This window comes from Victivallis sp. Marseille-Q1083 (assembly GCF_903645315.1).
Lineage (GTDB): Bacteria > Verrucomicrobiota > Lentisphaeria > Victivallales > Victivallaceae > UMGS1518.
In genome coordinates, this window is sequence record NZ_CAHJXL010000001.1 from 1,345,343 (window position 1) to 1,576,028 (window position 230,686).

Annotated in this window: 190 protein-coding genes, 3 tRNA genes, 3 pseudogenes, 1 CRISPR repeat array and 1 riboswitch (2 of these 198 cut by a window edge); of the genes and pseudogenes, 76 read left to right on the forward strand and 120 right to left on the reverse strand. The window is 57.1% G+C overall.

Annotated features, from left to right (window positions below; all coding sequences use genetic code 11):
* From HWX74_RS05295 to HWX74_RS05305, 3 genes are all read left to right on the forward strand, one after another.
* Positions 1-3,567: the 3' portion of a glycoside hydrolase family 2 TIM barrel-domain containing protein gene (locus tag HWX74_RS05295; protein WP_176012558.1), read on the forward strand. It extends 270 nt beyond the left edge of the window; only the last 3,567 of its 3,837 coding nucleotides appear in the window; its start codon lies off the left edge, out of view; its stop codon occupies positions 3,565-3,567.
* A gap of 106 nt (positions 3,568-3,673) precedes the next feature.
* A complete protein-coding gene (locus HWX74_RS05300) occupies positions 3,674-4,807 on the forward strand; it encodes a LacI family DNA-binding transcriptional regulator (RefSeq protein ID WP_176012559.1) in 1,134 nt (377 codons plus the stop codon).
* 132 nt (positions 4,808-4,939) lie between these two features.
* Entirely contained in the window at positions 4,940-7,579 is a 2,640-nt protein-coding gene (locus tag HWX74_RS05305; RefSeq protein ID WP_176012560.1) for a hypothetical protein, read from the forward strand.
* Here HWX74_RS05305 and HWX74_RS05310 read toward each other — a convergent pair.
* On the reverse strand, positions 7,570-7,803 hold the full coding sequence (locus HWX74_RS05310) for a hypothetical protein (RefSeq protein WP_176012561.1): 234 nt from the start codon (positions 7,801-7,803) through the stop codon (positions 7,570-7,572). The two genes, HWX74_RS05305 and HWX74_RS05310, sit on opposite strands and share 10 nt — an antisense overlap.
* Before the next feature lie 30 nt (positions 7,804-7,833).
* Positions 7,834-10,026, reverse strand: coding sequence for a DNA polymerase domain-containing protein (locus HWX74_RS05315; protein WP_176012562.1), 2,193 nt, complete (start codon positions 10,024-10,026; stop codon positions 7,834-7,836).
* A 399-nt stretch (positions 10,027-10,425) separates the two neighbouring features.
* On the opposite strand from HWX74_RS05315, the gene HWX74_RS05320 reads away from it, so the two are divergent.
* Entirely contained in the window at positions 10,426-11,214 is a 789-nt protein-coding gene (locus HWX74_RS05320; RefSeq protein WP_176012563.1) for a hypothetical protein, read from the forward strand.
* Positions 11,215-11,593: 379 nt separating this feature from the next.
* Here HWX74_RS05320 and HWX74_RS05325 read toward each other — a convergent pair whose 3' ends face one another.
* From HWX74_RS05325 to xerC, 10 genes are all read right to left on the reverse strand, one after another.
* Positions 11,594-12,307, reverse strand: coding sequence for a prepilin-type N-terminal cleavage/methylation domain-containing protein (locus HWX74_RS05325; protein ID WP_217704855.1), 714 nt, complete (start codon positions 12,305-12,307; stop codon positions 11,594-11,596).
* 37 nt (positions 12,308-12,344) lie between these two features.
* Complete coding sequence (locus HWX74_RS05330) at positions 12,345-13,406, reverse strand: LacI family DNA-binding transcriptional regulator (RefSeq protein ID WP_176012565.1); 1,062 nt, start codon at positions 13,404-13,406, stop codon at positions 12,345-12,347.
* A gap of 289 nt (positions 13,407-13,695) precedes the next feature.
* A CRISPR array of direct repeats spans positions 13,696-14,963; the repeat unit is 32 nt; unit sequence GTTTCAATTCACACCCAGGCGAGAACTGGGTG.
* A gap of 175 nt (positions 14,964-15,138) precedes the next feature.
* Entirely contained in the window at positions 15,139-15,432 is a 294-nt protein-coding gene (gene cas2, locus HWX74_RS05335; RefSeq protein ID WP_176012566.1) for a CRISPR-associated endonuclease Cas2, read from the reverse strand.
* Positions 15,433-15,438: 6 nt separating this feature from the next.
* Positions 15,439-16,464 carry a type I-C CRISPR-associated endonuclease Cas1c gene (gene cas1c / locus HWX74_RS05340; protein WP_176012567.1) on the reverse strand — a complete coding sequence of 342 codons (1,026 nt, stop codon included), beginning with the start codon at positions 16,462-16,464 and terminating at the stop codon, positions 15,439-15,441.
* On the reverse strand, positions 16,461-17,087 hold the full coding sequence (gene cas4 / locus HWX74_RS05345) for a CRISPR-associated protein Cas4 (protein WP_176012568.1): 627 nt from the start codon (positions 17,085-17,087) through the stop codon (positions 16,461-16,463). The genes cas1c and cas4 overlap by 4 nt, the downstream gene beginning before the upstream one ends.
* A 27-nt stretch (positions 17,088-17,114) precedes the next feature.
* Positions 17,115-17,990 carry a type I-C CRISPR-associated protein Cas7/Csd2 gene (gene cas7c, locus HWX74_RS05350; RefSeq protein WP_176012569.1) on the reverse strand — a complete coding sequence of 292 codons (876 nt, stop codon included), beginning with the start codon at positions 17,988-17,990 and terminating at the stop codon, positions 17,115-17,117.
* A 40-nt stretch (positions 17,991-18,030) separates the two neighbouring features.
* Complete coding sequence (gene cas8c / locus HWX74_RS05355) at positions 18,031-19,848, reverse strand: type I-C CRISPR-associated protein Cas8c/Csd1 (protein ID WP_176012570.1); 1,818 nt, start codon at positions 19,846-19,848, stop codon at positions 18,031-18,033.
* On the reverse strand, positions 19,845-20,507 hold the full coding sequence (gene cas5c, locus HWX74_RS05360; protein WP_217704856.1) for a type I-C CRISPR-associated protein Cas5c: 663 nt from the start codon (positions 20,505-20,507) through the stop codon (positions 19,845-19,847). Before cas5c ends, cas8c begins: the two co-directional genes overlap by 4 nt.
* A gap of 64 nt (positions 20,508-20,571) precedes the next feature.
* Positions 20,572-22,722, reverse strand: a complete 2,151-nt coding sequence (cas3, locus tag HWX74_RS05365; RefSeq protein ID WP_176012572.1) for a CRISPR-associated helicase Cas3' — start codon at positions 22,720-22,722, stop codon at positions 20,572-20,574.
* 113 nt (positions 22,723-22,835) lie between these two features.
* Complete coding sequence (xerC, locus tag HWX74_RS05370) at positions 22,836-23,801, reverse strand: tyrosine recombinase XerC (RefSeq protein ID WP_176012573.1); 966 nt, start codon at positions 23,799-23,801, stop codon at positions 22,836-22,838.
* A 217-nt stretch (positions 23,802-24,018) separates the two neighbouring features.
* Here xerC and HWX74_RS05375 point away from each other — a divergent pair, with 217 nt between their 5' ends.
* Together HWX74_RS05375 and HWX74_RS05380 are read left to right on the forward strand one after the other, a co-directional pair.
* Positions 24,019-24,945 carry an SH3 domain-containing protein gene (locus HWX74_RS05375; RefSeq protein ID WP_176012574.1) on the forward strand — a complete coding sequence of 309 codons (927 nt, stop codon included), beginning with the start codon at positions 24,019-24,021 and terminating at the stop codon, positions 24,943-24,945.
* Between the two features lie 38 nt (positions 24,946-24,983).
* Entirely contained in the window at positions 24,984-26,570 is a 1,587-nt protein-coding gene (locus tag HWX74_RS05380; protein WP_176012575.1) for a serine protease, read from the forward strand.
* A gap of 183 nt (positions 26,571-26,753) precedes the next feature.
* Here HWX74_RS05380 and HWX74_RS05385 read toward each other — a convergent pair whose 3' ends face one another.
* Complete coding sequence (locus HWX74_RS05385) at positions 26,754-29,003, reverse strand: U32 family peptidase (RefSeq protein ID WP_176012576.1); 2,250 nt, start codon at positions 29,001-29,003, stop codon at positions 26,754-26,756.
* A 137-nt stretch (positions 29,004-29,140) separates the two neighbouring features.
* On the opposite strand from HWX74_RS05385, the gene HWX74_RS05390 reads away from it, so the two are divergent.
* From HWX74_RS05390 to gcvPB, 8 genes are all read left to right on the forward strand, one after another.
* Positions 29,141-30,400, forward strand: coding sequence for an ABC transporter permease (locus HWX74_RS05390; RefSeq protein WP_176012577.1), 1,260 nt, complete (start codon positions 29,141-29,143; stop codon positions 30,398-30,400).
* Between the two features lie 9 nt (positions 30,401-30,409).
* Positions 30,410-31,141 carry an ABC transporter ATP-binding protein gene (locus HWX74_RS05395; RefSeq protein ID WP_217704857.1) on the forward strand — a complete coding sequence of 244 codons (732 nt, stop codon included), beginning with the start codon at positions 30,410-30,412 and terminating at the stop codon, positions 31,139-31,141.
* Between the two features lie 169 nt (positions 31,142-31,310).
* Positions 31,311-33,104, forward strand: a complete 1,794-nt coding sequence (locus tag HWX74_RS05400) for a hypothetical protein (RefSeq protein ID WP_176012578.1) — start codon at positions 31,311-31,313, stop codon at positions 33,102-33,104.
* A gap of 22 nt (positions 33,105-33,126) precedes the next feature.
* Positions 33,127-33,810, forward strand: a complete 684-nt coding sequence (rpe, locus tag HWX74_RS05405) for a ribulose-phosphate 3-epimerase (protein WP_176012579.1) — start codon at positions 33,127-33,129, stop codon at positions 33,808-33,810.
* Positions 33,811-33,901: 91 nt separating this feature from the next.
* A complete protein-coding gene (gene gcvT / locus HWX74_RS05410) occupies positions 33,902-35,011 on the forward strand; it encodes a glycine cleavage system aminomethyltransferase GcvT (RefSeq protein WP_176012580.1) in 1,110 nt (369 codons plus the stop codon).
* 111 nt (positions 35,012-35,122) lie between these two features.
* Complete coding sequence (gene gcvH, locus HWX74_RS05415) at positions 35,123-35,494, forward strand: glycine cleavage system protein GcvH (RefSeq protein WP_176012581.1); 372 nt, start codon at positions 35,123-35,125, stop codon at positions 35,492-35,494.
* A gap of 169 nt (positions 35,495-35,663) precedes the next feature.
* Positions 35,664-37,001 (forward strand): aminomethyl-transferring glycine dehydrogenase subunit GcvPA, encoded by a 1,338-nt coding sequence (gene gcvPA, locus HWX74_RS05420; protein WP_176012582.1) that lies wholly within the window; start codon positions 35,664-35,666, stop codon positions 36,999-37,001.
* Positions 36,992-38,437, forward strand: a complete 1,446-nt coding sequence (gene gcvPB, locus HWX74_RS05425; RefSeq protein WP_176012583.1) for an aminomethyl-transferring glycine dehydrogenase subunit GcvPB — start codon at positions 36,992-36,994, stop codon at positions 38,435-38,437. The genes gcvPA and gcvPB overlap by 10 nt, the downstream gene beginning before the upstream one ends.
* Positions 38,438-38,561: 124 nt before the next feature.
* Here the strand turns inward: gcvPB and HWX74_RS05430 are convergent, their stop codons facing one another.
* The 5 genes from HWX74_RS05430 to dut all read right to left on the reverse strand — a co-directional run bounded on the left by HWX74_RS05430 (position 38,562) and on the right by dut (position 44,598).
* On the reverse strand, positions 38,562-40,583 hold the full coding sequence (locus HWX74_RS05430; RefSeq protein WP_176012584.1) for a 2Fe-2S iron-sulfur cluster binding domain-containing protein: 2,022 nt from the start codon (positions 40,581-40,583) through the stop codon (positions 38,562-38,564).
* 63 nt (positions 40,584-40,646) lie between these two features.
* The gene (locus HWX74_RS05435; protein ID WP_176011767.1) at positions 40,647-42,536 is read right to left on the reverse strand and encodes an NADH-ubiquinone oxidoreductase-F iron-sulfur binding region domain-containing protein; all 1,890 of its coding nucleotides are present in this window, start codon (positions 42,534-42,536) and stop codon (positions 40,647-40,649) included.
* A gap of 35 nt (positions 42,537-42,571) precedes the next feature.
* Positions 42,572-43,057 carry an NAD(P)H-dependent oxidoreductase subunit E gene (locus HWX74_RS05440; protein WP_368506816.1) on the reverse strand — a complete coding sequence of 162 codons (486 nt, stop codon included), beginning with the start codon at positions 43,055-43,057 and terminating at the stop codon, positions 42,572-42,574.
* A 124-nt stretch (positions 43,058-43,181) separates the two neighbouring features.
* The gene (locus HWX74_RS05445) at positions 43,182-43,838 is read right to left on the reverse strand and encodes a redox-sensing transcriptional repressor Rex (RefSeq protein WP_176012586.1); all 657 of its coding nucleotides are present in this window, start codon (positions 43,836-43,838) and stop codon (positions 43,182-43,184) included.
* A 343-nt stretch (positions 43,839-44,181) separates the two neighbouring features.
* A complete protein-coding gene (gene dut, locus HWX74_RS05450) occupies positions 44,182-44,598 on the reverse strand; it encodes a dUTP diphosphatase (RefSeq protein WP_176014538.1) in 417 nt (138 codons plus the stop codon).
* Between the two features lie 123 nt (positions 44,599-44,721).
* Here dut and dinB point away from each other — a divergent pair, with 123 nt between their 5' ends.
* The gene (gene dinB, locus HWX74_RS05455) at positions 44,722-45,813 is read left to right on the forward strand and encodes a DNA polymerase IV (protein ID WP_176012587.1); all 1,092 of its coding nucleotides are present in this window, start codon (positions 44,722-44,724) and stop codon (positions 45,811-45,813) included.
* Positions 45,814-45,826: 13 nt separating this feature from the next.
* Here the strand turns inward: dinB and HWX74_RS05460 are convergent, their stop codons facing one another.
* From HWX74_RS05460 to hisB, 5 genes are read right to left on the reverse strand one after another with little or no spacing between them, the layout of a single operon-like run.
* On the reverse strand, positions 45,827-46,408 hold the full coding sequence (locus HWX74_RS05460; protein ID WP_176012588.1) for a hypothetical protein: 582 nt from the start codon (positions 46,406-46,408) through the stop codon (positions 45,827-45,829).
* Between the two features lie 46 nt (positions 46,409-46,454).
* A complete protein-coding gene (locus HWX74_RS05465; RefSeq protein WP_176012589.1) occupies positions 46,455-47,495 on the reverse strand; it encodes an MlaD family protein in 1,041 nt (346 codons plus the stop codon).
* A gap of 7 nt (positions 47,496-47,502) precedes the next feature.
* The gene (locus HWX74_RS05470) at positions 47,503-48,276 is read right to left on the reverse strand and encodes an ATP-binding cassette domain-containing protein (RefSeq protein ID WP_176014539.1); all 774 of its coding nucleotides are present in this window, start codon (positions 48,274-48,276) and stop codon (positions 47,503-47,505) included.
* 17 nt (positions 48,277-48,293) lie between these two features.
* Positions 48,294-49,100 (reverse strand): ABC transporter permease, encoded by an 807-nt coding sequence (locus HWX74_RS05475; RefSeq protein WP_176012590.1) that lies wholly within the window; start codon positions 49,098-49,100, stop codon positions 48,294-48,296.
* Positions 49,101-49,128: 28 nt separating this feature from the next.
* Complete coding sequence (hisB, locus tag HWX74_RS05480; RefSeq protein ID WP_176012591.1) at positions 49,129-49,725, reverse strand: imidazoleglycerol-phosphate dehydratase HisB; 597 nt, start codon at positions 49,723-49,725, stop codon at positions 49,129-49,131.
* A gap of 121 nt (positions 49,726-49,846) precedes the next feature.
* On the opposite strand from hisB, the gene HWX74_RS05485 reads away from it, so the two are divergent.
* From HWX74_RS05485 to HWX74_RS05500, 4 genes are all read left to right on the forward strand, one after another.
* Positions 49,847-50,437: a lipopolysaccharide assembly protein LapB gene (locus HWX74_RS05485; RefSeq protein ID WP_176012592.1), complete on the forward strand. Its 591-nt coding sequence runs from the start codon at positions 49,847-49,849 to the stop codon at positions 50,435-50,437.
* Positions 50,438-50,523: 86 nt separating this feature from the next.
* Complete coding sequence (locus HWX74_RS05490; protein WP_176012593.1) at positions 50,524-51,153, forward strand: lipopolysaccharide assembly protein LapB; 630 nt, start codon at positions 50,524-50,526, stop codon at positions 51,151-51,153.
* A gap of 43 nt (positions 51,154-51,196) precedes the next feature.
* On the forward strand, positions 51,197-52,162 hold the full coding sequence (locus HWX74_RS05495) for an alpha/beta fold hydrolase (RefSeq protein WP_176012594.1): 966 nt from the start codon (positions 51,197-51,199) through the stop codon (positions 52,160-52,162).
* A gap of 48 nt (positions 52,163-52,210) precedes the next feature.
* A complete protein-coding gene (locus HWX74_RS05500; protein ID WP_176012595.1) occupies positions 52,211-53,281 on the forward strand; it encodes a polyprenyl synthetase family protein in 1,071 nt (356 codons plus the stop codon).
* Positions 53,282-53,351: 70 nt separating this feature from the next.
* On the opposite strand, the gene HWX74_RS05505 is transcribed toward HWX74_RS05500, so the two are convergent.
* The 8 genes from HWX74_RS05505 to HWX74_RS05540 form a co-directional block, all read right to left on the reverse strand.
* A complete protein-coding gene (locus tag HWX74_RS05505) occupies positions 53,352-54,968 on the reverse strand; it encodes an NAD(P)/FAD-dependent oxidoreductase (RefSeq protein ID WP_176012596.1) in 1,617 nt (538 codons plus the stop codon).
* A complete protein-coding gene (amrA, locus tag HWX74_RS05510) occupies positions 54,965-55,531 on the reverse strand; it encodes an AmmeMemoRadiSam system protein A (RefSeq protein WP_176012597.1) in 567 nt (188 codons plus the stop codon). The genes HWX74_RS05505 and amrA overlap by 4 nt, the downstream gene beginning before the upstream one ends.
* A 19-nt stretch (positions 55,532-55,550) precedes the next feature.
* Positions 55,551-55,763 (reverse strand): hypothetical protein, encoded by a 213-nt coding sequence (locus HWX74_RS05515; protein WP_176012598.1) that lies wholly within the window; start codon positions 55,761-55,763, stop codon positions 55,551-55,553.
* Between the two features lies 1 nt (position 55,764).
* Positions 55,765-56,925 carry an LptF/LptG family permease gene (locus HWX74_RS05520; RefSeq protein ID WP_176012599.1) on the reverse strand — a complete coding sequence of 387 codons (1,161 nt, stop codon included), beginning with the start codon at positions 56,923-56,925 and terminating at the stop codon, positions 55,765-55,767.
* A gap of 125 nt (positions 56,926-57,050) precedes the next feature.
* Entirely contained in the window at positions 57,051-57,968 is a 918-nt protein-coding gene (locus HWX74_RS05525) for a DMT family transporter (protein WP_176012600.1), read from the reverse strand.
* A 152-nt stretch (positions 57,969-58,120) separates the two neighbouring features.
* On the reverse strand, positions 58,121-59,656 hold the full coding sequence (locus tag HWX74_RS05530) for an NAD(P)H-hydrate dehydratase (RefSeq protein ID WP_176012601.1): 1,536 nt from the start codon (positions 59,654-59,656) through the stop codon (positions 58,121-58,123).
* Between the two features lie 81 nt (positions 59,657-59,737).
* Entirely contained in the window at positions 59,738-60,040 is a 303-nt protein-coding gene (locus HWX74_RS05535) for a hypothetical protein (protein WP_176012602.1), read from the reverse strand.
* A 147-nt stretch (positions 60,041-60,187) separates the two neighbouring features.
* Entirely contained in the window at positions 60,188-60,718 is a 531-nt protein-coding gene (locus HWX74_RS05540; protein WP_176012603.1) for a phosphoribosyltransferase, read from the reverse strand.
* Between the two features lie 186 nt (positions 60,719-60,904).
* On the opposite strand from HWX74_RS05540, the gene mgrA reads away from it, so the two are divergent.
* A complete protein-coding gene (gene mgrA / locus HWX74_RS05545) occupies positions 60,905-61,897 on the forward strand; it encodes an L-glyceraldehyde 3-phosphate reductase (RefSeq protein WP_176012604.1) in 993 nt (330 codons plus the stop codon).
* Here the strand turns inward: mgrA and HWX74_RS05550 are convergent.
* Positions 61,853-62,758, reverse strand: a complete 906-nt coding sequence (locus HWX74_RS05550; protein WP_176012605.1) for a LysR family transcriptional regulator — start codon at positions 62,756-62,758, stop codon at positions 61,853-61,855. The genes mgrA and HWX74_RS05550 overlap by 45 nt on opposite strands.
* 538 nt (positions 62,759-63,296) lie before the next feature.
* Here HWX74_RS05550 and HWX74_RS05555 point away from each other — a divergent pair.
* The 4 genes from HWX74_RS05555 to HWX74_RS05570 all read left to right on the forward strand — a co-directional run bounded on the left by HWX74_RS05555 (position 63,297) and on the right by HWX74_RS05570 (position 66,923).
* Positions 63,297-64,523 carry a glycine betaine/L-proline ABC transporter ATP-binding protein gene (locus HWX74_RS05555; RefSeq protein ID WP_217704860.1) on the forward strand — a complete coding sequence of 409 codons (1,227 nt, stop codon included), beginning with the start codon at positions 63,297-63,299 and terminating at the stop codon, positions 64,521-64,523.
* Entirely contained in the window at positions 64,520-65,371 is an 852-nt protein-coding gene (locus HWX74_RS05560; RefSeq protein ID WP_176012606.1) for a proline/glycine betaine ABC transporter permease, read from the forward strand. Before HWX74_RS05555 ends, HWX74_RS05560 begins: the two co-directional genes overlap by 4 nt.
* A gap of 254 nt (positions 65,372-65,625) precedes the next feature.
* Positions 65,626-66,414 (forward strand): hypothetical protein, encoded by a 789-nt coding sequence (locus tag HWX74_RS05565; RefSeq protein WP_176012607.1) that lies wholly within the window; start codon positions 65,626-65,628, stop codon positions 66,412-66,414.
* Positions 66,411-66,923 (forward strand): hypothetical protein, encoded by a 513-nt coding sequence (locus tag HWX74_RS05570; RefSeq protein ID WP_176012608.1) that lies wholly within the window; start codon positions 66,411-66,413, stop codon positions 66,921-66,923. Before HWX74_RS05565 ends, HWX74_RS05570 begins: the two co-directional genes overlap by 4 nt.
* Before the next feature lie 684 nt (positions 66,924-67,607).
* Here the strand turns inward: HWX74_RS05570 and HWX74_RS05575 are convergent.
* Positions 67,608-67,684 (reverse strand) — tRNA-Val (locus tag HWX74_RS05575).
* A 187-nt stretch (positions 67,685-67,871) separates the two neighbouring features.
* Here HWX74_RS05575 and HWX74_RS05580 point away from each other — a divergent pair.
* The 3 genes from HWX74_RS05580 (at position 67,872) to HWX74_RS05590 (ending at position 71,397) form a co-directional block, all read left to right on the forward strand.
* Positions 67,872-69,719 carry a glycosyltransferase family 39 protein gene (locus HWX74_RS05580; RefSeq protein ID WP_176012609.1) on the forward strand — a complete coding sequence of 616 codons (1,848 nt, stop codon included), beginning with the start codon at positions 67,872-67,874 and terminating at the stop codon, positions 69,717-69,719.
* 28 nt (positions 69,720-69,747) lie between these two features.
* Complete coding sequence (locus HWX74_RS05585) at positions 69,748-70,167, forward strand: hypothetical protein (RefSeq protein ID WP_176012610.1); 420 nt, start codon at positions 69,748-69,750, stop codon at positions 70,165-70,167.
* A 111-nt stretch (positions 70,168-70,278) separates the two neighbouring features.
* Complete coding sequence (locus HWX74_RS05590; protein ID WP_176012611.1) at positions 70,279-71,397, forward strand: aminotransferase class V-fold PLP-dependent enzyme; 1,119 nt, start codon at positions 70,279-70,281, stop codon at positions 71,395-71,397.
* 19 nt (positions 71,398-71,416) lie between these two features.
* Here HWX74_RS05590 and HWX74_RS05595 read toward each other — a convergent pair whose 3' ends face one another.
* The 4 genes from HWX74_RS05595 to HWX74_RS05610 form a co-directional block, all read right to left on the reverse strand.
* A complete protein-coding gene (locus HWX74_RS05595; protein ID WP_176012612.1) occupies positions 71,417-72,145 on the reverse strand; it encodes an SIMPL domain-containing protein in 729 nt (242 codons plus the stop codon).
* 168 nt (positions 72,146-72,313) lie between these two features.
* Complete coding sequence (locus tag HWX74_RS05600) at positions 72,314-72,691, reverse strand: hypothetical protein (protein ID WP_176012613.1); 378 nt, start codon at positions 72,689-72,691, stop codon at positions 72,314-72,316.
* Between the two features lie 71 nt (positions 72,692-72,762).
* Positions 72,763-74,007, reverse strand: coding sequence for a serine/threonine-protein kinase (locus tag HWX74_RS05605; protein ID WP_176012614.1), 1,245 nt, complete (start codon positions 74,005-74,007; stop codon positions 72,763-72,765).
* Positions 74,008-74,009: 2 nt separating this feature from the next.
* Positions 74,010-74,621, reverse strand: coding sequence for an HD domain-containing protein (locus HWX74_RS05610; protein ID WP_176012615.1), 612 nt, complete (start codon positions 74,619-74,621; stop codon positions 74,010-74,012).
* A 163-nt stretch (positions 74,622-74,784) separates the two neighbouring features.
* Here HWX74_RS05610 and HWX74_RS05615 point away from each other — a divergent pair, with 163 nt between their 5' ends.
* Both HWX74_RS05615 and HWX74_RS05620 read left to right on the forward strand, forming a co-directional pair.
* Entirely contained in the window at positions 74,785-75,300 is a 516-nt protein-coding gene (locus HWX74_RS05615; RefSeq protein ID WP_176012616.1) for a regulatory protein RecX, read from the forward strand.
* 161 nt (positions 75,301-75,461) lie between these two features.
* Positions 75,462-76,148: a hypothetical protein gene (locus HWX74_RS05620; protein ID WP_176012617.1), complete on the forward strand. Its 687-nt coding sequence runs from the start codon at positions 75,462-75,464 to the stop codon at positions 76,146-76,148.
* Positions 76,149-76,240: 92 nt separating this feature from the next.
* On the opposite strand, the gene HWX74_RS05625 is transcribed toward HWX74_RS05620, so the two are convergent.
* The 4 genes from HWX74_RS05625 to HWX74_RS05640 form a co-directional block, all read right to left on the reverse strand.
* Positions 76,241-77,104, reverse strand: coding sequence for a GNAT family N-acetyltransferase (locus HWX74_RS05625; protein WP_176012618.1), 864 nt, complete (start codon positions 77,102-77,104; stop codon positions 76,241-76,243).
* Positions 77,105-77,120: 16 nt separating this feature from the next.
* Positions 77,121-78,611 carry a carboxypeptidase M32 gene (locus HWX74_RS05630; protein ID WP_176012619.1) on the reverse strand — a complete coding sequence of 497 codons (1,491 nt, stop codon included), beginning with the start codon at positions 78,609-78,611 and terminating at the stop codon, positions 77,121-77,123.
* Complete coding sequence (gene putP / locus HWX74_RS05635) at positions 78,601-80,115, reverse strand: sodium/proline symporter PutP (RefSeq protein ID WP_217704861.1); 1,515 nt, start codon at positions 80,113-80,115, stop codon at positions 78,601-78,603. The genes HWX74_RS05630 and putP overlap by 11 nt, the downstream gene beginning before the upstream one ends.
* A gap of 154 nt (positions 80,116-80,269) precedes the next feature.
* On the reverse strand, positions 80,270-80,905 hold the full coding sequence (locus HWX74_RS05640) for a DNA repair protein RecO (protein ID WP_176012620.1): 636 nt from the start codon (positions 80,903-80,905) through the stop codon (positions 80,270-80,272).
* Positions 80,906-80,948: 43 nt separating this feature from the next.
* Here HWX74_RS05640 and HWX74_RS05645 point away from each other — a divergent pair, with 43 nt between their 5' ends.
* From HWX74_RS05645 to HWX74_RS05670, 7 genes and pseudogenes are all read left to right on the forward strand, one after another.
* A complete protein-coding gene (locus HWX74_RS05645; RefSeq protein ID WP_176012621.1) occupies positions 80,949-81,152 on the forward strand; it encodes a hypothetical protein in 204 nt (67 codons plus the stop codon).
* 3 nt (positions 81,153-81,155) lie between these two features.
* Positions 81,156-81,230 (forward strand) — tRNA-Asn (locus HWX74_RS05650).
* A 29-nt stretch (positions 81,231-81,259) separates the two neighbouring features.
* Positions 81,260-81,334, forward strand: a tRNA-Asn gene (locus HWX74_RS05655).
* A gap of 301 nt (positions 81,335-81,635) precedes the next feature.
* Positions 81,636-81,935: a hypothetical protein gene (locus tag HWX74_RS05660; RefSeq protein ID WP_176012622.1), complete on the forward strand. Its 300-nt coding sequence runs from the start codon at positions 81,636-81,638 to the stop codon at positions 81,933-81,935.
* 232 nt (positions 81,936-82,167) lie between these two features.
* Positions 82,168-82,644 (forward strand): hypothetical protein, encoded by a 477-nt coding sequence (locus HWX74_RS05665; protein ID WP_176012623.1) that lies wholly within the window; start codon positions 82,168-82,170, stop codon positions 82,642-82,644.
* A gap of 330 nt (positions 82,645-82,974) precedes the next feature.
* Positions 82,975-83,159 (forward strand): annotated as a pseudogene (locus HWX74_RS20170) (transposase); the annotation flags it as partial.
* A gap of 284 nt (positions 83,160-83,443) precedes the next feature.
* Complete coding sequence (locus HWX74_RS05670; RefSeq protein WP_176012624.1) at positions 83,444-87,253, forward strand: hypothetical protein; 3,810 nt, start codon at positions 83,444-83,446, stop codon at positions 87,251-87,253.
* A gap of 44 nt (positions 87,254-87,297) precedes the next feature.
* Here HWX74_RS05670 and HWX74_RS05675 read toward each other — a convergent pair whose 3' ends face one another.
* The 7 genes from HWX74_RS05675 to carB all read right to left on the reverse strand — a co-directional run bounded on the left by HWX74_RS05675 (position 87,298) and on the right by carB (position 98,947).
* Positions 87,298-88,371, reverse strand: a complete 1,074-nt coding sequence (locus tag HWX74_RS05675) for a LacI family DNA-binding transcriptional regulator (RefSeq protein ID WP_176012625.1) — start codon at positions 88,369-88,371, stop codon at positions 87,298-87,300.
* A 50-nt stretch (positions 88,372-88,421) separates the two neighbouring features.
* Positions 88,422-91,016, reverse strand: a complete 2,595-nt coding sequence (locus tag HWX74_RS05680; protein ID WP_176012626.1) for a DUF4091 domain-containing protein — start codon at positions 91,014-91,016, stop codon at positions 88,422-88,424.
* A gap of 49 nt (positions 91,017-91,065) precedes the next feature.
* Positions 91,066-91,737, reverse strand: coding sequence for a type II secretion system protein (locus HWX74_RS05685; protein WP_176012627.1), 672 nt, complete (start codon positions 91,735-91,737; stop codon positions 91,066-91,068).
* Between the two features lie 361 nt (positions 91,738-92,098).
* Positions 92,099-92,863, reverse strand: a complete 765-nt coding sequence (locus HWX74_RS05690; RefSeq protein ID WP_176012628.1) for a hypothetical protein — start codon at positions 92,861-92,863, stop codon at positions 92,099-92,101.
* 188 nt (positions 92,864-93,051) lie between these two features.
* Positions 93,052-94,836, reverse strand: coding sequence for an ABC transporter ATP-binding protein (locus HWX74_RS05695; RefSeq protein WP_176012629.1), 1,785 nt, complete (start codon positions 94,834-94,836; stop codon positions 93,052-93,054).
* Between the two features lie 192 nt (positions 94,837-95,028).
* Positions 95,029-95,628, reverse strand: coding sequence for a hypothetical protein (locus tag HWX74_RS05700; RefSeq protein WP_217704862.1), 600 nt, complete (start codon positions 95,626-95,628; stop codon positions 95,029-95,031).
* Positions 95,629-95,746: 118 nt separating this feature from the next.
* Complete coding sequence (gene carB, locus HWX74_RS05705; RefSeq protein WP_176012631.1) at positions 95,747-98,947, reverse strand: carbamoyl-phosphate synthase large subunit; 3,201 nt, start codon at positions 98,945-98,947, stop codon at positions 95,747-95,749.
* Positions 98,948-99,295: 348 nt separating this feature from the next.
* Here carB and HWX74_RS05710 point away from each other — a divergent pair, with 348 nt between their 5' ends.
* The 5 genes from HWX74_RS05710 (at position 99,296) to HWX74_RS05730 (ending at position 104,635) form a co-directional block, all read left to right on the forward strand.
* Entirely contained in the window at positions 99,296-99,973 is a 678-nt protein-coding gene (locus tag HWX74_RS05710; RefSeq protein ID WP_176012632.1) for a helix-turn-helix domain-containing protein, read from the forward strand.
* 193 nt (positions 99,974-100,166) lie between these two features.
* Complete coding sequence (locus HWX74_RS05715) at positions 100,167-101,198, forward strand: LacI family DNA-binding transcriptional regulator (RefSeq protein ID WP_176012633.1); 1,032 nt, start codon at positions 100,167-100,169, stop codon at positions 101,196-101,198.
* Between the two features lie 13 nt (positions 101,199-101,211).
* A complete protein-coding gene (locus HWX74_RS05720) occupies positions 101,212-101,946 on the forward strand; it encodes a prepilin-type N-terminal cleavage/methylation domain-containing protein (RefSeq protein ID WP_217704863.1) in 735 nt (244 codons plus the stop codon).
* Between the two features lie 85 nt (positions 101,947-102,031).
* Positions 102,032-103,792: a DUF4832 domain-containing protein gene (locus HWX74_RS05725; RefSeq protein ID WP_176012635.1), complete on the forward strand. Its 1,761-nt coding sequence runs from the start codon at positions 102,032-102,034 to the stop codon at positions 103,790-103,792.
* Positions 103,793-103,804: 12 nt separating this feature from the next.
* Complete coding sequence (locus HWX74_RS05730; protein ID WP_176012636.1) at positions 103,805-104,635, forward strand: MBL fold metallo-hydrolase; 831 nt, start codon at positions 103,805-103,807, stop codon at positions 104,633-104,635.
* A gap of 50 nt (positions 104,636-104,685) precedes the next feature.
* Here the strand turns inward: HWX74_RS05730 and HWX74_RS05735 are convergent, their stop codons facing one another.
* Together HWX74_RS05735 and HWX74_RS05740 are read right to left on the reverse strand one after the other, a co-directional pair.
* The gene (locus HWX74_RS05735) at positions 104,686-105,882 is read right to left on the reverse strand and encodes a bifunctional 3,4-dihydroxy-2-butanone-4-phosphate synthase/GTP cyclohydrolase II (protein WP_176012637.1); all 1,197 of its coding nucleotides are present in this window, start codon (positions 105,880-105,882) and stop codon (positions 104,686-104,688) included.
* Positions 105,883-105,954: 72 nt separating this feature from the next.
* Entirely contained in the window at positions 105,955-107,202 is a 1,248-nt protein-coding gene (locus HWX74_RS05740; protein WP_176012638.1) for an L-rhamnose isomerase, read from the reverse strand.
* Between the two features lie 353 nt (positions 107,203-107,555).
* On the opposite strand from HWX74_RS05740, the gene HWX74_RS05745 reads away from it, so the two are divergent.
* The 5 genes from HWX74_RS05745 (at position 107,556) to HWX74_RS05765 (ending at position 113,177) form a co-directional block, all read left to right on the forward strand.
* Positions 107,556-108,047, forward strand: coding sequence for an RNA polymerase sigma factor (locus tag HWX74_RS05745; protein ID WP_176012639.1), 492 nt, complete (start codon positions 107,556-107,558; stop codon positions 108,045-108,047).
* On the forward strand, positions 108,044-108,709 hold the full coding sequence (locus tag HWX74_RS05750) for a hypothetical protein (protein ID WP_176012640.1): 666 nt from the start codon (positions 108,044-108,046) through the stop codon (positions 108,707-108,709). The genes HWX74_RS05745 and HWX74_RS05750 overlap by 4 nt, the downstream gene beginning before the upstream one ends.
* Positions 108,709-109,491, forward strand: coding sequence for an ABC transporter ATP-binding protein (locus HWX74_RS05755; RefSeq protein WP_176012641.1), 783 nt, complete (start codon positions 108,709-108,711; stop codon positions 109,489-109,491). The genes HWX74_RS05750 and HWX74_RS05755 overlap by 1 nt, the downstream gene beginning before the upstream one ends.
* Before the next feature lie 190 nt (positions 109,492-109,681).
* Positions 109,682-111,142, forward strand: coding sequence for a trehalase family glycosidase (locus HWX74_RS05760; RefSeq protein ID WP_176012642.1), 1,461 nt, complete (start codon positions 109,682-109,684; stop codon positions 111,140-111,142).
* Between the two features lie 223 nt (positions 111,143-111,365).
* Complete coding sequence (locus HWX74_RS05765) at positions 111,366-113,177, forward strand: ABC transporter ATP-binding protein (protein WP_176012643.1); 1,812 nt, start codon at positions 111,366-111,368, stop codon at positions 113,175-113,177.
* A gap of 148 nt (positions 113,178-113,325) precedes the next feature.
* Here HWX74_RS05765 and argS read toward each other — a convergent pair whose 3' ends face one another.
* From argS to HWX74_RS05865, 20 genes are all read right to left on the reverse strand, one after another.
* The gene (gene argS, locus HWX74_RS05770) at positions 113,326-115,128 is read right to left on the reverse strand and encodes an arginine--tRNA ligase (protein ID WP_176012644.1); all 1,803 of its coding nucleotides are present in this window, start codon (positions 115,126-115,128) and stop codon (positions 113,326-113,328) included.
* A gap of 102 nt (positions 115,129-115,230) precedes the next feature.
* Positions 115,231-116,247 (reverse strand): type I phosphomannose isomerase catalytic subunit, encoded by a 1,017-nt coding sequence (locus HWX74_RS05775; protein WP_176012645.1) that lies wholly within the window; start codon positions 116,245-116,247, stop codon positions 115,231-115,233.
* 17 nt (positions 116,248-116,264) lie between these two features.
* Positions 116,265-116,672 carry a thioesterase family protein gene (locus HWX74_RS05780; RefSeq protein WP_176012646.1) on the reverse strand — a complete coding sequence of 136 codons (408 nt, stop codon included), beginning with the start codon at positions 116,670-116,672 and terminating at the stop codon, positions 116,265-116,267.
* The gene (gene cmk / locus HWX74_RS05785; protein WP_176012647.1) at positions 116,672-117,343 is read right to left on the reverse strand and encodes a (d)CMP kinase; all 672 of its coding nucleotides are present in this window, start codon (positions 117,341-117,343) and stop codon (positions 116,672-116,674) included. Before cmk ends, HWX74_RS05780 begins: the two co-directional genes overlap by 1 nt.
* Before the next feature lie 6 nt (positions 117,344-117,349).
* On the reverse strand, positions 117,350-118,756 hold the full coding sequence (gene secY / locus HWX74_RS05790) for a preprotein translocase subunit SecY (protein ID WP_176012648.1): 1,407 nt from the start codon (positions 118,754-118,756) through the stop codon (positions 117,350-117,352).
* A gap of 19 nt (positions 118,757-118,775) precedes the next feature.
* Positions 118,776-119,219: a 50S ribosomal protein L15 gene (rplO, locus tag HWX74_RS05795; protein ID WP_176012649.1), complete on the reverse strand. Its 444-nt coding sequence runs from the start codon at positions 119,217-119,219 to the stop codon at positions 118,776-118,778.
* Between the two features lie 18 nt (positions 119,220-119,237).
* The gene (gene rpsE / locus HWX74_RS05800) at positions 119,238-119,747 is read right to left on the reverse strand and encodes a 30S ribosomal protein S5 (protein ID WP_176012650.1); all 510 of its coding nucleotides are present in this window, start codon (positions 119,745-119,747) and stop codon (positions 119,238-119,240) included.
* Positions 119,748-119,759: 12 nt separating this feature from the next.
* Positions 119,760-120,122 carry a 50S ribosomal protein L18 gene (rplR, locus tag HWX74_RS05805; protein WP_176012651.1) on the reverse strand — a complete coding sequence of 121 codons (363 nt, stop codon included), beginning with the start codon at positions 120,120-120,122 and terminating at the stop codon, positions 119,760-119,762.
* A gap of 18 nt (positions 120,123-120,140) precedes the next feature.
* Positions 120,141-120,674, reverse strand: a complete 534-nt coding sequence (gene rplF, locus HWX74_RS05810) for a 50S ribosomal protein L6 (RefSeq protein ID WP_176012652.1) — start codon at positions 120,672-120,674, stop codon at positions 120,141-120,143.
* A gap of 26 nt (positions 120,675-120,700) precedes the next feature.
* Positions 120,701-121,096 (reverse strand): 30S ribosomal protein S8, encoded by a 396-nt coding sequence (gene rpsH, locus HWX74_RS05815; RefSeq protein WP_176012653.1) that lies wholly within the window; start codon positions 121,094-121,096, stop codon positions 120,701-120,703.
* Between the two features lie 19 nt (positions 121,097-121,115).
* The gene (locus tag HWX74_RS05820; RefSeq protein WP_176012654.1) at positions 121,116-121,301 is read right to left on the reverse strand and encodes a type Z 30S ribosomal protein S14; all 186 of its coding nucleotides are present in this window, start codon (positions 121,299-121,301) and stop codon (positions 121,116-121,118) included.
* A 16-nt stretch (positions 121,302-121,317) separates the two neighbouring features.
* Positions 121,318-121,854, reverse strand: coding sequence for a 50S ribosomal protein L5 (rplE, locus tag HWX74_RS05825; protein ID WP_176012655.1), 537 nt, complete (start codon positions 121,852-121,854; stop codon positions 121,318-121,320).
* Position 121,855: 1 nt separating this feature from the next.
* Positions 121,856-122,200 carry a KOW motif domain-containing protein gene (locus HWX74_RS05830; RefSeq protein WP_176012656.1) on the reverse strand — a complete coding sequence of 115 codons (345 nt, stop codon included), beginning with the start codon at positions 122,198-122,200 and terminating at the stop codon, positions 121,856-121,858.
* The gene (gene rplN / locus HWX74_RS05835) at positions 122,200-122,565 is read right to left on the reverse strand and encodes a 50S ribosomal protein L14 (protein ID WP_176012657.1); all 366 of its coding nucleotides are present in this window, start codon (positions 122,563-122,565) and stop codon (positions 122,200-122,202) included. Before rplN ends, HWX74_RS05830 begins: the two co-directional genes overlap by 1 nt.
* Positions 122,566-122,585: 20 nt before the next feature.
* Positions 122,586-122,864, reverse strand: coding sequence for a 30S ribosomal protein S17 (gene rpsQ, locus HWX74_RS05840; RefSeq protein WP_176012658.1), 279 nt, complete (start codon positions 122,862-122,864; stop codon positions 122,586-122,588).
* 23 nt (positions 122,865-122,887) lie between these two features.
* Positions 122,888-123,088: a 50S ribosomal protein L29 gene (rpmC, locus tag HWX74_RS05845; protein WP_176012659.1), complete on the reverse strand. Its 201-nt coding sequence runs from the start codon at positions 123,086-123,088 to the stop codon at positions 122,888-122,890.
* Between the two features lie 16 nt (positions 123,089-123,104).
* The gene (gene rplP, locus HWX74_RS05850) at positions 123,105-123,518 is read right to left on the reverse strand and encodes a 50S ribosomal protein L16 (RefSeq protein ID WP_176012660.1); all 414 of its coding nucleotides are present in this window, start codon (positions 123,516-123,518) and stop codon (positions 123,105-123,107) included.
* Complete coding sequence (gene rpsC / locus HWX74_RS05855) at positions 123,466-124,158, reverse strand: 30S ribosomal protein S3 (RefSeq protein ID WP_176012661.1); 693 nt, start codon at positions 124,156-124,158, stop codon at positions 123,466-123,468. The genes rplP and rpsC overlap by 53 nt, the downstream gene beginning before the upstream one ends.
* A 15-nt stretch (positions 124,159-124,173) precedes the next feature.
* Entirely contained in the window at positions 124,174-124,506 is a 333-nt protein-coding gene (gene rplV / locus HWX74_RS05860) for a 50S ribosomal protein L22 (protein ID WP_176012662.1), read from the reverse strand.
* Between the two features lie 12 nt (positions 124,507-124,518).
* Entirely contained in the window at positions 124,519-125,328 is an 810-nt protein-coding gene (locus tag HWX74_RS05865; protein WP_176012663.1) for a hypothetical protein, read from the reverse strand.
* 446 nt (positions 125,329-125,774) lie between these two features.
* Here HWX74_RS05865 and HWX74_RS05870 point away from each other — a divergent pair, with 446 nt between their 5' ends.
* On the forward strand, positions 125,775-126,650 hold the full coding sequence (locus tag HWX74_RS05870; RefSeq protein WP_176012664.1) for a ribokinase: 876 nt from the start codon (positions 125,775-125,777) through the stop codon (positions 126,648-126,650).
* A 1,043-nt stretch (positions 126,651-127,693) separates the two neighbouring features.
* Here the strand turns inward: HWX74_RS05870 and HWX74_RS05875 are convergent.
* A complete protein-coding gene (locus HWX74_RS05875; protein WP_176012665.1) occupies positions 127,694-128,560 on the reverse strand; it encodes a sugar phosphate isomerase/epimerase in 867 nt (288 codons plus the stop codon).
* Positions 128,553-129,605 carry a Gfo/Idh/MocA family protein gene (locus HWX74_RS05880; RefSeq protein WP_176012666.1) on the reverse strand — a complete coding sequence of 351 codons (1,053 nt, stop codon included), beginning with the start codon at positions 129,603-129,605 and terminating at the stop codon, positions 128,553-128,555. Before HWX74_RS05880 ends, HWX74_RS05875 begins: the two co-directional genes overlap by 8 nt.
* Before the next feature lie 195 nt (positions 129,606-129,800).
* Here HWX74_RS05880 and HWX74_RS05885 point away from each other — a divergent pair, with 195 nt between their 5' ends.
* The gene (locus HWX74_RS05885) at positions 129,801-130,697 is read left to right on the forward strand and encodes a PocR ligand-binding domain-containing protein (RefSeq protein WP_176012667.1); all 897 of its coding nucleotides are present in this window, start codon (positions 129,801-129,803) and stop codon (positions 130,695-130,697) included.
* Between the two features lie 760 nt (positions 130,698-131,457).
* On the opposite strand, the gene HWX74_RS05890 is transcribed toward HWX74_RS05885, so the two are convergent.
* From HWX74_RS05890 to HWX74_RS05915, 6 genes are all read right to left on the reverse strand, one after another.
* Positions 131,458-131,853: a hypothetical protein gene (locus tag HWX74_RS05890; RefSeq protein WP_176012668.1), complete on the reverse strand. Its 396-nt coding sequence runs from the start codon at positions 131,851-131,853 to the stop codon at positions 131,458-131,460.
* A 235-nt stretch (positions 131,854-132,088) separates the two neighbouring features.
* Positions 132,089-132,580 carry a hypothetical protein gene (locus HWX74_RS05895; protein ID WP_176012669.1) on the reverse strand — a complete coding sequence of 164 codons (492 nt, stop codon included), beginning with the start codon at positions 132,578-132,580 and terminating at the stop codon, positions 132,089-132,091.
* Between the two features lie 134 nt (positions 132,581-132,714).
* A complete protein-coding gene (locus HWX74_RS05900; RefSeq protein ID WP_176012670.1) occupies positions 132,715-133,221 on the reverse strand; it encodes a hypothetical protein in 507 nt (168 codons plus the stop codon).
* Positions 133,222-133,247: 26 nt separating this feature from the next.
* The gene (locus tag HWX74_RS05905; RefSeq protein WP_176012671.1) at positions 133,248-133,781 is read right to left on the reverse strand and encodes a hypothetical protein; all 534 of its coding nucleotides are present in this window, start codon (positions 133,779-133,781) and stop codon (positions 133,248-133,250) included.
* Between the two features lie 74 nt (positions 133,782-133,855).
* Entirely contained in the window at positions 133,856-134,383 is a 528-nt protein-coding gene (locus HWX74_RS05910; RefSeq protein WP_176012672.1) for a hypothetical protein, read from the reverse strand.
* On the reverse strand, positions 134,383-141,081 hold the full coding sequence (locus HWX74_RS05915) for an RHS repeat-associated core domain-containing protein (RefSeq protein ID WP_176012673.1): 6,699 nt from the start codon (positions 141,079-141,081) through the stop codon (positions 134,383-134,385). The genes HWX74_RS05910 and HWX74_RS05915 overlap by 1 nt, the downstream gene beginning before the upstream one ends.
* 447 nt (positions 141,082-141,528) lie before the next feature.
* Here HWX74_RS05915 and HWX74_RS05920 point away from each other — a divergent pair, with 447 nt between their 5' ends.
* Positions 141,529-143,043 (forward strand): hypothetical protein, encoded by a 1,515-nt coding sequence (locus HWX74_RS05920; protein ID WP_176012674.1) that lies wholly within the window; start codon positions 141,529-141,531, stop codon positions 143,041-143,043.
* A gap of 11 nt (positions 143,044-143,054) precedes the next feature.
* Here the strand turns inward: HWX74_RS05920 and HWX74_RS05925 are convergent, their stop codons facing one another.
* From HWX74_RS05925 to HWX74_RS05970, 10 genes are all read right to left on the reverse strand, one after another.
* Positions 143,055-144,593, reverse strand: coding sequence for an alpha-isopropylmalate synthase regulatory domain-containing protein (locus HWX74_RS05925; protein ID WP_176012675.1), 1,539 nt, complete (start codon positions 144,591-144,593; stop codon positions 143,055-143,057).
* A gap of 333 nt (positions 144,594-144,926) precedes the next feature.
* Positions 144,927-145,700 (reverse strand): hypothetical protein, encoded by a 774-nt coding sequence (locus HWX74_RS05930; protein WP_368506805.1) that lies wholly within the window; start codon positions 145,698-145,700, stop codon positions 144,927-144,929.
* A 123-nt stretch (positions 145,701-145,823) separates the two neighbouring features.
* The gene (locus HWX74_RS05935) at positions 145,824-146,684 is read right to left on the reverse strand and encodes a sodium:solute symporter (RefSeq protein WP_176012677.1); all 861 of its coding nucleotides are present in this window, start codon (positions 146,682-146,684) and stop codon (positions 145,824-145,826) included.
* A gap of 48 nt (positions 146,685-146,732) precedes the next feature.
* Positions 146,733-147,632: a dihydrodipicolinate synthase family protein gene (locus HWX74_RS05940; protein ID WP_176012678.1), complete on the reverse strand. Its 900-nt coding sequence runs from the start codon at positions 147,630-147,632 to the stop codon at positions 146,733-146,735.
* A gap of 36 nt (positions 147,633-147,668) precedes the next feature.
* On the reverse strand, positions 147,669-148,538 hold the full coding sequence (locus HWX74_RS05945) for an aldo/keto reductase (protein ID WP_176012679.1): 870 nt from the start codon (positions 148,536-148,538) through the stop codon (positions 147,669-147,671).
* Positions 148,539-148,553: 15 nt separating this feature from the next.
* Positions 148,554-149,342 (reverse strand): SDR family NAD(P)-dependent oxidoreductase, encoded by a 789-nt coding sequence (locus HWX74_RS05950; RefSeq protein ID WP_176012680.1) that lies wholly within the window; start codon positions 149,340-149,342, stop codon positions 148,554-148,556.
* A gap of 2 nt (positions 149,343-149,344) precedes the next feature.
* Entirely contained in the window at positions 149,345-151,093 is a 1,749-nt protein-coding gene (locus tag HWX74_RS05955) for a hypothetical protein (RefSeq protein WP_176012681.1), read from the reverse strand.
* 82 nt (positions 151,094-151,175) lie between these two features.
* The gene (locus HWX74_RS05960) at positions 151,176-151,940 is read right to left on the reverse strand and encodes a prepilin-type N-terminal cleavage/methylation domain-containing protein (RefSeq protein ID WP_176012682.1); all 765 of its coding nucleotides are present in this window, start codon (positions 151,938-151,940) and stop codon (positions 151,176-151,178) included.
* 128 nt (positions 151,941-152,068) lie between these two features.
* The gene (locus tag HWX74_RS05965; protein WP_176012683.1) at positions 152,069-152,890 is read right to left on the reverse strand and encodes a GntR family transcriptional regulator; all 822 of its coding nucleotides are present in this window, start codon (positions 152,888-152,890) and stop codon (positions 152,069-152,071) included.
* Positions 152,891-153,029: 139 nt separating this feature from the next.
* Positions 153,030-155,783: a VCBS repeat-containing protein gene (locus HWX74_RS05970; RefSeq protein ID WP_176012684.1), complete on the reverse strand. Its 2,754-nt coding sequence runs from the start codon at positions 155,781-155,783 to the stop codon at positions 153,030-153,032.
* A gap of 218 nt (positions 155,784-156,001) precedes the next feature.
* Between HWX74_RS05970 and HWX74_RS05975 the strand changes: the two genes are divergently transcribed.
* Positions 156,002-156,727, forward strand: a complete 726-nt coding sequence (locus tag HWX74_RS05975; protein WP_176012685.1) for a GNAT family N-acetyltransferase — start codon at positions 156,002-156,004, stop codon at positions 156,725-156,727.
* A gap of 78 nt (positions 156,728-156,805) precedes the next feature.
* Here HWX74_RS05975 and HWX74_RS05980 read toward each other — a convergent pair whose 3' ends face one another.
* From HWX74_RS05980 to thiI, 8 genes are all read right to left on the reverse strand, one after another.
* Positions 156,806-157,054 carry a hypothetical protein gene (locus HWX74_RS05980; RefSeq protein WP_176012686.1) on the reverse strand — a complete coding sequence of 83 codons (249 nt, stop codon included), beginning with the start codon at positions 157,052-157,054 and terminating at the stop codon, positions 156,806-156,808.
* Between the two features lie 5 nt (positions 157,055-157,059).
* A complete protein-coding gene (locus HWX74_RS05985) occupies positions 157,060-157,797 on the reverse strand; it encodes a hypothetical protein (protein ID WP_176012687.1) in 738 nt (245 codons plus the stop codon).
* Positions 157,787-158,263: a biopolymer transporter ExbD gene (locus HWX74_RS05990; RefSeq protein WP_176012688.1), complete on the reverse strand. Its 477-nt coding sequence runs from the start codon at positions 158,261-158,263 to the stop codon at positions 157,787-157,789. The genes HWX74_RS05985 and HWX74_RS05990 overlap by 11 nt, the downstream gene beginning before the upstream one ends.
* 2 nt (positions 158,264-158,265) lie before the next feature.
* Positions 158,266-158,967: a MotA/TolQ/ExbB proton channel family protein gene (locus HWX74_RS05995; RefSeq protein WP_176012689.1), complete on the reverse strand. Its 702-nt coding sequence runs from the start codon at positions 158,965-158,967 to the stop codon at positions 158,266-158,268.
* A 29-nt stretch (positions 158,968-158,996) separates the two neighbouring features.
* Positions 158,997-161,591, reverse strand: coding sequence for a tetratricopeptide repeat protein (locus HWX74_RS06000; RefSeq protein ID WP_176012690.1), 2,595 nt, complete (start codon positions 161,589-161,591; stop codon positions 158,997-158,999).
* 63 nt (positions 161,592-161,654) lie between these two features.
* Positions 161,655-162,746, reverse strand: a complete 1,092-nt coding sequence (gene recA, locus HWX74_RS06005; RefSeq protein WP_176012691.1) for a recombinase RecA — start codon at positions 162,744-162,746, stop codon at positions 161,655-161,657.
* Between the two features lie 20 nt (positions 162,747-162,766).
* On the reverse strand, positions 162,767-165,250 hold the full coding sequence (gene gyrB, locus HWX74_RS06010; protein ID WP_176012692.1) for a DNA topoisomerase (ATP-hydrolyzing) subunit B: 2,484 nt from the start codon (positions 165,248-165,250) through the stop codon (positions 162,767-162,769).
* Between the two features lie 150 nt (positions 165,251-165,400).
* Positions 165,401-166,609, reverse strand: coding sequence for a tRNA uracil 4-sulfurtransferase ThiI (thiI, locus tag HWX74_RS06015; RefSeq protein WP_176012693.1), 1,209 nt, complete (start codon positions 166,607-166,609; stop codon positions 165,401-165,403).
* 144 nt (positions 166,610-166,753) lie between these two features.
* A riboswitch (cobalamin riboswitch) is annotated at positions 166,754-166,873 on the forward strand.
* Between the two features lie 128 nt (positions 166,874-167,001).
* Between thiI and HWX74_RS06020 the strand changes: the two genes are divergently transcribed.
* Positions 167,002-167,814, forward strand: coding sequence for a prepilin-type N-terminal cleavage/methylation domain-containing protein (locus HWX74_RS06020; RefSeq protein WP_303048088.1), 813 nt, complete (start codon positions 167,002-167,004; stop codon positions 167,812-167,814).
* Between the two features lie 609 nt (positions 167,815-168,423).
* Here HWX74_RS06020 and HWX74_RS06025 read toward each other — a convergent pair.
* Positions 168,424-169,308 (reverse strand): hypothetical protein, encoded by an 885-nt coding sequence (locus tag HWX74_RS06025; RefSeq protein ID WP_176012695.1) that lies wholly within the window; start codon positions 169,306-169,308, stop codon positions 168,424-168,426.
* 12 nt (positions 169,309-169,320) lie between these two features.
* Positions 169,321-170,574, reverse strand: coding sequence for a Gfo/Idh/MocA family protein (locus HWX74_RS06030; protein WP_176012696.1), 1,254 nt, complete (start codon positions 170,572-170,574; stop codon positions 169,321-169,323).
* A 147-nt stretch (positions 170,575-170,721) separates the two neighbouring features.
* Between HWX74_RS06030 and HWX74_RS06035 the strand changes: the two genes are divergently transcribed.
* Positions 170,722-171,573, forward strand: a complete 852-nt coding sequence (locus HWX74_RS06035) for an AraC family transcriptional regulator (RefSeq protein WP_176012697.1) — start codon at positions 170,722-170,724, stop codon at positions 171,571-171,573.
* 24 nt (positions 171,574-171,597) lie between these two features.
* On the opposite strand, the gene HWX74_RS06040 is transcribed toward HWX74_RS06035, so the two are convergent.
* The 4 genes from HWX74_RS06040 to uvsE all read right to left on the reverse strand — a co-directional run bounded on the left by HWX74_RS06040 (position 171,598) and on the right by uvsE (position 177,486).
* Positions 171,598-173,976: a hypothetical protein gene (locus HWX74_RS06040; RefSeq protein ID WP_176012698.1), complete on the reverse strand. Its 2,379-nt coding sequence runs from the start codon at positions 173,974-173,976 to the stop codon at positions 171,598-171,600.
* A 28-nt stretch (positions 173,977-174,004) separates the two neighbouring features.
* A complete protein-coding gene (locus tag HWX74_RS06045; protein ID WP_176012699.1) occupies positions 174,005-174,769 on the reverse strand; it encodes a type II secretion system protein in 765 nt (254 codons plus the stop codon).
* A gap of 48 nt (positions 174,770-174,817) precedes the next feature.
* Complete coding sequence (locus HWX74_RS06050; protein WP_176014518.1) at positions 174,818-175,834, reverse strand: IS110 family transposase; 1,017 nt, start codon at positions 175,832-175,834, stop codon at positions 174,818-174,820.
* A 725-nt stretch (positions 175,835-176,559) separates the two neighbouring features.
* Positions 176,560-177,486 (reverse strand): UV DNA damage repair endonuclease UvsE, encoded by a 927-nt coding sequence (uvsE, locus tag HWX74_RS06055; protein WP_217704864.1) that lies wholly within the window; start codon positions 177,484-177,486, stop codon positions 176,560-176,562.
* Between the two features lie 258 nt (positions 177,487-177,744).
* Between uvsE and HWX74_RS06060 the strand changes: the two genes are divergently transcribed.
* Entirely contained in the window at positions 177,745-178,290 is a 546-nt protein-coding gene (locus HWX74_RS06060; protein ID WP_217704865.1) for a lipocalin family protein, read from the forward strand.
* A gap of 41 nt (positions 178,291-178,331) precedes the next feature.
* Entirely contained in the window at positions 178,332-178,562 is a 231-nt protein-coding gene (locus tag HWX74_RS06065; protein ID WP_176012700.1) for a hypothetical protein, read from the forward strand.
* Between the two features lie 209 nt (positions 178,563-178,771).
* On the opposite strand, the gene HWX74_RS06070 is transcribed toward HWX74_RS06065, so the two are convergent.
* The 7 genes and pseudogenes from HWX74_RS06070 to HWX74_RS06100 all read right to left on the reverse strand — a co-directional run bounded on the left by HWX74_RS06070 (position 178,772) and on the right by HWX74_RS06100 (position 187,403).
* Positions 178,772-180,439, reverse strand: coding sequence for an alcohol dehydrogenase catalytic domain-containing protein (locus HWX74_RS06070; RefSeq protein WP_176012701.1), 1,668 nt, complete (start codon positions 180,437-180,439; stop codon positions 178,772-178,774).
* Positions 180,439-181,200 (reverse strand): glycerophosphodiester phosphodiesterase family protein, encoded by a 762-nt coding sequence (locus HWX74_RS06075; protein ID WP_176012702.1) that lies wholly within the window; start codon positions 181,198-181,200, stop codon positions 180,439-180,441. The genes HWX74_RS06070 and HWX74_RS06075 overlap by 1 nt, the downstream gene beginning before the upstream one ends.
* Before the next feature lie 79 nt (positions 181,201-181,279).
* On the reverse strand, positions 181,280-183,286 hold the full coding sequence (locus HWX74_RS06080; protein WP_176012703.1) for a hypothetical protein: 2,007 nt from the start codon (positions 183,284-183,286) through the stop codon (positions 181,280-181,282).
* A gap of 32 nt (positions 183,287-183,318) precedes the next feature.
* Entirely contained in the window at positions 183,319-184,005 is a 687-nt protein-coding gene (locus HWX74_RS06085; RefSeq protein ID WP_176012704.1) for a type II secretion system protein, read from the reverse strand.
* 186 nt (positions 184,006-184,191) lie between these two features.
* Complete coding sequence (locus tag HWX74_RS06090; protein WP_176012705.1) at positions 184,192-185,241, reverse strand: LacI family DNA-binding transcriptional regulator; 1,050 nt, start codon at positions 185,239-185,241, stop codon at positions 184,192-184,194.
* 143 nt (positions 185,242-185,384) lie between these two features.
* Positions 185,385-186,425: an IS630 family transposase gene (locus tag HWX74_RS06095; protein ID WP_176012706.1), complete on the reverse strand. Its 1,041-nt coding sequence runs from the start codon at positions 186,423-186,425 to the stop codon at positions 185,385-185,387.
* Positions 186,426-186,594: 169 nt separating this feature from the next.
* A pseudogene (locus HWX74_RS06100) lies at positions 186,595-187,403 on the reverse strand (IS5 family transposase).
* Between the two features lie 300 nt (positions 187,404-187,703).
* Between HWX74_RS06100 and HWX74_RS06105 the strand changes: the two are divergent.
* From HWX74_RS06105 to HWX74_RS06130, 6 genes are all read left to right on the forward strand, one after another.
* On the forward strand, positions 187,704-188,813 hold the full coding sequence (locus HWX74_RS06105) for a glycoside hydrolase family 18 protein (protein WP_176012707.1): 1,110 nt from the start codon (positions 187,704-187,706) through the stop codon (positions 188,811-188,813).
* A 105-nt stretch (positions 188,814-188,918) separates the two neighbouring features.
* The gene (locus HWX74_RS06110) at positions 188,919-190,115 is read left to right on the forward strand and encodes a substrate-binding domain-containing protein (protein WP_176012708.1); all 1,197 of its coding nucleotides are present in this window, start codon (positions 188,919-188,921) and stop codon (positions 190,113-190,115) included.
* 16 nt (positions 190,116-190,131) lie between these two features.
* Complete coding sequence (locus HWX74_RS06115; RefSeq protein ID WP_176012709.1) at positions 190,132-190,782, forward strand: prepilin-type N-terminal cleavage/methylation domain-containing protein; 651 nt, start codon at positions 190,132-190,134, stop codon at positions 190,780-190,782.
* An 86-nt stretch (positions 190,783-190,868) separates the two neighbouring features.
* Entirely contained in the window at positions 190,869-192,461 is a 1,593-nt protein-coding gene (locus tag HWX74_RS06120) for an endonuclease/exonuclease/phosphatase family protein (RefSeq protein ID WP_176012710.1), read from the forward strand.
* A 290-nt stretch (positions 192,462-192,751) separates the two neighbouring features.
* The gene (locus tag HWX74_RS06125; RefSeq protein WP_176012711.1) at positions 192,752-194,932 is read left to right on the forward strand and encodes a tyrosine-protein phosphatase; all 2,181 of its coding nucleotides are present in this window, start codon (positions 192,752-192,754) and stop codon (positions 194,930-194,932) included.
* A 127-nt stretch (positions 194,933-195,059) separates the two neighbouring features.
* Positions 195,060-196,685, forward strand: coding sequence for a glycoside hydrolase family 16 protein (locus tag HWX74_RS06130; protein WP_176012712.1), 1,626 nt, complete (start codon positions 195,060-195,062; stop codon positions 196,683-196,685).
* Between the two features lie 166 nt (positions 196,686-196,851).
* Here HWX74_RS06130 and HWX74_RS06135 read toward each other — a convergent pair whose 3' ends face one another.
* From HWX74_RS06135 to HWX74_RS06145, 3 genes and pseudogenes are all read right to left on the reverse strand, one after another.
* Positions 196,852-197,565 carry an anaerobic ribonucleoside-triphosphate reductase activating protein gene (locus tag HWX74_RS06135; RefSeq protein ID WP_176012713.1) on the reverse strand — a complete coding sequence of 238 codons (714 nt, stop codon included), beginning with the start codon at positions 197,563-197,565 and terminating at the stop codon, positions 196,852-196,854.
* Between the two features lie 99 nt (positions 197,566-197,664).
* Positions 197,665-199,836 (reverse strand): annotated as a pseudogene (locus HWX74_RS06140) (ribonucleoside triphosphate reductase).
* A 198-nt stretch (positions 199,837-200,034) separates the two neighbouring features.
* Positions 200,035-200,178 carry a hypothetical protein gene (locus tag HWX74_RS06145; RefSeq protein ID WP_176012714.1) on the reverse strand — a complete coding sequence of 48 codons (144 nt, stop codon included), beginning with the start codon at positions 200,176-200,178 and terminating at the stop codon, positions 200,035-200,037.
* 93 nt (positions 200,179-200,271) lie between these two features.
* Here HWX74_RS06145 and HWX74_RS06150 point away from each other — a divergent pair, with 93 nt between their 5' ends.
* A complete protein-coding gene (locus tag HWX74_RS06150) occupies positions 200,272-201,657 on the forward strand; it encodes an alpha-glucosidase/alpha-galactosidase (RefSeq protein WP_176012715.1) in 1,386 nt (461 codons plus the stop codon).
* A 40-nt stretch (positions 201,658-201,697) separates the two neighbouring features.
* Here the strand turns inward: HWX74_RS06150 and HWX74_RS06155 are convergent, their stop codons facing one another.
* Entirely contained in the window at positions 201,698-203,356 is a 1,659-nt protein-coding gene (locus tag HWX74_RS06155; protein ID WP_176012716.1) for a glycoside hydrolase family 32 protein, read from the reverse strand.
* A 126-nt stretch (positions 203,357-203,482) separates the two neighbouring features.
* Between HWX74_RS06155 and HWX74_RS06160 the strand changes: the two genes are divergently transcribed.
* The 9 genes from HWX74_RS06160 to thrC all read left to right on the forward strand — a co-directional run bounded on the left by HWX74_RS06160 (position 203,483) and on the right by thrC (position 212,082).
* Complete coding sequence (locus tag HWX74_RS06160; protein WP_176012717.1) at positions 203,483-204,310, forward strand: helix-turn-helix transcriptional regulator; 828 nt, start codon at positions 203,483-203,485, stop codon at positions 204,308-204,310.
* A gap of 164 nt (positions 204,311-204,474) precedes the next feature.
* Complete coding sequence (locus HWX74_RS06165; RefSeq protein ID WP_176012718.1) at positions 204,475-205,086, forward strand: MarC family protein; 612 nt, start codon at positions 204,475-204,477, stop codon at positions 205,084-205,086.
* A 517-nt stretch (positions 205,087-205,603) separates the two neighbouring features.
* Positions 205,604-206,602: a biotin synthase BioB gene (gene bioB, locus HWX74_RS06170; protein WP_217704868.1), complete on the forward strand. Its 999-nt coding sequence runs from the start codon at positions 205,604-205,606 to the stop codon at positions 206,600-206,602.
* Positions 206,602-207,771 carry an 8-amino-7-oxononanoate synthase gene (locus tag HWX74_RS06175; RefSeq protein ID WP_176014545.1) on the forward strand — a complete coding sequence of 390 codons (1,170 nt, stop codon included), beginning with the start codon at positions 206,602-206,604 and terminating at the stop codon, positions 207,769-207,771. The genes bioB and HWX74_RS06175 overlap by 1 nt, the downstream gene beginning before the upstream one ends.
* 6 nt (positions 207,772-207,777) lie before the next feature.
* On the forward strand, positions 207,778-208,446 hold the full coding sequence (locus HWX74_RS06180) for a pimeloyl-ACP methyl esterase BioG family protein (RefSeq protein ID WP_176012719.1): 669 nt from the start codon (positions 207,778-207,780) through the stop codon (positions 208,444-208,446).
* Entirely contained in the window at positions 208,433-209,188 is a 756-nt protein-coding gene (gene bioC / locus HWX74_RS06185) for a malonyl-ACP O-methyltransferase BioC (RefSeq protein WP_176012720.1), read from the forward strand. The genes HWX74_RS06180 and bioC overlap by 14 nt, the downstream gene beginning before the upstream one ends.
* A 41-nt stretch (positions 209,189-209,229) precedes the next feature.
* Positions 209,230-210,000, forward strand: a complete 771-nt coding sequence (locus HWX74_RS06190; protein WP_217704869.1) for a M48 family metallopeptidase — start codon at positions 209,230-209,232, stop codon at positions 209,998-210,000.
* A gap of 1 nt (position 210,001) precedes the next feature.
* Positions 210,002-210,649: a hypothetical protein gene (locus HWX74_RS06195; RefSeq protein WP_176012722.1), complete on the forward strand. Its 648-nt coding sequence runs from the start codon at positions 210,002-210,004 to the stop codon at positions 210,647-210,649.
* A gap of 146 nt (positions 210,650-210,795) precedes the next feature.
* Positions 210,796-212,082 (forward strand): threonine synthase, encoded by a 1,287-nt coding sequence (gene thrC, locus HWX74_RS06200; protein ID WP_176012723.1) that lies wholly within the window; start codon positions 210,796-210,798, stop codon positions 212,080-212,082.
* Positions 212,083-212,281: 199 nt separating this feature from the next.
* Here thrC and HWX74_RS06205 read toward each other — a convergent pair whose 3' ends face one another.
* On the reverse strand, positions 212,282-214,060 hold the full coding sequence (locus tag HWX74_RS06205) for a glycoside hydrolase family 2 protein (protein WP_176012724.1): 1,779 nt from the start codon (positions 214,058-214,060) through the stop codon (positions 212,282-212,284).
* A 117-nt stretch (positions 214,061-214,177) separates the two neighbouring features.
* Here HWX74_RS06205 and HWX74_RS06210 point away from each other — a divergent pair, with 117 nt between their 5' ends.
* The 6 genes from HWX74_RS06210 (at position 214,178) to HWX74_RS06235 (ending at position 223,197) form a co-directional block, all read left to right on the forward strand.
* Positions 214,178-215,002: an AraC family transcriptional regulator gene (locus HWX74_RS06210; RefSeq protein WP_176012725.1), complete on the forward strand. Its 825-nt coding sequence runs from the start codon at positions 214,178-214,180 to the stop codon at positions 215,000-215,002.
* Between the two features lie 213 nt (positions 215,003-215,215).
* Positions 215,216-215,806 (forward strand): hypothetical protein, encoded by a 591-nt coding sequence (locus tag HWX74_RS06215; RefSeq protein ID WP_176012726.1) that lies wholly within the window; start codon positions 215,216-215,218, stop codon positions 215,804-215,806.
* A gap of 136 nt (positions 215,807-215,942) precedes the next feature.
* Positions 215,943-216,617: a type II secretion system protein gene (locus HWX74_RS06220; RefSeq protein ID WP_217704870.1), complete on the forward strand. Its 675-nt coding sequence runs from the start codon at positions 215,943-215,945 to the stop codon at positions 216,615-216,617.
* 45 nt (positions 216,618-216,662) lie between these two features.
* On the forward strand, positions 216,663-219,722 hold the full coding sequence (locus HWX74_RS06225) for a hypothetical protein (protein WP_176012727.1): 3,060 nt from the start codon (positions 216,663-216,665) through the stop codon (positions 219,720-219,722).
* A gap of 64 nt (positions 219,723-219,786) precedes the next feature.
* On the forward strand, positions 219,787-221,817 hold the full coding sequence (locus tag HWX74_RS06230) for a sialate O-acetylesterase (RefSeq protein WP_176012728.1): 2,031 nt from the start codon (positions 219,787-219,789) through the stop codon (positions 221,815-221,817).
* 27 nt (positions 221,818-221,844) lie between these two features.
* Positions 221,845-223,197 carry a GH1 family beta-glucosidase gene (locus tag HWX74_RS06235; protein WP_176012729.1) on the forward strand — a complete coding sequence of 451 codons (1,353 nt, stop codon included), beginning with the start codon at positions 221,845-221,847 and terminating at the stop codon, positions 223,195-223,197.
* A gap of 78 nt (positions 223,198-223,275) precedes the next feature.
* Here HWX74_RS06235 and HWX74_RS06240 read toward each other — a convergent pair whose 3' ends face one another.
* The 6 genes from HWX74_RS06240 to HWX74_RS06265 all read right to left on the reverse strand — a co-directional run.
* Positions 223,276-223,773: an adenylyltransferase/cytidyltransferase family protein gene (locus HWX74_RS06240; protein ID WP_176012730.1), complete on the reverse strand. Its 498-nt coding sequence runs from the start codon at positions 223,771-223,773 to the stop codon at positions 223,276-223,278.
* On the reverse strand, positions 223,766-224,230 hold the full coding sequence (locus tag HWX74_RS06245) for a dCMP deaminase family protein (RefSeq protein ID WP_176012731.1): 465 nt from the start codon (positions 224,228-224,230) through the stop codon (positions 223,766-223,768). Before HWX74_RS06245 ends, HWX74_RS06240 begins: the two co-directional genes overlap by 8 nt.
* A gap of 210 nt (positions 224,231-224,440) precedes the next feature.
* Positions 224,441-226,078 (reverse strand): hypothetical protein, encoded by a 1,638-nt coding sequence (locus HWX74_RS06250; protein ID WP_176012732.1) that lies wholly within the window; start codon positions 226,076-226,078, stop codon positions 224,441-224,443.
* Positions 226,075-227,505, reverse strand: coding sequence for a hypothetical protein (locus HWX74_RS06255; RefSeq protein ID WP_176012733.1), 1,431 nt, complete (start codon positions 227,503-227,505; stop codon positions 226,075-226,077). Before HWX74_RS06255 ends, HWX74_RS06250 begins: the two co-directional genes overlap by 4 nt.
* Positions 227,506-227,523: 18 nt before the next feature.
* Entirely contained in the window at positions 227,524-228,690 is a 1,167-nt protein-coding gene (locus HWX74_RS06260; RefSeq protein ID WP_176012734.1) for an ABC transporter ATP-binding protein, read from the reverse strand.
* Positions 228,691-228,852: 162 nt separating this feature from the next.
* Positions 228,853-230,686, reverse strand: the 3' portion of a protein-coding gene (locus tag HWX74_RS06265) for a cation-translocating P-type ATPase (protein ID WP_176012735.1). It continues 113 nt past the right edge of the window; 1,834 of the gene's 1,947 nt are visible here — the last part of the coding sequence; its start codon lies beyond the right edge, outside the window — the gene reads right to left on this strand; it ends in the stop codon at positions 228,853-228,855.

A 230,686-nucleotide genomic window follows, 5' to 3' on the forward strand; every position in this document is an offset into this window, starting at 1 on the left:
GAACCGGACAAGGCGCCGGTCGATTTTTACCGGGTCGATTATGATGACCGGAACTGGTCGACCATACCGGTGCCCGGCAACTGGCAGTTTTCTCAATATGACCAACCCTCCTACGGGGCGACGCTGACCTATGATCCGCCATATGTCATGCGGCCGGTGCCGGAAGATTATCAGAAATATCGTTTCCCGAATCCGACCGGCAGTTACCGGCATTGGATCGATTTGCCGGCCGCGTGGGAAGGTTCGGAAATTTTCCTCAATTTCGGCGGCGTCGAAAGCGCCTTTTACCTGTGGGTCAACGGCCAGAAAGTCGGTTATTCCGAGGATAGCCACACGCCGGCGGAATTCAACATCACCGATTACCTGAAACCGGGCAAAAACCTGATCGCGCTGCAGGTCTACCGCTGGAGCGACGGCAGCTATATGGAGGATCAGGATTATTACCGGGTTTCCGGCATCCATCGCGACGTCGTCCTGTACGCCCAGCCGAAACAGGCGATCCGCGATTTCGTCGTGCATCCCGAACTGTACGACCACTACCGGCGCGGCAAAGTAACCGTCGACATCACGGCGGAAAATTTCACCGCCGACCGCGCAGAACACCATTACCGGGTGCAACTTTTCGGCCCCGGCCGGCAGCCGGTTGCCGAAGGCGAAGAGGCTCTGCTGCTGGCGCCAAACGGCCGCGGCACCGTCAGCGTCAGCTTCGACGCCGGCACCGTGGCGGCGTGGAGCGCCGAAACGCCCAACCTCTATACGCTGGTGCTCTCCAGTGACAACGGCGAATTCCTCAGCCGTAAAATCGGTTTCCGCAGCATCGAATTGCGCGACCGCCAGATATTCGTCAATGGCCAATCGGTCAAACTGCTCGGCGTCAACCGCCACGAACTCGATCCGGACCGCGGCCGGGTGATGACCGAGGAGCTGATGCGCCGCGATATCATGCTGATGAAACAAAACAATCTGAACACGGTGCGGACCTGCCACTATCCGGATGTGCCGCGCTGGTATGAATTGTGCGACGAATACGGTTTGTACGTCATCAGCGAGGCCAATGCCGAATCGCACGGCATGGGCTTCGAAGAAGCGTCGCTGAGCAACGACCCGGCCTGGGCGCCGGTTCACCTCGACCGGGCAACCCGGATGGTCGACAATTTCCGCAACCACCCTTCCATCCTTTTCTGGTCGCTGGGTAATGAAGCCGGACGGGGACCGAATTTCGGCCTGATGTACGACGCGGTCAAACGGCTGGACCCGTCCCGGCCGGTCCATTACCAGTTGAATTGCGATTACAGCGATGTCGAGGGCGGCATGTACTGGTCGGTCGCCGCGCTGGAAGCCTATGCCAAAAGCGACAGGCCGAAACCGTATTTCCTTTGTGAATACGCCCATGCCATGGGCAATTCGCTCGGCAGTCTGAAAGAATATGTCGAACTGTTCCGCCGGGAACCATCCCTGGCCGGCGCCTGCATCTGGGACTGGATGGATCAGGGCTTCCGCAGCCAACACCGGCACGGCGAACGGCAGGGAGTGCTGGCCCCCTTCTCCGGCAGCGTCCGGCCGGGCGGCGACAGTTTCTTCAGTTACGGCGGCACTTTCGGCGATTCGATCAGCAACTTCTGCGCCAACGGCATCGTCACCGCCGACCGGCAGCAGACCGCCAAGCTGGCGGAAGTGAAGTACCTGTATCAATGGATTCAAACCGAAGTGCTTGATCCGGCCGCCGGCAAAGTGAAGATCGGCAACCTGTACAACTTCACCGATCTCGAACAGTTCAAGCTGGTCTGGACGTTGAAGGCGGACGGCGAACGCATCGCCCGGGGAGAGTTGACCGATCTGCAACTGGCCCCCGGCCAGACGATGGAACTGACGCTGCCGCTGCCGGCATTCCAGCCCGAAGCGGGGAAAGAGTATTTCGTCGACCTTTCCTGGCGCCGGAAGGAGGCGACGCCGTATGCCGGCAAAGGATATGAACAGGCTTATTACCAGTTTCAACTGCCGAACCGGGCAACGGCGGCCGCCTACCTGCCGGAAGCCGCCGCGCCGGAATTGCGGCAGACAGCTGAAACCATCACCGTGCATTCCGGCGGCACCGAAGCTCGCTTCGACCGGGCTTCCGGCGCGCTGGCCTATCTGTCATTCTTCGGACTGCCGGTCATCACCGAGGCGGCCCACAGCCCGCGTTTCTCGGCCTACCGCGCCCCGGGAGACAATGACAACTGGCTGAATACCGCACTGTTGCGTCAACTGGAAACCAGCCCGGCCGCCTGCGAGGCGGAATTGAACGGCTCTTTCGCCATCGTCCGGGTTCGGCATCAACTCCAATCCGGTCAGTACCGCGGTCATATTTTAACCAGTTACATCATCGACGGCAACGGGACGCTCACGGTGGACAATTCTTTGGAGCTGAGCCAACTGCCGCCGTTGCTGCAACGGATCGGGTTCGATTTCGAAGTCAACCCGGCGCTGTTCCAGGTCGGCTATTACGGCCTGGGCCCGTTCGAGAACTACAGTGACCGCCAAAGCGCCGCCCGGGTCGATCAATACTGGACCACCGCGGCAAATTTTTATGAGTATTATCAGCGGCCGCAGTTCTTCGGCAACCGCGGCGGGGTCCGCTATGCCGCATTGCTCGACGACGGCGATTGCGGAGTGCTGATCGCCGGTGACGGCAAGCCGTTCAATTTCCATGTCTCCAACTGGACCGAAGCGGAAGTGGCCGATGCGCTTTATCCCTGTGATCTGCCGGCCAGCGACCGGGTGATCGTCTCGCTGGATCTGGCCCAGATGGGCCTGGGCACCTCCGGCTGCGGCCCGATTCCGCTGGATCCCTATCAACTGGTCAACGGCAACTATCAGTTCCGCTATCGCCTGGGCGGCCAGTTCGGCCGCGACCTGTCGGCCGACGGCCGGCTGAAATCGCGGGTGACGCCGATGGCGTCGGTTGTCGCGGACGCCTCCGGCAACGGCTTCCGGATTGTGGCGGCCGACAACAGCAGTGTCCGTTGGAAAATCGATGGCGGCGACTGGCGGGACTATGACGGCGGCCTCCTCACCGCTGCCGGACTGATTACCATCCGCACCCAACAGCCGGGGCTGGCGGCGGCGGAACAACTGGTCTCCGCGCCGGTGGAATTCGTACCGCTGCGCGACAGCCGGTGGAAATATTTCGCCGACAGTTTCGAGCCCGGCAACGAACCGGCAAAGGCGTTCGACGGCAAAGGCGGCCCCTTCTGGCATACGGCGTATAGCGGGGGACCCCCGCCGCAGCCGCACTATCTGGGCATCGAATTCGAGGAACCGCTGACCATCGACGGCTTCAGTTACCTGCCGCGCCAGGATAATTCCACCAACGGCACCATCACCCGGTATGCGCTGGAAGTCAGCGACGACAACCGGAATTACCGAACGGTCGCCCAGGGCGAATGGCCGTTCGACAATACCCGGAAAACCGTCAAACTCGACGCTCCGGTCAACGCCCGGTTCATCCGTTTAAAATCGTTGCAGGAAGGCAACCACAATGACTTCACCAGCGCGGCAACGTTCAATGTGATGATAAAAAAATAGTATTTTTTTTCAAAAGTGACGTAGATATTGCAGTCTGGTTAATTTACATTAATAGTGCATCCTCCGTTTCGGCGGCGGACGAAGCAGAAAAAGGTGACAGCGAAATATGAGTAGACGGGTCAGACAGGTTGACATCGCCAATGCGCTCGGCGTATCGCAGCGCATTGTTTCCAGCGTGTTCAACACCAATGCCAAAGGGACTACCCGGGTTTCGGCGGAAATGCGCGAACGCATTTTGTCCCAGGCAGCCCGGATGGGATATACGATCAACCAGAGCGCCAGACAACTGCGCGGACTTTCCAGCAAAACGATCGGCGTATTGATCAACAACTATTATACGCAGGAAAATCATGAACTGCTGTTCCTGATCGGCGAAGCGGCCAACCGGATCGGCTACCGCCTGCTGACCGGGCAGGTCATGGATGATTTGAGCGAAATCAAATCTTATTTCAACGAATTTCAGTCGCGTTCGGTCGACGCGGTCATTTGCCTGTTCCACGATCCTTACATCAACGGCGAATATTGTTCGATCAAATCCTGCATCAACCCTCATCAGCAGGTGGTCTTTCTCGGTCAACCGGCCGGAATCGAAACCAATGCCTATGTCGAAATCGACCACTGTTCGGCTTACCAGGAAGCGGTGACCCATCTTTACAGCCTCGGCTACCGCCGGATCGCCTTCCTGACCCCGAACCTGCATCATCCGAATATGAAAGCGCGCTACCGCGGTTATTTGCGCGGCCTGGAAATCTGCGGTCTGCCGCGCGACGGACGATTGTCGCAGGGGTTCGACGAGCTGGCCCGCCTCGAGCGGGATGAAGATTTGACCGAGACGCTGGAAGAGGTCATCGAATATATGCTCAAAACGGCCAAGGCGGACGCTTTCATCGCCACCAACGACATTCTGGCCAGTCAGGTGATCCGTTACGCCCACATGCACCATTATTCGGTGCCGGGTGATTTCGCCGTGATCGGGTTCGGCGATCTGCAGCCGATGGCAGTACGGTTATATCCGCAGTTGACTTCGTTCAATGTGCAGAACCATCAGATTGCCAGGCTGCTCGTCGAACTGTGCCATGCCGAACTGCCGTTCCGTTGCAAACAGGTGGTCCATCCGGTCCTGATCGCCCGGGAATCGACCATCGGCTTCCGGAAATTCCGGATTCCGGAGCCGGTGCTGCCGCCGGTGCTGCAGTTGAGAGATTACAACCAGCTCGACGAAGTCGTAACCAAAAAATAGTTTTTATCGATGATGATTTCCCTTTCTTTTTCCCGTGGCCGCGTCAGTTCCTGACGCGGTCTTTTCCGATCACTTTCGAATCGCATAAACAATCAATATCCCCAAACACAATCAAGAGTAAGGAAATATGAAATGATGCGAAACTGCACCGGGTTGTTATTCTCCCTGACCTTGCTGTCGGCCGCCGCGGCCCAGGCCGCCGATGCCGGCCGGCCGGCGCCAACCATCGATTTGCTGGCATCCACCTGTCAATGGCAGCCGATGTCGAACGACCAGTTGACGATGACTTCCGAACGCGGCGAAACGCTGAAAATCACCACGCAAACCAACGGCGGCGACGAGAGTTTTCCGTTGATGCGCCTGAATTTCGATCAACCGCAGGATTGGCGGCGGTTTCACACCCTGACGCTGCAGGCATCCCTGGCCGGCGACCGGCCCGGCATGTTTGCCAGCGGCAAGCGAATCGCCGTCTGCCTGTATTCCGAAACCCTGCTGAACCAGGACGGCAAACCGGCGCAACAGATAATCGCCCAACCGCGCATCCGTGACAACGGCCAGCAGCAGGAGTTCGACCTCGATTTCGGCACGGCACCGCGCGGCGCCGTGACCGCCATCGAAGTGATTTTCCATGAGCAGCCCTACTATACGATGGAACACCAGTTCACCCTCGACTTCTCCAAACTGCTGCTGACCGGCTATCCGGACGACCAGCAAGTGATGGACGGCGTCGGCTTCGAACCTTCCGGCGCTCCGGCGGAAGCCGGACCGGTCGCCGGCAGCATCCGGACCGGCAACGGCCTGAAACTGGAATTTACCCAATCCGGCCTGATCAATGCGGTGAGCGTCAAAGACCAGCCGGTCTACCGGGGCAACAACGCCATGTCCGGCATATTGCTGCGCAAGCCGGCCAACCGGCTGCCGCCGCAACCGGCCGGCGGCACGCTGAGCATCGAAGGCAACCGGGCGGTTCAGACGATGCGCAATCCGGCCGAAAATCTGGCGATGCAAGTGGTTTATGAAGCGAAAGAGGATCACATTGCCGTCGACGGCTGGGTGGCCGGCATCGACAATGACAAGCCGCTGCCGGTGACGGTTTACTGTGCGCTGCCGTTGCAGCCGGAGCAGACCTGGGATTTCGGCACCTCGCTGAACAATGTGGTAAAAATCGATGAAAACTACCGGATTGAAGAGAGCGTCGTACAATTTCCGCTGGCCACCGTCGGCGATGCCGATGCCAGTATCACGATGGCAATCCGGCTGGATGAACCGACCGCCTATCACCTGGTCATCAATCCCGACCTGGATTTGTTCTATACCGCGTTCGATTTTTCTTTGATCAATCAACCAAACGTCCGCGGCGGCTCGATGAACAAAGCGGACTTCTCACTGGTGATTTATCCGAATGATCCGGACTGGGGGTTCCGTTCCGCCTGTGACACCTATTATCGCCTGTTTCCGCAATTTTTCGTCGACCGGATCGGTCATGGCGGCGGTTGGGGAGTGCCCTGGCTGGATATGAAGGCCCAGGAAAAGGGCGACGCCGGGCTACGGTTCAATTGGGACAGCGGCAGCAGCCGCGACAAGCTGGCGACCTTCCGCCGGAACAATACGATGAATTTCATTTACATCGAGCCGGAATTTTTCCAATACAGTCTCGGAGACAGCGAAACGCCGAACGACGACGATGCGGAAAGACGGCTTCATAAGCTGGCCAGCGGCGATCCCGATGAGTGGAAGGCCTATGAGAAGCTGCACTACGCGGCGTTTGTCTCCGGTCAGCCGTATTCGCCGCTGACCGGCATGACCACCAGGGAATTTCTGCAGGCGGTGATGGCGGCGGTGGAAGTTTCCGCCCAGCACAACCGGGACGGCCAGGTGCCGTACGATATCCTGAACCGGGTCAGCTGGATCGGCGACAGCGGCATGGGAGCGATGATCCCCTGCAACCTCAATCCGCTGATTCCCGGCGGCAAGGGAATGTTCGGGCACCAACAGAACCTGGCGCCGTTGGTGGAAGAGCTGGAACAAGAGGCCGGTTTTCCGATCGACGGCTTCGGGCTGGATTGTTTCGGCATGGCGCCGGCCGATTACCGGTTTGAAAACTTCAAATACGCGTCGATGCCGATCAGTTATGACCGCCAGACTCTGCAGCCGATGCTGCCGGCGCCGTTCGGTTCGGTCGAGTGGCTCAAATACATGGCCGAAACCTTTCATCCGCAAAAGAAATATTTCATCGCCAATATCTTCGGACCGCTGACCTTCCTGGCCCCCTACCTGGACATCTTCGGCGCCGAAAAGGTGATGGTCACCGAACCGGAACTCTACCGGATGCTGGCCGGTCCCCGGACAGTCTCTTTCCTGCCGTGGGGCAAACAACCGCCGTTCACTTACGAATACCATCTGTTCTGGGATATGTATCCGGGCTCGATCGTCGATGAGGCGGTGTTGAAAAAATTCGTGCCCTATCTGGACCTGCTCTATGCCGCCCAATGGCAACCGCTGACGCTGGCCAGAACGGACAACGGCATTCCGGTGGAACGTTATGGCAATCCGGACGACGAAGTGATGTATTTCACGCTGCTCAACCGGGAAAAAACGGCCCGGCCGACCATACTTCAACTGGACGGCAAACTGGCGTTGCCGGCCGGCACTCGATTCGAATTGATCTATCCGACCACGGCAAAACTGGAACAGGAGAACCGCCGGCTCACACTGGATATTCCAGCCGAATCAGCCGCAATCGTCAAAATCAGCCGGGCAAGTCAACCGTAGTTCTCCCTGGCTGGAACGATGGGAGGCGAGCAGGAAAAACTTTTGAGGCAAGATTGTTTTCTTCTCGCGCCCTTCTTTTCCCAGACTTCTCTGTCGCCGATCCCGGCTTGGCGATCGCCAAGCCGGGATCGGCAATCAAACAAAGAGTCACCGATAGATTCCATCAAAGCCTGCTGGCCTTTTGACCGGCAGGTGATTTTTTCCGTACCGGTCTCTTTCAGCAACGTTGCCTTTCCGCCTCCCCCAACAGTCCGCTATGGAATCAACATCGCAAATTTTTTGTACAGATCCTGTAATTTACCCAGATAATAAGGTATGTTCTCGTCGCGCTCTTCCGGGGCATCCTTCAATAAGCGGCTGTTGTCCACGACACTGACGGTTTTCTTATCGCCGGTCACATAGAAAACGACCTGGTCGCCCTGCCGGTAATCCAGATCGGCCTTGAGCGCCAATTCATAGGCGGCGGAACGACGGAACGCGCCGCCGGCCGCCAGTTTGCGCTTGTACGTTTCCAGCGAATCATTCAGCGTTTCGCTCTTGGCCAGAGCGGCCAACGGCAGCCGACGCTCCTGCAGCAAGGCCTGGTAATGTTCGAACAACCCCGGCAATTCCCCGGAACGGTCCTCCAGCACATGCCGCAACAGTTCCGCCATGAAATCGCGCTGGAACGGCTCCAACCCGCGTGACTTCAGCGCCGCCCCGGTGATGGAAATGGTGCCGTCCGGCGATAACAGCGCATAGTTTTTGCTCTTGTAGGAGAACATCGCCCGATAAGTGGCATCCAGTTCGATCGTAATCCCTTCCGGCAGAATCTGCTGGATCGCCGCCGCCATCGCGCCGGGCTCGTCAACGCCGGCCGGCGGCTGAAAATAGATCCCGTCGGTATCGACTTCAATGACATGAGCGTCCAACTCCTTCAGGCGGTCGATCATCGATTGCAGAATTTCCCGGCCGCGCGCCGTCACCCGCTCCGCCATCGCATAATCGTTGAAAGTGCCCTGGGTAAATCCCAGATAACCGTAAAAAGAGTTGATCATGATTTTGAACGTCTGCTGCAGCGCGCCATACAGATTGCGGTCGGAAACATCTTCGCTCTGCCGGGCGGCATCCTTGGCTTCGAGACGAAATTGGCGCAGCTCGGCCAACAACCGGGGAAATTCGCCGAGCGTATCCCGGACCGGCACCCATTTCTCCGCCAGGATAATCGACGGATACAGCGAACGCACGTCGCAATGCCAGACATTTTTGAACAGGCCATGGTCATTCGCCAGCGTCAGGCCGCCGGCAAACGGCTGGGACGGCTCCGGCAGCGGCAGGCTCTCCCGCCGCGCCAGATAGGCATTGATCAAGAGCAAATCGACCCGGGTTCCATTGCCGCGCACCAGGCAATCCTGATATTTCAGCGGCAGAAGCTGGGTTTGATAAAAATAACTCGGCGACAGAATCGTACTGATCGAACGGGTTTCCCGGACATCGTCCAGAGCATACGCCAGCAGCCGTTCCCGGTCATGACGCCAGGCCGCGGTAATGGCGTGGCCGTCGATATACGTCCGGTCCGGCGCCGCCACGTTGAAATGGCGGGCGACCGCTTTCAGGCCGTAGGAATCCAGAGAACGCCGGACAACATCATAAGCGATGCACAGATGCATCGTATCGACGACATGACGGCCGTAAAGGTCGTAACGCGTATAATTGATGATGCGCTCGGCGGCAGTGAAACGGGAATTGCGGCGTTTCGGCAGCCGCTGATGGCGGCCGAGCGCCAGTTTGACGTTGTAGCGCCTCGCCCGGCGCTCCAGGTAGGGCAGATCGAACCGGCAGATATTGTGCCCTTCGATGACGTCCGGATCGCGTTCCTGGACGATGCGGACGAACTCTTTGAGCAATTCCCGTTCGGTGAAATCCCGCTGGGAAATCACCATCTCGAACCCGGTGCTGTCGCTGATGGAAATAATGACGATCTCATCGGCCGGCCGGTCGGCGGACGGGAAATCGTAACCGGGCGACGTCAGCGTTTCAATGTCGAACTGCAAACGCCGGATCTCTTCGAACTTCAGATCGCGGAACAAACGCAGCGGGTTGGCCAGCAATCCCTGCGTTACCAGGTCGCCGAACAGCGAGTAAACGACTTTGCCCTCGGCTTTTTTCAAAAATTTGACCGCCTGCTCATACGTTTCCAACGACGGAAAAGAAACGATGTGGCGCAACACCTGGCCGCCCTGCAGCGGCTCCGCCTCCCATTCCGCCTCCAAACCATTCAAATGCACCGGATCGTCCAGCAGCAGAAAGGGGCGGAAAGGAATACGGCGGGAATCGACCTGATCGCCGTCGCGACAAAACAATTCCAATTCGCCGCCATCGGGCTCCACCGCGACGACGCGACTGTAATCGGATTGGATCAAATGATTTAACTGCATCGAATCATGCTCCTCTTGGCTGTTTATCATCGAAATCTCTCCCGGCGACCGTCGGAAAAAGATTTGCCGGTTCCCCAAAATCAATCTCAGTCGCGGGAAGGGATTGGTTATGAAACTATACCCATCCGATGCCATTTTTACAAACCACATTTCGTCACTCTCCGTCGAAAGGACGGAGAAACCGCCGTCATTTTTCCACCGGCAGAGACCGCCACGATTTTTCTTTCCCCGATTCATGCAAAATTATTTGCATGGCCGCCGGTTGTTTGTTATATTACCGCTGACATCTGGGGACGAAACCATCGAGCTGATAAAATCGTCGGTCTTTCGGACCCCGATTGCCGGGGAAAATCAAACTGGCAACCGAGCATTCCCCGGCAGGTTGTTCCACATCTCTGAATTGAGCAATCAATCCAATCGAGGAGAATTATGCGCATCAATGAAATCTGCCGGGCATTCGGCATGGCTTGGGAACTGGTAATCGATCTGCCGTGCCCGGGATTCCTGAAAACCGGCAAAAAACCGGACTGGTCGGCCCGGCCCGGCCTGTTTCTGCTTTATTTTCCGCTGCTGGGCGGTGTAATCGGGCTGGCCTTTTTTCTCGGATTTCGTCTGCTGCAGGCAATTCTGCCCAATCATCTGATCTCGTCACTGCTGTTTGCCGCCGCCGCCCTCGTCTTGGTCGCCTGGAAGGATTCCGGCCGGTCGCTCGGCATCCTGACCTCGGCGATTGACCGTTTCTGCCAGACGAAGAGTTGGCAGGCCGCCCTGGCCGATTTGAATTCCGAATGGCGCATGACCAACAACCCGCTGGCCAATCTGGTTTCGCCGGCCGTGCTGCTCTTTCAATTCGTCGCTTTCCTGCTGATGGCGTTCGACGGCTACGCCTACTGGATCATCCCGGTGTTAACGCTGGATTTCGCGGCGCAGGCGCTGCTGGCGACGCTGCCGTCGCTGATTTCCGGCGAAGCGCTGATCGACGGGGCACGCGACGGCGAAAACCTGCTGGGCCTGGCGACGGCAGTCGTGCTGGTATTCATCCTGCCGGCGGCACCGTGGGCGCTGCTGACCACTGCCCTGCTGGCATTTTTCGGCGTTATGGGCTTCAAATCTTATTGTCTCGGCCGTTTCCACGGCATCGACGGGACGATGGTGACGCTCGGCGGCACCCTGACCCAGTTGCTGGCGCTGCTGATCGGATTGTGTTTCCTCACCTGAAAAGGTCCATGCTGGAACTATGGCATCCCGCGGTCAATGATGCTCCCAGGCCCGAAGACCGCCACGACGATCGCAAGACCTGTAGCAGGCGGAACGCGTTCATATCACCGGCGGCAATGATGCATTTCGTCAAGATACGGCATGAGAATTGAAAAATGCAGCGGCACCATTTTCGGATTTTATCCTCCAGCCGCATTGCGCGGGTACGATTATATCGTCTGGTTTTTAGAGAGTTCCGCCTCCCTGCAAAATAAGCGAGCCATGTCCCTATCCGCAGCCGGCAGACCGTCCCTGGCCTGGCCAGCCGTCCCCGCGCCGATCGCCCCCCCAAAAAAACGGCCGGAAATATTTCCGGCCGAGCGCGAAGAACGCGATATTTTCACAACTGCAAATCGCGCAGAGCGTGGTACTTCACTTCGTTCCACTTCGCTTCTTCCTTCATGCCGTCGACGTGGCCGTCGACGAACAGGAAGTTGCAATTGCGGTTGTGCCGAACGTTGCCGGCCAGCCAAACCCGATCCTCCATATGAATTTCGCCGGAAGCGGCATTGTACATATAAATATCGCCCTCGGCTATCTTGATGATTTCGGAAGGGCCGACACCGTTCGGCGCGCTGGTGACTTTCAGCGGCATATCCCACGAATCGTTGCTGAGCGCGGTCAGGGTCGACACCGCATAGCCGCAACGCCGGGCCGCGCCGAGTCCATTGTTGGAATCGAAGGGGTCGTTGTCCCAGTTCTGCAGCCAGTTATTGCCGCCGGCCTCCGGTCCATACAGGCCGCCGCCGGCATTGTCCGTCTTCGTTCCGTCACCGGCGGCCGGACAGGCCAGCAGTTCATCAGCACAACTGTAATCCTTGCAGAGAATACCGCTGAACAGGTAATTGCCGTGCATGATCGGCAACATATATTCCATATTGTCGCCGGAATACAACTCACACGCCAGGCCGATCTGTTTCAAGTTGCTCTTGCATTTGACATTCAGCGCCGCCGCCTTCGCCCTGCCCAACGCCGGCAACAACATGCTGGCCAGAATAGCGATGATCGCGATCACCACCAGCAATTCAATCAGCGTAAAATGCTTCTTTTCCATGATGAACGTCCTTTCCGGAATGTTTGAAACCATAATTTTATTTTTTCAACAACGGACCGGTGGAATTGCGGACGATGATCTCGGTGGTATTACGGTACCATTGCAGATTTTCGCTGATTTCCTGAAATGTCCGTTTTCCTTCCACCAGATCGATCAGACAACTGCCGGCCTGCTTGCCCATCGCAAAATTATGATAATCGACCGTACTCATCGGAATAACGCCATAACGGCTCAACGGCGTTTCGCTGGCCAATACGCTGATTTCCTCCGGGCATCTGCCGCCATGGCCGATAAAGCGCCCCAGGAAACCGGCGCAAAACTGATCGTCGGCAATCAGGGCGGTAAAGCGTCGTTCCGGATCGGTTTCGAACCAGCGATCCGCCAGCAATTCTCCTTCGTCGAACTCGGCCCGGGTGAAGTGCGGAAATTCCAGAATCAAATCCTGCCAGTTGAAGCGCTTCAACAGCCGCTCCCAGGCTTCCAGATAAATGCGTTCCGTCACCTCGTAATAGGCCGGAAACGCCAACCGGCGATGCCCCAGATTGTAAAAGAAGCTGATGATCTCTTCCGTCGTCTTCTTTTCATCATTGTTGATGCAGAGCACATCTTCCGGATAATGTCCGCCGACGATGACGAACGGCACATCGGTGGCCTGCAGCTCGCGAATCACCGCCAGGTCGGTAATCCCGGCCAGCACCAGGCCGTCGACGTTGCGCTGCTGAATATTCGCCGGCATGATAAAATCATTGATACTGCTCAAATCGTACGTCGAGATCACCAAATGATAATTCCGGCTCCGGCAGATGTCGTGGACGCCGGAAAGAATCGTCGCAAAATAATTGTTGGCCAGCCCGAGCGTCACCTTGCAGGAAAGCAGAAAACCGATCTGGAACGTCCGTTTGCCGGACAAAGTTCTGGCGGCACTCTGCGGGACATAATTGTATTTACCGATAATATCCAGTACGCGCTGCCGGGTGGCATCGCTGGTTTTGCGGCGATTGTTCAACACCGCCGATACTGCCGCCGTCGACACGCCGGCCAGTTCCGCGATATCGCGAATCCGGAGATTACCAGAAGTTTTTCGAATCGTTTCCGCCATATCGTTCACCTTCGCAATCTTATTTTTTCCGGTCCTGAATTCAGTAAACCGAAACCGGCCGTTTACCATCGTACGTATTATAGTATAGTAAATCGATTAACAAAAAGCAATACCTCAATTCAAAAAAATTGAAAAAAAGTCGATTTTTTTCCCTTGTCGCCGCCAAAAACCGGCAACCCGACGCATTTGCATACAGTTCGACGGTGAAATCCGCCACAATTCCGGTTGCAATCCACCCCCAAACGGAACTTGGGGTATTCCGCTATTCGCCACCGCCAAGCACCTGCCGGCTTCAACTCACCCCCAGGCGGGAACTGGGTGGTATTTAACACCAGAAAAGTCAAGGAGCAACATGTTTCAATTCACACCCAGGCGAGAACTGGGTGGATAAGATGTCCCCACCAGCATACAGCTTGACTGTTTCAATTCACACCCAGGCGAGAACTGGGTGTTCATGGCCGGGGTAGCGGGATTGTCGGTAGTGGTTTCAATTCACACCCAGGCGAGAACTGGGTGAAATTCGGCCGAAGTCGTCGGGAACCATTCCTTGTTTCAATTCACACCCAGGCGAGAACTGGGTGTGGAGCTGGAAATTACCGACATGACCACCGGAGTTTCAATTCACACCCAGGCGAGAACTGGGTGGATTTGGTTAATCGTAAAGTTGTGAGCGACAATGTTTCAATTCACACCCAGGCGAGAACTGGGTGGCTCGATCGGGTGTTGAAAACTCATTACAAAATGGTTTCAATTCACACCCAGGCGAGAACTGGGTGTGGATAAACGGCCTTTGTTTACCAACTTTAACGGTTTCAATTCACACCCAGGCGAGAACTGGGTGTAATACCGTTGGTATTAGGCATTCTAGTAAAACAGTTTCAATTCACACCCAGGCGAGAACTGGGTGGCTATGAATGTATTTTGGTTTTTCGCCGGCGTCTGTTTCAATTCACACCCAGGCGAGAACTGGGTGTGGCTGGAAGCGACCAGCCACCCGAAAAATCCCGATGTTTCAATTCACACCCAGGCGAGAACTGGGTGTTCGGGCCTTTGAATGGACGGTGCCGCTGATTGTTTCAATTCACACCCAGGCGAGAACTGGGTGTAGATTTCAACAATCTTTGACCATCCATTCGGAGTTTCAATTCACACCCAGGCGAGAACTGGGTGTCCGAAGACAAGAACATTGATCCGACTGATGTTGTTTCAATTCACACCCAGGCGAGAACTGGGTGAAACGATTTAAATAATAGATGCGAACATCAAAGTTTCAATTCACACCCAGGCGAGAACTGGGTGAATCTTGGATATACCAATAGGCATACTGCATGGGTTTCAATTCACACCCAGGCGAGAACTGGGTGAAGATGGATAGCAATAACTTGTTTCTTTGTTCTGTTTCAATTCACACCCAGGCGAGAACTGGGTGAACAAACATGGGGAGGCGTTTATAACCTATTTGTTTCAATTCACACCCAGGCGAGAACTGGGTGATATCCGAACTCGAAAGACATCAGGAGTTTATGTTTCAATTCACACCCAGGCGAGAACTGGGTGGCCAATATTATAACTCTTTCAGACTCAGTTATCAAACAACTCATTTCCGCGAATCACTCGAAAATTGAAAAAAGGAATGTAGATAAAATCAATAAAAGCATGTTATTTCCTTGATTGATAAAAGGTGCGAAGCTCAGCTCAAACGTCCCGCTGACCTGAGCTTCGCACTCAAACATTACAGCAATAAAGTATCTCGCCCCAGATCGACAATTGCTCTCACGCCAAAATGTTCCACTTTACCGGCCCATTTGGCACCCAAATTATAAATCCGCAAACTATCTTCTCCCATGTTTATTTCTCTCAGCAATCTGGCTTTCAATTCCAGAAAACCGGCCCAATCGATTTCACACTCAAAAACAGAATTCTGTACTCGCAAACCGTAATCTTTGCAAAGCTTGGCGACCCGGCGCAAACGCCGCTTACCTCCTTCGCTGTTGACCGCGACATCATAACTGACGATTACCCGCATAATACCTCACTTCCAAATATAAGGAACATACGCCTCCACTTCCCCGCGCAAATATTTGGCCAACAATCGCGCCTGAATCCAGAACAGCAAACCGACCGGAATTTTCTCTCCGATCACCGGATGTACCACAATTTCCTGTTTGCGCTGCTGCCAGGCTGTCAAGAACTTTTTTCGGCCTTCGTCATTCAACCAGACTGCCCCGTTGCTCAAAACCTGAAAATCACCCGCACCAATCTGTTTCAGATTAATCAAAGACAAGCTGAGCCGGTCCCCCAGACAAGCACGATACTCTTCCAGCATATCCAACGCAAGACTTGCCCGGCCCGGACGATCACAATGCAGGAAACCGGAGGCCGGATCCAATCCGACCGATTCCAGTGCGCCGACCACTTCATTCAACAGAATTGTGTAGGCAAACGACAACAAGGCATTCACCCGATCCAGCGGCGGGCGCCGACTTCGGCCCTGAAATTGAAATTCATCGCTCTTGTTCAAGATCAAATGATCGAACACCCCAAAATAGACGTCGGCAGCCTTGCCTTCAATGCCGCGCATCACTTCAACCTCCGTGGCCTGCCGTAAGCCATCAATCAACTGGCTCAACTGACGAATCGCCAGTCTCACCGGCTGGTTCTCCGGCTCATGATCCCGACAAAAGCGCCGCAGGACCGCTCGAGTATTGGCCAATTTGCCGGCCAGCAGAAACATAGTCATTCGCGCGGCACCTTCCACCGTGTCGGCCACCCGGTATTGCGCCCGCCGCAATAACACATTGCCGCTCACTGGCCCTTGAACCCGCGCTAGAAAATGGCCGTTTTCATCGCAAAAGGCAATCGAGACTTCATTTTCTGCACAAAAATGCATCAGATATGGGGAGCAGGCAACCCGGCCAAACACAACAATCCCCTTCAGATTATGGATCGGAAACCGACCAGCCTCCTTCCCATCAATCTGTACGGCTACCGCCTGTCCGTCTTTATTTAGGTAAGCCCCTTGCGTGGTCACATATAAAACATTCTGCAGTTTTCTCATTCCAACGCCTCCTCGAATTGTTTCCAACTTGAAACATCTTCCTTTCGGATGGGCAAGCAGTAATCCGCCACCGAGCAGGCGGCACATTTTCGGCGCTGGTAGACTGCCGGTGGAGAAATTTTCTCGATAATCAATTGATGGCAAGCCATCACGTTCTCCAGTGTCAACTGCCGCAACGGCCCGTCAATCTTCACTTCCACCCGCTCACGTGTTTCAAAATAAAATAGAAAAGCACGTTCGATCGCTCGATTCATCATTTCTTCCAGACAAAGCGCCTGTGCACACAACTGCACTTCATCACAGCGTTCCGTTTTCGGTTTCCCCCGCTTATATTCAATCGGATAAACTTCGGAAACCTTTCCTTTGACGATGAATTCAACCGCATCAGCCCGGCCGGTCAACCCCAAGCGTCTGGAACACAATGGCAGCGAATATTCCACCCGGCGACGGCCGCCAGACCGCACGCCGGGTAAATCGACCCGACAGTGAAGTACCTTACCTGACATCGTGAAAAAATTCTCACTCCAATATTGCTCCAATTCCAAGATAGCAAACTGGCGCGAGCAGAACAAATAATGCTGCAAACGTGAAATCAGCAACCATTCTTCTTCCGGGTATTCCATCTCCATCGGTTCCTTTCGGAGCGGCAATCAAAGTTTTTCGATTATTTCCACCCGGTCCGGACAAGCGCCACGATCGATTTCCACCCGATAGTCGGCAAAAGACCGTGGCGGCAATTCGCTTGATCCGGCTTGTTCAATTTTCACCAGATCGAACAATTTCCAGGCCGGCGCGTCGCCCAGCGGATCGGCGTGTTTGAAAACGATCAACTTGCGCGTCGACATCACACCGCGTGCCGCCGAACGGTCATATTCGAACATGTTCATCAACGCCTGCCAGAACAGTTCGAGGTCCTTCCCGCAAAATCCGGTCTGCTTCGCCAGTTGCGGCGAAACGAACCCTTTGGCGACATACAATCCATATGGAACGGTGTATTTCCGGCCCATCGTACGGTTGTCGCCTTTCTGCTTGACGGCCTCTTTCTCCGTCGCCACCGCCATCCGGGTAATGCTGTGTTCCAGTGTCACCACCGGCTCCACCGAACGGGCGAAAGTCAACTGCACCGGTCCGCGTACTTGTCCGGCATTCTCGCCGGTACTCATCACCGCACCGAAGGTACGGATGTCATAATAATTCCGGCACATCCACTGCCGGGCGGTTTCCGTCCGCCTGCCGTCATCTTTTGCATTGACGGCCTTCACTTCCTCCGAAGCGAAAGCCCGGCTGATCTCATCGTTGAGAATCGCCTTTTCCTTGATGAAAATATCAAATCCGTCCGCCAGTTCTTTGACCAGTTGCACATAATTGCGCACCTTACGCTTCAGACAGACATCGGTCACCAATCCGAAGCCGGTTTCAGCATCAACCCGAGGCAGATTGCCGGCATCCGGATCGCCGTTCGGATTACCGTCCTGAACATCGAAAACAATCATGAAATCATAACGGTTATTCAAAGCGTCGCTCATCTTTCATTCCTTTTTTATTCATTATTATCCGTAGGTAAAGTTACTGCTGCGTCTTGTCCGCATTAGCCGTAAACAAATCCTTCATTTGATGATAATAGCCGATACTGAAACGGCCTTGATCTCTCAATGTCAAATGAGCCGGAAAATCATTGATTTTATCAATGATCTCTTCCAACAGTCCTTTAAAATTGATTTGCCGATCTATCGACAATTTATCCAGATGATGCCCATTCAATGCCAACAATCGGCCAAACACCACACTCGGAGTTGTCGAGGCGGCACCGTAATAGCGGTCGCGAACCGTCGCGTTGATGCCCGGCTGTGCTTCTCCTTGGCATTTTTCCAACACGGCAAACAATCGGCCGCATAGATAACCGCTGTTGCCATTTTCCCGATCCAGTCCCATTTTTATCTCCTTTCCGTGATCTTCCGACAATTTCCGGTTCAAATACGCCTTCAAAATCGCCGCCCGGGATGCTGTAATTTCCCGGGTGGCGCGGATTCGCCGCAAACACTGCTGAAACAGGGCATCCGGATAAGGTTTTCCCTCCAGCACCGCCGACAGCGTCGCGGCGGTCAGCGGCTCAGCAACATTTTTCATTTTACAATCCAATGCCGTGGCAGCTAACAGTGACGTCAGTGATGAATAGGGATAATCGCGGGGACTTCTGACGATGATCTTCGGGTGCGCTGTAATTCTGATCGATGAAGATGAATAGGGATAATCGCGGGGACTTCTGACGATGGCCAAGTCCTCGAAATGCCGACAAAGATTCCGGGCAAATTCCTGTACTGTTCCTACCTTCCAGCACCGGACCGCAATCCGCGTTATATTCGGAGAAAGGCTCAAAAAATAAAACTGCGTTTCCTGCCCCTCCGGTCGCCGTCCGGTATAGACAGACTTCATAAACGACTGGACTAGTTCAGTCTGGCGATCCGGGTTGTCTTTGCTATTCTGCACCATCAGCCGTATCAGTTCGTCCAACTCTTCGGCCGCCGGATTTTCCTCCGCCGCCCAGAACACCGTGGTGACGCCACCGAGAGAAAATTTATTCTCCGATCCTTTGGCCAACAACGTATTAAGCGCCGTCGAACAGGCGAATTCCGCCATCTGGCCGATTGGCGCATTGAAACACTGCTCTCTTCCATAGGAATCATAACCGCTGTTTTTCTGAAAACTGACCAATGCAGCATTACTTTTGCCGCCGGGAACCGGCGTCGCCTTGAACAAACGAGCCAGCGGGCCGTAAGTGCCGGTAACCAAACAGCGACCGGATACGCTGCCGCCCGCCTTCTCCTCCGACCTTCCCACGGCTGTCGCGGTCACATAATCCTGCACCGCCGGCCGCTCCGCCACCAGCTCCCCGTTCCGCAATTGAAAGGAGAGGTTACAACCGGAAATCGCACAGCAATCCGTCCACAACGGATCTTGCTTCACTTTTTCCAGCTCACCCCGCCGGTAGAACTCCAATACCGCATGGACCCCGGCATCCTGCCGCACCTCCTCCGGCAAATTTTGGAGCTGCTCAACGAAGCGGCCGTGCTGCAAGCGTGCCATCTCCAGGTTTTTCGCCGCCTCTTCCGCCGTTTTCGCCGCTTTCGGCTGGCCGAGCACATAACCATAATGATCCCACAACAGATAGGCGGTCTGCCAACTGCTTCTGCCGGTGCGGCCAATTCCCTGTGGCAACCTGTAAAACCGGCCGAATTTCTTTGTCTCATCCCGGAGGTCGAACAATCCGAAAAAGGTGCCGTCCTCCTCCAGAACGATCAGAAATTTCAATTCCTTATGCTCGAAACCGGGCCTCGGCAGATTGTCGCGCCGCCGATAATATTCATATAAGGCCTGCAGAATCATCTCAGTACCTCCGGCGAATCCTCCTCCGGCACTGTAATCACTCCAGCCATCAATTTCGGTCGGTAGAACATCGACTTCGGCCGGACCGGGTCGCTGAAATCCAGATCGTAAAGCATATAACCCAAATCCCGGTTTTCCGCAATCGGCGGCATCACAGCCCGGTCCGCCGCCAGTTCCGCCGGTTCAAGCAGTTGGAAATTGGCGGCAAATTCCCGGCATCCCAGATACGGCTGATGAAACGTCTGCCCTTTGGCCGCCCGCCGGACGAACATCTCGAAATACTTTTGCGGTGTTTCCGGGCCGTTGTCCGCCAGCGGAGCGTCGTTACTTCGAACATTCGGCGGCAGAAATTCCAGTTCGGCAAACAACCGATAAGCGACATCGCGCAGGCACATCCCGGCCCGCTGCTGGCGGCGCTTTTCGATAAAGATCTCCTTCGTTGCTTTCGATGCCACCGCGTCAACTTCATTGCGCCGGACGGAAAACCAGCAGATCGCCTTCAATACCTCAATCCGCCGGATGTGCCAACGGACCGCCGGCTTCCAGAAAACCGCCGAGAAAATCGCCCTGGCCGCCGACGGCGTGATTACATCGTAACTCACCCGTTCAACTTTCAGCTCCGGCCGGGTAAAACAGGCGTAGTCCCCCCATACTTTCAAACAAAACTCCCGCCTTGGATATTCGCTCAATCCTGCACCTCCTTTCGAAATTCTGTCAATTCGCTTATGCCATCAGCAATTCATCATTGCCGAGCTCCACACCAACGCCTTCCCGATACCAGTTCGGCGTATTCTGCACATAAACGCCGAACAATTCCGCCACCCGGCCGACCTCCAGCTCCCACTCCAGCCGTTTTTTCGGAACGTTCACCGTATACGGCTGCATGGCCCGGAACCGTTCGCGACTCGGCCCCTTCTCCCGCAACTCCTGAATCAACCCAGCACCCTCCCGGTAAGCCGTCACCACCGGCACTTGCCAGGCATCATCGATCAAATGAAAGTCCAAAGCAAAATCATGAAAACTGAAATACAAACTTTTACTCTCTTCCACCAACCGCTTGTTGAATTTCGCTTTATCGAAATCCCGTAAGTCTTTAAACTTACAGCAGCAGTGATAGAACTTTTCAAAATATTCCCGAAAATACTGCGGCGTCAGCGTGAAGTCAGCCGGCAACTGTTTGGCCACCTCGACGCCATGGGAAATCGTACCGGTCGGCAATCTGTTTTCCGATTCAAACAGAATGACCCGGCCATACTCCAATTTTCCTTCCCGGTTGCAACGGCCGGCCGCCTGCGCCAGCGAATCCAGACCGGCCCATTCCCGACAAACAACCGGAAAATCAAAATCAACGCCGGCTTCAACCACTTGGGTCGCCACAACGACGACCGGCCTGTCACCGGCTAAGTCCGCCCTGATCCGCGCCAGACAACAGCTGCGGTCGACCGGACACATCGCCGCCGACAGATGATATTTGTTTTCACTGTGCAGGGCATGAAACAACTCCCGGCAGCCGGCTTTGGTATTGACGATGCACAGTGCCTGCCGCTCGTTATCCAGACGGGCCGCCAGTGCGTCCCGGGACAGCCGACCCGTCCGTTCTAGGCGAACCCGGCATAACTCCGACGCCCATTTTTCCGGGTCACTGATCAGCGGATAGACCGACGACACCCCTGGACAACAGCATTCTGAAGGGCCGATCCATTCCGCCTCTAGAGACGGCAGAGTTGCCGAGCACAACACCACACTGCAACCGAAATGCTTCACCAACATGCGCAGGACGCTCAAAATCGGCCGCAGATGATCCGGCGGTAACATCTGCACTTCATCCAGGATGACCACGCTGCGGGCGATATTGTGCACTTTCCGCACCTGAGAAGCATTGGCGCCCAACAAAGATTCCAGCAATTGTACATTGGTAGTGACGACAATCGGCATATCCCAATTTTCCACCGCTAACTCTCTTTGCGCCGACAGTTCCGTTTTTTTGTCGTCGTCGAAAGGGATGAAGTCGGCATGGTGTTCCAGTACGTTTACCGCACCGAAAATCTTCCGGTAAATTGCCGCCGTCTGTTCGATGATCGAACAATACGGAATCGCCATGATCACCCGATCCAGACCGAATTTCCGCCGATGCCGAAGCGCAAATGCCATTGAGGCCAACGTCTTGCCACCACCGGTCGGCACATTCAGCGAAAAAAAGCCCGGTTGCCGCTCCGCGTTTTGAAGAACCTCCGCCAATATCGCCCGCCGGGAAGCGTTGACCGAAGTAACGACGGCCTCTTGCTGCAATCCCGTCAGGTAGGCATCGAATTTCTCTTCCAATTGTTCAAAAGATTCATACTGCCGGCGGAACGCCGTCTTCGCCGGTTCGACCGCCGCCTCGGCATTCAGCCGGTCGGCGTCGACCAAGGCCGAGAACAACATCCGAATCCAGAGATGGTAAGATTCCGGATCGGGCAGGAATGCACTGAACTCGTTGAGCAACGCCTTTTTCCCAACGGCAAAATCGACGCTCGGCATCCATTCGATGCAGCCGTCCGGAATGACTTGCTTTCCCTTCCAATGATCAAGTCCGGCCGTATAATTCGGCAAATGGGTATGATGTCCGGCGATGGCATAAGCGGCAACCAACCCTAAATTTCCATACCGATACCAATATTCCGCCGCCGATTCATAAGCATGGTTCTCTCTGCCAACTGACGTCAACAAATATTGCTGCCAACGCGGATCATATTTTCGCCAGTCATGTCCTTCGCCAATCCAGCCGCCCCAGGCCGGACAACCGAATTTGGCGGCGAATCCGGCGGCCAACGCGCTGACACCCGAGAGATGCGCATGCATGGTCTGACCATGCCGCGCCATTGCCTTTCCCATCTTATTCCCTCCGGCTGAAACTTGTTTTGATCAAGAATCGTTTGCCCGTCCGATAAGAAAATTAATGGTTCTTTCAATAAAATACAATAATTTTATAAAAAAATAATCTGAATTTATTCTTTCGAAGTTCCGGCATCACGCCTGGCATGCGGATGCGCTTTGGCATAAGCCTCCTTCATTCGCTGAATGCTGACATGGGTATAGATCTGCGTCGTGCTTAAATTGGCATGGCCGAGCATCTCCTGGACGCTGCGCAAATCGGCGCCGGCATCCAGCAGGTGAGTAGCGAAGGAGTGACGCAACTTGTGCGGCGTCAAATCCGGAGGCAGTCCGGCTTCGGCCAAATAATTTTTCAAGTTGCGCTGAAACGAGCGCGGCGTCAACCGGCCGCCGTCCCGGTTGACGAATACCGGCGCCGCCGGGCACCGGTCGGAAACCCGCAACCGCCGCTGCGCCAGATAAGCGTTCATCGCCGCAATGGCCGGCCGGCCCATCGCCGCCAGCCGCTGCTTTTTGCCTTTGCCTTCCACTTTGATGATCCCTTCGGCCAGGTTGAGGCGGTCAAGGTTCAATCCCATCGCCTCGCTGATCCGCAGCCCGCCGCTGTAGATCAACTCCACCAATGCCAGATCGCGGGCGGCGGCAAATTCCGCCATTTCGTCATTCTTGCAATATCCAAGCTCAATAGCCCGCGCCCAATAACGCCGGACCGCTTCGGTCAACTGATCGATCGCATGGACCGAAAATACCCTGGGCAAAGAAGCCTCCTTGTGCGGCAGACTCAAATTTTCAAATGGATTGACGGCGATAACCTTCTCCCGCAACAGGAAGCGGTAAAAACTGCGCAACGAAGAAATTTTGCGCAAAATGGAATTGCGCGACAACTCCAGCCGGTGCAATTCAAAGAGAAAACTCCTGGCCTGTTCGTGATCGACCGACGGCCAATCGTCGAACCGCTCGTCGCCGTCCCGCATCAAATCGACAAACTGCTGCAAATCCAGCCGATAACTTTCAACCGTATGTTCGCTGTATTCCCGCTCCGTCCGCAGATAACGGGCGAATTGTTCCCGATAACTCATCGGCAGTCGCCTCCGGCTTCTCCTGTTTCCGATCACATTATTCTCATAGTATAACCCAATCAGCCTGAAAATGCAACAAGCCGCCGGAAAAGCGGCGCAATCAACGGAAAAATATTGCCGGAATTACGTTGTAAAGTGGCCGAAAGCATGATAGAGTTATAACAGATGGTTTAAACGCATAGTTGTCAATTTTTTCATCATCGGGAATCAAAAACCAATGTTGTTCAGAGCTCTTTTCAGTACCTTATTGCTGTTCGGCATGGCAGTCGACGCCGCCCCCGGCCTGCCGGCCGCCACGGCCGGCAAAGTGAACGCCACCACGCTCAACGTCCGCGTCAAACCGCAAGGGAACGCCTCCACCGTAGCCAGATTGAAAAATGGCGACCCCGTCCAGGTTGTCGGCGCCAGCGGCGACTGGTATGAAATTCTCGTGCCGGCCAGTTGCCAGGTTTACCTCGCCGCCCAGTTCGTCAAGGACGGCAAAACGACCCGGGAGGTCAATATGCGTTCCGGCGCCGGCGTCGAATTCCAGAGCTACGGGCTGCTGCCGGCCGGTTCCACGGTGAAGGTACTCGGGACCAATGAGCGTAAAGATTGGGTGAAAATCGCGCCGCCGGCCGGTTTGACCGCGTTCGTCAGCAAAAAATACATCGAACTTGCGCCCAACGCCGCCGGGACGCCGCCGGAAAAAACGGTCCCCCCGGCGGAAACAGGCAACGGCGAGTCGGAGTCTCCGCCACCGCAACAGCAGCCGGAGAAAACGCCGCCGGCCGGCCGGATTGTTGACCAGCCGGACCAAACTGTCGCAAAACCGCCGGAAATTCCGGCCGGACCGCCGCAACTGACGCCGGAAGAGCGGGAAAAGAAATTCCTGAACATGCGTTTCATCGCCGACAGCGCCAAAGAGGTGAAAATGGTCGGAGTCGTCCGGGATTTGACCAGCAGCGACCTGGCAGTTTCCCATGCGCTGGTGGAACGCGGCGACGCCGTCGTCACGCCGACGCTCGGCTATCTCTATTGCCGCAACCAGAATCTCGCCGATTTTCTCAATAAAACGGTAAAAATCGAAGGGACGCGCCATCTGGTGGAAGGCTGGAAAGCGCCGGTAATCGAAATAGCCACCATCACCGTGGTTCACGATTGAACAATGATGCACAGCACTTGAGGAGTACAAGAAAGACTATGAAATTATCGCAAATTTTAGGGATCGGTGTTTTTTCGTTTTTCATCAGTTACGGAGCAATCGCCATCGAATTGCCGGACCCGGTGCCGGCGGCGGATGCCGGCCAGCAGGAGGCCGTCGAGGAAGCGCCGCTGCCGCCCCGGGAAGAACAGCCGGTCAACGAAGAACGCTGGTCTTCGATCGTCAAAGTGTTTTCCGTCTGCAGCAGCCCGAATTTTTACCAGCCCTGGCAGAATTACGCCCAGCGTTCCGGCGTCGGATCCGGCTTCGTCATCGAAGGCAACCGGATCATCACCAATGCTCACGTCGTCGCCGACCAGACTTTTCTGATGGTGCGCCGCCCCGGCGATCAACAGCGCTATATCGCCAGACTGCTGGTGGTCGGCCATGATTGCGACCTGGCGATCCTGACCGTCGACGATCCGAATTTTTTCAAGAATATCACGCCGTTGGCCATCGGCACGCTGCCGGACATGCAGAGTTCGGTTTCCGTGCTGGGTTATCCGATCGGCGGCGACAACATCTCGGTCACCGAAGGAGTCATCTCCCGGGTCGAACCGGTCATTTACAGCCATAGCGGCCGCCGCCTGCTGGCGGCCCAGATCGACGCGGCGATCAATCCCGGCAACTCCGGCGGACCGGTGCTGCACGACGGCAAAGTGGTCGGTGTCGCCTTTCAGGGCTTGAGCAAGTCCCAGAATATCGGTTTCATGATCCCGGCGCCGGTATTGGAGCATTTCCTGAACGACACCGCTGACAACGATTTCGACGGTTTCCCGGATATTCCGTTCCGCTTCATGAAGATGGAAAATCCGGATTTGCGCGCCGCCCGCGGCATGAAGCCGGACCAGACCGGCATCATGATCACCAAACTGCCGCCGGCAGTCGAGGCGTTGAAGCTGCTGCAGGAAAATGACGTCGTCATGGCCATCGACGGCGTGCCGATCGCCAACGACGCCACCGTGCCGTTCCGCGACGGGGAAGTGATCTTCTTCGGCGAGCTGATCTGGCGGAAGTACCTCGGCGACACCAGCCGCCTGACCATTCTGCGCGACGGCCGGCAACTGGATGTCGATTTCAAGCTGCTGCGGCTGCCGCGGCTGGTTCGCGACCGTTCGTTCGACCGGGCGCCGACCTATTACTTCATCGGCGGCATGGTTTTCGTTCCGCTGTCGATCAACTATCTCGACGAATGGGAGGAGTGGTACCAGGGGCCGATCGAACTGGTCAGCTACGTGCTCGACAACCAGCCGACGCCGGAACTGGAAGAGGTGGTCGTGCTGTCGATGGTGCTGGCCGACAGCGTCAACGTCGGTTACCAGGATCTCAGCGCCCAACCGGTGGTTTCGGTCAACGGCACCAACATCAAAAACCTGCGCGAACTGATTCGGCTGGTTCAGGCCATGCCGGACGGTTTTCTCGAACTGGGCTTGAAAAACGGCGACCAGGTGGTGCTGGACATCAACAAAATCCGGGAAGCGACGCCGGAAATCATGACGCGCTACCGGATTCCGCAGGATCGCAGCGAGGATCTCGCCGATACCGATCAGGTGGCGCAGCCTCAATACGGCCCGTTGAAACAATAAAAGAACAGGAAATCCCCTCCGGCGCCCGCTTGCGGCAGCAGAATCAGCGTACACCGGTCTGCTCCGGCGACGGCTTCGCGATTGCGGCCGGCGCCGCCGGAACCGGGACGGCCGTCAGGAACAGGCCGAAATGCCGGCTTTTTGTCAAGAGCTGGCCAATACGATTTCGGCGGCAGCTTTCCGCTAAAATAATTCGAGTTCGAAATTGAAAGTCGCCGTATTCGGATTGCCCCAGTCCGCCTGCCACAAATCATAGAAATCATACGTGCCCGGAATGCGCGGGACCGAAAAGACTGCGGCCGGCAACACGTAAGTCAGGCCGGAACGTTTGTCGGCCCGAACCAGGAACGCATTGCCGCGGGCATCCCTGATTTCACCTCCGGCCGGAACGGCGGCCCGGGTCACCAGCAGCGGCGGCCGGCCAAACCGGTACACTTCAACCGGCAACGGCGATTTGTCGCGCAGCGCTTCGACGGCCGGACGTTCCAGTTCGACCTGGGCTTGCACCCTGGCGACGTTCCAATTCATCAACTCCAATGCCGCCAGCGAGTTGGCCACCGGCAACGGCAGAGAGGTCGAGATGAAGATGTCTTCATACTCCTTCAGCAATTCCAATCCGTAAACCGCGGTAACCCGGAAACGGCGGATACCGGCAGCATAAGCCTCCTTCAGCAATTTTCGCAGGCCCGGCAGCCGTTTCTCCGAACAGAACTCCGGCAAAATAACTTCATCGCTCTTTTTGTTGAAGTCTAGAATGCTGTTCGCCTTGAGTGCCTGCGGATTGCCGGCGGTGGCGCCATGCGGCCGGACCGCCACGGTTTCCGGCAACTGGGCCGGCAACTGATAACGCGGGCGCAGTTGCTGATAAAAGCGGCGGAACTGCTCCATGCCGACCGCGCCCGGCGAATGCAGTGACAGCGGCGAGAGTTCCGCTTTGATAAATTCCCAGCAGGCGCGGCGAAGTTTTTTCAACTCACTGGCCGGCAGAAAATAATCACCGTCGACTTCGGCCCGAACGACGGCGGCGCTGTATTGTTCGGAATTGCCGGCGGCAAATTCGCGTTCCAACGTTTCCGGCGTCAGGGCGTGTTTGGCGGCCGGCGGCAAATCCAGTTCCCGGCGCCAGATGAACGACTCCTCGGCATTGATGACTTCAACCGAAATTTCATCCCGGCGCAGCCGGACGGCCAGCTCCAGTTTGGTCCGCACCGGCGGCAGTTCAAGCGAACGCTCCGGAATGCTGGCGCCGATTTTGAAAATCCAGCCGCCCGGCACAACCTCCTTGTCACAGCAGATGAAACAATATTGGCCGGGCAAGACCTTCCGGGCCGGCTCGCTGTCGGCAAACAGCTTGGTCACCGTCAATGCCGGCCCTTCATCGCCGCTGGCCGGCTGAACCCGCAGCCGGTCGCCGATGTGCACTTTGCGGGCGGCTTTGAAACCAAAACCGTTCGGCAGCACCCGTTCCACCTTGCCGCACAGGGTGCCGGTGGCACCCAGCGTATCATGCTGGATCAAGGTCGCCATCGCTTCCTGGCTGAAAAAACCCTGCGACCATTTGCGGCCGCAGGTCTCGCTGAGCAGATTGCGGGCTTCGCCAAGCGTTTTACGGTCGAGCGTGTCGCCGGAGGCGTCCAGCACTTTGCGGTAGGCGCTGACCGCGTTGTAAACATAATCGGCCTGCCGCAGACGCCCCTCGATTTTCAGTGAAGCGATGCCGAGCTTTTTCAATTCCGGAATCAGCTCCAGCGTGCAGAGGTCCTGGGTGGAAAAGAAGAAGCCGTTGCCCTCTCGGCTGAAAAATCGCCGCCGGCACGGCTGTTTGCATTTGCCGCGATTGCCGCTGTAACCGCCGAGCCAGCTGGAAAAGAGACATTGGCCGGACAGGGAACAGCACAAAGCACCGTGGACGAACACTTCCAATTCCAGCTGGGTCGACGCCTTGAGCATCTTCAATTCATCCAGCGGCAACTGCCGTTCCAGAATGACCCGTTTGACGCCGGAAGCCTCGGCAAAACGGATGCCGGGAAGATTGTGAATGCCCATCTGGGTGGAAGCGTGGATCTCCAGCCCCGGGAAATATTCCCGGATGATGTGCAGCACGCCGAGGTCCTGGACGATGACGGCATCCGGCCCGATTGTCGCCAGATCACCGAGATAACCGACCAGCTCCGGCAGTTCTTTCTCCTTGATCAGCGTGTTCAACGTCGCATATACTTTGCGTTTGAGCTTGTGAGCGTATTCAACCAGTTGAGCGAATTGATCGGCGGTAAAATTTTCGCTGCGTTCCCGGGCGGTGAATTTCGGCAACCCGGCATAAACGGCGTCCGCTCCGGCGTCGAAAGCGGCGAGCGCGGTGGCCAGCGTCCCGGCCGGCGCCAGCAATTCCGGCAGCGGGTGCGGCGAAGGTTCGTTTGACTGAAGATTCGGCATGGTAACCTTTCCAAAAAAATTGCAAATAATCCGTCATATTCTCCTTACTATAGTTTTATTTGTCCGTTTTTAACAGTAAATTATGCGATAATTCGATTATTTTGAGCAACGGAACCGGAGGATTGGGCGGAACAAGCATGAACAGTGAACTTTTTTTGGCCTGGCGTTATTTGCGCCCGAAACGCAATGCATTGTCGATCATCACGATTTTGTCGATCCTCGGCGTGACCCTCGGCGTGGCGGTGTTGATGGTGGTGCTGGCGGTAATGACCGGCTTTACCGATGAAATGAAAGAAAAATTGCTGCAGACCCAGGCGCATCTGCAAATCCGCAGCAGCTACGCCAATTACATCGCCAATCCGCAGGCGGCAATTGACGCGGTCAGAGCCGTCGGCGGCGAGGCAGCCGGCGTCGTTCAGAATTTCGCGATGGTGCAGAACGGCAAACGGCTGCTGCCCAAGACGGTCCTCGGCATCGATCCGGCCGATTTCATGCAGCGGATGAAACTCGGCGATGTGCTGCGGCGCGGCAGCTTCGAGCTGCAGCCGGGCGAAATCGTCGTCAGTGAAACGATTGCCAGGGAGATGGGGCTGGATGTCGGGCGCAAATTGCTGCTGCACTCGCAGGAACGCATCGCCGGCATGTTCAACGTCGATGAGGACGGCAGTTTCCATTTCAAGGAAGAGGAAGTGTACCTGCCGATGGAATTGAAGGTGGCGGGAATATATTCGTTCGACAAATACGATTTCGACAGCAACATCCTGTTCCTCAACCGTGACGACGCCGCCGAACTGTTCAATATGCCGTGGGGAGCGGTGTCGACCGTTTACGGCTATGTGGCGGAACCGTTCGGTGTCGAAAAGGACGTCAAAGCGTTGCGGGAGAAATTGCCGCATATGTGGATCGCCAGTTGGAAAGATTTGAACCGGCAGTTGCTCGGCGTGCTGGCGATGGAAAAGGGCATGATGTTCTACCTGTTGGTCTTTATCGTGCTGGTGGCGGCATTCAGCATCGCCAATACGTTGATTTCCAGCGTCTATCAGAAAACGCGCGAAATCGGCGTCCTCAAGGCGCTCGGCGCCGGCGGCGGTCAGTTGATGCTGATTTTCATCCTGCAGGGAACGTTCGTCGGCGTGGTCGGCAATCTGCTCGGTTTTGCGCTGGGCTGGTCGGTGATTTTCTGGCGCAACGACATTCTGCACGGCATCGGCCGGCTGATGCAGCACGATTTCTTCCCGAAGGAAATTTATTTCTTCAGCGAGATGCCGGCCCATATCGTGCCGTTCGACGTGGCGCTGATTTTCATCGCCTCGGTGACGCTCTGCACGCTGGGAGCGGTGATCCCGGCCCTGCGGGCCGCCTGTCTGGACCCGGCCAAAGCATTGCGTTATGAATGAGGTGAGACGATGACGGATGAATATATGATCGAAACCGCCGGCCTGCGCAAAGGCTACCAGATCGGTCCGCGCCGGATTGAAGTGCTGCGCGACATCAATTTCAAAGTGCGGCGGCACAGTTGGACGGCGCTGCTGGGCGCGTCCGGTTCCGGCAAAACGACGCTGCTGAATCTGCTCGGGATCCTGGAGCGGCCGGACGGCGGCAACATTCGCTGTGCCGGCGTGGATTATGCTTCGCTTTCCGGCCGGGCGGCGGCGCGTTTCCGCAGCGAAAAGATCGGGTTCGTCTTCCAGAGCTATCATTTGCTGCCGGAACTCTCGATCGTTGAAAATGTCATGCTGCCGGCGATGCTGGCCCACCGGCGCGGCAACTGGCGTCAAAAGGCGGAAGAGCTGCTGTGCCGGATGGGGCTGGCCCAACGGCTGCGCCACCGGCCGGGAGAGCTGTCCGGCGGAGAGCAGCAGCGGGCGGCGATCGCCCGCTCGCTCATCAACGATCCGGAATTGCTGCTGGCCGACGAACCGACCGGCAACCTCGATTCGGCGACCGGCAATGAAATTCTGGAGGTCTTCCAGGCTTTGTGCCGCCGGGAGCGGCGGACGATCGTCATGATCACCCACAATGACAAAATCGCCGGGTTGGCGGACAAAATCGACTATTTGTGCGACGGCTGCTTGCAGTCCGGCGAACCGGAGCCGGAAGCGGCGGGCCAAGCGGAAATGGCGCCGGAGCCATTGTAATAAACGGCTTGCCGGCGGCCGGACGGTTCTTTTGCTTGAAAGCGCGCGGGCGGTGATTGACAAAACCATGTTGGCCATTTACAGTAATGGAATCGAGCGGTTGGTGAGGATTCGTTGCCGGAACAATAAAATTCGGGTAACGGGATATCAAACAATAGGGAGAGATGCGATGCTGAGAAAAATTTCAGGTTGGACCGGAGCCTTTCTGGGAGCGACTGTTTTGATCAATGGAGCGCTGGCGGCAACGCCGGCGGAAGAGTCGGAAAAGATTTTCAATACCGTTGCCGAAGAGCTCGATCGCGGCGGCTGTTATTACGAAATTGCCGCCACCAATGAATTGGCTGAAAATCTGCCGGAGACGATCAACGACATCGTCGGCTGGCTGGTGGCCGATGATATGGATGACTCCTTCAAGCTTCAGCTTGGCCAGATCATGGAAAAAGTCCGACTGGCGGTCGCTCTTGCCGGTATCGACCAGGTCGAAGGCTGGGGATTCAGCTCGGTCCGGTTGCCGGAAACGCTGGCCGACAACAAAAAATTGTACAACAACAAGATGTTTCTGGCCCGCAACCGGAATATGGAAGCCCGCGGCTTCTGGCAGTGGCTGGCCGCCCAGCAGAAGTTCCCTGCCGCGGATTTGGGCAAATTGCCGGCCGGAACCGTGGAAGCCGGCGTGATGACGCTGAATATCGACGCGATTTTCAATGAAATGCTGCATTCCGGCATGCTGCCGGACGAAGCGGTGATGGCAGTGACCGGTCAGTTGGATCAGCCGATCGGAAAAGACTCCGCTCTGACGCCGGCCCAGCTCATCAAGGCGGTTTCGGGAGAAATCCGTTTCGTACTGTTTTTCCTGCCGCAGGAAGACGGCGGCGAAGTGCCGGCTTTCGCCGTTCAGATCAGCGACCGGGACAACGCGCTTTTTCAGTTGATGCAAACCAAGCTGGTGCCGACCGGCTCTTTCGTCGAAGTGGATGGCCGGCTGGAACCGCTGGTGCCGGCCGGGGTGCTGCCGGAATTCATGACGCTCGCCTTCAGCAAGGCCGACAATGCGCTGCTGCTGGTCTCCAATCCGGAAGTGATCGATTATCTGGCCAAGGCGGCAGCCGGCGAAGTGCCGACTCTGGCCGGCCAGGCGGATTATCAACTGCTGACCAAAGGGCTGCCGGAGTCTGGCGATATGGTGGTATTCGTCGGTTCGAGACTGCCGGAATTCATGATAGACTTCCTCAAAAACATGCCGTTCATGGAAATGCAGAAAGAGTTCAATTTCGGTGATTTCATCTACCACACCGGAGGATTCGGCGTGCTGAATATCGATGCCGACGGCTGCCGGATGGTCAACAAGGGGACGCAGGAATTCAGCGAAGCCTCGCTGTTGAGCAAAGGAGCCCTCGTCGTCATTCCGCAGGTGATTGTCGGCGCCAAGATCTATGCGCAGCAGTTCGGACACACCCAGGGCTGGGACGGTGATGAGGACGATTACGAATGGTCCGACGACAGCGTGGCGGACTGCGGACTGCAATTGGCGAATCTGAAGATGGGATTGCGCCGTTACGCCGCCACCCATGACGGCAAATATCCGGCGGCGGACGGCTTGGCCGGTCTGCAGGAAGCGTTCGGTGACGACCCGGAGGCTCTGGAGTGGCTCGTTTGTCCGGAAGGGTTGGAGGATATTGCCGATGATTGGGATTCGGTTTCGGAAGCGAACAACTCCTATGTCTATCTGGGTGGAGCGGACACCAACGGCACGCTGCCGATCCTGTTCGACAAGCCGGGCAATCATTTGAGTGAGGTCAATGTGATCTTTGCCGACGGCAGCGTCGAAGCCATCGAAGCGGAAAATCTGGACAACTGCAAGGCGATCGTCAGTGCGATCCAGACGCAAAAACGTTATCCGGAAGCCGATTTCCTGAAGTTGATCCAGCAGGCGGAAGCCTTGGACAAGGCACTCAACGAATAAGGACTGTGCAAGGGGGCGAATCATGCGCGATATCCGTTGCTTGGCTCAAAATGGTTTGAAGGTGTCGCCGTCTCTGCTGGCGGCGGATTTCGGCGACTTGAACCGGCAGATTGCCGAAGTGACGACTGCCGGGGCGGACCTGTTGCATCTGGATATCATGGATGGCCACTTCGTCCCCAATCTGACGATGGGGCCGCCGGTGCTGAAGAGCATCCGGCCCTGCAGTGAATTGATTTTCGATACGCATCTGATGATTGCCGAGCCGTTGAAATACGTGACGGCATTCGCGGAGGCCGGCGCCGATCATCTGACGTTTCATCTGGAAAGTGAAAACGATCCGCTGGCGGTCATCAAAGCGATCCGGGCGGCCGGTTGCACCGTCGGGATCTCGTTGAAACCGGCAACTCCGCCGGAGGCAATCCACCCGTACCTGCCGGAAATCGATCTGGTGCTGGTCATGACCGTGGAGCCGGGCTTCGGCGGCCAGAGTTTCATGGCCAATATGGTGCCGAAAATCCGGGCGCTGCGGGAACGGATCGACGACTTGGCGCTGCCGATCCTTCTGGAGGTGGACGGCGGCATCGACGAACATACGGTTTCGGCGGCGGTGGATGCCGGGGCCGGGGTGCTGGTGGCCGGCACGGCGGTATTCCGTCATCCGGATGGCATGAAGGCGGCAATCGCCCGGTTGAAGGGGCAAAAATAAACGCTGCGGACTGTATGCAAAAAAAATTGAGTTGCGGACGCCGGTTTTCCGGCGTTCGCTGTTTCGAGCAGAATAACAGGATTGATGGCTTATGAGTGAGCAATTACAGCGGACGGTGCTGGCCGGCCGCCAGGTGGCGCTGGGCGCCAGGATGGTGCCGTTTGCCGGATGGGAAATGCCGGTGCAATATTCGGACGGCATCATCGCCGAACATCAACATACCCGGAATGCGGTGTCGCTGTTCGACATCTGCCACATGGGGGAATTTCAAATCAGGGGAACCGGAGCCGTGGCGGCGCTGGACCGGTTGCTGGCCCGGCCGGTGCTGGATCAGCCGATCGGCAGTTGCCGCTATAATTTTCTGCTGAACGACGCCGGCGGCGTGCTGGACGACCTGGTGGTTTACCGGATGGCGGCGGACGATTGTTTTCTGGTGGTCAACGCCGGAACCCGGGCCGCCGATGCGGCCCATTTGCGCGCCCTGCTGCCGGCGGGGGTGACGCTGGTGGATTTGTCGGACGGCCTGGCCAAACTGGATCTGCAGGGCCCGCGAAGCGCCGAGGTATTGGCGCAGCTCGGCGTCCCCGCCGCATCACTTCCGAAATATTTTCACTGGACGCTACTGGAAATTGCGCAAGTTCGCTGTATTTTAAGCCGCACCGGCTATACCGGCGAACTGGGATTCGAATTGTACTTCGATGTCGAAAAAGCCGGAGCGATGTGGGATCGGCTGTTGGAGGTGGAACCGGTCAAGCCGGCCGGACTGGGCGCCCGCGACACGTTGCGGCTGGAGATGGGTTATTCGCTCTATGGCCATGAACTGACGCCGGAAGTGACGCCGCTGGATGTCGGCGCCGCGCCGCTGCTGAAGCTGGCGGAACAGCCCGGCCGGGATTTTGTCGGACGGGCGGCATTGGAAAAGGCCGGCGTGCGGCGGCGGCTGATCGGCATCGGCTGCGAAGGCCGCCGGGCGGCCCGCGGCGGATATGCCGTCCGGGCCGGAGGCCGGACTATCGGAACGGTGACCAGCGGCGCCTTCGCCCCGTCACTCGGCGTTGCGGTGGCGCTGGCGTCGGTGACGGCGGATTGCGGACTGGAAATCGGCGATCCGGTCAGCATCGAAACGGAACGGGCGGCGATCGGCGGCAAGGTGCGGGCATTGCCGTTTTATCCGGCAGGAAGCGTTCGAAAAAAACTATGAAAAAATGGAATTAGGACTTGATTTTTAACCGGTTTAAGGGTATTAAGTCACAGAAAGCTTTGTTGAAAAGAAAATCAGGATTTTTTAACCAGCAAAAAAAACAGGAAGGTTATGAGATATTATTCTGAAGATCATGAATGGGTAGAGGTCAGCGGCGAGGATGCAACGATCGGGATCTCTGAGTATGCGGCCAACGAGCTTGGCGACATCACCTATGTGGAACTGCCGCATGAGGACGACGATTTCATTGTCGGTGATATTCTCGGCGTGGTGGAGTCGGTCAAGGCGGCGTCGGATATCTACTCGCCGATTTCCGGCACGGTTACCGCGGTCAACGATGCGCTGGAGGACGATCCCGGACTGATCAACTCTTCGCCGGAGGACAAGGGGTGGATCTGCAAGCTGACCAACATCGACAGCAGCGAATTGGATGATATGATGAATGCCGCTGCTTATGCCAAATTCCTGCGGGATCTGAAATAACATTCCGGCCAGCGCGACAGAGCAGCGCTGACCTTCCGAATTCCGGCCAAAATGCCTGTCGATGGCGTCATGGCCGGAATTTTTGTTGTTCCGGAAGGATTTTTCAAGCGGAAATTTTCGCCAACCAACAGAGACGCCGGTTTACAGCCGGCTGTCAAGGAGTGATACAGTGCCTTACATTGCCAATACTGCGGAAGACCGCCGGGAAATGCTGGCGGCGATCGGCTGCGCCGATCTCGATGAGATGTGGTCGCAGTGTCTGGTGGACAGTCCGGCGCCGGATTTGAATCTGGCCGACGGTCTATCCGAATCCGAGGTGATCGGAAAATTGCGGCGGCTGGCCGGCAAAAACGCCGTCGGTTTGATCAATTTTCTCGGCGGCGGCTATTATGACCATCTGATTCCGGCCGCCGTCGACGACTTGTCCGGCCGCAGCGAATTCCTGACCGCCTACACGCCCTATCAGCCGGAGGCCTCGCAGGGAACGCTGCAGGCGATTTACGAATACCAGTCGCTGATCGCCCGGCTGACCGGCATGGCGGCGGCCAACGCGTCGCTGTACGACGGCGGCACGGCGCTCTTCGAGGCGATGATGCTGGCGGTGCGCTCGACGCGCCGGCGGCAGGCGGTTATCTCCAAAGCGGTTTCGCCGATTTTCCGGCGGATGATCCAATGCTACAGCAGCAATCTGGATGTCGAACTGATCGAAGTCGACTGCGGGCTCGACGATTCGGCGCCGGAAGCTTTGCTGGCGGCGGTAACCGAGCGGACCGCCTGCGTGATCGTGCAGTATCCGAACTTTTTCGGCACGGTGGAAAAATGGGATGATTTTGTCCGCATCGTCCATGAACGCAAAGCCCTGGCGATCTGTTCGTGTTATCCGATGGCGCTGGCCCTGCTGCGGACGCCCGGCGAGATGGGATTCGATGTGGTGACCGGCGAAGGCCAGAGCCTGGGCATACCGCTGAGCTTCGGCGGGCCGTACCTCGGTTTTATGGCGGTGACGGCCAATTATCTGCGGAAAATGCCGGGCCGCATCGTCGGACGGACGACGGACGCGCAGGGACGGGACGGCTTCGTGCTGACTCTGCAGACCCGGGAACAGCACATTCGCCGCGACCAGGCGACGAGCAACATCTGTTCCAATGAAAATTTGTGCGCGCTGCGTGCGTTGATCTATCTGAGTTGTCTGGGCAAAGAGGGATTGATCCACGCGGCGGAGTTGTGTGCGGCGAAAGCGGTGTTTGCCTGCGAAACGTTGACGGCGATCCGCGGTGTCGGGCTGGTTGGCCGCGGCGCATTTTTCAATGAATTCGTCCTCGAATTGCCGGTGGATGCCGCCGAGGTGGTCGGTTCGCTGATCGACAAGGGATTTGCCGCCGGCTTCCCGCTGGGACGCTACTATGAGGACCGGCGCCGGCAACTGCTGGTGGCGGTAACCGAAAAACGCACCCGGGAAGAGATCAAGAATTTTGCCAACGCGCTGGAGGCGGTATTATGGAGCTGATTTTTCAACAGGGCCGGCCGGGACGCCGGGGATCGTCGCTGCCGGAGTGCGACGTCGAATGCCGCTCGGCGATTCCGGCGGAACTGCGGCGGACGACACCGGCGGCGCTGCCGGAAGTGTCGGAGCTGGAAGCGGTGCGGCATTTCGTCAATCTCAGCCGCCGGAATATGAGCGTGGACACCAATTTCTATCCGCTGGGCTCCTGCACGATGAAGTACAACCCGAAATTTCATGAGCATCTGGCGGCGCTGCCGGGCTTTGCCGAATTGCATCCGCTGCTGCCGCAACTGCGGCATGGCGGCACTTTGACGCAGGGGGCGTTGGCGGTGCTCTTCGAAACTCAGAGCATTCTGGCCGAATTGATGGGCATGGCCGAATGCACGATGCAGCCGATGGCCGGAGCGCACGGCGAATTGACCGGCGTGATGATGATCGCCGCCTATCACCGGTCGCGCGGCGACCAGGCGCGCAAAGTGATGCTGATTCCGGACGCCGCCCACGGCACCAACCCGGCCAGCGCGGCGGTCGCCGGATTCAGTTGCCGGGAAGTGGCGACCGATGCGGAGGGCAATGTCGACCTGGAGGATCTGAAAAAGAAACTGACGCCGGATGTCGCCGGTCTGATGCTGACCTGCCCGAATACGCTGGGCCTCTTCGACCGCAATGTCAAAACCATTTGCGAGCTGGTGCATGCCTGCGGCGGACTGTGCTATTGCGATGGCGCCAATTTCAATGCGATTGTCGGCCGGGTGCGGCCGGGCGATCTCGGCTTCGACGTCATGCACGTCAACGTGCATAAAACCTTTGCCACCCCGCACGGCGGCGGCGGACCGGGCGCCGGACCGGTCGGGGTCAAAGAATTATTGCGGCCGTTTCTGCCGGTTTCGCGGGTCGGCAAGCGCAGCGACGGCACCTATGCGTTGATCTATGATTTTCCGGACAGCATCGGCTATATCGCACCGTTTTACGGAAATTTCGGCGTCATCGTCAAAACCTATGCCTACCTGCTGACGCTCGGCAAGACCGGCTTCCGGCGGGTCAGCGAAAATGCCGTGCTGAATGCCAATTATCTGCGCAAACGACTGGCCTCCCATTTCGATCAGAAATACGACCGGCCGTGCATGCACGAATGCGTGCTGTCGGCCCGGAACTTAAACCAGTACGGCGTCCATGCCCTGGATGTCGCCAAAGCTCTGATCGACCGCGGCTTCCATCCGCCGACGATGTATTTCCCGCTGATCGTGCCGGAAGCGTTGATGATCGAACCGACCGAGACGGAAAGCAAGGAAATGCTGGACGCCTTCGCCGCGGCGCTGATCGCTGTGGCCGAACAGGCCGCCGCCGATCCGGCCGCCGTAACGGCCTGTCCGACGACGACGCCGGTAGGCCGGTTGGATGAGACAACGGCGGCCCGCCATCCTCAGGTAGCCGAATAACGAAAAGAACGGTGTTGAAAACAGCAACCGTTCCGGAATCATCCCGGAACGGTTGCTGTTTTTTCACAGAAGAAATCGAAAAAAACACCCGAAAAAATTCCAGGTGTTTTCAGTTGTCCGCGCTTTAAACCAATGCGCGCCGGATCGCCTGCTTGGCGGCATCCGCCAAATCACTGGCGGCAGTGCATTCCACCGGCTCGTCGCCGACGGTCACACAGAGTTCGCCGTTATCCACCGGACGAGAAGTAAACGCGGCAATCAGCTCCACGCGCTCGGCCAGACCGCTCGCTTTGACGAATCCGGCCAGTTCGCCCAGCAGCGCCTGTCCCGGACAGTCCTGCAGCCTGGTGCAGATGGTGACGGTGATCGGCAGCAGCCTGGGTTCGGACCCCTTGAGGACGGTGAGCTTGGCATCGAACAACTGACTGCGGTTCTGGTAATGCGTATGCAGGTTCTCATGCGCGTCGTGCGAACCCGGCCGGCCGCCGAACACCTCCTCGTAGCAGCGGTCCACCAGATAGTTGTCCTGCGATTTCTGCAACTGATTGGTCTTGTCGGAATTGTACAGCCCCGCCGCCCGCTGTCGGCGCACGTTGTCGTTCGGCGCCACCGGCTGGCCGCCGCCGCAGACGCAGCCGCCCGGACAGGCCATCACCTCGATGAAATCGTAATGCACCTTGCCGGCCTTGAGGTCCTCGATCAACGCCTTCGCATTGCCCAGGCCGTGCCCCACCGCCACCTTCACTTCGCCGTCGCCGACCCGGACCGCCGCTTCCTTGCGTTTGTCCAGTCCGCGCACCGCCTTGAATTCCACCTGGTTCAGCGGTTTGTTTTCCAGCTTCTCCACCGCGAACCGCAGCGCCGCTTCCATGACCCCGCCGGTCGTCCCGAAAATGACGCCGCCGCCGGTCGAAAATCCGTACGGCATGTCGAAAGCCGACGGCTCCAGTTCGTCGAACTGGATTCCCATCGAAGCGATCATCTGCGCCACCTCGGTGGTGGTCAGCACGTAATCGACGTCCGGCTTGCCGTGGTTGGAAAACTTCGGCAGTTGCGCCTCGAATTTCTTCGCCGTGCACGGCATGATCGACACCACCACCAGGTCGGCCGGTTCGATGCCGAGCCGGGCCGGCAGCGTCTTGCGCGCTACCGAGCCGAAAATCTGCTGCGGCGAACGGGTGCTCGACAGATTCGGCAGCAGTTCCGGGTAATAAATTTCACAGTATTTCACCCAGCCCGGGCAGCAGCTGGTGAACATCGGCATCACGCCGCCGGAGCCGACCCGGTCCAGCAGCTCGGTCGCCTCTTCGAAAATGGTCATATCCGCCGCGAAACAGGTGTCGTACACCTCGTCGAATCCCATCAGCCGCAGCGCCGAAACCAGTTTGCCGGCGACATTGGTGCCCGGCGCCAACTGGAACATTTCCCCCAGCGCCACCCGCACCGCCGGCGCGATCTGAACAACCACCTTCTTCTGCGGATTGTAGATTTCCTCCCAGACCCGGTGGCGGTCCTGTTTCGGCACGATCGCCCCGGTCGGGCAGACCGCCGCGCACTGGCCGCAGTTGACGCATTCGACCTGGCTCAGGTCCTGGTCGAAGGCCGGCGACACCCGGGCGTTCGAACCGCGGAACGCGAAATCGATGGCGCCGATGCCCTGCACCTCCGCGCAGACCCGCACGCAGTCGCCGCACAGCACGCATTTGTTCGGGTCGCGCTGCAGCGACGGCGAACTGGTGTCCAGCGGCAGCTGTTTGGTCGCCGACCGGTAACGGACCGTGTCGACGCCGAGCCGGCGGGCGACGTTCTGCAGCGTGCAGCTCGAACTGCGCGAACAGGTCGGACATTCCCGGTTGTGGCTGGCCAGCAGCAGTTCGATGTTGATCTTGCGCATCTGCCGGATCGCCTTGGTGTCGGTCCTGATCTCCATGCCGGGTTCCGGCTTCGTCGAACACGCCGCCATGATGCCCTTGCCGTCGACTTCCACCAGGCACAACCGGCAGGCGCCGTAAATCGACAGTTCCGAATGGTAGCAGAAGGTCGGGATGTCGATCCCGGCTTTCCGGATGAGTTCCAGCAAATTGCGTTCGCCTTCGATGGCGATGCCGCAGCCGTTGACTTTTACAATATTTTCAGCCGTTGTCATTTGGCAGTTTTCTCCTGAATGTTGTTGCCGTTTTGCTTCCGAACGCGGTGGAAAACCGCCGCCTTACAGTCCGACCACCGCGCCGAATTTGCACGCCGTCTTGCAGGCGCCGCATTTGATGCATTTGTCGGCATCGATCCTGTGCGGCTGTTTCACCGCTCCGCTGATCGCGTTGACCGGGCATTTCCGCGCGCAGGCCGTGCAGCCTTTGCACTTCTCGGCGATGATTTCCGGACGGGCCAGCGCCCGGCATTCGCCGGTCGGGCAGATCTTCTTGAAGACGTGCGACTCGTACTCGTCGCGGAAATAGCGCAGCGTCGACAGCACCGGGTTCGGCGCCGTCTTGCCCAGCCCGCACAGCGAACCGAGCTGCACCGCTTTCGCCGTCTCCTCCAGCAGTTCCAGCGTCGTCTCGTCGGCTTTGCCGGCGATGATGTCGTCGAGCAGAGCCAGCATCTGCCGGGTGCCTTCCCGGCACGGCACGCATTTGCCGCAGGATTCGTTCTGGGTGAACTGCATGAAGAAACGGGCGATCTTGACCATGCAGGTCTGGTTGTTCATCACCACCAGGCCGCCGGAACCGACCATCGCGCCGACCGATTTGAGCGTGTCGAAGTCCATCGGCAGATCCAGCATCTCTTTGGTCAGGCAGCCGCCGGACGGACCGCCGATCTGCACCGCCTTGAAATCCTCCCCGGTCAGTTTGCCGTTGTTGTCGGTGACTCCGCCGCCGATGTTGTAAATGATCTCCCGCAGCGTCGTGCCGAACGGCACTTCGATCAGACCGGTGTTCGCCACGTGCCCGGTCAGGGCGAAGGTTTTCGTACCCGGCGACTTCTCGGTCCCGACCGCCTTGTACTGCGCCGCGCCGTTCCGGAAGATGCCCGGCACCGACGCCAGCGTTTCGACGTTGTTGATCACCGTCGGCTTGCCGTACAACCCGCTCTGCGCCGGAAACGGCGGCTTCGGCATCGGCATGCCGCGCTTGCCTTCGATCGAGGCGATCAACGCGGTTTCCTCGCCGCAGACGAAAGCGCCGGCTCCTTCCATCACCGTCACCCGGAAACTGAAATCGGTGCCGAACAGGCCGTCGCCCAGCAGCCCCGCCGCCAGCGCCGCCGCCACCGCGTTGCGCATCCGGGCCACCGCCAGCGGATATTCCGCCCGCACGTAGACGTAACCTTCATCGGCGCCGATCGCCTTCGCCGCGATCATCATTCCCTCGATGACGCTGTGCGGGTTGCCTTCCATCACCGAACGGTCCATGAAGGCGCCCGGGTCGCCTTCGTCACCGTTGCAGATGACGTATTTCTTGTCATTCCGGCTCGCCAGCGTGAATTTCCATTTCAAACCGGTCGGAAAGCCGCCGCCGCCGCGGCCGCGCAAACCGGATTCGATCGCTGTCTGGCAGACCTCCGCCGGCGTCATTTCGCAGACCGCCTTGCGGGCCCCGAAATAGCCGCCCCGCGCGATGTATTCGTTGACGTTGTCCGGCTCGATCATGCAGTTCGCCAGCACCACCCGCTTCTGGCGGCTGTAGAACGGAATGTCGGCGTTGCCCTTGCAGCCGCGCCCGTCCCGGTCGTGGTACAGCAGCCGGTCGATGATTTCGCCGCCCAGCAGCGTCCGTTCGACGATCTCGGTGACGTCCGACGGCTTCACTTTCGTATAGAGAATGTGCTGCGGCTCGATGTGCAGCAGCGGGCCCTGCTGGCAGAAGCCCTGGCAGCCGCTCTTCGACACATAACTCGCTCCGGCCGCTGCCGTTTCCTCCTTCAATTCCACCACCACGGGCAAACCGCGCCCGGACAGTTGCCGCACCAATTCGTCGCGCACTTCCAGCGAACCGTTCGCCACGCAACCGGTGCCCGCACACAATATCAACCGCTGTTTCAACTTGCCGGCCGCTGCCTGGTAGTCCAACGCGATCTGTTCCAGATTGATCTTGCTCATCTTCTCTTTTGACTCCTGAGAATGTTGGGGTTCGATTAATGGGCGGCGTCTTTTTCGACGGTCAGTATCCCGTCGACCAGCTCGACCGCCTGCTCCGGCGTGATCTGCCCGTGCACTTCATCGTTCACCAGCATCACCGGCGCCAGGCCGCACGCTCCCAGACAGCTCACCGTCTCCACCGTGAACAGCATGTCGTCGGTCGTCCGCTTTTCGTCGCTCAGATGCAGCTTCTCCAGCAGCGCGTTCAGCACACTGTGCGATTTCTTCACGTGACACGCCGTCCCGTCGCACAGCTTGATCAGATATTTCCCCTTCGGCTTCATCGAAAAGTGCGCGTAAAACGTCGCAACTCCATACACGCGCGACGGCGGGACGCCCAGGCTCGTCGCCACGTAACTGATCATGTCTTTCGACAGAAATTTGTACTCTTCCTGCACCGCCTGCAGGATCGGGATCAATTTGCTCGCGTCGTAACCGTGTTCTTCCAGGATACGGTCCACCGCTGACAAATGCGACGCCATCGCCTGCGTCTTTTCCAACGTCTCTTGCATGTTGTTTGTTCTCCTGTCCGGCGTCTCCATGTCACGGCGCCGAAATTGTTCTGTTTGGTGAAAAAATTCTATCTAAAATGCGATTCAACTTCCATCAGCCCCGCACCGGTCCGCCCGGCTCGCCGCGGCGGGCCAGTTTGACCGACAGCACCGCCAGCCCGCCGGCGATGACTTCGCGCTGTACGACCACCTCATCCGGCACTTTCAAACTGACGTTGGCGAAATTCCAGATGCCTTTGACGCCGCCGGCCACCAATTGGTCGGCCACCTTCTGCGCGCAGGGGGCCGGAACGCAGATGATGCCCATCGAGACCTGCAGCCGCCTGACCAGTTCTTCGATCCGGTCGGCGGCAAAAATTTCCCGTCCATGGATTTCGGTACCGACCTTGGCCGGATCGGCATCGAACGCCGCGATAATCCGCAGGCCATATTCTTCAAAACCATCGTATCCCAGCAGCGCGCTGCCCAGCGACCCGACACCGATCAACACCGCTTCGGAGGTGTTGTCCCAACGCAGGAAAGTCTTGATCGCATCGATCAACTCCTTGACCTTATAACCGACACCGGGCTGGCCGGTGACACCGGTCAATGCCAGATCCTTGCGGACGACAATCGCCTCCAGATTCATATATTTGGCCAGTTGCGGAGTCGCGACGATATCGATGCCGGCTTTGCGCATTTCGGATAACTTATGCAAATAAGTCGGCATCCGCCGAATCGACGGCATTTTCTGCACTTTGATATTACCCATGAGCGTTGCAACTGTCCGTATTTAGATATTTTTTTATCAAATTTAAAACGCTAATATAACACCCGAGCAAAAATTTTCAACGCTATTTAGATATTTTTTTATCGATATTATTTTCTAAAACTCTCCGGTTATTTTGGCTCCCTTTGAAATGATTCGGAAATCAACTGCCGTGACGGTATTGCGGGCTTCGTAAACCTTCCGCCGCTGACCGGCCGGGTGCGACCGGCAAGAGCAGTCAAATCATAAAAAAACCGGTCCTTTCCTTCCGGATAGGACCGGTTCTCCGGACATTTTGTTGCCTTGACGGCGAAGAAAAGTCGGAATGATTTTGAATGATAAGCAGTTATTTTTTCCCGGTGCTGCCGAATCCGCCGGCGCCGCGTTCGGTTGCCGACAGTGCCGCAACCGGCTGCAGCGTCACTTCCGGCAGACGGCTGATCACCATCTGCGCAATCCGGTCGCCGCGTTTGATCGGAAACGCTTCCGGGCCGGGATTGAACATGATGATGCCGATTTCGCCGCGATAGCCGGCATCAATGGTGCCCGGAGAATTGGTCAGCATCAGATTGTGCTTCAAAGCCAAACCGCTGCGCGGCCGGATCTGCGCTTCGAAGCCGTACGGCAACTCCAGAAAAATTCCGGTCGGCACCAAGGTGCTGTTTCCCACCGGCAGAACCATATCCACCCGGGAACGTAAATCGTAGGCGGCATCGTCGTGGTGGGCTTTGGCCGGCAGCAAATCGTCGCAGCCGTCGAACATTGCGATTTTGATAATTGTCGATTCCGTCATCGGCAGGACCTCCTGAGCATGCATACTTTTTTGCTTTTGATCGGTTTGGTGATTACTGTAATGCCGAAGTGAAAATTTGAAAACGGATCAACCTTGGAAAATCGAAAAATCATTCATATCGACATGGACGCCTTCTACGCCTCCATCGAACAGCGCGATCATCCAGAGTGGCGCGGCAAACCGCTGATCATCGGCGGCTCCCCGGAGGAGCGCGGCGTGGTCAGCACCTGTTCGTACGAAGCGCGGGTGTTCGGCATTCATTCGGCGATGCCGACCAAAACGGCGGTGCGGCTCTGCCCTGACGGCATCTTTCAGCCGGTCGACATGCCCAAATACAAACGAGTTTCCGGCCGCATCCAGGACATTCTGCACCGCTTTTCCGACCGGGTCGAACCGGTATCGATCGACGAAGCCTACCTGGATGTCACCGAAAACGCCCAGAAACAGCCGTCGGCCACGCTGGTCGCCCGGGCCATCCAGCGCGCCATCTATGAGGAGACCATGCTGACCGCTTCGGCCGGCGTATCGTACAATAAATTCCTGGCCAAAATCGCTTCCGACCTGCACAAACCCTGCGGTCTGACCGTAATCACGCCGAAGAACGCGACACGCTTTCTCGAACAGTTGCCGATCGAGAAATTTCACGGCATCGGCCGGGCCACCGCCGGCCGGTTGAAGGGCATGGGGGTCAAATGCGGCGGCGATCTGAAAAAGTTCGAACGGGAAGCGCTGATCGGACTGTTCGGCAAAAACGGCTCCTACTATTACGATATCGTCCGCGGCATCGACCTGCGGCCGGTGGAAACGGAATACGAACGCAAATCCTACGGCCGGGAAATCACTTTCCCGCACGATCTGGACAATCTGGATGAGATCGTCGAACATGTCCGGCGGCTGTCCGGCCGGGTGGCCCAACTGCTGGCGCGGGAGGGATTGGCCGGCCGGACCGTGACCTTGAAAGTGCGGTATGAAAATTTTCAGACGGTGACCCGCAGCATGTCGGTAACCGTGCCGGTCGGCGAAGGCCGAGTCATCGCCGCGATCGCCGAAGCGCTGCTGAAACGAACCGAGGCCGGCGCCCGGCAGGTGCGGCTGCTCGGAGTCACCATGTCGAATTTCCCGACCGGAGCGGAACAGAATGCGCCGATTCAACTGGAGTTCGATTTCGACGCCGCCGGCAGCTGAGCGCCTGCCGACCTCACTGCTGTTTTTGCCGGGCTTCCTCCAGTGCCTGGGACTGCATTTCAAGGAACTTGGCCTGCGCCTCCTTCCATTCGGCCATCACCTCGTCGTACCGGTCGAGTTTGGCCAGGAACAACGCCTTGACGGTAATTTCGTAAATATCTTCCATCTGGGTATCGTAGGCCACCGGATTGCCGAAGGTGTCGATATATACGCCGCCGCCGCCAACCCGCTGGTCGCTGACCGCGTCGATCATCGACACCGGGCCGCCGGCGGTATTGTCCTGCGGCACCGCCATGGCTCCCACTTTGGTCCGCTTGAATTCGACGACCTGGACGGCATTGGCGCCGACGGCCCTGGCCTTGTCGATCAATGCCGTCTTGATTTCGCCGCTCGGGGTGGAGCCGTTGCATTCGAGCAGACCGCGGCCGATGGAATGATAGGTATCCGGCGGCACCGGCGTCGCTTCGTCGTAGAATGCCACACTCTCATTTTCCGGCAGCGCCGGCAGCTTCTGGCCGACGTAATCAACGCTGAGACAGCCGCTCAATAGACCGGCCAGCCAGCCGGCCAACAATAATTTTCCTGTTTTTTTCATCCTTGTTTCCTTCAAAATCGTCAAATTAACCTGGCACCCGGCCACTCTATTGCCGCTTGAATTCCATCGGCGGCTGGCGCTTGCCCCGCAGCATGGCACTCGGGTCGTCGTTGAGGTAGGACATCAACTCGGTAACCGCATCCAACGCCCGGTTCAATTTCTGCAGCGACACCTCCAGCGTCGACATCGTCTCATCGGCGCTGCCGACCACGCCGCGGATATCGTTGCCGGCCTGGGTGACGCTGCCGGCGGCCTCGCGGAACGCCGATGCGGTCCCGGCCACATTGGCCTGGGCAAGTTGTTCGTTGACATCGTTGATCAGCGTATTGATGTTGTTCACTGCGGTCTCCAGTTGTTCGCTGAAAGTCCGCAGGCGCTCTTCGGTCAGCGTCCGGGCCAACGCGCCGGAGCTCCGTTCCAGGTTGTTGCTGATGCTCTCGATGCGCTGGACGATCACTTTCAAATCCGGATCGGACAGCAGCGCCGTCGCTTCGCCGAGCCCGCGTTTCAATTCATTGGAAATGCCGACGAAATCGACCTGGGAAATCCGGTTCAACGAGGTGCTGAACATGCCCAGCAGATCGGTGAAGGTCGACGGCGTCGACGGCAGATAAAACTGGCCGGCGGCGAGATCCGGCGGCTGTTTGATGATGTCCTGAGTATTGCTCGGATCGAAATAATCGAATTCGATGTATTTCAGGCCGGTGATGCCGGCGTATTCCAGCCGGGCGCGCAGCCCGGAGCTGCGTTCGCGGTCGAAAAATTCATAGAAACTTTTGAGGCTCTCGGTCGAACGCCGCTGCAGCGGTTTCGAGTCGATGAATGCCGACAGCTCGATTTCCATGTCCACCCGGATCAATTTGTCGTTGACCTGGATGGCGATGGTCGAAACGTTGCCGATCGGCACGCCTTTGTATTTGACCGGCGACCCCACCGCCAGGCCCTGCACCGACTCGCTGAACAGCGTGGTGATGCGGGCCCGCGTCTTAAAGAGATCGGACAAGCCCAAAAAGAACATCGTCGCCAGCAGCACCGCCAGCCCGCCGAGGACGAACAACCCGAGTTTGAATCTGCTTATCTGCGCCATATTTCCCTCAATTTAAATCCCGTTTCAAACCGTCCCGGCTCAGGAATTGCCGTACCCACGGATTGGACGAATGCCGTTCCAGCTCCCGGGGCGCCCCGCTGTCGACGATCGAGCGGGTTTTCTTGTCCAGCATGATAATCCGGTCGGCAATCGCAAACACACTGTCCAATTCATGGGTGACGATGACCATCGTGCTGCCCAGATCACGCCGGAGACGCAAAATCAAGCGGTCCAGCTCCGCCGACGTGATCGGATCGAGTCCGGCCGACGGTTCATCGAAAAACAACAGTTGCGGGTCCAGCGCCAGCGCCCGCGCCAGACCGGCGCGCTTGCACATGCCGCCGGACAGCTCCGCCGGCTGGTAATTGCCGAACTGCGCGAGGTCAACCCAGCGCAATTTTTCCTGCACCACCTCGTGAATCTCCTTCCGGCTCAAGTCGGTGAACTCCTCCAGCGGCAGCGCAATGTTTTCCGCCACCGTCATCGACCCGAACAGCGCGCCGCCCTGGTAAGTCACGCCGAACCGCCGCATCAACTGCCGCTTACGCTGCTCACCGGCTTTGACGATGCTTTCGCCGAAAATCTTGATATCGCCTTTGATCGGCGTATACAAACCGATCATATGCTTCAGCAATGTGCTTTTACCGCAGCCGGAACCGCCCATGATGGCGAAAATTTCCCCCCGGTTGACCGAAAAATTTAAATTTTCCAACACCGGGCGGTTGTTGTAGCCGACCGTCAGGTTTTTGACTTCCACCACCGGATTTTCCGCTTTCTTCAACGCTCGATCACTCACGGTCAATACCCCCAGAACGAATAGATGATCGTCAGCACCGCATCGGCGATCACCACCATGAAAATTGAACTCACCACCGCTTCGGTCGCCGCCCGGCCGACGCCCTGCGCATCGTTTTCCGCCTGAAAACCGTGCCAACAGCCGACCAGCGCAATCAAAGCGGCAAAGAAAAAACTCTTCATCACCCCCAGCAGCAGCACCGGAATGGTCAGCACCTCCTGGGTCCGGTCCAGATAGGTGACCAGCGGCAGCTTCAGCATCGTCGCGCCGACGGTCAAACCGCCGAGCAGACCGGCAATGTCGCCGAATACCGTCAAAATCGGCAATACCAGCAGCATGGCGAGCAATTTGGGCACCACCAGAAAGCGGGCTGGCGCGATGCCCATCGTCTGCATGGCGCTGACCTCTTCATTGACCTTCATCGTGCCGATTTCAGCGGCAAAAGCGCTGCCGGCCCGGCCGGTGGCAATCATCGCCACCATCAACGGCCCCAATTCCTTCAGGATGGAAAAACCGACCAGGTCGGCGACGTAAATTTCGGTGCCGAACTGCCGCATCTGGACGGCGGCCTGAAATCCCAGCACCAACCCCATCAGATAACAGATCAGCAAAACGATCGGCAGCGACTGGCTGCCGCACAAACTCATGTAGTACCAGACTTCCCGCCACCGCATTTTCCGCGGATGCCGGAGCGTCAGCGCGAAAACCGCGGCCAACTCGCCCAGAAAGGCAATCATATCGCGGCCGCTGGCAACCCGGTCGTAAACATTTTCACCGGTATAATCGACGATTCGCTTCAGTTTCTTCATGACGCTGACAACCTGGCCGGTTCAAACTTCAATCGAGCACTCCCTTGGTCGACAACACGCCCTGAATGCGCGGATCGTATCCGGTCGCCTGGTCCAGCGCTTTGGCGAATCCTTTGAAAATCGCCTCGAAGACGTGGTGGACTTCATCGCCGCAAACCAGATGGATGTGAAGATTCAAGCCGCACTGGTTGACCAGGGCCTGAAAAAATTCCCGGAACAGCCGGACATCGATATCCTTCAGCCGCGGCGCCGGGGACGGCACGTCGTAAACCAGGCAGGGCCGCCCGGACAAATCCAGCGCGATCTGCACCAGGGTCTCGTCCATCGGCAGCAGGAAACTGCCGTAGCGGCGGATTCCGGCCTTATCGCCGGCCGCCTGGCGGATGAGGTTGCCCAGGACCAGGCCCAGATCCTCCATCGTGTGATGATAATCGACCTCCAGGTCGCCTTTGACGCTGACCTTCAAATCGAAAAAGCCATGTTTGGCGAACAATGTCAACATGTGATCGAGAAAACCGATGCCGGTGTGCACATCGCTTTGACCGCTGCCGTCCAAATTGATTTCGGCAAAAATATCGGTTTCCAGCGTGGTGCGTTTCCATTCGGCGCAGCGCACGGCATTCATGACAACCTCCTTGAAAATGAAAAATTTTTCCGAAAAAAACTTCGGATCGTCCGCTTCACGGTTTTAATTTATAACTTGTTACGGTAAATTACCAGCCGGGAATCATCGGAGAGTGGGTGCAATGGGATATTTTTTTGCCTGGATCGTGGTGATCGTCACCGCCTATCTGGCGGTCGATGCCGTCAGTTCCATCGACAAATATGGAATTTTTGCAATTTTCATCGGCTTGTTCTGGGCCGGGATTTGCGGTGTGATTTTTGCGATATTATTTTCCGGCAGAATGGGTTCCATATTCGGCGGCGCCATTTTTCATCCGACCCGCTATTTGAAAAAGCGGCCGGATATTTTTTCGCCGATTCAGGGTCTGATGGCGGCCGGACACTGGCGGGAGGCCGAAGAAGCACTGCAGAATATATTCGAGCGGGACCCCGTTTCGCCGCCGGCCAATTTATTGTGGGCGGAAATCGCCATCGCGCAGGACCGCCACGATGAATTGCTCGACCGGCTTGAGTCCTATTTCCATGCCGCCGAACCGCTGCCCTCCGAGGAACGAATGCAGTTGCTGCTGCATTACTGCGATTACGCAATACCGGCCGGCCGGCGCGCCGCGGCGGTTTCCCGCCTGTCCGAAGAGTTGAAACGGGTGAATTGGCCGTCGGCCGAACGGCAGTTGCTGACCGACCGCCTGCAGGCAATCGCCCGGCAAAAGTAAAAAAAATCCGGCGGCTTTTCATTTATGGTTTTCATTTGGCGATTCGGGATGATAAATTATCGGTTATCAACAGCAGGAGGCGGACAATGAAGCGTATTTTGGCCTGGCTCGTCATTCTTTTCTGCGGCTACAAGGCCTTGACGGCGTTCTGGTCGATTGGAGAACTTGAAGAAGAGCCGCTGGCGGCGGTGGGAATCTTCCTGGGCGGGCTGCTGTGGGCCGCGGTTTGCGCCGTGGTGCTGGCGGTGCAATTGTCCGATAAATTCGGCGGTTTGTTCAGCCGGATCTTCTACGCGGCCGATTACCTGAAGGAACCGCCGGATATGATTTCGCCGATTCGAGGACTGATGGCCAATCAGGAGTATGAAAAAGCCGAAGAAGAGCTGCGGCAGCTCCTGGCAAAGCGGCCGTATTCGCCGATCGCCAATCTGCTGGCGGCCGAGATTGCCATCGAACGGCAGCGCATTCCGGACGCACTGGACCGGCTGGAAAATTATTTCAACAACCCGAAAACCCGGATTACTGAGGAAAATACCCAGATGCTGCTGCTCTACAGCGATCATGCGCCGCAATTCGGGCGGAAACAAAATGCCATCACCTACCTGGAACGGGAGTTGGCGCGCAAAGGTTATTCCGAACCGGAGCGGCAGTTCCTGTCCGCCCGGCTGGCGGCACTTCACAACGATGCGAATTTGTCAGACCGTTTGACTTCCTGACAATGAGCGGGGATTTACAAATGATAGGAAAGGATGTTTTGCCATGCTGATCGATATGCCGCTTGAGGAGCTGAAACGTTATCAGGGACGCAATCCCAAACCGGCGGACTACGATGAATTCTGGGCCCGGTCGCTCGCCGAACTGGAAGCGATTCCGCCGGATATCGAAATGACCCCGTCGGCGTTCCAGACGCCCTACGCCGAATGTTTCGACCTCTATTTCACCGGCACCGGCGGCGCCAGAATTTACGCCAAATTTTCCCGGCCGCGCAACGATTCGTTGTCGAAGCCGGGAGTCGTCGTTTTTCACGGTTACGGCGGCGATTCCTATGACTGGTGCGGGCTCCTGCCGTTTGTGGCCGCCAATTTCGTCGTCGCCGCGCTGGACTGCCGCGGCCAGGGAGGACGCTCGGAAGACTGCATCCCGGTCAAGGGCAATACGCTCAACGGCCATATCATCCGCGGCGCCGCCGACGCCGATCCCAGGAAGCTCTATTTTCGCAATGTTTTTCTCGATACCGTGCGCCTGACCAAAATTCTGATGAGTCAGCCGGACGTCGATCCCACCCGGATCGGGGCGACCGGCGGTTCGCAGGGCGGCGGTTTGTCGTTCGCCTGCGCCGGACTGGTGCCGGAAGTGAAGTGCGTAGCCGGCGCCTTCCCGTTTCTCTGCGACTATCAGCGGGTCTGGGAAATGGACCTGGCCAATAACGCCTATCGCGACATCACCGAATATTTCCGCCACTTCGACCGCACCCATGCCCGCGAAAAGGAATTTTTCACCAAGCTCGGCTATGTCGACGTTCAGTTCCTGGCGCCGCGCATCCGGGGCAAGGCATTGATGCTGACCGGCTTGATGGATACCATCTGCCCGCCGTCCACCCAATTTGCGATGTTCAATAAGATTCGCAGCGAGAAGGAGCTGATCCTCTATCCCGATTTCGGCCATGAAGGATTGCCGGACTGGGACGATATCAAATTGCAATGGATGTTGAAAGAGCTGGCCTGAACGGCCGGCCGGTGACGAAAGCAACGAAAGGAATAAGGTTTTTCAGCAATGCTTCTGGAATTGAAAAAAGTTGGCGACATCATCGACCGGATTCTTCGCGAAGATGATTTTCCGGATCGGATTCAACCGGATTATTTGCGTGAGGCGGTGCTCGATTATCCGGTGCGCGGCGGCAAACGGCTGCGGCCGGCATTGCTGATGTGGTCTTGCGGCATTTACGGCGGATCGGAATCGCAGGCAATGCTGCCGGCGGCGGCAGTCGAAGTGTTTCACAACTGGACGCTGGTGCACGATGACATCATCGACGACGACGAAGTCCGGCGCGGCGCGCCCAGCTGCCACCGCCGTCTGGCGGCTCGGGCGGCGAAACGTTTTCCGAACCGGTCGGCAGGTACTGTCGATAAATTCGGCCGGGACATGGCGATTCTCTGCGGCGATCTGCAGCAGGCCTGGGCGAACAGCCTGCTGTTGAAAAGCGTCGAACACGGCGTACCGCCGGCGATAGCGGTGGCGTTGGCCCGGCGATTGCAGGAACTGACCAGCCGGGAACTGATCAGCGGCGAAGCGCTCGATGTCGAATTTCCGATGCGCGAATTGTCCGGCATCGCGGTGGCGGAAGTGGAAACGATGCTGTACCTGAAAACCGGCATCCTGCTGCAGTTCAGCGTCGAATGCGGCGCGGCACTGGCACTGGAAACCACCGATTTTCAAATTCCGGAGATTCGCAATCTCGGCAGATTCGCGTTGGCGGCGGGCGTGGCATTCCAGCTCCGGGATGATTACCTCGGCCTTTACGGCGACTTCCGGAAATTCGGCAAGACGATCGGCGCCGATCTGCGCGAAGCCAAACCGACATTGCTGCTGCTGAAAGCGTTCGAACTTCTGCCGGAGGACGGCCGCCGGCAATTGCAGGCGCTGTTGAAACTGGAACGGTACAGCGAGGCGGCGCTGCAGCAGGCCAGGACGTTGGTCGGCGACTGCGGGGCGGCGGCGTTTGCCGCCGCCCGGGCGGAACAATTGGCCGCCGAGGCACATGACATTCTGAAGACGCTGCCGGCCAACCGTTACCGGGGATTGCTGCAGGATCTGGTCGATTACTTATTGACCCGGGAACTCTAAGCCTATTTGGATTTCAACCCCAGCTCGCCCCCCCCGGCCGGAACGCATCGGAAGCATGCACCGCGGCGATTTATGAGATGGCATAATGACGCAGCAACGCTTCGGCGCATTTCAACCCGTCGACGGCCGCTGAAATAATGCCGCCGGCCATGCCGGCCCCTTCCCCGGCGATATAAAGGCCGGACACCGAACTGGCCAGCGTCTCCGGATCGCGCCGGAAACGCACCGGGCTGGAAACAAAACTTTCAATGCCGATCAGCTTGCCGCCGTCGACAAATCCCGGCATCAGTCGGTCGAAATGCCGCAAACCGCCCCGCAATGGCCGGGTCACCCAGTCCGGCAGCAGCCGGTCCACCGCCGCCGGACGCAGCCCGAACGCCGTACTGCTGTCCGGGCTTTTCAAACGGACCGTCCCCTGCAAAAACGCCGCCGCATCCTGCGCCGGAAACGTGCAGTCCCCGCCGCCGGCCTCGAACGCCCGTCCTTCCAGATCGGCCAGATAGGCGAAAGCATCGGCCGCCGAAGCAAACCGGTCCGCTTCGGAAGTGACGATCAGACAACTGTTGGCATAACGGCCGTCGCGGCGGTAATTGCTCATGCCGTTGGTCGAAAGCCGGCCGCAAGTCGCCGAGGCAAAAACGATTTCACCGCCGGGACACATACAAAACGTGCTGACGCCGCCGGTTCTGCCGCCGCCGCCCGGCCGGCAAACCATATTGTATTCCGCCGCACCGAGCACGGCAGGCCGCGGCGTCACGTGATATTGCCGATGATCGATGAAGGACTGTTCGTGTTCGATCCGGCAACCGATCTGAAACGGCTTGAGCTGGTGCTCAACGCCGCAATCGACCAGCCGCTGGATCAACGGCCGTCCCCCCAAACCCGGCGCAATCAGCACCGCCGGCGCGGTGATGGTCTCGCCGCCGGCAACCTTCACGCCGAGGCAACGGCCGGACCGGATGACCACCTCCTCCACCCCGCACCCGAACCGGAAACTTCCGCCGCCGGCGATGATCGCCCGCCGTAAACCGGCCACCACCAGCGGCAGCCGGTCGGAACCGATATGCGGCCGTTTCAGGTAAGCGATTTCAGCCGGCGCACCGGCATTTATCATCTCCTGCAGCACGAACGCCGCCCGGGGATCGCGAATTCTGGTATAAAGTTTGCCGTCGGAAAATGTGCCGGCGCCGCCTTCGCCGATCAGATAATTGCTGTCACAGTTCAGGTTCCGGCTTCGTTCGAACGCCTCGATATCCCGGCGCCGCCGTTCGACCTCGAAACCACGGTCCAGCACGATCGGTTCGCAGCCGGCCAACGCCAGCCGGTAAGCGGCGAACAACCCGGCCGGACCGGTTCCGACCACCACCACATGGCGCAGATCCGGCCGGAAAAATTCCGGCAATCCAGGAGCGGCAAACGCCGCCAGTTCTTCCGGACCGACTTCCTGAAATTTCGTCAGGCTGTTTTGGCCGCGGCTGACGCCGACAAGCAAGGAATAAACGATTTCCGGCCGCCCGCGCCTGGCGTCGACGCTTTTGTTGAGAATCCGGTACTCTTCCACCGCTCCCGGCGGCAATCGCAGCATTTCAACCAGCAGCGGCGCCAGCGACTCGTCCAGATCACCCGCGGCGCAGGTCAATTTCAGGGCATTCAACCGGAAATCGTCGACTTTAAAGTAACGCGTCAATCCGTCTCTCCAAACACCTCGGCGGTGAACACGCTGAATTTCGCTTCCGGCTGTTTCCAGGCATCCGCCGCCAGACCGGCTTTCAAACTCAAATATTTCAACGTGGTTTCCCGGTTCCAGCCCTGCTCCAGCGCCACCTGCGGCAGAAATACCGCCCGGTGGTTGCGCAGCGACAGAATAATGCCGTGTTCGCCGACGCAGAACTCCTGCACCGAAGCGATCGGCCGCGGCGGCGACAATACCGAAACCTCCATCGTACATTCGATAAACTCATCGATATCCAGCGGCGAAAAACGCGGATCTTCAAAAGCCGCATTCAACGCGTTGCGGCGCAGGTTGTCTCCCAGCGGTTCCATGCTGCTCAAGTTGCCGATGCAGCCGCGCAATTCCCCCTCCGCATCCAGCAGCGTCACAAAGCAGGCGCCGGACTCTTCCAGTTTGCCGTCCGGCAACACCGGCGTCTCCGGCGGCGCCATATGCGTCAACTGCGATTTTATCACATTCCGGACAAACTGCAAAATGGTTCGACGTTCGTCCGCATTGAATTTCTGACTCTCATCCACGTCGCACCTCCCTTTCTCGTTAACGGCTTATTGCCAGCAGCAACAACACTGCCGCATTGATCAGCAAAATTCCCATCACCAGTTGCGGGCCGCTATACAGCGGCCCGATCAACGGCAACTCCAGCGATCGCGCCAGCACCGCCACCCGGTAGGCCGCATAGACATTCAATCCGGCCAGCGGCACCAGCCACCACAATCCGGGCCGTTTCGGCGCATTCTTTTTCTTCGCCATATCAAGCCCGGTCGCGCAACACCCGGAACCAGCCGTAGGCGATAAACACCAAAGTCGGCAGCAAACCGGCCACCACCGGATTCATCGCGCCGCCTTTACCGAGCACCAGAAAAGCCTGGCTGGTCGCAATATAGACGACGATGATCGCCACCGCGGTCACGATCGACAACATGATGCCGGAACGTTCGTTTTTCGTCGCCAGCGGTATTCCCAGAAAAACCGCCAGAAAACAGGCCCACGGAAAAGCGAGCCGGTAATAGAACACCGTTTCGTACATCACCCGGCGCTGTTCCGGCATGTTCGGCGTTTTCCGCAGCATGTTATAGATCACCCAGGTCGGCAATTCATCTTCATCCTTGATCGAATTCAAGATATCGTCCGGCGTCTCCGGCGCCTCCGACGGCGGCAGGGTGTATTCCTCGTAGCGTTCGGCGACTTTCGCCATCAGGCCGTCCAGCGTATACGGCGTCAGCGTCACATCGTGGAACTTCCAGCCGACGCCCGGCTCATAATCGGCAGACTTTGCAACCAAGTCCCAATCCAGCGTACCGTCCGGCCGGAAGTCCTTGACCATCACCATATGGTGCGAACCGGCCAGCTCGAATGTCCGGAAAAACCAAGTACGCGGATCGTCCGGATTCGGACTGCGGTAGGTGAGCATCGTCTGGAAAGCCGGCGCTTCGCCGCCGGTCTTGGTCCACACCTCTTTGAGAACTTCCGCCTCGCGTTCGGTATAAGGAACCAGTTGTTCGTTGAAATAAATATTGACCGCCGTCACCACCAGCCCGACCGCGAAAATCGGTCCGCCGCAGCGGAAAAGCGAAACGCCGGAAGCCCGCATCGCCGTCACTTCCATATGCTTGCCGAACATCGCCATCGTCCACATGCAGCCGAGCAGCACCGAAATCGGCAGCACGAAACGGATGTTGCCGGGCAGTTTCAGCAGAAAAAAGTAGGCGATATGGTTCCACGGAGTCCGTTTCTCCAGAAAGTCGGAAAGGTCGTTGAATACATTGCTCAAAAAGAACAGAATCCCGAAAACCAGCAGCAGAATGCTGAAATAGACCATGAATTCCCGAAAGATATACCAATCCAGCGTCGGCATGAAAAACCAACGGCGCGGCACATTGTTCAGACGTTTTACCAGTTTGCGTTCATTCATATTTTAATTGCCATGACAGCCCTTATTGATTATACTGGAAATCTCCAAATAGAATATAGCGCCTTTCCGGATAAAAAGAAAGCGTTCTGCAACCTTTGAACGCAAATCTTTTGAAAATACCTGTTTCAGGCCCGTCGGAACAACCGGCGGAATAACTCGTTCAACGATTTCTGCACCGTCCGGCCGGCGATAATCAGCGAGACGGAAACGATGATCAGCAGAATCCCCGCCACCAACCGAAACGTCAGCGATTCCCCGAATACCGCCACGCCGAAAAACACGGCGGTCACCGGCTCCAACGCGCCGAGGATGGCGGTCGGCGTCGCTCCGATATAATGAATGGCCAACGCCGTGCACGACAGCGAAACCACCGTCGGCAGCAGGGCGATGGCGACAACGTTCCCCCAGCTTTGCCAGGAGGGCACCACCTGCAATCCGAGGCAGAAATCCAGCCGGACAATATAGATGGACAGCCCGAACAGCAATGAATAAAACGTCAGCTTGGCGCCCGACAGATTTTTCAATGCGGACTGCTTGACCCCGACGATATAAATCGCATAGGAAAGCGCCGACAGTATGACCAGCAGAATGCCGGCAAAGCTCAACGGTCCGCCATCGCCGCCCCGGTACAGCAATGCAATCCCGGACAATGCCAGCACGATGCTGGCCACCGTCACCGGAGTGGCTTTCTCATGGAAAAACAACGCCATGATGACCGCCACCATCACCGGATAGACAAAAAGAATGGTCGAAGCGATGCCGGCATCCATATGCCGGTAACTGAGGAACAGAAACAGCGAAGAGGCCGCAAACAGCAAACCGGCGATCACCAGCGGCAGAATTTCGTTTCCGTTCAACCGGAAGGATTGTCGCTGCAGTTTCATCCAGATCCCCAGCATGACAATCGCCAATGTATAACGGTAGAACAACACGGAATCGGCATTCAAGCCTTCGCGGTACAACGGCAACGCGAAAAGCGGATTCATCCCGTAAGTGGCCGCGGCAACGGCGCCGAACAAAAATCCTTTGACCTTATCGCTCATAGCGGCCTTTCCAAATTTCAGGAATAAAAAAAGGAGAGTCCCTCCGTCGTGATGATCGAAGAACTCCCGATAGAATGCTATTAAAGATACATCCGGTTCCGGCTTCCGTCAAATGCGGTATTCTTTCTCCGGCCAGCTCCGGAACGGGTCTTTCAGAAAACTCCGGCCGTAAGCTGCCGGAGCGCCGTCCGGATCAACTGCGGCAAGTCGTCGGCCATCAAACCAGGACCGCCGATTTCACCGGCCAGGCCATGCAGAAAAACCGCCCGCACCGTCGAAGCGAAGCCGTCCCCCTCCAGCAGCGCCGCCGTCACTCCGGTCAGACAATCGCCGGAGCCGGCGGTAGCCAACGCCGGTGAACCGCTGGAATTGAAGCTGATCCGGCCATCCGGTCCGGCAACCACACTCAAGTTGCCCTTCAGCACCACCACCGCCTGCAACCTGGCGGCAAGTACTTTGGCGGCCCGGCAGCGCCAGTGTTCATCCTCCGGTACCGCCAGCCGCAACCCCTGCAGCAATCGCCGCATTTCCCCCGGATGGGGCGTCAACACCCGGACCGCGCCGGCCGGGCGCGAGTCCCACAATTCCGGCGACTGCGCCAACTGGTTCAGCGCATCGGCATCGAGGACCACCGGCAACGGCAGCGCCAATACCGCCGCCAGAAAATCCTTCATCCCGGCCGCGTTTCCCAGTCCGGGTCCGACGGCGATAACGCTGCTCAGCCGGGCCAATTCCAGCATGGAAGCGACACTGGCGGCATTGAAATCCGCCTTGCCGCCGGCCGGCAGCCGCCGGACGATCAATGCCGCCGGCAACGGAGTCAAGCCGCCGGACAGCTCCGGCAATCCGAGCCGGACCAGTCCGGCGCCGCTGCGCAGCGCGGCGACGGCGCTCAACACCGGCGCGCCATAATATTCGCCGCTGCCGCCGAGCACCAATACCCGCGCGCGGGTATTCTTGTGCGCATCGACCGGCAACGGCTTCAACTGCCCGGCAATTTCGGCGGCAAACACCATCTGCGGCGCCCCGTCAACGGCCGTACCATCCGCCGGCAAAGTCAATGGAGCCAGGCGCAGCAAACCGCACTGCTGCGGTCCGCGCCGGAGCAACTGCCCAATCTTCGGATGGCCGATCATGACGGTCATCGTCGCCTGAATGCAGCAATTTTCGCAAATTCCGGTATCGCAGTTCAACCCGGACGGAGTATCAAGCGCCACCACCGGCAATCCCGCCCGGTTGACAACCTCGATGTAATTTTCAAACGGCGGCCGGACCGCACCGGCAACGCCGGTGCCCAGCAAAGCATCGACGATCAAATCGCCCCGCCGCAAATCGCCGGAGGAAAGGCGTTCCGGCTGAAGGACTTCAACGGATGACGGCAGATTATCGGCATAATGACGGGCCGTTGCCGTCAATTCCGACGCCGCGAACGGAGTAATCACAGTGACGGGCAACGGCAACAATTCCATCAAACGTCCGGCAACGACATAACCGTCGCCGCCGTTGTTGCCTTTGCCGCAAAGCACCACCACCCGCCGCAAAGCCCCCGGCAATTGACTCCGGCAGAAGCCGGCAATCACTTCAGCGGCATTGTTTCCGGCCTCGCCCATCAAGATTTCCGGCGTCGTTCCGGCGGCAAACGCCGCCGCTTCCAGCGCCCGCATCTGTTCAACGGTTACCACCCGCACGGCTCGACTTCCTCCTTTTCAAAATAAAAAAACCGGTGCGCTGCCCACACCGGCAAGGAAACACTTTTATGATAAGGCGGCTCAGTTGCCGTTCTTCTCATCGGCGGCATTGATGGTCTCTTCGATGATCTCGGCAATCATGCCGGATTTTTGCACTTCCAGCATCTCGATCGTCAGCCGGTTGGTCCGCTGCTGCTCCAGCGTGAACTCGGTAACCTCGGCCTGCAGTTTCTTCAACTGCGACACCAGTCCGAGCAAATCGGATTCCAACGTATTCTTGAGCTCCAGAAATTGCTTGCAGAATTTGAAAAACTTATAGAGAGCGACCAGCAGTATAATCCACGTAATTCCAACGGCAATCACGACCAGATAATGAGGCGACATTGTGATAACACTCCTGCTTGATTCTTTTGATAAATTTCCTGAAACCCTGCCATGCCATAAAATAAAACCGGTTACGGAAGATTACAATATGAAACCGCAAACTTTCGTTATCTTTTTTCCGGCAGCGGCAGCGAACTATATATCAAATTACAGTGTTTCTTCTCCGGCGTCCAATACGGCAATATAGGGCAGTTGCCGGAACAATTCCCGCGAATCCAGGCCGTAACCGACCACATAGCAATCGGCGACGGCAAACCCGCGCCAATCGGCCCGCCGCACTACCGCGGCCGACCGCGGCCGGTCTTTTTCCAGCAGCACACAGGTTCGAACGCTGGCGGCCGCCCGCCGGCGGAACAACCCGACAATACCGCCCAGCGTCAAACCGGTGTCCAGCACATCGTCGAGAATCAGCACATGCCGGCCGGCGACCGGCAGCTTGACGTCGGCGCGAATTTCCAGACGCCCGCTGCTGCGGTCATCGCAATAACTGCCGGCCGCGAAAGTGTCGCACTGCAGTTCGGGCAACTGCAGATGGCGCAGCAAATCGGCGGCGAAAAACAACGCCCCGTTGAGCACGATGACCACCGTCAGCGGCTTTCCCCGGTAAAAGCAGCAGAGTTCCTCTCCCAGTTCCCGAATCCGGGCGGCCAGACGATTTTCATCAATCAAAAGCTGCATGATCTGTTTCCGTTCCCAAGTTGTAAGCCGGCGATGGCGGCGGCATACCATAACGATGCCGACGGCGGTTTGCAAATCCGATGTCAAAAGAATCCGGATTTTCCGGCCGAATGCCATTGCATAACGACAAAGCGGTGATACTATTTCAACAACAACACTGCATTAAAAAAAAAACGACAGGAAATGATGATGTATCAACCAGCAGCAGACCGTTACGACTCGATGCCTTATCGCCGCTGCGGCGCCAGCGGTTTGAAATTACCGGCCATTTCGCTGGGCATGTGGCACAATTTCGGCAGTGTCGATGTTTACGAAAACGCCCGGGCGATGCTGCAACAGGCTTTCGACCTCGGCATCACCCACTTCGACCTGGCCAACAATTACGGGCCGGAACCCGGTTCGGCGGAAACGACGTTCGGCCAAATTTTCCGACAGGATTTCCGGGCGTACCGCGACGAGATGATTATCTCGACCAAAGCCGGTTACCTGATGTGGCCGGGGCCCTACGGCGAATGGGGATCCCGGAAAAATTTGATCGCCAGTTGCGATCAGAGCCTGAAGCGGATGCAGTTGGATTACGTTGATATCTTTTACAGCCACCGCCCGGATCCGGATACGCCGCTGGAGGAGACGATGGGCGCCCTGGATCAACTGGTGCGCAGCGGCAAGACGCTCTACGTCGGCATTTCCTCCTACCCGCCGGAACTGACCCGCCAGGCGGCCAGGCTGCTGCGGGAAATGCGCACTCCATTCATCATCCACCAGCCGCGCTACAATTTGTTCTGCCGCGATTTTGAATTCAACGGCCTGTTCGACACCCTGTTGGCAGAAAAAATCGGCTGTATCGTCTTTTCTCCGCTCGCCCAGGGACTGCTGACCGACAAATACCTGCATGGCATTCCGGCCAATTCCCGCGCCAGCCGCAATCACTTCCTGAAGGAGTCGATGATCACCGGCGAAGTGCTGCAAAAGATCGGAGAACTCAATCAACTGGCGCAGCAGCGCGGCCAGACGCTGGCCCAGATGGCAATCAGTTTCGTCCTGCACCAGAAGGCGGTCACCTCGGCGCTGATCGGCGCCCATTCACCGCAGCAGCTCGTCGACATCGCCGGCTGTTTGAACAATCTGGAGTTCTCAACTTCGGAGCTGGCGTCGATCGACGCGATCGTCGGACGGTAACCGCCGGCGGCAGAAGGCGATGAACCGCTCGGCAAACTTCAGGTTTTCGTGCGGCATATAAATGAAATGCATGGTGCGGAGCAACCGTCCTTCGGTAAATCTTGCCGCCGCCAGCGTCCCGGCGGCAAGCTCCTCCCGGATCGCCAGTTCCGAAATGACGGTGAAGCCGAATCCCAGCTTGACCAACTGCTTGAGCGCTTCAAAACCGTTGACTTCCTGGACAGCCCGAATGTCCGGCGCCGGCAGGCCGCGTTCAGCCAGAAAGCGGTCGAAACAGTACCGCGTGCCGGAACCTGGCTCCCGTAAAATCAGCCGCCGGCCGGCCGCAATCGCTTCCGCCAGCGAAAATTCGGCGGCGGCAAATCCCGGCTGGCCGGCCGCTACCAGTTCGTCCTGCACCCAGGGTTCGGCAAAGAAATAATTGCGGTCGAACGGTCCCTCCACCAGTGCCAGATCAAGCTGGTGCTTCTTCAACCGGTCGGCGATTTCGTCGGTGTTGGCGATATACAAACTCAAATTGCAGCGGGGATGCAGCTCGCTGTAAGCGGCCAGAAATCCCGGCAGCACGTAACCGCCGGCCGTCATCGTCGCTCCGAGCCGGTAATGCCGGATGGCGGAGGCGGCGTACTGCACTTGACGGATCAACTGATCTTCGGCCGCCAGCAACGATTCGCACTCCGCCTGCAACGCCCGGCCGCCCGGCGTCAACCGCAAGCGCCGGCCATCGCGTTCAAAGAGCGGGGTTCCCAGTTCGGCTTCCAACTGGGCGATCTGCTGGGTGACATTCGGCTGCGACATTCCCAGGGCCGCGGCAGTCTCGGTGAAATTATGCAGCACCGATGCTAAATGAAATATTTTCAACTTGCGATCTACCAGCACGTCATTCCCCCCGCATTTTTTCCGATCATCGTCAAATTTTTCCGCCGCATCATTGGGGATAAAATACCGCGCCATCCACGTTTTACAAACTGCGACCGTCGCGATTGTATTTTGCCGATTTTTCAGACAGGGTGCTTTGTCCCGCATGAAACGAGACGAATGGCCGCACAACGATTATGCTGAGCGGAAGACATTACGAAATGACGCCGCCGGCGACGTCGGCTTTTTCAACCACGAACGGTCACTCCAGAAGTTCGGAATATTTACCGGCAAGCGGCACGACTGGGACGGCGAAAACGACAGGAGAATACCTGAAATTCCAGTCGGAATTGTCCAGAATACCCTGGTCATAACAATCGAGGTAATTCGAACGTTTCCATGCCGGCCTTGCAGAATGCAAATTCCGGGGACGCCGGATTGCAGAATGCAGTCGGCCGGGCGAAATTCCGGTACGGTTTGAGCGGGGAAATACAGTTGGCATGTCAAATGCTGTCCAGAAACCTAACAACGAGGAAGGTTTATGGATCATATCAGAGAGCATATCCGGGAACAGATCAAGATCGAAAACTTGACCAAGATTTTCGGACACAATGAGAAGAGGGCGCTGGAGCTTCTCCGCCACGGAAAAAGCCGGGATGAAGTGTTTCAGGCGACCCGCTGCAATATCGGCTTCGCCGATGTGTCGTTTTCAGTCGGCCGCGGTGAATTGTTCGTCATCATGGGACTCTCCGGCAGCGGCAAGAGCACATTGATCCGCGCAGTCAACCGCCTGATCGAACCGACCTGCGGCCGGGTGACTGTCGGAGGAACCGATGTGACCGCGCTGCCACGCAGGCAGTTGCTGCTCTGGCGGCGCAAAGTCGCAATGGTTTTCCAACATTTTGCGCTTTACCCGCACTTCACGGTTCTCGAGAATGCCGGCTATGCGCTGCGGTTGGCCGGGCTCCCGCCGGCCGGCTGCAACGCCCGGGCGGCCGAAGTGCTCGAACTGGTAGGGTTAAAAGGCTATGAACATCACTATCCGGACCAGCTTTCCGGGGGAATGCGCCAGCGTGTCGGCATTGCCCGGGCGCTGGCCGCCGATCCCGAGATCATCATCATGGACGAAGCGTTGAGCGCGCTTGATCCGCTGATCCGGCGCGAGATGCAGCGGGAACTCCGGGCTCTTCAGCAGAAGCTCGGCAAGACCATGATCTTCATCACCCACGATCTCGACGAGGCAATTTATCTGGCCGACCGGGCGATGATCATGAAAGACGGCAGGATCGCCCAGATCGGCACCATGGAGGAAATTCTCTCGCATCCGGCTGACGGTTTCGTCCGTAAATTCGGCGACGCCGCCGACAAGAGCAAGATCGTCACTGCCGGCGCGATCATGAAAAAAGGTTATGACAGCATCTATCTCACCGATGGTCCGCAGACCATGCTGCGGAAAATCCGGCAGAGCGGCCTCTCCTCTCTCTTCGTCACCAACAAGCAGGGAGTAATCTACGGAATCGTCTGGGCGCGAAAGATCCGGGCATGCGGAAACGATCATGGAACCACTGCGCAGGCACTGATGGAGGTCGAGATCAAAACGGTGCCGCTCGACGCCCCGGTTCGGGAAGTCGTCGCACTGATGGGGGAAAATTCACTTCCGATCGCCGTCGTCGACGAGGAGCGCCGTTTTTGCGGCGTCATCACCGCCGGTTCACTGCTGGCGGCGCTGGCCGGAGAGTGTGTAGAAAGCAAGGAGCGTGTACAATGATCCGTATTCCGATCGGTAACTATTTCGAACTGCTGCTGAATGCAACGGTGGAACGCTGTTCCGGACTCACCCGGACATGCGCGGCGGGCGTCGACAGTTCGGTCGAGGCGGTCAAGGATTTTCTGCTGGCGCCGCCTCCGGTGGTGACGCTCGTCGTTTTCGGCGCCTTGATCTATGTGGCGACGAAACGCCGGACGTTGACGTTCGGAGCCGTCGCCGGCATGCTGCTCATCCAGGGACTCAACCTCTGGGAGCCGACCGTCGAGACCATGGCGCTGGTGCTCTTCTGCACCGCCGCGGCCGTCGTGATCGGAGTGCCGGCCGGTATCCTGCTGGCGTTCCATCCGCTGATGAAAAAAGTGACGATGCCGCTGCTGGATGTGATGCAGACGATGCCGGCTTACGTCTATCTGGTACCGGCCATTGCATTCTTCTCCATCGGCAACACGGCGGGCGTTTTCGCCACGGTGATTTTTGCGCTGCCGCCAATGATCCGCATGACCGTTTTCAGCCTGGAGAATACCCCGGACGAACTTCTGGAGTGTTCCGACGCTTTCGGGGCATCGTCCTGGCGCCGGCTGGTCGACCTGCAGTTGCCGCTGGCACGGCCATCGCTGTTGAGCGGCCTTAACCAGACGGTGATGCTGGCGCTTTCGATGGTGGTCATCGCTTCGCTGGTCGGCGCGAAAGGCGTCGGCTGTACCGTCTGGGAAGCGATCTGCAACGGCGAAAAGGGAATCGCCTTCGAGGGCGGTGTCGCCATCGTCATCCTGGCGGTGATTCTGGACCGCACGCTTCAACGCCTCGGCACCGCTTCGGCAAAAGGAGATGGTATGATAAATAACTGACGTTCGCGGAATCAGCTTTCTGCGTGTAATTTATGGCGATTAACTTACACGTTTGGAAGCGGACAGGTTGCAGACTGAATGTTTCAATGAGGCGCATCAGAAACGATGACGACCCCGGAAAGGAGATTAGTCAGATCTGTAAACCAGAGCGCCACCGTAGAGAGCGACTGATTAATCGACTACTCTGTATGGGAGGATGGTGAGGCCGTGACAGCAGTTCCGCTTCGATTCGTGAAAAACGAATGGGAGTTTTTATGAAAGAGATTATCAAAAAAATTGCGCTGCGGCTCTGGCCGGAGCTGGAGAGCAAAACCTATTTTCCGCAACTCGCGGTCGTCGTCAACATTCCGGATCCGCCGGCGGACGGCGGCCGATGCGCGCCGGAGCGGCCGCGCTACGCCGTCGACGTGCGGCTGCTGACGCCGGAGCTGGCGGTTGACGACGCTATGCCGCTGTTGCGCGACGTGCCGGTGGCGCTCCAGGGCGCGGCGCCGGAACGCGGCTTCGCGGCGCTGCCGCTGCCGGGCACGATCGTCGAACTGGCCTTTGCGTTCGGGCGGCAAAGCCTGCCGTTTGTCCGGTCGGTATTGCCGGACAACCTTGCGCTGCCGGCCTGCGATGGTTTGAGCCAACGCTGGCAACACTCAAAAATCAGTTACCAGGAGGTTGACGCCACCGGCAACTGGACGCGCACCACTCCCGGCGACATCTCCGACGGCGCCGGCGGGACGATCGGGCAATATGCCGGTGATATCAGGCTGGAGGCGCAACTTGCGATCGCCCAGCAAGCCGCGGCCGCCTGGTCGGCGACCGCGCCGCAAATCTGGCTCGGCAGCAGCGCCGAAAATATGTTGGCGATTTTGTCCGAATATATGGCGGCCGTAATTGCCGCGCTGGAAACGCTGGCCGCCCACACCCACCCGGAGGTCGGCGGCATGGAGCAGGCCGACGCCGTAAACGCCCAGACCGAAGTCATAACCGCGCAAAAGGCGCGGCTCGATATCATCACCAAACCAACACCAGGAGGAACACCAAGAACATGAAAACAACATCGTCGCCGCCCGGCGGCGGCTGTCGCGGTATCGGGACAACCGGTACTCCGACACCCGCTGCCGGGCCGAAACCGACGCCGTTTTACCAGGATCAATACGCGACGCTTTATTGCGGTGACTGCCGCGAAATCGTCGCGCATCTGGACGGGGCGTTCGTTTTCCTATTGCCCGCCCCGCCGTATTCCCGCGTCGTCGACGCCGCCTGGGACAAGCTCGATCGCTCGCAGCTCGGCCGGTTGCTCGATGAGATATTCCAGATGGTTCGGCCGAAGCTGGCCCACAATGCCGCCATTTATGTATTCGCATGGCCGTCGTTTGCCGGCAAACTCGAACATATCATGTCGCGGTATTTCAATGTGCTGCAGCATATTGTCTGGAACAAACAGGCTTTTACAGCCGATTTGAAAAAAATCCGGCCCGGCCAAGATTCGGCACTCACCCCCGCCTCCTTTTTTCAAATCAATTTTTCAATTGTGAAGACGGTTTGTGCGAGAAAATAAGGCTGAAAATTTCAAAATGCGCAGAACTATGAAGATTTGCGGAAGTGAACTTTTTGACCGATGGCAATGTGAATTGGAACGGTTATGATTAATTTCCGTTTGGGATACCATTTTAACCTCAGAATACAAGGTTTTGTGCCGTTTTATGCCACTCTCGGCTTCCAATCCTCGGAATCAGTGTTATGTTAGTTTGAATATTGCATGAGGCTTCCGGTTTTGTGAAAAATGCTTTTCACGAACCTGGTGATTGGCTTTTCATTAGTATTCAATTTGCGGTTCGGCCCTTGAAAGACTGAATTGGCAACACTACACATTGTCATGGGCAATCTTCCACGTTATACTGTTTTATAAGCGATTACAATATAATGTGTTAATCGACAGATTGCCCGTCTTTTTTTTCAGTTTCATGCAATATTCAGGCTAATGCATCGTTCGTTATTTTGGTTCTCCATTCGAATTATGGCATTGTAGCATTTATTGACGAGAGGATGTGATTAAGACTTCGCAACAGGGGAGACCGGGAACGGATGTCGGAAGAGTGCCGGAACAATGTTTAAAAATGTTCTAATTCCTGCTCAGAGAACACCCAAAAACGCCTTGTTACATGATGTACGGCAGGAGAAACAGAAACGGTATTCTGAACTCATTTTGAGTTCAAAACATCGTAAAAAAGGCAAAAAAGAGTGGTGGGCGATGGGGGACTCGAACCCTCGACCTCTGCCGTGTGAAAGCAGCGCTCTAGCCAGCTGAGCTAATCGCCCGTGAGATGATGGAACTATACTATAGCCGCTGATTTTATTTTTGGAAATCCGATTTTGAAATAATTTCGATTTTTTTACCGGCCATGCCGGAACCGAAAAAAATTACGATCCGCCTTCCGGCATTTGACGAATTCCGGTCAAACAGGTATATTTCTCTCATTGATCACCGCTAGACCGGAAAAAAAGAATGACACCAAAACAAAAATTCTGTTGGCTGCTCGGTGCCGTCGTCCTGTTGGGATTGCTGCTGCGACTCGGCGTCGGTTGGCAGTTGGCAACTTTCAACGACGGCCGCAACAGCGTTTTCACCCCTTCAGCTCAGACGGATTTGAAAACCTATATGACGCTGGCCGCCGAGATCGCCAACGGCTCTTTTCAGGGAGAATTTTATTACCAGCCGTTTTATTATGCGGTTTTTCTCGCCGGTTTATACTGGCTGTTCAACGGTTCCGTCTGGGCGGTCGTCCTGGCTCAGACCTTACTGGGAACGGCAACCATCGGGCTAGCCGGTTTGAGCGGCGCCCGGCTCGGCGGCCGCCGGACCGGCCTGATCGCCGCGCTGCTGACGGCGTTTTCCGCCGCGCTGGTCCTCTATACGCCTTTTCATCAAATCGCCACATTGCAGGCATTCTGGCTGGCCTTGCTGTTTTATCTGACGCTGCTGGCAATCCGCCGCAACCGCTGCCGGCTGTGGCTGGCGGTCGGCCTGGTGGCCGGCTGCAGCATTTTGACCCGCGGTAACGTCTACTTCCTGCTGCCGGGCCTTCTCTTCGTCCTCTTTCGTCGCCAATTCAAAACTTCGCCGCCGCATCGCCGCCGCGACAATTTCCGCCGCGGTGGTGTTTTTGCGCTGCTCCTGCTCGGCGGCGTCTTACTGGTACAATTGCCCTTCATCGTTCACAATTCCCGCATACGCGGAACGCTGACCGGCCCTTCAACGGCGGCCGGCGCAGTACTGACACTCGGCAATACACCGGAAGCCCCGCCCGGCGGCCGGGAACCTGGCTTGCCGGCCGGACCGATGGAATACCCGCGCCTTTATCAGAGCTGGATGGCCACCGAACAGGAGGTTTCCATTCCGAGGCGCATACTGGACTGGGCCGGCCGCGAGCCGCTGGCGTTCCTCGAATTTCAGGCGCGCAAATTCCTGTTGTTTTTCGATTACCGGGAAATTCCCAACAATGTTTCATTTGCCGGAGAAGGCACCCAAGCCGGGTTGTTCAAGCTGGCAGTCGCTTCCAGCGGCCTGATCATTCTGCTGGCGCTGGCCGGACTGGTCTGGCTGTTGCCACGCGCCTGGCAAAAGCATTCTCTGGGCTATTTTCTACTCAGTTATTTTATCATCGCCTATGCGGTCGCGGTCGCGGCATTTTACAATTTATCGCGTTTCCGGGCGCCGATTTTGCCAATATTGGCCGTAGCCGGCGCCTGGGGACTGACTGTTTTCTGGCGCAAACGCCGGCAAGGCCGGAGGATCTACTGGCGCTACGGACTGGCGCTGGCGTTCGGCGCTTTTATCACCTTTGCCGCTTTCGATTATTACCGGTCGTTTCTGGAAAGCTGCGTCATGTGTCTGGTCCGGCCCAACGGTGTGACCGAACGCCTTGAAACCGGCGAATGGATGCAGCTCGACCACGGCCCGCAGACCTTCGGCCAGTGGGTCGGCGTCGATTTGAAATCCGGCATGAAGCTGGTCAAAAACTTTCCGCCGCTTACCGCAGCAGCCGGACCGGCCGCCGAAGTGGAAATCACCTTTCTGGCGTCAAAACCCGGCCGGCTGCAGTTCTCATTGAACGGCACCGACCGGACGGTGGAGTTTCCGGCAGCGGAATTCCGTTCCGGTCTGGCGCTGAAAACCGCCCGTTTTCCAGTCGTTTTAAACGCCGGCAACGACCTGACGCTGGCAGTAAAATCCGTTGCCGGCGACATCGCCGTATTGGCGGATTGTCAACGCGATTACGGCCGGAGCAAACTGGACGGAGAAGCGCTCGGCGCCGAATGGGTGATGCGACTGTTCCGGCCAGCCCGGCCTTGAAAAAAAATGTCGAAAGGGAAGAGCGTGATTGATTGGTGAAGGCATGAATGCAAAAATTTCCATTCGCTTTTTCAATGACCGCGAGGTGCGAGCCGCTTGGGAGAATGACTCCAATCAATGGCCATTCTCCGTGGCAGATATTGCGGGAGTATTGACCGAAAGCGCCAACCTGCGCAAATATTGGAGCGTACTGAAAACGCGGCTCAAGCAAGATCATGCTCAGTTGACTACAGCGCGTAGCCACCTGAAAATGACGACGGCGGATGGGAAAAAATATTTGACTGACTGTTTGAAACAGAAAGATCTCCTTTGGCTTGCCAGTCTTGAACCGGGAAGCGTCAAATGGTTACAGCAGATTCACGCTTATCTCTTTGGCGGACTGTACGATTTTGCCGGAAAAATTCGGAATAAGAACATCAGCAAGGCACGCGCATCTGGCTTGACCTGAATCTGAAACGTTCATTGAAAAAGTGTTGCAATGCAGTTGAAAGAACTTGAACGGGTTCCTGCAAACGCCCTCCACAAACGTGGAGATAACAGAAAAAGGTGTCCGACACGAATGATGATTTACCTCGATCATGCGGCGGCGATGCGGCCGGAACAGGAACTGCTGGACTATTTCTGTGCCGCCGCCTCGGAATATTATGCCAATCAGGAGGCGGTCCATGCCGGCGCCTACCGGGTCCGGCAGCAGTTGGCAACCGCAGCGGCAGAACTTTTCGCCGCATTGCTGCCGTCAGCAAACGGCGAACAGCGGGAAGCCGCCTGGGCGGCCGGCGGCAGCGACGCATTCGGCTATCTGACCGCCCCGGTCTGGCCGAAAGGCAATCTGGTCTCCACGGCGCTGGAACACCCGGCCTTGACGGCGGCCCTGCGGCGGACCGGATTGGAATACCGAACCGTCAACTGTCCGGGCGGTTATTTTGATCCGGATCATTTCGCCGACTGCCTGGACGCCCACACCCGGCTGGTGGCCATCCATCATGTTCAAAGCGAACTGGGATTGCAGCAGGACTGGCCGGAACTGGCATCCATCGTCCGGCGGCGGGCTCCGCAGGCGCTGTTGCTGGCCGACACCATCCAATCGGCGGCCAAACTGGACCTGCAGCCGTTACACGACGTCGATCTCCTGACCGTTTCCGGTCATAAGCTCGGCGCTCCCGGCGGCGGCGCCCTGCTGCTGAACGGCAAACGCGCCGTCAAATTCTTCGAAGCGCCGCTCGTTGCCTACCGCCACACCGACTACCATTGCGGCCGGCCGGAATCGGCAACAATGCTGACGCTGAGCCGGGCGGTGCAATTGCAATGCCAGCGGCGCATTGCCACGGCGGCGCATTTGGAATCGCTGCAACAGTTTTTGCGCCGGGAACTCGTCCGGCTTCCGGTGAAACTGACGCTGGCCCCCGAAGCGCCGCATTCGCCTTTCATCTGCCATTTGCTGCTGCCGGGTTACCAGAGCGCCGTCGTCGTCCGCATGCTGTCGGAATCCGGCATCCTGGCCGCCGCCGGCAGCGCCTGCCAGGCGGAAAGCCCCAAACCGAGCGCCGCGCTGCTGGCGCTCGGTTATCGGGCCAAAGACGCCTATTCCGGACTGCGGTTGAGTTTCGACCGTCATACCACCCGGGAAGAACTCGGCACCTTCGTTTCAGTGCTGCAGAAGGTGCTGGCGTCTTACTGATCTTGATTGGCGGCGAATTTTACTCGACCCGGAACTCGAGCGTAACCACCGCCTTGATCTCTTTCATGATCGTCGATTTGTCATACTCTCCATAGCTGGACATCGCGCCGGAAGCGGGGGCGGTGATCTGGAAGACGCCCTGCGACGCGGAAATCAGCCCGCCAACGCTGCCGCCGGAATTTTTCGCCAGCACGCCGGCCCGTTCCGCCCCATTCCGGGTCGCTTCGGACAAAAGCTGCATCTTATATTTATCGAGATCGCGAATGATGAAACTGGCCCCATTGGAACGCGGTAAGACACCGGCTTGAATCAACGTGGTAAACTCCCGGGCAACTTTTTCGATCCGTTCCACTTTCTCACTGGAAACAACCACCTGCTGAGTGAGCAAATAATCCAGCACCGTCTGAGTGGGAATGCCTTTGGCGTCACGCTGCATATTTTCCATCACGTCGACACTCTCGAAGACGATTTCTTCGGCCGCAAAGCCGGCCTCACGGAGAAAAGCCTCCACCCGCTCCTGATCGGCGGCCAGTTCGGCATACCCGTCGGTGAGCACCGGATTGCGCGTCGAAAAACTGCCGTACCAGATGCCGTAATCCGATTTCACCAGTCGCATGGCCGACCCTTTGACACAGATATTGTTGTTCCGCGTCACTTTCACCGCCGCCTGAGCGATGATATAGGCGGACAGAGCGAAACCGAGCGCCAACGTGGCGCCGAGCAGAAACATGGCCATGCGATTTCTCATTTTTGCGGACTCCTTTTCCGGTACGGTTGTTGATGGCTGAAAGTCAGGGTGGAACGAGGTGGTATTATTACTCTTTCAACCAGGAATATGCAAGCCTGTTTCGGATAAAAATATCGAAAAAAAGCGATGATGACCGCCGGCCGGCAATATGGGTCAACGCCGGATGGTTCAGACGTAATATTCGGCCGCCAGCAATACGGCGCACAGATAACCCGGCGCCCCGATGATCAAAGCCAACATTTCGGCATTGTAGGCGCCGCTGTCCGGTGATTCGTCCCCGGTCAATTCCCGGACCATCCGCTGCGGCAGGGTGCTCCTGACGGTCAGCCAGAGATCGGCGGCCAGCACCGCCGCCACCAATGGGGTCAGATACCAGCCGGCGACCGCCGCCGTCCATGCCGGGGTGAAATAAATGACGGTCGACACCGCCAGAAACAGCCCGGAAAACATCTCGTAGACCAACAACCAGCGGAATTTTTTCAACCGGTTCCACATCGCCAAATCGCTCAGGGTCGCCAATGCCAGCAGCCCGGCATAGCCATACATGATTCCAGAAAGAATTTCAACCCCTCCTTTTCGCCGCCGCCGCCCGGCCGGACCTCACGGCCGCCGGAGTTTTATTTTGTTTCGCAATCGTCATCGGTCAAGAACAGAATGGTATGATCCGGCTCGTCGCCGTCCTCCGGAGCCTTGCGTTTGTCGAGCTCTTCCTCGGACAAAACCAGCGTCCGCCCGTCATGGGCGCCATCCGTCCGACCACGGGAAAATTGCGACAAGGCATTCAACTCCTCCTGGCTGAGAATGACCGTGCGGTCTTCCATCGGCACCGCCGTTCCGCCCGCCGCGGCCTCCGGCGCCATCACTGCCGTCTTTTCAATTTCCGCCGTGCTTCCGGCGGCGCCCGGCGGCGGCGTCAACCGGGCATCGGCGGCCGCGGCGCCGAACCGGGCCGGCAGCAGTTCCCGCATGTAATTGGCCAGCGTGACGATCGTCGGGCCGTAGCCGTCCTTATAGATGTAATATTCCAGGTCGCGGGCCAGGACGGCAGTATCGTTATAGCGGTCGCGCGGGTCCGCCGCCAGCATTTTGTGCAGAATGTCCAACAATTCCGGCGGCAAATCCTTCGGCAGCCGCTCCCAGTCGATGAAATTCTCGCGCGCCTGCTCGAGAATTTCCGGCACAGTCTTTTCGATATGGCGCGCCATCCGGTTGGACAACAGATAAAAGAGAACGATGCCGAGCGAATAGATGTCGGCCCGAAAATCCACCTTGCGATGGCGGGTCGCCTGCTCCGGCGCCATAAACGCCACTTTGCCGGAAACTTTGCCGTCGTCATCCAGATTGGCCGCCTTGGCGATGCCGAAATCAGTCAGCTTCGGCACCCCCTCGATGTTGATCAGGATGTTGTGGGGGCAGACGTCGCAATGGACGATATCCAACGGATTGCCGGCACCGTCCAGCCGGCTGTGCGCGTAGGCCAGGCCGCGGGCCACCCGGCTGGTGATGAAAACGGCCAGCGAATACGGCAACGTCAGCTTGAACTTGCGATGGTACTCCATAAAGTCGTAAAGCGAAATGCCGTCGACGAATTCGAGGATGAAATAATACCCGTCGTGCTCCCGGTTCAATTGATAAATCTGGACGATATTCTCATGGATCAAATTGGCCACCAGCTTCGCTTCGGCGATGAAACGGGTGACAAAAGTGGCGTCATCGACATATTTGGCCAACAACGTCTTGATCGCAACGATCTTCTCGAAGCCGGCCACCCCTTTGGCTTTCGCCTTGTAGACCGCTCCCATGCCGCCTTCGCCGATCAGGTTGACAATCTCGTATTCGACCTTGCTGATGATCTTTTTCATAATCAAATCCTGTTCCGATTATTGTTTTCAACGAGGATGCGACGCCATGCCTTCAACTTTTCGAGATGAATTTTCTTCAACGGCATCCGGCTGCGGCGGCAGGCCGAAGTGAAAAAATTAACTCCCGACAAAAATTCGATTTCATAATTCAGCCATTCCAGCTCGGAGAAACTCCGGTCGAAAGCGAACAATTCCAGGCGCAGCAATTGTGACAATTCAAAAAAAGCGCTGCGGCCGACGTATTCCAAATCGGCGTCGCAGATCACCGCTTCCAGCACATCCTTCGGCTTGGCCGGATAAACCGTCGCCCGGATCAACCCCTGAATCCGGACGATCTCCGCTTCGGAATATTCGAATCCGCCCAGCACCTCGCCGGCGAGCTGCGCCGACGCCTCCTCATGGTTGCGGGCCGTGACGATGTAGCCGATGTCGTGAAATACCGCGGCCGTCTGCAGCAGTTTGATGTCCTCCTGACTCAATTGCTCGAGATGGCCGAACTCCTCCACCGCGGCGGTCACCGCCCGGGTATGGCGAATCGAATGATACAAAAAAATGCCCGGCAATTCCCGCCGCAAACGACCGATGGCATATTCCGACGCAGACTGGTAATTCATACTTTCCTCTCACTGGCAATTTTACAATATTCTTTCCTCAGAATATAAGTTGTTCTGCGGGACAACGCAAGTTTTTTTCCAATCAAATACTGGTAAAAAGCATTTTTCGGGCCATATTGTCAAGCAAAGACAAGAATATTTGACGGGAGCGGTAATTCGGATCATGGATTTCGACCGAAACGGGGAACTTTTCGAAGCGCAGAAACAGTTGGCGATGGAGCGGGCGCTGCGCTGCCTGGGCATGCGCTGGCACACGGTCAACGAGTTGGGCAATAAATTGAAAAAAAGCGGGTTCGAACCGGAAATCGTCCGTTTGACGCTGGCGGAATGTCAACGGCTCGGTTTGCTCGACGACCGCCAATACGCCAGCGATTACGCCACCCAACTGGCCGATCGCGGTTGCGGCAGTTACCGCATCAGGTTGAACCTGCGCCGCAAGGGTATCGCCCCGGAAGAAACGGCGGAAACCCTGGCACAGTTGGCAAAGGACGAGCCGGAACGGGCCATCCGGGCGGCCGAATTCAAACTCCGCATGTTGGCGCGGGAAAGCGACTGGCGGCGCAAGCGGGAAAAGTTGTGCCGTTTTCTGGCCGGCCGCGGTTTTCGGCCGGAAGCGATCCGGGCGGTAATCGCCCATTTTCCGGAATTGCAGGGCCGGTCCGATGACTTCGACGATTGAATTTCCGGCCCGGCGTGATTGCCGGGTTTATTTTTTATTTTGCGCGGCAATTTTTGTTGTAAAGTGATAAATTGCCGCTATAATATTATTATATGAAGTTAGTTCCGCCTCATGCTGGATGCCACTTGAATTTTAGAAAACGTTTTTAGAGGGAAGTTCTGATGAAACGAATCTTTTTGACTTCGGCCGCCGCCCTGCCGCTCCTGTTCGCCGGTTGCGACCGCCAATCGTCCACCTCCGACTCCGCCGCCAAGGAACCGGCCGCACCGCAGGCCCAGGCCGCCCCGGCGCCGGTTGTCGTCGCCCCGACGCTGACCGAAGGCTCCATCAGCGGCGATGAATTGAGCAAAATGCTCGATATCACCATCGAGAAATGGCAGCTCAAATTGCCGGCCGGCCGTTACAAACTCAATCTGTATCTGGAAAGCAGCGTGCCGGGGGCGCCGCAGCCGACTAAAGTCGAACTCAAATCCCTCTCCTATGCAACGTTCGCCATTTCCGATCACGACAATGACATCACTTTGATCATGCGCCTGCCGGCCAAGGGAAACAACGGACGGTTGTTCATCCAGTCGGAAAACCGGTCGATGGGCATTCCGCTGGCGCCGCAATTCGCCGAAACATTGCTTAACAGTGAAAAAGAACGTCCGATGCTCTTTTCCAAAATCATCAAGCCGCTGGCCTCTTCGCTGACCCAGCAGAAATATCAACTGGCCCAGGGGACCTTCAGCGACGTCGGCGCCGCCAACAAGGCTGTGCGTTCTTTGACGATGATCCTGGAAGTGGACCGGCAGGATGCCGCAACGGCGATGCCGGCGGTTCCCCCGGAGGACTCCGACGCGGATTGACGCGCTTGCGGGTCTGCTTCGAGTGATTTCCGTTCGAATTGCGGATTTCACTCGTTTTTTGGGTCCTGTTCCGGATGAAAAGCGCCGGGGAATCAGGCGTGCGACAGCAGCGGGAACATCAAGCGATTCTCCCGGAAGAGATTCTCTTTGTCCGACAGCAGAAACAAAGGCTCGCTCCGCCGGCAACCGGTCATCCCGGCAACCGTCTCTTTCGGAGTAAATCCCAGCATGACTTCCTTCACTGACGGTTCGGCAGTCATCGCCAACAGGTCGCCGAGCGGCAGCGAGCCGGGGCCATAGAGATCGAAACAAGTCCATTTGCGGTCATTCCAGCCGGCGATGACCACCATATCGAACTCCTCGAGAAAATAGACGCAATCCTTCAACCCATCCGAACAGTAAAACATCAGCAGCGCAAAATTATCGGTCATCGAAAACGCCGCATACGGATTGGAATGCCGATAGCACGCCGCCAGGATGGCAAGATCGGCGCGGTCGGCAAGATCGAGTTTCCGGTACTTGCCGGGACACGGCATAACCGACACCGCCGGTTGATATTCCAATTCCCGTTCAAACCCGAATTTCGGATAAAAGTCCAGCACCGTATCGTTTGCAAAAAGATAGACCGCCTCGCACCGCTCCCGCCATTCCTCCAGAACGGTTTCGATCAAACCACGGCTCAACCCGCGACGCCGGTAAGCCGGATCGGTCATCACCGTCCCCAACTGGATATAACGCTTTGGCCTGTCCTGCCAGGCCAGATCAATCCGGTTGACCGCAACACACGAGACGACCCGATCGCCGTCGAGCAGCACATAAGGCCGATAGCGGTCCGTCCAATAACCGTCCTCGTACCATTTTCGGAACGACAGGCCGAAAACCCGGCCTGCCAGCGCCAGGAAACTGTTCCGGATAACGGCGATGTCCCGGATATTCTTGTGCAAGGTGTAAGCCACTCTATGCCGCGTTACGTTACGGGACGAATTTTTTCTGCAGATACTCCAGATACGGCTCCGGCTCCAATTCTCCGCCGGTGATCCGCCGGATCATCTCCGGCGCCGTCCGCCTGGCGCCTTCCCGATAGAGCCGTTCGGTCAGCCAGCGGCGAATGCCGGAGCAGTCCCCGGCCCGCAGAGCCGCCTCCACGTCGGGAATCTCCCGGCACAGCGCATTGAAACATTGCACGCTGAAGAGATTGCCCAATGCGTAAGTCGGAAAATACCCGATGGCGCCGCCGGCCCAATGGACATCCTGCAGCACACCGTGCGCATCGTCCGGAACCTGAACACCGAGGTAATGCCGCATTTTTTCATTCCACAGCGCCGGCAGCTCCGCCACTTCGGCTTCGCCGGTCAGCACGGCCACTTCCAATTCAAACCGCAACATGATATGCAAGTTGTAAGTCGCTTCATCGGCATCCACCCGGATCAAACCGGGCTTCACCTGGTTGACCGCCCGATAAAACATCTCGCCGGAAACTGCGCCGAGCGCTTCCGGAAAAATCTGCTGCAGTTTCGGGAACAGAAATTCCAGGAACGGCTTCGAACGGCCGACCAGATTTTCCCACAACCGGGACTGTGATTCGTGCAGGGTCAACGAATCGACCGTTCCCAGCGGACTGTTGCCGAACGCCGCCAGGGCGGCCTGTCCGTACAGCGCGTGGCCGGTTTCATGCAGCACCGACCACAAACAGGAGAGATTGTCGGCATAAATTTTAGTCGTGATGCGGACATCGTCCCGCCCCAATTCGGTCGTGAACGGATGTTCCGATTCGTCCAGCCTCCCCCGCGCCCAGTCGAAACCGAGCGTATCGGCGGCCAGCTTCGACATCGCCAGTTGACCATCCCGGCTGAACGGCCCCTGCAGAAAAGCCGTATCGACCCGATGCGCAGCGGCGGCCGCAATCAGTTCCGTCTGGCGCGGCCGGAGCCGGGCAAAGATCCGCTGAACCAACGCCGTGTCGATGCCGCTTTCAAAATCGGCCAGCAACGGATCGTAAATGTGACTGTAGGGCGCAAAAAATTGCGCATATTCCCGGCGGAGTTGGAATATCATTTCCAGATGCGGCCGGAACATGGCGAAATCACTGCGCCGCCTGGCCGCTTCCCAGGCGGCGTGAGCTTCGCTGGCCGCCGCCGCAAAACGCTCCACGTAATCGACCGGCACCCGCTTTTCGCGGTCGAACTTGCGGCGAATCAATTTCAATAGCGCGCAGTCGTCCGCGCCGGCGGTACCGTCGTTTTGGCCGGCCGCCGTTTCCGCCGCCGCCAGCAGGTCCGCAAAAGCGTTGGAAGTGAAAGCTTCATGGGCCAGACGGCCGACCAGGGCGGCCTGTTCGCCGCGGTTGACCGCCGCCTTCGGCGGCAGATTGATCTGCTGATCCCAGTCGAGCAATGCCGCCAGGTTGTGCAGCAGCGTCAAATCCTGCAATTTCGCCTTCAACGCCTCCAGTTCATGATTCATCACTGATCTCCTCCTGAAAGTCTTGACGGTTTTTCACCAACATTCTCATCTGGTCGAACTCGGCCAACACTCGCGCATCAGTCTGCGGCACCCGGCGATTGACCAGCAAAATTGTCAAAAAGTTGGCGAGGAAACCCGGCACGATTTCATACATATAACGATTCCAGCCGAGCAAATACCAGCCGATCAGCACCACCGTCCCGACGACGATGCCGGCCAACACCGCCTGCCAGGTAGTCCGGCGGGAGTAAAGTCCGGTCAATACCGCCGGGCCGAAAGCCGCGCCGAAACCGCCCCAGGCAAAATTGACCAGGTCGAAGATGTTTTTATTCATCGTCAACGCCATCGAACAGGCGATCAGGGCGATCAGCAGCACGCAGCCGCGGCTGACCAGCATCTGGCTTTTTTCACCGGCCCGCGGGTTGATCAATGCGACATAAAAATCCTCGGTCAAGGTGGAACTGGAGACCAGCAACTGCGAATCGATCGTCGACATGATCGCCGCCAGAATCGCCGCCAGCAGCACGCCGCCCAATGCCGGATTGAACAAATCCTTGACCAGGTAGATAAAAACATTTTCGCTGGTGTATTCGTCCAATCCGTCATAAAACGGCACCGCCAGCAGACCGATCAGCACCGCCCCGGTCAAGGAAATCAGCACCCAGATCATTGCGATGGTCATCGAACGCGGCAGCAAACGGATCGATTTGATGCCCATGAAACGCACCAGGATATGCGGTTGGCCGAAATATCCCAATCCCCAGGCGGCGGTGGACAGAATCGCCAGCAACTCCGGCCAGCCCAACCGTTCCGGCAGCAGCCGCAGAGCGACTCCCCGGGCGGCGCAGGCTTCCGTCAATGCACCGGGCGGCAATTGCCAGTAAGCGACCAGCGGCAAAATGACGATTGCCGCGAACATCAGGATTCCCTGGAACAAATCCGTCCAGCAGACGGCCAGGAAGCCGCCGAGCAACGTATAAAATACCATGACCGCCGTGCCGATCAATACCGCCGCGGTAAAATTAATGCCGAACAGCTCCCGGAACAGATTGCCGGCGCCCAGCAAGCCGCTGGCAGCATAAAATGTAAAGAAAAACAGCGTCAGGAGCGCAGTCAGCAACCGCAACAGCCGGGTCGGGTCACGGAACCGCCGTTCGAAAAAGGTGGACAGCGTCAACGAATGGGTCGATGCCGTGTAAAGCCGCAGCCGCGGCGCCACCAGCAGCCAGTTGAGAAACGTGCCGAGCGCCAGGCCGGCGGCAATCCAACACTCCCCCAAGCCGGCCATGAATACCGCGCCGGGCAGTGCCATCAGCAGCCATCCGCTCATATCGCTGGCCTGCGCCGAAAGCGCCGTCACCCAACTGCCCATGCCGCGACCGCCCAGCAGGTAATCCTCAATATTCTTGGCCCGACGGTAAAAATACAAACCAACTGCGATCATCAACAACAAATACAATGCGAAAGTCGCATACATCTGGGTCAAACCGGGAATTTCCGCCATCATTTTCCAGCCTTTATCTCTCCTGTCGTCACTTTTGCCAAGCCGTCAGATATCCGTCAAAATATCGTCACAACAATTTAAGATAGAACCGGAAGCCTCAAAAATCAATCACCAGCCGGCAGCAGCAGGCATTTTTGCCGGAAATTTCCCGATTTCAGGCCAGCGGCAATTGCAAGGTCCGGATGGTATGATTCAAATAAGTGTTCAACCGGACAAGATACGCTTCGGCATAGCCGGTTACCGCTTCGAATTCGACCCCGCAGTTGATCAGATTCTCATAGAGTTCCAGCAACTGCCTCGCTTTCGGCGAATCATTTTCCGGCTCCGGCAACAGGCCGTTTTCATAGAGGAACACCAATTTGAACAGCACCGAACAGGCCGTTTCGCTCCAAAGCGGTTTTCCTGTCGGGCCTGGTTCGGTCCAATTTCGCAGCAAATTCCGAAAAACATCGTAGACCAGCGGCGACGGCACGTCCGCCACCGTATTGCGCAGCAGAAAAGCGCCGATGTTCATCACGCTCCGGAAGGCGGCCGGCTGCTCGGCAATGGCATCGAAATTGGCCAGCAGTTCCATTTCGGCGGCAACGCGCAGCTTGCCTTCCGGCGCTTTTTTGAACGTCGCATTCAATTCGCGGAACAGGTCGACGACCGGAAATTTTCTCGGGCCGATCTGTTTGGCGCCGTAGACGAGCAATTCAAGCCGGCCGTAATCGGGACTGAGACCGTGGACAATCAGTGCGCTGTCCTGATAGACATTTTTTTTCAAAACAATCAGTTGAGCCGTTTCCATGACTTTTCCCTCAATTTCCATTGGTCGCCGGGTGTTGCCGTCCATGTTTCCAAAAGATAGCCGCCGTTTTCCAAAAGGAAAGCACCCGGCCGGAATTTTTTCCATTTTCCACCCATTCGCCCGGCAACCGCCGCAAGTGTTTCCCGCCCGCCGCCGCCCGGAACAAAAGTTACTTTTTTTCATTCTCCCGCTTGCTTTTTATGAAATGCCGCCTATTTTAAAGCACTGTCAAGATCACCTCAAGTGATGTTCCGGCGTAGCTCAGCGGTAGAGTAGGTGGCTGTTAACCACTTGGTCCCTGGTTCGAATCCAGGCGCCGGAGCCAGTTTTCATTCATTCATCAACTTCTGATATTCCGGCGTAGCTCAGCGGTAGAGTAGGTGGCTGTTAACCACTTGGTCCCTGGTTCGAATCCAGGCGCCGGAGCCAGTTTTGTATCTACGCAACAACCTCAAAAAGCGGTTGTTACAATAAATCGCTCCACCTTTTCGGTGATGTTGAATCCATCAAAACAGCTCACTTGTGAGAAATTTGTGAGACTTTTGTCCGGACGCGTCTGAGAAGCAGTCTGATCGACCACGATCAACCATAATCGATCAAGTGGTTTCAGGCGGTTCAGGATGGGCGTTTATCTCAGAGGGAAATCGTATCACTACCGCTTTCTTTGTCAAAGGCAAAGACTATTCCGGCGTATGTTCCGGGTGTTCGGCGGAAGCCCGTGCGAAAGAATATGAGCGCTCCATTGGGAAAAAAAATACGCCGGGAAGCCGAAATGTTGGCCGTCGAGGCGGAAAAAATCCGGCAGAACAAAACAATCCGCGCACTTGTGGATAACTATTCCTATGTGCTGACGGGCGGAAAGCCCATCACGCTGGCGGAGGCATATCCGCTTGCACTGCAAAAGCCGAGCTGTCGCGAACCGTCGGAACATATCGCCAGACAGAAACTGCGTTACTGGAACGACTTTGTTTCATACACGTCAGCCAATTTGACAATCAATTCGTCCAAAGAAAATCCATTCTCCGATTGACAAAACGACAAGTCCATACTAATTTTATCTTGCATCTGCGTTTCCTTATATGTTGGTTTTTGAGCAAATTCAAAATAAAGGGCAGATGCACCTTTGTCAAACAACTCAGCCCGTCACAAAATTCGGGACATTGCCATAATTTTTCCAATGGATTATCTTTAGTACAGACTGAGGATGAAGATATATACATGAATAGACAAGGAAAACCAGTGTTTACATTTTAGGAATTTGTATGCTTTGGGGAAAAATTATTGTAGCAATTGTTTTTGGGGCACTTAGCTTTTTGGGTTGGAAAAATATTTGGAACGGATTGGTGCATCAAAAAATATCGCCCCTTAAGGTAAATAGGGGGGGCCCCCACTTCATCCTGCGCCAAGATGGCGAATTGCATTTTTGGGCTCGTTTCTATGAGGTACTTGGGATAACCGTTCTTACAACTTGTATGTTGCTCATGATACTTTCATCGTATGTAGCTCAATGGTCATATTTGAAAATAATTTTACTAAAGGCAGGAATGATAGGATATTGCCTTGGGGCGATAGCACCACTCCCATATCAAGTAACAGTGCCAATAATCGCATGTCGCAACAAAGACATCAATAAAACGATTAAATTTTTTCTTATTATTATTCGTGAGATATTGGAATTTGTATTCGTGGCTGGACAAATTGCCCTTGGAATTTATTGTTTACTTTATGTAAAAGAGTAATTTTTTAACTTTAACTGGTGAACCAGAAGCGAATGATCATGAAAATTTTTTGTGGTACTATTATGGTATTGGGGCTTGTGAGTATTTTCATGATTCCGATTTTGATTGTTCGTTTTAGATCTTATCCCTAAATAACAGTTGAAAATATGAAAAATATCGCTATATTATCATCAACCACTAGAAGGTGAATATGGCAATGAATTCGTGGGAAGTCTCTGATGCTTTTGGGTCGAAGGTCGAACCTTTAATTCCCCGTGCAAGGCGTGATAGCAATCGGGAGTATCAGCGTCGTCGCGGAGCGGGACGAAAACCGTTGGAAGCGCGTCGAGGAGAGAGGAGAAAATTGCAGTCAGGCAAGGTTATAAAGCTCGACGTTGGATTGTCGAAGTACCCATTCATGGTTCAATCGCTTCAGAAAACTTCTGGTGCGTTTTGAAAAAACACATGCCGCATATGAAGCGTTACTTCAACTGGCGGCATGCGTGATTATTTATAGAAAACTTGCCGTTATTTAGGAATAAGTCATAAACACAACTTATTCTATTTGTCAAACTGAATGCGACCACCTTCGTTGCGACAAACTAAATGCAACCTGTCTATTTTCTGCGGTGCGTTTACTTTTTCAATTGACGCACCGAAAATTTTCCGAATTATCCTGATGCCGCCTATTGACATTCAGGCAATTTTTTGATATACTTTATGATATCTGGTATGCTTTTGGTACTTTGAGATACCAAAAAAAAGAATTTCATGCGAGGATTGGCCGTCAACCATGTCAAAAGAAGGAGACTCCGAGGATATGTTGTCCAAATGTGCAATCGGCTGTTCGATCCTGCTGGCCGCCTGCGGGGCGGTCGCCGCCGTCGATCCGAATCCGGGACCGCCCGGAGAACGTCCTTACGAGATGGCAAACCGGACGGAGGAGCGCGAGCCGCTGCTGACGTTCGACCAGCCGGACCGCTTCACCATCCAGGCGTCGGACAATCTTCAGGCGGCGCTTTACCGGAGCGACGAACAGAAGCTGTACCGGGATTTCTGCGGCAAACTAGCCTGGGAAGCCGCCGCGCCGCACGGCGAAATCCGGGTGAACCTCAATACGCCGCTGGCGATCCCGGAACCGTGGGATGCAGTCAACTTCTGGAACTGGGGCAACGCCTGGCAATGGGCGCCGTCGGCCGACAACCCGCCGATTGCCAGCGGGGTTATCGTGCGCGATGCCAACGGCGTCGAGCACGAACTGCCGATGGGGACGATGGGATACTGTTACTGGCATCTGCAGCATTGCAAAGTCACCGCCGCCATCGCCAGACCGGCGGAATTGACCGGTCTGGTCTTCCGCAATTTCCAACCGGGCGGTCCGCAGCGCGTCTATCTGGGACCGCTGTATTTCTATCAGGAAGAATTGAAGCCGCTCTCCCTGGCGCCGTGGCCGGAAAAATTGCCGTTCCCGCTGCGCGAAGAGACGATTCTGCCAATCAATCTGACCGACGATTACCAGACCGCCGTGGAAACCGATGACGGCCAATTGGAGTTCGTCTACCGGGATGAAGCGGATACTTTGCGCTACCGCTGGGATACCGCGCAGCCGCTGGCGCAAAGCCTGAGCGTCGATTTCAACGGCAAGCAATTCCGGCCGATGGACGGCCTGGCCGTCGAACTGAACGGCAAAGAGGCGCAGACGAAATTCCTCGCTTTCGAACTCCGGGAAGGCGATGCCGGCGCTCCCGCCGTCGTCAAAACCCGCTGGCAGTGCACGACCGGCGATACCGCCGCCGAATTGGACATCGAGCTGCAGATTCGGCAGAAATCGATGATCGTCACCTTCCGCGACAACAGCGAAGTTCCGGCGGTGACCCGGCTGAAGCTGGGCAAGGCGTCCGATCTGGTCAAGCCGGAATTGTTTTATGTGCCGTATTTCACCTACGGCGGCACGCCGCCGAAGCTGCTGATGGACGAGGGAGTTTTTGTCCTGAGTTCCTTCGACTGGTATTATTCGAACGCCTCCCGGCTGTACGGCGCCGATCTGCTCGAAGAGCACAGCGCCGCATACAACGGCGGCGCGCTGTACATCCCCAAAACCGACGGCAGTCTCAATTTGCTGCAGGAGCGGCTGTTCCTGACCGTCAGCGGCAACGTCGAAGAGGTCTGGCCGACGATCGACAATCCGCCGTCGCCGATGCGCGAAGCGCAGGGCGACCGGTTGTGGCGGGTGCGGTTCGGCGGCAACAACCACCAGCAGGAGATCGACCAGGCGGCGCAGTTGCGTTCGCTGGGGCTCGAACAGGTTTCCATCCGTTATCATGAAGATTCCTGGCGGGACGGCGGGGAGAGCTTCACCTTCCGTACCGATGCCGCGCCGGCCCACGGCGGCGACGCGCCGCTGAAAAATATGGTTTCGACCATTCAATCGCTCGGCTGGCGCGTCGGCCTGTACACCAATTATACCGACTTCTCCCCGGTCAACGCTTATTGGAATGAGGACTGGGTCAGCCGGGAGCCGGACGGCGGCTGGACGCCGGCCTGGCCGCGCTGTTATGCGCCAAAGCCGATGATCGCCCGGGAGATGGAAGCCAGGCTGGCGCCGCAGATTCAGGCGAAGTTCGGCGAAAATCACAGTTACTGCGACGTCCATACCGCCGTTTCACCGGCCGACCGGGTGGATTACGACGCCAGGGTGCCGGGCGCCGGCACCTTCCGACGGACTTACGAATGTTTCGGCCTGCTGCTGCTCAACGAAAAGATCGCTCACAACGGGCCGGTCTATTCCGAGGGAAGCAACCACTGGTGGTATGCCGGCCTGGTGGACGGCAACTACGCGCAGTTGAACAGCTCTTCGCCGTCCAATGAACTGTGGTTTCCGGATTTCGATTTGTACAAAATGCACCCGTTGTCGATGGATGCCGGCATGGGGGCGGCGGCGATGTTCTTCCGCAACCCGCAGGACCGGGATTTGAAGCAATTCATCGCCGCCACGCTGATCTACGGCCATATCGGCTTCCTGGACGGCGACGACCCGGCGGAATTGATGCGCATCTATTATCTGCTGCAGCCGCTGCAGGAACATTATGTGATGGTCAAGGTCAAATCAATCCGATATGCCGACGCCGAAGGGCGTTTGTTCGACACCTCCGAGGCGCTGGCCAACGGCTGCTGGAAACTGAACCGGCTCCGGGTGGAATACGACAACGGCTTCTGCGTGTACGCCAACGGCGGCCGGGAACCGTGGAAAATCCGCGACTGGGTGACGCTGCCGCAATGGGGGTTTTTCGCCTCGACCGCCGACCGGCAAACGATGTCGATGTCGATCGCCGGCAGTCTGCTGCTGCCGGACGAACGTTTCGTCGCCGATCGCGATTTCGAGATGTCGATCGGCCCGAATTCCTGTTATTTCAACGCGCCGGACGGCCTGGTCTATGTCAAAAACATCGCGGCGATCGACGGGACGGCCGCCTTGAAGCTGGAAAAGGATCACTGGGAACTGATTCCCGGCCCCTCCTTCCGCGAATTCGGTTTCGCGCCGCACCTGTTGAAATCCGGCAACCGGAAGTTGCAGATTGTCGCCCTCGGCGGAGACGGCCGGCAGCTAGCGCCGGTGGAAACCCGGTTCAGCCGCGGCCTCTGGTGGATTACGCCGCAGCCGGAAGCGGTCAAATACATCATCGTGCCGGCCGAAGGCAGCTTCCCGGCGGAGAAGGAGACCGCAGACTGGTGTTATCCGATCCGCGACGATGAAAACCTGTTGCCCGGCGTCCATATCTGGCGGGACGGCCGGGATTATCTGACCGTTCAACCGGCGGCGGCCAACTTGAAGCTAAATTCCTACGATCCGTTCAGTCGGAAGGCGGAAATCACGCTGCAATTGCTCAATTTCAGTGACCGGCAACTGACCGGCCGGTTGGCGTTCTCCGGCGACGGCACGGTCGAATCGGCCGCGCCGGCCGTCGAATTGGCCCCCGGCAAACGGTTACAGCGGACCTTGCAGTGGTTCTTGGCGGACCGCGAAGGCCCTCAGCACCTGCAGGTGCAACTGGCCGAAAGCGGCAAAGCGGCCGGCAGTCTGGAAGTCACCGGCCGCTATGAGCCGTTGCTGGTGGCGGACCTGCTGGACGCGTCACGCCCTTACCGCAAAGGATTCCGGACCCGGCAGGGCAAGGAAAATTATCATTTCGAACAAGGGACCGACGGCGACGTCTCCTTTCTGGCCTCCGGCGTATCCGGCGGCCAGGCGAAACCGGCGCTGTTCATGCATCCGCCGTGGGGCGCGGCGCAGGCCGGTTACGTTTTCTATGAAATTCCGGCTCAACTGCCGGATTATCCGGCCGAACTGACCGGCGCCACCGGTTTCCGGGACGGCTTGAACGCCACCGACGGCGGCGTGTTCGATGTCTTCGTGACGACGGCGGACGGCGAACGGGAAAATGTTTTCCATCATCCGCAGGATGCGGTGGAATTTCAGGATTTCTCCGTCGACCTCAGCCGTTACGCCGGCCGGCAGATCACGCTGCGGCTGCAATTCGACTGCGGACCGGCCAACGACACTTCGGCCGACCACGCCTTCTGGGGCGAACCGAAGATCGTCGGGCGACAGCAGTTGCTGAAATTGCAGTAAGGCCGACCCCTGTTGATCGCGCCGCCGCGCTTCGGCGGACGCGGTCAACAGGATTCCCGGCGGACCAGAAACGTTTTGATTTCCACCGGAGCGGCGGCCAGCGCCTGTAAATTCGTCCTGCCGCAAATCAGATCGTCGGCCGTTCGGGCCAGAGCGGATGCGATCGCTTCATTGCCGTGGCTGATGCTGCTGAGCATCGGGTCACACGAGGTACAGTAGGCCTCGAAATTGCCGTACCCGACCACTGCAATGTCTTCAGGGATACGCAAGCCTCTTTTCTTGAGATAACGCATCAAGACTACCGCCCATTGATCGTTCGCCACAATTATCGCATCCGGCGCATAATTTTTCAACATCGAATCTGCCATTGCGATGATCGCCGGTTCCAAATCATCGCCCTCCCAGGCCCGCAAATGGTGGTCTTCGGCGACCCAGCACAATTCCGGCCGCATCGGCAATCCGGCGGCTAATAATCCAGCGCAATACCCGGCAAAACGTCCTTTCGCCGCATCGCTGATCATATCATTCACCCCCAAGGCGATCCGCTGCCGTCCCGTTTCCCGCAGACACTGCACAGCCTCCGCCACGCCGGATGCAAAATCAATCTTGACATAAGCCGCCTGGGCGACACCGCGCGGCATATTCAGAAAAACGACATTCGGATAATGTTCCAGCTTTTTCGGCACCAAATCCGGCAGGCGAGGTGAAAAGTGCCCGATGCAGATCATACCGGCATAGTTATACGAAATGATCTGATCCAGAAATTTCTCAAGTTGCGGATCCGGCCCCTCCAGGTCAACCCGCGACACAATACACCGATAACCCAGCGACTCCAACTGGTCATTCAACAATGTTATCAAATCCTGAAAGAACTGCGAAGTCTCCTTCTTGACGATAATCCCGATGATATTGCGCATCTTTACCGGCTGAAAGGAACCGGCCGACACCGGATAATTATGACGATGCGCAATCTGCAGAATCCGGCGCTTGGTGTCGTCGCTGATCCGCTCGCTCATCGGCGCCCGCCGTAAAACGAGCGACACGATGCCCTGCGACACACCGGTCATTCTGGCGATATCGCGTTGTGTAATCTTCGTTTTACCACTATCTTCGGCCATTATGATTCCTGTATTATTTCTCATATATTATAACCATATTTTCCATTCTGTCAATTTGCTCCCGGCTCATTCAGCCGAAAACGTTCCTCTATCAACTCTCCCATGCTCCGGCGGCACTGCTCAAGCAACGTGGACTGGTCATCCACTGCGGCAGCATGCTCGCCAACGGTTACCTGTTTGCAGTTTTCCAGCAGAACTTCCGCCCGACACCGCCAGTCGGAATCGTTTTTTGCTTCGGCCAGCAATCGTTCCAGTAAGTGGAAATATTCAAGATCCTCCAAACCGTCCCGCAGGACGGCGAGGCGTTGAGAACCGTAAATTTCATCGGTACGGTAATCCGGATACATCAGATATCCATCGCCGTTCGCATCGACGAACTGATTTGCCTGCCAGTCGATATCCGGCCAGACGGCGCCCTGCTGCCGTTCTTCAGCCGCCAACGCCCAATAATTGACACCCCAATAGAGCAGACCATCAACATCATGTTCCTTCAACCACCAGCATAGTGCTCGATGGCCGAACGCCTGATGATCAATGAAAAGATTATACCGGTCTTTCGGCGAAACACAGACATACGCCCATACTTCCTTGCCGAGTTGGCGTTGCTGCCGGGCAAATTCCTCCTGATAAGCCGGAGAAAGCGGCACCCAGATATCGATGGCAGCCTTCGTTTCCGGGGTCATCTCTCCCAAAGAGTAACCGACCGCCATCGTTTTCAATCCAGGAACAAATTCTTTGCTTTGGCAATATAGCTGATTCCAAGCATCCCCCTTCCACTCGTCCCAGATATAGTGATATGCCGTCTGTTCCCAATGATTCTCGATTGCATTTTGCCAAGCGGCCTGCAGAAAATCGCGATACAGGGCAGCGAATTCCGGACTGCTCTGATGAAAATTCAATTTTATCTTTTGTCCGGAAACGCGTTCGGTAACCTCAATATATCCCAGATATTGTGCGAAAGTCGGACTGGGTTCAATATTCCAACCGCTGCCATGCAGTTCATCGATGATCAACCGGGTCAATTCATTTTCTCGCCGAAAGTCGAAAGAATAACTACCGTCTGCTTCCAAATAAGCATCCCACAACGGTGCAATTCGCTGGGGAACATGTTCTAGCATTGGCATCAGAGTCAAACGATTTTCGGCTGCCAGTCGAATAATTTTTTCATCGATTTCCCGTTCCGCTGCCCAGTCGGCAATACCGAAAAAATCATTCACCGATGGACGATGCAGAAAAAAACAGGTCCGGAAAGAAGATTTTTTCGGTAAGTCAAAATCAAAAACTCGAACAGCCACCGGAATCTCCGCCTGCCGGCGCCCTTCCGCATCCTCAACGATGAACCGCCCGGCATACCGCCCAGCTTGAGTTCCCTCTCCCGCCGTCACCGTCAGCCACAACGGAATATTACAGTTTTTTAGTCTGACCACGCCGTCGGCAAGCGGCAACAGCGGGTCCGGGTAATAATCGACGTGCTGCCGCAGTTGTCGATAGGCTTTCGGCCTGGCAACCACATATCCTACCTCATCGACATGCCAGTTCAGCTCTTCCGGCACCGGCAACGAATCCCAATAGAACGAGATTCGAAGTTCGACCGGCTTCTCGCCTCGCGGAACCAACACCATTTGTACGTGTTCCGCTTCATTACGCGCCAATGCAATGTCAAAGCCGATCGGCTCATCCGACCAATTATCGCCGATTTCATACTGAAATATTTTATGCATTGCCGATTCCGGTACAGCCGCCACCACCGCGTCATCTTCCTGATCCGCAAATAAATTCATGCGATCAAGCCTAAAACGGCTTCGATCCCTCGCCGAATAGGTTCCAGCCGAAACAGCGGCAGTATCAAATCCAGAAGGACTCTCCAGCTGTACATCGGTCAATAAAAAACGGTCATTGATTTCATTCAAACAGACCGCCCGTAAAATCATCCGGCCGTCACCGGAGGAGGAAAATTGAAGCTTTTCCAGCCGATCCGACGGAGAAGCCGGAATTTCCAACTCGTTCCGTCCGCCGTACCAGTGATACTCCGCCGTCCGTCCCGAATTCCAGAATGCCCGGACAGTTACGTGCGGCGCCAAACAGAAAGTATCCTGGGGCAAATAAGCCAGCCATCTGACCGGCTCGGAGGCACACAGCAACCATTCGGAAGTCATTGTCCCGCTTCCGTCAAAGGTCAGCGTTGGACAATCCTCCATCGCCAGCAGTTCCCTCTCTCCTGCATCCAGCGGATGAGGCACCAATTCCACTTCATCCATAAACGCAGCTTCCCCGGCAACCCCATCCGCGGTCAGATAATCTCCGGGAAGTAATTGGAAACGTCCGATAAAAATATCGCTCCATTGTTCCGCCGGCAAGACCAACTGATGATAACCGGTCAAAAAAGTGGAACTGCCGCCACGATAGAGTCCCAAGTCGAAAGTGCCACGGCAACGAACGGTTACGTCATACCATTCCGGCTCATCCGACTGGCGACTGTCCATTGATTGCGGCATCAAATACCAGCCAATGCTCCAGTCACGCCCGACTTGTACTGCCGTCCCATCGACCGCTGTCGGATCATCAACGATTGATCCGCCACGATAAAGTTCTATTCGACTATTGTTTTCCCGCAATACAATCGCCGCTTCGGAGGAAAGCAACACCCCTGATATTCCTAAACATATAGCAGCCAGAATCGCTTTCATTTCCGCCTTAGTTGGTAAAATAATATTCATTGTTCAGTTGATCTGTCCGATGTTGCGATACATGGCCATCGACAAAGCCAGCCGTACCTTTCCGATTATGCCGCTCCGCTCCAGAATCGCGCACGCTCGTCCAATACTGAATCACATACCAGCAGTTCCATACTCCGTCAAGATGATGGTTGCCGTCGCCATCCCGAGCGCCTTCAAAGAATTCCAGAGTCATTGACGGTCGATTCAGGGCCGTCCGCTTGGAGTAATCAAACCATGCAGGCCGGCCTGTAATGAACAAATTAGACATGTAACTTACGTAAGTTCCAGCTCCCGGAGTACCTTCCGTGCCGTCATGAAACTGATCGCCCAGCGCACTTTTGCAGGCCATGGCGCTTGCCGGGAAATATTCTCCAGCATGCATGATGCGCCAGCAATTATTGCTCGAAGATATCCAGCCGGGAGCAAAATAATCCTCAAAATCATTTCCATACATTTGAGAGCCCAGCAGTAACTGTTTGGCTGTATTAACGCAATTGATACTCATTGCCGCCGCTTTTGCCTTGCTTAAGGCAGGAAGCAACATGCTGGCAAGAATGGCTATGATAGCAATCACTACCAACAATTCTATAAGTGTAAATTTCTGCAATTTCACTCTTTTTCCCATCCGACTTGTTTGCATTCGCTTCATGACTGTCTTTCCGTATTTATTATTTGTCTCACATATTGGTACCGTACATTGATATAGTATAGCAAATCTTAAAGAAAATGTCAATACCGGAAGCATTTTTTTCAAGAAAAATATTTTCATCAGCAAATATTGTTTATAAAAAACACGCTGTTTTTATCAGAAAAAATGAAAATAATTACAAATTCTTGGATATATCTACAATTTTCGACTCCACCAAGAAAATATTTATTTACAAAAATTCAATTCCAATCCGGTCAAAGGCCGAAACGGCCAACGCTTCGCCGCCGGGTGACGATCAGGCCGGAGGTTCAACTTCGCCAGGCTGCTTTACGATTCCGGACTTGAAAAAACAATAGAGCACTTACGGCGTTCGGAGAATGAATTCGCTGTCCACCAAGAGGTCGCCGAGATAGTGGATTTTCAAACAGCTATCCGGCCGGTCCGCCGCCGGATAATACCAGGCGGAATCGGCCTCCTCGACCCAGCTCGGCGGACGGGCGGGCGGACCGAAATATTCTTCCAGCCGGGCCGGAGGAAAATACGTGAACTCTTTCGGCGCCAGAAACTGCTGCTGCAGCCAGCACAGATCGTCATAATCGCCGGACTGGCGGTAACGCGCGGCGACGAGCGCCAGATTCTCCCTTTCATACTCCTGCCAGCCCAGCTCGGCCGCCCGGCGGATGGCCGGATCGGCATCTTTCGTCAATCGCCGCAGCAAATCGGCCGGAAACGGCTCTTCGGCCATTTGAGCGCTTCGCACGCAGAGCCGGAAAAATTTCCGCCGCAGTGCCGCGCTGTCCTTTTCGCGCAGCACCGGCAGCAGCAGGATCAGCGTCCGTTCCGGATTGGCCAGCAATTCAACGGCCGCCCGCTCCCGGACCGCCTCGCTTTCCGCCAGGCAGTAGAGCGAAAACAGCCGGTAAACCCGGCCGGCTTCCGTTTCGTCCAGCCCGGTCCTCTCCGCCAGTTGCCGGCGTAAGTTGCCGTCGGCCGTGGCGAAATAAAGTTCCAGCAGATCGCGGCCCTCCGCCTGGCAGTCGCTCCAACCGGTATAATATTCATCCCCATGGCTGCGGTCCCGGTTAGCCAGCAGCCACCAAACGCCGCAGCCAACCAAAACCGACACCAGAAAAATTGTTCTGAAATGACTTGAACCCATTTTAGCTGTCCCGGCTGATTTCATCCTCCGATGAAGAATCTAACCTGCCCCGGCCGGCAATGCAAATCGCAGCGACAATTTAATGCGGTTCCGCCTTTCAACGGAATCACCGGCAGCTCGCGCCGGGACGCGGATTCCCGCCCCCCGTTACCGGCTCAAAGCTCGCGGGCCCGCGGATGCTGCTGGTAGAAAATGCTGTCCGCCGGCATATGGTCATCCGCTTCCTTCTGTGCTTTCTGCTGGATGGTGTAGAGCTGCTTGTAGGTGCCGTCCTGTGCCATCAGTTCGTCGTGGGTGCCGAGCTGTTCGATCCGGCCGGCTTTCAGCACGACGATCTTGTCGGCGTTGCGGATCGTCGACAGCCGGTGGGCGATGATGATCGTCGTCCGGCCTTCCATCAGCGTGTCCAGCGCCTGCTGCACCAGCTTTTCGGAGACGGTATCCAACGCGCTGGTCGCTTCGTCGAGGATCAGGACTGACGGATTTTTCAGGATCGCCCGGGCGATCGCCAGCCGCTGCTTCTGGCCGCCGGACAAGCTGGCGCCGTTCTCGCCGATCACGGTGTCGAAGCCGTGGTCCAGCTTGTTGACGAACTCGGCGACGTTGGCCAGTTCCGCGGCGCGCTCGACCTCCTCGCGGCTGGCGGTGGAGCGGGCGTAGGCGATGTTGTCGCGGATCGTCCCGCTGAACAGGAACGGTTCCTGCAGGACGACGCCGATGTTGTTGCGGTAGGATTCCTGGGAATATTTGCGAACATCAACGCCGTCGACGGTGATGCGCCCTTCGGTGACGTCATAGAAGCGCAGCAGCAGATTGCTGATCGTCGACTTGCCGCAGCCGGAAGGGCCGACCAGGGCGATTTTCTGTCCCGGCTCGATCTCCAGCGACAGTTCACGGATCACCGGCGTATCGGCATAACGGAAAGAAACGTTCTCAAAGACGATTTTCCCTTTCAACCGGCCGGCGGTGATCGGATTCGGCGCGTCCTTGATTTCCGGGATGACCCGCAGCAGCTTGATGATGCGCTGGGCGCCGGCGAAGCCCTGCGACATCGTGTTGATCTGGGCAGCCAAGGCGGCGATCGGCGTCACCTGCATACCGATGTAAGTGTAGAAGGCGACGAAATCGCCGATCGTGAAATCGTTGCGGCCGACCATCGCGATGCCGCCGCCGATCACCACCAGATAGGTGATCAGGGCCAGCATGTCGTACATGCCGTTGCAGGTGTTGTTCAACTGGTTCATCTTGACCGACAAATCGAGGGTCGGCCGCATCGTGTTGAAGAAGTGGCGGCACTCCGAACGCTCCTTGGCGAAGGATTTCACCACCTTGATGCCGTTGATGTTTTCGGACAGATTGGCGGAGATTTCCGACATTTTTTCCTGCAGCAGCACCGCGTTGCGGCGCAGGACGCCGTTGAAATAGTAGAAATTGATGAAGTGAATCGGCAGGGCCAGCATCGCCACCAGCGCCAGCTTCCAGTTGATGAAGAAAACCAGCACGGTGATAAATGCCATCGTAAAAAACTGATCGGTCATCACAATGCACAGCGACACCAGCCCCTGCAGCAGGCCGACGTCGCTGATGACGTTGGAGATCAGTTTGCCGGTGCGGTATTCCTCATAGAAACGCAGCGACAGGCTCTGCAGGTGTTTGAAGATCCGCTGCCGGACGTCGAGCAGAATCCGCAGCACGGTATAAGTGCCGAGGTAGCCGGTGATCATCCGCATGATAAAACGGATGATGTAGATGATCACCATGATGGCGCAGAGGATGAAAAACATCTGGTAATCCCGGCTCGGGATCACCTTGTCGATGGCGATCTTCAGCATCCACGGCAGCGACAGCGCCAGGCTGGAAAACATGATCGAAGTGATTGCCGACAAGAAAATCATGCCGCGGTATTGCCGCAGCAGACTGGATATTTTGAACTCTTCCATGCCGATGCCTTTTTTATCTCCGAGTGATACGGTTGTCCGGAAGGGCAATAACTTATCGCAGTTTTATTTATTTTCCAGTGTGAAATTCTGAAAGAGTACTTTTATCTTCAAAAAAAATCGAAATCCAACCATCTGATCTGACCGGAAGTCCTTCCGCCGGCCAACCGGCGCGACAAGCGGCCGGGGCCGGCATCACGGCATCCAGTCGACGATGCCGGTGACCGGATGCTCCCGCCGCCAGCGAAGAAAATCGGCATAGTCGCGAACGCCGTCGCGCAGCACCGCCTGATAATATTCGATGCCCATGATCTTTTCCGATTCCGGCGTGGCATTTTTGAGCTTCAGAATCGCCAGCCGCGTCTCCGGCGTCAACTGTGCGGCAATCCGTTCGGTCACTTTTTCAAACCAGCCGTCGTAAAACGAACCGCGCCGGATGTGAATCATATCCAGTTGCCACAGTTCATTTTCTTCATCCAGCACCCAGGCATGGTATTCCAGGCAATCCTCGCCGGTACCAAGCAAATCATTGAAAGCCAGACGCTTCAACGGAATATGGTCTGCCAGGCGCTGCATCGCCGTCAAGCCGTCCGCGGCAACCGGCCGATCGGAATAGATATGAAAATCGATATCCCGGTGCTTCATCAGCAGCCCGCTCGGCAGCGACCCGACCGGACGGACTTCCATCCCCAGCGCTTCCCAGAGCTCCACCACCCGGCTTGTCTCAATGACCTGCCGCGCTTTCTGCTGATTCCGCAACGCCGTCTCCAGAATGCGTTGATCCGCCGCCGTCATATTCATCCCTCCGCTTGAAAATTAAAAAGCGGAAGGGGAAAATCGCCCAAATCGAGATTTTCCCTTTCCGCAGATTTCCCGCCGATAACCGTGCGGAATCACTTTGACCGGAAGCCGCTTACTTCGAGTGGTACTCCTGCAGCGATTTCGGCGCGGCATCGTCTTGCAACGCCGCCTGAATGCCTTTCACCGTCGCCCGGGCGGCGGCAATCGTCGTCACGTACGGAATCTTGTACTGAATCGCCTTCATCCGGATATAGCTGTCGTCGCATTTGCTTTCGCGGCCGAGCGGCGTATTGATGATCAGTTGGACCGACTTATTCTTGATCAGGTCGGCGATATCCGGCCGGCCTTCACCGATCTTGTTGATCACCGAGGTCGGAATGTTGTTTTCAGCCAGAAACGCCGCAGTGCCTTCGGTGGCGATGATCGAGAAGCCGAGGTCATGCAGTCCCCGGGCGATCGGCAGCAGATATTTGCGTTCGCGCTGCGACACGGTGATCAGGGCGGTGCCGGCGGTCGGCAGTTTGTAGCCGGCCGCCTCTTCGGCTTTGAAGAAGGCCAGGCCGAACGACTCGGCAATGCCCATCACTTCGCCGGTCGCCCGCATCTCCGGCCCCAGCACCGGATCGACTTCCGGAAACATGTTGAACGGGAAAACCGCTTCTTTGACCCCGACAAAACCGCTGTTGTCGCTGCACAGTTGCGGGAAATCGCTCAATTTTTTGCCGAGCATCAGCTCGGTGGCGATCCGGGCGAGCGGCACGCCGGTGATCTTGGCGACGATCGGCACCGTTCGCGAAGCGCGCGGATTGGCTTCGATGATGTAGACCTGATCGTCGCAAATGGCGAACTGGACGTTCATGATGCCGTCGACTTTGAAATCCATCGCGATGGCGTCGGCATATTTTTCAATCGTTTTGATGTGCTTTTCCGGTATGGTGATCGGCGGAATGGCGCAGGCCGAATCGCCGGAGTGGATGCCGGCCAGTTCGATGTGCTCCATCACCGACGCGACGAAAGTGGTTTCGCCATCGGAAACCGCATCGACTTCGGTTTCAATCGCATTGTCGAGGAAACGGTCGATCAGCATCGGATACTCCGGGCTGACCTGGATCGCTTCGATCGCGTATTTGGTCAGCATCGCCTCGTCGTAGATGACTTCCATGCCGCGCCCTCCCAGGACGAACGACGGACGCACCATCACCGGATAGCCGATCCGGCGGCCGAGCGCCAGCGCCTCTTCGAGCGAACGCGCCGTGCCGCTTTCCGGCTGCGGAATGTTCAGCGCCAGCATCCGTTCACGGAAATACTCGCGGTCCTCCGCCAGGCGAATGCCTTCCGGCTGGGTGCCGAGAATTTTCACGCCGTTGTCCTTGAGTTCCTGGGCGATATTCAGCGGCGTCTGGCCGCCGAACTGGACGATGACGCCCTGGGGTTTTTCCTTTTCATAGATGGTCAGCACGTCTTCGACCGTCAGCGGCTCGAAGTAGAGCTTGTCACTGGTGTCGTAGTCGGTCGACACCGTCTCCGGGTTGCAGTTGATCATGATCGATTCATAACCGTTGTCGCGCAGCGTGAAAGCGGCGTGCACACAGGTGTAGTCGAATTCGATCCCCTGGCCGATCCGGTTCGGCCCGCCGCCGAGGATCATGATCTTGCGGTGCGGCGACACCGGCACTTCATCCGGGACGCCGCAGTAAGTCGAATAATAATAGGCGGCATTGTCGACACCGCTGACCGGCAACGCCTGATAGGTGGCGATGATGCCGAGCGCCAGCCGGCGGGCGCGGACTTCCCGCTCCTTGGTGCTGAACAGCTTGGCCAGATATTTGTCGGAGAAGCCGAACTCCTTGGCCTTTTTCAGCAGTTCATCCGGCAAGGCGACAAAGGAATATTTCAGCAGTTCGCCTTCAAAGTCGGCCAACGCCTTGATCTCTTCGAGGAAATAGCGGGTAATCCGGGTCGTTTTGGCAATTTCGTCGACACTGATGCCGCGCCGGAACGCCTCGTAGATGAGGAAATAACGCTCGCTGGACGGCAACGCCAACCGATTGCGCAATTCGGCCAGGTTCAATGCCTGAATCTTTTTGACCATGCCGAGTCCGGAGCGGCCGATCTCCAGCGAACGAATCGCCTTCTGCATCGCTTCCTTGAAATTCTTGCCGATCGCCATCACTTCGCCGACCGCCTTCATCTGGGTGCCGAGCGCATCCTTGGCCTTCGGGAATTTCTCGAACGCCCAGCGGGCAAATTTGACGACGACATAATCGCCGGACGGCGTATATTTGTCCAGCGTCCCCTCCCGCCAGTACGGCATTTCATCCAGCGTGATGCCGCAGGCAAGCTTCGTCGACACCAGCGCAATCGGAAATCCGGTCGCTTTCGACGCCAGCGCCGAGGAACGCGAGGTGCGCGGATTGATCTCGATGACGATGATCCGGCCGTCTTCGCGGTTGTGGGCAAACTGCACGTTGCAGCCGCCGGTCACGCCGATCGCGTCCAGAATCCGGTAGGAGTAATCCTGCAACTGCGCCTGCACCTCCTTCGAGACGGTCAACATCGGCGCCACGCAGAAGCTGTCGCCGGTATGCACGCCCATCGGATCGACGTTCTCAATGAAGCAGACGGTGATCTTGTGGCCTCTCTCATCGCGCACCACCTCCAGCTCCAGCTCTTCCCAGCCGAGCACGCACTCTTCGACCAGCACCTGGCCGATCAGGCTGGCATTCAGGCCGCGGCCGGTCACTTCCCGGAGCTCTTCGACATTGTAAACGATCCCGCCGCCGGTGCCGCCCATCGTATAGGCCGGCCGCAGCACCACCGGATAACCAAGCTCGCCGGCGACTTTTTCGGCCTCTTCCACACTGTAGCAGGGCTCCGATTTGGCGACCGGCACGCCCAGCTTGCACATCGTCTCCTTGAACTCGATGCGGTCTTCCCCGCGCTTGATCGCGTCGAGGTCGACGCCGATGACGACGACGTTGTACTTCTCCAGAATACTCTTGTCATGCAGGCTCATCGCCAGATTCAACGCCGTCTGGCCGCCGAGGTTCGGCAGCAACGCGTCCGGACGCTCCTTGGCGATGATCCGCTCGATCCGGTCAATGGTCAGCGGTTCGATATAGGTATGGTCGGCCATCGCCGGATCGGTCATGATGGTGGCGGGATTGGAATTGACCAGCACCACTTCGTAGCCGGCACTGCGCAATGCCTTGCACGCCTGGGTTCCGGAATAATCGAATTCACAAGCCTGACCGATGATGATCGGACCGGAGCCGATGATCATGATCTTTTTGATGTCCTGCCGTGCAGCCATAAATCTACCACATCCCTTTCTGAAGAATTTTCGCGCATAGTTTCAAAAAACGACGCACGGAAATTCCGCCGTCGTATCACAATTCAAACCGGCAATCCGGCGCCCGGCTCGGACCAAAGCTCCGAACAAATTAACCAATAATGTAATACAGAATTGTGGAAACGTCAAGATTTTGCCGACAGTTTTGTCACTTATTTTTTACATTTGCCGCCTCATCGGCCACCCTCCGGTTCGACTGAGACAAAAATGGACATTTTCACCCAAATAATGGCTTCAACATTCGCTTTTGTCATAAAATGTGATAAATTATAGATCGATTATTTCCCAAACCACCGGAGTCGGTTGAATATGGATTTGGAACTGAAAATCAAAGATGTCGCCGAGCTTTTGCAGGTGTCGGAAAAGACCGTTTACCGCTGGGTCAACGATCATAAAATTCCGTCCTACAAAGTCAACGGCCAATATCGTTTCCGGCGCAATGAGCTGGACGACTGGCTGCAGCGCAGCCGTCAGGAGCCAGCGGGGGCCGTCGCCGTCCCGCCGTGGTCGACCGAACCGGTGGATCTGCGGCAATTGCTCCGGCGCGGCGGCATCCATTATAAAGTCGGCGGCCGGACCGCGGCCGAAGCCATCGCCGCGGCGGTGGCATTGATGCCGCTGCCGGAATTCTACGAACCAGCCGGGATCGTCGAACAACTGCTGCAGCGCGAGGCGCTGGCGCCGACCGCCCTGGGCGACGGCCTGGCAATGCCGCACAGCCGCGAACCGGTTTTCAATGAACCGAACGCCGAGCGGGTCGGCATCTTTTTCCTGCATCAGCCGGTCGATTTCGGCGCACTGGACAAATTGCCGGTGCAAGTGCTGCTGCTGGTGCTTTCCAGCGACCGCCGCCGGCATTTGCAGACCATCCGTCAACTGGGTTACCTGATCCGGCGGCCGGATTTCGCCGGTTTGCTGCAGGTCCAGGCGTTGCGCGAAGATATTTTTGGCTGTCTTGAAAAATATCAGCCGGATTTGCTGCATTAAGTTTCATCGGACAAATATTTTATTATCAAATTCTTAGCATTCGCCTTCATATTATGGAAGCGAATTTTTTTATTTGGTTTTCGTTATTTTCCACCCCTGGGGATTGACTTTGCCGGGAAATTTTGCTATACTATAGAAAAGAAAATGATAGCATCGAGTTATCAAATTAAAAAAATAAGGATTTTGCCGACTTATGGAAGCGCGAATTCGTTTGACCGACATTGCCAGGGAAGCCGGCGTCTGCCGGGCGACGGTCGTCAAGGTGCTTTCCGGCGGCAACAACAACATCCGGGTCAAACCGCAGACCGCCGAACGGATCAAAGAGGTCGCCCGCCGGCTGAACTATCGGCCCAATCTCAACGCCCGGGCGTTGACCGGCCGCGGTCCGCAACTGATCGGCGTGCTGATCGACAGCATGGCTCCGCCGAGCGGCTGGCGGCAACTGGCGGCGATCGAACGGACGGCGGTGTTCCATCATTACCGGCTGATGACGGCGATGGCGCACGACGATCTGGACAAACTTCATGAAAGCTACCAGGTTTTCCAGCAATACAACGTCGACGGCGTCATTTCACTGGCGCATGAATATCCCGGCGAAGAAGAAAAACTCCGCAACTATTTCGGCGACGTCGGGAAAATGGTTTTCATCGGCCGGCCGGCCATTCCGGGTGCGGTTTATGTCATGTTCGATTACGCGGACGCCATGCGCCGGGTGCTTGCCGAAGTGCGGCGCAGCGGCTACCGGCGTCCCGGTCTGCTGATCGAAGTTGGCGAGTACGCCTCTTCGCGGCTGCGCCGCAAAGCGTTTCAGGAATTTCATCCCGAGCCGGAACGCATCTTCCTGATGCCGCCGATCGACCGGGCCGACGCCGGGGAAACGAACGCCTGCCTGGCCCGGGCGGTCCGGGAGCTGATCCTGACGCAGCAACTGGACTGTCTGCTGCTGAACAACGAACTCTGGGCGATCCGGATCCTCAATCTGCTGGCCGCGCGCGGCTTGCGGATACCGGACGACATCGGCATTTTCTGTACCTCCGGTTCGGAATTGGGCAACTACACCGATCCGGCGCTGAGTTCGATCCGCGATGTCTGCGATGAAATCGGCAGCGCCGCCGCCAACCTGCTGCTCGATTGGCTTTCCCGCGGCCAGGCGCCCCAGCCGCAATTGATCACCACCGATCTGCTCGTCAGAGCTTCCAGTCAACGTCCAATCACTTCAACCTAAAGGAGAGAACATGATGAGACGACACAAATTCACATTGATAGAACTGCTGGTAGTCATCGCGATTATTGCCATTCTTGCCAGCATGCTGCTGCCGGCCCTTGCCAAAGCCAAGGCGGCAGCGCAGAAAATCGCCTGCGTCAACAATCTGAAACAAATCGGCTTGGCCATGCAGATGTACGGCAACGACTACGAGGATTCGCTGACGCCGGGCTGGACGGTCATCAACGGCAAGTGGTGCGGCTGGGCACACCTGATCGCGCCGTACACCGGTGACGGCGAATCGGCGGAAGATGCCGTGGACAGAAATTTGTGCCGGACCGACGGCAAAGGCAATCTGCTGGCCCCGGAACTCGGCAAATTGTACAGTTGTCCGAGCAATACCTTCCGCACGTTCGGACAGATCCGGGCCAGCAGCGACTGCCTGACCGGCAACTACGGCCAGAACACCACCATCCTCGGCGCGCCGCCGGAAGCCAGCGCCACCTACAACGTGTTCAAAACCAAAAAATCCACCAGTCTCAACGAACCGAGTTTCACCGCAATGTTGTGGGACGGCCAGACCGATGCGCCGGTCATCTACAAGGGACAACTGGAATACGACGCCGGCATCTGGTGCCAGATCAGCTATCTGCACAACCGCAGCGCCAATCTCCTGTTCGTCGACGGCCATGTCGACAGCCAGAATCTCCGGGCCTTCCCGGACATCGCCTATCAGAAAGATGATTTGAACAGCGAAATGTGGCGTTGAACGAACCGATGAACCGATCCGGCAATTCCGCGCCTCCGCGCCGGTTTTGCCGTCCTCAACTTTCAATGAAAGAAACGACCTACCAATGAAACGACAATGGAGCTATCTGGCGATGTTATTGACGGCGGGAATTCTGGCCGGCACCGGTCCGGCAACGGCGGAAACGGTGGAAAAACATTACCACGGCATCCGGCCATGCGACCCGGCGGCCAATGGTTTGTGCAATCCGGAGCGCGGCTTCCGGCTCGAAAGCATTTTCGCGATGGGCAACCGCCAGACGCCGTTCGGCGTGGCGATGAATGTCATCAGGCAATTGGATTCCTCCAAGGATTACAGCGAATGCTGGACGCTGCTCGGCTTTGAGCAAACCCGCCCCTGGGGGGTGACGCTGTCGCAGCATTACGTTTATCTGACCGAATATTATGATCAGGAAGCCCTGCCGGCGGAAGTGCTCGACGATTTGCAGCGCGGCTTCGACGCCCTGCGCGGCCTCGGCGTCAAATCGGTGCTTAAATTTGCCTATGAGGACGATACGCTGGCAGTCTGGGTGCCGCCGAAACTGCCGGATACCGCGCTGCCGGAGGAGGAGAAGGACGCCGAAGAACAGCAGCGGAAAACCACCGTTGCCAAGGCACAGGCGGAATTCGACGCGGTCCGGCAGAAAGGACCGACCATCGACATCATCAAAGCCCATATCCGGCAGTTGGAGCCGCTGTTCCGCCGGAATGCCGATGTCATCTACTGCATGGAACTCGGTTTCATCGGCGCCTGGGGCGAATGGCACAACATGCGCCGGATTGCGCACGACGATTGGCAGGGGATGGGCGAAGTGGTCCTGGAAGCATTGGAGGCGCTGCCGGAAGACCGCTGCCTGACGATGCGCAGTCCGCAACGGACGCAGCAGGTGTTCCGCCATTCGCCGTTCAGCGAGATGCCGGCGGAGATCACCGAAGCCATCGCCTTCGACGGCAGCGACCGCGCCCGGCTCGGCCACAACAACGACGCTTTTCTGGTCGCCAGCGACGAGATGCGGGTTTTTCTCGCCGACGACGCCTCCCAACTGGCCTACGGCAACGGCTGCGAGCTCTACGACCGGGTTTGCCGGGAATCGCTGTTCGTGCCGAGCGGCGGCGAAATGTGGTGGAACCTGGTCGGCGGCGTCATCGACGGCAAAACGGCCATCCTGCGGCTGCGGGAGCAGCATTACGACTATCTGAGTCTGGTCCACAGTTGGGGCGACAGCGACGAACAGAACATCAACCGCTGGATGGCAACCGACCTGACGCCGGAGTGGCTGGCGGCCAACCGGCTGCCGGTTTCCGACGGTTATTTCGACGCGGTCGACGGCCGGCCTTCGGTCCGGCGTTCCGCCTTCGAGTACATTCGCGACCACCTCGGTTACCGTTTCGAGCTGCAACAGGCCGCCTGGCCGGCCACAGCCGCCGCCGGCGACCGGATCGCGGTTGATTTCTCGCTGATCAACCGCGGGTTCAAAGGCATGGTCAACCCGCGGCCGGTTTACCTGGTGCTGGTCGATTATACCGGCAAAGTGGTCCTGGAAGCGCCGGTCGAAACCGATCCGCGCCGCTGGTATCCGCACCGGCCCGGCGACGCCACTTACCAACCGTTGCGGCATGAGGTCAAAACCGAATTGGCATTGCCGGCGACATTGCCGGCCGGCAAATATTTCCTCGGCCTGTGGCTGCCGGACGCGGCCGAATCGATCCGTTACGACAGCCGTTACGCGGTTCGTTTCGCCAACCGCGACGCGCCGTTCCTGGTCGACGCCGCGCAGCGGTACGGCATCAACGTACTCGGTGTACTGCGGCTGAACCGGGCAGGATAGCGGAGGCGGGACATGAAATTACTGATCTGCGGCAGCGCCGCCGCCGAAGGAGTGCCGGGCTTATTCTGCGGCTGCCGGGTTTGTCAACACGCCCGGCAGCACGGCGGCAAGGATCTGCGCTTCCGCACCGCCTATCAGCTCGGCGATGCCATCCGGGTGGACGCCGGAGCCGATTATTCGGCCCAGGAGATACGCTTCCGGCTGCACTCGGAACGGCTGAAGCATTTGTTCATCACCCACAGCCACGAGGATCATTTCTATCCGGAAAACCTGACATTCCGCCTGCCGGGCATGTCGGCGGTACCGCCGGGTCGCCGTTTGACGCTCTACGGCAACCGGCGGGTGCTGGAGCTTGTCCGCGAATACGGCAAGCTGCGCGATCTTCCGGATGGTCCGCAGCTTGATCTGCAGTTGCTGACCGCCTTCGAACCGGTCGAGCTGCCGGCCGAGCGGTGGACGGTTACACCGCTGCCGGCGACCCATGCGCCGGCGGAGGAGGCTTTTTTCTTCAGCCTGGAACAAGCCGGACGCCGGATATTGATCGCCAACGACACCGGTTATTTTGCCGAAGCGGTCTGGCGTCACCTGGCCGGGCGGGGCTACGACCTGGTCATCCTGGACTGCTGTTACGGCCTGATTGATTTCGGCGAAAACCATTTGGGCGGCAAAATGATCTTCCAGACCGTCGAACGGCTGAAAGCCGAAGCGGCAATTCAACCGGAAGCCCGCGTGATCGTCAACCATTTTTCGCACAATTGCCTCGGCACCCACGCCGAACTGGAAGCCTTTTTTCGACCGGCCGGCATTGAGGTCGGTTACGACGGTTTGGAAATATCCTGGTAGGCATCACCAGCCAAGCGGAATCGCCCTGTCGGACGATTCCGCTTTTTCCATCAGATCAGATGGCCCATGCGATCTTTCTTGGTCTGCAGGTAAAAGGCGTTCTCTTTTTCCGGTGCGATGACGATCGGCACCCGCTCGGCAATCTGCAAGCCGTAACCGGACAACCCGACCAGCTTGCGCGGATTGTTGGTCAGCAGCCGGATCGACCGCACTCCCAAATCGAGCAGGATCTGGACGCCGATACCATACTCCCGCAAATCGGCCGGAAAACCGAGCCGCTCGTTGGCCTCGACCGTATCGCACCCTTCGTCCTGCAGTTTGTAAGCATGAACCTTGTTGAAAATACCGATGCCGCGCCCTTCCTGGCGCATATAAACGATGACGCCGCAGCCCTCCTCGGCAACCATCCGCATTGCCGCGTGCAGTTGAGAACCGCAATCGCAGCGCTTCGAGCCGAAAACATCGCCGGTCAAACATTCACTGTGAACCCGGACCAGGACATTTTCCCTGCCCTCGACCTCGCCGTAAATCAGCGCGACATGCTCCTGGCCGTCGACCTTCGATTTGTAGGCAACGATTTTGAACTCGCCGAACAAGGTCGGCAGCCGGGCGGTCTCGCTGCGGGTAATCAGGCGCTCGGTGCGGCGGCGGTAAGCGATCAGATCGGCGACGGAACACCACTTCAGATGATGCTTTTTCCGGAATTCATCCAGTTGCGGCACCCGCGCCATCGTTCCGTCGTCATTCATGATTTCACAGATGGCGCCGGCCGGCGCCAGTCCGGCCAGCCGGGTCAGGTCGACCGCCGCCTCGGTGTGGCCGGCCCGCCGCAGCACGCCGCCGCAACGGGCAATCAACGGAAACACGTGGCCGGGCGAGGCAAAATCCTGCCGGGTGCAGGCCGGATCGATCAGGGCGTTGATCGTTTTGGCCCGGTCGGCGGCGGAAATGCCGGTCGTCGTCCCGTGCAGGTAATCGACACTCTGGGTAAAGGCGGTTTTGAACGGATCGTTCAGAATCGCCGGCGTCGACAACACCAGCTCCGCCGCCCGTTCCTCGGACAGCGGCGCGCAGACCAGCCCGCGGGCATGGGTCACCATGAAATTGATGAGCTCCGGCGTGACCATCGCCGCCGCGGCGACCAGGTCCCCTTCGTTTTCCCGGTTTTCATCGTCGGTTACCACCACCATCTCGCCGCGCCTGATCGCGGCGACCACCTCTTCGATCGGATCAAATTCAATGCTCATAAAAACTTTTCAAAAAAATAATTGTTTTATCGCTCCCGGCCAATCCCGGCCGGAAGCGCGGCGGCCGATTTTTCAGCGTTTGGCCAGAACGTTCTTTTCGTATTCGCGCACTTCTTTCATGAAGGCAAAACCGACCGGCACATCATGCTGCGCACAGTAGTAATCCCAGACGGCGCCGAACGGCAATCCCTTCAACTCCTCCATCATGGCCAGCCGGCCGGCCAGATCGCCTTCCAGCTCCATCCGGCGCAGCGTTGCACCCGGTTCCAGCAGCGCGAACAGCAGCGCCTTCAACATATTTCTCGTACCGATGACCCAGGCGGCGATCCGGTTGATGCTCGCGTCGAAATAGTCCAACCCGATGTGGACATTCTTCTCGAAACCGTAACGCACCACCTCCTGGGCGATCGCCTGCAATTCGTCGTTGAACAGCACGACATGGTCGCTGTCCCAGCGGACACCGCGGCTGACATGCAGCAGCAGCTCGTCGGCAAAGCACAACACCGAGCTGATCTTGTCGGAAATCACCTCGGTCGGATGGAAATGGCCGGCGTCCAAGCAGAGCGCCTTGCGGCGGCTCAACGCATAACCCATATAAAATTCATGGGACCCGACGACATAGGATTCCGAACCGATGCCGAACAGCTTGCTTTCGACCGCGTCGATGAGTTCGCACTTCGGAAATTCTTCCTGAAAAATCCGGTCGAGCGACTCAAGCAGCCGGCGGCGCGGCGCCAGCCGGTCGGCCGGAATGTCCTTGCTGCCGTCCGGAATCCAGACGTTGTTCACCGCCGCCGTCTTCAATTCACGCCCCATCGCCGCGGCAATCCGGCGGCAGGCCTGTCCGTGACGAATCCAGAACTCCCGGATTTCCGGCTTCGGATGGCTCAACGTCCAGTTGTCGTCCGCCAGCGGATGGGAAAAAAAGGTCGGATTGAAATCCAGCCCCAGGTGGCGTTCCGCCGCCCAATCGATCCAATTGCGGAACTGTTCGACCGAAAGCTCGTCCCGTTCCACCTTCCGGCCGCTTTCCGCATAGATGGCGTGCAAATTCAAACGGTGCGTGCCCGGAATCAACCGAAGCGCCAGGTCCAGGTCCGCCCGCAATTCGGCGGCGTTCCGCGCCTTGCCCGGATAGTTGCCGGTCGCCTGAATCCCGCCGGAAAGCGCCCGGTCGGCATATTCGAAGCCGCCGACGTCATCGCCCTGCCAGCAATGCAGCGAAATGGCGATGGCGGAAAGTTTTTTCAATGCGGCTTCGACATCCACTCCCAGTTCCTGATACCTGGCTTTGCTCAACTGAAACGCCTGTTCGATCATACCTGAAACTCCCTTTTTGGCTCGCAATATTGTATTTTCCAACGTCTTACCCCGATTTCCGCTTCCGGTGCGGCGGCGGATTGACAATCCGGCGCCGCGATCGGATAAAAATACTCTCTGATTCAACTACTTTCAAGGTTTTTTTCGGCAAGCTTGCCGCTTTTTGTTTCGGCAAGTTCACAATTTTCCGGCAGCCGGATTGCTTTTACCGAATAATATTATATATTTGTATAAACGAGAACGGACCGGCAAAAAAATTTGAAAAAATCGTCAGAATCCGCATTCGGCAATTAAAAATAAAGTCCGATGGTCCGTCATAATAGTACGTAACGTAAAAATTTCAAAGAACATTTATGACGGATAAGAACCAACTCTTCTCCAGCTTGATCGAAAAAGAATTGCCGATGTTGCGCCGGGTGGCATACCGGGTGCTGGGCAATCCGGACGATACGGACGAAGCGGTGCAGGAGGCGCTGCTGAAGGCATGGGAACGGTTTGGAGATTTCCGCAGCGAAGCGAAATTGTCCAGTTGGATTTGCCGGATCGTCGTCAACGAATCCTACAATCTGATCCGCAAACGGCAGCGCGAAGCCCAGAAGGTAGCGGAAATGACCGGTTTCGACCCGGACAATCCCGAAGAAAAAGAGGATCAATTCGGCAGGCTGGAAGAGGCGATCGCCCAATTGCCGGAGGTGTATCGGCAGACCGTGCAGTTGGCCATCCTGGAAAACGTCGATACCAAAATCGCTGCGGAACGTTTGAAGTGCAACATCAATACGCTGTACTGGCGTATCCAGAAGTCCAAACGGCTACTGCGTTTGGCATTGCAGGAGGTACAATCATGAAACAGGACGATTTCGACAACTTACTGGAACAATACAAGATGCGGTGCAAAAATGTCCAATTCAGTTCTACCGCCGCATTCAAAGCCGAATTTTTCCGGCGGGCGGCGCGGCGGCCGGAACGAATATCGCAGCACTGGCGCTGCTGGGGTACCCTGGCGGCGGCGGCAGCGGTTGCGCTGCTGATTGCCGGCGGCGTCCTGCTGCATTATTTCAACGCGGTTCCCCGCCCGAGCACCTCTGTCCCCGGCACGGATACCTCACGGCTGATCGCCGAGGCGATCCGGCTCTTCGGCAGCGTGACCGGCGTCGGCGTGGCCGACGATGAATTGTTCACGTTCGAACGCCAGGAGGCTTCGCAGCCGGACCGGCTGATGGAACTGACCGTCCTGGATGCGGCCGGCCAGACCCTGACCGAAATCAAACTGGTTATCAGCGGCAACGACTATCTGACCATCGACACCGAACTGCTCAACGGACAGGTTTTCCTCCATGAAGCGGAAGACGAACTGCAAGTCGTCGATATGAATCTGGAATTGCAGTTGCCGAACGGCGAAAAATTGCATCTGCAGAATTTTTCACCGCTTGAAATGTCGCACAGTTACGAATCTTCCTGCGGCAAGCTGGAAATCCGGCAGCAAATCCTGGAATTGCCGGTGATGTGATGGCGGAAACAGTCCTTCTGGAAATCGACCGCTTGTCGTTCGCCTACCGTCCGGACCAATTGATCCTGCGGGATTTTTCCATGAAAGTGAGCTCCGGCGACTTTGTCGGCCTGATCGGCGCCAACGGCGCCGGCAAAACCACGATGTTCCAGTTGCTGAGCCACTATTTACGGCCGCAGGCCGGCGCGATCCGCCTGGACGGCAAACCGCTGGAGGCGTATTCCGACCGGGAGCGTTCCCAGCGGATGGCGGTGGTGCCGCAGGCATTCTACACGCCGCTGCCGCTGACGGTACATCAATTGATCAGCCTGGGCCGGACGCCGCAAATCGGCCTGACTTCCCGGGGAAATACGCCGGACTCCCGGCAGGAAATCCGGCAGTTGGCCGAAGCGTTGGAACTGGGTGAATTTCTGGACCGGCCGATGACCGAACTGAGCGGCGGGGAACGGCAGCGGGCCATTCTGGCCGCGGCGCCGGCCCCGCGGCCGCAATTGTTACTGCTGGACGAGCCGACCTCCGCGCCGGACCTCGGCCATACGGTGGCCCTGATGGATTTGATCTGCCGGCTGCAGGAACAATATCAACTGACCATTCTGATGATCACTCACGATCTGGAATTGGCCGGCCGTTACTGCCGGCGGCTGCTGCTGTTGAAAAACGGCCGGCTGCTGAAGGACGGCACGCCGGAGGAGGTCATCACGCCGGAGCTGATTCAGCAGGCTTACAACTGCCCGGTAGACGTCGTTTCCGGCCGGCACCGGGATCTGCTGATCTCCTACTGACCGGCAATGACGCGTGCCGGGCGTTTCGGATCCTTCGGCATTTTCTGCCGCGAACCGGAGAGTTTTCCACTTTTTTGACAATATCCGGTTTGCTTTTTCCCTTCCGGTTGCTATAAATTATGGAACAGGCTGAAAAAATTTCAGACGAGAGATCCAGTTTCGGAATCAAGTTGTGCAGAGGAATTTTTTTATGACGGTCCCACCTTTCTCCCTGGAGTCATTGCCGCGCATCGAATTCGCCGCAGAACCCGGTTTGGCGGAACTTTACGAATTTGCCTGGAAACTGGCTTATGATCACATCCGCGAATGTCCGGGCGCCCCGCAGACGCCTTATATGGACGAAGGATTCAGCCCGGACCGGATCTGGATCTGGGATACCTGCTTCATGGTCAACTTCTGCAAATATGCGCCGCAGCTCTTTCCCGGCGCGGTCAGCCTGGACAATTTCTACCGGCCGCTGCTGGACGGCGTCAAATCGCCGTTGCAGATCCAGCATCCGGACAATCCGCCGCTGCTGGCCTGGGCGGAAGCCGCCAACTATCAGGTGACCGGCGACCGGAACCGGATCCGCCGCATCCTGATTGAAAAACGGTACCTGCAGCGTTATTTCGAATGGGTCGAACGGCTGAAAAGCGGCCAGACGGTGCCCGGCGGCATCGTTTCGATCGGCCTGGAACGGACGCCGTTCGGCTATCGGTGGAGCGGCACTCCCAGCGGCATGGACAACACACCGCGCGGCGGCGTGGCCGCCGATGAGCACAACCTGGCCCAATACCGTCAGATTTACTGGGTCGATGCGCTGGCGCAACAGGCGTTGAGTGCCGAAATCATCGCCCGGCTCGCCGAGGATTGCGGGTTGCACGTCGATGCCGAATTCTTCCAATCCCGCTACCAGGAGTTGAAAATGCTGCTCAACACCTATTATTACGATGCGGAAGACGGCTTTTATTATGATATTGCAACCGAACCGCCCTTCCGGCCGTGCAAAGTGAAAACGCCCGCCTCTTACTGGGCCATGCTCGCCGGCGTCTGTTCCCCGGAACAGGCGGCGGCAATGGTCCGCCAGGCGACGGATCCGCAATGTTTCGGCGGCGACTATCCGTGGCCGAGCGTCAGCCGCAGCGATCCGGCCTTCAATCCGGCCGGCGAATATTGGCGCGGCGGCGTCTGGCTGCCGATGGCCTACCTGGGCACCAAGGCGCTGGAACGTTACGGCTATTACGCCGAAGCGGACCAGTTGGCTTATCGGGTGGTCATGCAGCAATTCCGCACCTGGCGCGATTTCGAGCCGCACACGATCTGGGAAGCCTATTCGCCGACGGCGGACCGGCCGTCGACCGACAAGGCGATCATCGACGCCGCCAAGCCGGTTCGGCCCGATTTCTGCGGCTGGTCGGCCCTCGGCCCGATCTGCCTGATGATTGAAAATGTCCTCGGCATCGCCGCCGACGGCATCGCCAACCGGCTTCACTGGCGGGTCAACCGCAGTTGCCGCAACGGCATCAGCAATCTGCAATTCGGCGGCAACCGGGTCGATCTGCAGTACGACGGCGACGGCGCATTATTCATCCGGGCCGAAAAGCCCTTCACGCTTCAGGTCGACGGCGAAGAATACGCCATCGCCGCCGGCAAAACCAGACTCCACAACTGAATTCAAAAAAAAACGATCGGCCAACCCTGATTTATCGTCAAAAAGAACATCTCAGAACAGGAGAATCTTCCATCATGTCAACGCCACCCTCGTGTCCCCGTCCGCTTCTTCGTCGCGCCTTGCCGCCGAATTTTCCGCCCGCGCTGGAAACCGCGCAGAAACGCGATAAGTTATAGCTCCTTCCAAACAACGGCACCGTCCGGAAAACGAAAAGGTATTTGGTATGGAAGAGTTCAAGATATCCAGTCTGCTGCGGCAATACCGCGGCATGATTCTTTTATCGGCGATCACGCAAATCATGTTCTCCAGCCTGGCGCTGTCGCTGCCGTGGATGCTGAAGATCGCCATCGACAAGGTGATCCCGAGCCGGGATTACCAGATGTTTTTCATCCTCTGCGCCATCATGGTGATCATTTACATCATCCGTTTTATCATGCGGATGATCGCCGGCTACCTCGGCGTCTACACCATCATGCGGGTCCTGCTCGACGTCCGGCAGCGGATCTTCAGGCACCTGCAGAGCCTGTCGCTGCGTTTCTATGAGGAATACCGCACCGGCAAACTGATCTCCAACGTCATCAGCGACGTCGGCCTGCTGCAGGGACTGGTGTCGCTGTGTATTTCGATGACCGACCAGATCTTTACGATGGCGTTCATCACCGTGCTGATCTTCTTCATCAACTGGAAGCTGGCGCTGGTGGCGATGCTGGCCCTGCCGATCCATTTCATCAACTTCTATTACTTCAACGGCATCCTCCGGAGCAATGCGATGATATTGCAGGAGAAAATGTCGGAAATCTCCGCCAATCTGTCCGAAAACATCAACGGCATCAAGGTGGTGAAATCCTTCGCCAAGGAACGTTCGGAGTGCCGCCACTTCTTCAACACGATGCGGCCGACCCTCGATCTGTCGGTCAAGATGAACCAGTTGAACAACACCTGCAACGGCATGTACGACATGCTGGCCCTGACCACCTATCTGGTGGTGATCGGCGGCGGCATCGCGATGGTCGGCCGCAACGATTTCACGATCGGCGATTTCGTCGCCTTCTATACTTATATCGGCATGCAGGTCGCGCCGATCGCCGCCTTGGCCGCCCAGATCAACACGATGTCGCTGGGCTTCGCCGGCGCCCAGCGCATCATCAAGCTGCTGCGGGTCATCCCGGAAATCAAGGACGCGCCGAATCCGATCACCGCCGGCCGGCTGAAGGGGAAAATCAGCTTTGAAGACGTCTCTTTCCGTTATGCCGATACGCCGGTGATCCGTGAACTGTCGCTGGAAATCAATCCGGGACAGAAAATCGCCCTGGTCGGCCCTTCCGGCTGCGGCAAGTCGACGATTAGCAATCTGCTGCTGCGCTTCTATGATGTCACCGAAGGGCGCATCACCGTCGACGGCGTCGACGTCCGCAAATATTCCCAGGAATCCTACCGCAACAACATCGGCGTCGTCCTGCAGGAACCGTTCCTGTTCAGCGGGACGATCCGCGACAACATCGCCTACGCCCGCTCCACCGCCAGCCGCGAAGAGGTCGAGCGCGCCGCGGAACTGGCCAACGTCGCCGAGTTCGTCAACAAGCTGGACCGCGGCTTCGACACTGTGATCGGCGAGAACGGCGCCAGCTTGTCCGGCGGCCAGAAGCAGCGGCTGGCGATCGCCCGGGCGATCCTGAAAAATCCGTCGATCCTGATCCTCGACGAAGCGACCAGCGCGTTGGACACCGTCTCCGAAAAGCTGGTGCAGCAGGCGCTGGACACGCTGATGGAAGGCCGGACAACGATCATCATCGCCCACCGGCTGTCGACGATCCGCAACGCCGACAAGATCGTCGTGCTGAAAGCCGGCCGGATCGAACAGCTCGGCACCCACGACGAACTGATGGCACAGGACGGCACCTACAAGCAGCTCTACACCATCCAGCAGAAAGCACAGAAGGAGGAGGAAAGCCGCCGCCTGCCGGATCGTATCGTCTATCAGCAACCGCCGGCCGCGAACCCGTCTTATGCTGATTTGCATTCAGCAAAACAGTAAATTGGGTTCAACGCCGGAGGAATTTTCCCGCCGTTTGCAGGCGCATGAAATCCGGTTTTCGAGCGGCGAAAACCGGATGAAGCTTTGAGGCCGCCCCCCGGCCGGTGCGGGCAAGATCCGTACCGGCTCCGCGCCCGGCGGCTAACGGTTACATCGCGTCCGGCACCCCGATCGTCAGCGTCCGCAACCCATCGGTCAGAATATCGCCGGCCGCGGCGGCCAACGCCAGGCGAGCCTGCTGCAATTCGACATTTTCCGCCGTCAGCACCGGGCATTCCCGGTAAAAACGGTTGAAGGCCTTGGCCAAGTCGAGCAGATATTCCACCAGCACCGAGCAGTCGCGCCGTTCCGCCGCCAACTGCAACGCCGCCGGATAAAAAGCGGCCAATGCGGCGAACGCTTTTTCCTCCCTGGCCGCCAACAGGCTCCAATCCACCTCATCCGGCTGAAAGTGCAGCCCGCGTTCCCGGGCTTTGCGGGCAATCGACTTGATCCGCGTACAGGCATACTGCACATACGGACCGGTGTCGCCTTCAAATTTAATTGATGCCTGCGGATCGAACATCATCGTCGTCTTGGGATTGAATTTCAACAGCATGAACTTCAAAGCGCCCATGCCGATGATTTCCGCCCGGCCGGCCAGTTCGCTTTCTGTCACTTCCCCATCGCCACGCTCCCGGCAGTTGTCGAGCGCCAGGGCCACCATCTCGGCAAACAGATCGTCGGCGTCGACGACAGTGCCTTCCCGGCTCTTCATCTTGCCGCTCGGCAGATTGACCATACCGTAAGCGAGATGATGCAGGTTGTCCGCCCACTCATAGCCCAGTTTCCGCAAAATGGCAAACAGCATCTGGAAATGCAGAATCTGTTCATCGCCGACCACCCAGATCTGCATATCCGGATGATAGTCGTTATATTTCAACAGCGTCGTCCCGATGTCCTGGGTGATGTACACACTGGTACCGTCGGAACGCAGCACCACTTTGTTGCCCATCTTTCCCAGATCGACGATGACCGCGCCGTCCTCCCGGCGGGAGAACACGCCGCGGGCCAGGCCGTCCTGAATGATGTCCTTGCCCAACAGATAGGTCTGGCTCTCCAGATAGGTATGATCGAACCGGATGCCCATCCGCCGGTAGGTAGCGGCAAAACCGTCGAATACCCAACCGTTCATCTTCTGCCACAACGCCCGCACCTCCGGATCGCCATTTTCCCAGTCCTGGAGCATCTTCTGCGTAGCCTGGCCGAGCTCCGTTTCCAGAAACAGCGCTTCGTTGTCCTTCTCCGCCAACTCCGGGCGGGCCGCCTTCAAAGCGGCAAGCTCCGCCGACAGCGCCTGATTGTATTCGACATAAAATTTACCGACCAGGTGATCTCCCTTGATGCCGGTCGACTCCGGCGTCGCGCCGTTGCCGAAACGCTGATAGGCGATCATCGATTTGCAGATATGAATCCCGCGGTCGTTGACCAGATTGATCTGGATAACCTCATGGCCGACCCGTTTCAACAGCGAGGCCAGCGCCATCCCGAGCGTATTGTTGCGCACGTGGCCGAGATGCTGCGGTTTGTTGGTATTCGGCGCCGAATATTCGATGAGAATTTTCCGGCACTCATTCTCCGGCAATCGGCCGGCGGCCAGCAGCTCCGGCAGCGCCGCCAGCGTATCGCGGTACAAGGCCGCCGGCGTCAATACGACGTTGACAAAAGCCTTGATCTGCTCGGTCGCCAGAATCTCCGGATCTCTGTCCAAACATTCGGCAATCGCCGCCGCCAGACGGTCCGGGGGCTGCTTGAACAGTTTGGCGAACCGGAAACAATTGATCGTCAGTTCGCCGTTCATCCCTTCCGGGCAACGTTCCGGTGAAATTGTCCAATCCGCCGGCAGCGCCGCTTCCGCAAACCGCTGCCGCAACGCGTCGATCAAACGGCCGATAAACTTGAATTCACTCATCGTTTCTCCTGTAGCTCAAAAATCTGAATTCCATCGCCCAGCGGGCAGAAATGAAAAAAGCCGCCTGCCGCGGCTCTTTCCGGTTGTGTCCACCCAAGCGTATTACAACGTCGTTTTCACCACCCGGCAGAGGCCTTCCGCCAACGGACGGATGGCATAACTGCCGAAACAGGCCGGGATCAAGGCGCTTTCGCCGGGCTGCAGATCCAGCAGGCTTTCCGACTCCATCGAACGCGCCAACGCCAGCGGCTGATTGATCGCGCTGATCAGGTGGAAACTGCTGCCGTGCGCCGTATCGTCCCGCCACGGACTGACCAGCAGCAGACTGTCGACGCTGAAAAACCGGCAACGGTTGATCATCGGGAATTTGCGGTTGTGGGCGACATCGCCGACCACCCCCGGAATCCGCGGACTGGTCCGGTTCATGAAATCGATCGACTCCATCGCCTCCTGCAAATGCAATTGACGCGACCGGCCGCTCTGATCGACTCTTCCCCAGTCGCTGACCCGGTAAGTCGTATCGCTGTTCTGCTGGATTTCCAGCAGCAGGTTCCCTTCGCCGATCGCATGCAGCGTGCCGGCGCTGATGAAGTAGGCATCCCCCGGCTGCGACGGGTACACCTGCAGCAGATTCTCGACATCCGGAGAGTTCAGATTCTCCACCAGTTGCCGGCGCGTCCCGCGCGGACTCAGACCGGCCATGATCTTCGCGCCGCGCAACGCGGCGATGATGTACCACATCTCCGTTTTCGGCTCCGCGCCGTTGCCAAGCTTGGCGCACGCCTGTTCGTCGGGATGCACCTGCAGCGACAGCCGTTGCCCGGCATCGATCAGTTTCACCAACAGCGGGAAACGGCCGCCGGTCCATTTGGACCCCAGCAGAGAACGCCCGTAAAATTCGATCAATTCATGAATGGTGTGCCCGGCCAATGGTCCGTTGACCACCTGACTCTGCACCGCTTCGCGATCCACCAGTTCCCAGGATTCGCCGATCGGCTCCTCCGACGGCGGCAATTGCCGGTGCAAAAACTCACTGAGCTGGCTGCCTCCCCAGATCCTGGCAAAATACAGAGGTTGAAATTTCAGCGGATATAATTGATTCTGCTCCAGCATCGCCATGATAAACCTCCCCGGATTTACTCTTCCACACGATATTGCTCACAAGCGGTCAGAAGCTCGACCGGCGGCCGGATCAACTTACGGTCGCGGTTCATACAGGCCAGCGTCACCTCGCCGCGCACCAGGAGTGTCGCTTCATGCCGAATTTCGGTGATGATTTTAAGCCGGACCCCCTTGACGCCGGCGACGCCGGAACGGAACGTCAGCAGTTCATCGTAATGCGCCGGCGACAAATACCGGCAATTGACCTCCGTCACCGGCAGAAAACAGTTGCAGCGCTCCAGCGCGCTGTAAGGCAGACCGGCCTCCCGCAGCATCTCCGTGCGGCTGCGTTCGAAATATTCCAGATAATTGGCGTAATAGACCACACCCATCTGATCGGTGTCCGCGTAAGGAACCCGGTAAAAACTTTCATGCCAGTGCATCACTCCATCACCTTTCGCGCCAGTAAATTTACCACCTCATCCACTTCCAATCCGGTGCTGTCCACCAGCACGGCATCCGCCGCCGGCCGCAACGGGGCCACTGTCCGGGTGGAATCAATCCGGTCGCGCTCGGCGATCGCCGCCGCCACCGACTCCAAAGTGGCGCCGTCGAAATTTTCACCCGATTGCGCCAGCCGGCGGCGCGCCCGCTCTTCCGGCGTCGCTGTCAGAAAAAATTTGAACCTGGCGTCCGGGAAAATTTCGGTACCGATGTCCCGGCCTTCCATGACCAGCCGACCCGCCGCCGCCAGCGCCCGCTGTCTTTCCCGCAGCCAGGCGCGAACATTCGGCAGAGCCGCCACCGGACTGACCAGCGCCGCCACTTCGGCACTGCGCAATGCGGCGTCCGTTTCATGCCCGTCCATCCGCAAAACAAAATGTCCGGCGTCGTTCCGGACATAATCCAACTGCAACCGTTCCAGGACCGGCGCCAACGCCGCCTCCGTACAATTCGCGGCCGAAACGCCCCGGCGCATTGCCGCCAGCGTGATCGCCCGGTACATGCTGCCGGTATTGATGTACGGAATCCGCAACCGTTCGGCCAATCCGGCCGCCACCGTGCTTTTGCCGGAAGCGGCCGGTCCGTCGATCGCTATCACATCGGTCGTCATGTCGTCTTACTGGATCGCATTGCGGCCGCGAAGCCGGCCGCTCTTCAGGAAACCGTCATAATTGCGCATCGTCAGGTGCGATTCCATCTGGCTCATGGTGTCCAGCACCACACCGACCATGATCAGCAAGCTGGTGCCGCCGAAGAAAGAGGCGACCAGGAAATCGATGCCGAAGATCGGCGTCGCCAGAATCATCGGGAACAAGGCCAGCGCCGTCAGGAACACCGCGCCGCCGAACGTCACCCGGGTCATCGTCTGATCGAGGAAATCGGCGGTCGGCTGCCCCGGACGGATACCGGGAATATAAGCGCCGTCGCGCTTCAGATTTTCAGAAATTTGAATCGGATTGAACTGACTGGCCACCCAGAAGTAAGAAAAGCCCATGATCAGCAAACCGTAAAGCACCATATATCCGGTCGAATGATAGCGGAACAGCGTTCCCAGCGAAAGGAAGAAATCACTGGCGCCGCTCCAGTCGCGCCCTTTGGTGAATTGCGCCAGACCGTTGAACAGCGGCCCCGGCACCATCATGATCGCACCGGCGAAAATGATCGGCATGACGTTGGCGAAATTGACCTTCAGCGGCATATAGGTGCTGCCGCCCATCACCTGTGTCCCGATCGTCTTGCGGACCATCTGGATCGGCACCCGCCGGTAGCCCTGCGTCAACAGAATCGTCGCCGCGGTAACCGCGATGAAAACGGCGAACAGCAACAGCAACTGGACCGGTTTGAAGGTCGCACCGGACATCGTCTGTCCGGAGATGGTCATTTCCACCAACTGGGTGACCGCCTGCGGCATACGGGCGATGATGTTGATCGTGATGATGATCGACACGCCATTGCCGATACCGCGCTCGGTCACCTGTTCGCCGAGCCACATGAAGACCATCGTCGTCGCCGTCAGCACGATGATCGTCATCAACATAAAGACTGTCTGGCTGCCGACATACAACGGCAAATGCGGTGACGGCAAACCGATCCGGGATGGATCGGCCATCGCCGCCGCGGCCAGAAAGCCCTGGAAAATACAGATCAGAACAGTGAGATAGCGGGTGTACTGATTGATTTTCTGGCGGCCGGATTCACCGTCTCTGGACATTTTTTCCAGCGACGGCAACACCGGCGTCAGCAACTGCATAATGATCGACGAGGTAATGTACGGCATGATACCGAGCGTCGCCACCGCGAACTGCTCGAGCGCACCCCCGGTGAAGAGGTTAACCATCGCCATGACGCCGCCGGAAGCGGCTTCCTGAGAAAAATTGGTCAGGTACTGATTCAAAGCACCCGAATTTACTCCCGGACACGGCAGATTGGAAGCGACCCGCACCAGAACGATAATTCCGGCGGTGAACAGCAACCGCGACCGCAACTCCTTTACCTTAAACGCATTCACAAATGCAGCAAACATCGAATCCCCGCTTTTCTCTTTAGATCTGTTCGCAACTGCCGCCGGCCGCTTCGATTTTGGCTTTGGCGGCCGCCGAGAATTTATGTGCTTTTACCGTCAATGCTTTGGTGATTTCGCCGTTGGCGAGAATCTTGAGCATCCGGTCCGCTTTGCCCGGCAAACCTTTGGCGCTCAAAGCCTCGCTGTCGACCACTTCCCCGGCGGCGAAATGCTCATCCAGCACGCTCAAATTGACGATATTGTATTCGATATGGTCCGGGCTGTTGAAACCGCGCTTCGGCAGACGCCGGAACAGCGGAATCTGACCGCCTTCGAAAAACGGCCGGATCGAAGAACCGGTACGGGATTTCTGTCCCTTTTCGCCGCGGCCGCAGGTCCGGCCCAAGCCGGAACTGTCACCACGCCCCACCCGCTTGCGCGGATGCCGGGAACCCGGCGTCGGAGCCAATTCATGTAACTTCATTGTAAAAACCTTCCAAGCTTAAATCGTTTCCACGCCGCGCTTCGCCAGCACATCGTCCCGGCTGGACAGCGCCTCCAACGCCTTGAACGTCGCCTTGGCCACGTTCACCGAGTTGCTCGCGCCAAGCGATTTGGCCAGCACGTCTTTGACGCCGGCCAGTTCCAGAATCGCCCGGACCGCGCCGCCGGCAATCAAACCGGTGCCGGCGCTCGCCGGCTTCAACAGCACCTTCGCGCCGCCGAATTTGACTTCCACCGCGTGCGGCAACGTCGCGCCGTGCATCGGCAGCGTCTTCAAATTGCGGCGGGCGCTTTCGCCGCCCTTGCGGATCGCGTCGGCCACTTCGTTGGCCTTGCCGTAACCGAAGCCGACTTTGCCGTTGCGGTCACCGACCACCACCAGCGCGCCGAAACTGAAGTTGCGGCCGCCTTTGACGACTTTGCTGCAGCGGTTGATGCTGATGACGCTTTCGCCGAGCTCGTTCTGAAAGACCTCATCCTGAGCTTTCATATTATCACGTTTCGCCATTTCAAGCTCCTTCTAGAATTTCAGTCCGTTCGCTCTGGCGGCTTCGGCAATTGCCTTCACCCGGCCATGATACTGGAAACCGGAACGGTCGAAAACCACTTCGGTGACATTCGCCGCCAAAGCGCGTTCCGCCGCCATCTTGCCGAGCAGCGCGGCGCCGTCGAGGTTCGGACGGCCGTCGGCCGCCTTGAACGCCGCATCCAGTGTCGAAACCGACGCCAGCGTCGCACCCTTGACGTCATCGATGAACTGGCAATAGATGTGATTGGTCGTCACGCTGACGCAGAAGCGCGGACGTTCCGCCGTGCCAGCGACCTTTTTACGGATGCGAAGATGCCGACGCATCCGTCTGTCTTTATTCGTAAATACAGCCATAAGTACTTTACCTCAACCTTAACCGACCGATTTGCCTTCTTTGAGCGTAATCTGCTCATCGACATAGCGAATGCCCTTGCCTTTGTACGGCTCCGGCTTGCGGAACCGACGGATGGTGGCGGCGGTTTCGCCGACCAACTGCTTGTCGGCTCCCTCGACGGTGATCTTGACGTTGTCGGCAACCGTCACTTTGACGCCGGCCGGCACATCGTAATTGATCACATGCGAATAGCCCAGGTTCAGCACCAGTTTGCTGCCGGATATCTGCGCTTTGTAACCGACGCCGATAATCTGCAGCTCCTTCTTGAACCCCTGGGAAACACCGATGACCATATTGTTGATCAGGCTGCGCGCCAAGCCCTGCATCGCGCTGGAAGTACGCGTGTCCTCCACCTGCGAAACCAGAACGTGTCCGTCCTTCATCTCCACCGCCACTTTCGGCGGCAGTGCGAGCTGGAGTTTCTCCTTGCCCGCGACCGTCACGGTCCCGTCGGCAATGGTCACTGTGACCCCCGCCGGCACCGGAATCGGTTTCTTACCTATACGAGACATGTTTGTATTATCCTTACACTAAAAAATTACCAGATATAACAGAGAATTTCTCCGCCGACATTCGCCAGCGCCGCCTCGCGGCCGGACAGAATGCCTTTCGGCGTGGACAAAATCACCGTTCCGAGCCCGTTGCGGACTTTCGGGATCTCCGTCGCGCCGCAGTAGGTCCGGCAGGAGGGTTTGCTGACGCGCGTCACCCCTTCGATAACCGGTTTATTCTTATAATATTTCAGGTCAATCGCCAATGTCTTCTTCACCCCGTCTTCGCTGACGGCATAATCGGCGATATACCCTTCCTGCTTCATCACCGCCGCAATCGCCACCTTCATCTTCGAGCTGGGCATTTCGACCTTTTTCAAGGCCGCCGCACCGGCGTTCCGGATTCGGGTGATCATATCGGCAATCGGGTCTTGCATACTCATCTTGTCACAACTCCTGTTCTTACCAGCTGGCCTTGGTTACGCCCGGAATTTTACCGCTGGAAGCCAGTTCTCTGAAGCAGATACGACAGAGCTGGAACTTGCGGATATAAGCACGGGCACGACCACAAGCCTTGCAGCGAGTGTATTCGCGAACTTTGAACTTGTTGGGGCGTTCGCTCTTTACAATCAAACTAATCTTCGCCATCGTTTAAAGTCCTTCCTTATTCCGCAAACGGAACTTCCAACAGTTTGAGAAGCGCGCGCGCCTCGTCGTCGTTCTCCGCCGTCGTCACCATCGTGATGTTGACGCCGATCGGATACTTCAGCTTATCCGGATCCACTTCGGTGAAAACCGAGATGTCCTGGATACCGACGTTGTAGTTGCCGCGGCCATCGAAACCGCTCGAAGGAATACCGCGGAAGTCGCGAACGCGCGGCAGCGCATTGTGCACGAAACGATCCAGAAATTCATACATTCTGGCGCCGCGCAGCGTCACCATCACGCCGATCTGCATCCCGACGCGCAATTTAAAGTTCGAAACGTTCTTCCGGGCCTTGGTGATCACCGGCATCTGGCCGGTCATCGCCGCGAGATGCTTCCTGGCTTCGCTGAAGGCATCGCGCTCCGCCGAGGATTTCATCCCGGTGGAGATGACGATCTTTTCCAGCTTCGGAATCTGCATGACGTTCTTCAATCCGAGCTGTGCCTGCAGCGCCGGACGAACTTCATCCCTGTACTTTTTGCTCATATCAGGCATTTTACTTCACTCCATTCGCTGCCGCTGCCGCGCGCGCCTGGCTCTTCTTGGCCTGGAGCGCCGCTTTCTTGTCCAGCTTGGCCTGTTTGGCTTCCGGCGTCAACGTCACATTGGAGACATGAACCGAAACCGAACGCTCAATCATCCCGCCGGCAGTCTGATTCTTGCGGTTTTTCTTTACCGTGCGCATGCCGATTTTTTTGCGCTTTTCATCGTTGAGATCGGCCAATTTGAGCACCACCCGATCATTCTTGGTCAAAACCACTTCAACCGTGGCGCTCTCACCTTTCCATTTTCCGGCGTTGACCACGACGGCATCGCCTTTTTGGACGTGATACTTCTTCATTACAATACCTCCGGCGCCAGAGAAATGATCTTCATGAAATCTTTTTCGCGCAATTCACGAGCCACCGGTCCGAAGATACGCGTCCCGACCGGGTTCTTCTGGTTGTCGACGATCACCGCCGCGTTCTTGTCGAACCGCAGGTAGGAGCCGTCGGGACGACGGATCTTGGCCGCAGTTCTGACGATCACCGCCTTGACGACCTGTCCTTTTTTCACACTGCCGTCCGGAATCGCTTCCGTCACCGCCGCCGTTACAATATCGCCCACGCCGGCAAACGTCTTCGCCTGCCCGAGAACCGTGATGGCGACAATGCTTTTCGCTCCGGAGTTGTCAGCAACATCCAACTTAGTCTGCATTTGAATCATAGTGCTACTCTCCCGCTCCGTTATTCCGCGGAACGACTGATGATTTCAACCAGACGCCAGCGTTTGTTCTTGCTCAACGGACGGGTTTCGACAATCCGGACCGTATCGCCTTTTTTCGCTTCGTTCTGCTCATCGTGCGCGGTGAATTTCTTTCTGACCTTCACAACCTTCTTGTACAGCGGATGCGGGGTGCGGCGATGCACTTCGACGACGATCGTCTTGTTCTGCACATCGCTGGTCACCACGCCGACCCGCTCTTTGCGGTTGCCACGTTGATTGGTATTTTCAACTGCACTCATTGCTAGTCAATCCTGTCTCTTGTTTAACCGTTCGCCTTGACGCTGCGAGCGGTCTGTTCGGTCATAATCCGAGCAATGTCGCGACGCACTTCCCGCATCCGGGCGGTTTTTTCCAACTGGCCGGTCCGGCTCTGAATCCGCAGCGTGAGCTTCTCGCGGAGCAGCTCATTCTTCTGGCTTTCCAGTTCCGCATCCGACATTTCGCGAATTTTATCGATTTTCATAGTTGTCCACCTTCACTCACTGTTCCCGCGCCAGGAACTTGCAGCGCAACGAAAGCTTGTTCGCGGCACGGGCCATCGCTTCACGGGCCACCACTTCACTGCAGCCGGATACTTCGAACAATACCCGGCCCGGCTTCACCGGCGCCATCCAGCCTTCGACGTTACCTTTTCCCTTACCCATACGCACTTCCAGCGGCTTCTTGGTGAAGGGCTTGTAAGGAAACACCCGGATCCACACCTTGCCGCGGCGTTTCAGGTGACGGTTGATCGCAATACGGGCCGCTTCGATCTGGTTGTTCGTCAGAAAACCGCGCGTAACCGCCTGCAGAGCAAAATCACCAAAGTCAATCTTATTATTCTTAGTAGAAAGACCAGCGTTACTTCCGCGCTGAACCTTTCTGTACTTTACTCTTTTTGGCATTAATGGCATATTCTTGATCCTCCGTTGCCTCTTTATGGCAAATCCATACTTTCACACCAATCTTACCCGCGGTCGTGTTCGCTTCGGTAAAACCGTAGTCGATATTAGCCTTCAGCGTGTGCAGCGGCACACGTCCTTCCTTGTACTGCTCGCTGCGGGCCAGCTCCGCCCCGCCCAGCCGGCCGGCGCAGTGGATCTTGATCCCGTCGACGCCCATTTCCATGGCCGTCTGGATCGCCCGCTTCATCGCCCGGCGGAAACCGATACGGCGTTCCAACTGCAAAGCAATATTTTCCGACACCAGCTGCGCATTGACCTCCGCACGCTTGATTTCGGAGACATCGACGAAAACGTCCTTGCTGTCGGTCATCTTGGCAATTTCCTGCCGCAGATTGTCCAGCTCCGCGCCTTTTTTACCGATCAACAAACCCGGACGCGCCGCAAAAATCGTCACGCGCACCCGCGTCGTAGAACGTTCGATTTTCACCCGGGCGATCGCCGCCTGGGCAAATTTTCCCCGGATGTATTTCCGGATGGCCAAATCCTCATGCAGCCACTTGCCGAATTGCTCCTTGCCGGCAAACCAGCGGGAGTCCCAATCCTTGGTCAGTGCTGTTCTCAATCCGATCGGATTAACTTTTTGTCCCACGATATAATCCCCTTATTAGATATCAGCCAATACGATTTCCAGATGACTCGTTCTCTTACGGATTCTACCGGCGGAACCACGGGCCTTCGGACGAAAACGCTTGATCATCGGACCCGGATCGACCACGGCGCTCTTGACCCGCAGATCCTTCCGGTCCAATTCAAAGTTATTTTCCGCATTGGCCACGGCCGAACGCAACGTCCTGCCCAGCAGCTCTGCGGCTTTGCGCGGACTCAAGTCCAGGATCGCCAACGCTTCCACCACCGGTTTGCCTTGCACCAGCCGCGAAAGATGACGGGCCTTTTCCGGAGAAATCCGCACATTCTTCGTTAAAGCTCTAACTTCCATAACAGCTCTCTACTACTCTCTCGTTTGATTTTCTAAATCAGTCACGACCTCCATACCGGGAGCCAGGTCGTCGATATTGCCCGCTTCCACCACCGCCGCCGAAACGAACGGCCGGGTCGAAACAATTTTCAGCCGGACAGCCTCCTCCTTCCCGGAGGCTTTCAAGATCAATCCATTGAACGCACCATGAATCGATCCGACCGGCAGTACGACCACCTGGAGATCGCGATTCACCGCCAGTATCCGGCTTTTTTTCACCGAACGCTCCGCCAGATCGCGACCCGCCAACGCACTGAATTTGCGGGATTCGGTTTTCAGCGCATCCCGTTTCAGCCGCAGACCAGCAATCTCCTTGGCTTCCATCGGAAGTGCTTTCAAAACTGAATCCACTTCGTCGCAGAATTCGACCGACTTCAGCGCAAGGCTGACGCCGCTCTCCGCAATATCGTTCAGCATCCGCACCAACTGAACGAACCGCTCATCGGCCGCCGGCAACTTCCCTTTTGCCAATGCGCCCGCGATTCCCAGTTGCAGCTGCCGATATTCCGCATCCTGCTTTTGGAACTTATCTACAATTTCAACCATCTCCTGCTTCAGCAGGCTGTTTTCGGCACGCAGCGAACCGAGCTCCTGCTCCTGAACGCGCACCTTCTCCCGCAGGCTGTTCAACTCATCCAACTGGCGCGCCGCCGTCTCGAACTGAACAGCATCTTTCAGTTCCAGACGCACCGTCGCACCGGCCGGTTCCAGCGAACCGCCCACCGTTTCCGCCGCCGCGCGTCCCGCGGGAATCGACAACGGCAGAGTATATAAAATAAACACAATCAATGCGTTTGTCCAATTTTTCCCGGCAAATATTTGCCTTTTTTTTGGACAACGCACGATTTTCCAATACGGCTTTTGCCGTTTGTTCATTTTTAACCCGTTTATATACAAGATTATATAAATAAATAAACCTCTTGAACACTGAGTCAGATTTTATACTATAGCATTCTTTTTGTTTTTTTCATCCGCCGACCGGCATTTTTCCCGCTTTTTCCGCAATCGGCAAACTGCTTCAAGACGAAACGGTTGTCACCGGTTTTACTTCGGGAAGTTTTTCTTTCGTCCGGCAATTTTTTCTCACGGAAGCGGCGCTTTACGGTTGTATTCCGCCGCCGAAGGTGTTATCGTTATTCATTGAACTTTCAAAGCGATGAAACGCCGAAAGCCATCCGGGAATTCCGGACGGCTTTCGGCGGCAACCCTCTGAACAGGATCTGGCATTTATGGAAAAAACAGTGGTAAATTTCGGTTCCCTCAACATCGATTACGTCTACGAAGTTCCCCATATGGTACAGCCGGGAGAAACCTTGCACAGCCGCCGCCGGCTGGTCGGTGCCGGCGGCAAAGGCGGCAACCAATCGATCGCGCTGGCCAAAGCCGGGGCAAAAGTCGCCCATGCCGGCAAAATCGGTCCGGATGGAGCGCTGCTGCGCGAAACGCTGGAAAAGGCCGGCGTCAACACCGATTTGCTGTTCACCAGCGCCGGCGCCAGCGGCCATGCGATCATCCAGGTGGATGCCGACGGCCAGAACTCCATCATTCTCTTCCCCGGCGCCAATTTCGAATTGACGGCAGCGGAGATCGACCGGGTCGTCGATGCGGCCTCCGGCGGCTTGTTGCTGCTGCAGAACGAGATCAACGCGCTGCCCGAAATTATGCGCAAAGCGCACGCCGCCGGCTGCCGGCTCGCCTTCAACTTCGCACCGTTTTCGCCGGAAGACGCCGGGGCATTGCCGCTGGAGCTGGTCGATTACCTGATCGTCAACGAAATCGAGGGAGCCGGGTTGAGCGGCGTCACGCCGCCGGAAGAAATTCTGGCCAAATTGTCCGGGCGCTTTCCGAATACAGTGATCATTCTGACCATCGGCAAGGATGGCGTCATCGCCCGGGAAAAGGAGCAAATCTGGCGGGAACCGGCCGTCGACGCCAAAGTGGTGGACACCACCTCGGCCGGCGACACCTTCATCGGTTATCTTTTGGCGGGCATACTGGAAGGCATGCCGCTGCCGGAAGCATTGAAGCTGGCCAGTCGGGCCTCGGCAATCACAGTCAGCCGGCCGGGCGCCGCAGACTCCATTCCACACCGCAGCGAATTATGATTTTACAGCATGGATAAGTTTTTTTTGCATCATACGGCCCGCATAACGGACATTCGTCCCGGAGGCCGGCGAACGAAACAAATTCAAACAATAAAAAACCATCGCTCCGGGTACGACCCGGGGCGATGGTTTTTTATTGGGACCTACGACATTCCAGACCACAAGCTTCGCGATTTCAGCTTACCGCTGAAATCTTGTCGGACCGCTGACAATTCTCGGCAACCGCCCGGTGGGCTGGCGGTAAGCGCCGGAAATACCGGCGCTTCTGAAGAATAACTTCGCTCCGGTGAAGCCGGAGCGACCAGCGGTGTCCGCCCGCTGGACCGCGTCCGGGTACGACCCGGAGCGATGATTTTTTATTGGGACCTATGACATTCCCGACCACAAGCTTCGTGATTTCAGCTTACCGCTGAAATCTTGTCAGACCGCTGACAATTCTCGGCAACCGCCCGGTGGGCTGGCGGTAAGCGCCGGAAATACCGGCGCTTCTGAAGAATAACTTCGCTCCGGTGAAGCCAGAGCGACCAGCGGTGTCCGCCCGCTGGACCGCGTCCGGATACGACCTGGAGCGATGGTTTTTTATTGGGACCTATGACATTCCCGACCACAAGCTTCGCAATTTCAGCTTACCGCTGAAATCTTGTCGGACCGCTGACAACTCTCGGCAATCGCCCGGTGGGCTGGCGGTAAGCGCCGGAAATACCGGCGCTTCTGAAGAATAACTTCGCTCCGGTGAAGCCAGAGCGACCAGCGGTGTCCGCTCGCTGGACCGCGTCCGGGTACGACCCGGAGCGATGATTTTTTATTGGGACCTATAACATTCCCGACCACAAGCTTCGCGATTTCAGCTTACCGCTGAAATCTTGTCGGACCGCTGACAATTCTCGGCAACCGCCCGGTGGGCTGGCGGTAAGCACCGGAAATACCGGCGCTTCTGAAGAATAACTTCGCTCCGGTGAAGCCGGAGCGACCAGCGGTGTCCGCCCGCTGGACCGCGTCCGGGTACGACCCGGAGCGATGGTTTTTTACTGTTTGAATTCGCTTCAATTACGCGGCAAATTCCGCAGTTGCCCGGCCACCCGTTCGGCCAACGGCAAATCCGGCAACACCAGATCGGGCAGACGTGAAAACGGAATCATTTCCACCGTCAACGGGCCGTTGTAATTATTTTCCTGCAATGCCGCAAACAAGGCCGGGAAATCGACCGCTCCCTCCAGCAGGTCGTCACCAAAGCCGTGCAGGCCGCCGCAACAGTCATTCTCGACAAAATTCTTAAGGTGAATCGCCTTGATGCGCGACCCCAGAATTTCAACGTAATCCTGTGGCCGGCCGATATAACAGCAGTTGCCGACATCCAGATAACTGCCGATATATTCGGACCGGAATTGATCGAGATAATAACGCCACTCCATCGGCGAAAGCAGAAAACGGTTCCAGACATTTTCCAGCGCGATGGCTACCCCGAGACGACGCGCCAGCGGTTCCAGTTCGGTCAACGATTTGACCGACTGATCCCACACCGTCCGATAGGGCAATACCGGTCTCGCCGGTTCCCAGGCCACCCGGGTGGCGCCGGGCACCATCAATACCGCTTCGACGCCAATCCAACTGCCGATTTCGAGATAACGCCGGGTGAAGGCCAGCGCCTGCTGCCGTTCGGCCTCCTCGCCGGCCCCCAGCGAACACCCCCAGTAAAAACCGGTCGCCAGCGTCCGCAAGCCGATCCGGTGCGCATCGGCATAGGCGCGAATTTTACGGCACTCTTCCTCGGTAATCTCGACCGGCAGCGCATCTCCGACCGTCAACTCAACGCCGTCGAGCCGCTGTTCGACGGCAAAATCGATAAACTCATACGGTGTGCGTTCCCCGGAAAATCCGCCGAACACCCAATAATTCAATGCTTTATACATATTCCACCTTTTCTTCCATTCCGGATTCCACCGATTTGGCTTCGGCCAGTATGACCGCGTAAGAGTCTAGAATCTGCTCAAGAGTCTGGTAACGGTCCGGCACGATATTTTCTTTCACGCAATCGACGAAATAAGCGAGCTGCCGATGCCAGCCGGTCGGCAAAGCCGGATCGGCCACTTGAGGCGTTTCAACCCGACCGTCGTTCCAGTAGATCTGATAACCAGCCGCGGAAAAACGCAATGTCGCCCGTTCCGTCACCAGCAGGAAGCCCATTTCAAATCCGGCCTGTCTGGCCAGATCCCATCCCCCCTCGGCAACGATCAAAGCGCCGTCGCCATAACGGTAACTGGTAACCACATGGTCGACGCCGCCGGCGGAGACCACCCCTTTGACGCCGGAAGCGAATACCGTCTCCGGCCGGCCGAAGAAATAGCAGACCGCATCGGTATCGTGCAGGTGCAGATCGAGCAGCGCGCCACCGGAGCGTTCCGGGTCCATGAACCAGTTTTCCCAGGCGTTGCCGTCGACCGACGGCGACAGGCGGGTAAAGTTGGCGGTCCGGATTCTGCCGATCGCACCGGAACGGTACAATTCGCGGGCATGGCGATATTCCGGCCAGGCGCGGATGCACATGCCGACATTGAAAAATCCGGGAGAACGGCGGACCGCCCCGGCGATCGCCAGCATTTCCTCCCGGTTGCGGCACAACGGTTTCTCACAGAAAACGTGTTTGCCGGCCGCCAAAGCCGCCAGAACGTAACGGGCGTGATCGTTGGTCGGCACACAGATGTCGACTACATCGACATCCGGACTGGCAATCAAATCCAGTGCGTCGTCGAAGACGGCAATGCCGCCCAAATCCAGCAACCGGGAATTGTCGCCGCCGCCGATATTGCCGACCACCTTGCTGACATCGCCGGCCCGCTTGGCCGGATCGACATCGGCGACGGCGACCACTTCGGCGGCGGCGAGATCGCGGTAAATGCCGAAATGCGTCGTTCCCATGAACCCCAGGCCGATCAGGCCGATTCTGACTTTTTCCATGCTCGTCATTCCTTCCATTGATTTGGACTGTCCGTTTTTTCCGGATTCCGTTTCTCCACGCAGCAAACCGGAACTTTAATGATTAAGTATACCGAAACGCCATCGAAAAAACAATGGATTTCCTGGCAATCAAGTAGATTTTCCAGCAATTTATGCCATTTTATTTACCAAAAACCCTGACGGGAGTTTCACCGGATGCCATCTCAACCGCCTTTGCCATTGGAATTGATTCTGCGACCGGAGGTGCAACGGCTGCTCGATCACTTTGCCGCCGTGATGAAAGTACGGGCGGTCTTTTTCGCCGCCGACGGCACGCCGCTCGACGATGGGCGGCGCCAGGAAGGCAACTGCGATTACTGCCGGTTGATTCAGCAGCGTTTCCATGCCCGGCGGCAGTGTCATTATCTGGATGCCAGAATGCAGCAGGCCAGCTTGCGCTCGCGCCAGATTGAATGCTATGTCTGCCATGCCGGGCTGGGAGAAATGATCGCGCCGGTTTTCGCCGAAGGCCAGATCGCCGGCTATATCATGATCGGTCAATTCCGGCCCCGGGCCGCCCGGCCGCCGGTTTTCGCCGACGAAACCTTACAGGCGGCCTGGGAACAACTGCCCGGTTTCAGCGAGGCGGAATTGGACGATTTGAAAGGATTGTTCCACATGCTGGTCGACTACATCGTCACCCGGGAACTGGTCGGCTGGCGGGGCGACCGCCGGCGGGAATTGATCGAACACTACCTGGAAAAACATTTGTGTGACGACATCCGTCTTGCCCAATTGGCCCGTTACGCCGGCTGCAGCGTCTCCGGCCTGACTCACTGGCTGCGGGAGCATTTTCATTGCAGCTTCAAGCAACTGCTGACCGGCAAACGCCTGAACCGGGCTGAACAACTGCTTCGCCGCCACCCGGAATTGAGCATCGGCGAAATCGCCGCAGCGGCCGGCTTCCAGGACAACCACTATTTTTCACGGGTTTTCCGGCAGCGCCGCGGCTGCACACCGAGCGAATGGCGCCGTACGGCGATTTCAAAAGACAAATGCGGCAATTCATACAAAAGCTCTGTCGGCCATGGCCAAATCTTTTATCCCGAATAATTGTATCGACAAATTCATACAATAAATTACTTTTGGGAGATAATTTCTTTTGCAGAAGCAATTGACGCAACTCTTCTCCCAATGCCCAGACATAAGATTCCCGCCATGTCCAAGGAATTGTAGACGAAAAAACAACTGGTCGAAAGTCATCACTGCAATGAAAGCACGCAGGTAATAATTCTTTATATAGCTCTTTTTCCGTCAATTCCGCTTGACAAAAGCGTTTCAATAGAACTGACATTTCTTCGGAAACCATTAGTAAACAAGTCCTTTCGTCCAAATGAAAATTTTCTTTTTTCACTGTTCTTATTCTATCACCCATCTCCTTTCCGGTGATTTGGTCATTCCCCGGCCATCAACTTTGGAGTGTTTCCGGTTCGATGCCTTCTATTTTTCGAACCAGATCACATAGAGTTCCATCTTTCAGAGCCTGAAAAACGACTAACAACAACTTCTGATCCAGGAGAGTATTATCACTGATCAATTTCTCTTCAACCTTCTCCAAGCCAACCTCACCACTCTCCCGATAAAAAAGAGCAAGAAAATAAGTTATATTTTGAAAATATCCAATAGTTTATTGCGCTGCCAGCTATTTTCCCCTGCAAAACTTAAATCGTAAAAACTTCCCATTCCGGCACGAAGACTAAGGTAAGTATTTACCGAACGCTGTTGATCCCATTCGTCAATCGACTTCTTGATCCAATTAACCCAATAATCTTCTTGTTCTAAAACCAACAGCAAATGAGAGGCGACCAAAACATCACGATAATAACTTATAAAAATTATCTAAATCATAACGTGCCATAGGTGGAAGCTCTGCTGTGGCTCCATAGGGAATTTTAAGACTTCTTGTGCCATATTTCAGGTCTGGTTTTCCTAATTGCTTTTCAAAATCTTCATAAGAACTTTGAAAAGTAATTTCAAATGGCAGCTCTCCTTGAAAAGGACGAAAACCTTCGTAGCCTTTAGCCCCAATCAAATGTATGGCAGTGAAAGTTGAATCTTCAAAATGTAATTCGATGCCGTGCTTCCTTAGCGCTACAATATCCCGACCAGCCGATTTTTGAAATCTTCCTTTCCAATCATATTTTTGCATAAAAGCAATCACTTCCGGATCATCCTGCGGCCTGCCAACCATTTTGAGATATTCACACATGTTATACCTGGGTTGAATCAAACTATAAAGAATGATTCATATTCTTATTTCAACTTCCTTTTCTGTCATTCATATTTTTGCAGGAAATCAAGCACTTCCGGAGCATCCTGCGGCCTGCCGATTATTTTAAGACATGCTTCTTGTTAAGACTTTTAACCATTTTGAGATATTCACACATGTTAAGATATTTAACCTTACCTGAGTTGAATCAAACTATAAAGAATGATTCATATTCTTATTTCAACTTCCTTTTTCTTTCATTTATGATCTTCGGTCCATAAGCTGGAGCTAAAAAACTAATCATCAGAATATTTCGAAAATTATCATCTTTGAATTTAATCTTCATTATATAATTCCCGAAATCATAAAATATCATAGGTGGAAAATCTATTACGTCTCCATAGGGAATTTTGAGACAACTACTACCATATTCCAGGACTGGTTTTCCCAATTTTTTCTCAATATCTTCATAGGAACTTTGAAAAGTAATTTCAAATGGCAGCTCTCCTTGAAAAGGACGACAACCTTCGCAGCCTTTAGGCCCAACCAAATGCATGGCAATTAAAGTTGAATCTTCAAATTGTAATTCTATACCGTGCTTCGCCAATGTTACAATATCCCGACCAGCCGAATTTTTAAATCTTCCTTTCCAATCATATTTTTGCATAAAAGCAATCACTTCCGGATCATCCTGCGGCCTGCCAACCATTTTGAGATATTCACACATGTTAAGATATTTAACCTTACCTGGGTTGAATCAAACTATAAAGAATGATTCATATTCTTATTTCAACTTCCTTTTCTTTCATTCATATTTTTGCAGGAAAGCAAGCACTTCCGGAGCATCCTGCGGCCTGCCGATTATTTTAAGACATGCTTCTTGTTAAGACTTTTAACCAGTTTGATATCTGGCACATAAGCTGGAGCGATAAAACTAATCACCGTAATATTTTGAAAACTATCATCTCTAAATCCAATCGTCATTGTAAAATTCTCCAAATCATAACGTACTATAGGTGGAAGATCTATTGTAGATCCATTATGAGGGAATTTAAGAATTCTTTTACCATATTTCAGGTCTGGTCTTCCGAATTGCTTTTCAAAATCTTCATAAGAACTTTGAAAAGTAATTTCAAATGGCAGCTCTCCTTGAAAAGGACGAAAACCTTCGCAACCTTTAGGCCCAATCAAATGTATGGCAGTGAAAGTTGAATCTTCAAAATGTAATTCGATGCCGTGCTTCCTTAGCGCTACAATATCCCGACCAGCCGATTTTTGAAATCTTCCTTTCCAATCATATTTTTGCATAAAAGCAATCACTTCCGGATCATCCTGCGGCCTGCCAACCATTTTGAGATATTCACACACAAGAAACGTCCTTTCCAAGAAGATATTTATGCTCCGGCTTGTTCCGTGGCTTGGGTCGCCCTCTCTATATAGCGCCTGGCTTCTTTCCGATTCCAAACGTAATCCGGAGATTTTACCATCTCCGCAACAATGGGCGCCAGGCGATATTCTTTTAAGCGCCGAAGGGCATATACCACATGGCCAACCACATCGTGATCCGACAACGAAGCTTTTAGAAATTCAAAGTCATAGCGCTTCAATTTCGGCAGCAGCATAAAAAAACTCTGTCGGCCATGGCCAAATCTTTTATCTCGAATAATTGTATCGACAAATTCATACAATAAATTACTTTTGGGAGATAATTTCTTTTGCAGAAGTAATTGACGCAACTCTTCTCCCAAGGCCCAGACATAAAATTCCCGCCATGTCCAAGGAGGTGCCGCTGGGTTCGGGAATATATCTGGTCGAATTTCCTCACTGCAATGAAAGCACGCAGCTAATAATTCTTTATATAGCTCTTTTTCCGTCAATTCTGCTTGACAAAAGCGTTTCAATAAAGTTGACATTTCCTTGGAAATCATTTTTCTACTCCATTTTTTTGTTTAATTCTTTTATAATTATATGTAATGCATCTTGTGGATCACCCGGAAGACATTTATGATCCGGCTTGTTCCGCGGCTTGGGTCGCCCTCTCTATATAGCGCCCGGCTTCTTTCCGATTCCAAACGTAATCCGGGGATTTTACCATCTCCGCGACAATGGGCGCCAGGCGGTATTCCTTTAAGCATAGAAGCGCATATACCACATGGCCGACCACATCGTGGTCCGACAATGAGGCTTTCAGAAATTCAAAGTCATAGCGCTTCAATTTCGGCAGCAACATAAAAAAGCTCTGCCGGCCTCGACCAAATCTTTTATCCCGGATAACTGTGTCGACAAATTCATACAACAAATTGTTTTTGGGAGATAATTTCTTTTGCAGAAGTAATTGACGCAACTCCTCTCCTAGTCTCCAGACATGAGTTTCCCGCCATGACCAAGGATTATCATAAGGGATAGCCGTAGGTCGGACCATGTCACTACAATTTAAACATTCCTTCAGTAATTCTTCGAAAAACTCTTTTTCTGCAATTTTATTTTGACAAAAACAATCTGACAAAAAATTCATTCTTTCTGTAGTCATTATTCTACCTTTTTATTTAATTCTTTTATGATGATATTCAATGCATTTTGTGGATCATTATGTAATTCCTGCAAAGTTTTTGAAACTCTTGTTCTGACATCAATAATTAAATCAACTCTTCCATTTGGACCAACATGTTTAATGTCCTCCTTTAATTGAGAAGTAAGTGACTGAAAATTTACATTTTTCACTTCTTGAAAATGATGCTCATTAACAATTCCATCAGGAATAAAGTACTCTTTATTAGGAAGCTGACTCGGAATGTGTTTGGTATTCTTTACAATTCCAGCATTAATTTCTCCTAGTCGTCCCTTTTCCACATTTTCTTTCAGGCGGCTAACTTGTGTAGAAACATTATTAATGTCGGCAGCCTTCTCTCCCTGCTTCCACACTCTGGCACCATCGGCAGCCTTCTCTCCCTGCTTCCACACTCTGGCACCATCGACAGCATGATCCCCCTGCTTCAGTAAGCTAGAGGCACCTTTGGCTCCCCCCAAACTCTCTTTTACGATTTTTTTGGCAGCGGTACCAAGCCTCCCCACCAAGTTGACTGCTGTAGTTACCGCCTCCCAAGCAATTTCCTCATCTGAAAGTTTTCGTCCTGAAGCATCCTGCTTAGCACCAAAAGTCAGAGATTCATGCAATACAGGAATATTGCTTATATAAAAATTCATAAAGGCTTGGCTGCCACTGTTAATACGCTGCACGCCCTGCATGTCCTCTGGAGCCTCTTCTTCCAACGCTCTGTATCGTTGAGCAAAGAATGTCTGCTCAAGGGGAATGGTTTTCTCATCCAATGCTTCCAGCCCCAAGACATCGATCAGATTCACCGGATTGTTCCGGCAATAGAGATAGTTGTTCGGGCCGTCCGGGTAACCGGATGGGTCGCGGGAGATGAAACGGCCGAGCTCGCCGTCGTAATAACGGAAACCGAAATAATCAAGCTTAAGCGATGCGGACCGTTCTTTCGTGCAGAACAGCCGCTCGTTGTCGTTGTTGCCGGTCGAGGAAGCGACCACCCCCCAGGCGCCGTAACAGTTTGTCGCCGTCACTGCCCCGGCGTCATTGCACAACGCCGCTGTCGAGCCCAACAGATTATAGAGGAAATATTCCCGGTCGGCACCCAGGCCATTTTCCGTATAGATCACACTGCCGATGCCGCCGCCGTAGCCGCCGGCGCGCACCAAATGAGTTGTCAAAGAACCCTGCGAATCGTATTCCTGCACCGATTCGCCACCATCGTAAAGATATGATACCGTAACTTCGTTTTCGGTTTTTGCAAGACGGCGGCAGCGATAATCGTACACCGCGCTGAAACTGGAAATGCCGTCGGCGCTGACATCGACCAGGCGCCCGGCCCGGTCATAGCTGAAGCTTTCCGTCACGCCGCCGGTGGTCCGGGTCGCCAGTTCACCGTTGAGGTTGTAACTCCAACTGGTCAACAAGTCGGTGTCGTTCTTCGCTTCCGTCACCTGGTCAAGCCGATTGACGGTATAGGTCGTCGTCGTGCCGTCAAGCTGTTTGGTCAGCCGGTTGCCGGCGGTATCATAGGTATAAACTGCCGTCGCGCCGGTGCTGTCCGCCTCACTCAGCAACCGGTAAACGTTGTCATATGTGTAGCGCAGAATCCGGTTCGAGCGGCCGGAGCCGCTCTCATCAATCCGCAGCCGGTTGCCGGCCCGGTCCAGGCGGTAGGCGGCGGTATACAAATTCACGCCGTTCCGGGTATGGGTGATCTTCGTCTGACGATTCGCGGCATCGAAAGTGTAAGCCGCCGCCACGCCGTTCGGCATCAGCATCGTGATGCGGTTACCGGCATTGTCATAACTGTAAGTCGTTTCTTTCGCCGGTCCGCCGCTGGTTGTGGCGGTTACTTTGGTCAGCAGATTGCGCCGGTCGTAAGTGCAATTCAAGCCGCGGCCGGACGGATAGGAGACCGTCAAACGGTTGCCGACCGCATCGTAGGTGCTCGAAATAACACTTTGCTGCGTCCAGGCCGAACCAGTTTTCTTCGAGGTTTTTTCCGCCGTCACCCGACCGAAAAGATCGTAGGTATAGCTGGTCCGGTGCGTGTTTTCAGTCACCTGGGTAATCTGTCCGTTCAGATTGTAGACATATTCCCGGTTCTGCTCCATCGCGTCGAGATAGCCGGTCATCTGCAGCCGATTCAACGCGTCATAGGCATAGCCCGTTTCCTTGCCGTCCGGCCGGATTAACGACAGCAGATTGCCGTTGGCATCGTACGTGTTCGTCGTCGTCCGTTCCAGACCGGTGACGCCGGGATTCAACGTTTCGGTCAATTTCCGGTTCAACAAGTCATAAGTCCAGACCGTCACCCGGTCGCCGCCCGACCGGGTATTGCGTACCGTTTGCTTGACCGGATTGCCGGCCGCGTCATAGACGTACTCGACGATGCCGCCGGCCGCATCGGTCGTTTTCAGCTTCCGTCCGCCCTGGTCATAGACGTTCGTCGTCACCTTGCCGTTCTCATCGGTGGTCGTCAACACCCGTCCCACCTTGTCATAAGTCGTCAGCGTCGCCGGGCGCACCGACAGGGCGGCACTGTCCGCCGCAGTGTAGCAACTGACCGACGGCAACTGGGTCTGAGTCAAACGGTTCGCTTTGTCGTAGGTGTAATTCGTCGTATAGTTGCGTCCGTCGGTGGAGGACAGTTTGTTTCCCACCGTATCGTAGGTGTAGGAAGTCGTTTTGCTCTCCGGATCGATGACCTTGATGACCCGGTTGAAATTGTCGTATTGCGTTTGCGTCACCAACGGCGTCGAACCGCGCATGACCTGCTCCCGGGTGACGTTGCCGTTGGCATCGTACTGATAAGTCGTCGTCAGCGGCGTACTGCTGCCGGATCCGACCACCTGCTGCGTCAACTGTCCCAGAATGTTATAAGTATTGACCGTCAAAAAACCGCGCGGATCAGTCTGACGCAGCACGGCGCCTTTTTTGTTGTAAATCGTCGTCGTCACCGGCGAAGTCACCGTCCCGGATTCGCCGTCCAATACCGCCGGCAAGGTTTCCTTGACCGGACGATTCAACTGGTCGAATTCCGTCACCGTCACTCTGCCGAGCTTGTCGGTTTTCCTGACCGGGTTGCCGGCCAGATCATAAGCAAAAGATTCGGTATGATTTAACGCATCCTTTCGAACCATCAAACGATTCAGGGCGTCATACTGCATCGAAGTGGTCTGGTCGCCGCTGCCGTTTGCTGCCGCGCCATTGCGCAAAACAGCCGTTATCACATTGCCATTGGCGTCATAGCTCAATTCCGTTACCGCTGAATGCGTCGCATCCAGGTCAACTGTCCGTTTCGTCGGCCGCCCGGCGCCGTCATAAACAAAAGAAGTCGTATTTCCCTCCGCATCCACCAATTGAACCGGTTTGCCGGAAGCGTCGTAAACGTAGCGCGTCACCAGATTGACCGAGGAAGTCAAGGCCAGCGATTCAGTCAATGGCTGATGAAAAGCGTCATAGGTGTAAGTGAATACCTGATCTCCGCTGCCGGGCGACGAATTGTGCAGCGTTTTTTTCTGAACGTTTCCCTTGCGGTCATATTCATAACTCTCCAATGAAATTCCCGACCGCTTCTTATTGGTCACCTGAAACAGCGAATCATAGGTCAACTCGGTGGCAATTCCTTTCGGATCGGTAACCCTGGTCGGCTGGAACCAACTGTCGCTGAAAATATCGTTGCCGGCAAAACGGCCGTAGGCATAGGCTGTCACCAACGGCGGTCCGGATGGATTCGGGCGCGATTCCGAAATCAGCCGGCGGCGGCCGTCATATGTATAAGTCGTCACGCAGCCGAGTGGATCGGTATAGGTCTTGCGGTTGCCGGCCGCATCGTATGTATACTGCTCCGTAACATCATCCGAACCGGTCACATCAATTCGTTTTGACAGCAGCCGGAACATATTGTCATAGGTGAAATAAGTCCAGGTGCCGTTCTCGTCTTTCTGGGCCGCCACCTGTCCCATCACCGTCCGGCGGTATTCCACGGTCGGCTGTACCGACTGTCCGGTGGCCGGATTGATCACGGCCGGCCGGGTGATCTTCTCCAGCTTGCCCAGCGTGTTGTACTGGTAACTGGTCGTGTTGCCGTTGCCGTCGGTCTCCTCCAGCAGCAGACCGCGTTTATCGAATTTTTTGACCGTGACGATGTTCAATTCATCGTTGCAGCCCTTGACGGTCGCCGTGTCCTGCCAGCCGGAAGCGGTGTATTGCCGCTGATACAGCGTCACCCGCCCGGCGCCGTCAACCGTTTTCTTGACCAGGCCGTAATCGTCATACTCGAATTGCAATGTCCGGACCGCCTCGCCGCCTTTTTTCGTCACTTCCCGGAGGCGATTGCCTTTGGCATCCAAAGTATAAACCGACTTTACCTCATTGGCCGTATCGAGTGCGCCGGCACTCCCTGCCGAGCTGTCCGGGGCATAATCCGTATCGCTGACGCTGGTCATCACATGGAAAGTCGGATCATAGGTAAAATATTTGCCGACATATTTCTTCAGATTGTAGTCATACCGCAATTCGCCGCGAGTATTGTTGTACTGAGGATAGGGATAGATTTTGACCGGATCGTTGGAAGGCAGCAGAGTCGTAACCGGCGGATTATAAACGTAAGTGATTGAGGCCCCGTCCTCATCGGTAGCCCGGATCAAATTCGAGGCGTAATTCGTTTCGAAGCCGTATTCCCAAACCGCCGTCGGGCCGCTATCGCTTTTATCCGACTGGCTTCCCAAAAAGGTACGGCGAGTCTGAGCATAAGAAAAACTCTTCAAACTGCTGCGAATCGGCGTGCCGCCGCCGCTGCTGACCTGGGTTACCGAAAATCCCCCGCTGATCACCGGTTGTTCAAAGCAATATTGCCAGACGTTGCCGTTGGTGTCGGTCACCCGGTTGATGATACGGTTGTCATAGCATCTCGCCAAATCGGTACGGAATCTCGGCCCGCATGCGTCCATTTGTTCAAACTTGACCGTACCGTCCGGAGAAGTCACCTGGGACAATACCAGGGCTTTCCGGGGCGTTATCACGTCATTGTATAAAATATCGTTGACATACTGAAATGTCACAGCATTGCCGTTGGGATAAGTGATCGAGCTGATGAGATTGTACCCGGTATTGGTATTGCCGACGGCATATCTGTTCGAATCTTCAAAATAATAATGAAGCGAACACCATTCAATGGTTGAGCGATTGAGGTTATAAGTGTAGCGAAAAGTCGGCCGTTCGGAAACCACCGTACCGTTTTCATAAACGCCGACTGCCGGCTGCTGAACGCTGGTCAGAAAATATTTCCCGCCTTTTATTTCGTAATTGTAATTGTAGGTGTTGCCGGCCGGATCGGTGACACTGGTAATCTGTCCCGCCGTCCCGTAGGCAACCGTCAGGGCAATGGCGGCGGACTGGTCGGCGTTTGCCGGGACATAGACCAATTTCACCGGCCAGGTTAACTGTCCCGGCTGGGTGGAATATTGGTATTCGATGGCATTGCCGTTGCGGTCGACCACCTGCGCCAGACGGTATGTTGCCGAGTTGATCGGCTGAAAAATATACTGCGTCCCGAATTTCCTGGTCCAGGTAATCGTATTGGTCGTCGAATCCCTGACGACGCTGCTGCCGAAAGCCGCCGCCGAAGCAAAACCGTTGGTTACCGGCGAATAGCTCTGTGTGGTCGATTGGTCCGGAATACCGTCTGCCGTGAAAACATATTCAGTACCGGTTTCATCATAGACTTTCAACGTCGTGGAAATCCGGCCGAAAATACTGCCGGAAGTTGTATTGATCAAAGTCAGTTGCCCAACCTCGGCCCGGGCTTGAAAGTTGGAGCGCCACGCCTCACCGAAGCCAAGCGGAAAACCGGCCGGCGGGGCACCGGAATTTTCAATTTGATAAGAACGCCGCACTTCCAGTTTCAAGTCGCCATTGCCTACCGGAATCGAAATGTCGGCAACGGAAATGCTCGGCATCAGCGAGCCGACATCAATTCGGAAAAAAGAATCGGGCTGGTCCTTTTCCTCCTCCTGCTGCGGTCGCTTCGCCGCCTCCGGCAAACCGTGAATATCGACATACATCGGCTGGGGAACCGCCGGCCCTTTCAACGCAATGGATACTTCACCGGAGGACGACGGCGGCAGAGACGGACCTTCCTGTTCCGGCGGTGTCGTCGGATCTTCCGGCAGAGACGGCGGGGCCGGCGATTCCGGCGGAGACGGTTCCGGCGGCTCCGGACCGGTGGGGTTGTAGTACGGCACTACGGTAATCGTGCCGCCGTCCGACGCTTCGAAGCCGCATTCGAAGCAGCGGACCAGCAAGCCGAAAGAACGGGTCCCCGGCGTAGAACCGCCAATGGTCCCATCGCCGTTGGCGCCGGGATAATAACGCCCCCAGGGATGGAAACGTTTGTCCGTGACTTCCGTATATCCGCAACGCTTGCATTTCTTGGAAACATAGTAGTAGCCACAGGAACATTCGATCACCCAGCTTGGCGAATAATTGGTATATTGCTTTATGGTGACATTCCTGGCGGATAAGAGGCGAACGCTGCCACTGCAATTCTTGGATATCGGCACATTAAAAAAATCATGGGGCGGACATAGCGGCGGATTATTTTCATTGGCGATCAAAATGCTGCATGTCAAGCCGAAGACAAACATCGCTAACAACGATTTCAGTAATCCCATCTTTCCCTTTGCCCTTTGTTAAAAATCACTAGCAATAAAACACAGATAAAAAGCGTAATCAATCAAAATAATAATACATAAAATATTTCAATCTACACAGCAAATTCAAATCTGTCAAGATAAATGCTTATTTATTTTTCAAAAAAACATTTTCCCTATAATTTACATTTTTCAGAGAAAACATTTCACTTATTTTTTTTAATCTTCAAAATATAATGAAATTTATCTTCCATTTATCTCAAATCGCTGTTTGTCAGTCATTTGCTCACAATTATAACTTTTACCCTATTTTACTTTCCAAATAAGACGATTCGTTATTTCCAGATATGACGAATTCCCCTGTTCCCAAACCTGATTATCATTTATGTTTTCCTTTTAAGCTTCTTGCATTTTCCCGGTTCCTGAGGTATAAATACCCTCGAATAATCAAGCAGGAAGGTCTTCGATATGGCTAAATGCAGTTTCGCCAAAGTAACTACGCGTGGAGTTTACGACTCCCGTATCGCCCGCGGCGCCATGGCGGATTGGGAATATGGCACCGAATTGTACGGGCGGTTCTTTTATCTGGAATCCGAAGGGCAACGGACCCTGGTCGCGGCCTTCGATTTTCTGGGGACCTTCTCAAAAGACGCTAACCGCTGGCGGCGGGCGGTGGCGGAACGCACCGGAATCCCGGTAGATCATATCTGGTATCATGAGTTGCAGATTCATGCCGCGCCCAAAGGGCCGGAACTGAGCGGCGAAGTGATCGATCGCCTGGTGGAACGCTGCATTCCCGTCATTCTGGAGATGATGGACCGGGCGGAGGAATTCACCTGTCAGGTGGCGGAAGCCGACTTCGGGACCGAAGGCAATTTCAATCGGGAGCAATATGTGGCGGGCCTGGGCGGCGTCACCGTCTGGTCCGGAATGGATTTCGACGGGGAAGGACGGCCCTGTACGCAGAACGACAAAATCATGCTGCTGCGGGGATATCATCCTCTTCTGCCGGTGTTCGACAAGCCCATCTATTTCGACAACCCGGCGGACCCCAAAGCTTATTTGTTCCGTTTTTCCAATCGAAAAGGAGAAACCATCGGCACTGTTTCCCGGTTTGCCGGACATCCGGATGTGGCAGTGCTGTTTGAATTGCGGGGCGTGGACGACCAGTACAAATTCAATTTCGACTGGCCGGGCTACCTCTGTGAAAAGCTGGAACGGGACCTGGGCGGAACCGCCGTTTATCTCAATGGTCCCTGCGGCGATTTGACGGTGAAGAAAGGGTTCGCCGGGATGGATAGCTATGAAGCATGCGCCGCGGAAGCGCGCCGCCTCGGAGAAAGTTTCGCCGACCGCCTGGAACGCCGGTTGGCCGACCGCCCCCGGCCGTTGAAAAACGCCGGCCGGCTGAAGGCGGAGACTTTTCATCTGGAAATGCCCATGCGGGATGATTTTCCGATCAGTCACGATTTTTCCCGCTGGGCTGAGGAGGTCGACGCCGCGGAACAAAGACTTCAGGACGCCATTGCCGCCGGAGCGCCCCCCAGCCGGGTCAAACAACTGATCGATGACCGGTTCCGCGCCTCCGATGAACGTTGGCTTCTGCAGGATGGCCTGGGCTTCGACGACGAGATTCTGCGCCGCCGCCGCGTGCCGGTGACGGTCTCCGCCCTGCAACTGGGAGAATACACTTTCGTCGGGGTGCCGGGCGAGAGCCTGTGCGACATGTCCATCTGGCTGCGCTCCCAGTTCACCGGCGTAAAAACCATTCCGGTGGATCAGGTAAACGGTTACTACGGCTATGTGGCCACGCCCCGGTCGCTGACGCTGGGCGGCTATACCTATTGGTCCAGTTGGGTGCGCCGCGATGCCACCGACGTGCTCAAGAAGCAGTTGACGCCTCTTCTCGAAGCGTTCATCGGCTGGGCGGAAAACGCGGGAAGAAAGAACAGTTTTTTTCTTCCCGCGTTTCGTATCGTTTAATCAAAACGGCATCAATCGGTCACCAGGTTCAGCATCTTCTCGGTGGCGATGATCGCCGCCAGCAACTGGTCGCTGTCGACGCCGGTGGTAATCAGCGCCCGTTCACCGGCTTGAGCTTCCCAGGTGATCGTCGTCTCCACCAGCGCGTCGGTTTTGCCGCCCGGTGGAATTCGTACCTCGTAATCCTCCAGCCGCGGCAATACCACACCGACCGTTTTCAACGCCTTGCGGACCGCCTTCATAAAAGCATCGTAGCCGCCGTCGCCGGAAGAACTCGCCTCCAGCGTTTGGTCGTGATAATCGATCACCACTCTGGCGACCGGCTCGGTACGGGCACCGTTGGTCACCTGGAAATCCTTGATTTTCACTCTGCTGTCCAGCGGCGTCCGCAGCACCGCCGCGATGATAAACGGCAAATCCGCCGGCGTCACCTGCTTTTTCTTATCGCCCAGCCGGACGATTTCCTGAAGCACCCGACTGCGCATTTCCGGCGCCAGTTCCAGCCCCATCTCTTCCAGATTCTTATCCAGCGACGCTTTGCCGCTCAATTTCCCCAGCGCGTAATTGCGCCGCCGGCCGAAACGCTCCGGCAGCAGCTCGTTGGCATACAGGTTGCCTTTTTTATCGCCGTCGGCGTGAACCCCGCAAGTCTGGGTAAAGACATCGGCGCCGACCACCGGCGTATTCCACGCACAGCGCTTGCCGGAAACCGCCTGAACGACCGCGGTGGCATATTGCAACTGTTTCTCGTTGACATGGGTGGTGCGGTCGGTCATATCGTTGACCGCCACCACCAGCGGCGCCAGCGGCTGGTTGCCGGTCCGTTCGCCCAGGCCGTTGACCGTCGTATGAACCCCGCTGATGCCGGCGCGCACCGCGGCCAGCGAATTGGCCGTCACCAAGCCGTAATCATTGTGGCCGTGGAAGTCCAGCTTCAGCGCCGGAAACGCCGCATAGATCCAGTCCAGATAAAGCGATACCTGATCCGGCGAAAGAATCCCGAGCGTATCCGGCAGCATCACCCGCGCCACCGGCACTTTCTGCAATTCCGCCAGGAAATTATAGACATAGGTGAAATTTTCGCGCATGCCGCCGGACCAGTCTTCCAGATAGACATTGACCGCCAAATTCCGGCTGGCGGCATATTCGATGTCGCGCAGCACCTCGGCGTAATGCTGCTGCGGCGTTTTGCCCAACTGCACGGTGCAATGCCGCTCCGACCCTTTGGTCAACAGATTGATCACCCGCCCGCCGGCATCGCTGATCCAGTCGACCGATTTGCCGCCGTCGACAAAACCGAGGATTTCAAGGCGATCGCCGAGATTATGGCGGTCCGCCCATTCGACAATCCGCCGGACGCCGTCGCGTTCGCCGTCCGACACCCGTGCCGAACCGACTTCCAGCCGGTCGACCCGCAATTTGCCGAGCAGCATCCTGGCCAACTGTTGTTTTTCCTGCGGTGTAAACGCCACGCCCGGCGTCTGTTCGCCATCACGCAGCGTCGTATCCAGCAACTCCACATACCGCCCGAAACGGTTTTTCTGTTCCATTATCGCAAAATCTTTCCTGTTTTCCAAATAAAAAACGGCCACGCTTCAACCCGGTGAACGAGCGGCATGGCCGATGTTTCATTATTGGAATGGAGCACGCACGGACACCTGTCAGACTACGGCACGGGCCTCGCCGGCAATGTCCAAGCAAGACCCGGTCATAATGCCGATCGCCATAATCAACAGATTCAGATGTTGCACGTACTTTGACAAGATCATTTTCTTCTCTACCAATCGAAAGTTTAAATCTAAATATAGCCGATTTTTTTACAAAAAGCAATCCCCTGCCGGTAAAAAGATTTATTTTTTTTATTACGCCCGTTCCGGACTGTTCTATTGCCGGGCGATGATCTTCTCGCCCAGCGTCGCCAGCGTCAAGCCCTGCCATTTCTCCTTCGGCTGCCGCGGGCAGAACCAGAGCAGGATAAAGGCGCCGATGAAACTCAGCGGCAGCCCGAAGGCGAAACTTCTCGAACGCGGCAGATCCGTGATCAGCAACTGGCTGTAGCCATACCAGATCAGCATCCCGAACGACCAGCCCAATACGATCATGCCCAGCAGCGCGCATATTTTAGATGAACGCAGTTGCCGGCGCCGTTTCACCAGGTACGGAACCAGCAGCAGCGCACCAACCACCAGCGGAATCAGCACATGGATGAAATCCAGTTTGCCCGCCCAGCCGAGCGGCATTCCCGGCTGCCAGAGCGCCTCCGCCCGCCGGGAAAGAATGTACCACAGATTGCCGGACAGCGTTTCGCCGAAGTTGAAGAAAGTGAAGCCCCAGATCAGTTTCGCGTTTGCCCGGTCGGACAGCACTGCGAACAGAAACGCCGGCAGCACCACCGCGCCGATCAGGCCGAAAATCGTTCCCACCTCGACCAACGACTGTTCCAGCCAGCGGCCGGAAACGTCCAGCGCCAACCCGAGCAGGATGGCGAACAAACCGATCACGAAGGTCGCGCAGCGCGACACCGTGACCTCCTGTCGCGGCGTCAGATGCCTGTTGATGAAACGCTGGTGGAACTCCTTCAGCCACACCGTCGCCATCGAGTTGATGCCGGAGTCCAGCGTGCTCATGATCGCCGCCAGCATCGCCGCCATGAACAAGCCGGGCAGCGGCGTCGGACATTAGGTAGCGACGAAGTGGAAGAACACCGCGTCGCCGCCCAGCTTCGCCAGCGCCGGGTCGAGATTCAGGCGATAGTATGTGGCGAGCGCCATGCCGATGAACTACATAATCAACACCGACGCAATGCCGAGCACCGTAGAGGTGATCTGCGATTTGAATCCCTCACGCCAGTTCCGGGTGCTCAGCAGCCGCTGGATATTGATCTGATCGCTGCAGGCGCTGGTCAGCGGCTCTATCACCGCGTTCCACAGCATCAGGAAGAACAGCAACCGGACATACGGCGACAGCGAATAGAACGACGGATCGGAAAATTGCGGCAGCCCGTGGCCTTCCCGGAACGTGCACAGCACCGCTTCCAGCGGGCCGCCGTCGATGCTCCGGCACAACACCCAGACGATCACCGCGAAACCGCCGAACAAGACGAAAAATTGCAGCACGTCGGTCCACACCACCGCCTTCATGCCGCCCATCACCGTATAAATTACGCCGAACACCCCGACCAGGGCAATGGTCACCCAGGCCGGCCAGCCGTAGGCGCCTTCGAAAATCTTCGACGTCGCATAGAGCACCATGCCGACATACAGCACCCGGCCGTAAAAAGCGGAAACCGCCACCACCACCCGCACCGTCGAATCGTAACGGTATTCCAAATATTCGTACGGCGTGTAGCTGCCGAGCTTGAAATAGAATTTCGTGAACAGCAGATAACACGGAATCGACAGCGGCAAAAGCACCAGCGGCGTCAGGATGAACAGCGTCAAGCCGTTGTTGTAGATTTCTCCGGGCACCATGACCAGCGATTTCGAACTCAGCAGCGACATCATGCAGGAGATGCCGATCGCCAGAAACGGCATGTTCCGGCCGCCCAGCAGATAGTTCTCGGAAGTGTTCTCTCCCTTGCTGAAATAAAACCCGATCCACAGCACCGCGATCAGGTATGCTCCAATGATGGCGTAATCCAATTCAAGCCTCCTTTCGGTAAAACAATTCACAGCCGACGGCCGGCTCAATCAATCCAGTTCGTCGCGGTATCGGGCCAGACACGCGGAAATGCGCTGTTTGGCCGCGTCGGAAAGCGAACTCATCTCCTGGGCGTAAGTGAATGGCGAAGCGATCAAACCGAGCTCGGCCAACGCATATTTCTGGCCGTTCCAGACATTTTCCAGCGACGAACCGTAGACGCCGTGAAAGATATCGATCAGAATATTCTGCCGCCGGATTGCCTCGGCAATATTGCCCGTGTCGACCGCCCCGGCAATGCCGGTCAGCACCTTCGAGGCCAGCGCCCCCATGCCGCACAGCATGCCGTCGCAGCCGACGATCAACGCTTCGTCGACCGCCCACTCCTGGCCCTCCAGGATCCGGGTGGACAAACGCCGTTCGTCCCGCAGACGGAGGAGTTCCCGGCGCAGGTACATGCTGCCGGCGGAATTCTTGATCCCCTTGAGCTTCGGATGCCGCATGATCGCCGCGAAATCATCCGGCGACAGATTGATGTTGTTGTTGGGCGGGCAATGATAATAATAGACCGGCCGGTCGGCGGCGTCGAGTACGGCAAAAATCGACTTGACCGGATCGAGCGCGCTGGTCCGGCCCGGCAGCATGAACACGTAACTGTCGAATTCGTAAGTTGAATAACGTTCCAGCAGTTTCAGCGACAGCGGCAGACTGGTCGCATTGATGCCGACCAGCAGTTCGGCCCGTCCCCGGAGCGCCGCGGCGGCAATCCGGATCAGTTCCTCCTTGAATTCCTCCGAAAAACTGCCCCACTCCCCCATGCTGCCGAGCAGAAAGAACCCGTCGACTCCGTGGCGGATATTGCGATCAAACAGCTTGTTCAATCCGTTTTCATCCAGTGATCCGTCGGCATGCAACGGCGTAATGGCGGCAGAATAAACTTTTTTTCTCATTTTTTTCCCGTTTTTATCGATTCGTTCCAACGATCGTCAAGCCGCCCAGCAATGCGGACGGACCAGCCGTTCGGCCAGGACCGGCACCATTTGCCGGATTGCCGCCAGAAGGTCTTCCGGCAGCGGCCCGGCCGACGCCAGTCGTAAATTTTCCTCCAACTGCGCCGGAGAATCCACCCCGATCAGGATGCCGGACAGGCCATTCTGCGACAGCAGATAGCGAAAATACAGTTCCCGCGGCGGCATTCCGGCGGTTCCCGCCAGCTGTTCCAACCGGCGCCGCAACGGAATGATTTCCCGCAATCTGTCCGGAATTTTTTCTTCCGGCATCAACAGCAATCCCTGCAGATAGACACTCCGGGCGAAAATCATCTGAGGCGCCGGCGCTTCCGCCAGCAGCCGGTTGAAACGCCGGTCGAGAATATTGCAGGGAATTTGCACGCAGGCAGCTCCGGCGACGGCCGGCACCACTTTTTCATCGAGCGACACGCCGGCGGCGCCGACCAGGCCGGCAGCGACGAACTCCTGCAAAATTTCCCGGTAACATAAATTGCCTTCTTCATGAAACAAACCGATCGGCAGCCGCTCCAGCTTCAGCCGCCGCAACGACCGCTCCAGACTGCCGCCGATGCGTTTCCTCGCCTCCGCCGCCGTCAGATTGCCCGGCAGATGCTCGATCTTGCTGACCACCGTCATCCGCCCGCGCAACCCCAGTTCGGCCAGCGCCCGGCCGAGGACGGCTTCACTTTCGCCGTAGTCGGCCGCGGTGTCCAGCATATCGACGCCGCCGGCCGCCGCGGCGGAAAGGATGTCGCAGACCGAACGATAGGAGGGTTGGCCCGACGTATTGGCAATGCCGTAAGGCAGACCGAACTGAACCGTGCCGAGAATCAACTTGACCGCCATGAAAATCGAACTCCTTTATTTCGCGGTATAACCACCGTCGACCGGCAAATTGACGCCGGTGATATAGCTGGAAGCTTCGGAAGCCAGAAAGACGACGACCCCTTTCAAATCACTGCCGTTCGCCATCCGCCCCAGCATCGTATTGCTGCTGTAATTTCGGACGAACCGGTCCGTCTCCCCGCTTTGGAAGCCGCCCGGCTCAATGCAGTTGACCCGGATGTTGTCAGTCCCCAGCACACTGGCGGCGAAACGGGTGAAATTGGCCATGCCGCCCTTTTCATAAAAATAGATCGGCGAAGGATGTTTCATCATGTCGGTTCCCAGGTAGTTGGACGGATTCGGGCCGAGCAGCCCCATATAAGAGCCGACGTTGATGATCGAACCGGAGCGCTGTTTTTTCATCTCCTGCGCCGCCAGCCGGGTCAGGAAGAACAACGATGACGCATTGACGTGCAAACTGGCGTCGAATGCCGCCATCGGCTGCTCCCAGCCGCCCGGAATCGCCGAACGGGTCACCGCGTTGTTGACCAGCACATCGAACCGGCCGGCTTCCGCCGTCACCGTCTCCACCGCCCGGCAAATCGACGACTCGTCGGCCAGATCGAGCCGGATGGCCCGCACCGCCAAACCCTGTTGCCGCAACTCGGCGGCATACGCTTCCGACGCCTCCAGATTCCGGGCGGCGATGAAGGTCAGCGCGCCGGCTTCCGCCAGCGCCGCGGTAATCTGCCGGCCGTAAAGACCGGCGCCGCCGGTCACCAGCGCCGCCCGGCCTTGTAAAGAAAAACTCTCCAATACGTGCATGGTCACTTTTCCGCCGTTCGGCCGCCGTCGCGGCCGGCCGCCTGTTTCAATGCTTTCAATTTCTCGAATCTGGCCGGATGGTTGGTCAATTCCAGCGTTTCATACAATTCAATTTCATCGATGGAGTCATCGGTGAACAATTCCGCCATATCCGCGTCGAAATCATATCCTTTCTGCGGGAAAGCCATCTCGCGGAAAACACCGACGGCGATGTCCTTCCCGGCCGCCGCCTCGGCCAGTTCGGCCGGAAAATAATCGCCGATCATCATCACTCCGTCAATGGAACCGTCGGCGAACCAGCGGTCGAAATGCCAGGGAATGCCGAGCGTTTTGGCCCAGCGGACCATCTTGTAATGGGCGCCGGCCTGTTCCGGACCGTTGGAAGTCGCCGTGAAATAGAGCGGCCGTCCGCCGGTTTCGGCTTTGCAGCGCCGCAAAAACTCGTCGAGCGCCTCGGCCCGCAATTCATCGAGCGCCGCCCGGTCGAAATCCTCATCCCAGATATCCCGGCCGTAACGGGCCAGGTACTGATCGCGCAACGCGGCATTGAAGCCGTATGCAGCCGGATCGGCCACTTCGCTGTGGCTGCGCAGATTGAAGAGAAAGCCGTCGAAGTCGTAAGCGGTCAGCTCCCGGAACCGGGCCACTTTGTGCGCCATCACTTCCGGCTCGGCGAACTCGCAGATGCCCAGGAAATAAGCTTCCCGCTCATCCGGCTCCGGTTCGCCGACGACAAATCCCAGTTGCCGGGTCCCGTAATCCCAGGCAAACCGGGCGAACGGGGAAAACACCAGAGCCGCCGCTTCGCCGCCGTTGAGCACCTGCCCCCAGACCGCCGGCACCGCTTCGCCGTCGACATTGAAAATTTGGCCGAGCGGCGTCCGGGGCTGATCGATCACCATCGCGAACCGGTCCTGCGGCCACGCCTGCCGGGGGACCAGCTTGACGAAAGGCCGCGTCAACTCCAGCTGGTCGATAATCAGTTTCCAGCGGCCGTCCGCCGTCTGCTCGGTCCGGAACTGCCGGGGACCGTCGTAAGGCCGGTATTCCCGGTTGTCCCCGCTGCACCAAATTTCCAACGTTTCATCGGAAAACTCCGGCTGCGGCCGGCCGGTGACGGAGCTGGTGATTTCAATCCGGCCGACCGGCCGGCGGCGAGCCGCCTGATTGATCGCTTCCACCTGCTGCGGCGAAAACGTCAAACGCGGATCACGCTTCGAATACCCGTCAAAGTTCCGGCGGAAAAACGGGTCCATCAACGGATAATGGCCGTATTCGGCCACCAGTTCCGGATAGTCGTTTTCCGACATGAAAGCCCAGCCGGCGGCATCGTCCCACAAGCTTTCCCAGCACCACACTTCCAAACCGTATTGGTGCCCGAGCCGGATCGTTTCCGTCAGCGGATCGTAAGTCCGCAGCGTCCGGATCAGCCGGTCCGGCCCCTCCGCCGCCGGAATGTTCCAATGATAGCCGCCTTCATCGCCGTACATCGCCGCCACTTTAGTCGGATAGAGCGTCAAACCGCAGCAGTTGACCCGCAGATAAATCTTATCCAGGCCGCCGGCCGCCATTTCGGCGATCCGTTTTTCCCAGACTTCCAGCGGATAATATTCCGAGCCGTCGGCCGCATTGTAAAACACGTAGTCCAGGAAATCAATCGTACTGGCCAGTTTCGGCCCCGCCGTTTCCGCCGCACCGGCGGCATTCCAGGCGGCCAGCAACAGTGCCAGCCGGAGAAAAATTTTCTTCATCGGATGTTCTCTCTTTGAATCTTTTGCGTTCCGGCGCCGTCCCGGCCGTCTCGAATGGGACGGCGCCTTTGCATTGCCTGTCTCAGAAGTAGAGTACCTGTGTCGTTCCGGCCCTGCCGAAGCAAATGAAACCGCCGGACGTCGTATTGAACACATTGGGATTATCGCTGCAGTTATTGACGAACTCCTGCGGCGTCATGCCGGTAACATGGCCGTCGAGGAAGGCGAGGTTGAACTTGCCGTTATGGCGGGCGTCATGGTAATAGTCGCCCATCGCCCGGGTGATCAGATAAGTCTGTTTGCCGGCATTGCTCCGGGAATCGGCGATGACGCTGGCTGCGGACGGGCTTTCCACCAGGATCGAATTCAATATCCGGGCATTGCCGCCGGTCGCCAGGGCCGTTTCCGTCATCAGCCCTTTGGTGAGGTTGTACATCGTCTGGGTGCCACCGGAGGCATACACGCCGTAAATATGTTCCAGAAAGCCGCGGGAATCAAGATCGATTTCCAGAGTCGGACAACTGAATTCCTTGGGATCGGTGCTGCAGTAACCGCTCAGTTCCAATGCATCCGCCCAGGTATAACGCCAGTCGCCGTCGTCGTCCTGCTGCTGTATATACAGCGGAATCTTTTCGGTGTTGTCGTTGGCATACATCGTCATATACAGCATCGACTGTTTCAGATTGGAAATGCACTTCGCATTCATCGCCGCCGCCTTCGCTTTGCCCAAGGCCGGCAGCAGCATACTGGCGAGAATGGCGATGATCGCGATTACAACCAGAAGTTCAATAAGTGTGAAGTTGACTCGGTGGTCAGTCCGGTCGGTCAGGTGAGAATTGCGTTTCATGACATTTTTCCTTTCTGCTTGTTCAGAAAATTTCTGTTCTTCTTCGAAAACCGATCCCTTTTACTTATCTTAAACCGCCTCGCGCCGTCCGCTTGAATTCCAGCGGCCGGCATCCGCCGGCAATTCAACTACCAGAACAACTGCTTTCGCCGGCAGATCAACTCGAAATCGCTGTTCAACGGCAGGCCGGCGTCACCGCAGAGCTCGATCAATTCATGCGCGCTTTTCACCTGGTCGCGAATGTGACGGCGGGAAACCTGCTCGGCCTCCTCCACCGCCCGGCGCCGGATACAATCGAGAATCTGCCGGTGATTGTCGAGGGCGATCTCATTGTTGTAGGTCATGAACTGCTCCGGCGAGTACAATTTCGGAAACCGGCAGTTATTTTTCTGCTGCGACAACCGGAATTCCAATTCGAAACAAACCTTGACGGTAAGCCGGAAAAGAACGGTAAAATAACAGAGGTTGTTCGGGCTGGCAAACCGGGAATTCCCGCAGGAGTTGATGATTTCCATATGGAAGTTCAAATCGGCGAAAATCGACTGATTCCGGTCTTTGTTCATCACCGCTTCTCCGAACAGCGTCACCAGGCGCTCCAGGCGCTCCAGCACCAGATCGGAACGATGCTCCGCCAGCCGGCGCGCGGCAATCGGTTCGATGCCTTCCCGCAGTTCGTTCCAGTCGAGCATGTCCTTCAAGGTAAAATTCTTCACCCGATAACCGCAGTAAGGCACATACTCCGCCACGCCCCAGCCGACCGCCTGGCTCAGCGCTTCCCGGACCGACGGCCGGTTGAGGCCGAATTCCTTGGCCAGCACCGACTCCTTCAGCGCTTGGCCGGCCGCCACCTCACCGCTCAGCAGTTTTTTCAACAGCAATTCCTGGGCGAGCACGAAACCGGACTCCTTGGTATCCACACCCCATTCTTCAATTGTTGCGTTGACCGCCATCATGCTCCTTTTTGCGATTGATATTTATCATTATTGTAAAGTATAGCAAATTTTTCGAAAAATTGCAAGCAATTTCTGACTAAAAATTACTTTTTCAGCAATTTTTTTTCACTTGCGCTCAAAAACTCCATTCCCGTCGTCACTCAAACCACAATTCGACCGCCGAAACGCGCGGCGAATTGCCGCCGTTGGCCGCCCCCAGCCCCAGTTGATATTGACAGAAGCGGCTGGCGCCGACCGGGATGTTGACTGTCCGCGAACCGTGAAACGCTTTCTCGCCGTAACTGGCGCCGAACCACGGCGCCCGCCGCAACCGGTCCGGCGTCGCGGCCATCCGCAGCCGCAGCGACACCCAGGTTTTCTTCTGCAATTCGGCGGCAAGGACAATTTCGCACAGCCGGGTGACGCCGGGTGGGATTTCCAGCACTCTGGAGGTAAAATATTCCTCTTCGGAGCCATCGCTGAGGTTATAGGCCGACGCCGTCACCATGCCCAACGGACCGATCGTCGGCAGCCGGACGGTATTTTTCGCTTCAAAACCGTCCGGCCCGTTGTACCAGATTTTCGAGCTGGCGACATGATTGCCGTAGGCGCGGTGATGGCAGACGGCCAGATCAATCCGGCCGTCTCCATCGAAATCGACCGCCATGCAGCCGGCCCCGGAGTGATTGAACAGCCGGGTGCGGCGCTGCACCGAAAAGCCGTCGGCCGAGTTCCAGTAAAGGTAGGCGTCGATGTCGCGCGCCCGGCCGTTGTGATAACTGGTGACGAAGATATCCGGCCGGCCGTCGCCGTTGAAATCGGCGATCACCAGCGAATTGGCGCCGTGAGCCGGCAGCGCGCAGCAGCGCGACTGCGAATAGCCGTCCGGGCCGCCCCAGAAGATCAGCAGGTTGGAATCGAACTTTTCACGTTTGCTGGGCGCGCCGTAACAGCCGACCACCAGATCCAGCCAGCCGTTGCCATTCAAATCGGCCGCCCGCGCACAGCAGGCGCCTTCCACCGGCAGCAAAGCGACATTGTCGCGGGAAAAACCATCCGGACCGCCCCAGAAAATCATTGAATGGCTCGCCATGATCTGCGGCACGAACAAATCCAGATAACCGTCGTTGTTGAAATCCGCCGTATAGAGAAAACGCGGCTGCCCCCAGTTTTTGACATCGAAGGACGGATCGTCCTGGTATCCGGTTTTGCGCGGCGCATATTCCCGGCAGTCCGGGTCCAGATTGATGATCTGCGGCCGCTGTCCGTCGATGCCGTCCGGGCCGCCGCGGAAAATGCGCAACTCCGGATTGAAAAATCCGGTGACGGCGATATCCAGATAACCGCTGTGCCGGAAGTCGCCGACCGCGCTGCCGTGGGCCCGGTAAGTGTCCAGCACCAGCGGTTCGTCCGGCCGGAAACCGTCCGGACCGCCGAAATAGACGAAAGAACCCGGATCGTGCCGCGGCGAACACTCTGCGCTGTTGGTCACCAGCAGATCGGCCCAGCCGTCGTCGTTGAAATCGGCACAAGCCAAATCCACCGCCGAATGGCCGGGCAGCTCAAGGCGGCGGTCGGGGGAAAAACCGCGCGCCGAATTCAGATAAATATAGACCGGCACATCGCCCAACGCCCGGCCGCCCATATTGTTGACGAACACCACGTGATTTTCGCCGGCGATGCGCACCCGGCGCGCCGCCACCGCGTTGTGAGTCGCAAACGAATGGGGGCACTCCTCAATCCTTCCGGCTTCATCGGTCCGGTAGATCAGCGATTCAGTCGTAAACATCGTCTCATTCTGCCCCTGGACCAGTACGATCGCACTGCGGCCATGCCCTTCCAGTTCGATGACCGCGGCCCCGCGCACATTACAGCCCGGCAAAGCCGTCGACCGGGCCGGTGAGAATCCGGCTGCCGAACCGTGCAACACCAGCGAATGCTGGACGGAATCGTCCTCCTGCCGGCAAACCGCCAGCACCAGGTCGTCGTACCTGCCGCTGCCGATCCGGCCGGCAGCGGCATCGACCGCTCCGGCGACCGGCAGGGCAAACGCTTTTTCCACCCTGCGTGCCCGGTCCACCCGAAAGAAAGCCGCCTCCTCCGGCGTCGGCTGAAAACAATAAGCCCGACCGTCGATCGTCACTATGGCGGCCCGCCAGCCGGGACAGAAGGCCCGTTTCGCCGCCGTAGTCAGCGACTGCATCCGGCTTTCCGGCCATTCGTCGGTGCCGAGTTCGGTGTAACAGTCGGCGGAGAGGCCGTTCGGCCCGCCCCAGTAAATGCGCGGTCCGCCGGAACGCATCCGCAAATAAAGTTCGGCGCAGCCGTCGCCGTCGAGATCGGCGGCTGCCATGCTCAAGCATTCCAGCGTCAGATCGCGGAAGCCGTCGGCGGCGAAACCGGAAGCCGTCGCCTTGAACATCCGCAGCCGCTCCGGGTTGCACAGAACGATTTCCAACTGGCCGTCACCGTCGAAGTCGGCGGCAACCACGCCAAGCGCATCGGGCAGATAGAGTTCGGTTTTCCGATTCTCGTCGAAGCCGTCCGGACCGCCCCAGTAGATGAAGGAGGAGACATCCGCCGAAGCGCCGTCGCTCTGGTTGGCGACGATCAGTTCCTCATGGCCGTCGCCATTCAAATCCGCCGCACAGACATCAAACGCTCCCAGCGCCGGCAGCGAACGCAATTGCGGTTCTTCAAACGGATGCCCCACCAGTCCCAGCGGCGGGCACTCGTCGATCTCCTGGCCATTGGCGAAAAACGCGTCGGCATAGCCGCTCTGCGTGACGTCGAAGCGATGAATCCGCTGCAGGATACCCCGCCTGGAAACATAAATATTCTGTCCGCCGTTGCCGAAAATCCCCTGCCTGAACTCTTCAAACGAAGCATCGCCGATTCTTTTCCGTTTCATCCAAAGCTCCCTGGCTTGCTGCAAAAACTTGTATCGGATATTCCCTGTATCGGCTAGTATAGCAAATTATTTTAAAAATTGCAAGCAATTTTTGTATAAAGTTTACTTTTTCTTTGAATTTTTGGCCATTTATGCCGTCAAACCCGATACGGTATCGTTGCATCGCCGGCAATCACTCCGTATATTATCCCGTTCATTTTCAGAAAGGACTGGTTTTCATGTTTTCCTCCACTGCGGCCCTGCTGGCGGAAGTCCGGCGGCAACTGGCCAAAGATATGAATTGCAGAGAAGAAGATTTCCGGCGCGACGGCACCGTGTTCTGCGAGGCCGCCCTGCACCCGGAACGCCGTTTATTCGACCGGCAGCAGCCGTACGCCGAAGCGGCCACGATGGGCAATGGGATCGTCGTTTCTGCCGAAGCCGCAATTCTGCCCCGCCTGAAAACGGCGTTGAAAGATTTGTCCAGAGACGATCTATTTGCTTCGCCGTGGTTCAGCGGCCATTCGCTTTACTATCTGCCGGACTGCCGGATTCTCCGTCCATTGCCCTGTCCGGCCGGCTTCCGGCTCCATTGGGCGGAAGGCAGCTCCATCGTCCAACTCTATCGGCATCCGGGTTTTCACAACGCCATCCAATATGACCGCAACCATCCCCGGCCCGATACACTGGTCATTTATGCCGACAATGCGGACGGCATCGCCGGCATGGCCGGCGCGTCCGCCGACAGCGCGACGATGTGGCAGATCGGCATCGACGTGGAACCGCGCCACCGGCGGAGCGGACTGGCCGGCTGCCTGGTCAGCAGGTTGGCCGCAGCGATTCTCGAACGCGATATCGTTCCCTATTACGGAACGGCTTCGTCGAACATTCCTTCCCAGGCAACGGCTCATCGCAGCGGTTTCCGTCCGGCCTGGATGTGCACTTACCGGAATACGCTGACTTGAAAAAACAACGCGGCCGGCACAACCCGGGCGTTCGCCCGGAAATTGCCTGAATGGGGAATCGAAACAGGGGAATCGGCGTCAATAATTTTTCTTTTTGCGCAAAATGCACATCGAATTGCAGCGCGGGCAACGGGTGATGTTGGAATCGTCTTCGAACAAGAAAACATACCGGCAATGGTCGCAGGAGAACAACCGGCCTTTGCTCAACTGCAAATCGTAACCGCGCTTCAGCCGCCACAACTCCCGCACCCACAAAATACCGATCGTCACCAGCCAGGCGAGCAGGTAAAACAGCAATCCCCCGGCCAAATCCATTCCGATTAACATTTCGATCACTCCTCACGCCATTGAATGCGCACTTCCTGATTTTCATCGGCGCCGGCAAGTTCCGGCTGCTGCAGCAACAGCCGGATTGCCAGTTGTTCCTGCGCCGGAGCGCCGTTGGACTCACTCACTTCATACCGCAACATGCCGGCCGCCCGGGCCGGATAAAACCGAATCACCGAATAACTGCCTCCGGCCGCGGACTCTTCAAATGTTTCCGGCGGCACCGGCAAGTTCCACGGCCGCCCGTTCAAGCTGAAACGCGGCAGCGATGCTTTCACCGCCGGCGGCGGCTGCAGCAAAGCGACCGTGGCCGCCCGATAACCGGCCAGCCGCGCCGGCACCGACGGCACCGACGGCAATTGCGGCAGCCGGCCGAAACCGATGGCCGGCCGCGGTTCCGGCTCCGCCAGCGGCAATTTCGCCGCATGGCCGGGCAGCGCTTCGCGGAATGCCGCCTCCTGCCGCACTGCACTGTAGGTATATTTCCGGTCCGGCCGGGAAATCAAGGCCGGATCGTGGTAGGTCAGCCAATTGTCCCAGAATTGCCGTTCTTCTTCCGGCAGCGCCGCCAGGTTCAGCATCATCACCGGTTTGCGCTCGGCGCCGGCCGCTTCCGCGATGCGCGGCGCATACCGGAACAGTCCCAGCAGGATCAGGTGAAACAATACGACAATGCCGACCGCTTCGCAAATGATGCGGCGATGAAATTTCTGTTGTTTCGCTTTGATCTCTTCAGCGTTCATTGGGATTGAAAATGGTTTCGCCGCGGTCCTGCGGCGGCATCGTCGCGATGAAGGTGGACAAATTGGCCCGTTCCGCCATCGCCATGATTTTGGCAATCGTTCCGAACGGCACCTGTTTGTCCGCCCGGATAATCACGGTGTTCATATTCGAAACCGTCCGGACCATGCCGAGCTCCTCCGGCAATTTCTCCCAGGAAACCGGCCGGTCGTTGAAATAGATTTCGGTCCCGTTCTCCGTATAGGCCACGGTGATGCTGAATTTTTCCAATCCGACCGAACCGGTTGCCCCGACCGGCGGCAAATCGACGGCTATGCCGGAAACCTGTACGAAAGAGCTCGACAGCATGAAAAAAATCAATAACAGAAACATCACATCCACCACCGGCGTCAAATCCGGACGCCCCTGAAAGGCGTGCAGCCGGCTGCGCAGCCGGCTGGTGCTGCAATGATAGATTCGCCTTCGCATTTTCAAGCTTCCTCGCCGCTCAACAAATCAACGTTGTTCTCGCTGGCCGTCGACAGATTGCTGACCCGGGTCAAAGCTTCGTCATTCTTGCTGTGATATTGGAAAAAGCCCAGGATGGTCGATTCGGCTTTTTCCATGTCCAGCGTCATCGTATTGACGCGGGCCAGCAGATAGTTGTGCGCCACATAACAGGGAATCGCCACCGCCAGCCCGGCGGCGGTGGTAATCAGCGCCATATTGATCGAACCGGATAACTGGGTGGCGTTCAAATAGACGCTCTGGGTGTCGTGGATGGTCTGGAACGCGCGCATCATGCCCAGCACGGTACCGAGCAGGCCGAGCAGCGGAGCGATATAACCGACGGTGCCGAGGATGTTCAGATGCCGTTCCAGTTTCGGCACCTCCTCCAGGTTGGCGTCTTCGATCGCCCGTTCCAGATCCTCGTCGCCCCGTTCATAGGCCAGAATCGCCGCGGAGAGCACCCGGGCCACCGGCCCCGGCGTGTTGTCGCACAAACTGATCGCCTCAACGAAACCGTTGCGCTTCAAGACATTGTTCAAGCCCTTCAGCAATTCGCGCACGTTGATCTGTTCGCGGTGGAACTGCAGCCATTTTTCCAGAAAAACATACATCGCAATCAAACTGCAAACCAAAATGAGCCACATCACCGGCCCGCCATCGTTCATCAATTGCAAAAACAACATCGTTTTTTCTCCTGTGTCGTTTCATTCATTCAAAGCTGATACTGCCGGTTGATTGCCGCTTCCCAGGCGTCGAAATCCTCGCCGGTGTTCAAGTCGAGCTGCCGCATCAGCCGGATCAGTTTGATCGCCTGCTGCGCCCCTTCCGGCGTCCTGGACGCCAACGCCAGGTTTACCGCCGCATAGCCAGCCTTGGCCACCCACGGCGCGGCATACTCCTGCTCCTGCCGCTTCCAGTCCAGCGCCAGGTACAGCAGCTCGTCGTAAAGCTTCGCCGCCTCTTCCGGCTTCTGCTCCAGTTCCCGGCACACTCCGAGCTTGTAAATCGTCTGCGCCCGCAGAAAGGAATCCAGCGCCTCATCCGCCAGCAGCGCCTGGTAATCGGCGACCGCCTGCTGCAACTGTTCGGGCTGTTTATCCCGGGCATACAAACTGTAATTGCAATCCGCCGTCCGGCCGCGGGCGGCCCGGGCAAAGGCCGTATCCGGCCGTAATTCGGCCGCCTGCCGGTAAAATTCGGCCGCCGCCGCGTAGTCCGCTTCCAAACTGGCCAGATCGCCGGCCAGGAAGAACGCTTCCGCCCGGATCGGATCCTGCGGATATTTTTCCAGCAGCTCCTTGAGCAGCACCAACGCTTTGCCGTTTTCGCCGTTCTTGCCGGCCACCACCGCCTGGTCGTACAGGATCTGCGGCAGCAGCTCCGGCTGGCGGCGCCTGGCCTGGTCGTACATCTCCTGCAGCAGGGTCTGCGCCTCTTTGAAGCGACCGGCACTTTTCAGAAAATCCACCCACCAGAATTGCGCCGCCGGGGTAAATTTGGAATCGGGATAGCGCTTCAGCAACTGCTGCATCAACTCCAGCATCGCATTGCTGTCCTCGAGAAAATAAGCGCAATGCTGCGCCTGATAAAGCGCATCCGGCGCCAGATCGTTGTCCGGGTAGTCGGCCGCGAATTTCCGGAACGCCGCTTCGGCTTCGGCATAATTCCGCAATTTGAACTCGATCGATCCGATCGCATAACGGGCCGGCGGCGTGAACGCGCCGGCGGGATAGGCGGCCACGAAGGCCTGATAATCCTTCAACGCTTCCGGCAGCCGGTTCAATTTCTCCTCCAGCAGCGGTTTGAGGTAGGCGCTTTCCAACCGGTAAGCCTCCACCGCGCTTTCGGCCAATTTCCCGGTCAGCAGCAAAGCCGGTTCGAAATTGTTCAATTTCAAATGGGCTTGAATCATCCAGTAGATGCCGCGGTCGCGCCATTCGCCCTCGGCTTCCAGCAGCTTGCCGAGCGGTTCAAGCGCTTTTTGATACTCCCCGCTGTTGAAATAAAACTCTCCCAACCGGAAACTGGCGGTGTCCCGCGCCTCCGGCGTCGTCGCCTGCGCGCCGGCGTATTCGAGGAACCGGACCGCCCCCGCCCGGTCGCCGCGTTCCGCACAGACCTGGGCGGCATCGTAAGCCGCGGCCAGGCGAATCGGCTCCGGCAATTTCAAATCCTCGGTCAATTGCCGGTAAAGCGTCAGCGCCTCCTCCGGCTGGCCGGCCGAAACGTGCAATTTCGCCAATTGCAGCCGCAGCTCAAGCGCTTCCGGATCGGCCGGATAAAACGTCAGGTATTTCCTGAAATACTCAATGGCCTCGGCCGTCTGTTTCAAGTTCACCGCCGCGTTGATCAACTGCCGCAGGGTATCGCGGCGGTCGGTTTCGGTCGGCGCGTAATCAAACGCCGTCTCCAAGTAGGCCAGCGCCTCCGGCGACGGCTGATTGGTCAAAAAATGTTCCGCCAAATCGCGGTTGATCCGGTAATATTGCAAATTCGGTCTGGCCGGCGCCGCAAACTGGGAATACAGTTGTTTGAGCTCCGAAAAACGCCGTTCCCCGACCATCTGGCTCATCTCCAGCAACTGCAGATTCTCCGGCAGCGGCTGGTCGGCATATTGCCGCTTCAAGGTATCCAGCAGTTTCCGGCTGTCCGCCAGGTTGCCGCTGGCGATCTGGGCGTACAAATCCTGGCACTGGGCGGTAAATTCGTAATTGGTGCCGGCCGCCGCCTTGATCAACTGCACATAAGTCTGGTTGGCTTCCAGAAATTTCTGCTGCTGCAGCAGCGCGAATCCCAGCGCCGACAGCAATTTGAACTGCAATTCTCCTCCCGGAGCCGCTCCCGCTTCCCTGTCGAGTTGCCGCAGCCGGCTTTCGGCGGCGGCGTATTCCTGCTTCAACAACAGCCGGTCCACCTCCAGCAACGCCAGTTCCAGATCGTTTTCATTCGGATTATTTTTCCGGTATTCGGCAATTTCCGCCGCCGCCACTTCGAGTTGCCCGGCCTGCAGCAACGCGGCGACCAGGTGCCGGACGGCATCCAGCTCCGCCGGATGATTGCCGGCGGCCTCCGCTTTGTATTCGCGGTAAAAATCGACCGCCCGGTCGAAATCGCGGTTGGCAAACGCCGCGTCTCCCATCCGCCGCTTCTGATAGTCGGCCGGCTGCGGCATTGCCGGCGCTGGCGTTGGCGCCGGAGCAACGTTTTCCGCCGCGGCGCTGCCGGCCAGAAACAACAACACGACCGCCGCGAACCTTCCGCCGCGGCGGCCGGAGCCTCCGGTTGCCGATGGTAATTTTTTCTTCATACTGTCAATATTTCACCCGGCCGCCCGGACGGATCGGCCCGGACGGCAGCCGGCACCGCCGGCTCACAGCTCTCCGGCGGGCTCGCCGGCCGGCATCGCAACGCCGGCCTCCGCCGCCGGCTCGGCCTCTTCGGATGTCCCTTTCAGTTTTTCCCGAATCTTCTGCAGCAGCTTTTCCTGCAGCTCCGGGCTCTTGTCCAGATAGGCTTTGGTCTGTTCTCGTCCCTGGGCAAGCTGTTCGCCGCCGAACGAGAACCAGGACCCGCGCTTTTCGACCACATTCAAATCGCAGGCGACATCCAGAATCGACCCGGCCCGGGAAATGCCTTCGGAATAATTGATGTCGAATTCGGCAATCCGGAACGGCGGCGCCATCTTGTTCTTGATCACTTTGACCCGGGTGCGGTTGCCGACCACTTCGCCGGCCGGATCTTTGATCGCCGCAATTTTCCGGATATCCATCCGGACCGAAGCGTAAAATTTCAGCGCATTGCCGCCGGTCGTCGTTTCGGGATTGCCGAACATCACGCCGATTTTTTCGCGGATCTGGTTGGTGAAAATCACACAGGTCCGGCTTTTGCTGGCCGCCCCGGTCAATTTGCGCAGCGCCTGAGACATCAACCGGGCCTGCAACCCCATGTGGGAATCGCCCATCTGCCCCTCGATTTCCGCTTTCGGCACCAGCGCCGCCACCGAATCGACCACCAGCACGTCGATCGCATTGCTGCGGATCAGCGCGTCGGCAATGTTCAACGCATCCTCCCCGCAATCCGGCTGGGAAATCAGCAACTCGTCGGTATTGACGCCGATTTTCTTGGCGTACCCCGGATCGACGGCATGTTCGGCATCGATGATCGCGCAGGTGCCGCCGGCCCGCTGGGCGTTGGCGATGACGTGCAGACACAAGGTGGTCTTGCCGGAGGATTCCGGTCCGAAAATTTCAATGATCCGGCCGCGCGGCACGCCGCCGATTCCCAGCGCGATATCCAATGCCAGCGCGCCGGTGCTGATCGTGGCGACATCGTTGAAACGATTGGTGGTATCGCCGAGCCGCATGATCGTGCCCTTGCCGAATTCTTTTTCAATCTGGGCCAGGGTAATATCCAGATTCCGGTTGCGTTCGAGGTTCCTGTCTTTCTCTTTCGGTTCGGCCATTTTTATCCCAATCCTATAGGTTAAATATCCAGATTCTTAACGCCGCTGGCGTACTTTTCGATATATTCGCGGCGCGGCTCGACGACATCGCCCATCAGCAGCGTGAACATCCGTTCCGCTTCCACCGCATCCTCCATCGTCACCTTGATCATCTTGCGGTTCCTGGGATCCATCGTCGTCTCCCAGAGCTGTTCGGCATTCATTTCACCCAGGCCCTTGTAACGCTGCAGGTAAATCCCGCGGCTACCGTTTTCGCGCACCTGATTGAACAGCCCCTGCAGCGAATTGATCGCATGCGGCACGCCGTCGGCATCGAACACTTCGAACCGCGTCAGGTCGCCGGCGAACACCTGGGTCGGCGCGATGTTGAATGCCTTCAATTTCTCACAGACATTGAATGTCGCTTCCGCTTCGTAAATGTTCACGACATCGATCGGCGAGGTCTGGAAAATATCGGGCATCTCGCCGTTTTCAATGCTGGTCATCGCCGCGCTCGGCTCCAGGCTCAGCCGCTCTTCAGCCGCCTTGATGCAGAGCGCCTCTTCCTCCGAAGAATAAACCAGCGTTTCGGTATTGGTCCCGTCAAGCTCCCGGACGTTGATCTGGGCAATCGGAAAACGGCCGTCCTCCGATTGCCGGTCGAAATAATGCGCCGGCTCCAAGCCGATCCGCCGCAAATTCGACGCGATCTGATTGCACTCGTTATAGAGACCGATCAATGCCTTGATCTGTTCGATGTCCAGCAGTTCACCGACGGCATTTTTCACCGTCAGGTCGTTACAGCCCAATTCGATCAGATAAGCGTCGAGCTGTTCGTCGGTGTCGATGTAGCGTTCCTGCTTGCCGCGCTTGACCTTATACAGCGGCGGATTGGCGATGTAGACGTAACCGGCGTTGATCAGCGGCTTCATCTGGCGGTAGAAAAAAGTCAGCAGCAGCGTACGGATATGCGAACCGTCGACGTCGGCATCGGTCATGATGATGATGCGGTGATAACGGGACTTGCTGACATCGAAATCCTCGTCGCCGATCCCGCAGCCGAACGCCGCCGCCATCGACTGGATTTCCTTGTTTTGCAACACCTTATCCAGCCTTGCCTTTTCGACGTTGAGCAATTTGCCGCGAATCGGCAGAATCGCCTGGAAGGAGCTGTCGCGCCCCTGTTTGGCGGACCCGCCGGCGGAATCACCCTCGACGATGTAAATTTCGCACTCCGCCGGATTGCGGCTCGAGCAGTCCGCCAGCTTGCCCGGCAGCGAAAAGCCTTCCAGCGCGCCTTTGCGCTGCACCAGCTCCCGCGCTTTGCGGGCCGCTTCCCGGGCCCGGGCCGCGGTCATCGCCTTGAGGATGATATCCTTGGCCGTCTGCGGATTCTCTTCAAGGAAAGTGCCCAAATTGTCGTTGATCACCGATTCGACGATGCCGCGGACGTCGCTGTTGCCGAGTTTCGTCTTGGTCTGCCCCTCGAACTGCGGGTCCGGCAATTTGACGCTGATGACGGCCACCAGCCCTTCGCGGGTATCGTTGCCGGTCATCGCCTTGTCATTTTTCAACATGTTGTTCGTCTTGGCATAAGCGTTGATCGTCCGGGTCAACGCGCCCTGGAACCCGGTCAGGTGCGTGCCGCCCTCGATCGTGTTGATGTTGTTCGCATAACTGAAAATATGCTCGGCAAAGCCGTCGTTGTACTGCATGGCCAATTCGACGTCGATGCCGTCCTTTTCGCGGTGGAAGTAGATCACCTCCTGATGCAGCAGCACTTTGTTGGCATTCAAATGCTTGACGAATTCGCAGATGCCGCCTTCATAATGAAAAATCTCTTCCCGCGGCTTTTCGCCCTCCGGCACCCGTTCGTCGATCAGCGTGATGTGAATGCCGCGGTTGAGAAACGCCAGCTCGCGCAGCCGGGTCGCCAGAATGTCCCACACGAAAACCGTGTCGGAAAAAATTTCCGGATCCGGCCAGAAACTCACCATCGTACCGCGCTTGTCGGTGTCGCCGAGTTTCGTCAACGGCGAAACGGTAACACCGCGGGCGAACTTGATTCCCCAGCGGGCGCCGTCGCGGCAAACCTCCACTTCCATTCTGGTGCTCAACGCATTGACGCAGGAGACGCCGACGCCGTGCAGGCCGCCGGAAACCTTGTAGGAGTTGTGGTCGAATTTGCCGCCGGCGTGCAATACGGTCAGGACGACTTCCACCGCCGGCTTGCCTTCGCCTTCATGCAGATCAACCGGAATGCCGCGGCCGTCGTCAATGACGGTAATGCTGTTGTCGCCGTGAATGACCACCTTGATCCGGCTGGCGTAACCGGCCAGCGCCTCGTCGATACTGTTGTCCACCACTTCGTACACCAGATGGTGCAAACCGCGCTGCCCGGTGTCGCCGATATACATGCTCGGACGCATCCGCACCGCTTCCAATCCTTCCAGCACCGTAATTTTACTGGCGCTGTACTCGTTGGACTCATCCGGCGTCGTTTTCAAATCATCAATCTCTGCCATAGGAACTCTTTCTCCAGAAAACCTTACTCTGGGCCCGTTAATTTTTTTCATAAAATTTTACTTGGTAAGATACACCACAAGCCCGTCTTTTTCAAGTAAAAAGCGTCGGATCGCCACCAAGAAAATCCGGATAAAAACAGCGAAAAAAAATCAATCCGGAACCACGCACTCCGCCGCATCGACGATTTTGTCGAGCAGCGCCGGGTAATCGCCGAGTTTCGCTTCCTCCGCCAGCGCCTTGTCGACCGGCACCGCCGTCGCCGGGCTGTCGGGAGCGAACACGGTACAACTGTCCGGCACCTGCTGCCGCGAAAGTTCGAACGTGCCGATCGCTTCGGCATAACGGACCGAATCGAGCTTATCCAGCCCGACCAGCGGCCGCAGCACCAGCAGCGACGTCGCCGCGCCGATGGTTCCCATATTGACCAGGGTCTGCGACGCGACCTGACCGAGCGATTCGCCGGTCAGCAAAGCCAGGCACCGGGTGCGCCGGGCGATCCGCTCGCCGATCCGGAACATCATCCGCCGGTACAAAACCGTCCGCAGCCGCGGATTGCAGTTGTCGCGAATCGCCTTCTGCAGCTCGGCAATGTTGCACAGATACAGCCGGCCGGACTGCTGAAAACCATTCAGATAACCGGCGATCCGCCGGATTTTGTCCGTCGTTTCCGGCGGCGTATAAGGTGCGCTGTGGAACGCCAGAAAATCGACGTTGGAACCGCGCTTCATCGTCAGGTAACAGGCCACCGGCGAATCGATGCCGCCGGACAGCAGCGCCAATACCCGGTCGTTGCTGCCGACCGGCAGGCCGCCCGGCCCTTTCCAGGATTCGAAAAACAGAATGGCAAATTCATCGCGCACTTCGCAGCCGACGGTCAATTCCGCGTCATCCAGATTGAGCCGGAGGTTGTCGGCGCCGAACAGATCGCCGATCACCGTCGCCAGCTCGATCTCGATCTGCTGGGAACGCAGCGGAAAAGTTTTATCGCTGCGCCGGGCCCGGACCCGGAACTCCACCGGCGATTTTTCGGCCAAAACCGGCTGGAAAACCGCCGGCGCCGCCGTCCGCAACGCCGCCGTCAACTCCGCCATGACCGGCGCCGTTTTGATCGCCGGCGAAGCCGACTCCAGACCGAACGCCCTGGGCAGCTGCCGGCGGCAGAAGGCCAGTTCTTCCGGTGAAAACGCCGAATGATCTTTGTGCTCGATCCAGACCCGGCCGCGAATCCGGGCGATTCTGATCTCGGAGAGCTCGCGCAGCAAATAGTACAAATTATCCACAAGTCGCCGTTCAAACATTCCCCGGTTGTTGCCTTTGATCGCAATTTCATGATAACGGCAAATGATCGCATTGTACATCTTGACGCTTTCCTTCTCCACTGGTTTTGTCAGGCATTCCGGACTGGAATTTCTCGAGCGGCTTTTCTGCCCGGCGGCAGAAGAATAATATAGACTGCCGCCGAATAAATTACAATGCCGCGATCTTGCAATTGTCCCGAATCGAAATTATATTAATCTCCAGGTGATTCCAGTGCAATGAAGCCGGTGAAAATCCGGGACTATCGCGTAACTGTGAGCGGCGTGAGCCGCAAGTCAGAGCTTGCCGGAATCAAAGTCGAATCGGCTGATTTCCGCGCCAGAAATCGATTCGGCGGGCACCCGACATCAACGGATGGCCTGTCGGTTCTTTCGGGGCGGGAAAACGCCGGTTCAGGTGCGCGCCACACTGAAAAACGAAAGGACGAATTCTCATGCTGCGCATTGTTTCCGGAAATTCCACGACAGGGCGAACCGGAAGTTTCACTTTGATTGAACTTCTGGTCGTCATCGCCATCATCGCCATCCTGGCCAGCATGTTGCTGCCGGCGTTGAGCAAAGCCAAAGCCAAAGCCCACGCCATTCTGTGCGTCAGCAATTTAAAACAGCTCGGCCTGAGCAACCTGATGTACGCGATCGATTCGAACGATTATCTGGTTCCCTACGCCACCGATATGATGACGACGAACCGCCACCGCTGGCATGGCGTCTCCGATACTTCCAGTTCCGGCGACGACGCCGACTACGACGCCTCGCGCGGTCCGCTGGCGAGCTATCTGGGCGGCACCGGCCGGGTGAACGAATGTCCGTCGATGACGGTGCCCGGCAACATCCAGGCTTTCGAGCGCGGCTGCGGCGGCTTCGGTTACAATACGATGGTCGGCACCTTGTTCGAAGGTTACAGCGACGAGGCATTTTCCGCCGGCCACAAAACGGTGAAGATCAATTCTTCCAGCCGGAAGATCATGTTCGCCGACTCCGGCATCCCGGTCAGTTCCTCCGGCGGCTGGGGAGAAGATTTGATGGGTTACAGTTCGTCGATCGAACCGGCCGGCGGTGTCTACCAGATGTGGCCGACGATGCATTTCCGCCACAACGACCGCGCCAACATCATCTTCTGCGACGGCCACGTCGAACCGATGACGATGGTGTCGACCAAAGGCAATTACGGCACGCTCTGGAACTTGGGGCATCCCTGCACCAACGATGACGAAGGCCGGGCGGAGTTTTACGATCCGGACAAATAATATTTTCAATGAATTGCGTACGAAACGGAGCCTTTTGACGAAAGGAGCTTATTCTCCCGCGCCTTTTTCCGCACTGGCTTGCCCGCCCGGAAAAAGGCTGTTTTTTATGGCTGAAAAGCATTTGGACAGGAAGACTGGCCATGGCAAAATACAGAATTGCTTCGTTACCAGGCGGCCTGGCGCAGTCATCGCCTGTGTCAAAAATCGTTGCAGTGCCTGAGCTTTCGGATCAACCTCTCGTCGCCAGGCCGGTTAAATCTGCTCATGTCGCCCGTCTCTTGTTTCTGTGTTATATCTCGTTGTGAATTACCGTCTTTATGCATCCTCCAGGATGAAGTATCGCACATTTTTGATGTCGCCGAAAAAAAAACTGTTGGACCGCCTCCGGCGAAAAAATAAATTTTCTACGGCACTCGGATTTTGCGGATTTATATGGGGTTCGTAAACAGTTTGAAACCTCTTGAATTCTTTCACGGCCCCCTGTGCTTCCGCACAATACGGGTTGGCTGCCGACCGGCTTCGCCAGACCGTTTCCCGGGTCCTGCCGTGTCATCCGAATGAAAGTCGCCTGAGGCGCGGAACGGCCGGAATCGTGCAGCTGTCCGGTTTTCAAGGCAGCCGCAGCAGGACGATGCCGGCCAGACAGAGCAGGATGCCGCCCCAGGCCAACCAGGCCAGCCGTTCCCGCCGGACCAGCCGGCAGTAAAGGGTGAAAAAACCGATGCTTCCGCCGACGGCCACCGGATAGACGATCGCTTCCATGCCGTGCGGGGACAACACATCCAGCGCCCAATAGAGCAGGAACTGGCCGGCCATGACGACGGCGCCGTAAAGCACGCCCCAGGCCCATAATTGCCGTGTCAGCGGCAGTTTTCGCTTCCATACCGGTAGAATCCATATCACCCCGCCCAACGAACTCAGCGGCAGCCGCCAGGCCAGCGCCGCCCCGCTCAGTTGGAGACCGTTCGGAATCAGCGTCAGGCTCTGCTGGCAGCCCAGCAGCAGAAAAGCGGCCAGCGCCCACCACGGGAAACGACGCCGGCCCTCCTCGGCCTGACGGTTTCCAGCGGCGCCGAGCATTGCCAGCGCCGCCGTCAGTACCGCCAGACCGGTCCATTGCCGCGCCGCCACCGGGTTGTCCAGCAGCAGCCAGCCGGTCAGAAACGGCATGATCAATGCCGCCTGCGAAAAACACCAGACGATGCCGTGCGACCCCTGTTTCATCGCCCTGGCCATGGTGAGGAATCCGCCCTGACCGAGCAGAGCGGCCGGCAGCAGTACGGCGGCGACAATCCCCACTTCGCGCCAGTCGACCGCGAACGGCGGACAGCACAACAGCCAGGTCAGCAGCAGGAACGCTGTCCCGCCGGCGAAAAGGAACGGCGTCATTTCAATCCGGGTCGCCGCCGCCCGGCTGTAAACGATTCCGACCAGTGCCCAGGCGACGGCCACCGCCAGAGTGAGCAGAAAACCGGCAGTCATTCCGGAGAACATTTCATCGTTTCCTTACAGTTGTTCCCGGTATTCCCGGCGGTAACGATAAAAATCCTCCAGCGTTTTGGCCGGCAGTTCGATGTCGCCGAGCACGCTGGAATACGGCATGCCTTCCCGGCGGCGGGCGGGATCCGGATTCCAGTCGTCATGACGGTACTGCTCCCGGACTGTCCGGTCGCGGAAGTCCGGAATTTCGATCGGAATGCCGCCTTGCAGCGCGGAGCGATAGCCGAGGATGCCGATTGAGGTCATGTCGATGGCCTGATAGACATCGATCATCGGCCGGCCTCCGTCGCGGATCGCTTTGGCGAAGAAATAACTGGTGAAGAAATCGCCGCCGTTATGGCCGCACTTTTCGGCCAGCAGCCGGAACTCTTCCGGAAAATTCGGTTTGTAAAAGAGGTTGACCGGTTTGGGCGGATCGAAGTCGAACAGTTCGTGGTGGACGCGCAATTCCGGGTTGCCCTGGTTCATCTCCATCGTTCCCCTGGAACAGCAGAAGCGGTAACGTTCGCCGTGGTCGCGGAGAAAGGCGCACGGCATGATTTTCGCCAGAGCGCCGTTGTCCATCCGGCAGATCAGCAGCGAGGCGAGGTCGGATTTCCGCAGTTGTCCGGTCAGGACCGGATCGTTGAAATCATAGGGAATCGCCAAACCGTTCACCGTCGTCGGCCGGGTGCCGGTAATGTGCATCACCGGTCCCATCGAGTGGGTCGAATAATAGAAGTTGACCGGGAGCCAGCAGCGCCAGTGGTCGGGGCCGCTGGTCAGCGACGCTTTGACGCGCGGCGTGACCGGGTGGATATATTCGGCTTCGCCATAGCGGAATTCGCCCATTTCGCCACTGTCGTAAAGGCGTTTCATCTCCAGCCGTTCCGCCGTGAACGGATAATTTTCCGCGAACATGTAAACCCGGCCGGACGCTTCGACCGCTTCGACCAGTTCGACCGCTTCCGCCATCGTGAACATCGCCATACATTCGCTCATCACGTGTTTGCCGGCGTTCAGCGCTTTGACTGCAGCCCAGACGTGCTGGGTAGCGTAGTTGGCGATCAATACCGCTTCCATGCCGTCATGTTCGAGGAAACGGTCGAAGTCGGTGTAGTAGACCACCGATTCGTCGTTGATCGACGCTTCCGCATGGCGCAGAAGCGGTTCGAACGCATCGCAGACCGCGACAATTTCAAAGCCCGCCGATCGGGCACACAAAGCGACCGCGGCGCCGCGGCCGCCGCCGAACACTCCCAAGGTGATCTTTCGTTCCATCGCTGGTTTCCGTCCTTCTGTTTTTTTCCGCCGTTGGCGGCTTATTTGTCCGCCGGTTTCTAATGTAAATTTGAATTTTTATATTTCAACGCTATTTTTATGATTGAAAATTCTATAAATAACCATAAAATTTCTATTTTTACGACAATGGCCGAATCTTTTACCCTGCTTTCCTGCGGTTGCTATACCTTCGCCCAGAAAGGGGAACAGCTTCTGAACAATTTCATGCTCTCGCTTTCCGTTTCGGGCCTGGCGGCGCGGCAGGTTTATGCGCCCGGCGGCAAGCTGCTGGAATCGTACGACCGGAAGCGCGACGGCAGTTACCCGTACACGCTCTGCCTGCGGCCGCCCGGCGTCCGGCTCCGTTTCGAATTCGATGCGAACCGGGAAAACTGGGTGATTGTGTTCGGAGAAACGCCATTGGAATACCAGGCCGCCACGGGGAGGATTTGGCTGAATCACCGGCAGGAAAAAATTCCTCTGCATGCGTCCTGCCGCCTGGAGGCGGCGGAATTCGACGCGGTCCGGGATGGCTTCCGCCGCATCCGTACGCTGCGGACGGCGGCGCTGCCCGGCGATTTTTACCGTTCCGAACTGATCGCCGGGGAACTTGTCGCCCGGCTGCTGCCGGAGCCGCGTCCGGAAACCTTACCGCCGGAGCAGCAGCTCCGGCTGCTGATTGAGCAGGATGTTCATTGCCGGAAAAAACTCGTCGCACTGGCCCGGCAGGTCGGCCGGCACCGCGATGCGCTGCGCCGGCGGTTCTGCGACGCATTCGGCTGTACGCCGGGCGAATACCGCGACCGGCTGCGGCTGCGGCAGATCGCCGACTGGATGCTGCACAGCGATCTGTCGATGAAGGAAATCGCCGATTTGGCCGGTATGAAGAACGTCTCCCATCTGAATGCTTTTTTCGGCCGTTTGACCGGCGGCACGCCCGGCGCATACAAGCGCGCGCTGCGACAGAACAGCGTTTCTCCGGCGCCGGAGAAACGCTGAGCGATTATGCCGGGAGCCGGCCGGTCATTTCAGCTCGGCCAGAAAAACTTCCAGGCTGTCGAGCTCCAGCGGCAGCACCCCGTTCCGGACCGGTCCCGGCGAGGAGGAACCGAACAACGGTTCGAGGTTCTTCCGCCCGGACAGCGGGAGGTTGACGGCAGCAGCGTGACGACTGGCGTTGACGACCGCCAGAATCTGCCGGCCGTCGCCTTGCCAGATGCCGGCATAAACCGCCGGTGCCGGATCCGGCAGGCGGATCAACTCGCCTTCCAGCAGGAACGGTTCGAGGAATTTGATTTCCAGCGGCAGCTTTTTCATGAATTCCAGCGGTTCGGGCAGCTCGGCCAGCTTGAACTCGTTGTCGCTGTAAGTGTAGAAAATCAGGCCGGAAACGTCGGCCAGCAGCGCCTGATAGGTCATGTTGCGGATTTCCGCCGGTGTGCTGTAAGGTTGTTCGCCGAAAGCGAAAGTCTGGACGACCGCCAGCGGAATGCGTTCGTCCGCCCGCATGGCTTCGACCAGCATCGTCTGGACCGGATTGACTTTTTCGATTTTGCCGGTGGAAACCGGGTAATAGTCGTTGGCGATGACATCGGCGACCGCCCGGTAACGGGCGAAATTCATCGGCATGACGATCACCGTGTAAATCAGCCGTTCCGGATCGAGCTGCTGCCATTTCCGGTAAACTGACGCGAGCGATTCGGAGGCGACGCCGGAGAGATCCGGTTCGTCGGTGACATTCCAGCCCATGATCGCTTTGCGGTCGAGCAAGCCGGTCAGCAATTTGTCGTCGACGCCTTCCAGGATGACCCGGACGCCCAACGCTTCGGCCCGGTCGAGAAAGGCCGCCAGCGCCGGGTCTTCCGGTTGCTTGCAGGAGACGTGCAAGGTATTGTAGCCGTAGCGTCCGGCGAATTCCAGACAGGCCAGACGGTCTTCGGCCGGCAGGCTCCAGGAAACGTGGTAGAGGCCGAGCGGAAAGAATTTCCGGCCGTTTTCGACGAAGCGGTTTTTCGGCGGCGCCAGCGAAAAGCGCGGCGAATCGGCGCGCACCGTCAGTTGGTCGGCCGGCGTCTGAAAATAACTCTTGCCGTCCGGAGCGAGAACCGTCCCGCGGAATTCATACGTCCCCGGCTCCAGCTCGGCCAGCTCCAGCAAGGCGTAATTCCGATCCAGCGGCTTGACCGGAACGGGGCGGTCGTTGCAGCGCAATTCCGCCCGGTAACCGGCCCGGGCCAGATAATCGGCGAAATTCCAGACGATGGAAACTTTGTTCCGGGTGGCCGGGTAGACGATACTGCGATTCAGCGCGAATACCAACGGTTGCGGGATGGAAACCTGGCGCGCCAGATGCAGCGAACGAGGCGTTTCGATTTCCAGCGCCAGATCCGCCCCGGTCCGGCCGCCCGGTGAAACCGGGAAACTTTGTTCCCGTCCTGTGGCGGTGAAGGCTTTTTCATACCATAGGTTGCCGTCGGCCGGATCGGTCAAACGCAGGACGCCGGTCGGAGCGGGTTGATTTGCCGGGAAACGCAGGTCGAGCACGATGGAGTCGCCGTCCGGTGTCCGGCGCAGGGTGAAGGCTTCCAGGGTCCAGCCGGCCCGGCGCATCTTGCTGTCGACAATCAGGTTGTCGAGCAGCGCCCCGAAGGCTTCCGGCGCCCGGCCGATGACGGCGCAGGAGGTCAGGGCAACGGTGCCGCCGCCCAGTTTTCTGACTGCCATGAAACTGTCGTTTTCGGGACAGGCGATCAGATTTTCCCAGCCGTCCGGCAATTTGAGATGCGCCCAGAGGCCGAACGCGGCGGCAGCGAAGGATTCGGCCGCCGGCTGCGGCCTGGTCAGCAGCGGATGCTCCCGGAAATGCATCAGTCCGGCCCGTTCTTCGTACGAGGTCGTCGAAACGTCGTAATCCAGTGCGGCACAGCCGGTGGTTTCCACCTCGGCTTCAAATGCTTTGCCCAGGTGGTGAATGACCGAATCGACCGCACTTTGATAATTGGCGTCGACGACCAGCAACACGCCGCCGCCGGTCAGGTAGGCCAGCCAGGCGTCATGCCAGACTTTGAAATCCTGCGGCTCTTCGTAATTGCCGAGCGTTCCCACCACCACGGCGTCGTATCGGGGCAGCGAACCGGCCAGACGGTCCAGGGCGGCCGGCGTATTGTCATAGGCATCGACTTCGAAAAAACGGGAAAGGGCCTCGGCTTCCGGATAGCCGCTGCGGGCCTGGATGACGGCAATTCTGCCGGCCGGCCGGGCGGCGCAGCAGAAGACGGACATGAAAACCGCCAGCACCGGAAAAAGCCGGTGGAAAAATATGTTTCCGCCCGGCGGGGCGAACCGCTGCCGGGTGAAAAGTGAACGGGACCGGAGAACGAAATCGATGTTTGCTTTCATCATGCATTTCCCTGGAATGTGATTGAAATGGTTATAAGGTCGGATAGAAGAAGGAGCCGAACCGCCAGTTGCCGTTGAGCCAGTAAGCCGACAGCGGCGTCAGATACAGATCGATGGCGCCGTTGCTCCATTTCGATTTGAGCACATGTCCGTCCAGCGCGGTGAACAGGCAGGCCGCGCCGCCGTGGTCCCTGGTGTAGGCCGTGGAACCGAAACGGGAAACGCCGTTGTTGTAAAAGGTGACGGCATTGAGGCCGCCCGGCCATTCGGCTTCCAGCAGCATGGCGACCTGGCTGGGGCTGTCCGCTTTGGACAGTTTGCCGCCGATGCCGGGTTTGTCTTCGGTCTTGCTGAGGATCAGGCCGTAATTGTTGAACGAATAATTGGTTTCCCAGGATGCACCGGACCCCCAGTCGTACAGATGATTGACCCAGCCGATCTGCGGTTCATAATCGCCATTTGCATTCGGGTCGCTCCAGGCGGTGTTGCTCGGGCATTGCAGACTGGCGTAGGAGACGCCGTAATTGGCGATCAGTTCGCCCATCCAGAACTTCCGGTTGCGGCCGTAATCCCATTCCTGCAGCCAGGAGTTTTCCTGAATCGGGGCGGAGTCGTCGGCGTCGTTCGAATAAAGCAGGATGCCGAGTCCCAGTTGCTTCATATTGTTGGTACACTTGATGATCTGGGCGGCCTGTTTGGCTTTGCCGAGGGCAGGCAGCAGCATGCTGGCGAGGATGGCGATGATCGCGATGACGACCAGCAGTTCGATAAGGGTGAAATTTCGGGACGTTTTCATGGACTTCCTTCTCCCATGATAAATTTCCACTTCGATGTCGAGAAAAACTCAATTTTTTACGAGCTTGAATTGAGTAAAATTCTCAAACATCCAATTGTTTTTTAATGTTCTATACACGATATCGAGGAATTTGCGAGCCAAGGCGATATTGGCTTTCGCACCTCCCCGCCGACTTTTTACCGATTCATGAAAGGCATTGAGATACGGGCTGTAGCGTTTGGCGATCAAAGCGCATTGCACCAAAGCGGTTCTGGCGATCTTGCTGCCGCTCTTCGTGATTCTTCCGTGGCAAACCGTGTCATTTGAATTGCTCACTCTGGGGACGATTCCGATATAAGCGGCCAACTGCTTTGCCGATCGGAAATCAGCGATATTGCCGATGGTTGCCAACAGGATCGCCGCACCTTTCGAGCCGATTCCCTTGATGGATTTCAGGTTGTCGAAGCCGTCCATCTTGCTGCCGTGATCCTCAATCGCCTTATCCAGTTTTTCAATGCTTTTGTTCAGACTGCGAATCTGTTCGACAACCACCAGCATTTCCGTGTCGGTGATCGGGTCGAAGTGATAACTCAATGCTTTCAAAAGCCCTTTCTCCGTGGACAGTTCTTCCCGTTTCAGCACGATGAAGTTAGCTGCTAACAGATTGTTGACTTTGTTTTTCAATACGGTACGCAACTGAACCAGTTTTTCCCTGGTCTGCGTCAGACTTGAAATTTTCGCCTGCAAATCGTCTTTCACTCTTACCTCCGGAAGCATATCCTTTTCCAGGAACTCCGCCAACACTTTTGCGTCATGTTTGTCCGTCTTTTTGGTGGACATGCTGATGACTTTGAACTGTGATGGATTCACCACCACCAGTCGCCCGACATGAGCTTTCAGCGAGCTGCAAAACATGAACGTATTTCCGGTCGCCTCCACCGCCATCGCCGTGTTCGGACCGAGCATTGCGGCAAAGCCCTTCAGTTCGGTAATCTCACACTTGCCGATTTTCCGTTCTTCCCCATTTACCCGGATGCAATAAGTAAAATTGTTCCGGTGCAAATCCACTCCAACAAAACTTGTCATCATTCTCTGCCTCCATTCGTTTTTCACGAATCGAAGCGGAACTGCTGTCACGGCCTCACCATCCTCCCATACAGAGTAGTCGATTAATCAGTCGCTCTCTACGGTGGCGCTCTGGTTTACAGATCTGACTAATCTCCTTTCCGGGGTCGTCATCGTTTCTGATGCGCCTCATTGAAACATTCAGTCTGCAACCTGTCCGCTTCCAAACGTGTAAGTTAATCGCCATAAATTACACGCAGAAAGCTGATTCCGCGAACGTCAGTTATTTATCATACCATCTCCTTTGCAAGACGAATTTAAGGAACTGTTCATTTTGCTTTCTGAAAATCGCCACCATCCGGATTGCGGCAAAAGAATTTATTTGAATCCTTTTATGAATCGTTTCATTTGTCTTTATAGGAAGAATAGCAAAAAAATCGGCAATAGTCAAGAGTTGAATGGAAAAAAATCCGATTTCTTATTCGTCGGCCGGCGGAAAACTTTCACATTCACAGAATTGCTCGTCGCTCTCACAATCATTTCGATTCTTTTCAGTGACATTACCCCGTACTATTGCCGGGCGGTGAATTTTGATAATTCACACGCGATCTCGGCGAGAAGCTGATGACCTGTCCGGCTGCCGCTGGTTCGATGCCGGCATTTTCGAAATCGACGATTCGAGTTTGATCTTTGTGCCGTCGGCGGCCAATTGATTCTGATCGCCGGAGCATGATTCTGCCGAAATGTCATCGGGAATCGGCCGTACCGGCGGCCAGTTCCCCACGCAGTTTCCGGATCGCCAGTTCCTTCGCTTTCGCTTCGACGTCGACGGTCAAATCCAAATGGCGCCAGCCGGCAGGAAAGTCGGCTGGATCGATCGTTTCGGCGTGAGAGCGGTGATCGCCGGGTTCCTGCCACGGAATCGCCGGACTGGACAAGTGGAAATGCGGGGTGGCATGACGGCTCGCCCAGGTTCGGGCGGCGGCGCGAGTCGCTTCCTCGATGGACAGATGGTCCGGGTTGACCCGGTGATGGTGAACGTCGTAAACCAGCGGAATCTGCAATTCCCGGCAAACCGGCAGAAGGTCGGCAGGCGTGTAACAACGGTCGTCATTTTCCAGCGTCAGGCGCTGTACGACCGCCGACGGCAGCCCGGCGATAGCGTTGCGCCAACGCTGCAGGGCGGATCGTTTGTCGCCATAGACGCCGCCGGCATGCAGGTTGATTTCAGCGGCGCCGCACAGCCCGGCCAGCAATGCCTGATGCTGCAATTCCCGAAGGGAGTTTTGCACCACCGCGCAGTTCGGGGAATTCAGCACGACGAACTGATCCGGATGGAAGCTCAAGCGCAGGGCATGGGCGGCGGCATAATTCCTGACCTCGGCAAATCGTTGCCTGATCCGCTCCGCCCCCGGCAGTTCGTCAAGCTGATAACCGACCGCGGGATGGGTAGCCAGCGGCAGCAGTTCCGAATTGATCCGGAAAGCGCCGATGTCCAACCGTCGGCAGGTGGCCAGAGCCAGAACAAGGTTTTCCAGATTGAACCGAACGAGTTCAGCCAGCCGATGCAGTTGTTCCCGGCGGCCGTAACCGGCCAGACCGGCGGCGGTGGCGCGACGGAATTTGATCGGTTCTCGACGAAACAGACAACATAACCCCCAGGTGATCATCATCCTCTCCTCCTTGGGAAAGAGTATCATACCAATTTGCAATCAAACAGAGATGGACTAACTGGTATCATTCTGCAAGGCCGGACACTTGACTGCACCGAGCTGCTTTTTCTGATCTATCATTCGAAAACAGTTATAGTATAGGGTTTCTTTGTCTTAAAAGCAAATTCACACTCTGAAAATTGGCGGAATGAAAAAATTCCGGCGGCACAAATGTTGTATTTTTCCCAGATCGTGATAAGGTGGAACCAGGAGGAGGAAATGATGAAAAAAATCAGTCAATTATTGTCGGCGGTTGTCGTGGCGGGGCTATCGGTCGGGCAGCGGCGGGCCGGAACAACAACCGGTATTCCGGCGGTGACCGGTTTCGAGGCGGAACGCTACCTGGGACGGTGGTATGAAATTGCCAGATTGCCGCATTTTTTTGAACGGGATATGGACTTCGTTACCGCTGAATATTCACGCCGGAAGGATGGCCGGATTCGGGTGTTGAATGCCGGGGAGCGTGATGGCCGGAGAAAAACGGCGGAGGGGATTGCCGTCCCAGCCGGCGCCAGCACGGTCGGTGAATTGCGGGTTTCATTCTTCCGGCCGTTTTACGGCGGTTATCGGATTATTTATCTGGAACCGGATTATTCCGCCGCAATCGTTGCCGGTTCGACGAAGACTTATCTGTGGCTTCTGGCACGTTCTCCGGAGTTGCCGGCGGAACAGCTTCAACGCTATTCGGAACGAATCGCCGGTTGGGGCTTTGAAGTTGACCGGCTGGAATATCCACAGCAATCATCTGATCGCGCATTGGCATGAAACAGTTGTCCCCCGCCCTGCAGCGGGGAACACATTGCCTGGTGTCGGAAACGATCAGCCGGGCCGGGAAAATTATTTTTCCCGATTTTGCTCCTGCTCCTGCTGTTCGGCCAACCATTTCTGCAATTGATTATTGCACGCTTGGATCACGATTTCTCTTTCCTGTCATCTCTGATCGGCCAATTGCGGCCGGTCAAGGCGGCCAGTTCGGCTGTGTTGATCTTCAGAATGGTCGGTGTATCGCCAGTCAGATGTTCGATCTCCCGGTATAAATCCAGGGATAACAGTACCCGGCAAGGTGCCGCAAAATGCCGGCACCGCAAAAGAACGGCGTTCAACCGCCTGGAGGAAAGCGGCAGCGGCCATTAGGCCGGGGGTGAAGCGGTCGAAAGTCAGAACTTTCTGCCAGGCCGAATTGGGGTCGGCGACGACGATGGGCGAATCGGAGACGACGTGCATGGTCAGTTTTCGAATTTCAAAGTTAAGGTTCAGTTGAAAAGCGGGCTTTCAAAGCTTGTTCAGTCGCCAGTGTATAATTTCCGGCGTCATCCAGCATCGAAGCAATTTCCGGGAATTGGGAGGTCAGTTGGGCCAACGGCATCAGCGGCAGGTCCGGACAATTCGGGAAAATTACCGTTTTGCCGGGAAAACCGGCGTCGGCAACCGCCTTCAAACCGGCGGGGACGGCATTCATGCCGCCGATGGCCGCCAGGGCGGAGCCCGGATGCAATCTGCCTTGCGAAACCAGCTCAAGACAGTGGCGCATGTCGGCGGTGGTACTGCCGCTGGAGCCGACGAAACGGACTCCGTCCCGGATGATCGGCGACAGTTCAAGCTGTCCGGCATTGCCGGCCGGAATGCCGGCGAAGATATTCATCAGACCGTCCGCACCGAGAAATCGGGCCGCGTGCTCCAACACTGCCGCTGTTGGAACCAGCATGATGATATCGTCGAACCCGTCCGGGGCGAAACGTTGCAGTTGTTCGTCGAACGCTTCCGCCGTCATCGTCGCCGGATTCAACGCCAGAAATTCAATCCGGCGTGCGGCAATCCGGTCCGCCAGCAGCCGTTTCAGGTGATCGAGGCGGGCTTGGTCGGGATCGCTGACCAGGATATGCGCCGGGCCGTCTGCCGTTTCGACGGCCAGTTGGATATGCATCTGCCCCATGGCGCCGGCACCGCCGGGCAGCCAGCAATAACCGCCCGGCTGGCAATGGCTGCGGACATTACGGCGGCAGGCCAGCGACAGGTTGCGTTCGGGTGTACCCTGGTAGAACCAGCCGCGATAATGGATGCTGCCGACATCGAGATTGAGCCGCTCGGGGGCGACGCCGATAAAATTGATACAGGCACCGCGTTCGCCCAGCCGGGAGGCAGCCGCCGCCAGTTCCGGATCGGCGACGTCAAGCAGAAAGATGTCACTGTATAACGGACGGTCCGGCAACGCGGATAATTTCCGGCATTCGAGCCGGAGCTGCCGATTGAATTCCGCGAGTTGATTTTTCGTTAATAAATAAGCGTCTACGGTTTCAAATCTAATTGATTCGAATGCTTCGCCGGCCTGATAGCCGGCTTGGGGATCACCGCCAACCAGCAGGGCACGGCCGTGCGGTTTCGGGTCGGTACGCTTGGTGATTTGATAGGCGGCCAGTACACAGGTCCAGGGTTCGAACAACGCTGCCACCGCACTCGGGATCGACTCGTCGAGTTCGAGGAGATAACAGCCGCCGTCGCCGTCGAGCGCCCGGTAATCGAGTACGCTGTATTGTGCCAGTCCGCCGTTGATCGCGTAACCGTAGGAATTATTGACGCCGTCGATATAGATATCCGGCTGGATGGCGAAACGCTGACCGATTTTAAAGCGTCCGGCCAAATCGGCGCCGACCTCGACGACCGTCATCACCGCTTCATGGCCGGGAATGACCGGATCGGCGGCCAGATCGCCGGAGATGACCCGCGGATGACGTTCGCCGGCCCGGATCAACTTGAGGTCGGAGAAGCACAGCCCGATTGCGTCAATCCTGACCAGCAGTTCGCCGGGGCGGATTGCCGGAACAGGGATACGGCAGGGGCGGCCGTGGCGGCCGAGCCGTTCAAGCCCGGCGCCGAACAGCGGCCAGGCCAGCATGGTGGGAGGAAGGGAATTCATCAGACTACCTCGAAGATTTCTGCCGGCGCGGAATTGCGCCGGACCAGTTCGTTCAGAATGACGTCAGCAGCATTGGTAGTGATGGTGTCGACCGGGAAAGCGAGGGCTTTGGCCAGGGCCGCAGGGGTGTCGACCGGGCAGGTGTCCACCTGAATGCCGCGGGCATGAAAACGATCGATCTCCGCCATGTCCAACTGGTCGAGCCAGATGCAGAGCCGCGTGATCAATTCGTAAGCATTCGGCACGGGAACCGCGAAATCGTGCAGCCGGAATCCCTGCAGCCGCACTGCCGGCAACAATTCGTGCATCGTGGCCAGTTGGTTGGCGTAAAACGACAGGACGGCGCAGCGGTCAACCAACCGCCGGCACTTCAATTCCCGGGCCAGCAGTTCAGTGCACGCCTCATCATTTTCCTTGAGTTCAATCAGGATTTCCAACGTCGGCGCAGCGCCCAGACAATCGAGGGTTTCCTCCAGGGTCGGCAGCCGGGTACCGGCGAATTCCGGCGCTTTCCAGCCGCCGAAATCCAGTTGCCGCAATTCAGCCAGCGTTTGCGCCCGGACCGCGCCGTGACCGTCGCTGCAGCGTTCCACCGTGTCGTCGTGGGTGACCACCAGCCGGTCGTCCGCCGTGCGATGGACATCGAATTCAATGGCATCGACGCCGGCGGCGATCGCCCGCTCAAAGGAAATCAGGGTATTTTCCGGATAAGTGGCCGGCAGGCCGCGATGGCCGACGATTTTCAAAGTCTTTTTTATCATTTTTACTGCTCTTTGGACGACATCCGCCGTTGCGAATTGCGCCGGATCACCCGGCGCGGTGTATGGCTGAACTCCGCCGTCATCGTACGTTGTCCAGAAACAGCACATCCGAACACATCTCCTGTCCGGAGAAATGCCAGTGGTTGTTTTTTCCGGCGGCGGTTCGTCCCAGCCGGGACTGCCACCGGCCGGACGGCAGTACGATATCCGCTTCGGCCGGTCCCGGACCGAGGGCGACGACCAGCACCGCTTCGCGGCCGTCATCGGCGATAAAACGTCGCGCCAGCACTTCGCCTTGCTGGAGCTCGATTTCGACTTCCGGCGCGATTCGGTCGCCAAGGACGTAATCGCCCAGTTCCCGTGTCAGTGCCGCGACGCGGCAGATTGCCGGCCAGCGTTTGTCGAACTCCTCCGGGTCCGGCCCGGCGAACAGATCGAAGTAACTGTACATCAGGATGCCTTTGGCGCCGCCGATCAAGGCCAGATGGGTCTGGGCGTGCATCTGCGTCTCGGTCGGATAAATATATTCCTCGTGCCCGGCGAAACCGTCGGCTGCCGAAAGACGGTAATGGCCGAAATTGAAAATCTGCGGACAAATCCACATCGCTCCGGCGGAATCGACCGAAGTACGGGTAATACGGCGGTTGATTTCAATCCAGTCTTGACAGTTCCGGAGCGATTCCGGCTCGCTGTGCTTGCCGAGCGGATAGGGGTCGGCGGCGCAGATGTCGGCGGTGCCGCCGAGCAATAACGACATCGGCGAAGCCTGATAGAACACCATCAGCGTCGGATGCCACGGATCGAGCCGGTTGATCCAGTTGCGGCGGCCGCGGTGCAGGTCGCGCAGTTGGGGTGGATCTTCATCGAACGTGTAGTAGGCCAGCAGCGCCGGATGGGATTGGAAGGCGGTGACGATGCGGCGCAGCGCGTCCCGTTCCCCCTGGCCGCCGGCGAAATCGGTCCACCAGGTTTTCTCCTCCCGGATATCTTTGACCGATAGAATCACTTTCAAATTATTTTTCGCCGCTTCGTCCAGAAAACCGTTGACGCGGGCGATGTCATCGGCATGGTCGCCACGCCGGTAGAGTAGAAAACTGTAAGGCAGGATTGTATTGAACGGCGATTCCCCGATGATCTGCAGATCAGTTTCCAGCGGATTGGCAAGTTGCCGGGTGCGCGCGTCGATGGTGTTGAGAAACAAGCCCAACGGAAAGAATTTTTTGCCATCGACCAGCAGCCGGCCGGCCCGATCCAGAATTGCGGCATTGGCCGGCTCAACGGCATCGGCCGGCAGAACCTGAAGCGGAATATCGGTTGTTTCGAGTATGTTGCCGGCGGCGTCGAGCAGCCTGGTCGTCAGCGTAAAAGCACCAGCTTCGGAAAATTTGAGTCTGCCGTGCGCCCGTTCCCGAGAAACGGCGGTGGAGAAGTGATCCACCAGTTGACCATCCCGGTACAATTCAGCCCGAAGCTGTCCGGCCAGATTGCTGCCGGAATCGTAGACACCGAGTTCGATTTCCTGTTCGCCGGGGCGCAACGCGCCCGGCTGGGCCGGCTGCAGCAGATAGGTCGAATAGAAAATTTTCGGCATAACCGCCGCATGACGCAACCAGGCCTGACCGGTCGAACCTTTGAAGATGCCGAAGCCGAATTTGCCGCGGACCGCTTCGGACGGCACCGCCATTTCGAAACTGACCTCGGTCCAGTCCCGGGCGTTGGTTTTAGGATAAACGCCGCCGAGATATTCGCCGTCGCGGTCAAAATATTCGACATAGGCAAAAGCGACGCCAGCCGACAGTTCGGTTTTGATTTCGGCGGTGAATTCATAGATGCCCGGCGGAAGGTCGATCTCCCGCGAGGCGTGATAATAATCACCCCGCTCGGTTCGCCCGGCAACCAGAATATGAGTCCCGGGTGAATCGGGGTTGTCCAGAAAATGATGTTCGGGAGTGAGTGCCCACGCTGCGATATCACGTAATTCCGGATCGGCCAGTATGTTGTCCCCACTTGCGAAAGCGGCGGTAAAAGGCGTTCCGCTGAGCAGAAGCAATGCCGGAAACAACAGGAAAAGAAAATGTTTTTTCATGATTCTCCGTATCGGGTTGGGGAATGAAAGATTTAATGAACCGGCAGCCAGTAGACCTGGCAATAATCGTCTTCGGACCACTCGTCATAATGCCCGGCTTCGGCGCGGCCGTCCACATGAAGCTGATTCAGTTTTTTGCCGTGGCGCACATGCAGATATCGTTGGGCATCCGTCCGGGAGAGTACGGCGAAATAAGGCCCCCAGGTCTTCGTCGCGGCGGCGCAACCGTCGGCAATCTGAACCGTGTTTGAAGTCAGGCAAGCCATCCCGGAACGCACCGGATTGTTGTAACCGCCCCACTCCAGCCGTCCCATATAGACGTTATAGAGATAATTGGTCGTCGTGATGATTATACCGGTGTTGGTTTCGTTGGTGGCAAATTCGCAGGAATCGGCCGGACAACTGAAAATTTCACTGTACTTATCGCCCGCCTTGAGTTCGGTCAAGGTTCCGCCGACGTATTCGTACATTGATTCATGCCACGGGGTGCCGTAAAAGATTTTGCGGCCATTCGGATCCAACGTCATCGGCAGATATTCGTCGTTGTCGCCGCTGTACAACGCACTGGCCAGTCCCTGCTGTTTGAGATTGCCGATGCATTTGATCTGCAGCGCCTTGGCTTTGGCCTTGGCCAATGCCGGCAGCAACATGGAAGCAAGTATGGAAATGATCGCTATAACGACGAGTAATTCAATAAGTGTGAAGCTGGTTTTCGACATATTGCCGGTCTCCTGTAATTACCATGATTTGTCGTTCGGGACGGGTATGCAATTGTGAGCGGATCGTACAGCCTCCTTTCTGCAGCAACGCCGCCAGGATGTCAGTTTTGTTGTTTTTCATTGCAATGATGGAAAATGATATCTTTAAAAATCGTTAAAAATTCAATTATTGCAAATACCAGACGATCAGTCGGTTTCTGCTGCACTCACCGGCAACCGGGCGAAACACGCGGACCCCCGTTCGACCAGTTGCGGCATGATCTCGACCGAAGCGGGACGCTCACCGGTTTGAATCCAGTCAAGCAGCAATCTGGCGGCATCGTGTCCGGCCCGGGTATGATCAAGTTCGATCGTACTCAACGCCGGACGGGTAAAACGGCAGAAGCGCTCTTTGCCCCAGCCGACGACGGCCAACTGACCGGGCACCGAAACACCGGCATCGTTCAGAAGCGGCAACAGATCCATCGCCCAAAGATTGCTGGCGACGATCACGCTGTCCAGTTGTTCCCGCTTGATCAGAATTTCGACTGCCTGTTGCAGGTGCCGATGAGTTTCGGCGTCGGACAGTTTATCCACCGGCGGCATCAGATAGATGCGTCGCGGATCGACGATCCTGCGCCGGAACTGCTGGAGGCGGGTCCGGGAGGATGGATAAGGGGAATCTTCGGTGATGATGCCGGAGCGGGTCCGGCCGCCGGCGTTGAAATGGTCGAGCGCGATGGTCACCGCGCAGTCGGCATAACTGACGCTGACGGCGTTCGGCACAACCGGACGGTCGACAAAAACGATTTTATCTTCCTCGTTACCGAAATATTTCCGGATCCGTTCACTTTCGCCGGGATAGTCGTGCGCCATCGTGATGACGCCATCGACACTGTATTGCTTGAATACCTGATAACTCTCGGCCAGTTCTTCGACGTTGTCGTGGGCGACTGCGACCATGACCCGGTATTGCCGGCCGGCGGCGAATTGTTCGATGCCGGCCAGTGTCTGCCAGCCGGACGCGGCCGCCATGCTGTCGATAAAAACACCGATCACCTGGGTTTTCCGCCCGGTCAGGGCGCGGGCGTTCAAATTGGGCCGGTAATGCAACCGCTCGGCCGCTTCGCGAATCCGCCTGGCAGTCTCCGGCCGTACCCGAATGTTGGTATCGCCGCCGGAAAGGACCTTGACCACCGTCGCTTTACAGACGCCGGCAGCTTTGGCGATGTCGATCAAAGTGGTACGCTGCTGCATGTTGATTTACTTTTAAAACGCTGTTTAAAATTTGATAACCCGAGTCTACTTTCTAATATTATAGCAAAATTTTCCAGAAAAGTCAATCCCTTTAACGAAAAATTAATCGAAAAGGGTATGAGGGTTATTGTGCCGGCAACTAACTAACTTGCATATAAAACAGTCTTGGAATGGAATAATTTCTTGATTCGTTCCGGTTGTTCAGCTATCATTTCCATATGTAGCTTGGCATGTTCGGTTATTTTTCCTTTGGCGCGCCCCAAGGGCTTGTTGCTCAGATTTGATTTCAAGTCGCGGTTGAGATATTCATCCGGGTTCAGGTCGGGACTGTAGCTCGGCAAGTAAAATAGCCTGATGAAAGCCGCGTTTTCCTGCAGAAAACCAGTCAACGTTTTGCTGTGGTGAACCCGCAGGTTATCCAGAATCAAATACACTTTCCGCTCATTTTGACGAATCAGACGTTCCATGAATTGGATCAGGAGTTGAGCTGTCATCGTTTCGCTGTAAAACATGAAATGAGTTTTCCCCTGGTTGGTAATCGCGCTGATCATATTAACTTTTTCGCGTACCGGATTGACTGCTTGCACCGGGGGGTTGCCTTTCGGCGCATAACTGCGGCCCTTGGCCTCGTCATTGCGAATTCCTGTTTCATCCCCCCAAAAGATATCCGCATCTTCTGATTTTGCCAGCTTTTTGATTCGGGGATACTCCTCAATCAGCCATTTTTGAACGTGCGCCTCATTGCGCTGATAAGCTTTCTTAACTGGTTTTTGCGGCGTAAATCCCCAGCGTTTCAAGTACTCCCCCATGGTTCGGACTGGTATTTCGATTCCAAACGAAATCTTGATGTGCAACCGTACCGCCTGACGAGTCCAGAGCGCAAATGGCAATTTTAACTGATCCGGACAATGATCGACCAAATCTTTCCGTATCTTACTCTCTTCATGCGGAAGCAGACGGCGTCCAAAGCCGACTGGACGACCGCATTTCTTTACTTTCAAAGCAGACAAGCCGCTTTTTTTCCACTTGCTTATCCACTTGCCCACCGTGTTGCGGTGCGCTCCGACGATTTTTCCGATTTCTGTACAATTATTACATTTGCCGCTTTGATACAATCTCACGGCCTGCTTGCGCCGCTCTTCAAGAGCGACCTTATCGAGTTTTCGGGCATCTTGAGTTTCCATGATGATAATATACACCATCAAGCAAATATTGCACGTATGTTAATTGCCGAATCTATAATTGAAAAAGTAAACGCACCGCAGAAAATAGACAGGTTGCATTTAGTTTGTCGCAAAGAAGGAGGTCGCATTCAGTTTGACAAATAGAATAAGTTGCGTTTAGAACTTATCCCTAAATAACTGCAAGTTTTCTATAAATAATCACGCATGTTGCCAGTTGAAGCAATGCTTCATATGCGGCATGTGTTTTTTCAAAACGCACCAGAAGTTTTCTGAAGCGATTGAATCATGAATGGGCCACTTCCACAATCCAACGTCGAGCTTTGTAACCTTGCCTGACTGCAATTTTCTCCCCGCGGTCTGATGTGCGGAATATATCGGTACGCCTTCATAACTTCTCCAGAGCCGGTATAACCGGCATCCGCACAAAGATTCTGCTTTGTCCTTCCTCGCGGCTTTCTCATTTTTGCGCTCAAAACGGCATTCACTTGCGTAACATCATTCCGATTTGCTCCGGTTACGACTATTGACAACGGGATGCCACGCTCGTCTACGAGAACGTGACGTTTGGTCCCATTTTTTTCCCCTGTCAGTGGGATTGGGACCTACTGCTTCCCAGGCCAATGGGGCTTTGTTCATTGCTCCGTCGATACTTTGCCAACGCCAGGAAATCCCTTCCAACTCATCGTATTCCGCCAAACCTTTCTTCCACAATTTTTGAAACAATCCGGCTTTCGACCAGCGCTGAAAATAACGATGTATGCTGCTTGAACTCCCATATTCTCGGGGAAGCGCCTTCCATTGTATTCCCGTTCGCAAAACATACACGATACCCTCAAACACTCGACGCGCTTCCAACGGTTTGCGTCCCGCTCCGCGACGACGCTGATATTCTCGATTGCTATCACGCCTTGCACGGGGAATCAAAGGTTCGACCTTCGACCAAAAAGCATCAGAGACTTCCCACGAATTCATTGCCATATTCACCTTCCTAGTGTTTGATGATAACATAGCAATATTTTTCATGTTTTCAACTGTTATTTAGGGATAAATTCCAAACGCAACTTATTCTATTTGTCAAACTGAATGCGACCTCCTTCTTTGCGACAAACTAAATGCAACCTGTCTATTTTCTGCGGTGCGTTTACTTTTTCAATTGACCCCCCGAATTTAATCTAAAAAAAAGCGCAGGGGGGATTGACTTTTTCTTCAAAATATACTATACTTCATTTAGCCACTGGTATTACCACTTTCCAAAAGAACACAACGAAAGGAACTGCGATGAAAATAAGGTGGACAGGATTGCTTGCCGCGCTGACTTTGGGCTGGGTGAATGCCGCGGAGCTTCCCCCGCCGGTGATCGGCGGCTATTATGAAGTCGGCGGCGATTACGACAGTTATCCGTGCGACCGGGTTCATCCGGATTACAACATCCTTTACAATGCGTTTCTGCAGGCCGGTGCCGCCGGCGAACTGTTGCTGGATCAGGAGCATCTGCCGAACCCGGAGCTGGTCAGGCACGGCCATCAGCGCAATCTGCCGGTACTGGTTTCGCTCGGTGGTGTCACGCCGTTCGTCGAAGTGACCGCCACACCGGAAAAATGCGCCGCTTATGTCGATAAAGTGATCAAACACGTTCAAAAGTACGATTACGACGGCATCGACGTCGACTGGGAGCACCCGCGCGAACCGGAGCAGGGCGCGCGCTGGACAGCATTGATCCGGTCGCTTCGCAGCGAACTGGACAAACTGGGCAAGCGGAACGGCCGGAAGATGTATTTGACCACCGCTTTGCCGCCGGGCGACTGGGCCTGGCAACATAACGACTTCGCGGTGATGCGGGACTGCCTGGATTACATCAACGTGATGTGCTACGATTCCGGCTGGAACTCCTCGACCTATCATGCGCCGATGCACGCCAATCCAGCCGATCCCGGCCAGGTCAATTTCGTCGAGCAATTGGAATTTCTGGAAAAAAAGGTCGGCTATCCCCGCTCGAAAATCATCGTCGGACTGCCGTTTTACGGCAACTATTTCGAGGCGGACCAGCCTTTCGTCCCGGTCGATCCCCAGCATTGGCGGCAGGTGACTTATGCCGACGCGCTGAAGCTCAGCGAAGGATATAAACGGAGCTACGAAGTAAACTCCGGCGGAGTCTGGGCCTGGGCGCCGGATCAAAAAAAGCTGGTCATTTACGATTCGCCGCAAAGCATTTACGACAAGACGCAGTATTATCTCAACCAGGGATACGGCGGGGTCTTCTGCTGGGCGGTCAACCGGGATGTGCTGCCGGACGGCAGCCAGCCGCTGACCGGGGCGATGATGCAGTCGGCAAACGATTTCAGCGCCGCCCAGGCGGTAAAATCGAAAAAAATTACCGCCGGCGATTGACTTTTTATCGAAAATATACTATACTTTAATCAAATACTGGCAATGCCACTTCAAATCAACCGGAATGCCACAAATACGGATACGGAACTGGCGAAAGAATAGAGAATGATGGAATCGGCGCCGAAAATAGTTTTAGACAACAACAGCCCGCTGGTCACCCAGGTGGCGCAATATCTGCGTTCCTACATCGGCGCCAATTTGCAAACCGGCGACAAACTGCCGTCGGAACGGATGCTGTGCAAAATGTTCGGGGTGTCGCGGATCACGGTCGGCAAGGCAATCGCTTCGCTGGTTCAGGAAGGCGTCGTCTACCAACTGCACGGTTCCGGCACCTATGTCGCCGATCCGGCGGCGGCGGATAGCAGCACCATCGCCGTGGCGGTCTACCACAGCGACAATGCCTTCTACAGCAAAGTGGTCAAGGCGATCCAGGAAGAAGCCGCCCAGGCCGGTTTCCACACGCTGCTGATCAACACCAAGGGCGAACGGGAGGCCGAAAATATCGCCCTGCGCAAGCTGCGCGGCAAAGTATCCGGCATCATTCTGGCGCCGGCGATGAACGCCGACGACGAAATTTCCAGCGAACTGGCGGCATTGATCGGTGGAAATTTTCCGGTGGTGGTCATCTGCCACAGCGGGCGGTTTCCGCTGCCGGTCAACACGGTGATCCCCAATTATCATCTGGGCGGTTATCTGGCGACCTCCCACTTGATTGAGCGCGGCTATCGCCGGATATTGTTCGGCGCGACCGGCAATATTTTTTACCGCCAGGACATTCAACTGCGTTTTTCCGGGTATCTCCAGGCGTTGAAGGACCACCGGCTGGCTTTCCATGAAGAGTGGCTGGTGATGGGCGACGGCCAGGATGTCTTCAACGGCTTCTTCCAGGACGGCCTCCAGGCGGCGGAACGGGTGGCGGCGCTGCTGGAACCGGATACGGCGCTGTTTTCGCTGGGCGACTCCTTCGCCATCGGCCTGCTGCGGGGACTGCGCGAGAAAGGCATCGCCGTCCCGGAGCAGTGCGGCCTGTGCGGCTTCGACGATATCGAACTGGCCGGCCAGTGGGGCATCGAACTGACCACCGTCAAGGTACTGTGCGAGGACATCGCCCGGGAATCGGTGCGGATCGTCGCCGAACAGATCCGCCGCCAGCACCGATTGATCGAAAACGTCATCACGCCGGTGGAGCTGGTCCCCCGCCGCACCACCCTTGGCAAAGGCCCCCGGCAGAGGATCGGTTTCCCAACCGGCAATAAAACAGGAATGGTTCCTCCGAATCAATCGTTTTCCAACCAAAATTAGTGAAAGGACACTCGAAATGAAACACCGGGAACAGTTTACATTGATTGAATTGCTCGTCGTAATTGCGATCATTGCCATTCTCGCCAGCATGCTGCTGCCGGCACTCGGCCGGGCCAAAGCCAGCGCGATGGCCACCAAATGCCTTTCCAATCTCAAACAGAACGGCCTGACGCTGATCATGTATGCGGACGAGAGCGCCAACAGCCTGCCGCCGACCTACGACGACAACACGAATTGCACCTGGGGGGAAACGATGAAGAATTCCGGCTACGAATCTCCGGCCATCCTCTGTCCAACTGGCACGCCGTCCGACTACGACGCCGGCGACCACTGGTTCCGCTACAGCTACGGCATGTGGGCCTACGATTACAACTACGTGATCAAACTGACCGACAGTTTCACCGGCGCCGGCGGCATTCCCTATACCAAGGAAGGCTTGAGCAAAATGATCGTGCTGGCCGACTCGCTGGACGATCCGGCCACCCAAACGCAAATGTATCACATCTATGGCTGGATTGAAGGCTCGCGCCTCTTCGATTTGCGGCACAACCAGAAGTGCAACGCTCTTTTCGGCGACGGCCATGCCGCCGGTTTCAATGCCGACGAAGCCAACGAGCTGGGCATCCAATACTATTACCGAAACGGCGTGGTCGGCAAAAACTGGTAACTGCGGGAATTCCGCAACCGCCGGCGGAGGGTATCGCGCCGGCGGGGGTGTACCTTGTGCAAACCTCTGAACATCCGGAGCAAATTATGATTTTTCGAAAACTGGCGGCAATCGTGCTGATGATCGGCGGTTGGAGCGGCGCGACGGGCGCGACGGACATTCATCTGAACTTTGATGACGGCGTGATTTCACGCTTCGACCCTCCGAAACTGGACGGATCTTCCCACGAACGGGTAGCCTTACAGACCAATTCGTTCTGCGCCGGCATCGGCGCCGGACGGGCGTTGGATTTGTCGAGCCGGGCGCCGGCCCGCATCCCGCTGCAATTGACGGCAACGCCGGATTACGGCGACAGTTTCAGCGTAGTTTTCTACGTTAAAACGCTGCCCGGCGCGCCGCAGGGTACCGCGATCGCCGGCAACTGCCGTTATGACGACGGCGAATCGGCCGGCTGGCTGCTGTACGCCCAGGAAAATGGCGCCTGGGCAGTCCGGCTTTCCGATGGCAAAAATAGCTATACCTATATGCCGACCGCCCGTCAGGCCATCAACGACGGCAAATTTCATCAACTGGCCTTCTGCGTCGACCGCCGGAACGGCTGTGTCCGCTTTTATCGCGACGGCGTCTGCCGGGCGATTTACAATACGCCCGGTCTGGGCGATTTGAGTTCCGGCAATCAAACGGTGGTCGGCGGTTCGGCCGACCAGGACTATTACGGCCAGGAATACGCCTTCAACGGCATGCTCGACGAAGTGCGCCTAAGCCGGGGAACGCTGGACGATGAAACGGTGCGCCGGCAGTTCAATGAATTCTTTCCGGACCGGGCGGTCAGCGTACCGGAGAACCGGACCGGGCGGCTGCGCATTTTCGAATGGAATATCTGGAGCGCCGGCAGGAATTTCGGCCGTAAAGTCGGCATCGAACGGACACTCGATGTCATTTTGAACGCCGATCCGGATGTCGTCGCGCTGATCGAAACCTACGGCCGCGGCGAGGAGATCGCCGACGCACTGGGATTTCAATTTTATCTGATCAGCAACAACCTGTCGATCCACAGCCGCTATCCGATCGAACAGATCGTCAAAGTGTTCGATCCGTCGTTTTCCGGCGGCGCGGTCATCCGGCTCAATGAGCGGCAACAGATTGCCGTCTTCGATATCTGGCTGAATTACCTGCCCGACTATTGGAGCAGCATTTCCAAAGGCGAAAAGACCGATGCCGAAATGACGCAGGACGAAGAAGAAACCCGCCACGCCGAAATCAAGCGGATTCTGGCCGGCATCGAACCATTTCTCAACCAGGCCGACCAGATCCCGGTCGTCATGCTGGGCGATTTCAACAACGGTTCGCACCTGGATTGGACGGCCGCCGCCGCCGCCCAGCACCAGGGCCACGTCATCGCCTGGCCGGTCAGCAGGACCATGCAGGAAGCCGGCCTGACCGACTCCTACCGGCTGCTCAACCCGAACGTCCACGTCTCGCCGGGTATGACCTGGTCGCCGTGGTTCGTTTCCGGCGATTACAACGTCGACCGCTGGAGCCTGTCCGACCGGATCGACTACATTTATTTCAAAGGCAAAGCGCTGCGGCCGCTGCATTCCCGGGTCGTCGACTACCATCCGGTGATGTTTCCATCGGACCACGCCGCGTTGCTGACCGATTTCGCCTGGCTCGACTGACCGACATTTGCGGTTCCCGGACGGCGGCGAAAAATTCGTCACCTTGAAGCTGCCGCCGGGAACCGTATTTCCTTCCCTTTATTACTCCTTCGGCCATTCCCATCGTGCCGTTTTCGGGAAAGGGATTCGGCAACGGCGCGTCCCCGAAACGCCGGCAAAACCAGACAGGTACACCAGAAACATCCGGCAAAAGCGGCAATTCCAACTGGAGCCGGTTTGACACCACGACCGGTTCATGGTATGGTAAGCATATATATCGGAATGTTTTGAAGAAGAAAGGTTGTAAGAGGATGAATCGGATTCTGGCTTGCCTGGTGATCGTGTGCTCCGTATGGTCGGCGGTCGCCGACTCCATTGTGCCGAACCGACCCTACGACGGCGCGGTGGTTTCCCAATTCAAAGCGGCGCAGAAGCTCTTTCTCCTGCTGACCGAGGCGGCCGGGCGCGAAGTCCTGGCCGATAACGCGCTGCGTTATGATTTCGACCACCGGGTCCGGTCCTTTCCGGAAGGTGTTGAATTGAGCTGGCATTTCAGCGGCGCCCGGCCCCGGATCCGCTCCCGCCTGCCCTGGGCGACCGCCGCCGAATTCAGCGACGCCCGGCAGGCCGCGCCGCCCCACAGTTCATACCGCCTCTACAACCTCGAAGCGGGCAGGACCTATTACTGGAAAGCCGCTGCCTGCTACGATGACGGCAGCGTAATCGAAACCCCGGTATGGAGCTTCAGCGTGGAAGAACTGACTCCCCGGGTCATGAACGTGCCCGATGTCGACAACTTTCGCGACCTGGGCGGCCGCCTCGGTCTGGAAGGCCGCCGCATCGCCCAGAACAAGATCTACCGCAGCTCCGGGTTGAACAACAATTCAAGTGACGGCAAAATTCCCGGCCCGGCCCGCTTCACCGAGGAAGGACGGCGCATCATGCTCGAAGAGCTCGGCCTCAAAACCGAAATCGATCTGCGCAGTTCGGGCGAAACCGCCGGCATGACCGCTTCGCCGCTGGGCGACGCGGTCCAATACATCAATATCTCTTCGACCAGCTATGCCGGCCTTTACTCTTCCGCCGGGCGGGACAATTATGCCGCACTCTTCCGGATATTCTGCGATCCCGAAAATTACCCGGTGAATTTCCACTGCATCGCCGGAGCCGACCGAACCGGGTCGCTGGCCTTTCTGCTGGAGGCGATTCTGGGGGTTTCCCGCCAGGAGATGATGCAGGATTACGTCTTTACCAGCTTCTTCACCATCCGCGATTACAGCGGCTTCGACACGCTGGCTGAAGGCATGGACGCCTACGGTACCGCCGAGGAATCTCTGGCCGTCAAGGCCGAACGCTATCTGCTGCAGGCCGGCATCGAACCCGAGGAAATCATGGCTTTCCGCTCCATCATGCTGGGAGAAGGGGTGCCGCCGGGACCGGTCCTGGCCGGGATCATGCAACTCAAGGCATTGATGGCGGAATATCCGGCGGCGCCCGGCGGCCTCTCCGTCGAACCGGCGGCGCTCCGGCGCGAGACGGTGCGGGTTTGCGGCAAAGATTACGAGCTGGCGCTGCCTGTATGGCAAGGAAACGCGTTGCAGGCGATCGCCGGCGACGGCAACGGCGGCTTCCGTCTTCACCTCTTCAATTCCGGAGACGCTCCGCTTTGCTTCACGTTCGCGGCCGATCCGGAGCAGTTGGCCGCCGCGGAATATTCGGTCATGAAAATGCCGCTGCCGGCGCAGCCGCAAAGTCCGATTCTTTACAGCCATGACGGCGGCAGAACACTGTGGAGCGCGGAAGAATTGAATTCCTTCCGCATGATGTTGTCGCCGCAGGAACGCCTGCTGATTCAGGTGACGCCCGGCCGACCGGCCGGGAACGCCCTCCCGGCGATGGAACCGCCGGTGAAGATGGTGAATTTTCCGGCGCTCGCAGTGATGACGTCGAAGGAAGCGCCTGACATCGACGGCGTGCTGGATGACGAAATCTGGCAACGGGCGCAGACGCTTCCCCTGCAGGGAGTGAACGGAGAAAAACTGGAAAATCCGCCCACGGTCCAATTCGCCGCCGATCCGGATTTCAACGTGCTTTACCTCGCGGCCCGTTTTCCGGATACCGAGATCATTTCGCGGCAGCGCGGCCGGGATTCGGCGGTTTATACCGATGACAGCATGGAACTGTTCCTCTCGGCGCAAAACGAAACGGACTATTACCAGATGATCTTCAACCCGGACGGCGAACTCTACGACGGGCGCAACCGGGATTCCTCCTGGTCGCTCGAAGCCTATACCGTCGGAACGCAACAGGACGAGCGGGGCTGGACGCTGGAGCTGGCGCTGCCGCTGGCGCAGTTCAATTTCACCGCGCCGCTGGAGTTGAACCTGGGGTGTTCCGATTATCCGGCCGGAAAACTTGCCAATCTCTTCCGGACCGGCGGCAGTTTCCACAACCGGAGCGCATTGCAGCCGGTGATCGGACGAGCCGACTGATTCATTCCATTCCGGCGTAAAATCCGTTCCAACGGGTTGAAACGGCGGTCGGGCGGTTGCAATCCGGTCCGAATTATTTTATAGTAAACGCCGAGACAGGAAAACACTTTTGCGAAGGAGCGAGAAGATGAACCGATTCCGGATTATGGCATGCGGTATGCTGCTGGCGGCGGCCGGCTGCAGCGCGCTTCCGCCGGCGGAAGATTCCGCGGCGAACAGCGATCGGCTGGTCGTCGCCGATTTCACCCGGGAAGCGGCGCCAGCCAATTTGAAAGTCAAACCCTCGGTGACGGTCGCGGCCGCACCGGACAACGGGCTGCTGGTGTCGATTCCGGCCCTGACGCCGGAAGAACGCTGGCCCGGCATCATCCTGTCGACCGCCCGACTGCCGCAGCGGGATTTCAGCCATTTCCCGACGCTGCTGCTGGACATCGCGCCGGAACAGGGCGATAATTTTTCCATGGAAATCGCTTTGTACAACAGCGCCGGCGAGGCGGGTTATGCCAAAATCCAACCCGGCGACGCCCAGACGGCGGAACGTCAGGTGGTGGTGGTCAATCTGGATGAAATCGCCATCGACAAGCATGACATCCGGGAAATTCATCTCTTCCACTCCCAGGTTCCCGAACCGATCCGTTATGAATTGTATCAGGTTTTCCTGCAGGGCAAGGATCTCGGGGAACAACTGGCCGGTCAAATGACACTGCTGGAACAGATCGCCGCCACCGCCGTCGCCCCGGATTTGCGGAAAACGGCGGCGAACAAGCTGCAAGAGCTCAAGGGAAGCCGGGAGCTGCTGTTCACGGCCGGCGAAACCGGGCGGGCCGCGTTTCGCACGCTGCTGAACGATACCGGCGACTGGCTGAAAGCGAACGAAACGGCTTATTACGCCGCGTTGTGTCCGCCGGAACTGGTGACGGTCGACCATACCCCGGCGCCCAGACACCGGCAGGACAGCCGGGGACGGGAGATGCAACTGGTCTGGCAGGATGAATTTGACGGCAGCGGTTTGCCGGATCCGTCCAAATGGAATTACGAAGTGGGTTTCGTCCGCAACGGTGAACGGCAATTCTATACCGAAGCGCGCGAAAAGAACGTGCGGCAGGAAAACGGCTATCTGCTGATCCAGTCACACAAGGAATCCCTGCCGCTGCCGGAAGGTCAGCCGCTCCGGGGAGAGGGCTGGCCGGCAACCATCGAATACACCTCCGGCAGCATCACCACCCACCGGCTGGCCAGTTGGTCGGCCGGCCGGATCGAAGTCCGGGCGATGCTGCCCGGCGGGCGCGGAATCTGGCCGGCCATCTGGCTGCTCGGAGAAAACATCGACACGGCCGGCTATCCGGCCTGCGGAGAAATCGACATCATGGAATATGTCGGCTATGAACCGGAACGAATTTACGGTACCGTCCACATTGCCGGTTCGCCGAATCCCTACCCGCTGACCTCGCGCGGCGACAGTATTTTCGTCGAGCGGCCGGATTTGACTTATCATGTTTATGCGGTGGAATGGGACCGGGACGGCCTCCGTCTCTTCGTTGATGACCAGCAATATTTCGAGTATTCCAGTGAGCAGGCACTTCAACTGACCAACGGCACCCCGTGGCCGTTCAATCTGCCGCAATATCTGATTCTCAATACGGCGGTCGGCGGCAGTTGGGGCGGTGCCCAGGGAATCGACGACAGTATTTTCCCGGCCGATTACAAAATCGATTATGTCCGGGTCTACGAGCCGGTTGCGGCTCAACCATGAAACCGCAGATTCCGCTGGGCGCTCCGGAGCCACCGGGCGATTGACGACTGCTGCCAGCGGTATAACAAGATTTCAGCGACAAGTGGATCCAAACAAAAGTTGACGTTCCGGGGGCGACCCGGAACGTCAACTTTTGTTTCAGGATGTAAAAACAGCGGAATCGTAATTATTTCAAAATCAAACCATTCAAACCACGCACCTGCGTCCGCCCAAGCGCTCTGGCCAAATGCACCAGTTCGGAATCACTGTAGGTCGGCCGTTGCGGCAACGTCTCATCGATCACCTCGACCGGATTGAATTGCTGCAACGTCCAGTCGGCGACTCCGAGCGCATCCAATTCCCGCCGCATCGCGTTCAAGTCTTCCGGCGACAGCAAGTCCCGGTGGACGGTAGTACGGACATCCAGTTGAATGCCCTGCTCCAAAGCAAAACGGATCACTTGCTTGACTCGTTCGGCACAATCCGGCAGCGCGCTGCCGGTCAAGGCGGCATAACGGCCGGACGGCGCTTTGAAATCAACCCCGAGCGCATCGAGCCCGCCCTCCTGGTGCAACTGCTCGATCACCGCCGGAAGGCTGCCGTTGGTATCGATTTTGATATCGAATCCCAGTTGCTTGCCCTTGACGGCGAAAGCGCCCAAACCCGGCTGCAAAGTCGGTTCCCCGCCGCTGATGACCACTCCGTCGAGCTTGCCGACCCGCCGGTTCAGAAAATTGAAGACGGCCGTCTCGGTGATGCGCGGTTGACTGGCCGGATCAAAAACCAGGCAGGGATTGTGGCAGAACGGACAGCGGAAATTGCAGCCGCCGACAAACAACACGCACCCCAGATGAGCCGGAAAATCGACGAGAGTGAATTTATATAATCCACGAATATCCATTTGAATTCTCTTGCAATATCGACGGAAAAACGCCGACGGTTCAAAAAAAATCGCACCAAGCTGCGCTGCCCGGTGCGAAAAGCAGAATCGGCGAAAAAATTATTTTTCGCAACCGCAACCTACTTCATAGGTCTTGCGGTCCTTGAACTCTTCCTTCTTGCCCTTGTTCCAGTTGGACACCGGCCGGAAATAGCCGCAAACTCTGCTGTACACTTCAGTTTTTTCTCCGCACTTAGCCATTTTTTACTCCTTCAATTTGGATGTTGTCCCGCCGTTTTCGACGGAATGAATAATTCTTTATGCTTCCAACGGGCACTCGGCATGTTCCCCCGGGATGTAGCCATGAACCGGACAGATGCTGAATGACGGCGTCAGCGTGAAATACGGAATATGATAATTTTCGGCCATGCGGCGAATCAGGCTGGCCACCTGCCTGCCGCTGTCGAGCTTCTCGCCGACAAAAGCGTGAAACACGGTACCGCCGGTATAAGCGGCCTGCAGCGGCTCCTGCAAATCGAGCGCCTCGAACAAATCCGCCGTGTAACCGACCGGCAACTGCGTCGAATTGGTATAATACGGCGTCGCGTCGCCGGCACAGATAATATTCGGGAATTTCTTGCGGTCCAGCCGGGCCAGCCGGAAACTGGTCCCCTCCGCCGGCGTCGCTTCCAGATTGTAGATGTGGCCGCTGGCCTCCTGGAAATCCTGAATTTTCTTCTTCATATGCTGCAGCACCCGCTGCGCGAAATCCCGCCCCTCTCCATCGCAGATCGAGCAGCCGAGGAAATTCAGACACGCTTCGTTCATGCCGACCAGCCCGATGGTGCTGAAATGGTTGTTCAAGGTACCGAGATAAGTTTTCGTATAGGGCAGCAGGTCGCCGTCCAGATAGCGCTGCACCACCTTGCGCTTGATTTCCAGCGATTCCATCGCCATGATCATCAGCCGGTCCAGCCGGGCGAAGAAGTCCGCTTCGTCCTGGGCCAGGTAACCGAGCCGCGGCATGTTGATCGTCACCACACCGATCGAACCGGTCTGCTCGCCGGCGCCGAACAGGCCGCCGGTTTTCTTACGCAGTTCGCGGACATCCATCTGCAGCCGGCAGCACATGCTGCGGACATCGCCGGGATTCAAATCGCTGTTGATAAAGTTCTGGAAGTACGGCAAACCGTATTTGCCGGTCACTTCGAAAAGCAGCCTGGCGTTGTCGCTTTCCCAGTCGAAATCCTTCGTGACGTTGTAAGTCGGAATCGGGAAGGTGAAAATCCGCCCGTCGCGGTCGCCTTCGGACATCACTTCCAGAAACGCCCGGTTGATCAGGTTCATTTCTTCCTGATAATCGCCGTAACAGCCCTCGTCCACCACCTGACCGCCGATGATCACCGGCGAATCTTTCAAATCCTCCGGCACCACCCAGTCGAAGGTCAAATTGGTGAACGGCGTCTGTCCCCAGCGGCTGGCGATATTCAGTCCGAAAACAAACTGCTGGATGTTCTGCTTGATCTCCTTGTAGGACAGCCCGTCGTGCCGGACGAACGGCGCCAGCAGCGTATCGAACGAATTGAACGCCTGAGCGCCGGCCCATTCGGTCTGCAAAGTCGACAGGAAATTGACGATCTGGCCGAGCGCCGTATCGAAATGCTTGGCCGGCGCCGCACTGGCCCGGCCGCCGCGGCCGCGGAACCCCTCCTGCAGCAGCTGGCGCAGGCTCCAGCCGGCGCAATAACCGACGATGCCGCAGGAAAGATCGTGCAGGTGAAAATCGCCGCTGGAATGCGCCTCGGCGATCTCGGCCGGATAAATATTGGCCAGCGTATAATTGGCGATCACCGTACCGCTGACATGGTTGAGCAGACTGGCATAGGAATAGCCCGAATTGGAGTTTTCATTGACCCGCCAATCCTCGCGGTCGATGTAGCTGGCGACCAATTCCTGGACATCCATCATCAACTGCTTGTGATCGCGCAGTTTGTCGTGCTGGGCGCGATAAAGGATGTAAAGTTTGGCCGCTTTGGTCAAGCCGCGTTTGATAAACGCCGCCTCCACCTGGTCCTGAATGACCGCGATATCCGGCACTTCGCTTTCACCGAATCCTTTGTCGGCCAATTCAAACAGAACATCCTTGCAGATCGTCTTCGCCAATTTGTCATTGGCGGTGCCGGCCGCTTTCAGCGCCTTGCCGGCCGCCAGAGTAATGCGTTCCGGATCGAAATCGACAATCCGGCCGTCCCGTTTACGAACTTTCGTCAACTGCAACAAATGCTCCGCCATTTTCCTCCCCTTCCAGAGTAATCAGATCAAAATCTTAACTTTTATGGATTTTATTTAAAATATTTTTTTCGTCCAAGCAATCTTCCATCTAGACAACGGCGCTTAATAAACCACACAATATAGAATATGTCAAATTAAAAAACCACAATATATAGTATAAATTTTCCCAAAGCGCGGTTTTCACTCACACTCAAATACTTAGGACAATGCAAGCGGCAAAGGCAAAAAAAACGCGATTTTTTTATTGGCCCGGCCTTTTCTTCCGAAATCATTTCCGGAAAGAATCGAACCACCCGCCGGAGCGCGCCCCCAAAAAACAATTGAAAAAAGCACATCCGTCATATTAATAGCAAATTTATCCTATTTTAATTCCAATGTTCGCAGCTATAGTAAGTTCTACCGTTAAACCAATAACCATATTATCGGAGATCTTTCATGAGTGAGCAAACCCAAAGTCACGCTTTTCACACGAAGAAAGCGGAACAACTCGGCATCACCTCGAGTGTCAGCCGGCCATTGAAAATCGTCTTCATGGGAGCCGGCAGCGGTTTCTTTCAGCCGCTGCTGACCGACGTCATGAACATCCCCGGCGCCGAAACCGGTGAAGTCGGCATCGTCGACATCAATGCCGAGCGGCTGGCGCTGGCCGAACAACTCGGCAACAAAATTCTCAAGGCAATGGGCAAAACCGGCTGGAAACTGACGGCCACGACCAACCGGCTGGAAGTGCTGCCCGGCGCCGACTACGTCATCAACTGCATCGAAGTCAGCGGCACCTCCTGCGTCCGTTTCGACAATGACATTCCGGCGGAATACGGCGTGCATCAATGCATCGGCGACACCATCGGACCGGGCGGGCTGTTCAAGGCGTTGCGTACCGTGCCGGTTTTCCTGGCCCTGCTGAAAGATGTCGAGAAATACTGTCCGGATGCCTGGGTTTTGAATTACACCAACCCGATGAGCATCCTCTGCCTGGCCGCCGCCCGCTATTCGAAAGCGAAAGTCATCGGCCTGTGCCACAGCGTCCAGGGTTCCAGCCACACGCTGGCCACTTACCTGGACATCCCTTACCCGGAATTGCAGTGGCGCTGCGCCGGCATCAATCATCTGGCCTGGTTCGTCGAATTGAGCCACAAAGGACGCGACCTCTATCCGCTCCTGAAAGAAAAAGCCCGGACCGATGCCGAATTTCTGGCCCAGGATCCGATCCGGCTGGATATGATGCTCTACTTCGACCATTTCGTCACCGAATCCAGCGGCCATTTCAGCGAATACCTGCCCTACTACCGGAAACGCCCGGAGCTGATCGCCAAACATTGCGGCAAAGGCTACCTCGGGGAGAGCTCCTTCTACGCCGACAACTGGCCGACCTGGCGCCAGGATTGCGACCAGCGCCGCCGCGCCTGGGTCGACGGCGAGAAGGAACTCGATCTCGACCGGTCCTGGGAATACGCCAGCTTCATCATCGAAGCGATGGAAACCAACAATCCGTTCAAAATTCACGGCACGGTGATCAATCACGGCCTGATTCCGAATCTGCCGTGGAACAATGTGGTGGAAGTTCCCTGCTTCGTCAACCGCAACGGCATCAATCCGACCCGATTCGACGACCTGCCGGACCATTGCGCGGCGGTCTGCGCCTCCAATTTGCGCATGTTCGACCTGGCCGCCAACGCCTGTATCGAGCGCAGCAAGGATCTGGCGATGAAAGCGCTGCTGCTTGATCCGCTGACTGCGGCAGTTTGTGCGCCGTCGGAAATCAAGGAGATGACCTACCGGCTGTTCGACGCGGAAAAGGATTTCCTGCCCGACTACAAATAATCGGTCGAATAACCATTTCCCTTTCCGAACGGGCCGCCGGTCATTTCCTCCGGCGGCCCGTTTCACGGTTGTGAAGCGGACATCCGACGCCGTCCGATTCCGTTTGCCAGACCGACCGCAATTCCCGCAGCCGCAGATTCCGCAGCACGCCGCAGCCGCAGCACTGATCGGCAAATGCCAGCGGCCGGCCCGACGACAGTTCCAAATGTTTGGCAAACCAGATTCGACCTCCGGCGGCAAACAACTCAACGGAGCCGCGGTCGGTCAGAATCCGGAACATTTTCCCGGCGTCGGCCGGCAACTCCAGTTCATCGGCGGCAATCCGCAGTTTCCGCTGTTCCGGCTCGAAAGCGACGTCGATACCGCAAACGGAAGCGATCAGCGGCGTTGCCGTTTCCAGTTCGAATTCGATTTCCCAGCCGCAGTCGTCCGTTTTCAGTTCCAGCAATTCGCGCGGCATGCCATTCCGCACTTCCAGCCGCTCGAACCGCCATTCCCGCCCCCGCAGCCGGGCCAATTCCCGCACCGGCGCCGCCGCCAGCCGCAACCCTTCCGCCCGGCGTTGCAGCGTCAATTCCACCGGCACGGTCATACTCTGGCTGAAACAGCCGCCGCCGCGCGCTTCTCCCCAAGTCAACCAGGCGATGAATATCCGGCGGCCGTCCGGCGCATGCGACCAGCTCTGGCCGGCATAGGCACAGCCTTCTCCGGAGCGGTTGAACAGGGCGAAAGGACCGCTTTCCGGCACGAACGACACGCCGTCGAAGTCGCCGATCCAATAACGGCCGTTGGCGCCCCAGAAAATAAACTTGACCGCGCCCGCCTCCCCCGCCACCGGCAGCGCGAAGCAACCGGGACATTCCCGTTCGCCCGGCAACAGCAATTCCCGGCCGGATTCCCGCCAGTGCAGCAAATCGCCGGAACGGTACAACTGATATGTTTTCCGGCTCCGGTCGCCCAGATAAAGCGCCAAGATCCAGTCACCGGAAACCGGGTCCTGAAAAAGATTCGGATCCCGGGCGTCTTCGAACGCCGGCAGGACGGGATTTCCCGGATATTTAGCGAAGGTCCGGCCGCCGTCCCGGCTGTAAGCCAGGCATTGACAGCAAGTTTCACCGGCCGCGGTGTAAAAGAGCAATACCGGCGGCCGACTCCCGTCCCCCAGGCCGGAAACATTGGCCTCGTCCACCACCGCGCTACCGGAAAACATCGTTCCGAAATCATCCGGTGCCAGCACGTCCCCCCACTCTTCCCAATGCAGCAAATCGGCACTGACCGCATGACCCCAGTGCATATTGCCCCAGTTGATGCCGTAGGGATTGTGCTGATAAAACAAATGCCAGCGGCCCTCGAGGAAAAACAAGCCGTTCGGATCGTTGAGCCAGCCGCGCCGGCTGGAAAAATGCCACTGCGGCCGGCCGACGCCGGCGTAACGATCCGGCGCCGCCGGATAGGCATTGGTAAAATGGAAATCGACGGCACAGTCGCCGGAATACTCGACCGTCACCTCACTTCCCGCCGGCGCCGGCGACACGCCGCAGGCGATAAAATCATACGCATCCCAACTGCCCGCTTCGAAGGTAAAATATCCCGGCGAGGCGCTGTTGGCCGACGCCGGCCAGCGCACCGTTATTTTCGGTGCGCCATTTTTCACCGGCACCAGATAGTAAACGCCCTCGATCCGCAAAATCCGCTCCATCGCTCATCTCCCGGTTGAAAGTTGCACAAATACGTGATATTCTCTTTTCAGTCGTTCCGTTACAATAATTTATCCAAACAGTTATAACAAGTGTAAAAAGGCGCCTAAATTGTGGACAAATCCGTCATGAATCGTTGCATCGCCAATCCCGGCGAATCGATCGACTGCTTTTTCCATCATCGCGGCATTCCGCTGGCCGTCTACTGCCGGCTGCTGGAATACGGCTTCACCGACCGCTTGAAAATCATGGAGCACTCCCATCCCGGGCCGCCGTTCGCCCGGCTCTTCGTCTTCCACCGGGGCGGCGCCGAAGTCGAATTGCCCGATGCCGGGCGGCATGTCACTCTGCGGCCCGGGATCATTTATCTGCTGCCGCCGGGACTCTCGTTCGATATCCGCTACGGTGTTTCCCAATTGATCTATTTCCATCTTCACATCGGCGATGCCGCCGGACGGCCGGTTTTCGACACGGTCCGGGAAATCCTTTCCCTGGCCGACCCGATATTGCTGAAACAATTTCGCGCCAGCATTTTCGACGACGCCCGCTGGGCCGCTCTCGCCGCCATCGTCTGGGCGCTGGGCGTCTGGCTGGAGCCCCGTTTCGACGAACTCGCCCGGCGCAGCGAAGAAGCGCGGCAATTCGCCCGGCTCTTCGAATATCTGCGTCATACGCCGCCGGGCCGGGTCTCCGTCAAGGAGCTGGCCGAAGTCGAACATCTGACGCCGGACGCGCTCTCCAAACGGTTCGCCCGGGTATTCAAGATGCCGCTGTCGCATTATCTGGCCGACTTCCGGATGCGCCGGGCCCGCGAACTGGTGCTGCACAGCGAACTGTCAATCGGCGAAATCGCCCGCGAGCTGGGCTTTGCCGATTCGCAATATTTCCAGCGTTTTTTCAAACAGCATGACGGCGTTACGCCAGGCAATTACCGTCGGCTGAGGCGGGAAATCTAATGAAAGACGGCAGCTGTAAGTTTTTTTGCATCAACCGTCAGCAGTTCCGGCAATTGCCCGCCCGGCCGGCTAACGGGACAACAGCCTGCATCCGGCGCCAATTTGTATTTCCCCATTTCGTGGAGTATCTTATTTCATATCGCCAAGAGAGGAGGGTAACGACTATGGATTCTTTTGCTTCAACCGTACTGTTATTGTTTCTGGTCACCAATCCGATCGGCAATTTGCCGTTGTTCATCACCACGCTGGACAGCCTGCCGCCGGAGCGTTACCGGCCGGTGGTCATCCGGGAATCGCTGTTCGCGCTGATTACGCTGGCGATTTTCATGGTCGGCGGCGACCAGGTGCTCCGGCTGCTCAAGATCACCCAGGCATCGCTTGAACTGGCCGGCGGCATCATCCTGCTGATGATCGCCATCAAACTGGTATTCGGTTCGGCGCAGTCCGAAGCGGATGTACCGGGTGCGCCCGCCCGGCCGCCGCGCAAAGAACCCTTCATCGTGCCGCTGGCTATTCCCTACATCGCCGGGCCGGCCGCCATTTCCACCTGCATCCTGGTCGGCGGCAAAGGCTGGGAAATGCTGTTGATCAGCCTGACGGCGCTGTTGGCCGCCTGGCTGCTGGGCACCCTGATTCTGCTTTCCGGCCGCTGGGCCGGTAAAATTCTCGGCGTGCGGGCGCTGGCGGCGCTGGAAACCCTGATGGGTCTGCTGCTGACCACGATGGCGGTGGAAATGCTGATCAAAGGCATCAAAATCGCTTTTCTGCAGGCTTAGCCTGAGGGTTGCGAAACTTTCGAATTGCCGGAAAATGTCGTGAAGATTAAGCTTTTTTTCAAAAAAAGCAAAGCTGGATTTTGAGATACGTCTGGCCGGTTTCCGACAGGCCGGTTCCAATGCTTCGTCCAGCCGGCATAGCAATTTCCCCTCGCTTGTTGAGCTCTAAGGCTGGTTGTGAGTTGACAGGGAGATCTGTCGTTGTTACTTCTCACTGGATTGGTACAAATTTGGCGCAAACTTGCAATATCACCATCTCTTCAATCGCTCATTTCTGTTTCTGAGCTGAAAAAAATGGCAGCGGGAGTTGGAATCGAACCAACGGCCTTCAGGTCATGAGCCTGGCGGGCTTTTTTGACGGTCCTTCCGGAAACGCCGGAAAACCCCAAATCGGCCGGAAAATGGCGAAGCCTATTTTTATTTGCCGGAAAATGCGTTATATTAATACCTTGCCGTAAATTTTGGAAAATTGCCGCCGGGCATGTCCCGGCCGGTTGATATGGAGCAATGGTGGTATATGAAAATAAACCCTTTGATTGAAAACGCCTATCAGGTGCTGGACGGGGCGGAGTTGTCGCGCGATGACGCTCTGGCGCTCGCCGACGGCATACACGGCAACGATATTCTGGATTTGATTTCGTTGGCCAACAAGGTGAAGGACAGCTATGCCGTGCCGATGTTGAGCTGTTCGATTCTGAATGCCAAGTCCGGGACCTGTTCGCAGAATTGCCGGTTCTGCGCGCAATCCGCCCACCATCGGACCCAGATCGAGACCTATCCGCTGCTCTCCGCCGGGGAGGTATTGGCGGCGGCGCGGCAGGTTTATCAAAGCGGCATCCGCACATTCGGTTATGTAACCAGCGGCTACGGTTATCTGGAACCGACGCCGGAATTCCTGGATATCCTGGATACGCTGGATGCCGTGCATGCCGAATTGCCGGAACTCAAACTGTGCGTTTCGATCGGCATCCTCAGCGGAAAGACCGCCAGAATGCTGGCGGAGCATCATGTCTGGCGTTACAATATGAATTTGCAGACCAACCCGCAGCGCTACGCCGAGCTGATTGCCGACACCCATACGGTCGAGGACAAAATCCGGACGATTCGCCATCTGCAGCAGTACGGCGTCGAAATCTGCTGCGGCGGCATTATCGGGTTGGGCGAAACCTGGGCGGACCGGGTTGAAATGGCGATCGCCATCCGCGATCTGGAGGTCGAAGGCGCGCCGTTGAACGTGCTGCTGCCGATTCCGGGAACGCCGCTGGAGCATCTTGAACCGATTTCGCCGGCCGATGTGGCGAAAACCTTTGCACTGTTCCGCCTGATCAATCCGTCGAAGCAGTTGAAATTCGCTGCCGGGCGCGAAACCAGGATGAAGGATTTCCAGGGACTTTTGATGCTGAGCGGCTTGAACAGCCTGATGACCGGCGGTTATCTGACGACGCGCGGCCGCAGTGTCGAAGAGGATCAAAAGTTCATCGCCGAACTGGCCGATTTCAGCACGCCGGAGCGATGATGCCGGCGTCCTTCTATCAGCGGATTGCCGAAGAGCTCGACGTTTTGCGGCAAGCCGGACAGTACCGTGTTTTGCGGGAAATTGCCGAAGCCGGATCAACCGAAGTCTGCTGGCAGGGCCGCCGCTACGTCAATCTGGCCGGCAACGATTATCTGGGGCTGGCCGCCGACCGGGACTGGCGGAACCGTTTTTATGCCGAATGCCGGCAGGATACGGCGCAGCTCGGTTTGTCGGCGGCTTCGTCCCGGCTGCTGACCGGCAACCATCCGTTTTACGGCCGGCTGGAACGCTCGCTCGGAGCGCTTTACAACAATCGGGCGGTATTGATATTGAACAGCGGCTACCACGCCAATCTCGGCATTTTGCCGGCCATCAGCCGCAAAGGCGATTTGATTCTGGCCGACAAACTCAATCACGCCAGCCTGATCGACGGCCTGCAGCTCTGCCAGGCGGATTACCGGCGGTACCGCCATCTGGATTATCGCCATCTGGAACAACTGCTGAGCGAAGCGCGCCGCAATCCGGAAGTCCGGGAAATTTTCATCGTCAGCGAATCGGTGTTCAGCATGGACGGCGATCTGGCCGATTTGCGCCATCTGGCGGAACTGCGGGAACGTTACCGGGCGGTGCTGGTGCTGGATGAAGCGCATGCGGTCGGCGTGTTCGGTCCGGCCGGCGCCGGCTTGGCTGAAGCGCAGGGCGTGCTCGGCGAAGTCGATTTTCTGGTCGGTACGCTCGGCAAGGCGTTCGGTTCGGCCGGCGCCTATGTCGTGACCGAACCGGCAGCCCGGGAATATCTGGTCAATAAAATGCGTCCGCTGATCTTCACGACCGGCCTGCCGCCGGTGGTGGTGGCATGGACCGACTTTGTCGTTCGGCACCTGCCGGAACTGGCTGGCCGCCGCGACCGGGTGCGGCAGTTGGCGCAACAATGGAGCGAGGTGCTGGAGGCGCGCCGGCTTGCCACCGGCGGCAATTCCCAGATCGTCCCGCTGGTTGCCGGCAGCAATCCGGCGGCGGTGGCGCTGGCGGAACGGTTTCAGCAGGCCGGCATTCTGGTCTTCGCAATCCGGCCGCCGACGGTGCCGCCCGGAACGGCGCGGTTGCGATTTTCCTTCAGCGCGACGCTGGATGACGACGTGATCGCCCGGATGGCGGATCTGGTTTGAACTGACATGCGAACGATACTGCAAACCGCAAATTCAACCGAGCTGCTGATCATCTTTGCCGGCTGGGGCATGGACGAGACCGTCTTCGGTCATTTGGCGGCCGGCAATCAGGATGTGTTGTATTGTTTCGATTATACGGAACCGGGCGAGCTGGCCTGGCCGGATCTGGCCGCGAAGTACCGTCGTATTTCGCTGCTGGCCTGGTCGTTCGGCGTCTTTGCGGCCGGTTGTTGTTGCGCTGGCCGCTCCTTTGAACGGGCCCTGGCGGTCAATGGGACGCTGACACCGGTCGACGACCGTTTCGGCATCACCGAAGCGGTATTTCAAGCGACACTGGAAAATTGGTCGGAAACGGTCCGTCATAAATTTTTTCGACGGATGAATGACGATCAAATGACGAATCGTTTTTTTTCGGCCCATCCGCTACGGCGGACGTTGGAAAGTCAACGGCTGGAATTGGAATCTTTAGCGGCGCAGGCGGCGGGCAGCCGTTCCCCTGCCAATTGTTTCGACACGGTGCTGATCGGTCGGCGCGACCGGATTTTTCCGCCCCGGGCACAGCATTGCGCCTGGGACCGGGAACCGGCGGTGCGGCAGATCGAAGCGGATTTGCCGCACTATCCGTTCGCTGTTTTCGATAATTACCGGGAGATTTTTCATTTTGACGGAAATTGACAAAAAACTGGTCTGCCGGCGGTTCGGCCGTCATTTGACCAGTTATGACGCCAATGCGCATTTGCAGCACCAGATGGCGGAGCGGCTGCTGACCCAACTGCTTCGGACGACCGGCCGGCCGGCATGGCCGCGGGTTCTGGAAATCGGCTGCGGCAGCGGCGGTCTCAGCCGGTTGATTGCCGAACGGCTGCAATGCGGACGGCTGTGGCTGAACGACCTGGTGCCGGACTGTGCCGCCGCGGCCGCCAATATTGCCGGCGCCGTTTTTCTGCCGGGCGATATCGAGACGTTGATTTTGCCGGAATCGCTCGATTTGATCCTTTCCAATGCGGCGCTGCAATGGGTCGGCGATTTGCCCCGGCTGCTGGTCCGGCTCCGGGCGGCGCTGCAGCACGGCGGGGTGCTGGCTTTTACGACCTTCGGTCCGGCGACCTGCCGGGAAATCGGCCAGTTATGCCAGGTGGCGCTGCCCTATCGTTCACTGGACGAATTGACGGCGCTGCTGGCGGCGCAGTTCGAAGTGCTGGAGAGGGATGAGGCAGTGCGGACATTGGGTTTTTCCGAACCGGCGGCGGTTCTGCGGCATCTGAAGGCGACCGGCGTCAGCGGGGCCGGCCGGCCGGAATATTGGACGCGGGGCCGGCTGGCGGCTTTCTATGCCGAATATCGGCAGAAATTTCCGTTTGCCGGCGGCGTCGGTTTGACATATCAGCCGATCCGGTTTATTGTGCGTAAGAACTAGTTGGAACAAAGGTTTCCGAACAGGCAAGGAGAGATATGTTCATGCGAGTTTTCAAGACGGTTCTTGGGATGGCGGGCGGACTGCTGCTGTGGCTGGCCGCCGGCTGCGCGACGACCCCCTATACCGACCGGACCCAATTCATCACCTTGAGCGAGTCCGAGGAACTTCAACTGGGCGACGAAGCCTGGCAGGAGGTGCTGAAGGAGTGTTCGGTCAGCAAGGATGAAAAGCAGAATGCCATGCTCAAAGAGGTGGCGACCCGTTTGATTGCCGTCGCCGACCGGCCGAATTACCAGTGGGAATACGTGGTCGTCGATGACGACGCGACGGCCAACGCGTTTGCGTTGCCGGGCGGCAAAATCGCCGTCTACAGCGGCCTGTTTCCATTCGTCAACAGCGTCGACGATCTGGCGGTCGTCGTCAGTCACGAAGTGGCGCACGCGCTGGCCAGGCATTCGGCGGAACGGATGAGTCAGCAAACGATGATCGCGCTGGGCAGTCTGCTGACCGATGTGGCGTTTGAATCCAACCAGGGAGCCAATCTGGCCTATTCGGTGATTTCGCAATACGGTTTCACGCTGCGTTACAGCCGGGAGCAGGAATATGAAGCGGATCATATCGGTTTGATTTTAATGTTGAAAAGCGGCTTCGATGTCGATTGCGCCATCCCGTTCTGGGAACGCTTCGACCCCGACCGCGGTTACGACCGGCTGACACAGTATGCGTCGACCCATCCGCGCGGCGCCGCCCGGGCGGCGGAAATTGCCGAAGCACTGCCGGAATTGAAGAAGAAATACGGCAAGACCGACTGAGATGCCGCCAACGATTCACGTCAATCGCAACCCGGTCGCCTGGATTGGCCTGGGTGCTGCGCTGAGCGGCGTACTGTTGTTCGCTTGGCTGTTGTTCGGGCCGCAGGTCACTTTGATAACCGTTTCGGCGGTGAAATTTCTGCCGCCGGCAGACGGGGGAACCTGGCAGGCGGCGTTTCTGCTGGCCGACCGGCTGGAAGCGGAGCCGGATGTCGGGTTGAGCGGGGAAACGCTGAGTCAGCTCTACCGCCGAAGCGGGGAAGCGCCGACGGCGTTGACGCCGGGAGACTATGTGTTGCGCCGGGCCGGCCGGCAATGGCGGCCGGCCGCATCGTTTGCCCCCGGTGATATGAAATTAACTTTTTCCGCCGACAGGCGAATGGTGACGGAATACGATTTGACGGACGGCACCGCCCGGCTGCCGGTGCCGCTGCTGACGGTGCACTGGGACTATCCGGACGGCGATGTGCAGATGAACCAAACGATGGCGCCGTCGGATCGTTGGCTTTATCAAGCCTGGCGCCTGGAACGGGTACCGGAATTCTATCGTCACTATCCGGTGTTGTATCGTCACCGGGTCTGGCTGCCGGGCGGCCTGGCGATATTGATCCTGGCCGGCTGGGGCGTTTACCGTTTCATGCGGAATTGAGGAGGGGAAACGTTGTCGATGACGGCAATTATCATCGCTTCCGGACTGGAAAAAAATGGAAGTGGTGATAATTTTATGTGATTTTATCGAATGTTTCCGGAATTTGAAGCGATTCCGGAAAGTCAACCCAAAATAGAATGAAGAAAATGAAAGTCATTCCTTCCTGTTTGAAGTGTGTCCGCTGCGGCAAAACCTATGATTTGTCGCAGGTGCGTTATAATTGTCAGTGCGGCGGCACGCTGGACCTGACGCGGGATTTTTCCGGCGTCGACGGCCGGGAACTCAAGAAATTGTGGGACAGCCGTTGGGGCGCCAAACGCGGTGTGTACGCTTCCGGCGTCTGGCGTTACAAAGAGCTGATTCTGGACATCGACGATTCCTGTATCGTTTCCCGCCAGGAAGGCAACACCCGGCTTTATCCGGCCGGCAAGGCCGGTGAATATGCCGGCCTGAAGAATTTTTATCTGAAGCATGAAGGTGAAAATCCGACCGGCAGCTTCAAAGACCGCGGCATGACCTGCGGCAGTACCGCCGCCAAATTCTACGGCGCCCGGACGGTGGCTTGCGCCAGTACCGGCAACACCAGCGCCAGCATGGCCTCCTATGCGGCGGTTTCCGGCATGAAATCGGTGATCTTCATTCCGGAAGGCAAAATCGCTTACGGCAAACTGGCGCAGGCGCTCGCCTTCGGCGGCAAAACGCTGCAGATTCGCGGCAACTTCGACGATGCGATGCGGCTGGTGCAGGAAGTCTGCCGGGAATTGAATATTTATTTGCTCAATTCAATCAATCCGTTCCGGATCGAAGGCCAGAAGGCGATCGGTTTCGAAGTGCTGCAGCAGCTCGACTGGCAGGTGCCGGACTGGTTCGTCATTCCCGGCGGCAATCTGGGCAACAACACGGCATTGAGCAAGGGATTGCAGGAGCTCTACGAACTCGGCATCATCGCCAAAATTCCGCGCATCGCCGTCATCCAGGCGGCCGGATCGGCGCCGCTAGCCAACATGTGGAAGCACAAAACGCCGTTCCGGGCGGTGGAAAATCCGGAAACGATCGCCACGGCGATCAAGATCGGCAATCCGGTGTCCTGGGAGAAATCATTGCGCGGCCTGGAGTGGTGCAACGGCGTTGTCGAGGATGTCACCGAGCAGGAGATCATGGACGCCAAGGCGATGGTCGATGCCGCCGGCATCGGCGCCGAACCGGCTTCCTGCTGTTCGGTGGCCGGCGCCAAAAAACTGGTGGAAGCCGGCGTGATCGACCCGGAAGCGCAGGTGGTCGGCATCCTGACCGGCAATATCCTGAAAGATCCGGACGCGGTCATCGGTTATCACAAAGACGAACTCGGCAAACTGAATATCCGCGGCACCTACGCCAACCAACCGCAGGTGATCGATTGCACGCTCGAGGCGGTCCGGCAGGCGCTGGAATAGCGCTTCCCGGCAATCCGGCGCCACCGGCCGGAATGGCGAAGCGGCAGCCGGGAAGGTCATGATTGCCTGCGCCCAATGTCAGTCCATGAAAAAACCGGCCGGGTTATTTCGGCCGCAGTAAACTTCCGTGTCCGTTCCCCGGAACCGGCAAGTCGACCAACCGGCGCCGGGATGTTCCCGGCGCCGGTGACGGGCCGCGTCAGGAGAGGCGCTTCGGCTGGCGGCCGAAAATGGCTTTCAACCGTTCCGGGGCCACTTTGGGCGTGCGGTCGTAGTTGTAAACGCCGTTCTGCTCCTGCTCCACATCGGTCAACTGGGTCAGGCAGTAACCGGACAGCGAGTCGATGTTCAGCATCGTTTCGACCTCTTCGTCAAGAATGCGGCAGAACTCGTCCTCGTCCGGGATCGACATGCCGTAATACCCCCAGGTATTTTCGGCGAACTTCCGGCGGTCGGGCGGAATGAACATGAAACCGCCGAACTCATCGTTGAGATAGGGCTGGCCGCGGTATTCGCACTCCAGCTCCGCATTCCAGCGGCCGACCGGATAATCGGCCGGCACCAGCGCCTCATGCAGCTCCTTGGCGGTCGGCCGGTAGAAGTGAACCGTCCACAAATCGGTCTTGGCGTGATGATAACCGCTGCTCTCGTTGCATGGACGGGTCGGGTCAAGCTGCCTGGTGACATCGTAAATCTCGCTCAAGCTCCGCCGGTACAAAGCCAGATCGTTTCCGGGCCAGCATTCGTTGGCCGGCGTCCAGGCGATGATCGACGGATGGTTGTAATCGCGTTCGATGATCTCGCGCCATTCGGCCAGAAAATTGAACAGGCTCTGCCAATATTCCGGCGCCGGCTTCTGATGGGATGAATTGCCGAAGGCATTGCCCCACGACGCCGATTCGCCCCAGGTCAGATAGCCAAGCCGGTCGGCCCAGTAATGGAACCGCTCTTCAAACACCTTCTGGTGCAGCCGCGCGCCGTTGAAGCCGGCCGCCATCGACAATTCGATATCCCGGCGCAGCGCATCATCCGACGGCGCCGTCCAGATGCCGTCCTCATAATAGCCCTGATCGAGCACCAGCCGGAGAAAAATTTCCCGGTTGTTCAAAAAGATGCGGTTGCCTTCGATATGGATTTTACGCAGTCCGGCGTATGCCTCCAGCGTCTCCAGCACGTTGCCGGCCGCGTCGGTCAATTCGTAACTGATGTCGTAGAGAAACGGATCTTCCGGCGACCACAGGTGCGGCGCCGCCACTTTGACGGCGAAGGAGACGCCGCTTGCCGCCGCCGTCACCGTCTCGCCGACCAGCTTTCCGGCAGCGGAGACCTTCACCCTCATCTTCCGACCGCGCTGTTCGGCATAAAACTGCGGCGTAAACACGAAGGAATCGTTGTCGACATCCGGCGTGATCCGGCAGCGCTGCAGACCCGCCATCGCCACCGGTTCCAGCCAGACCGTCTGCCAGATGCCGGTCACCCGGGTATAGGAACAGGCATGGGAATGGTATTCGGTGGATTGTTTGCCGACCGACTGCACGCCGCTCCTGGTGTCGTCGAGCACCTTCAACACCAGGTCATGGGTTTGGCCGGGAGTGACGAATCCGGTGATGTCGAATTCAAACGACACACTGCCGCCGAAATGCCGGCCGACGCTTTTGCCGTCGATGAATCCCTCGCATTCGTAATCGACGCCGCCGAAATGCAGAATGATCCGTTTGCCGCTCCAATCGGCCGGAACAACGAGCTGGCGATGGTAGAACATCGCTTCGATAAAATCGGTGTGGCCGACGCCGGAGAGCTTGCTCTCCGGACAGAACGGCACCGTTATTTTGCCGGCAAATCCTTTGGAGGCGGCCAGGCCGCGGGCGACGCCGGATTTGCCCGGATCGAATTCATAACTCCAGGTGCCGTTCAAATTCAGCCAATCCTGACGCACCAGTTGCGGGCGCGGGTATTCACTGCGGGGAATACTGTTCATTTTTCATTTCTCCTGTATGCTGTTCAAATCGGTTTGGCGATGGAACCTTTTGATATTATATTATCATACAGTTGCTTTAAAATGGAAAATATCGTCATTTTCATGGACAATCTTATCATGAAAGAACATTTTGTTTTCATTCCGGCGTTGCAGAACCATTCGCCGCTGCGTCTGCAGCTGGCCGGCATCTCCTATTGCGACGGCAGCTACCGGATTGCCCGGCCGGCCCAGGAGATTTTCGTGCTGGAATACGTCGAACAGGGCAGCGGTTTCCTGAAGGTCAAAGACAAATACCTGTATCCGCAGGCCGGCGACGTCTACATCGCGCCGGGCTGGTGCCGCCACAGTTACGGTTCCGATGCCGGCACACCCTGGGTGAAATACTGGTTCAACCTCGGCGGCCCGTTGATGGAAGAGCTGCTCAAAGTTTATGAAATCGACGATCTTTTTCTGTTCAAAAACGCCAGCCGGGCCGGCCGGCTCATCAAGACCGGCGTGCTGGCACTGGAAAAACTCAGCCTCAACCAAGTGCAATCCTTCATGGAAACGCGTCTGCTGCAAATCGTCCGGGCGCTGGCGGATCACCCCGACGCCATCGGCCGCCACAGCACCAAAGCCGTCACCGCCGCCGGCGAAGCACTGCGAAATTTCCTGCTGGAACACATCACCCAGCCGCCGCCGGCGTTGAAAACGCTGGCGGCATTGATCAACCGTTCGGAAGTGCAGACGCTGCGAATTTTCAAAGCGGAATTCGGCCAGACGCCGCATGAGTTCCTGCTCGATCAGAAAGCCAGGGCGGCCGCCGAGCTGCTGCGCAATTCCAACGGCACGCTGAAAGAAATCGCTTTCCTGCTCGGTTTCCGGGATGAATATTATTTTTCACGTTTTTTCAAAAAACGCAAAGGCATTTCACCGATCGCCTATCGGCACTGCGAACAGTAAACGTCATCGGTCGGCCGCCGCCGTCCGAACCTCATCTGGCAGCTATTCTCCCGGCAAACGCAGCAGCGCCGCCGCAGCCGCCAGCCGAACAGCCGGATCGCGGTTGGCTGCCAGCGCCATGACGCTGTAATCGCCGAGCAGGTCTTCCGTCCGGCAATAACGCCGAAACCGTTTCCGCTTCCGCCACAGTCAGTTTTACCGCCAATTTTCCCAATGTTTCGACCGCGTGCACCGCTGCCGGGCTGGCCGGATTTACGGCATAGTGCCCCAACTCCCGCCGGTAAAGCGGCCGCCGGGCCGGTCGGAACGATTCTGACATTCACCGGCGACGGTGCTGCCGCCGCGGAACTGGTGGAAACCTTCGACTTCCGCCGGGGCGGCCGCATCGACCTGGAATTTCAGGATGACGCCCGCCAGACCAACCGCTTTCCGCGCCTGCTGGATTCGCCGGCCGTCTCGCTGTACTTCGAAGCGGAACCGAACGGCCGGGGCGACAAAAATCTCAAAGCGTTGATCAGCGATGCCGGCGTTCCGACGGACGCCTACGATCAGATCGTCATCCGCAGTCCCCACCGGCCGGAGTTCTGGCACACGTTGAGTCTTGTCATCGATCCGGAAGCAAAATTCTTCTGCCTGCAGCTCGACGACGGGGAGAGGCAGTTCGCGCCCCTGACGGTGCGACCCGGCCGCAGGTTTCGCAAATTCGGCCTGTCTCTGAACTTTCTGGATGGTTTCATCCGTCGGACGACGGCGCTTGCGGCGCGAATTATTTACGCAGGACGCCCGCAGACGGCATCAATATGATAATTTAGCGATAATTTTTGACAACATAAGGGGTTGTCAAATCCTTCAGAATTATGTATAATTAAATATATGACATTTGTAGACAGTGCACGGTCGAACCTGTTTTATTCCCTAAATCAAACAAGAGAAGGCTCATATGAAAATGAAAAAGCATTTTACACTGATTGAATTGCTGGTCGTGATCGCGATCATCGCCATCCTCGCCAGCATGCTGCTGCCGGCCCTGGGCAAAGCGAAGGCCAAGGCGGTGGCGATCAAATGCACCGGCAACCTCAAACAGATGGCTCTGGCAGTCAACATGTACGCCGGCGACAACGCTGACGCGCCGCCCCAGGCGCTCATCTATTACAGTTGGGGCCCCAGCGGCGACTGGTTCAGCCAACTGGCGGATTATATGGGAATCAAGCTGGTGGATTGGAACGACTTCAAGCAGGGCGATCACGCCGCCGCGGAATGCCCGGGTTATTCGGGCATAAGAAGTTATTTCACTTACGGTCTGAACTCCTGGATCGGCGGCGTCTGGGACGATACGGCAAAATCGGCCGTCCGCGCTTCAGTCAAACTTTCCAATGTAAAAAATCCGGCCCAGTCGATTCTTTTCAGCGACATCTGCAACGGGTGCGGCTGGACCGGAGAGTGGAATCAGCGGCTGGAGTGCTGGCCGGAAGAGGCATTCCGTCACACCAATTCCTGCAATGCGGCCTTTTCCGACGGCCACTGTGAAGCGATTTCCTACCGCCAGGCCATCGAACCGGCGCAGCATATTTGGAATTTCTGTTATTATCCGGTGTTCGGCTACGACATTCCGTGATATTGTATCAAGCCTTTATCAGTCATTTTTACCATCAGGAGAATTATGCGATTCAACCACTGGATGAGCGTTGCGGCCTTGGCGCTGCTGGCGTCGCCGCTGGCGGCGGAGGAATATGTCGTCAAGGAATATCTGCTGCCGGCGCCGATCAACTGGACGACGGGCAACGGACCGGAGGCGCCCGGCGCCGAAGTAGCGCTGGCCATCGATGCCGGAACGCCGCTGGCCGGAGAAAGTACGCTCCGGCTGACCGGCGATTTCCGGCACGGCGGCAACTACGTGTCGTTTTTCAAGGATTTCAACACCCATTTGAATTTAAGTGAAATTCGTTTTCAGGCAAAGACGGCGGCGCCTTATCTGCTGCTGCGGCTGACCGACAGCGACTGGCAGGTCCACCAGTATCAATTGCCATTGAGCGGCAACGGCGACGAATTCCAGCCGGTAATCTTCCGGCCGACGGATTCCGGCACTCACTGGAACGGCCGGAACGACGGCAGAATCCGGCCGCCGTTCAGCCGTTTCGCGCTGCTGCTGCCGAATGCCGGGCCGGACCGGGTGATCACCGTGAATCTCGGCGAACTGGAGTTCGTCACCGACAACCGCGCGGCAGCGGAGCAAATTTACTGGGATCTGGTCGATCCGGCAAAGCTGTTCCGGCAACCGGGTGACGGGACGCCGGTGGAAATCCGGCTGCGCAATGTGCCGGAAGAACTGACGCCGGAACGGCTGCATTACCAATATCTCGACTTTGCCGGCAACCCGGCGGCCGCCGGAACCGCCGAATTCGACGCGGCAAAGCGCCTCATTCGGATTCCGGCTCCGGAAGGCAAGGGATATTTCGAACTGAATCTGCCCGGCATCGACGCCCGCTGCGGCGTTGTCATCGCTGACCCGCCGGCCGCCGGGCCGGACGAATATTACGCGATCGACAGTTCGTTCAGTTGGGGCGTGCCGCCGCAGACTTTTGAACTGATCGACCTCTACTGCCGGATTCTCTCCGCCAACGGCATCGTCTGGAATCGCGACCGGATCAGTTGGACGACGGTCGAACCGGAACCGGGCCAGTTTGAATTTGCCAACCGTTTCGGTATCTACCGCGAAGCGGCGACCAAAAACCGGATCAAGACGCTGGAATGTTTCCACGACGCGCCGGCCTGGACCGGCGCGACCCACGGCGAATTCAATTTCAACCTCTATCCGCGCCACCTGATCGACCTCCTGGACAGTTGGACCGGCATGGTCGACCGCTACCCAGAAACGATGCAGGCGATCGAAGTCTGGAACGAACCGGAATGCCAGTTTGGCAATTTCTATCCGGGCGAACAGCAATCGGCGCTGACCAAAGTGTTTTCCTACGCTTTCCGCGATCGCGGCACCCGCATCATCGGCGGGATTTTTACCGGCTTTTATTTTCATCCCGAATATCCGTTTTACCGGCTGTATATCGACAACGGTCTGCTGGATGACTGCGATGTCTTGAGCTTCCACCATTACAACGATCCGCGAACGGCGCTGGCTCAGGTAAAATACCTGCGCGACCAGGAGATCGCCGCCGGCACCGACCGGCTCGGCATTCCGTACTGGATCACCGAAAGCGGCCGGCCGTTCAAAGTCGGTCAGGACCGCGCCTCGGTGGCGGAAGACATCGCCAGCGCCGCCGGCATCGCCGGCATGGCGATGGAATTCAAGGCGCTCGGCATCGAACGTTATTTCGCTTTCGAGTATAAATTCTATCCGGAAGGTCCGAATAATTTCGGCATGATGGACGCCAACCATTCGCCGATGCGTAATTTCGCCGCCTATCTTCACCAGGCGCGGCTGCTGGCCCATTTCGAATATATCGGCGACCTGGCCGGCGCCGACAGCGACCTGGCCCGGGTTTTCGCCAACGGCAACCGGGCAATCGCAGTGCTGTTCGGCCTGGGCAGCGAGCAGAAAAGCGTCCTGCCGGCAGGTCTGCCGGTCAAGGCGGCCGAAGGTCTGGACGGCCGGACGATCGCCATCGCCGACGGAACGGTAAGCACCCCGGACGACCTGGTCTATCTGCACCTGGACCGCGCCGAGGTCGAACCGTTTCTGAAAACCGATACCGAGGCGATGCGGCTATGGCGTTACGCGCATGACTTCAAGGACCGCGGCCGGGCCGCCAAACCGGTGGTGCTGCAATCGGACCTGGAGGTTGAAAACCTGACTTTCGACGCGCTGGGCTATTATATCGAAGATTACGGTCGGATCCGGATGAAAGCGAAATTCAACAACCTGTCCGACCGGGAAGTGAAAATCGCACCGGCCTTGAAACTGCCGTATCAGGCGCACTTGTACGCGTTCGACGCGGCGGAAGTGACTGTGCCGCCGAAAACGGCGTTGCCGTTTGCCTTCGAAATCGGCTTCGAACCGGGCCGGGCCGGCCGGAATTTTCTCCGGGTCGAACTCTTCGACCGCAACGGCAACGCGACGCCGCTGGTCTGGTCGATTCAGCCGACGGCAATCCCGGAGGCCGAAGCCCGGCCGCTGACCGCGGCGGCGGAGAAATTCGACTGGGCGTCATTGCGCGACTCCGGCAATTGGACCGACATTTCCGCGCCGGAGAATTGGCAGGCCTGGGAAGGCGATTTCAAGCAGACCATCCAGGCGAAATTCCGGGCCTTCTGGACGCCGGAAACAGTACAATTGCAAATTCTGGTGCATGATCCGGTTTTTGCGCAACCGTTCCAGGCGGCCGGCTCCTGGCAGGGCGATTCCGTTCAAATATCGTTGCGGCAGGACGATCCGGACACCGCTTACGGCGACAGTGTCAACTGGCATGAGTTCACCGCCGCCGAAGTGAACGGCCAACCGACGCTGTTCCGCCACATCGGCCCCGGTACGCAGCTGCCGAACAGTTCGCTGGAATTCATCCGGCTGCCGGAGGATCATTATCTGTACGTGCTCAATCTGGACAAGGCGGATTTCGGTCTGAATCCGGTTCCCGGTGCGACGATCGGGTTGTCGTTTCTGGTGAACAACTGCACGACCGACCGGCGGGAGGGATTCCTGAAATGGGGAGAAGGCATCATCATGCGCAAAGATCACAACCGGCTCAACTCGCTGAAGCTGGTGCAATAAAAATATTTGCCATTTCCCGCGGCCAACGGCTGCAACGGGGAAACGGCAGGAAAGGACAGAATACGTGAACGCTCGCGATTGGAGGAGTTGGGCCGTCGGCCTGTTGCTGATCGGCGGCTGGAGCGCCGCCGGTTTGGAATTGTCGCCGCTGTATGGCGACGGCATGGTGATGCAGCGGAGCAAACCGCTGCGGATCGTCGGCACCGCGGCGCCGGGAAGCGAAGTGACGGCGGAACTGGCCGGCGATTCGGTTGAGACGACAACCGGATCCGATGGCAATTTCCGTCTGGAATTGCCGGCGCGGCCGGCCGGAGGGCCCTACCGGCTGACCGTCCGGGAGGAAGGCGGCAAAGAGCGGATTTTTCACGATGTGCTGATCGGCGATGTCTGGATCTGCTCGGGTCAATCGAATATGGAATGGCCGCTGGTGCGCAGCGACGGCGGCGAGGAGGCGATGGCCGGACCGGGAACGCCGGAATTGCGGTTTTTCCAGGTGCCGTATCGGACCAGTCCGGACCGGGAAATGACGACTCTGTCCGGCGGAAAATGGCAGAAATGCGTCGGCCGGAACAGTGAAAATCTCTCCGGCGTCGGTTACTTCTTCGCCGTGCGGCTGCAGCATGACCTGGATATTCCGATCGGTTTGATCCAGTCCAACTGGGGCGGCACTGCCATTGAAAGCTGGCTGGACCGCGCCAGCCTGGAAGCGCTGGACTGTCAGCCGCTGCTGGAACTGGTCGATACGGCCGGCAAGTTGACCGAGGCGGAATATCAGCAGTTTTATGATCAATCGATGCAGAAATGGTTGAGACGGATCGAGCGGGAGTTCGCCGCCGAGCGGGCCGCTGCCGCCGGCTGGATGGCGGCGGAACTGGAAACCGGCAACTGGCGGGACTTGACCGTGCCGGGTATCTGGGAGCGGCAGATGCCGGCCTTCGACGGCGTGATGTGGTTGCGGCGCGAAGTGGAATTGCCGGCCGGCTGGACCGGCCGCGATCTGGAGTTGTCGCTCGGTGCAGTCGATGACTGCGACGAAACTTATTTCAACGGCGTGAAGGTCGGCGCCACCGGGGTGGAAACGCCGCAATACTGGGCGGCGAAACGCTTTTACCGCATCCCGGGCGAACTGGTCAGGGCCGGCAACAATGTGATTGCGATCCGCATCGCCGACCTCGCTTACGACGGCGGGCTGACCGGGCGGCCGGAAGAAGTATTCCTCCAACTGTCCGGCGATCCGGCCGGCCGGATTGAGCTGGCCGGAACCTGGCTGGCGCGTCGGGAATGCGTTTTCACCGCCGACCGCATTCCGGCCCGGCCGGTCAATCCGGTCGACCTGCGCAACCAGTATTTCCCGACTACGCTGTACAACGGCATGATCCGGCCATTGATCGACTACCCGGCCGCCGGTTTTTTGTGGTATCAGGGCGAGAGCAATGTCGGCAACCCGGCGCTTTATTCCCGCAGCTTTCCCCAGTTGATCGAACGCTGGCGGCAACTGTGGGGCGACGGCGGGATGGGATTTTTCTTCGTGCAATTGTCGGCGTTTGAAAAACACGAGCCCGGTTTGGTGCTGCCGGACGATTACTTCCTGTCCCGAGAACCGGATACGGCCTGTGATTGGGCCTATCTGCGCGAAGCACAGGATGCCGCGCTGCAACTGCCGTTGACCGGGCGGGCGATCAGCATCGACCTCGGCAACGCCACCGACATTCATCCGACCAATAAGCGCGATGTCGGCATCCGGCTGGCCCTGGAAGCCGAACGGGTCTATTACCGGCTGCCGGTCGAATCGCGCGGCCCGGCCGTACGGGAAATCCGGCCGCATCACGGCGAACTGGAAGTGGTTTTCGATCATGCCGGCGACGGCCTGGTGACCGGCGACGGCAAAATGCCGGCCAATTTTCTGGTGGCGGGCGCCGACGGCAAATTCCGCCGGGCCGAGGCAAAAATCAGCGGTCACAGCGTTTTCGTCGGCCATCCGGACATAAAAGAGCCGAAATTTGTCCGTTACGCCTGGGAAAATTATCCGCTGCGTATTAATTTATACAATCGGGCCGGTTTGCCGGCGGAGCCGTTTCGCAGCGATAAACTGTAATCACTACAACGCGAGAAAAAAAATACGATGTACGACAAAAAATTTCCGGACGGCTTCCTGTGGGGAGCCGCTACCGCCGCACTCCAGATTGAAGGCTCGCCGCACGAGGATGGCGGCGGCGAATCCAGTTGGGAACATTTCACCCGCCAGCCCGGCGCCATCCTCAACGACGACGTGCTCGACGTCGCCTGCGACCATTTTCACCGCTACCGGGAGGACATCCGGCTGATGAAGGAGCTGGGGCTGACCGCCTACCGGTTCTCCATTCCGTGGAGCCGGACCATTCCGGACGGCAAAGGCAAACCCAATTCACGCAGTCTGGATTTCTACCAGCGGCTGATCGACGAATTGCTGGCCAACGGCATCGAACCCTTCGTGACGCTGTTTCACTGGGAAACGCCGCAGGCGATGGAAGAACTCGGCGGCTGGCGCAACAAAGAAACCAGTTACGCTTCCGGCGAGCACGCCGCGTTCGTCGTCCGGCATCTTTCCGACCGGGTCCGCCACTTCTTCACCATCAACGAAGCGATGTGCTTCGCCGAAAGCAGCTATGGCGCCGGCGTCCATGCGCCGGGCCTGAAACTGGGACGTAAAGTGGCGTTGCAGACAATGCACAACGCCTTCCTCGCCCACGGTGTCATGCTGGCGGCGATCCGCGCCAACGCCAAACCGGGCTGCACCGCCGGCATCGTCGAAAACTGTCTGGCCACCGTGCCGGCTTATGAATCGGCGGAAAACAACCTGGCCGCCCGGACCGCCTTCCGTTATGCCAACGCCAACCGGCTGGTTCCGGTCATGGAAGGCGCCTACCCGGATTTTTTCCTGAAGGCGGAAGGCGACAATGCGCCGGAATTCACCGACGGGGAGATGAAACTCATCGGCGCGCCGCTCGACCAGATCGGTCTGAATATTTACAGCGGCGAACACGGCGTCGCCGACGCTTCCCGTCCTTCCGGCTGGCGGACGATTCCATTTCCGCCGGGTTACCCGATGCTCGAATGGGATTGGCTCCGTTTCGAACCGCGGGCAATTTACTGGGCGTTGCGCCATATCGTCGATCTCTGGCCGGGGCCGGATCTGTTCATCGCCGAAAACGGCTGCCCGACGCCGGACCGCCCGAGCCGCGAGGACGGCCGGGTTTACGACAGCACCCGGGTGATGTACCTGCGCCACCACCTCGAACAGGCCCAGCGGGCGACGACGGAAGGAATTCCGCTGAAGGGCTATTTCGTCTGGAGTCTGCTCGACAACTTCGAATGGGCCTGGGGTTACACCAAACGCTTCGGGTTGTTTCACGTCAACTTCAACACCCAGCAGCGGACGCCGAAGCTCAGCGCGGATTTTTACCGGAACGTCATCCGGCAGAATGCGGTGTGCTGAAAAACGTTCATTGTTCGGAAGCAATGACGCCGTCCCGGTCAAAATAACCGGGACGGCGTTCTCCAGCTCAGGGGAATATCATGCCAGCCCCTGCAGAATCCGGTCGATCATGCCGGTGGTCGAAAATCCCGGCACAAACGGCTTGAAACAAATTCGGGCCCGGCAATCTTCCAAGGCGCGACGTTCGGCCGGGTCAAGCTTGTCGAGCGTATAATCGCCGCCTTTGACGTAGATGTCCGGCGCCAGCAAGCCCAGTTCCCGGTCGCAGCGCTGCCCGTCGAACACCACCACCGCGTCGACCGCCGCCAGCGAGGCCAGCAAATAACCGCGGCTGTATTCGTCGTTGACCGGCCGGGCCGGACCTTTCAGCGCCCGCACCGACGCGTCGGAATTGATCAGCACCAGCAGGGCATCGCCCAGGCGACGGCTGTCGAACAGATAAGCGGCATGGCCGCGGTGGAGCAGGTCGAAACAGCCGTTGGTGACGACCAGCCGGCGGCCGTCGCGGCGCAACGTTTCCCGCCAGCCGGCGGCTTCCTCCAGCGTCATCAGGCACTGCGCCGGATCTTTAAGCATGGTCCGCCTTCCGGCTCAGCGCCCGCACCCGGACGCCGGCCTCCTTCAACAGATTCAAAGAGACGTCGTCAATCGTATAACGGTTCTGATAAACCACTTCGACGATGCCGCCGTTGATGATCATCTTGGCACACAACAGACAGGGACTGAATGTCGTATAAAGAATGGAGTCCTTGACGGCAATCCCGTGATACGCCGCCTGAACAATGGCGTTTTCCTCGGCATGGCTGCAAAGGCATTCACCGAGATCCTTGCCGGACGGCGTCGACGAATTGCAGCGCGGACAACCGTTCTCATTGCAGTTGCGGATGCCGCGCGGCGTACCGTTGTAGCCGGTCGAGATAATCCGCTTGTCCTTGACGATCACCGCCGCCACCTGACGACGGCAGCAATTGCTGCGCTCGGCGGCAACTTCGGCGATGCGCATAAAATATTCATCCCAATCCGGCCGGTCCATTTCTCGCCTTCCTTTCCGCTGTTGACCACGCAGGAAGCGGGGAAAAATCTTTTCCGGATCGCTTCCCTTCTTCCCGCCCGTTTGCTTTTTTCCAACCTCTCCGCCCTCTTTCGCCGCCCGGCAAAGCCGAACGGCAAAAGATTACGTTGAAAAATACGGCCACCGTATTGATGTACAGGGCCGCTTCAGCCGACGCCCAATCCGGAGCGGCTACTTGCCGGGCTGCTGCAGCAGCGGCCCGATCAGTTGTTCCGCCGTCGGCGTCTGTTCTTTCAAAACCTCCGGGTCCTCCTGCTGCAGTTTGGCCTGCAGAATCTGCTTGAAGGCAGCCGGTACCGTCGGGCTGCGCATAAAGCCGTCATACACTTCCCGCTTCATCTGCGCAAACGGCGACAGCCCGATGCGGTCCTTGCTCGGCCGGTTGGCCAGATTATTCTGGTAACTCGTATAAATATACCGGGCAATCCGGTCCCGCGCCAGCGCCGCGTCATCGTCGCCGTACATCAGATAACTGAAACTGCTGCTGATCAATCCGGAGATGATCGAACTGGCCTGCTTGACCGAAGCGTCGCGGACATCCTCTTCCCACTGGTACATGACGAACGACTCCAGCGGCAGCCGGATGCCTTCCAGCTTGCTCAGCGTGGCGTACAGTTCGGCCGCTTTTTTGAACTGGCCGTAATTGTACAACGTGACGATCGCGTCCTTCATGAAATTGATTTTGGCCGAATAGAACGTCCGGGCATTGTTGTTCTCCCGGTAAGCCGTTTCGTATGCTTCGATCACCTGATCGACCACGTTGAGATTCGGCACCAGCGTGATCGTGTTGACGTCGTCGGCGATCATCAGCACCCGGCCATTGCGGAACGACTCCTGCAGCGACTGGGTGATTACCCGTTCACAGTTGATGTCCTTGTGGCTCGGCGTCATCTTCAACCCCATCGTCGCCCAATAGATCGCCTGGGACTCGGCCACCCGCCAATCCAGTTCACCGTATTTCTGGTTGATTTCCACGATCAGCGGCACGTTCAGCCGGTAATCGCGGTAGATCCAGTCCGCCCGCAACGCACACTCCAGCTCGGCGATCAGCGTCTCATCCCCCTGCAGCAGCGTCAGCAGCGCATCCGGCAGCTTTCCATCCTTCTTGAAGGCGGCGAACAATGCGCCATAATTCTCAATGCCGGCCTGTTTGAGCAGCTTCCACAATTCGCCGTCCTGCGGATAACGGGCCAGGAACGCCGATTCGCCGGCCGGCGCTTTGGCCATGCCTTCCCAGTCCGGCGTCGCGCCGATCACTCTGGACATTTCCCGGGCCAACTGCACTTTGTAATACTGGTTGGCGTCGTCCATGACGTTGCCCATCTTATGCTGGAAAATCCAGGCCAGATCACGATAAATCAACGGATCGGTCGGATTGTAGTCGATCGCCTTGTCGCGGATCAGCTTGATCCCCTCCTGCACCCAGCGCCAGCGGTCGCTGTAATCCGAACAGGTCACCGAAATGTTGTAGGCCATGTTCCAGGCCAGGAAAACCGTCGCGCCGGAAAAACGCGGCTGCAATTCGGTGATCCAGTTGGCCAGCTGCACCATCTCGAAGTAGTTGCCGGCATCCTGCAGGCGGGTGGCGCGCAGCCACAGCAAGTCGGCCAGCAAGCCGCGGAAGCTGCCCAGCGCCACCGTCGTGAAAACGACGATCGGCGGAGCATTCTTGATCTGCCCGGTAAAATGCAGATTGTTCTCCGCGACCATCACGTCCAATTTCCGTTCCACCCGGTTGATGCCGAACAGCAGCACTCCGGAAATGATCAACAGGCAGAAAAACAATACCAATGTTTTGAATTTCGTCATTTGCGAATCACCAATCCCATTTCTCTGCGCCAATACAGCCAGATACCCAGCAGAATCAGCGGCAGCGCCCTGATCACGAAATAAGCCAGGAACAATTTGCCGATATACGAAAATTCCACCAGCTCCCCGCCCGAAACCAGATGGGTCACCTGGAACTCCTGCATCGGAATGATAAACCACATCAGCACGATGCCGACAATATAACCGATATAATCGGCCGCTCCCGAAAAGTAGTCGGTCGCCGCCATCACCTGGGCGAACATGCCGAACAGCAGGTAGGAAGCGACGAAGAAAATCGCCATCGGCATCGACAACTGCCCGGCCGCCGCGCAGGACAGGCCGATCAGCACCAACAGTTGCAGAACGCCGACCAGCACCGACCGGAAATAGTTCTCGGTGAAGGAGGTCACCGGCAGCAACAGCCGCGGACCATCCTGGGTCTGGAAGAATTGCGTTTCCCCTTCCGGGTCGTGGTTGACGTAGGCAATCCGCAGCGTTCCTTCCGGAGAAATCAGGTCCGGCGTCAGCGCCAATTCATGAAATTCGCCGCTGCGGATCTGTTCCGGACGGCTGGTCATCGGCTGCATCAGAAACTGGGTTTTCGCTTCCGGCTGGTCCGCGGCAAATACATTTTCCTTCTCCCCCTCCGGCATCAACTGCGGCACCCCGACGATCCACTGGCCCAGCGTGAAACGCTGATCCTTGGTATCCACTTTGGCGACATAAGCGCGGTAACGCAGAAAGACCGGCATTTTCAGGTCGGTCGGCAAATTCCGGTATTCCCACACTTTGAGTTTCTGATAGGGCGCCTCTCCGTACTGATCCATCAATTGCCGGCGGATCGACTGCCGCAACTGTTCCAGGGCCAGCGGCGACTCGTCGAAAGTCTGGCCGGCTTTCTCGGCCTTTTCTTTCTCCCGCCGGATGATTTCGGTCACATAACGGTCCAGATCCGGCGGCTCCGGATAAAAAGCGCGGCGGCCGACCAAAACCTCGTTCTCAATGCGCTGCCGCTCCTGTTCGGAAAAATCCTGCTGGTTATAGCGCCACAATACGGCGAAATAGACCACCGTCGTCGCCAGAATCAGCAGCACCAGATGCAGCAGAAACACCCCGGTGGCCTTGGCCAGCCACAGCGTCACCCGCGACACCGGCTTACTGACGACCATGTGCAACTGATAGGTCTCGACGTCCTGCGTCATCGCAAAGCACGACAACCACACCGAGGAGAGCGCCAGCACGAACATGATCGCCGCCAGCGAATATTGCAGCGCGATCTGAATGAATCCCATCGCCGTCCCGTCGCCGCTGATCGTCGTCGGAATGACGATGACCGCGATCAGCAGCAAAGCCAGCAGCAACTGAAAAATATGCGACCGCAAGGCGTTTCGATTCGTCAGTCTAACGATTGCCCAGAATGCTTTCATAAACCATGTCCTTTTAAGTTACAAAAGATCCTTGAGCTTTTCGTTCGCCTCTTCGAGCTCTTTGCGCTTCGCTTCGTCCTGTTCGGCCTTCTCATCCCTGACCGGAGCCTTTTCCGGCTCCGCCGTCAACTCTTCCAGCCGTTTTTCCTCAGCCGCCGCCAACGCGGCGGCATCCGGTTTCGGCGCTTCCGTTTTTTCCGGCGCTTTCGGCGCCGGCCTGGTCTCGGCGATCAGCGATTCGATGACTGCGCCGGTCCGGTCGTCGGCCGACAGATAATCGGCAATCTTGCCGCCGGAAACCACGCCGGCGGTTTCGACGCTTTCGGCTTTGGCGCGGTCGATCACCTCCAGGAAGAACTCTTCGAGCGTCCGGCGCGGATGGTCGATCGAGAATTGCTCGCCCTGCAGATTCTCCCGCAACAGTTCCATCAGCCGCCTGGTCACTTCCGGCGACAACGCCGGCGTGACGATCCGGTTGGCATCGGTCACCGTCAACAATTCGTTCAGCGTGCCGGTCGCCCGGATCTTGCCGCCGTACAGAATGATCACCCGGTCGCAGATATCCTCGACGTCGCTCAGCAGATGGCTGGTCACCAGCACCGTTTTGCCGCGTTTTTTCAACGTCATGATCAAATCCTTGACCTCTTTGCAGCCCAGCGGGTCCAACCCGGAAGTCGGTTCGTCCAGGATCAGAAAAGCCGGGTCGTTGATCATCGCCTGGGCCAGCCCGATCCGGCGGGCCATTCCCTTGGAAAACTCCCCGACCCGCCGGCGCCTGGCATGGGTCATGCCGACCATTTCCAACAATTGATCGATACGCCGCTTGCGTTCCGCCTTGGACAAATTGAACAGGGAACCGAAGAAATCCAGCGTCTCCTCCGCCGTCAGATATTTGTACAGATAACTCTCCTCCGGCAAATAACCGATTTCCCGCTTGATCTCCACCGTCCGCGGCGACCGCCCCAAAACCGACAACGTCCCGCCGGTCGGGTAGAGCAATCCCAATATCATTTTAACCGTCGTCGATTTGCCGGAACCGTTCGGCCCCAGCAGGCCGATCACTTCACCGTCATGAATCTCGAAATCGATATCATTGACCGCCTTGGCTTTCGGCCGGTTCCAGAAATCCCGGAATACCTTGGTCAAGCCGACTGCGCTTACCACCGGGACTTTTTCTTCCGCCATAAATTCATCTCCTCACCGGCCACGCCGGAAACCATGCCGGCAGGGCTCGCGGTTAAATTATATTTTCCGTTTCAAACTTTCGTTCGTTTTTTTGGGTTCATCAATCCGACCACCGGAGAAGCGGCCGGCCCGGTCGCCTTCTCCGGCTGCACGGTTTCCCGGTCAATCCTCCGGGACGTATTCTTCCAACGTCAATTCCTCGCCGGTGCGAACCAGCCGGGCGCTGTTGAAGATGATCAGCAGCGTGCTGAACGTATGCAGCAGCGCCGCCCAGATCGGCGTCATCCAACCGAACACCGACAACACGATGCCGCCGAAGACGAACAACAAACCGACCAGCAAATTCTGGTTGATCACCATCCGCAACTGCTTCGACAAACTCACCAGCATCGGAATCCGGCGCAAATCATTGTTCATCAAAGCGATCGAGGCGCTGTTGATCGCGATGTCGCTGCCGATCGCTCCCATCGCGATGCCCAGGTCGCCGGCCGCCAGCGCCGGCGCGTCGTTGACACCATCGCCGACGACGGCGACCGTAGCGCCGCGTTTGATTTTTTCGACATATTCCACTTTGGTCTCCGGCAGGCACTCGCTGCGGTATTCATCGATCTGCAGCGCCGCCGCCACCGATTCCGCCACCGATTGGCGGTCGCCGGTCACCATCGCGCAATGCCGGATGCCCAGATCGCGCAAATCGCGAATAATCTGCGGCGCATCCTTGCGCAACTTGTCCTTGAAACCGATCCAGCCGATCACGTCATTCTCCCTGGCGACATAGACGACGCTCATGCCTTCCGCCTCGGACGCGTCCCGCGCCGGAATCGTCAAACCGAGCGATTCCAGCCAGGCGGCCCGGCCGATCCGGCAGAGCACCCCGTCGACATTGCCTTCGACCCCCTTGCCGTGAATTTCCTTGAAATCGGTGACGTCACTCAACTTCAACTCGGCCTCCGCCGCCAGCTTCTGCATCGCCACCGCGGTCGGGTGGTTGCTGTGGCATTCGGCCGATGCGGCGAAACGCAGCAATTCAGCCGGCTTGACTTCGCCGAACGGCGCCAGCTTGACCACCGACAGGATACCGTCGGTCAGCGTACCGGTTTTGTCGAAGATGAAAGCGCGCACTTTGGCGGCCAATTCCAAATGGCTGACGTTCTTGATGAAAATCCCCAGCCGCGCCGCCGCCGCCACCGCCGCCACCACCGCCGTCGGCGTCGACAGCACGATCGCGCAGGGACAAGCGATGACCATCAGCGTGATGACCCGTGACATATCCTGGGTGAAGAACCAGGTCACCGCCGCCAGCATCAGGATGGTCGGTGTATAAAAACCGGCGTAACGGTCGATGATCCGGACGATCGGCGTCCGGCTGCCCTCCGCCTGCATGATCATGTCCTTGACCTTGCCGAGCGTCGTATCTTCGCCGAGACGGGTCACCTGCAGTTCCACCAGCCCGGTCAGGTTCTGGGTACCGGCAAACACGTCATCGCCGGGATCCTTGTCGATCGGGAACGATTCTCCGGTGATCGACGCCTGGTTGACGGTGCTTTCTCCGGAGATGATCTTGGCATCGACCGGAAAATTTTCGCCCGGCCGCACCCGGATGATATCGCCGACCGCCAAAACGCCGACATCGACTTCCGACTCGACGCCGTCGACGACGCGGTGTGCGGTATTCGGCGTCAATTTGACCAGTTCCTCGATCGAGCGCTGCGCGCCGCTGGCGGTGCGCGTCTCGATGATGATCGTCAGCAGCAGAAAGAAGGCGATGATGCCGGCCGTCTGGAAATTGCCGCCGGCCAGCGCGGCCAGGATCGCCAGCGCCACCAGTTCGTTCATATACACTTTGCCGTTGATGACATCTTTGATCGCCGTATAAACGATCGGACACGCCAGAATGAACGCCCCGATGATCGCACTGATATCGGACGCCCGCTCCTGGGCCGGCAGACACCATTCCAGAATGAAGGAATTCGCCACCAGCACGCCGCCGATCAGC

Coding starts and splice junctions, on each gene's coding strand:
- HWX74_RS05300 (WP_176012559.1), top strand. CDS start 3,674: ATGAGTAGACGGGTCAGACAGGTTGACATCGCCAATGCGCTCGGCGTA.
- HWX74_RS05305 (WP_176012560.1), top strand. CDS start 4,940: ATGATGCGAAACTGCACCGGGTTGTTATTCTCCCTGACCTTGCTGTCG.
- HWX74_RS05315 (WP_176012562.1), bottom strand. CDS start 10,026: ATGATAAACAGCCAAGAGGAGCATGATTCGATGCAGTTAAATCATTTG.
- HWX74_RS05320 (WP_176012563.1), top strand. CDS start 10,426: ATGCGCATCAATGAAATCTGCCGGGCATTCGGCATGGCTTGGGAACTG.
- HWX74_RS05325 (WP_217704855.1), bottom strand. CDS start 12,307: ATGGAAAAGAAGCATTTTACGCTGATTGAATTGCTGGTGGTGATCGCG.
- HWX74_RS05330 (WP_176012565.1), bottom strand. CDS start 13,406: ATGGCGGAAACGATTCGAAAAACTTCTGGTAATCTCCGGATTCGCGAT.
- cas2 (WP_176012566.1), bottom strand. CDS start 15,432: ATGCGGGTAATCGTCAGTTATGATGTCGCGGTCAACAGCGAAGGAGGT.
- cas1c (WP_176012567.1), bottom strand. CDS start 16,464: ATGAGAAAACTGCAGAATGTTTTATATGTGACCACGCAAGGGGCTTAC.
- cas4 (WP_176012568.1), bottom strand. CDS start 17,087: ATGGAATACCCGGAAGAAGAATGGTTGCTGATTTCACGTTTGCAGCAT.
- cas7c (WP_176012569.1), bottom strand. CDS start 17,990: ATGAGCGACGCTTTGAATAACCGTTATGATTTCATGATTGTTTTCGAT.
- cas8c (WP_176012570.1), bottom strand. CDS start 19,848: ATGATTCTGCAGGCCTTATATGAATATTATCGGCGGCGCGACAATCTG.
- cas3 (WP_176012572.1), bottom strand. CDS start 22,722: ATGGGAAAGGCAATGGCGCGGCATGGTCAGACCATGCATGCGCATCTC.
- xerC (WP_176012573.1), bottom strand. CDS start 23,801: ATGAGTTATCGGGAACAATTCGCCCGTTATCTGCGGACGGAGCGGGAA.
- HWX74_RS05375 (WP_176012574.1), top strand. CDS start 24,019: ATGTTGTTCAGAGCTCTTTTCAGTACCTTATTGCTGTTCGGCATGGCA.
- HWX74_RS05380 (WP_176012575.1), top strand. CDS start 24,984: ATGAAATTATCGCAAATTTTAGGGATCGGTGTTTTTTCGTTTTTCATC.
- HWX74_RS05385 (WP_176012576.1), bottom strand. CDS start 29,003: ATGCCGAATCTTCAGTCAAACGAACCTTCGCCGCACCCGCTGCCGGAA.
- HWX74_RS05390 (WP_176012577.1), top strand. CDS start 29,141: ATGAACAGTGAACTTTTTTTGGCCTGGCGTTATTTGCGCCCGAAACGC.
- HWX74_RS05395 (WP_217704857.1), top strand. CDS start 30,410: ATGACGGATGAATATATGATCGAAACCGCCGGCCTGCGCAAAGGCTAC.
- HWX74_RS05400 (WP_176012578.1), top strand. CDS start 31,311: ATGCTGAGAAAAATTTCAGGTTGGACCGGAGCCTTTCTGGGAGCGACT.
- rpe (WP_176012579.1), top strand. CDS start 33,127: ATGCGCGATATCCGTTGCTTGGCTCAAAATGGTTTGAAGGTGTCGCCG.
- gcvT (WP_176012580.1), top strand. CDS start 33,902: ATGAGTGAGCAATTACAGCGGACGGTGCTGGCCGGCCGCCAGGTGGCG.
- gcvH (WP_176012581.1), top strand. CDS start 35,123: ATGAGATATTATTCTGAAGATCATGAATGGGTAGAGGTCAGCGGCGAG.
- gcvPB (WP_176012583.1), top strand. CDS start 36,992: ATGGAGCTGATTTTTCAACAGGGCCGGCCGGGACGCCGGGGATCGTCG.
- HWX74_RS05430 (WP_176012584.1), bottom strand. CDS start 40,583: ATGACAACGGCTGAAAATATTGTAAAAGTCAACGGCTGCGGCATCGCC.
- HWX74_RS05435 (WP_176011767.1), bottom strand. CDS start 42,536: ATGAGCAAGATCAATCTGGAACAGATCGCGTTGGACTACCAGGCAGCG.
- HWX74_RS05440 (WP_368506816.1), bottom strand. CDS start 43,057: ATGGCGTCGCATTTGTCAGCGGTGGACCGTATCCTGGAAGAACACGGT.
- HWX74_RS05445 (WP_176012586.1), bottom strand. CDS start 43,838: ATGGGTAATATCAAAGTGCAGAAAATGCCGTCGATTCGGCGGATGCCG.
- dut (WP_176014538.1), bottom strand. CDS start 44,598: ATGTTCGACGGCTGCGACGATTTGCTGCCGGCCAAAGCCCACCACGAC.
- HWX74_RS05460 (WP_176012588.1), bottom strand. CDS start 46,408: ATGAAAAAAACAGGAAAATTATTGTTGGCCGGCTGGCTGGCCGGTCTA.
- HWX74_RS05465 (WP_176012589.1), bottom strand. CDS start 47,495: ATGGCGCAGATAAGCAGATTCAAACTCGGGTTGTTCGTCCTCGGCGGG.
- HWX74_RS05475 (WP_176012590.1), bottom strand. CDS start 49,100: ATGAAGAAACTGAAGCGAATCGTCGATTATACCGGTGAAAATGTTTAC.
- hisB (WP_176012591.1), bottom strand. CDS start 49,725: ATGAATGCCGTGCGCTGCGCCGAATGGAAACGCACCACGCTGGAAACC.
- HWX74_RS05485 (WP_176012592.1), top strand. CDS start 49,847: ATGGGATATTTTTTTGCCTGGATCGTGGTGATCGTCACCGCCTATCTG.
- HWX74_RS05490 (WP_176012593.1), top strand. CDS start 50,524: ATGAAGCGTATTTTGGCCTGGCTCGTCATTCTTTTCTGCGGCTACAAG.
- HWX74_RS05495 (WP_176012594.1), top strand. CDS start 51,197: ATGCTGATCGATATGCCGCTTGAGGAGCTGAAACGTTATCAGGGACGC.
- HWX74_RS05500 (WP_176012595.1), top strand. CDS start 52,211: ATGCTTCTGGAATTGAAAAAAGTTGGCGACATCATCGACCGGATTCTT.
- HWX74_RS05515 (WP_176012598.1), bottom strand. CDS start 55,763: ATGGCGAAGAAAAAGAATGCGCCGAAACGGCCCGGATTGTGGTGGCTG.
- HWX74_RS05520 (WP_176012599.1), bottom strand. CDS start 56,925: ATGAATGAACGCAAACTGGTAAAACGTCTGAACAATGTGCCGCGCCGT.
- HWX74_RS05525 (WP_176012600.1), bottom strand. CDS start 57,968: ATGAGCGATAAGGTCAAAGGATTTTTGTTCGGCGCCGTTGCCGCGGCC.
- HWX74_RS05535 (WP_176012602.1), bottom strand. CDS start 60,040: ATGTCGCCTCATTATCTGGTCGTGATTGCCGTTGGAATTACGTGGATT.
- HWX74_RS05540 (WP_176012603.1), bottom strand. CDS start 60,718: ATGCAGCTTTTGATTGATGAAAATCGTCTGGCCGCCCGGATTCGGGAA.
- mgrA (WP_176012604.1), top strand. CDS start 60,905: ATGATGTATCAACCAGCAGCAGACCGTTACGACTCGATGCCTTATCGC.
- HWX74_RS05555 (WP_217704860.1), top strand. CDS start 63,297: ATGGATCATATCAGAGAGCATATCCGGGAACAGATCAAGATCGAAAAC.
- HWX74_RS05560 (WP_176012606.1), top strand. CDS start 64,520: ATGATCCGTATTCCGATCGGTAACTATTTCGAACTGCTGCTGAATGCA.
- HWX74_RS05565 (WP_176012607.1), top strand. CDS start 65,626: ATGAAAGAGATTATCAAAAAAATTGCGCTGCGGCTCTGGCCGGAGCTG.
- HWX74_RS05570 (WP_176012608.1), top strand. CDS start 66,411: ATGAAAACAACATCGTCGCCGCCCGGCGGCGGCTGTCGCGGTATCGGG.
- HWX74_RS05580 (WP_176012609.1), top strand. CDS start 67,872: ATGACACCAAAACAAAAATTCTGTTGGCTGCTCGGTGCCGTCGTCCTG.
- HWX74_RS05590 (WP_176012611.1), top strand. CDS start 70,279: ATGATGATTTACCTCGATCATGCGGCGGCGATGCGGCCGGAACAGGAA.
- HWX74_RS05595 (WP_176012612.1), bottom strand. CDS start 72,145: ATGAGAAATCGCATGGCCATGTTTCTGCTCGGCGCCACGTTGGCGCTC.
- HWX74_RS05600 (WP_176012613.1), bottom strand. CDS start 72,691: ATGTATGGCTATGCCGGGCTGCTGGCATTGGCGACCCTGAGCGATTTG.
- HWX74_RS05605 (WP_176012614.1), bottom strand. CDS start 74,007: ATGAAAAAGATCATCAGCAAGGTCGAATACGAGATTGTCAACCTGATC.
- HWX74_RS05610 (WP_176012615.1), bottom strand. CDS start 74,621: ATGAATTACCAGTCTGCGTCGGAATATGCCATCGGTCGTTTGCGGCGG.
- HWX74_RS05615 (WP_176012616.1), top strand. CDS start 74,785: ATGGATTTCGACCGAAACGGGGAACTTTTCGAAGCGCAGAAACAGTTG.
- HWX74_RS05620 (WP_176012617.1), top strand. CDS start 75,462: ATGAAACGAATCTTTTTGACTTCGGCCGCCGCCCTGCCGCTCCTGTTC.
- HWX74_RS05630 (WP_176012619.1), bottom strand. CDS start 78,611: ATGAATCATGAACTGGAGGCGTTGAAGGCGAAATTGCAGGATTTGACG.
- putP (WP_217704861.1), bottom strand. CDS start 80,115: ATGGCGGAAATTCCCGGTTTGACCCAGATGTATGCGACTTTCGCATTG.
- HWX74_RS05640 (WP_176012620.1), bottom strand. CDS start 80,905: ATGGAAACGGCTCAACTGATTGTTTTGAAAAAAAATGTCTATCAGGAC.
- HWX74_RS05645 (WP_176012621.1), top strand. CDS start 80,949: ATGTTTCCAAAAGATAGCCGCCGTTTTCCAAAAGGAAAGCACCCGGCC.
- HWX74_RS05660 (WP_176012622.1), top strand. CDS start 81,636: ATGAGCGCTCCATTGGGAAAAAAAATACGCCGGGAAGCCGAAATGTTG.
- HWX74_RS05665 (WP_176012623.1), top strand. CDS start 82,168: ATGCTTTGGGGAAAAATTATTGTAGCAATTGTTTTTGGGGCACTTAGC.
- HWX74_RS05670 (WP_176012624.1), top strand. CDS start 83,444: ATGTTGTCCAAATGTGCAATCGGCTGTTCGATCCTGCTGGCCGCCTGC.
- HWX74_RS05675 (WP_176012625.1), bottom strand. CDS start 88,371: ATGGCCGAAGATAGTGGTAAAACGAAGATTACACAACGCGATATCGCC.
- HWX74_RS05685 (WP_176012627.1), bottom strand. CDS start 91,737: ATGAAGCGAATGCAAACAAGTCGGATGGGAAAAAGAGTGAAATTGCAG.
- HWX74_RS05695 (WP_176012629.1), bottom strand. CDS start 94,836: ATGGAAGAGTTCAAAATATCCAGTCTGCTGCGGCAATACCGCGGCATG.
- HWX74_RS05700 (WP_217704862.1), bottom strand. CDS start 95,628: ATGACGGCGGCGGATCAACGCATTCTGGAGACGGCGTTGCGGAATCAG.
- carB (WP_176012631.1), bottom strand. CDS start 98,947: ATGGCTGCACGGCAGGACATCAAAAAGATCATGATCATCGGCTCCGGT.
- HWX74_RS05710 (WP_176012632.1), top strand. CDS start 99,296: ATGGATTTGGAACTGAAAATCAAAGATGTCGCCGAGCTTTTGCAGGTG.
- HWX74_RS05715 (WP_176012633.1), top strand. CDS start 100,167: ATGGAAGCGCGAATTCGTTTGACCGACATTGCCAGGGAAGCCGGCGTC.
- HWX74_RS05720 (WP_217704863.1), top strand. CDS start 101,212: ATGAGACGACACAAATTCACATTGATAGAACTGCTGGTAGTCATCGCG.
- HWX74_RS05725 (WP_176012635.1), top strand. CDS start 102,032: ATGAAACGACAATGGAGCTATCTGGCGATGTTATTGACGGCGGGAATT.
- HWX74_RS05730 (WP_176012636.1), top strand. CDS start 103,805: ATGAAATTACTGATCTGCGGCAGCGCCGCCGCCGAAGGAGTGCCGGGC.
- HWX74_RS05735 (WP_176012637.1), bottom strand. CDS start 105,882: ATGAGCATTGAATTTGATCCGATCGAAGAGGTGGTCGCCGCGATCAGG.
- HWX74_RS05740 (WP_176012638.1), bottom strand. CDS start 107,202: ATGATCGAACAGGCGTTTCAGTTGAGCAAAGCCAGGTATCAGGAACTG.
- HWX74_RS05745 (WP_176012639.1), top strand. CDS start 107,556: ATGACGGATAAGAACCAACTCTTCTCCAGCTTGATCGAAAAAGAATTG.
- HWX74_RS05750 (WP_176012640.1), top strand. CDS start 108,044: ATGAAACAGGACGATTTCGACAACTTACTGGAACAATACAAGATGCGG.
- HWX74_RS05755 (WP_176012641.1), top strand. CDS start 108,709: ATGGCGGAAACAGTCCTTCTGGAAATCGACCGCTTGTCGTTCGCCTAC.
- HWX74_RS05760 (WP_176012642.1), top strand. CDS start 109,682: ATGACGGTCCCACCTTTCTCCCTGGAGTCATTGCCGCGCATCGAATTC.
- HWX74_RS05765 (WP_176012643.1), top strand. CDS start 111,366: ATGGAAGAGTTCAAGATATCCAGTCTGCTGCGGCAATACCGCGGCATG.
- argS (WP_176012644.1), bottom strand. CDS start 115,128: ATGAGTGAATTCAAGTTTATCGGCCGTTTGATCGACGCGTTGCGGCAG.
- HWX74_RS05775 (WP_176012645.1), bottom strand. CDS start 116,247: ATGGCGATGCTGGAGCAGAATCAATTATATCCGCTGAAATTTCAACCT.
- HWX74_RS05780 (WP_176012646.1), bottom strand. CDS start 116,672: ATGCACTGGCATGAAAGTTTTTACCGGGTTCCTTACGCGGACACCGAT.
- cmk (WP_176012647.1), bottom strand. CDS start 117,343: ATGACGACCGATGTGATAGCGATCGACGGACCGGCCGCTTCCGGCAAA.
- secY (WP_176012648.1), bottom strand. CDS start 118,756: ATGTTTGCTGCATTTGTGAATGCGTTTAAGGTAAAGGAGTTGCGGTCG.
- rplO (WP_176012649.1), bottom strand. CDS start 119,219: ATGAAGTTACATGAATTGGCTCCGACGCCGGGTTCCCGGCATCCGCGC.
- rpsE (WP_176012650.1), bottom strand. CDS start 119,747: ATGGCGAAACGTGATAATATGAAAGCTCAGGATGAGGTCTTTCAGAAC.
- rplR (WP_176012651.1), bottom strand. CDS start 120,122: ATGGCTGTATTTACGAATAAAGACAGACGGATGCGTCGGCATCTTCGC.
- rplF (WP_176012652.1), bottom strand. CDS start 120,674: ATGTCTCGTATAGGTAAGAAACCGATTCCGGTGCCGGCGGGGGTCACA.
- rpsH (WP_176012653.1), bottom strand. CDS start 121,096: ATGAGTATGCAAGACCCGATTGCCGATATGATCACCCGAATCCGGAAC.
- HWX74_RS05820 (WP_176012654.1), bottom strand. CDS start 121,301: ATGGCGAAGATTAGTTTGATTGTAAAGAGCGAACGCCCCAACAAGTTC.
- rplE (WP_176012655.1), bottom strand. CDS start 121,854: ATGCCTGATATGAGCAAAAAGTACAGGGATGAAGTTCGTCCGGCGCTG.
- HWX74_RS05830 (WP_176012656.1), bottom strand. CDS start 122,200: ATGAAGAAGTATCACGTCCAAAAAGGCGATGCCGTCGTGGTCAACGCC.
- rplN (WP_176012657.1), bottom strand. CDS start 122,565: ATGATTCAAATGCAGACTAAGTTGGATGTTGCTGACAACTCCGGAGCG.
- rpsQ (WP_176012658.1), bottom strand. CDS start 122,864: ATGAGTGCAGTTGAAAATACCAATCAACGTGGCAACCGCAAAGAGCGG.
- rpmC (WP_176012659.1), bottom strand. CDS start 123,088: ATGAAAATCGATAAAATTCGCGAAATGTCGGATGCGGAACTGGAAAGC.
- rplP (WP_176012660.1), bottom strand. CDS start 123,518: ATGCCATTAATGCCAAAAAGAGTAAAGTACAGAAAGGTTCAGCGCGGA.
- rplV (WP_176012662.1), bottom strand. CDS start 124,506: ATGGAAGTTAGAGCTTTAACGAAGAATGTGCGGATTTCTCCGGAAAAG.
- HWX74_RS05870 (WP_176012664.1), top strand. CDS start 125,775: ATGGAAAAAACAGTGGTAAATTTCGGTTCCCTCAACATCGATTACGTC.
- HWX74_RS05875 (WP_176012665.1), bottom strand. CDS start 128,560: ATGTATAAAGCATTGAATTATTGGGTGTTCGGCGGATTTTCCGGGGAA.
- HWX74_RS05880 (WP_176012666.1), bottom strand. CDS start 129,605: ATGGAAAAAGTCAGAATCGGCCTGATCGGCCTGGGGTTCATGGGAACG.
- HWX74_RS05885 (WP_176012667.1), top strand. CDS start 129,801: ATGCCATCTCAACCGCCTTTGCCATTGGAATTGATTCTGCGACCGGAG.
- HWX74_RS05890 (WP_176012668.1), bottom strand. CDS start 131,853: ATGTGTGAATATCTCAAAATGGTTGGCAGGCCGCAGGATGATCCGGAA.
- HWX74_RS05895 (WP_176012669.1), bottom strand. CDS start 132,580: ATGTGTGAATATCTCAAAATGGTTGGCAGGCCGCAGGATGATCCGGAA.
- HWX74_RS05905 (WP_176012671.1), bottom strand. CDS start 133,781: ATGATTTCCAAGGAAATGTCAACTTTATTGAAACGCTTTTGTCAAGCA.
- HWX74_RS05910 (WP_176012672.1), bottom strand. CDS start 134,383: ATGACTACAGAAAGAATGAATTTTTTGTCAGATTGTTTTTGTCAAAAT.
- HWX74_RS05915 (WP_176012673.1), bottom strand. CDS start 141,081: ATGGGATTACTGAAATCGTTGTTAGCGATGTTTGTCTTCGGCTTGACA.
- HWX74_RS05920 (WP_176012674.1), top strand. CDS start 141,529: ATGGCTAAATGCAGTTTCGCCAAAGTAACTACGCGTGGAGTTTACGAC.
- HWX74_RS05925 (WP_176012675.1), bottom strand. CDS start 144,593: ATGGAACAGAAAAACCGTTTCGGGCGGTATGTGGAGTTGCTGGATACG.
- HWX74_RS05940 (WP_176012678.1), bottom strand. CDS start 147,632: ATGAGAAAAAAAGTTTATTCTGCCGCCATTACGCCGTTGCATGCCGAC.
- HWX74_RS05945 (WP_176012679.1), bottom strand. CDS start 148,538: ATGGCGGTCAAGTTGATTCTCGGCACGGTTCAGTTCGGTCTGCCTTAC.
- HWX74_RS05950 (WP_176012680.1), bottom strand. CDS start 149,342: ATGCACGTATTGGAGAGTTTTTCTTTACAAGGCCGGGCGGCGCTGGTG.
- HWX74_RS05955 (WP_176012681.1), bottom strand. CDS start 151,093: ATGAAGAAAATTTTTCTCCGGCTGGCACTGTTGCTGGCCGCCTGGAAT.
- HWX74_RS05960 (WP_176012682.1), bottom strand. CDS start 151,940: ATGAAACGCAATTCTCACCTGACCGACCGGACTGACCACCGAGTCAAC.
- HWX74_RS05965 (WP_176012683.1), bottom strand. CDS start 152,890: ATGGCGGTCAACGCAACAATTGAAGAATGGGGTGTGGATACCAAGGAG.
- HWX74_RS05970 (WP_176012684.1), bottom strand. CDS start 155,783: ATGAAACGGAAAAGAATCGGCGATGCTTCGTTTGAAGAGTTCAGGCAG.
- HWX74_RS05975 (WP_176012685.1), top strand. CDS start 156,002: ATGTTTTCCTCCACTGCGGCCCTGCTGGCGGAAGTCCGGCGGCAACTG.
- HWX74_RS05980 (WP_176012686.1), bottom strand. CDS start 157,054: ATGTTAATCGGAATGGATTTGGCCGGGGGATTGCTGTTTTACCTGCTC.
- HWX74_RS05985 (WP_176012687.1), bottom strand. CDS start 157,797: ATGAACGCTGAAGAGATCAAAGCGAAACAACAGAAATTTCATCGCCGC.
- HWX74_RS05990 (WP_176012688.1), bottom strand. CDS start 158,263: ATGCGAAGGCGAATCTATCATTGCAGCACCAGCCGGCTGCGCAGCCGG.
- HWX74_RS05995 (WP_176012689.1), bottom strand. CDS start 158,967: ATGTTGTTTTTGCAATTGATGAACGATGGCGGGCCGGTGATGTGGCTC.
- HWX74_RS06000 (WP_176012690.1), bottom strand. CDS start 161,591: ATGAAGAAAAAATTACCATCGGCAACCGGAGGCTCCGGCCGCCGCGGC.
- recA (WP_176012691.1), bottom strand. CDS start 162,746: ATGGCCGAACCGAAAGAGAAAGACAGGAACCTCGAACGCAACCGGAAT.
- gyrB (WP_176012692.1), bottom strand. CDS start 165,250: ATGGCAGAGATTGATGATTTGAAAACGACGCCGGATGAGTCCAACGAG.
- thiI (WP_176012693.1), bottom strand. CDS start 166,609: ATGTACAATGCGATCATTTGCCGTTATCATGAAATTGCGATCAAAGGC.
- HWX74_RS06020 (WP_303048088.1), top strand. CDS start 167,002: ATGCTGCGCATTGTTTCCGGAAATTCCACGACAGGGCGAACCGGAAGT.
- HWX74_RS06025 (WP_176012695.1), bottom strand. CDS start 169,308: ATGTTCTCCGGAATGACTGCCGGTTTTCTGCTCACTCTGGCGGTGGCC.
- HWX74_RS06030 (WP_176012696.1), bottom strand. CDS start 170,574: ATGGAACGAAAGATCACCTTGGGAGTGTTCGGCGGCGGCCGCGGCGCC.
- HWX74_RS06035 (WP_176012697.1), top strand. CDS start 170,722: ATGGCCGAATCTTTTACCCTGCTTTCCTGCGGTTGCTATACCTTCGCC.
- HWX74_RS06040 (WP_176012698.1), bottom strand. CDS start 173,976: ATGATGAAAGCAAACATCGATTTCGTTCTCCGGTCCCGTTCACTTTTC.
- HWX74_RS06045 (WP_176012699.1), bottom strand. CDS start 174,769: ATGAAAACGTCCCGAAATTTCACCCTTATCGAACTGCTGGTCGTCATC.
- HWX74_RS06050 (WP_176014518.1), bottom strand. CDS start 175,834: ATGACAAGTTTTGTTGGAGTGGATTTGCACCGGAACAATTTTACTTAT.
- uvsE (WP_217704864.1), bottom strand. CDS start 177,486: ATGATGATCACCTGGGGGTTATGTTGTCTGTTTCGTCGAGAACCGATC.
- HWX74_RS06060 (WP_217704865.1), top strand. CDS start 177,745: ATGATGAAAAAAATCAGTCAATTATTGTCGGCGGTTGTCGTGGCGGGG.
- HWX74_RS06070 (WP_176012701.1), bottom strand. CDS start 180,439: ATGAATTCCCTTCCTCCCACCATGCTGGCCTGGCCGCTGTTCGGCGCC.
- HWX74_RS06075 (WP_176012702.1), bottom strand. CDS start 181,200: ATGATAAAAAAGACTTTGAAAATCGTCGGCCATCGCGGCCTGCCGGCC.
- HWX74_RS06080 (WP_176012703.1), bottom strand. CDS start 183,286: ATGAAAAAACATTTTCTTTTCCTGTTGTTTCCGGCATTGCTTCTGCTC.
- HWX74_RS06085 (WP_176012704.1), bottom strand. CDS start 184,005: ATGTCGAAAACCAGCTTCACACTTATTGAATTACTCGTCGTTATAGCG.
- HWX74_RS06090 (WP_176012705.1), bottom strand. CDS start 185,241: ATGCAGCAGCGTACCACTTTGATCGACATCGCCAAAGCTGCCGGCGTC.
- HWX74_RS06095 (WP_176012706.1), bottom strand. CDS start 186,425: ATGGAAACTCAAGATGCCCGAAAACTCGATAAGGTCGCTCTTGAAGAG.
- HWX74_RS06105 (WP_176012707.1), top strand. CDS start 187,704: ATGAAAATAAGGTGGACAGGATTGCTTGCCGCGCTGACTTTGGGCTGG.
- HWX74_RS06110 (WP_176012708.1), top strand. CDS start 188,919: ATGATGGAATCGGCGCCGAAAATAGTTTTAGACAACAACAGCCCGCTG.
- HWX74_RS06115 (WP_176012709.1), top strand. CDS start 190,132: ATGAAACACCGGGAACAGTTTACATTGATTGAATTGCTCGTCGTAATT.
- HWX74_RS06120 (WP_176012710.1), top strand. CDS start 190,869: ATGATTTTTCGAAAACTGGCGGCAATCGTGCTGATGATCGGCGGTTGG.
- HWX74_RS06125 (WP_176012711.1), top strand. CDS start 192,752: ATGAATCGGATTCTGGCTTGCCTGGTGATCGTGTGCTCCGTATGGTCG.
- HWX74_RS06130 (WP_176012712.1), top strand. CDS start 195,060: ATGAACCGATTCCGGATTATGGCATGCGGTATGCTGCTGGCGGCGGCC.
- HWX74_RS06135 (WP_176012713.1), bottom strand. CDS start 197,565: ATGGATATTCGTGGATTATATAAATTCACTCTCGTCGATTTTCCGGCT.
- HWX74_RS06145 (WP_176012714.1), bottom strand. CDS start 200,178: ATGACGGATGTGCTTTTTTCAATTGTTTTTTGGGGGCGCGCTCCGGCG.
- HWX74_RS06150 (WP_176012715.1), top strand. CDS start 200,272: ATGAGTGAGCAAACCCAAAGTCACGCTTTTCACACGAAGAAAGCGGAA.
- HWX74_RS06155 (WP_176012716.1), bottom strand. CDS start 203,356: ATGGAGCGGATTTTGCGGATCGAGGGCGTTTACTATCTGGTGCCGGTG.
- HWX74_RS06160 (WP_176012717.1), top strand. CDS start 203,483: ATGAATCGTTGCATCGCCAATCCCGGCGAATCGATCGACTGCTTTTTC.
- HWX74_RS06165 (WP_176012718.1), top strand. CDS start 204,475: ATGGATTCTTTTGCTTCAACCGTACTGTTATTGTTTCTGGTCACCAAT.
- bioB (WP_217704868.1), top strand. CDS start 205,604: ATGAAAATAAACCCTTTGATTGAAAACGCCTATCAGGTGCTGGACGGG.
- HWX74_RS06175 (WP_176014545.1), top strand. CDS start 206,602: ATGCCGGCGTCCTTCTATCAGCGGATTGCCGAAGAGCTCGACGTTTTG.
- HWX74_RS06180 (WP_176012719.1), top strand. CDS start 207,778: ATGCGAACGATACTGCAAACCGCAAATTCAACCGAGCTGCTGATCATC.
- HWX74_RS06190 (WP_217704869.1), top strand. CDS start 209,230: ATGCGAGTTTTCAAGACGGTTCTTGGGATGGCGGGCGGACTGCTGCTG.
- HWX74_RS06195 (WP_176012722.1), top strand. CDS start 210,002: ATGCCGCCAACGATTCACGTCAATCGCAACCCGGTCGCCTGGATTGGC.
- thrC (WP_176012723.1), top strand. CDS start 210,796: ATGAAAGTCATTCCTTCCTGTTTGAAGTGTGTCCGCTGCGGCAAAACC.
- HWX74_RS06205 (WP_176012724.1), bottom strand. CDS start 214,060: ATGAACAGTATTCCCCGCAGTGAATACCCGCGCCCGCAACTGGTGCGT.
- HWX74_RS06210 (WP_176012725.1), top strand. CDS start 214,178: ATGAAAGAACATTTTGTTTTCATTCCGGCGTTGCAGAACCATTCGCCG.
- HWX74_RS06215 (WP_176012726.1), top strand. CDS start 215,216: ATGTTTCGACCGCGTGCACCGCTGCCGGGCTGGCCGGATTTACGGCAT.
- HWX74_RS06220 (WP_217704870.1), top strand. CDS start 215,943: ATGAAAATGAAAAAGCATTTTACACTGATTGAATTGCTGGTCGTGATC.
- HWX74_RS06225 (WP_176012727.1), top strand. CDS start 216,663: ATGCGATTCAACCACTGGATGAGCGTTGCGGCCTTGGCGCTGCTGGCG.
- HWX74_RS06235 (WP_176012729.1), top strand. CDS start 221,845: ATGTACGACAAAAAATTTCCGGACGGCTTCCTGTGGGGAGCCGCTACC.
- HWX74_RS06240 (WP_176012730.1), bottom strand. CDS start 223,773: ATGCTTAAAGATCCGGCGCAGTGCCTGATGACGCTGGAGGAAGCCGCC.
- HWX74_RS06245 (WP_176012731.1), bottom strand. CDS start 224,230: ATGGACCGGCCGGATTGGGATGAATATTTTATGCGCATCGCCGAAGTT.
- HWX74_RS06250 (WP_176012732.1), bottom strand. CDS start 226,078: ATGACGAAATTCAAAACATTGGTATTGTTTTTCTGCCTGTTGATCATT.
- HWX74_RS06255 (WP_176012733.1), bottom strand. CDS start 227,505: ATGAAAGCATTCTGGGCAATCGTTAGACTGACGAATCGAAACGCCTTG.
- HWX74_RS06260 (WP_176012734.1), bottom strand. CDS start 228,690: ATGGCGGAAGAAAAAGTCCCGGTGGTAAGCGCAGTCGGCTTGACCAAG.